Genomic DNA, 230,686 nt, shown 5'->3' with positions numbered 1-230,686 from the left:
CAGAAACTTCAATCGCCGTTCGGATCGTACGCACCGACCATCCCGTGCGGGCGTGAATACCGGTCATCAGACCGTCTCTCGGTCCGGCGCCAAACCCCGCGCCAATGTACATCCCCGTCGCCAGGGCGTTCACTACCACGGCCGCCACCAGCACAAGGCTACGCACCGCGAGAGAGGAAAACGTTGGTATCATCGCCAGCGCGGCATCGGCGGCAAGCCCGATCACAATCACGTTACTGAGCGTCCCCAATCCTGGGCGCTGACGCAGGGGGATCCACAGCAGGAGTACCAGCGCGCCGACAATAATCATCACCACGCCAATCTTCATCGACAACAGATTCGCCAGCCCCAGATGGAACACGTTCCACGGATCGGCACCTAAATCCGCGCGCACAAACATCGCGGTTGATACCCCATACAGAGCCAGCCCAAAATAAAGTTGAACCAGACGACGCCCCATTTTCACCCTCCCCGTTCAGATAGCCTTCATCATCGCTGTAATTGGCACTATGATTAATGACCAGTTTTGAAAAAGTGGACTGCAATGTCATCACGTCGTTATGGAAGTCAATCTCTCCAGCGCCTGCTTGGGCACTGGCAGGACAGCGCCGCAAGAACTCCGCTCTGGCGGCAACTGGCAGAAGCGTTGCGTATGCTGATCCTCGACGGGCGTCTGGCACTCGACAGCCGTTTGCCCGGAGAACGCGAACTGGCTGCGGTACTCGACGTCAGCCGGACCACCGTGGCCAGCGCGCTGGCGCAATTGCGGGAAGAGGGATATCTGGAGAGTCGGCACGGCAGTGGGTCGCGTGTGGTTCTGCCAGGTCATATCCGCGAAGTGCCCACGCGAACTGGTACCACGATGGCATTGGATCTCTCCACCGCTGCCCTCAGTGCGGGACCTGAAATCCATCAGGCTTATCAACAGGCGCTGGTTGCGATGCCACCGCATTTGCTGACGTCGGGCTATCAACCACAGGGATTACTCGGCTTGCGTGAATCGCTCGCCCGTCATTACTGTGCGCGAGGCCTGCCGACAACGGCGGATGAAATCATGGTGGTCAACGGCGCGGTCAGTGGTCTGGCGCTGATCCTGCGCTTATTGACTGGCCCCGGCGATCGGGTAGTGGTCGATCATCCGACGTACCCGCTGGCAATTGCGGCCATTCAGGGCGCCTCCTGTCGACCGGTGGGCGTGTCATTACCCGAACAGGGTTGGGATACGGATGGACTGGCCGCAACCATCGCCCAGACCTCACCGAGAATGGCCTATCTGATGCCGGATTTCCATAATCCCACCGGGCGGTGTATGGATGATGAGACGCGGCACGTCATCGCGGATATTGCTGCCCGTACGCGTACAACGCTAGTGATTGACGAAACGATGGTGAACCTCTGGTACGACGCCCCACCGCCCCCGCCACTGGCGGCGTATCACCGCGACGCCCCGGTAATTATGCTGGGTTCAGCGGGCAAGAGTTTCTGGGGAGGACTGCGTCTGGGCTGGGTGCGTGCGCCATCACGTACCATCGCCGCGCTGGTGCAAACACGGGATACGGTCGATTTGGGCTCGCCGGTCATCGAACAACTTGCCACCACGTGGCTCCTTGATAATGCTGATTCATTTTTGCCGCAGCGCAGACAACAGCTCGCCGCGCGGCGCGCACTCTGCGACACCCTGATGCGCAAACACTTTCCCGAGTGGCGCTATCAGCAACCACAGGGCGGATTATCCTTCTGGGTAGAACTGCCGGATACGCTGGCGACGCTTTTCGCCACGCGGGCGGAAAGCGTCGGGATCCAACTCGGAACAGGCACCCGTTTTGGGCTCGCGGGCGCGTTTGATCGTTTCTTACGTATGCCGTTTGCCTTACCGGAAGAGCCTCTGCGCGCGGCGTTTAACACCCTGGAACCGATCTGGGAAACACTGCGTCTGCAGTCCGGCAACGCTAAGGTGCGTAAGATTATTTAATGCTGGCGAGGAACCGGAAAACCCTTGAGGGAAATCACAAAATTATCGCCCTCTTTCTTTATTTTGGCACCGGCATCGCACCAGTCAGAGGCTATACGGAAAAATTCATCACTACCAACGTTCCAGCTCAGGCAAACATGCTTAACATAACCCGAGCGGAGCAGTTCACAGGCTTCGCCATAGTTACTGGCGATGGATAGCGTTTGCTGTTTCATTTTTTCTTCTTCAGTAGTCTGCGCAATGCTTTGATTTCTTTAGGAGTCAGTGGCTCAACAAACGACTCTTCCGTGTGTTGGCTATCGATATCGCCAGCCGAGACCCCCGCCTCTGCCGCAACGTCGAAGGCAATCAGCAGCAGTTTTTCTGTCGTGACGCTTAAATTCTCATTATTCAGTTCAGCGTAATGACGAAGTTTTTCTTTTAACGTCTCATCAATTTTGACATTCAGTACTGCAGTAGCCATCGTAAGAATCCTTGTGGACAGGCAAAAGCACGGTTCCGGCGACGACAGGATCGCCATGGCGTGATAAGCGAATTGAGCGCCAGGATTTAACATCCCAAAAACACTTTGCCAGCATTTGATGACAAAAAAATGACAAAACCATGACAACAACAAGAAGAAAAACGAAGATGTGATGCCAGATGGCACAAATGGGTGGGGGCCCTGCCAGCTACATCCCGGCACACGCGTCATCTGCCTTGGCTGCTTCCTTCCGGACCTGACCTGGTAAACAGAGTAGCGTTGCGGGAGAACCAACAGAGCCCCCATTGAGAGCGTTGTTAACCAACGCGCAGGCGCATTATCACTGCTGCCCCCTGTAATTGCAAGCCATCGGCGGTCAGATGCTGGTTTCTTGCGCAATGGAACTTCCCGCGCCCGCCATTCCAGATTATGCTGAAGGATTACCGCAGGAAGAGACCATGGACAGACAAGACACTTTCCCTCAGCGCGTCTGGCAAATTGTTGCCTCCATTCCCGAAGGCTGTGTCACCACTTATGGCGACATCGCATTGCTCGCAGGTTCTCCGCGCGCGGCCAGACAGGTCGGCGGCGTACTCAAACGTTTACCCGAAGGCAGCACCCTGCCCTGGCATCGGGTGGTGAATCGGCACGGCGCGATTTCACTCACCGGTCCCGATCTACAGCGACAACGGCAGGCATTACTGGCGGAAGGTATTGTGGTATCAGGGAGCGGGCTGATTGATTTGCAACGGTATCGCTGGAATTATTGACCCTCTCCGGATGGAGAGGGTCAGACAGGCCTTAGTACTGTGTCGGAGCAGGCACCGCTGAAGACGGGTTGACCTGCGTTGGCGAAGTTGAAGGCACCGTTGTCGCTGCCCCACCGCTTGCCTGTACAGGCACTTCCGTTTGCTGGACCGGCACCAGAGTCAGATCGGCTTTCGTGCCGCCCTGGTTGATGACCGGCTGAACGGTATCGGTAATGAACACCAGTTTGTCATTCACCGTAATTGCCGCACTCAGCAAAATGCGGGCATTCGGCTGCACGTCAGCCGGGTTAAACGGCAGAACGAAGCTAAATGGCGCCTGTTTCCCTTCGGTACGAACCGCTTTCTGGGACAACACTTTCGACGGGGCGTCGGCGAGCGACGCATCCGACAGGGTCACGGTAAGCACGGCGTCAGGCGGCAATGCCACTTTCTGACGGATCCATACGGTACCCGAGACATTAGGTTGCTGAATAGCAGGCTGTGTGGCCGTTGCTGAAGTGTTTGGGTTTGGCGCTGGCGTCTGGATATCCGCGCTTTTATCCGCGCAGGCGGCCAGAGCAACCGCAACCGCTAAACCACTTACCATGTGCATGAGCTTCATTAAATTCTCCTTATCATCTCTGCACCAGCGGGTTTTCCTCCCGCCGGAAGAGTGGTTAACAAAAACGTAACGTAGCTAAGTGTGGCACATATCACTTATTTTTGCCTGGAATTGGCCAGTTTTTCAGACTATTGCACCCATCGGACCACTTCCAAAATTGCGTTATACTCTGCCTATCTCGCTTCGGCGTCGTTGTTACCTGGAGAGCATGTATGAGTCAGGCACTGAACAATTTGCTGACATTGTTGAATCTGGAAAAAATTGAGGAAGGACTCTTTCGGGGCCAAAGTGAAGACTTAGGACTGCGCCAGGTATTTGGTGGACAGGTCGTCGGTCAGGCGCTGTATGCAGCGAAAGAAACGGTACCAGAAGAACGCCTGGTCCACTCGTTTCATAGCTATTTTTTACGCCCTGGTGATAGCCAGCGACCGATTATTTATGACGTGGAAGTTCTGCGCGACGGCAACAGCTTCAGCGCCCGCCGCGTTGCCGCTATTCAGAACGGAAAGCCTATTTTTTATATGACCGCTTCATTCCAGGCGCCAGAGCCCGGTTTCGAACATCAAAAAACCATGCCGCACGCCCCCGCGCCGGAAGGATTGACATCAGAAACCGACATTGCCCGGTCAGTCGCGCATCAGTTGCCGCCGATTTTAAAAGATAAATTTCTCTGCGATCGCCCGCTGGAAGTGCGTCCCGTTGAGTTTCATAACCCGTTAAAAGGCCATGTGGCAGAACCCACGCGCCAGGTGTGGATCCGCGCGAACGGTACGTTACCCAACGACATTCGCGTCCATCAGTATCTGTTGGGCTACGCCTCCGATCTCAATTTCCTGCCGGTTGCCCTGCAACCTCACGGCATTGGTTTCCTGGAAAAAGGGATTCAGATTGCCACGATCGACCATTCCATGTGGTTCCACCGTCCGTTTGATTTGAATGAATGGCTGCTGTACAGCGTGGAAAGCACGTCGGCCTCCAGCGCGCGCGGATTTGTTCGCGGCGAGTTCTACACGCAGGATGGCAAACTGGTGGCCTCGACCGTGCAGGAAGGGGTAATGCGTAATCACAACGAATAAAAAACCGGATGGCATTGCTGCGCATCCGGCGATATCCCGCGTTGCCCGGTTAAGTTCACCGGGCATTTTTCTGTTATGCGTTGTAGGCATTCTCGCCGTGACTGTTCACATCCAGCCCTTCGCGCTCTTGCTCTTCCGGGACGCGCAGACCAACGGTCATATCCGCCAGCTTGTAGCCGATGAAGGCCACGACGCCAGACCAGACGATCGTGATGGCGATGCTCTCAAGCTGAACCAGCAGCTGATGCCCCATCGTCACCCCTTCAGCAAAGCCCACACCGCCCAGTGCGCTTGAGGCAAAGACCCCGGTAAGAATACAACCGACAATCCCGCAGACACCGTGAACGCCAAACACATCACACGGGTCATCAACGCGCAGCAGACGTTTGAGCATTGTCACGCCCCACAGCCCGGCCACGCCAGCCACCACACCAATGATTAACGCGCCACCGACACCGATGTAACCACAGGCAGGCGTCACGCCAACCAGACCGGCAATCGCCCCTGAGCATGCCCCCAGCAGAGACGGTTTACCGCGCAACGCCCACTCGCCGAAGATCCAGCCGAGGATCGCGGCGGCCGTGGCAACAACGGTGTTCACAAAGGCCAGCGCAGCAATTTCGTTCGCCGTCCCTGCGGAACCGGCGTTAAAGCCGAACCAACCGATATAGAGGATCGCCGTACCGGTAAAGACCATCGGCAGGTTATGCGGTTTGAACGCCTCTTTGCCGAAACCCACACGTTTGCCAATCAGGTAAGCCCCCACCAGGCCAGCGATGGCGGCGTTGATATGCACGACGGTACCGCCGGCAAAGTCCAGCGCACCGTGCGATCCCAACAGGCCGCCGCCCCACACCATATGGGCAATCGGAATGTAGGAGAGGGTCAGCCAGACCACCACGAAGATCAGGACGGCAGAGAAACGGATGCGTTCCGCCAGCGAACCGACGATCAGGCCGACAGTAATACAGGCAAACGATCCCTGGAAAGCAACGTGAATATACTGGTAGATACTGCCCATTACGGCGGTCAGCTCAATGTTTTTCAGCATCACCCAGTTGAAATTACCGAAGAAGCTGTTCCCTTCGCCGAATGCCAGTGAATAACCAAACACCACCCATATGATGCACACCAGCGCAAAGGTGACGGTGACCTGCGTCAGCATCGACAGGACGTTCTTCCCGCGGATCAAACCGCCGTAAAACAGGGCGATACCCGGTATGGTCATAAACAGCACCAGCGCGGTACAAATCATCATAAAGGCGTTATCGGCTTTATCCGCCACTGCCGGAGCAGCCATCGCGAGACCTGGCAGCAGCGCCAGCGAAGCAAGGCCCGTTTTCATCGTTGCTATCTTCATTTTGTCGTTTCCCGTTACTGTGTGCCAGGCTTTACAGCGCCGCTTCGTCAGCTTCGCCGGTGCGAATACGAATGACGCGTTGCAGCTCCGCGACGAAAATTTTGCCGTCGCCAATTTTTCCGGTGTAGGCCGCCTTGCTGATGACATCGATCACTTCATCCAGTTGGTCGTCGGCAATGGCCACATCAATCTTCACTTTAGGCAGGAAGTTGACGCTGTACTCTGCACCCCGATATAACTCGGCATGACCCTTCTGACGTCCGAACCCTTTCACTTCGGTGACGGTCAGCCCTTGAATACCAATAGAAGAGAGCGCTTCGCGGACGTCTTCCAGTTTGAACGGTTTGATTACCACGGTAACCAGCTTCATAGATCCCCTCCAGTCAGAATTCGGCATATGGTGCGACTACACGACTGAGGTATTGCAAGGGGTATGCCAGAATTGAAAAAGCGGGGCCGATGTCTGTTCTACAGGCCGTCTGACTGGCGATTCAGAATGGAAAACGGAACGGGAAAAGAAAAACGCACCATGGCAGTGCATGATGCGTTACATTTTTGCACCACCGCCGAAGCGACCCGGCAGTGGCGGTGCATCAGGCGGGAAGCGACTCCTCGCGAACGCTGGCGGCAAGCTCTTCGCCAGCGAGCTGGAGCTGATACATCTGCCAGTAGCGCCCTTGCGCCGCAAGCAGTTGCTGATGAGTACCACGCTCTACCGCCTGTCCACGATGAAGCACCAGAATGGTGTCCGCCTCAACAATGGTCGACAGTCGGTGCGCAATCACCACCAGCGTGGTGTGTTCGCGCACGGCGGCCAGCGCATGTTGAATGGCCTGCTCAGTACCGGAATCGATACTGGCAGTCGCTTCGTCGAGGATCAAAATTTGCGGCGTTGCCACCAGTACCCGCGCCAGCGCCAGCAGCTGTTTCTGCCCGACGGAGAGATTGTTCCCCTGCTCACCAAGTTGGGTATGAATGCCTTCGCTCATCCCGCGAGCCAGTTCCGCCAGTTGCACCGTCTCCAGGGCTTGCCACACTTGTTCTTCAGAGATATCCCGCCCCAGCGTCACGTTTGCCAGGAATGAATCCGCCATGACCACCGGATCCTGTTGCACCATCGCGACGCCCTGACGCAACGCGCTGTGACTCAGTGAACGTAATGGACGCCCGTCAAGGCGAATCTCCCCCTGACTCAGTGGGTAATAGCCCATCAGCAGACTGGCAAGCGTACTTTTACCGCTGCCGGTATGCCCAACCAGTGCAACAAAACTGCGGGACGGTACGGAAAGGCTGACATTTTGCAGCACCAGATTATCATCGCGGTAGGCGAACGACACATCCTCAACGTCAATCTGCCCGGACGCCAGCGGTCGCGGGTCCTGCCCGTAACGCTGGCGCGGCCCGTCCATCAGTTCAAACACGCGCTCCCCGGCCACCACGGCCTGTTGCAGCATCGACTGCTGAGTGGTCAGTTCGATCAGCGGTTCATTCAGGCGTCCCAGATAACTGATAAAGGCGTAGAGCACCCCGACTTCTATTGTCCCTGCCGACGTAAAACTGAACAACATCAACAGACCGCAGAGAATGAGCGCGGAAAACAGGCTCAGCAGAGGCCGTAATAAGAAGCCATCTAAACGCAACGTCTGCATACGCGCCAGATAATGCGAGCGGCTGGCTTCGCCCATCCTCTCACCAAAGCGCGCCTGCTGGCGAAACTGCTGGATCACGCTCATGCCGTTAATCACTTCGTTGAAGCCATCATTGATATCGGCGAGATAAGCCCGCACACGACGGACTATCGGCGTGCTGTAACGCTGATAGATAATCATCACCACCAGCACCGCCGGGAAAATCAGGATCGCCACCAGCGCCATGCGCCAGTCGAGACTGAACATTGCCACCAGCATCGCGCCAATCAGCGCCGCGCTGCGCAGAACTGTCGCGACTACCGTGACATACAGATCGCGGATCACTTCGGTATCGTTGGTGACGCGCGAAATGAGCTGCCCGACGGGCTGCGTGTCAAATTCACTCAACGGCTGACGCAGCGCGGCATCCATCACGTCGGTACGCAATTGCTGCACCACGCCGACCGCAGCGCGGTTAAACAACAGCGACTGAGCATAGTGCAGACTGGCGGCGAGAATCTGCAGCCCAAGATAGGAGGCAATGAGTCCGGTCACCCTCCCCAGCGGCAGATTATTTTTAGCCACCATGTTGTCGATGAAGTAGCTTATCAGTAGCGGCCCGCTGACTTCTGCGGCCGCCGCGACCCACAGCATAATCACTGCAACGCCTAACGGTTTTCGCCATGGCGATCCATAGGCCAGCAGGCGTTTGAGGGTCGGCCATAACTGCCCAAAACTACGCATTTGCCGCCTCCTCGTTATTTTCCGGCGCATCATCAAGCGCCGCTTCCAGTTGCTGATAACGGTACATATCGCGATACCACCCCGCCTGCTGCACCAGCGCCTCGTGATCGCCGCGCTGCGCGATATGCCCATGCTGCATCACGATGATTTCGCTCGCTTCAGTCAGCGCCGAGAGGCGGTGCGCGCTGATAATCACCGTTCGCCCTTCTCCCCACTGGCGCAGATTGTGTAAGATCTGATGCTCCGTTCGCCCGTCCACCGCCGACAGGGCGTCGTCCAGGACCAGGATTTCGGCATTCAGCAACAGCGCCCGCGCAATGGAGATACGCTGTTTCTGTCCGCCGGAAAGCATCACGCCGCGCTCGCCGACCTCGGTATCGTAACCCTGCGGCAGACGAAGAATATCCTCATGTACGCTGGCTAAACGCGCCACATGTTCAATATCCTGTTGCGTGGCGCTGGGGCAGCCCAGCGCAATGTTATTCGCCACGGTATCTGAAAACAGAAATGGCGTCTGACTGACCACCGCCAGCCGACTGCGCCAGCTATCCAGTTGCAGGCGTGGCAGAGGAATGTCATGAAAGCGGATATCCCCCTCGGTGATATCGAAATGGCGCTGAATCAGCGACAACACAGTACTTTTACCCGCGCCGGTCGGCCCGCAGATGCCGAGCATCTGCCCAGGCTTAAGCTGAAAATTGACGTTTTCCAGCGTCGGGTGCGTGGTTTGCGGATAGCAGAACGCACGGATCGCCACCGCCAGTTCGCCCCGCCCTTCCGGCACCGGTTCGCTGCCATCATTCACCACCGGCGCTTCGGCCAGCATTGCGCGAATACGACCGTAAGCGGCGCTGCCGCGCTCCACGATGTTAAACATCCACGCCAGCGCCAGCATCGGCCAAATCATCAGCCCGAGGTACATCATGAAGCTGGTCAGTTGTCCCAGCGTCAGCGAACCTTGTACGACCATCCAACTGCCGCCACCGATAGCCAGCAGATTCGCCGTGCCGATGGCGATATAAATCGTCGGATCAAAACGGGCATCAATACGCGCCACGCGCATGTTTTTCTTCCCGGTATCTTCCGCATCAGCCGCAAACAGTGCGGACTGCCGATCCTCCAGACCAAAGGCTTTGATCATACGAATACTGGTCAGGCTCTCCTGGGTACGGTCATTGAGACTGGAGAACGCCGCCTGTGCCAGTCTGAAACGATCATGCAGACGATCGCCGTAGCGTTTGATCATCAGCGCCATTACCGGCATCGGCAGTAGAGCAAACAGCGTAAGCTGCCAGCTGATCTGCGTGGACATCACAATCAGCACCGCACAGCCCATCACCAGCGAATCCACCAGCGTCAGAACCCCTTCCCCGGCGGCAAAGACCACGCGGTCGACATCATTGGTGGCGCGCGCCATGAGATCACCAGTGCGGTGGCGCAGATAAAATTCAGGATGCTGGCGGCTGAGTTGGCGGTAATAATCTTCGCGTAGCTCCACTGCCAGTTGGTAAGACGCACCAAACAGCAGCACGCGCCAGACGTAGCGCAGCAGATAGACCACCACGGCAATCAGGGCGATGGTGCCAATCCACAGCATGATCTGTTGCGGCGTAAAGCGTTGTGTAGATACGCCATCCACCACAATACCGACCACTTTTGGTGGAATGAGTTGCAGAATAGCGATGAGGATAAGCAAGGCAACCGCCCCGAGGTAGCGACGGCACTCCCGGCGAAAATACCAGCTTAATTGAGCAAATAATCGCACGTATTATGTCCTGACCTGATTTTCCGGCAAATCGTGCCGGGAGAGTTATTCGATTGGCAGCGCAGTGGTGTATTTAATCTGTTCCATGGCAAAGCTCGACGTGACGTCCGACAGACCGGGAACGCTATTGACCAGACGTTTATAGAAGTCGTCATAGCGCTTCATGTCGGCCACCTGAACCCGCATCAGGTAATCGTACTCCCCGGCCATGCGCCAGAAGCCCAACACCTCCGGCATCTCACTGACCACCGTCACGAAGCGGCAATACCAGTCACTGCTGTGATGCTGGGTTTTAATGAGCACAAAGGCGGTTAATCCCAGCCCCAGTTTTTCCGGATCCAGCAGTGCGACTTTACCGACCAGAATTCCCTCATCTTCCAGTCGTTTGAGGCGTTTCCAGCAGGGTGTGGTGGTCAGATTAACGGCATCCGCCAGCGCCTGCAAAGAGAGGGTGCAGTCCTGTTGCAACAATGCAAGCAGCTTACGGTCAATTTTATCTAACATACCGGCACCTCAGAGAAGAATTTTCTCCTTACATTCTATTTTAAAGGCTAAATGGCAACAATTTTTTCCGTGCTTTTCGCTACTCTTGGCACAAAATGACAAATGGATATTAATGATGAACAGCACCTGGGTTAAAAATGCCATCAATGAGATTAACGCGGATTATCAGCGCTCGGCGGATACCCATCTTATCCGCCTGCCATTACCGGCATTTCCGGATATCCAGCTCTATCTGAAAGATGAAAGCACCCACCCGACCGGTAGCCTGAAGCACCGGCTGGCGCGTTCGCTGTTCCTCTATGGGTTGTGCAATGGCTGGATTAAGGAAGGCACGACGATTATCGAATCCTCTTCCGGTTCAACGGCAGTCTCCGAAGCCTATTTCGCGCGCCTGCTGGGGCTGCCGTTTATCGCCGTCATGCCCGCCTGCACGGCCAAACGGAAAATCGAACAGATTGAATTTTACGGTGGTCGCTGTCATTTCGTGGACAGCGCCTGCGAGATTTATGCGGCGTCAGAACAACTGGCGCATGAGTTGAACGGCCATTATATGGATCAGTTCACCTATGCCGAACGCGCCACCGACTGGCGCGGTAACAACAATATCGCCGACAGCATCTTCCGCCAGATGCAGTGTGAACCGCATCCCGTACCGAAACACATTGTGATGAGCGCCGGAACCGGCGGGACCTCCGCGACCATTGGCCGCTACATCCGCTGCCAGGGTTACGATACAAAATTGATGGTGGTGGACCCGGAAAACTCCGTCTTCCTGCCTTTCTGGCAGTCGCGTGATGCTACGCTGCGCAGCCCTGTCGGCAGCAAAATTGAAGGAATTGGACGCCCGCGCGTCGAACCGTCATTCATTGCCGACGTGGTCGATGAGATGCTGCGCGTACCGGATGCCGCCAGCGTGGCGACCGCGCACTGGCTGGAAACGCAACTGGGCCGCAAAGTCGGCGCCTCTACGGGCACCAATATGTGGGGAATGTTGCAACTGGCCGCCCGCATGCGCGAAGCCGGAGAAACCGGTTCGCTGGTGACGCTACTGTGCGACAGCGGCGAACGCTATCTGGACACCTACTACCATGCTGAATGGGTGAGCGCCCATATTGGCGATCTTAGCGCGGCGAAAGCAGAGCTGGCGGGGTTGCTGAATACCCATTAAATCAAAAAAAACCGGGCTGAACGCCCGGTGCTGGTAGGGTCTCTCATTCGGGGGAATAAGGAAGATTTGGATAGTCCAGCCAATGTGTCAAAAAGTGTGATACCGCCTGGTTGCGACAATGACCAATCACCGGTAAATGGGGAAGTTCGGCAATAAGCTGCGGCATGGCATTGCCCATGATCAGGCCACGGCCGACGCTGCCAAGCATTTCGCGATCGTTCATCGCGTCACCAAACGCCATACATTCCGCCAGCGACAGCCCCAGATGTCCGCTCAGGACCTCCAGTGCAGAACCTTTGTTACAGCCTACCGGCAGTACTTCCAGGCAATCGATCGCCGAGTAACAAAGATGGGCTCGTGCGCCCAGTACCTCTTCAAGCTGAATTTTCAGCCGCGTCAAATCGTCATGATCGCCACAGAAGCAAACTTTAGTCACCCGATCTGCCGGAATACGCGCGACATCCACAATCTGATAGCGAAAACCGCTATAGACGTGGGCGTGCAGCATCTCGGGGATCTCTTGTCCGGTAAACCAGCCGTTATCGTTGAAGACATGCATACTCGCCTGTGTGTCCCAGTGCTGATGCAGGACGATCTCAGCAACAGCCGGATCCAGATCCTGACGGTGCAGCACCTCGCCTTCCAGCGAGTGAATGCGTGTCCCGTTACCGGTGATCAGAAAAGCATCGAGAGAAAAAGTGCCGAGAATATGGCGCATTTCCAGTACATGGCGTCCGGTGGCAAACGTCAGGGTAATGTCACGTTCGCGCAGACGCGCCAGAGTAGAGAGCGTTTCATCACCCAAAAGGTGATTTGGCATCAACAGGGTGCCATCCATATCAAATGCAGCCAGGCGTGCCATCTCTTTCTCCACTCGGTGACGGATTAACTTGTGATTCAGTATTACCTGAGATATACGGAAGTAATAGTGAATAGATAAAAGAAATTGTTCCGGGTTTATATGCGACTTCTCAATCGGCTTAATCAGTACCAGCGACTCTGGCAGCCTTCTAACGGCGAACCGCAGCACGTGACCGTCGGGGAACTGGCTGAACGCTGCTTCTGTAGTGAGCGGCACGTCCGCACGTTGTTGCGCCAGGCGCAGGAATCAGGTTGGCTGGTCTGGGAGGCGCAGTCCGGACGCGGTAAGCGCGGGCAACTGCGTTTTCTGGTGGCCCCGGAATCATTGCGCACGGCGATGATGGAACAGGCGCTGGAGAAGGGCCAACAGCTTAGCGTACTGGAGCTGGCGCAACTGGCACCCGGTGAACTGCGGGCCATGCTGCAGCCCTTTATGGGGGGTCAATGGCAAAACGACACGCCCACGCTGCGTATTCCCTATTACCGTCAGCTTGAACCGCTGCATTCTGGTTTTCTTCCCGGTCGCGCCGAGCAACATCTCGCAGGGCAGATTTTCTCCGGACTGACCCGTTTTGACAGCCAGACGCAGCGGCCCTGCGGGGATTTAGCCCACCACTGGGATATTTCCGCCGACGGGTTGCGCTGGGACTTCTATATCCGCTCGACGCTGTTCTGGCACAACGGTGACGCGGTAGAAACCACACAGCTTCATCAGCGACTGCTGATGTTGCGCAAACTCCCGGCACTGAACCGGCTGTTTATCAGCGTAAAGCACATTGAGGTGACGCATCCGCAGTGCCTGACGTTTATCCTGCACCGCCCGGATTTCTGGCTGGCGCACCGGCTGGCAAGCTACGGCAGCCTGCTGGCACATCCGGAACACCCCGTCATCGGAACGGGACCTTTTCGTCTGACGCTGTTTACGCCCGAACTGGTACGTCTGGAAAGCCATGACCATTACCATCTCGTACACCCACTGCTCAAAGCCATTGAATACTGGATCACCCCTCAGCTTTTTGAGCAAGATCTCGGCACCAGTTGTCGCCATCCGGTGCAGATAACCATTGGCAAACCCGAAGAGCTCGCCACGGTGAGCCCGGTAAGTACCGGCATCAGTCTCGGCTTTTGCTATCTCGCGCTGAAAAAAAGCGCCCACCTGACGCCACTGCAGGCTCGTCGGCTGGTCAGCCTTATTCATCGTTCTTCACTGCTGCAAACGCTGGATGTGAGAGAAAACCTGATTACGCCCTGCAACGAATTGTTGCCTGGCTGGGACATCCCGCAGTGGGAGGGGCTGGAATCGGTTGAACTACCGAAAAAAATGACGCTGGTTTATCACCTGCCGGTGGAACTGCATACTATGGCAGAACACCTGCGCCACACGCTGGCCGCCCTCGGCTGCGAACTGACGTTGATTTTTCATAACGCGAAAACCTGGGACGGCTGCCAACGGCTTGCCGAAGCGGATCTGCTGATGGGAGACCGCCTGATTGGCGAAGCGCCCGAATATACACTCGAACAGTGGCTACGCTGTGATTCACTTTGGCCGCACGTGCTTGATGCACCAACATTCTCACATCTTCAGGCCACGCTGGATGCGCTGCAAATCAGACCGGAAGAGGATCATCGCTATGCCGCGCTGCGGCAAGTTTTCGCCAGCCTGATGGATGACGCGACGCTGACGCCGCTGTTTAACTATCACTATCGCATCAGCGCACCACCTGGTGTGAACGGGGTGCGGTTGAATCCGCGCGGCTGGTTTGAGTTCACCGAAGCCTGGCTACCACCACCCGCGTCGTGAAGAAGCTGGTCGCCAGGCAACTCTGGCGCTACCATAGCGGCTTTATACACGTCATTCTTCAAACTGCCTCTTTGTCGGCTACGTCTGTTCACCCCTGTCATTTACTTATGTAAACTCCAGGAGATTCTCAGACTTTTCGTCTCGATGCAATTTGAATGGCTTTGTGTACAGTAACTTATCAGGATTAACCATGAAACGTGCCGTCGTAGTATTCAGTGGAGGCCAGGACTCCACCACCTGTCTGGTGCAGGCGCTGCATCAGTATGATGAAGTGCATTGCGTGACCTTTGATTATGGTCAGCGCCATCGCGCGGAGATTGATGTTGCACGTGATCTGGCCCTGAAACTGGGTGCACGTGCACACAAAGTACTGGACGTGACGCTGCTGAGTGAACTGGCAGTCAGCAGCCTGACCCGTGACAACATCCCGGTTCCGGATTATGAACCGGATGCCGATGGGATCCCGAATACCTTTGTCCCTGGACGTAATATTCTGTTTCTGACCCTGGCGGCGATTTATGCTTATCAGGTAAAAGCAGAAGCGGTGATTACCGGCGTCTGCGAGACCGATTTCTCTGGTTACCCTGACTGCCGCAATGATTTTGTCGAGGCGTTGAATCACGCCATTAAACTGGGGATGGCGAAAGATATCCGCTTTGAAACGCCGCTGATGTGGATTGATAAAGCCGAAACCTGGGCGCTGGCAGATTATTGGGGCAAGCTGGATCTGGTACGTGAAGAAACGCTGACCTGCTATAACGGCATCAAGGGCGACGGTTGCGGCCACTGCGCGGCCTGTAATCTACGCGCAAATGGCCTGAATCATTACCTGGCAGATAAACCGGTCATAATGGCGGCAATGAAGCAGAAGACCGGTTTGAAATAATTGCGGGTTTCGCCGGATGGCGGTGCCAGGCACCTTATCCGGCCAACAGTTGGATCATCCACCCCTACTTCACCATCTGCTCCAGCTTTTCGCGTAACTCCCCTTCCAGCGGCAGCGCTTTTTGCGATTTCAGATCAATACAGACGAACGTAATAAGCGCATCAGCCACCACCTGTCCTTCCGGTTCCAGCGTAATCACCTGGCTTAGAATACCGCTTTTCCCGTTTAGCTGTTGCACCTGACTGGTGACGGTTAGCAGATCACTCAGAACCGCCGGACGGCGATAGTTAATATTGATGTTGACCACCACGAAAGCGATATTGTGGGCAGTCATCCATTGAAAGCTATCGCTGCTCTCCAGGCCATCCCAGCGGGCTTCCTCCAGAAACTCAAGATAGCGGGCATTATTCACGTGCTGGTAGACATCAAGATGATAACCACGAACCTTAATCTGTGTTTGCATAGCGCAGAGACCTTACGTTTTTGTTATAGAGAGACAGGAGTAGAGAGGCCATAACTGGTATGACCTCTCTCAGTCTGGCAAATATTTGCCAGTGCGCAAGTGATTAAAGTGTTAAAGCAGACAGATTGCGCTCCACTAACGCGTTGCCCATCCCCGGTACTTGTTTGAGATCTTCCACCGTTTTAAACGGACCGTACTCATCACGATAGCTGACGATCGCCTGTGCTTTCTTCAGGCCAACACCGTTCATCGCGCGCGCCAGCTCTTCTGCCGATGCGGTATTGATGCTGACCCTGGTGCCCTCTTCGGTGCTGGCTTTCGCCGGAACCGCGGATTTGTTTTGCCCTGCAACCGGTGCTTGTGCGCTGGTCTCCACCGCCGGGCTTTTCGCTGCCGCTGTCGATGACGCCGCCAGCGCGCTTTGCGTCATACCCGCGCAGGCGAAGGAAAGGGTGATAAGTAACGCTTTGATTCCATGTTTCATACTGTTTTCTCCTTGTTAGTGAACAGTGGAATCACGATAACGAGGTTAAAACCAACGAACAAATGGCAAATGTCAGAAATGGAAAAGGCCGCGAAAGCGGCCTTCAGGTGTTACAACGGTTGTGCAATGATTTGCGAGACGTCTCGACGATTACGGCTGTTGATCCATCGCATCGCCGATTTTGATTTTCGCCGATTTACGCAGGTTACTCATCAATGCCTCAAAGACAATCTGCGCATTGTTCTGGGTGATCCCCTGAACCATCGCTTTCTTCTGATCTTCCGGCATGGAGCCCGCTTTCACGTCGTCCAGAGCCAGCAAAACCACATTGCCCTGCATATCGTTGGCAATGCCATAGCTCGGCTTATCTTTCGCCGGCAGGCTCAGACCAAACGCCGCCTGGCTAACCGGATCCTGGCCCGTACGGCTCAGCGTTTTAGACTCTCCAAAGCTCAGACCAGCGGCTTTCATCGCTTCTGCGCCTTTACCCGCCTTCAGCTCAACCAGCAGTTTTTCCGCATCCAGTTTAGCCTGCTGCTCTGCCTTGTTGTGCTTAACCAGCGCCGTAACCTGATCTTTCACCTCAGACAGCGGCTTCACGGCCTCTGCCTTGTGATCGCTGATACGCAGAACAAACGCGCGATCGCCATCGACGGTGATGATATCGGAGTTTCTGCCCGGCGCGCCGTTTTCACCCATCAGAGCACCATCAAAAATGGCGTCTGATACCGGTTTGAAATTCAGCTCTTCCGGCAGGTTCTCGTGACTGAACCAGCCCGTCTGTACCGCTTTCGCGCCAGCTGCCTGTTCGGCACCCGCCAGAGATTCCGTATCATTGTTCGCCGCATCGCTCACTTTCTGCTGTAAAGCAAAGTAAGCATCCAGCGCTTTTTCCTGTTTCACTTTCGCTGCGATGTCATCACGGACTTCGTTCAGCGGCTTCACAACCGCCGGCTGAATGTCGTCCAGACGCACAACCAGAAAGCCAACAGAGGATTTAATCACGCCAGAAAGCTGGCCCTTCTCTTTCAGCCCGGCATTTTTCAGCTCTTCCGGCGTGGTGGCGTCTTCCAGCCAACCCATATCGCCGCCGTTGCGGGCAGAGATGATGTCGGCCGATTTCTCTTTCGCCAGCGCAGCAAAATCACCACCTTTGTTCAGCGCGTCGAGTACCGCTTTCGCTTCATCTTCCGTTTTAGTCTGGATGATGCTGTAACGGCTACGCTGTGCCTGGGTGAACTGATCCTGATGCTGATCGTAATAAGACTGGATATCTTCATCGCTAACCGGCTTTTGCATCGAGGCGGCGTCCAGCTTGATGTAGCTGACGCGGAACTGTTCCGGAGTCATGAAGCTGTTTTTGTGCTGCTCGTAGTAGCTGGCCACTTCCTGATCCGTCACCGACTGCTTCGCTGCAAGAGCATTGACGTCAATCGTGGCTTCACGGACGACACGCTGCTGTGCAACCAGCGCCGCCAGCTCATCAGTCTCACCCTTGAGCATAAAATCGGTGCCCGCGACGCCGCTGATAAGCTGCTGTGTAGTCAGTTGGTTACGCAAGGCTTGCGCATACTGGTCAGCGGTCATCCCCATCTGATTAACAATCGCGTTATAGCGGTTGTTATCAAATTTGCCATCGACCTGGAATGCCGGCGTGGAGAAAATCGCCTGCTTCACCTGCTCGTCGCTGATGCCCAGTTTGAGTTCGCGGGCATACTGATCAAGCAGCGCTTCATCAATCAGACGATTAAGCGTCTGCTGGCGCAGGGTTTTCATGTAACCTTCGTTTGCCGCAAGCTCAGAGTACTGATCGCCCAACTGTTGCTGCATGCGATTACGTTCGCTGTTGAACGCATTCTCAAACTGCCCACGGCTGATTTCCTGGTCATTCACTTTAGCGGCGTAGTTGTTGCCTCCGCCAATCAGGTAACCACTCACGCCGGTCAGAATGAACGACACGATAATGATTCCGAAAATAATCTTGAGCACGAGACTGTTAGCAGCCGTGCGTAAGCTGTCCATCATGGTGTAACCACACTCCGCTGTAGGTGACTATACACGGCATCTTTCACGCGGCCTCGTCGTTAACTGCCCCGATGAAACGTGAATGCCTTGTGTATATACGCGTTACGCAGCATAGCGTTTCCTGAACGCTGCGCATAAAGGCCTATTGTGACAAGAAACAGGGGCGATTGTCAGCCCACAACATGTAGAAAATCGCTGCAAAAACAAAAAAGGCACATCAATTGATGCGCCCTTGTACTGAGTCCTGTCCCCGGAAGGGGATCACGCTTAGTTTACTGCGTCTTTCAGTGCTTTACCTGCACGGAAACCAGGTACTTTGGCGGCAGCAATGGCGATCTCTTTACCTGTTTGCGGGTTGCGGCCAGTACGGGCAGCACGCTCTTTAACAGCAAAAGTACCAAAACCTACCAGCGCAACGTCATCCCCTTCTTTCAGAGATTCGGTAACAGAAGCAATAATTGCGTCTAACGCACGCCCTGCCGCAGCTTTGGAGATATCAGCCCCTGCAGCAATTTTGTCGATCAGTTGAGATTTATTCACTCTTCTCTTCCTCATTATAATTTATATCGCACCAGAATCCTTCAAAGTGCGACCGCGCAGCAGTTATATCAGGCCTGCCATGCCCTTACAACACCCGATAATGATGGCAAGCCCAATCCGTCATCTAAATTAGCTATACAAAAAAAGGCTGGCAAGTACGAAATGGCCTGCCAGCCCTGTTTTTATTAGTGCTCTTTGCGCGAGGTCACTATTTTGCCGTCACAACCTGCATTCCAGAGGGTTCATTTTGCAATGCGAGCGTCAGAACCTCTTCAATGCGTTTCACCGGATGGATGTCCAAATCGGCAATAACATTGTCCGGAATCTCTTCCAGGTCGCGTTTGTTTTCATCCGGAATTAAGACCGTTTTAATACCACCACGGTGCGCAGCCAGAAGTTTTTCTTTTAACCCACCGATCGGCAGTACCTGACCACGCAGGGTGATCTCACCGGTCATCGCCACATCGGCACGCACCGGGTTACCGGTCAGGCAGGAAACCAGTGCGGTACACATCGCAATACCGGCGCTCGGACCGTCTTTCGGCGTCGCCCCTTCCGGAACGTGAACGTGAATGTCGCGTTTTTCGTAAAAGTCCGGATTAATACCCAGTTTTTCCGCACGCGCACGCACCACGGTCAATGCAGCCTGAATGGACTCCTGCATCACTTCACCCAGCGAACCGGTGTAGGTCAGCTTACCTTTGCCCGGCACGCAGGCGGTTTCGATGGTCAGCAGATCGCCACCCACTTCCGTCCACGCCAGACCTGTCACCTGGCCTACGCGGTTTTCATTGTCCGCGCGACCATAGTCAAAGCGCTGTACACCCAGGTAGTCGTGCAGGTTATCGCCATTGATCACAATGTGTTTCAGTGACTTATCCAGCAGCAACTGCTTAACCGCTTTCCGGCACAGTTTGGAAATTTCACGTTCCAGACTACGCACGCCAGCCTCACGAGTGTAGTAACGAATAATGCCGATAATGGCGCTGTCGTCGACCGTCAGCTCGCCTTTCTTCAGCGCGTTACGCTCAATCTGCTTCGGCAACAGGTGCTGTTTGGCAATGTTCAGCTTCTCGTCTTCGGTATACCCGGACAGACGGATCACTTCCATACGATCCAGCAGCGGCGCTGGAATGTTCATGGAGTTGGAGGTCGCGACAAACATCACGTCGCTGAGATCGTAGTCCACTTCCAGGTAGTGATCGCTGAAGGCCACGTTCTGCTCGGGATCCAGCACCTCAAGCAGTGCGGATGCCGGATCGCCACGCATGTCGGAAGACATTTTGTCGATCTCATCGAGCAGGAACAGCGGGTTTTTCACGCCCACTTTCGCCATTTTCTGGATCAGTTTACCCGGCATTGAACCGATGTATGTCCGACGGTGGCCACGAATTTCCGCTTCATCACGCACGCCGCCCAGCGCCATACGGATGTATTTACGCCCGGTCGCTTTGGCGATGGACTGACCCAGAGAGGTTTTACCTACCCCCGGCGGTCCCACCAGGCACAGGATCGGCCCCTTGATTTTGTTCACACGGCTTTGTACCGCGAGATACTCAAGGATGCGGTCTTTCACACGCTCCAGACCATAATGGTCGGTATCAAGGATTTCCTGCGCCTGACGCAGGTCTTTTTTAACCTTGCTACGCGCATTCCACGGCACCTGAACCATCCAGTCGATGTAACCACGCACGACGGTCGCTTCCGCTGACATCGGCGACATCATTTTCAGCTTCTGCAGTTCAGCTTCGGCTTTCTCTTTCGCCTCTTTCGGCATTTTTGCCGCGTCGATCTTCCGCTTCAGCGCTTCGTTTTCGTCCGGCGCGTCGTCCATTTCGCCGAGTTCTTTCTGAATCGCCTTCATCTGCTCATTCAGATAGTACTCACGCTGAGATTTCTCCATTTGCTTTTTCACGCGGTTGCGAATGCGCTTCTCAACCTGCAGCAGATCGATTTCAGACTCCATCATCGCCATCAGATACTCCAGACGCTCGTTCACGTCTGACATCTCCAGTACGGACTGCTTATCCGCCAGCTTCAGCGGCATATGGGCAGCGATGGTGTCCGCCAGACGCGCCGGATCGTCAATGCTATTGAGCGACGTCAGTACTTCTGGTGGGATTTTCTTGTTCAGCTTGATGTAGCCTTCGAACTGGCTGATCGCCGTGCGTACCAGCACTTCCTGTTCGCGCTCGTCAATAGCAGGCGAATCAAGGTATTCCGCTTTCGCAGAGAAGTGCTCGCCGTTATCAGACAGCGCAGAAATACGCGCACGCTGTAACCCTTCGACCAGCACTTTGACGGTGCCGTCAGGCAGTTTCAGCATCTGCAAAATAGAGGCCACGGTCCCGACGGTGAAAAGATCGTTTACACCCGGCTCATCCGTTGATGCTTCCTTCTGGGCGACCAGCATGATTTTTTTATCATGGTCCATAGCCGCTTCCAGACAACGGATAGATTTTTCCCGCCCTACAAACAAGGGTATGACCATGTGCGGATAAACCACCACATCGCGCAACGGCAATACGGGGATTTCAATGCGTTCAGAACGCTCAGGATTCATAGAGCTCTCTCTTAGTTTAGTGTCCGCCAGGTAATCAGATGGCATAGCTGTGCTTCATGCCACCTTTAACATGTATGTCAGTATATGGGGATGTTTCCCACACATTCAACGCCATGATTACGGAAAAAGTAAAGGGGAGATAAAATCCCCCCTTTTTGATTAACTGATTGTATGGATTGGCTAATTATTCACCAGATGCCTGCTGGGCTTCCGGCTTGCCGTAAATCAGTAATGGCTTGCTCTGACCGCCGATCACCGACTCATCAATCACCACTTTTTCGACGTCTTCCATCGAAGGCAGATCATACATGGTATCCAGCAGCGCGGCTTCTACGATGGAACGCAGACCACGGGCACCGGTTTTACGCGCCATCGCTTTGCGGGCAATCGCATCCAGCGCTTCGTCGCGGAACTCCAGGTCAACGCCTTCCAGATTGAACAGCGCCTGATACTGCTTGGTCAGCGCGTTTTTCGGCTCTTTCAGGATCTGGATCAGCGCTTCTTCGCTCAGTTCGCTCAGCGTTGCCACAACCGGCAGACGACCAATAAACTCAGGAATCAGACCAAACTTGATCAAATCTTCCGGCTCAACCTGCGAGAGCAGTTCGCCTTCGCTGGCCTTGTCGGATTTCGCTTTCACCGTTGCACCAAAACCAATGCCGGAGCCGGTTTCAACGCGGTTGGCGATCACTTTATCCAGGCCAGCAAACGCACCGCCACAGATGAACAGGATCTTAGAGGTATCCACCTGCAAGAATTCCTGCTGCGGATGTTTACGTCCACCCTGCGGCGGAACGGCAGCAACCGTCCCTTCGATCAGTTTCAGCAGCGCCTGCTGTACGCCTTCACCGGAAACGTCACGGGTGATCGACGGGTTGTCAGACTTACGGGAAATCTTGTCAATTTCATCGATATAGACAATACCACGCTGCGCTTTCTGCACATCGTAGTCGCACTTCTGCAACAGTTTCTGGATGATGTTCTCAACGTCCTCACCCACGTAACCCGCTTCGGTCAGCGTGGTGGCATCCGCCATCGTGAACGGAACATCCAGCAGGCGCGCCAGCGTTTCCGCCAACAGCGTTTTACCGGAGCCGGTCGGACCGATCAGCAGAATATTACTTTTGCCCAACTCGACGCCATTACTGGTGTCGCCGTTGCGCAGACGTTTGTAGTGGTTGTATACCGCGACCGCCAGCACTTTCTTGGCCTGTTCCTGACCGATGACGTAATCGTCAAGATGGTTACGAATTTCGTGTGGCGTCGGCAGCGCACTGCGTTCACGATGCGGTGCTACTTCCTTAATCTCTTCGCGAATGATGTCGTTACACAGATCGACACATTCATCGCAGATATACACGGATGGACCGGCGATGAGCTTACGCACTTCATGCTGGCTTTTGCCGCAAAAAGAGCAGTACAACAATTTGCCCGAGCCATCTTTGCGTTTATCTGTCATGAGTCAAAACCTCTTCTTTGTTCTTTGTGCCGCACACGACGACGCAAAATGCCATTCTCAGGCGCAACTCGCTTTGTCGCGTTGTGCCGCCCCTGGTAAGTATAGCGGCAGAGTTGCGCCCCGGGCATCAATTACGATGGGTCAAAATCGAGTCGACTAAGCCATACTCAACTGCCTCAGCGGCAGAGAGGAAGCGATCGCGCTCAGTATCACGCTCAATCTGCTCAAGAGATTGACCCGTATGGTGTGCCATTAGTTCGTTCATGCGCCCTTTAACTTTCAGGATTTCACGGGCGTGAATTTCAATATCCGTTGCCTGGCCCTGGTAACCGCCCAACGGCTGATGAATCATTACGCGGGAGTTCGGCAGGCAGAAACGTTTACCTTTCGCCCCGGCCGTCAGCAAGAACGCGCCCATTGAGGCCGCCTGGCCCATACAAATGGTGCTGACGTCTGGCTTAATAAACTGCATGGTGTCATAAATCGACATGCCTGCGGTAATTACGCCGCCCGGAGAGTTAATGTACAGGTAGATATCTTTTTCCGGGTTTTCGGCTTCCAGGAACAGCATCTGCGCCACAATCAGGTTAGCCATATGATCTTCGACCTGGCCGGTCAGAAAAATGACACGTTCCTTAAGTAGACGAGAGTAGATATCAAAAGAGCGCTCACCACGTGAGGTCTGTTCAATGACCATCGGCACCAGCGCCATATGGGGTGCAAAGTTATCTCGTTCGCCGCTGTATGACATTTCCGTCTCCTGGATAAAAAATGAAAAAACCTGCTGTACCGATTGTAACCTTATGGACGGATTATCAGCTAGTCCCTCTGTTATGGGTACGGCATCGCCATAATTCAAGCATAACAATCTTTTGCCTGAACGCTAACACCGAAAAGGGCTTTTTCGCACGCTTCCATGCAAAAGTCATGACAAAAAAAAGGCCCGCCACCTGACGGTGACGGGCCTTTGAGCGAAATTCGCGCGTTTAAGCGGAATTACGCCTGCTGGTTCATCAGCTCATTGAAGGTCGTGGCTTTTTCAGTCACTTTGGCTTTCGCCAGAACCGCTTCAACCGCCTGCTCTTCCAGAGCGACGTTACGCATGTTGTCCATCAGCTCTTTATTTTTGCTGTAGAACTCGATCACTTCTTTCGGATCTTCGTAAGCAGAAGCCATCTCTTCGATCAGGCCCTTCACGCGATCTTCATCCGCTTTCAGTTCATTGGTACGAATCACTTCGCCCAGCAGCAGACCCACAACTACGCGACGCTTAGCCTGTTCTTCGAACAGTTCACGCGGCAGTTCCAGCGCTTGTTTCTCGTTACCACCGAAACGCTGAGCAGCCTGACGACGCAGAACGTCGATTTCGCTGTCAATCAGTGCAGCAGGAACGTCGATGTCGTTCGCTTTCACCAGACCGTCGATTGCCTGAGATTTAACACGGTTACGCACCGCGCCTTTCAGCTCGCGTTCCATGTTTTTACGGACTTCAGTACGCAGACCGGCAACGGAACCATCTTCAACGCCAAAACGTTTGATGAATTCTTCAGTCAGTTCCGGCAGCTCACGCTCTTCCACTTTCTTCAGGTTGATGGCGAATTTCGCCGCTTTACCTTTCAGGTTTTCAGCGTGGTAGTCTTCCGGGAAAGTCACGTCGATGGTGAACTCTTCGCCCGCTTTGTGACCTTTGATACCGTCTTCAAAGCCCGGGATCATACGACCCTGGCCCATCGCCAGTACGAAATCAGACGCTTTACCGCCTTCGAACTCTTCGCCGTCTACAGAACCGGTGAAGTCGAGGGTGACGCGGTCTTCTGCATCCGCAGCGCCGTCTTTATCTTTCCAGGTCGCCTGCTGTTTGCGCAGGGTATCCAGCATCACGTCAACATCCGCATCGGTGACTTCAACAACCGGTTTTTCAACTTCGATTGTGTCCAGGCCGGTCAGTTCAACTTCCGGATAGACTTCGAATTCTACCGCGTAGGTGAAATCTTCACCCAGTTTGTATTCGCCCGGAACGTAGTTCGGTGCGCCAGCCGGATTGATTTTTTCTTTGATGATGGCATCAACGAAGTTGCGGCTCATCAGGTCACCCAGAACGTCCTGGCGAACGGACGCGCCATAACGCTGAGCAACAACATTCATCGGTACTTTGCCTTTACGGAAGCCGTCAATACGCACTTTCTTCGCTACGTTGACCAGCTCGCTTTTAACAGCGGTCTCGATGCTGTCAGCAGCGATAGTAATCGTTACACGGCGGCCAAGGCCTTGAGTGGTTTCAACTGAAACTTGCATCTTGTTACCTCAAAAAATCACAGTGCTCGGTCAACTCTACTCCGCAAGCACAGATTATTAGCTTCGCGGAACCGGGATGTTCTCTTAATCAATCACATTCCCTGTCGTCAGAATCATCCCGAAGACATTCAAATAAGACGCGGCATTATAGCGGCATCACTTTTATGAGTCGAGAACGGTTATTACGCGTTGCTGCGGCATTTTTCACAATTCCCGGCTATTCTTGCCCTGAAAAGGGTTTGACTCGTGCAAAATTCAGACAAAACAAAACGGCCCGCAGGCCGTTTTCACATAATCTTTAGCAACATACTGGAAAAACGCCAGCAGTTGCAAATGCGTTTTTACGCGATGCTTCCCGCACCACGACAGGGAGGTGACGCAAAGATCGTATCCTGCAACCCTTCCCACTCTTTGATGGTATAAGTATGCAGAGCCAGCGCGTGAACCGTCGTAGACAGTTCTGCGGTTAATGTACCGTAGATCATCCGATGACGATTCAAAAAACGCTCGCCGGTAAAGCGATCGCTAACCAGAACGACCTTAAAGTGGCTTTCTGAGCCAGCCGGGACATTATGACGATAGCTTTCATCCACGACCTCGAGGAACACGGGTTGGAACGCTGCCCTTAATTTTTCTTCTATTTGCTCACGTATCATCATGATATATCTCCTCAAACGGCGCTGAGATGTCACCCATCCCTTTAAATATTAGCCGCTTTTACCGGTTCCATTGCGCCATTACAACAAAAATTTAGCCTTCGTCTGATTTTCGCCATCAACGCGATGAAGTTTACTGATTCAACCCGTTGGGGGATGGCATAAATGCCCAATTTGGTCTCTATAACTTCATTATTCCGACAACATGATGAATTTACATGCGTTACCCACTTCCCCTCGCCGTTGGCGATGTTATGATGGCGGGAATTTTTCTCTATCCATATGATTAAGAGTTACTGAGAGCACGAACATGTTAAAAAAAATCCTCTTCCCGTTAATCGCGCTTTTCATGCTGGCGGGCTGTGCGACACCACCAACCACGATTGACGTTTCGCCTAAAATCACGCTCCCGCAACAGGATCCTAGCCTGATGGGCGTGACCGTTAGCATCAACGGCGCCGATCAGCGTCCGGACCAGGCGCTGGCGAAAGTGACCCGCGACAATCAGTTGGTGACACTGACGGCCTCCCGCGATCTGCGCTTCCTGTTACAAGAAGTGCTGGAAAAACAGATGACCTCGCGCGGTTATATGGTTGGCCCGAACGGTGCGGTGAACCTGCAGATCATTGTTAACCAGCTATACGCGGATGTGTCTCAGGGCAACGTGCGTTATAACATTGCCACCAAGGCCGATATCGCGATCATCGCGACGGCGGCCAACGGCAACAAGATGACCAAAAACTACCGCGCCAGCTACTCCGTTGAAGGCGCGTTCCAGGCGACCAACAAGAATATCGCCAACGCGGTTAACAGCGTGCTGACCGATACGATTACTGATATGTCTCAGGACACTAGCGTCCACGACTTCATCAAACAGAACGCTCGTTAATTTCTGCCCCCTGACCCGGCTCCGCGCCGGGTCAGCTTTATATGCCCATGCCTAGTCACTACTTACGCATTTTTCAACAACCGAAATCAGCCATTTTGCTGATGTTAGGTTTTGCCTCCGGCCTGCCGCTCGCGTTGACCTCCGGTACGCTTCAGGCATGGATGACCGTCGAGAATATCGACCTGAAAACCATCGGTTTCTTTTCGCTGGTCGGTCAGGCTTACGTCTTTAAATTTCTCTGGTCTCCGGTCATGGACCGCTACACACCGCCCTTTTTAGGTCGTCGTCGTGGCTGGTTGCTGACGACGCAATGTTTGTTGCTGGTCTCCATCGCTGCGATGGGTTTTCTGGAGCCCGGTAGCCAGTTGCGATGGATGGCGGCGCTGGCGGTAGTGATCGCCTTTTGTTCAGCGTCGCAAGATATTGTGTTTGACGCCTGGAAAACGGACGTCTTAGCCGCAGAAGAGCGCGGAACCGGTGCGGCAATCAGCGTGCTCGGCTATCGCCTCGGCATGCTGGTGTCCGGTGGACTGGCGCTGTGGATGGCCGACCGCTGGCTCGGCTGGCAAGGCATGTACTGGCTGATGGCAGCATTACTGATCCCTTGTATTATTTCCACTCTGCTCGCCCCCGAACCGACCGACAGCATTCCGGTGCCAAAAACGCTGGAGCAGGCAGTCGCAGCCCCGCTACGCGATTTCTTCGGACGTAACAACGCCTGGCTGATTTTGCTGCTCATCATCCTTTATAAGCTGGGTGATGCCTTCGCCATGAGCCTGACCACCACCTTTTTGATTCGTGGTGTGGGCTTTGACGCCGGAGAAGTGGGCGTCGTCAATAAAACGCTGGGGCTTATCGCCACGATTATTGGCGCGCTGTACGGCGGGGTGTTGATGCAACGGCTGACGCTGTTTCGCGCTTTACTGATTTTCGGCATTCTGCAGGGCGTCTCTAACGCCGGATACTGGCTCCTGTCGGTGACCGACAAGCACATGTTCAGCATGGCTGCGGCGGTGTTTTTCGAGAACCTGTGCGGGGGAATGGGGACGTCAGCGTTCGTCGCGCTACTGATGACGCTGTGTAATAAGTCATTTTCCGCCACCCAGTTTGCCCTGCTGTCAGCGCTTTCTGCCGTGGGGCGCGTCTATGTTGGCCCGGTTGCCGGTTGGTTTGTCGAGGCGCATGGCTGGTCGACGTTTTATCTTTTCTCCGTCGTGGCCGCCGTTCCGGGCCTGATATTGCTGCTGGTGTGTCGGCAAACGCTGGAGTACACGCGACAGAGCGAAAGTTTCCTGCCGCGAACAGAATTCCGTTCGGCCTACCGTCTGGCGTTATGGATTTTGATGGCGGGATGCGTGTTGCTTGCCGTCTGGCTGCTGTTGCTGTCGCTGAACGCGCTGGCGTTCACTAACTTCTCCTTCCTCGCCGGACTGCTGGAAGTCGCAGTGACTATCGCCATTTTCGGCATCGTGTTTGGCGGCTTGCTCGACTATCTGGCGCTACGCAAAACGCGGCTGGTGTAAGCGCCCCTTTATTTAGCCGTTGTAATCACCTTGCGTAATTATATCGGCTAAATAAACAACAACTGAAAAAATTAATATTTGTTGTTTTGTGCGCAATAGAATCTGGAAATTATTGACGCCTTTTATAGGTTTTATTTTCCTTACTCGATTCAGCCGAAACACATTTATTTTTTGTATTTTATTTGTCTCTTTATTGATAATCACTTGTTAACCAATTGTTTTATTTTTACATTGGTTATACCAATTACCCTCGCGTCGCCTCCCTGAAGTCCCCTTTCGTTATAACGTGATGTTGCAACAGGTTCTTAATGCTGAAACGACATATCTTGCAACATATGTGACACGTGCGGCAGAACCCGGTAACACAGATCCAATGATGTTTACAGTAATGTAACCTTCCCGTAAAATGCCCACACACTTTAAACGCCACCCGGTCCCGTGGAATTGAGGTCGTTAAATGAGACTCAGGAAATACAATAAAAGTTTGGGATGGTTGTCATTAATTGCAGGCACTGCATTACTCAGTGGCTGTAATTCTGCGCTGTTAGATCCCAAAGGACAGATTGGACTGGAGCAACGTTCGCTGATACTGACGGCATTTGGCCTGATGTTGATCGTCGTTATTCCTGCAATCTTGATGGCTGTAGGTTTTGCCTGGAAGTACCGTGCAAGCAATAAAGATGCGAAGTATAGCCCGAACTGGTCACACTCCAATAAAGTGGAAGCGGTGGTCTGGACGGTTCCTATCTTAATCATCATTTTCCTTGCCGTGCTGACCTGGAAAACCACTCACGCTCTTGAGCCAAGCAAGCCGCTGGCGCATGACGAGAAGCCCATTACCATCGAAGTGGTTTCCATGGACTGGAAATGGTTCTTCATCTACCCGGAACAGGGCATTGCTACCGTGAATGAAATCGCCTTCCCGGCGAACACTCCGGTGTACTTCAAAGTGACCTCTAACTCCGTGATGAACTCCTTCTTCATCCCACGTCTGGGCAGCCAGATTTATGCCATGGCCGGTATGCAGACTCGCCTGCATCTGATCGCCAATGAAGCCGGTACCTATGACGGTATCTCCGCAAGCTATAGCGGACCTGGCTTCTCCGGTATGAAGTTCAAGGCTATCGCAACAGAGGACCGCGCCGCATTCGACCAATGGGTTGCTAAAGCGAAACAGTCACCGAACACCATGAGCGACATGGCTGCGTTCGAGAAAGTGGCTGTGCCAAGCGAATACAACCAGGTGGAATACTTCTCCAACGTGAAACCCGATTTGTTTAAAGACGTGATTAACAAATTTATGGCTCACGGTCAGAGCATGGACATGACCCAACCGGAAGGTGAGCACAGCTCGCACGAAGGAATGGAAGGCATGGACATGAGCCACGCGGAAGCCGCCAACTCAAGGGGCTGAGGAAGAATACGATGTTCGGAAAATTGACACTGGATGCAGTTCCGTTCCATGAACCCATCGTCATGGTTACGATCGCTGCTATTATCATCGGTGGTGCGGCTTTACTTGGCCTGATTACTTACTTTGGTAAGTGGACCTACCTGTGGAAAGAGTGGCTAACTTCGGTTGACCACAAACGCCTTGGCATCATGTATGTCATCGTCGCTATCGTCATGTTGGTTCGTGGCTTTGCTGACGCCATCATGATGCGTAGTCAGCAAGCGCTGGCGTCTGCAGGTGAAGCGGGCTTCCTGCCGCCTCACCACTACGATCAGATATTCACGGCTCACGGCGTGATCATGATCTTCTTCGTGGCAATGCCATTTGTTATCGGTCTGATGAACCTGGTGGTTCCACTGCAGATTGGTGCGCGTGACGTTGCGTTCCCGTTCCTGAACAACCTGAGCTTCTGGTTCACCGTTGTCGGCGTTATCCTGGTTAACCTGTCTCTGGGTGTGGGTGAATTCGCGCAGACCGGTTGGCTGGCGTACCCGCCGCTCTCGGGAATTGAGTACAGTCCAAGCGTCGGGGTCGACTATTGGATATGGGCAGTCCAGTTGTCCGGTATTGGTACAACCCTGACCGGTATCAACTTCTTTGTGACTATCATTAAGATGCGCGCGCCAGGCATGACCATGTTCAAGATGCCGGTCTTTACCTGGGCATCGCTATGCGCAAACATCCTGATTATCGCCTCCTTCCCGATTCTGACGGTTACCGTCGCGTTGCTTACCCTGGATCGTTATCTGGGCACCCATTTCTTTACCAACGATATGGGCGGCAACATGATGATGTACATCAACCTGATTTGGGCCTGGGGCCATCCGGAAGTGTACATTCTGATTCTGCCGGTATTCGGGGTGTTCTCGGAAATCGCCGCGACCTTCTCACGTAAACGTCTGTTTGGTTACACCTCGCTGGTGTGGGCAACCGTGTGTATTACCGTATTGTCGTTCATCGTCTGGCTGCACCACTTCTTTACCATGGGTGCCGGTGCGAACGTTAACGCCTTCTTCGGTATTACCACCATGATTATCGCCATCCCGACCGGGGTGAAGATCTTCAACTGGCTGTTCACCATGTATCAGGGCCGTATCGTATTCCACTCAGCAATGCTGTGGACGATTGGCTTTATCGTGACCTTCTCAGTCGGCGGGATGACCGGCGTACTGCTGGCGGTCCCGGGCGCGGACTTTGTACTGCACAACAGTCTGTTCCTGATTGCGCACTTCCATAACGTTATTATCGGCGGCGTCGTATTTGGTTGCTTCGCGGGTATGACCTACTGGTGGCCAAAAGCGTTTGGCTTCACGCTGAACGAAACCTGGGGTAAACGCGCATTCTGGTTCTGGATCATCGGCTTCTTCGTTGCTTTCATGCCGCTGTATGTGCTGGGCTTTATGGGGATGACTCGTCGTCTCAGCCAGCAGATTGACCCTCAGTTCCATCCGATGCTGGTTGTTGCTGCCTGTGGCGCCGCGCTGATTGCAGTGGGTATCCTGTGCCAGTTCATTCAGATGTATGTTTCTATTCGCGACCGCGAACAGAATCGTGATCTGACCGGTGACCCATGGGGTGGCCGTACGCTGGAATGGGCAACGTCTTCTCCGCCTCCGTTCTATAACTTTGCCGTTGTGCCGCACGTTCATGAGCGTGATGCCTTCTGGGAAATGAAAGAAAAAGGTGAAGCGTACAAGCAGCCTGCGCACTATGAAGAGATTCATATGCCGAAGAATAGCGGTGCCGGTATCGTCATTACCGCCTTCGCGACGCTGTTTGGTTTCGCCATGATCTGGCATATCTGGTGGCTGGCTATTGCAAGCTTCGCAGGCATGATCATCAGCTGGATTGTGAAAAGCTTTGATGAAGATGTGGACTACTACGTGCCGGTCCCGGAAATCGAAAAACTGGAAAACCAGCATTTCGATGAGATTACTAAGGCAGGGCTGAAAAATGGCAACTGATACTTTAGCGCACGCGACTGCCCACGCGCACGAACACGGGCACCACGATGCAGGCCAGAACAAAATCTTCGGATTTTGGATCTACCTGATGAGCGACTGCATTCTGTTCTCTATTCTGTTTGCTACCTATGCCGTTCTGGTGAACGGCACCGCAGGTGGCCCGACAGGTAAGGACATTTTCGAACTGCCGTTCGTTCTGGTTGAAACTTTCTTGCTGTTGTTCAGCTCCATTACCTATGGCATGGCGGCGATCGCCATGCACAAGAACAACAAGAGCCAGGTGGTTTCCTGGCTGGCGTTGACCTTCTTGTTTGGTGCCGGCTTCATCGGGATGGAAATCTATGAATTCCATCATCTGATTGTTAACGGTATGGGCCCGGATCGCAGCGGCTTCCTCTCTGCGTTCTTCGCGCTGGTCGGCACCCACGGTCTGCACGTGACGTCCGGTCTTATCTGGATGGCCGTGCTGATGGTACAGATCGCCCGTCGCGGCCTGACCAGCACCAACCGCACCCGCATCATGTGCCTGAGCCTGTTCTGGCACTTCCTGGACGTGGTGTGGATCTGTGTGTTCACTGTTGTTTATCTGATGGGGGCGATGTAATGAGTCATTCTAACGTGAACAGCGGCGCGTCCCATGGCAGCGTAAAAACCTACATGACAGGATTTATCCTGTCGGTCATCCTGACGGTCATTCCGTTCTGGATGGTAATGACAGGTGCTGCCTCTCCGGCCGTAATTCTGGGGACTATCCTGGCAATGGCAGTGGTGCAGATTCTGGTGCATCTGGTGTGCTTCCTGCACATGAACACCAAATCTGATGAAGGCTGGAACATGACGGCTTTTGTCTTTACCGTGCTGATCATCGCCATCCTGGTTGTCGGTTCCATCTGGATCATGTGGAACCTCAACTACAATATGATGATGCACTAAGAGCGGCGGTTATGATGTTTAAGCAATACCTGCAAGTAACGAAACCAGGCATCATCTTTGGCAACCTGATCTCGGTGATCGGGGGGTTCCTGCTGGCCTCCAAGGGCAGCATCGACTATCCCCTGTTCATCTACACGTTGGTCGGAGTGTCACTGGTTGTGGCGTCGGGTTGTGTATTTAACAACTACATCGACAGGGATATCGACAGAAAGATGGAAAGGACCAAGAATCGGGTGCTGGTAAGAGGCCTGATCTCTCCTAAAGTCTCGCTGGTGTACGCCACCCTGCTGGGTATTGCTGGCTTCATGCTGCTGTGGTTTGGCGCGAACCCTCTGGCCTGCTGGCTGGGGGTGATGGGCTTTGTGGTTTATGTGGGCGTTTACAGCCTGTATATGAAACGCCACTCGGTCTACGGGACGCTGATCGGCTCTCTCTCCGGCGCGGCGCCGCCGGTGATCGGCTACTGCGCAGTCACCGGAGAGTTCGACAGCGGCGCGCTGATTCTGCTGGCGATTTTCAGCCTGTGGCAGATGCCGCACTCCTATGCCATCGCGATTTTCCGCTTTAAGGATTATCAGGCGGCTAACATCCCGGTTCTGCCGGTGGTGAAAGGCATTTCCGTCGCCAAGAACCACATTACGCTGTACATCATCGCATTTGCCATCGCGACGCTGATGCTCTCTCTGGGCGGCTATGCCGGATATAAATATCTGGTGGTGGCGGCAGCGGTGAGCGTCTGGTGGTTAGGCATGGCGCTGCGCGGTTACAAAGTGGAAGATGACAGAGTCTGGGCGCGCAAGCTGTTCGGTTTCTCCATCATCGCCATTACCGCGCTCTCCGTGATGATGTCCGTCGACTTTATGGTGCCGGATTCACACAATCTGCTGACCTACGTCTGGTAAGCCAGATAACGGTATTAAAAGGGTGCTTCGGCACCCTTTTCTATTTCTGTCACAAATCTCTCTTCCGGTAATATTTACTCAATAACCTCATGTTTACCCCGCCTGCTTAGCGCTTTACACTAGGCGCGAAATTGAGACAGAGGTGGGAATGAACGATTATAAAATGACGCCGGGTGAATTGCGCGCCACCTGGGGTTTAGGGACCGTATTTTCGCTGCGCATGCTTGGCATGTTTATGGTCCTGCCGGTTCTGACCACATACGGTATGGCGCTACAGGGCGCCAGTGAAGCCTTGATTGGACTCGCCATCGGCATCTATGGTCTGGCGCAGGCTATTTTTCAGATCCCCTTCGGACTGCTTTCCGACCGTATCGGTCGTAAGCCGCTGATTGTCGGCGGGTTAGCGGTGTTTATTCTCGGCAGTATTATCGCCGCGCTGTCAGACTCCATCTGGGGCATTATTCTTGGCCGCGCGTTACAAGGTTCGGGCGCGATTGCCGCCGCGGTGATGGCGCTGCTGTCAGATTTAACCCGCGAGCAAAACCGCACGAAAGCGATGGCGTTTATTGGCGTAAGCTTTGGCATCACCTTCGCGATCGCCATGGTGCTTGGGCCAATCATCACCCACGCCCTGGGTCTCAACGCCCTCTTCTGGATGATCGCCGTCCTGGCGACGCTTGGGATCGTCCTGACGCTGTGGGTGGTGCCAGACAGTGACAACCACGTGCTCAATCGCGAATCAGGAATGGTGAAAGGCAGCTTCAGCAAAGTGCTGGCGGAACCGAAACTGCTGAAACTCAACTTTGGCATCATGTGTCTGCACATTCTGCTGATGTCCACCTTCGTTGCCCTACCCGGCCAGTTGGCTGATGCCGGGCTACCCGCAGCGGAACACTGGAAAGTGTATCTGGTGACGATGCTGATTTCGTTTGGCTCGGTCGTCCCGTTTATTATCTACGCCGAAGTGAAGCGGCGGATGAAACGGGTGTTCCTGTTTTGCGTCGCGCTGATTGTGATTGCCGAGATTGTTCTCTGGGGCGCGGGCAGCCATTTCTGGGAACTGATTATCGGTGTGCAATTGTTCTTCCTCGCCTTCAATCTGATGGAAGCCCTCCTCCCTTCGCTCATCAGCAAAGAGTCTCCGGCGGGCTATAAAGGCACGGCGATGGGCGTGTATTCCACCAGCCAGTTCCTCGGCGTCGCGCTGGGCGGGTCACTGGGCGGTTGGGTCGATGGGATGTTTGACGGTCAAACGGTTTTCCTTGCCGGAGCGTTTTTAGCCGTTGTCTGGCTTGCCGTCGCCAGCACCATGAAAGAGCCGCCGTATGTCAGCAGCCTGCGGGTGGTCATTCCACCGGAGATTGCAGCCGATGACGTGCTGAAGCAGCGTTTACTGGCAACAGAAGGCGTCAGTGAAGTGTTGATTGCACAGCAGGAACATTCCGCCTATGTGAAGATCGACAGCAAAGTGACCAACCGCTTTGAGGTTGAACAGACCATCAGCCAGGCGTAAAAAAGAAAACGGTCCGGAAAGCCGGACCGTTAAAGATTAATCGCGGAAGTTTTTAAACTGGAACGGCTGTCCCAAATCGCCGCCGCGCACCAGCGCCATCACGGACTGGAGGTCATCGCGGGATTTCCCGGTCACGCGAATCTCTTCGCCCTGAATCTGCGCCTGCACCTTCAGCTTGCTGTCTTTAATCAGCTTAACGATCTTCTTCTGCACGGCGCTCTCGATGCCCTGCTTCAGCTTCGCTTCGACAAACCAGGTTTTCCCGCTGTGTACGAACTCTTCCGGTACATCAAGCGATGCCCCTTCAATGCCGCGCTTAAGCAACTTGGCACGCAGAATATCCAGCAACTGGTTGACCTGGAAATCGGATTCGCTCAGCACCTTGATGGTTTTATTGGCATCATTGAGCTCAATGGTCGCTTCAACGCCGCGAAAATCAAAACGTGACTCAACTTCCCGAATGGCGTTATCTACGCCGTTACGAGCTTCCTGAAGATCAACTTCAGACACAATATCGAAAGATGGCATCTTTTCCTCTCCCTTCATTTTTGATGCGAAGCATAATACCTGCAAAGTGACTCAACAGACAGCGCTATACTATGTTAGCAAACACCTGGTGCTGTTGCGGGTGAGGAGGAAGAATGAAAATTACCGTACTGGGATGCGGAGCCTTAGGACAGTTATGGCTTTCGGCGCTGTGCAAACAGGGACATGAAGTACAAGGTTGGCTGCGCGTTCCGCAGCCCTATTGCAGCGTGAATGTGATTGAGACGGACGGGGCGATATTTAACGAATCCCTGACGGCAAACGATCCGGAGTTTTTAGCCACCAGCGATTTGCTATTGGTGACGCTCAAAGCGTGGCAGGTCTCCGACGCGGTCAAAGCGCTGGCGTCAACGCTGTCGGAAATGACGCCCATTCTGTTGATCCATAACGGCATGGGAACGATTGAAGAATTGCACGCTATCCACCAACCCTTGCTGATGGGAACGACCACCCACGCTGCACGTCGCGATGGCAACGTCATTATCCACGTCGCGAACGGCACCACGCGTATCGGTCCGGCGCGCGAGCAGGATGGCGATTTCAGCTATCTTGCCGATTTGCTGCAATGTGTGCTGCCTGACGTCGCCTGGCATAATAATATTCGCGCCGAGATGTGGCGCAAGCTGGCGGTGAACTGTGTGATCAATCCCCTGACCGCGCTGTGGAACTGCCCGAATGGCGAACTGCGCAACCATCCTGAAGAGGTCAATCTAATTTGCCAGGAAGTCGCGGCGGTCATTGAGCGCGAAGGTCACCATACCTCGGTGGACGACTTACGCTATTATGTCGAGCAAGTTATTGACAGCACAGCAGAAAACATCTCGTCTATGCTGCAGGATATCCGGGCCATGCGTCATACCGAGATAGACTACATTACCGGCTATCTGTTGAAACGCGCCCGTGCCCACGGGATTGCGGTGCCGGAAAACAGCCGCCTGTTTGAGTTAGTAAAACGTAAGGAGAGTGAGTATGAGCACATCGGCACTGGTATGCCTCGCCCCTGGTAGTGAAGAAACCGAAGCGGTTACCACTATCGACCTGCTGGTTCGTGGTGGAATCAACGTCACCACCGCGAGCGTCGCCAGCGACGGCAGTCTGACCATTGTCTGTTCACGCGGCGTAAAACTGCTGGCGGATGCGCCGCTGGTTGCCGTGGCCGATGGCGACTACGACATCATCGTCCTGCCGGGCGGCATTAAGGGCGCCGAGTGTTTTCGCGACAGCACGCTGCTGGTTGAAACCGTTAAACAGTTTCACCGTTCCGGACGGATTGTCGCCGCCATTTGCGCGGCAGCCGCTACCGTACTCGTTCCGCATGACATTTTTCCCATCGGCAATATGACCGGTTACCCGGCGCTGAAAGATAAAATACCCGCAGAACAATGGCAGGATAAACGCGTGGTGTGGGACCCGCGGGTCAAATTACTTACCAGCCAGGCCCCGGGAACCTCAATCGATTTTGGCTTAAAGATTATCGACCTGTTGGTTGGGCGTGAAAAAGCCCATGAAGTCGCATCACAACTGGTGATGGCGGCAGGTATTTATAATTACTACGAGTAAGATGACGCCACGCGCGTCAGTCTCCAGGCCGGATAAGACGCTTTAGCATCGCCATCCGGCCTGGAGACCAATCATTCAAAACCAGGGCGCGGAACTCATGACATTGCTGTAAAACAGCATTCTACCGGCCAGTTCTCCCGTGATGATGAGTGCCACCCATAGCCAACTGCGCATCCCGCTGTTCAGACGTGATATTCCCCACACCGCGACGCACACGCTGGCGAACAGCTGCCACCAGAGCAGAGGGCTGGATGCATCGGCGCCCGGAACCTGATAACGAAGGCCCAGTGCGCCTGCACTCAGTACAATGCCAGTCACAATCCCCGCATTACAGACCGTAGAAGGTGAAAGGTGCCAGTACGCTCTGGCAATGGCGACACTCATAAACCCCGTCAGCAACGCCGTTCCCAGGAAAGCGGCAGGCGTCGCAGCGTTGTGCCAGAGCGGGTGTAACGGCATCTGGTAATAGACCTGCGACGTCACCAGAATAGTGCCCAATCCCACCAGTGCCGTCACACCGCCCAGCAGCGTCACTCCGCGCGGCGCAGGCCTGAACCAGCACAGCAGTAGCCAGCAAAACATCACGCCATTGAGCACAATAAACGCGGCCACTTCCCGACTGAGCCAGGAGCTTCCCAGTCCAGTCAGAGAGCGGTAAGCACCTTCAGGCGCGCCCAGATGCGCCAGCGACGCACAGGACCCCAGCACGGTAATGATCCAGAACCGAAGCGCCAGCGTACGACACTGCATTGCGCTGAATTTCTGTGTGCTGAAAGCCTGGCATAGCGTCAGCGCCAGTACCCCGCCAGTCCCCCACTGAGCAAAGACGGTGAAGAAGACCAACGGCAATTCATACTGTTCCATGTTGTTCTCCTTAATCCCGCGGCGGAATAATGACAATATTAGGCTGGCTAATCGTGTGATCGGGCAGGTTGTAGCGTTTTTCCAGCACCGCCCATGGCGTCGTATGCTCCTTACGCAGCTCAGCGATCTCGCCAAAACGTAATACGCCTGCCGGACAGGATTCTACGCAGCGCGGCTGCAATCCTTCATCGAGACGTTCAGCACACAGATTGCACTTACTGGTTTTCCCTTCTGCGGGATCGTACACCGGCGCACTCCACGGACAGGCCATGATGCACATCCGGCAGCCAATGCAGCGATCGTGATCCTGCACGACAATGCCGTCGGCGCGTTTGCTGTACGTCCCCGCCGGGCAGACTTTCATGCATTGCGGGTCATCGCAGTGGTTGCACGACATACTGATGAAGGCTTGCGTATTGGGTTCATCCGTATGGCGTTCACGAACCCGACGCCAGAGAACGCCCATCGGCGTCATGTTTTCTGATTTGCAGGCCATGCTACAGGTTTTACAACCGTAGCAATTTTGCATATCAATAAGAAATCCATACTGTTTCATGCAATTAAGCCTCCCTTCTCACATCGACGAGCGTACTGTTGCAACAGTGTCCATTGCCCAACACTTCCACCTGATCGTTAGTCACATGGCTACTGCTTCCGCCCTGCTGCTCCCACCAGCCGTTATCCAGACTCACCACTCCGCGTTTGATATGGGTGGTCACGTCGGCAATCGCCCGATGCTGACCGCGGTGATTGAACACCACGACCCACTCTCCGGACTGAATCTTTCGCTGACGGGCATCTTCCGGGTGGATCATCACATTCGGGCGGTTACGCTGAACCTCCAGGATCCACTCATTCATCCCGTGGCTGGAGTGCACGCTGCGCGCCAGTTTGCGCTGCACCGCCATTAGCGGGTAGGTTTGAGCCAGTTCAGGCGATCCTTTAACCGATTCTTTCACCTGCTTCCAGGTCACCACCGGCAGGAAATCTTTCTTCGCCCACTCCTCAATGTACAGATGCGCTTTGCCGGTCGAGGTGAGGAACTGGCCGTCTTTAAACGGGATCCAGTCATCTTCGACGGGACATACCGGTCCCTTTTTCAGCATGTCGCGGGTAATGCCCGAGCCTTTCAGACAGGTGTCGATATAGTGCTCAATAGGCTGGTTAAAAACCTCGCCAAAACCAAAGCGTTCGGCCAGCCGGGCAAAAATCCAGTAATCGGGTTTGGCTTCTCCCGGCGGCTCCACGGCCTTCTCCATCAGTTGCACATAGTGACTGCGCACGCCCGCCATAAGGCTGACATCCTCAAAAATGGTCGTGACGGGGAGCACCAGATCGGCGTACAGCGCAGACGAACTCATCAGATTGTCGGCTACTACCACAAACGGTACCTTTTTAAAGGCCTCTCTGACCTGGTTGGTGTTGGGTAACTGGGTCATCGCACCCAGCGTCATATTCCACCAGAACTTAATCGCATGCGGTTTTTCATTAACGACCCAGTCACCAATTTTAGGAATAGGAATGGCGGGAATTTTGGCCGCATTTGGCGCCGGAGGAACGATGGGCGAGAATTTTGCCATCTGTCTGACGCCACCCGCATCGCAGACCCCCGCCCCGGCTTTGCCGATATTGCCGGTGATCAACGCCAGATAGAACTGGCTGGCAGCGACGTAAGTCCCAAACTCGGTTCTCTGTGCCCCCGACATGTTCTGAACAATCATCGCCGGTTGCGTTGCAGCGTAATCTCGTGCCAGACGGAGCACCGTCTGCGCGGGCACGTCAGTCTCCTCCTCCACTCTCTGTGCTGTCCAGGGTTTTGCCTGCGCCCAGACGTTATCCAGCACGGTGGTGAATTCACTGTTGGCAGGTAATTCCTCGCTGAGCAATGCGGGTATTACGCCGGGCGCATCATGGCGTTTCAGGGTCTGACTCTGGGTATCAAACACCAGATAGCTGTCCGCGTCATTTGGGTCGGCACGCATCAGTTGCTGCTGCGGATCCACCAGATAAACCGCACCGGTATGCGCGCGCAGGAAATCCGCGTCATAGCGTTTCTCCTGCATGATGATGTTAATCATCCCTAATGCCAGGGCGATATCCGTACCCGGCACGATCGGCACCCATTCGTCGGCTTTGGCCGCCGTTTCGTTAAATCGCGGATCGATCACCACCAACCGTGCGCCGTTTCTCTGCGCCTGTGAGTAGTTTTTAAAATAGGCATGCATGGTGACCGCCGGGTTATTCCCCCAACACAAAATGTAGCGGCTGTCTGCAATGGTATCGCGGGTATCGGCATAGCGCAGGCCAACCATCGGCATCATCGCCGCAGTGACCGCCGCGCAACAGAGCGACCCCGCGGTTTTGGTACTGCCACCAAGATAATCGAAAAAGGCTTTGGCCATATCGTTCTTGATGGAGTCCATGTTCCCGGAAGCGGCAGTGAGCAGTAACCCTTTATTGCCCTCAGTGGCAATGGTCTCCCGGATGTTCTTTTCAATGAGATCCAGCGCGGCGTCCCAGGTGATCGGTTTAAATTTCCCCTCGCCTTTTTCTCCCGTCCGCAACAATGGCTGCGTCAGCCGTAATGGGTGATAGACCCATTTGGTACGGCTAATTCCCCGTAAACAGCACTTCACATTGAAGCCTTTCGTCGCTTCAATTTTCATTAACCGGTCTTTCCAGACGTACGCCGTCAGGTTGCAGTGCAAACATTCCATCGCACAGGTCGAGCGGAACGTCTGGTAGTCCGATTGCTTAAGACGAAATCGGGGTAAAGGCGCACCGTTAGCCTGACGTAGCGTCAGAAACGTCGGTGCTAATGAAGATAACCCCACCACACCGAACCCTTTTAACAGGGTTCTTCTTTTTAAGCGGATATTGCTCAATGCGTCCATGTTCTTGCCTCTAAAATAGTTCATTATTAGTTAACCCAGGTTCACCAGTAATTAACCTGACCCAGGTCAACATCTAACCATTTAGGCGTAGTGCGCTTTTTAAATTGCGAAGGCAGTACTGATTTCAGCCGCGATGGTATACTCGCGAAGAATCAAAAAAGAGAACGCATATGGCTGAAACATCGCAAGGGGTCAATTCGGTTGATATCGCCGTCAATATTCTGGCGTTTGTTGCCAGTCAAAACGGCCAGACACGGGCCATCGATATCGCCACGGGATGCAATCTGTCGAAAAGTCGTTTACACAAGTACCTGGTCTCACTCTGTCGAACCGGTATGCTGGGGCAAAACGAAAAAGGACTTTACTGCCTGGGGTCAACCCTTCTTCAGATGGCGGGTAATCCAACGGCAGCACGCGATCCGGTGAGTGAACTCAATACGGCGCTGATCGCGTTTCGCGATACCTTTAACCACTCTACCGGCGTGGTGGTTGAGACGGACGGCGGATTAGTGCTGAAGCACTACAATCGCAGCTTCCGTAATGTAGATATCGATTTTCTACCCAACACGCCCGTTCCGCTTCACGCCAGTTCAGCGGGTCAGGTATTCATGAGTTATTCCACTTATCAGCCGCAAAACCAGGCGCAGGCACAACTGATCGAGCAGATACGCTCTCGGGGCTACGCGGTGCGTCACCATCCGACACAGGGGATCCCTGGCGCACAGTCGATTGCCTGTCCGCTACGGAATGAAAAGGGAGAGCTGGTGGCGATTGCCGTGACGATGGGGTTCTTCAGTGCAGACGACATGCCGCAGATTGCCGGGCAGTTAGTGAGAAGCGTCGAAGCGCTTCATCTGCAGGAGTAAGATTCCCCCGGCGCGGATGGCCGGGGAAAATCGCGATTACGGGCGATACACCTTCACATTCTCAAAGCCCTGTTCGCGCAGATACAGCGCCTGCAGACGACTCATCACGCCGCGCTCGCACCACAACAGCCAGGTTTTATTCTGGTCGAGATCGCCGAATTGAGTGCTCAGCTTGTAGAACGGCAGTGAAACCACATCGACACCTTCTACCTTCAGCGGCTTATCGTCCTGCTCGTCGATGGAGCGGATATCAAGAATCACGTCGTTCGGGCCAAAACCGCTGACGGTTTCAACTTCCACCACGTCCTGCTGGGTCTGCTGCGCGATGTCGCGAATATCGATATTACTGGCTTCTTCGACCACTTTGTCGAGGATGCCGAAGTCAAAGTTCTGTTCTTCCGCTTCAATCTTCGCCTTGATGGCTTTCACCGTTGGGCTTTTTGAAATCACGCCGCAGTATTCCGGCATGGTGCGGGCAAAATCTTCAGTCCCAATCTGGCGCGCCAGATTGATGATGTGCTCTTTATCGTAAGAGATCAGCGGACGCAGAATCAGCGTATCGGAGACGTTATCGATCAGACGCAGGTTGGTCAGCGTCTGGCTGGAGACCTGTCCCAGCGCTTCGCCGGTGACCAGCGCCTGCACGCCATAGCGCTCCGCCACTTTCGACGCCGCACGAACCATCATACGTTTCAGTACCACGCCCATCTGGCCGTCATCCACTTTCTCGAGGATCTCGCCGACCACCGGTTCAAAGTTGATAGCGACAAAACGCACGCGATGCGAACTGCCGAAGCGGTTCCACAGATAGTGCGCCACCTGACGAACGCCGATTTCATGGGCCGCGCCGCCGAGGTTAAAGAAACAGTAGTGAACGCGGCAGCCACGACGCATCAGCATATAGCTGGAAACGCCGGAGTCGAAGCCGCCGGAGATCAGCGACAGTACGTCTTCCTGGGTCCCGATCGGGAAACCGCCGATCCCTTCGTAACGGCCTTTGATCAGCAACAGACGATCATCTTCCACTTCCAGATGCACAGTAACGTCTGGATTGGTCAGCTTCACGCGCGCCGATTCAATATGCTGATTTAAACCGCCGCCTACGTAACGTTCCACGTCAATAGAGCTAAACTCGTGTTTACCGCGACGTTTAACGCGCACGCAGAAGGTTTTGCCTTCCAGTTGATCGCGGTACTGCACCAGCGCCTTCTCGAAAATATCGTGCATATCGGTAAACGGCACGTCTTCAACTTCGAGAATGTGGTGAATCCCCGGGATACGGGTCAGCGCGTCGCGGATCGCCAGACGCTGGTTTTCATCTTTCGCGCGAACTTCGATGTTATCCCAGTGACGGACCACGGCGAGGGTCTCATCATAGTGCTTTAAAACGTTACGAATGTTCCCGGTCAGCATTTTTATAAAGCGCAAACGCACAGATTGGCTTTTGATGGTGATTTCCGGGAACAATTTAATGATAAACTTCATGGCGGCAATGGTTCTTTAGCAAGCCAGTTACGGCTTGTCGTGGAGAAATAGTACAGCAACCCCGTTAAGCGGCTGCATCCAGGCGCGGAAGTATACCACTATCACGCGATTCCTGTGCACATTGCGCGTTATACCCTCAATAATTCAAGTTGCAGGCGGGCGGCAAAGGGGAATATCCCCTGGCGCTAAACACGTAAGCGGCTGGAGTGAGCGAATGCGGCCAACGTACATGCAGCCTGAAGTTGGGTGGGTAAATTTGATAATTGCTCTGAGTCCGTTACCATATCAGGGCTGAAAATACTGAGAGTCCGACATTTATTATGGCGAAGAAAAATGAGGCGCCGGTCAGCTTTGAAACGTCGCTGAACGAGCTGGAGCAAATTGTAACGCGTCTGGAAAGTGGCGATCTGCCGCTGGAAGAGGCGCTGAACGAATTCGAACGTGGCGTGCAGCTGGCACGTCAGGGTCAGGTGAAATTGCAACAGGCTGAACAGCGTGTGCAAATTCTGCTGTCTGACAATGAAGACGCATCCCCTACGCCTTTTACAGCGGATAACGAGTAAATGGATTTTTCGCAGCAGCTTCAGGCCTGCGTCGAGCAGGCCAACCAGGCGCTGAGCCGTTTTATTGCCCCACTGCCCTTTCAGAACACTCCCGTGGTCGAAACCATGCAGTATGGCGCATTATTAGGCGGTAAACGTCTGCGTCCGTTTCTGGTGTATGCCACCGGTCAGATGTTTGGTATCAGCCTGAACACGCTGGATGCCCCGGCAGCCGCCGTTGAGTGCATTCATGCTTACTCGCTGATCCATGACGATCTGCCTGCAATGGACGATGACGATCTGCGTCGCGGCCTGCCGACCTGTCACGTCAAGTTTGGCGAGGCCAATGCGATTCTGGCGGGTGATGCCCTGCAAACGCTGGCATTCTCGATTATCAGCGACGCCCCGATGCCGGAAGTTGCTGACCGCGATCGAATCGCAATGATTTCCGAGCTGGCGAGCGCCAGTGGCATCGCCGGAATGTGCGGTGGTCAGGCGCTGGATCTCGACGCCGAAGGTAAACAGGTGCCGCTGGAGGCGCTGGAGAAAATCCATCGTCATAAGACGGGCGCGTTGATTCGCGCCGCGGTTCGCCTGGGGGCGTTAAGTGCCGGAGAAAAAGGCAGAAATGCACTGCCAATACTCGACAAATACGCAGAAAGTATCGGTCTGGCATTCCAGGTTCAGGATGACATTCTGGATGTGGTGGGCGATACTGCAACGTTGGGTAAACGTCAGGGCGCCGATCAGCAGCTTGGCAAAAGTACCTATCCTGCACTTCTGGGCCTTGAGCAAGCCCGGAATAAAGCCCGGGATTTAATCGCAGAGGCTCGCCAGTCGCTAAACCAACTGGCCGCACAGTCACTCGATACCTCGGCACTGGAAGCGCTAGCGGACTACATAATCCAGCGTAATAAATAAACACTCTGTCTTACTTAAAGGCCTCTGATGAGTTTTGATATCGCCAAATACCCTACCCTGGCACTGGTCGACTCCACCCAGGAGTTACGACTGCTACCAAAAGAGAGTCTGCCGAAACTCTGCGACGAACTGCGCCGCTATTTACTCGACAGCGTCAGTCGTTCCAGCGGACACTTCGCCTCCGGGCTGGGCACGGTCGAGCTGACTGTGGCGCTACACTATGTCTATAACACCCCGTTTGACCAGCTCATCTGGGACGTGGGTCATCAGGCTTATCCGCACAAGATTTTGACCGGTCGTCGCGATAAAATTGGCACTATCCGCCAGAAAGGCGGCCTGCACCCGTTCCCGTGGCGCGGTGAAAGTGAATACGACGTCCTGAGCGTGGGTCACTCCTCCACCTCGATCAGCGCAGGCATCGGCGTGGCGGTTGCTGCGGAAAAAGAGGGTAAAGATCGCCGTACCGTCTGCGTGATTGGCGACGGGGCGATTACCGCCGGGATGGCATTCGAGGCGATGAACCATGCGGGCGATATCAAACCCGACATGCTGGTCATCCTCAACGACAACGAAATGTCGATTTCCGAGAACGTCGGCGCGCTGAACAATCACCTCGCGCAGTTGCTCTCCGGTAAACTTTACTCTTCCCTGCGCGAAGGCGGAAAAAAAGTATTCTCTGGCGTACCGCCGATTAAAGAACTGCTCAAACGCACCGAAGAACATATTAAAGGCATGGTCGTGCCCGGCACGCTGTTTGAAGAACTGGGCTTTAACTACATCGGCCCGGTCGACGGTCACGATGTCCTGGGACTTATCACCACGCTGAAAAACATGCGCGACCTGAAAGGTCCGCAGTTCCTGCATATCATGACCAAGAAAGGTCGGGGTTATGAGCCGGCGGAAAAAGACCCCATTACTTTCCACGCCGTACCGAAATTCGATCCGTCCAGCGGTTGTCTGCCGAAAAGCAGCGGCGGTCTGCCGAGCTATTCGAAAATCTTCGGCGACTGGTTGTGCGAAACGGCGGCCAAAGACAGTAAGCTGATGGCGATCACCCCAGCCATGCGCGAAGGATCCGGCATGGTCGAATTCTCGCGTAAATTCCCGGACCGCTACTTTGACGTGGCGATTGCCGAGCAGCACGCGGTGACCTTCGCTGCCGGACTGGCGATTGGCGGTTACAAGCCGGTTGTCGCTATCTACTCAACGTTCCTGCAACGCGCATACGATCAGGTGATTCATGATGTGGCGATCCAAAAGCTACCGGTCATGTTTGCGATTGATCGTGCGGGGATTGTCGGGGCTGACGGACAAACGCACCAGGGGGCGTTCGATCTCTCCTATCTGCGCTGCATCCCGGACATGGTCATCATGACCCCGAGCGATGAAAACGAATGCCGCCAGATGCTGTTTACCGGTTATCACTACAGCGATGGCCCAACGGCGGTGCGCTATCCACGCGGAAATGCCGTCGGCGTTGAGCTGAGACCGCTGGAAAAACTACCGATCGGAAAAGGCGTGGTGAAGCGTCGCGGCGAAAAGCTGGCGATCCTCAACTTCGGTACGCTGATGCCAGATGCGGCGAAAGTCGCGGAATCCCTCAACGCCACACTGGTCGACATGCGCTTTGTGAAACCGCTGGATGAAGCCCTGATCCTTGAAATGGCGGCGTGTCATGAGGTGCTGGTGACGCTGGAAGAAAACGCCATTATGGGCGGGGCCGGTAGCGGCGTGAACGAAGTGCTGATGGCGCACCGCAAACCGGTTCCTGTCCTGAATATTGGCCTGCCGGACTTCTTCATTCCGCAAGGAACTCAGGATGAAGCCCGTGCCGGGTTGGGTCTGGATGCCGCAGGCATTGAGGCCAAAATCAAGGCCTGGTTGGCATAATCGCCACTTCGCTCCTGCTATGCTTACTGAATAACGAGCATAACAGGAGCGAAATAATGCAATACAACATCTTAGGAAAAACGGACCTCCGGGTTTCCCGCCTTTGTCTGGGCTGCATGACGTTCGGCGAGCCGAATCGTGGAAACCACGCCTGGACGCTTCCCGAAGAGAGCAGTCGCCCTATCATCCAGCGCGCCCTTGAGGGCGGCATCAACTTTTTCGATACCTCGAACAACTATTCAGCCGGCAGCAGTGAAGAGATTGTCGGTCGCGCACTGCGCGATTTCGCCCGTCGTGATGAGGTGGTGGTCGCCACCAAAGTGTTTAATCGGGTGGATGACCTGCCGGAAGGATTATCCCGCGCGCAAATCCTGCGTTCTATTGATGACAGTCTGAGACGGCTGGGGATGGACTACGTCGATATCCTGCAAATTCACCGCTGGGATTACAACACGCCGATTGAAGAGACGCTCGAAGCGTTAAACGATGTGGTCAAGGCCGGCAAAGCGCGTTATATCGGCGCGTCATCAATGCATGCGTCGCAGTTTGCCCAGGCGCTGGCGCTGCAAAGACAGCACGGCTGGGCGCAGTTTGTCAGTATGCAGGACCACTACAACCTCATCTACCGCGAGGAAGAACGCGAAATGCTGCCGCTGTGCTATCAGGAAGGTGTGGCGGTGATCCCGTGGAGCCCGCTGGCCCGCGGGCGTCTGACGCGTCCGTGGGGAGAAACCACGGCGCGCCTGGTTTCTGACGAAGTGGGGAAAAAGCTGTATAGCGAAAGCGACGAAAATGATGCGCAAATTGCCGCCCGGCTGGCCGGCGTGAGCGAAGAGCTTGGCGCAACGCGTGCCCAGGTGGCGCTGGCGTGGCTGTTAAGCAAACCAGGGATTGCCGCGCCGATTATCGGCTCATCGCGGGAAGAACAGCTTGATGAGTTGTTGAACGCCGTGGATCTCACGCTGAAACCCGAGCACATCGCCGAGCTGGAAACACCGTATAAACCGCATCCGATCGCCGGATTTAAATAGCCTCACATTGCCCGATGGCGCTTTGCTTATCGGGTCTACGCACACGATCCCTGGCCGGATAAGGCGTTAACGCCGTCATCCGGCACCGGCATCACCCGTCAAATAATCCCGATCGGCCAGTGATGTCCGATGAAATAGAGGATCCCCGCGGAAATCACTCCGGCGACAATATCGTCCACCATGATCCCCATCCCGCCATGTACATTGCGATCGAACCAACGGATCGGCCACGGCTTCCACATATCCAGAATACGGAAAATCACAAACCCGGCGGCGACCCACCGCCAGTCGAGGGTCGGCAGCGCCATCAGCGTGATCCACATTCCGATGAATTCATCCCAGACGATACTGCCGTGATCGTGCACGCCCATGTCTTTTGCCGTCTGATGGCAAAGATAGACGCCGATACAGATGCCCAGCATCACCACCAGCGAATAGAGCTGCCACGGCAGAAAGGTCATCAGATACCAGAAGGGAATCGCCGCCAGCGATCCCATCGTACCTGGAACAATCGGACTGAGGCCGCTACCAAACCCGGTCGCCAGTAAATGCCACGGGTTAAGCAGATTCAGGCGGCTTTTGGCGACATCTTTATGGCGTGGCAAAATGGTCATATCCTTTCCAGTCAAAAGTGACAGACATTCCGTCACGCATGAAATGAATCCCTTCCACATCCGCGCTCATCTGCCCAATGCAGGTAAAGGCAACGCCAAGCTGTCCCATAGCCACCTCCAGCGCGCCGCGGTTCAGTTCCGGTACCGTAAAGCATAACTCATAGTCTTCACCACCGGACAACGCCCAGCGCAGCGCCTGTTCGGGCTCGACGTGACGCGTCATCGCGCCTGACCACGGCAGCGCATCGAGATCGACGCGCGCGCCACAGGCGCTGGCTTTAACAATATGCCCAAGATCGGAAATCAGTCCGTCAGAGAGATCAATCGCTGAACTGGCCAGATCGCGCAGCGCCTGGCCCTGCAAAATACGCGGCGTCGGACGCAGGTGACGTTTGAGCAAATATTCGCGGTCACCCTCATCGGCAACCTGCAAACGGTTCTGCAAAATCGCCAGACCTGCGGCGCTATCACCCGGCGTGCCGGTCACGTAAATCCAGTCACCCGGTTTCGCCCCAGAGCGTTTCAGTGCGCGCCCGGCAGGAACAAAGCCGTGGATACCCAATGTCATCGACAGCGGCCCCCGCGTGGTGTCGCCGCCAATCAGTTGCATATCGTAGTAATTCAGGAGATCAAACAGACTGTCGCTGAAGGTTTCCAGCCAGCGTTCGTCCACCTCAGGCAGGGTGATCGCCAGCGTCAGCCACGCCGGATCGGCCCCCATTGCCGCCAGATCGCTTAAATTCACCGCCAGCGCTTTGTACGCCAGATCGGCAGGATCAATGTCGGTCAGGAAGTGGTTGCCCGCCACCAGCGTATCGGTGCTGATTGCCAGCGTCTGTTTATCAGGGATGTTCAGAAGTGCACAGTCGTCGCCAATACCGGTTTCGACGTCAAGACGAGAGCTTCTGACACGGTCAAAATAACGGGCAATCAGGGAAAATTCGCCGCATGCCATACGTTATGCCTCAGCAGAAAAAAAGAAAAAGCCGCCAGGGGAGAGGAATCGCTTCCACTTCACTGACGGCCTGGAGATTACTTTTTGTTGGGGCGAATCGCAGGCGCTGCTTTATCCAGAACGCCATTGACGAACTTGTGGCTGTCTTCCGCGCCGAACGTTTTTGCCAGTTCAATCGCTTCGTTGATGGCCACTTTATATGGCACATCACTGCGTTTAGACAGCTCGAACAGCGCAATACGCAGTACGGCTTTTTCCACCTGACCCAGCTCTTCCAGCAGACGAGACAGGTAAGGCTTCATCAGGCCATCCAGGTACGCGCTGTTAGTCGCCACCCCGGACAGCAGTTCACGGAAGTACATGACGTCAACATCTTTCACGTCCTGTTCTGCCAGGAACTGGTATTCAACATCAGCGATGTCGTTCTGGGACAACTGCCAGGAGTAGAGCGCCTGAACGGCACACTCACGAGCGCGGCGACGAGCAGCAGGTTTCACGGATTTCCCCTTACAAAAATCAGGCCTTGATGGCTTTCAATACATTAATCATTTCAAGCGCGGTCAGTGCAGCTTCCGCGCCCTTGTTGCCAGCTTTGGTACCAGCACGTTCGATAGCTTGTTCAATGCTTTCGGTGGTCAGGACGCCAAAGGCGACCGGAATTTCGCTGTCCTGAGCGACATGCGCCAGGCCGTTGCTTGCACCGCCAGCGACATATTCGAAGTGAGCTGTGCCGCCACGAATAACCGTACCCAGTGCAATCACCGCGTCATATTTACCGGTTTTCGCCAGCGCGCCTGCTGCCAGCGGCAGTTCGTAGGCACCTGGAACCCAAACGACGGTAATGTTTTCATCTTTGACCTGACCAATACGTTTCAGGGCGTCAATCGCACCTTCCAGCAGGCTGTCATTGATAAAGTTGTTGAAACGCGCAATGGTGATGGCGACGCGAGCGTCCGGAGTAGCAACGTTAGCTTCAATAATGTTCATATTCTTCCTTCGGGTTCGATATGGCCCCGTAAGGGGGGCGGATTTTATCATAATATTCTGTGCGCTGCTTCCAATAATTCGATAATTCGAAAGCCTCACGCAGGGGTTAAATGCAGGCAAACGTCCGGGCCCACCTGGCGTATCTCATTGAATTTGAAATGGGGGGCGTCAGCCAGTTTCTCAAGCCCTGGCAACACACATAATCCCCTGGCGTCACTGCCTAACAGTTTAGGCGCAAGATAGACGATAAGCTCGTCAACCACTCCGGCCTGCAAGAGCGCACCGGCGAGCGTCGGCCCGGCCTCCACCCACAGACTGTTAATTTGCTGTTTGCCGAGCAACATCATCAGCACCACCAGATCCAGATGCCCGTTATGCTCCGGCACCAAAATCGTGCGAACCGAGTCGGGCCAGACGCGTGCGTCTTCTTTGGTGCGCGCAATCCAGGTTTCTCCTGGCTGCTGTACCAGGCGGTGCTCCGGCGCTACGCGGTTCTGACTGTCTATCACAATTCGCACCGGCTGACGCACGGCATCCTGCGGATAAAGAGCTTGTGTCGCCTCGCCGAGTTCTGACCAGCGCACGGTGAGCTGCGGATCGTCCGCCAGCACCGTCGCGCTGCTGGTTAAAATGGCATGGCTTTGCGCGCGTAGACGCTGAACATCACGTCGCGCCTCGGGAGAGGTAATCCACTGACTTTCGCCGCTGGCCATCGCTGTACGGCCGTCCAGCGAAGCGCCGAGTTTCAGTTGCACATACGGAAACCCGGTGCGCATCCGTTTGAGAAAACCTTTATTTAACGCTTCGACTTCACTCATCATCAGCCCGTGGCTGACGTCAATGCCCGCCTGCTGCAAACGGTATAATCCGCGTCCCGCCACTTGTGGATTCGGGTCCTGCATCGCCGCCACCACGCGAGAAACGCCCGCGGCGATCAGCGCGTCGCAGCACGGCGGCGTGCGGCCATGATGACTACAGGGCTCAAGCGTGACGTACGCAGTGGCCCCTTTGGCCTTTTCGCCCGCCATGCGCAAGGCATGCACTTCCGCATGCGGTTCGCCCGCACGATGGTGATAACCTTCACCGACAATCTCGCCGTTATTGACGATCACGCAGCCGACGTTAGGGTTGGGATGGGTGGTAAACCGCCCGCGCTGCGCCAACTTCAGCGCTCGCGCCATGTATAACTCATCCTGCATGGCTTAATCCTGTAGGCGAGCGATCTCTTCGCCAAATTCTTTAATATCTTCGAAGCTGCGGTAAACCGAGGCAAAGCGGATATAGGCGACTTTATCGAGTTTTTTCAATTGTTCCATCACCAGATTGCCAATCATCTTACTGGGGACTTCACGTTCGCCGGTGGCGCGCAGTTGCGACTTAATATGATTCAACGCCATTTCGACGTCGTCGGAACTCACCGGACGCTTTTCCAGCGCGCGTTGCATTCCACTGCGCAGCTTTTCTTCATTAAACGGTTCGCGCACGTCGTTGCTTTTCACAACGCGTGGCATTACCAGTTCTGCCACTTCAAAGGTAGTGAAACGTTCATTACAAACCAGACACTGCCGACGGCGGCGTACAGAAGAGCCCTCGCCCACAAGACGAGAGTCAATTACCTTAGTGTCTACGGCGAAACAGAATGGGCAATGCATACGGCGTCCTGACCAGGTGGTTAACAGAAATCTATTTTAACCTGAACTGACGTGACAACAAAGGCGCAACGCTTTTGAGACAATGGATCGATGTCTTTGATCATATTACGAACTACCATTATGGTATCGCGACTATTCAGGAAATAAGAGAGATGACAAGACGTTACCTAAGAATTCTCCTGGTGGGAAGTCTCTTTAGTCTGAGCGCCTGCGCGCAACAAAGCGAAGTGCGCCAGATGCATCAAAGCGTTTCAACGCTGAATAAAGAGATGAATCAGCTTAATCAGGAAACCGTGAAGATTACTCAGCAAAACAGTCTGAACGTTAAATCCACCCGTGGTGTTTACCTGCTACCGGGCTCCAATACGCCCGCACGGCTGAACAGTCAGATAGGCACACTGCGCATGTCGCTTATCAACATTGCGCCGAATGCCGCTGGCACCCGGGTGACGCTGCGCATTCAGGGGGAATCCAACGATCCGCTGCCGGCCTTTAGCGGCACCGTTGAATATGGGCAAATTCAGGGAACTACTGACAATTATCAGGAAGTGAATGTGCAGAATCAGTTGATCAATGCCCCGGCCAGCGTGCTGGCACCGAGCGATGTGGACATCCCGCTGCAACTGAATAACCTCACCCCCGACCAGTTAGGATTTGTGCGTATCCACGACATCCAGCCTGTTACGCAATAAACCTCCTTGCGGAACGTTTTGTGCGTTCCGCAACATCCCTCCGTCTCTTTTTGTGACTCCGCTGACATCCACGTCAGTTTTTGTCAACGTTGGCAATCAGCATGAAAGTCAGTACAATCGCCGCGCTAAAATACGCAAACGTGAACGCAATCGATTACGTAAATGATAGAACTGTGAAACAAGACATATTTTTGTGAGCAATGATTTCTATAATAGGCTCCCAGAAACATGAATTATTCAGAAACGCTATTTGCGCCTTTTTCACTCCCGTCAGGGATTTCAAACAGTGGCATACAATATGAAAAAAACATTACTTGCAGCCGGTGCCGTGCTCGCGCTCTCCTCGACATTCACCGTTAACGCTGCGGAAAATGACAAACCGCAGTATCTTTCAGACTGGTGGCACCAGAGCGTCAACGTCGTCGGTAGCTATCACACTCGTTTCGGACCGCAGCTCCGTAACGATACCTACCTGGAATATGAAGCTTTCGCGAAGAAAGACTGGTTTGACTTCTATGGCTACATGGATGCGCCGGTTTTCTTCGGTGGTAACACCGACGCGAAAGGGATCTGGAACCACGGTTCTCCGCTGTTTATGGAAATCGAACCGCGTTTCTCCATCGACAAACTGACCGGCACTGACCTGAGCTTCGGTCCGTTTAAAGAGTGGTACTTCGCCAATAACTACATCTACGACATGGGTCGTAACAAAGATGGCCGTCAGAGCACCTGGTACATGGGTCTGGGCACCGATATTGATACTGGCCTGCCGATGAGTTTGTCTCTGAACGTATATGCGAAATATCAGTGGCAGAACTATGGCGCCGCTAACGAAAACGAGTGGGACGGCTACCGTTTCAAAGTGAAATACTTTGTTCCGATTACCGAACTGTGGGGCGGTAACCTGAGCTATATCGGTTTCACCAACTTTGACTGGGGTTCCGATCTGGGCAACAACGACTTCTCCGATCTGAACGGCAACAAAGCGCGTACCAACGACTCCATCGCCTCCAGCCATATTCTGGCGCTGAACTACGACCACTGGCACTATTCGGTCGTAGCGCGTTACTGGCACAACGGGGGTCAGTGGAACGACGACGCAGAGCTGAACTTCGGTAAAGGTAACTTCAACGTGAAATCTACCGGCTGGGGTGGCTATCTGGTTGTCGGCTACAACTTCTGATAACGTTACTTTCCTGCAAAAGCCAGCCAGAGCGCTGGCTTTTTTTATGCGTGCGTTTCGTCGCGGATCTTACGTAAAAAATCACTCAGCGATCGATCGGCGCACTCGCTAAATCGCCTGTCGAGCGGCGTGATGCTTAAACAGCGATCGACACGAAAACAGCGATAGTCCTCGCGCCGTTCGCACCAGGCTACCAGCAGCCAGAACTCTCCCTGGAAAAAAATCCCTAACGGCTGCACGTCCCGCCAGGTGAGCTGCCCCGCCTCATCACGATAATGTAACGCCAGCACCTGTTGCGTGCTCACCGCCCGGTGGATCATATCGAACGCGCTACGTGAATGCTGTTGCCTGCCAAAATCCGGCGCGAAAATACGTGCCTGCTCGGCTTTACGTCGGCTTTCTTCCGGTAATATCGCCAGCACCTTTTCCTGCGCCGACTCCAGTTCTCTGGAGAGCAGATCACCGCCCCAGGTGTGCAGCAGACGAATGGCGGCAATCAGCGCTTCCGATTCCCGGTGCGTTAGCATCAGCGGCGGGAGATCAAACCCCGCCATCAGCCGATAGCCGCTTCCCGCCTCCCCTTCGACCGGCACGCCGGAGAGCGAAAGGTCACGGATATCACGATAGATCGTCCGCTCTGACACCTCAAGCCGTTCCGCCAGCAGCGCTGCCGTTGTCAGCCGCCTGCCACGCAGGATCTGGACTATCTGAAATAAACGGTCAGCGCGACGGGTCATAGTTGCTCTCTGTGATTAAGCCGGTTGATGTAACCCCACACGATTGCCTTCGCTGTCAGTAAACAGCGCGATGGTACCAATCTCTTTACCGAGATCGAGCGGACCAAAAACGCAGTTGCCACCGGCACTGGCGACGCGATCCAGCGTGGCGACGAGATCGTCCGTATGCAGATAAATAATGGCGCCCTGTAATGAAGGCGCGATGCCATCAAACTTCGCCAACGCACCACCGGTGGCCGGATCGTCATACGGGAAAACCGCCAGATCGGCAAAATCCATTTTTTCACGACGCAGCGACAGCCCCATGACCGGCTCATAAAACGCAATCGCGCGTTCCATATCCGTTACGGGAATTTCAAACCAGTTAATAATGCTTTTCATCGTTCCTCCTGCCTGTGTGGGTAAGTTCAGGAAGAGGATAAAACAGGGCTCCTGACAGCATAGTGTCAGGAGTGATTGCAGGACAAGAGAAAGGAAGAAAAGAAAAATCCCGATCGAATGACCGGGATTTCTGAGCATGAACTGAAAATCGGGTTACGGCAGAATTGACGGCTGATCCGCCCCTTCTTTCTCGACTTTCTGTTGCAGCATATGCTCGCGCTTCATACCAAGTTTCAGCGCCAGCGCCGATGCCACGTAAATGGACGATGCCGTACCGATGGACACCCCGATAAGCATAGTCAGCGAGAAGCCTTCCAGCACCGGACCACCAAACAGGAACAGCATCAGGATAACCATTAACGTCGTACCGGAGGTAATCAACGTACGGTGCAGCGTCTGGGTCAGTGACACGTTAAAGATTTCGTAAGGCGTCCCGCGACGAATTTTGCGGAAGTTTTCACGAATACGGTCAGAGACCACGATACTGTCGTTAAGCGAGTAACCGATAACGGACATCAGCGATGCCACGATAGTCAGGTCGATCTCGATATGGAATAACGACAGGATCCCCAGCGTAATGATGACGTCGTGCGCCAGCGCGATAACCACGCCCGCCGCCAGTCGCCATTCGAAACGGATACCAACGTAAACCAGGATGGAGATCAGCGCTGCCAGCAGCGCCATCGCACCGGTTTGCGCCAGATCGGCACCTACGCTCGGTCCGACGAATTCAATACGCTTCACCGCTGCGTTCTGGTTGGTGGATTCATTAATCACACTCAACACTTTGCTGCCCAGCACCTGGCCGCCGTTGGCCCCTTCGGTCGGCGGCATACGGACCATGATGTCGTGACTGCTGCCGAAGTTCTGTAAAAGCGGATCAACAAAGCCCGCTTTTTCCAGCGCGTCGCGCATCACGTCCATCTCAGCCGGTTTTTCCAGCGTGATTTCAATCACCGTACCACCGGTGAAATCGAGACCCCAGTTAAAGCCGCGCACGCCCATCACGATGATGGCCAATACCAGCAACAGGCCTGAGATGCCGAAAGCCCAGTAGTCCCAGCGCATAAAGTCCCAGACTTTACGGCCGTGGTTCAATTGTTCAACAGTATATTCCTGTGCCACTTCGCACTCCTCAGATTGACAGCTTTTTGACGCGCTTGCCGCCATACAACAGGTTTACGATGGCACGCGTACCGACGATCGCGGTAAACATCGACGTCGCCACACCGATACCGGTAGTAATCGCGAACCCTTTAATTGCCCCGGTGCCGACAGCGTACAGGATAATGACCTTAATCAGCGTCGTAATGTTCGCATCAAAGATGGAACTGAAGGCGCCCGCATACCCTTCGTTGATCGCCTGCTGCACCGAACGTCCGTTACTCAACTCTTCTTTGATACGTTCGTTGATCAGGACGTTCGCATCGACGGCGACGGCAAGGGTTAAGACGATCCCCGCAATCCCCGGCATACTCAGCGTTGCCCCCGGCAGCAGCGACATAATGCCAACAATCAGTACCAGGTTAGCAATCAACGCGCTGGTCGCAATCAGACCAAACTTCTTGTAGAACAGAATCATGAACAGGATGGACACCGCCAGACCGGCCAGACACGCTTCCAGGCCCTGCTTGATGTTCTGCATCCCCAGCGTTGGACCGATGGTCCGCTCTTCAACAATCTGAATCGGCGCAATCAGCGCACCGGCACGTAGCAGCAGAGAAAGCTGACGCGCTTCGTTCGGGTTGTTGATCCCGGTAATACGGAAGCTGTTACCCAGACGAGACTGGATGTTGGCGATGTTAATCACCTCTTCCTGTTTCACCAGCACCGCGCGACCGTTAGCGTCTTTTTTACCGCTGTCTTTGTACTCCACAAACAGGGTCGCCATCGGTTTACCGATATTGTCCTTGGTGAAGTTAGACATGATGTTGCCACCTGCGCTATCCAGCGAGATGTTTACCTGCGGTTGGTTGTATTCGTCCTGGCTTGAAGTGGAGTCAGTGATATGGTCACCGGTCAGGATAACGCGTTTGTACAGCACAACCGGCTGACCTTCACGCGTCTGTTTCACTTCGGAATCACCTGGAACACGCCCGGATGCCGCCGCAGACTGATCAACGTTGGTGTTGACCAGACGGAATTCCAGCGTCGCTGTCGCGCCAAGAATCTCTTTCGCACGCGCCGTGTCCTGAATACCCGGCAGCTCGACCACGATACGATCCGCGCCCTGGCGCTGTACCACCGGTTCGGCGACGCCCAACTGGTTCACACGGTTACGCAGGATATTGATGTTCTGTTGTACCGCGTATTCACGCGCTTCGCTCAGACGTGCATCGGTCATCACCGCGCGCAGCGCATTGCTGCCCTGACTTGAGATAACCAAATCCGGGTGACGCTTGCTGAGATAAGCAATCGCTTTATCACGTGCGTCAGCATCACGGAAGTTGATGCTCAGGCCGTAATTGTCTTCTTTACGAACGGTAGTATACGGGATGCCTTCTGTACGCAGATCGCTGCGCAGGCTATCGATATTTTGTTCCTGCAGTTTACCCAGCGCGGTATCCATATCCACTTCCATCAGGAAGTGAACGCCGCCGCGCAGGTCAAGACCGAGTTTCATCGGTTCTGCTTTGATGGCCGCCAACCAGCGCGGAGTTGCCGGAGCAAGGTTAAGCGCCACGACGTATTTATCACCCAGCACGTCCACCAGCGCTTCACGTGCACGCAGTTGGGTGTCGGTGGTGTCGAAGCGCGCAAGAATCGCGCCCTCTTCCAGTGCCACAGACTTAGCGGTAATTTTTTCTTTTTGTAACGTATTCTGGACCTGGATCAGCGTTTGCTCACTGGCGGCGACACCGCGCGCGCCAGTGATTTGAACGGCCGGATCCTCACCATACAGGTTGGGAAGCGCATACAGCAGGCCGACGACAATGACGACGATCAGCATGATGTACTTCCACAAAGGATAACGGTTTAACACGGCAGTTCCCTTAGGGAAAAGTTACTATTACAGCGCCTTCATGGTGCCTTTCGGCAGAACGGCAGCTACGAAATCACGTTTGATAACCACTTCAGTGGTATCGTTCAGTGCGATAGCGATGTAACCAGATTCTGCAACTTTGGTCACTCGGCCTACCAGGCCACCGTTAGTCAGGACTTCATCACCTTTCGCGATGGAGGCCATCAGGTTTTTATGCTCTTTAGTGCGCTTCTGCTGTGGACGCAGGATCATGAAATAGAAAATCAGACCAAACACCACCAGCATCAGAATCAGAGACATCGGGCTGCCCTGCGCCGGAGCACCTGTTGCCGCTACCGCATCAGAAATAAAAAAGCTCATTCAAATTCCCTCATTATTAAAATTAATCAACGTTCAAAGGTGGAACCGGTCGACCCTGACGTTGGTAAAAATCGGTCACGAAGCTCTCTAATTTACCCTCTTCAATAGCCTTGCGTAAACCCGCCATCAAACGCTGGTAGTAACGCAGGTTATGAATCGTATTGAGTCGCGCGCCCAATATTTCGTTGCAACGATCAAGATGATGCAAGTAGGCACGTGAATAATTGCGACAGGTGTAGCAATCACACTCAGCATCGAGTGGGCTGGTATCGCTCTTATGCTTCGCATTGCGAATTTTCACCACGCCATCGGTCACGAACAGGTGACCATTACGCGCATTGCGGGTTGGCATCACGCAGTCAAACATATCGATACCGCGACGCACGCCTTCAACCAGATCTTCAGGTTTACCGACGCCCATCAGGTACCGCGGTTTATCTGCCGGAATTTGCGGGCAAACATGCTCAAGGATGCGATGCATATCTTCCTTCGGCTCACCCACAGCCAGACCGCCGACAGCGTAGCCATCAAAGCCAATCTCTACCAGACCTTTCACAGAGATATCACGTAAATCTTCGTAAACACTGCCCTGAATGATGCCAAAAAGCGCATTTTTGTTGCCCAGACCATCAAAACGGTCGCGGCTACGCTTCGCCCAACGCAGTGACATCTCCATCGATCGTTTAGCATAGTCCCAGTCCGCCGGGTACGGCGTGCATTCGTCAAAAATCATGACAATATCGGAACCGAGATCGTACTGAATCTCCATCGACTTTTCTGGATCAAGGAAAATCGGATCGCCGTTGATCGGATTGCGGAAGTGTACGCCCTGTTCGGTGATCTTACGGATATCACCCAGGCTGAAAACCTGGAAACCGCCGGAGTCCGTCAGAATCGGGCCTTTCCACTGCATGAAATCATGCAGGTCGCCATGCAGCTTCATGATCTCCTGGCCTGGACGCAGCCAGAGATGGAAGGTATTACCAAGGATAATCTGCGCGCCAGTGGCTTCAACTTCTTCCGGCGTCATGCCTTTAACAGTGCCGTAGGTCCCCACCGGCATAAAAGCAGGCGTTTCCACAACGCCACGATCAAACACCAGGCGGCCACGGCGGGCGCGTCCGTCGGTGGTATCCAGTTCGAATTTCATTTTTTCTCCAGTACGTCAGAAAAACAGTCCAACGTGTCAACCTGCGCCGCGGATTTACTCCCCGACGCGCTCAGAAATAGCCTGCGGATTGTACGTGATAAACATCGCGTCCCCGTAGCTAAAAAAGCGATAATGTTGTTCTACCGCAGCCTTGTATGCATTCATCGTGTGCTGATAACCGGCAAATGCCGAGACCAGCATAATCAATGTCGATTCAGGCAGATGGAAGTTAGTCACCAGCGCATCAATCACTTTGTATTGATAACCTGGATAGATGAAAATTTGTGTGTCGCCAAAGAACGGTTCAATGAGCGCGTTCTTCGCCGCCTGCGCCGCGCTCTCCAGAGAACGCACTGAGGTCGTGCCAACCGCAATCACCCGGTTGCCGCGCGTTTTCGCCGCCAGCACCGCGTCCACCACCTCTTGCGGCACTTCCGCATATTCGGAGTGCATGATGTGATCTTCAATGGTGTCCACACGCACCGGCTGGAATGTCCCCGCGCCGACGTGCAGCGTTACAAACGCCATCTCGACACCTTTCTCGCGCAGTTTTTCCAGCAGCGGTTCGTCAAAGTGCAGCCCCGCGGTCGGCGCGGCAACGGCACCGGGCTTTTCGCTGTATACCGTCTGGTAAAGCTCGCGATCGGCTTCTTCATCCGGGCGCTCAATGTACGGCGGCAGCGGCATATGGCCGATGGCGTTCAGGATATCGAGCACCGTGCGCGCGTCATCAAACTCCACCTCGAACAGCGCGTCGTGGCGCGCGGTCATGGTCGCTTTGATGCTCTCATCATCGCCCAGCAGCAGCTCCGCACCCGGTTTCGGCGCCTTAGAAGCGCGAATATGTGCCAGAATACGTTTATCATCGAGCATACGTTCGACCAGCACTTCAATCTTACCGCCGCTGGCTTTACGGCCAAACAGACGCGCCGGGATCACGCGGGTATTATTAAACACCAGCAGATCGCCTGGGTTGAGCTTGTCGAGCAAATCGGTGAACGTGCCGTGCGTCAGCTCGCCCGTTGGCCCATCCAGTGACAGTAAGCGACAGCTGCTGCGCTCAGGCATGGGATAGTGAGCAATCAGGGATTCAGGTAGTTCAAAGGAGAAATCGGCGACGCGCATGACGTATACTCGTGACTTAAAAACAGGCGGCATAGTCTAGTGCTCACACCCTCTTGCTGCAACAACTAGCCGCTTCTGGAAAAATAAAACGCATGAATTTTCTCGCTCATCTGCATCTCGCTCATCTCGCTGACAGCTCTCTTTCCGGCAATTTGCTGGCCGATTTTGTGCGCGGCAACCCCGCAGAGGACTATTGCCCGGAGGTTGTCGACGGTATTTTTATGCATCGCCGCATCGATGTGCTAACCGATAACCTGCCCGAGGTAACGGAGGCCAAAACGTGGTTTCGCCCAGAAACGCGCCGTGTTGCGCCGATCACGCTCGACGTGATGTGGGATCATTTCCTGTCGCGCCACTGGTCACAGCTGTCCCCGGACATGCCGCTACCGGCGTTCGTGCGCTATGCCCATCAGCAGGTGTCGGTTATTCTGCCCGATTCGCCGCCGCGTTTTGTCAATCTGAACAACTATCTGTGGTCGGAAAAGTGGCTGGAGCGTTATCGCGATATGGATTTTATTCAGAATGTGTTGAACGGAATGGCGAGTCGCCGACCGCGTCTGGATGCGCTTCGCGATTCCTGGTATGACCTGGACAACCATTATGATGCCCTGGAAGCGCGCTTCTGGCGGTTTTATCCGCGCATGATGGAACAAGCCAGGCAGAAAACGCTCTGATACCCGTAGTTCAGTCGACCGGATAAAGCAAAGCCGCCTCCAGGCGATTTGCCCGGTGGCGCTTTCGCTTACCGGACCCCCTGAGAATATTGATAGGTAAAAGCTCACTGAACGATTGCCAGTGCCTCTTTGTCTTATTCGCCTTCACCTTCTATACTGGCCCGCGTTGCGTTCCAAAAACCCTTAACTTTGCAGGAGAATAATATGGTACTGGTGACTCGTCAGGCTCCGGATTTCACAGCAGCTGCGGTACTCGGTAGCGGTGAGATTGTTGAGAACTTCAATTTCAAACAGCACACCAACGGCAAAACGACCGTTCTGTTCTTCTGGCCAATGGATTTCACCTTCGTTTGCCCGTCTGAACTGATCGCGTTCGACAAACGTTATGAAGAATTCCAGAAGCGCGGCGTTGAAGTGGTTGGCGTTTCTTTTGACTCTGAATTCGTCCACAACGCATGGCGTAACACCCCTGTCGACAAAGGCGGCATCGGTGCAGTGAAATACGCAATGGTTGCTGACGTTAAGCGTGAAATCCAGAAAGCCTATGGCATCGAACATCCGGAAGCGGGCGTTGCGCTGCGTGGTTCTTTCCTGATCGACGCAAATGGCGTGGTTCGCCACCAGGTGGTTAACGACCTGCCGCTGGGTCGTAACATCGACGAAATGCTGCGTATGGTTGACGCGCTGCAGTTCCACGAAGAGCACGGTGAAGTTTGCCCGGCACAGTGGGAAAAAGGCAAAGAAGGTATGAACGCCTCTCCGGACGGTGTTGCAAAATACCTGACCGAAAACGTCTCCAGCCTGTAATCGGCATGAATTAACGAAAAGGCTCGCCACGGCGAGCCTTTTTTGTTTCTGACCGCCTGACCCTACCATCACGCAACATCTTTTTAACGCATCGCCATACAAATATTGATGTCATCAATGAGTAGGATCGCCCTCGAGCCTGATTTTTGCCAACTCGTTCAAACTTTGTGAAAAAAACGCCCCATTATTTGTGATAAAAATCGCATTTCTTCATTTTAAATTCAGACATTTGACTGCTTATCTTTCCTTTCCATTTCTTCCACGCCAAAAAGGTAAACTCTAACGCATTGATATAAAACAAAATAAAAAATAAAACGTTTGTCGACAAAATAACGCCAACATTCCCCTGATGTGATCGGCTTCAACATTTAAAAATCCATATGTGATCTGTCCCATAATTTTTGTTGCTATATTTGGCCATGATCATGTTCAGGAATATGAACGCATTAAGGATCGGATGATGGACATTATTTTTAACCCTGGACTGATTACGCTTAAGCAGAATATTTCCAGCCCCGAGCAGGCTATCGAACTGGCTGGCTCGTTACTGGTCCGACAAAATATTTGTCGCCCGGAATATGTCAGTGAAATGGTTAAGGTCTACCGGGATTTCGGCTCCGCTATTGTTATCGACTATGGCCTGGCGATGCCCCATGCCCGGCCAGAAAAAGGCGCATTGCTGACCGGATTTTCTTTAGTCACCAGTCAACAACCAATTGCCTTTGGCCATGAGGAATTTGATCCGGTTAACGTCATCATCGCCATTGCAGGCGCGGATGCCGATAGTCATATAAAAATGATCCAGCTGATCGCCTCATTGATTGAGTCCGATATCGTGACCTTTCTTCAGCAGGAAAATGACATTCATTCAGTATTACATTTCATCCAAAAACAAATGGAGTAGTCATTATGTTAGTTATCAGAACGGTTTGTGGTAACGGTATTGGCAGTTCATTAATGGCTGCGAATAATGTCAAAAAAATATGTGATGAATTAGGCATCAAAGCCGACGTTGCTTCCGTTGATTTCGCTAACGCTGTAGGAGAAAAAGCCGATCTTTATGTCACGATTAAAGAGCTGGCAAACCAGTTTCCTGCGCATTGTAACGTCGCCATTATTCGCAGCTACGTGCATAAAGCGAAAATTGCTGAAGATATTACCGAAGCACTTACCAAAATTGCTGCGACTCACTCTTAATCATTATTGAGGGAACGATCATGCAGGCTATTCTTAGTTTCTTATCAGAAATATTTAGCCAACCCGCATTCCTGATGGGGATTATCGCCTTTGTCGGTTTAGTGGCGCTGCGCTCTCCTGGGAATAAATTGCTCACCGGTACCTTAAAACCTATTTTAGGGTATTTAATGTTAAGCGCAGGTGCTGGTGTTATCGTTGCCAACCTGAACCCGCTTGGTGGAATTATCGAAGCCGGATTTAATATTCGCGGCGTAATCCCTAACAACGAGGCCATTGTTTCCGTCGCACAGAAGGTGCTGGGTGTGGAAACCATGAGTATTTTGCTGTTAGGTTTTATTTTTAACCTCATTATTGCTCGCTGTACCAAGTACAAATATATCTTTCTGACCGGCCACCACTCGTTCTTTCTGGCATGCCTGTTTTCGGCGGTTCTCCAGGCCGCGGAATTCCGCGGCTGGATGTTGGTTTTAATTGGCGGATTCTTGCTCGGCTCATGGTCGGCCATTTCTCCGGCAATCGGCCAGCGTTATACCAAACAGGTGACCGAAGACGGCGGTATCGCGATGGGACACTTTGGCTCCCTGGGCTATTACATCTCAGCCTGGATCGCCACCAAAACCGGTAACCCGGCAAACTCATTCGCCGATACTGAAATCTCAGAAAAGTGGGGTTTTCTGCGCGATACCACGGTCACAACCGGGATTGTGATGTTCATTATCTACTTTGTATGCAGCGCCGTCGCTGGCACTGAATATCTCCGTACGATAACGGATCAGAACATGTTGATCTTCTCTATTCTTACCGGTCTGCAGTTTGCGGTTGGCGTCGCCATCGTCTACAACGGCGTGCGGCTGATCCTCGGCGATCTGGTTCCGGCATTCCAGGGGATTAGCCAGAAGCTGATTCCTGACTCGATCCCTGCTGTTGACTGCGCGGTCTTCTTCACCTTCAGCCCAACGGCAGTCGTCGTAGGCTTTATCAGCTCATTTGTTGGCGGTCTGGTCGGTATGCTCATGTTGGGCGGACTGGGTATGGCGCTGATTATTCCGGGCATGGTACCGCACTTCTTCTGTGGCGGGACTTCCGGGGTATTCGCCGACAAGCTTGGCGGTAAACGCGGCTGCATCATCGCCTCCTTTATCGGCGGCATATTCCTTGCTTTCCTGCCTGCCATGCTGCTTCCGGCATTGGGGAACCTGGGCTTTGAAAACAGCACCTTCGCTGACTTTGATTTCGCAGTGTGGGGAATTATTATCGGTAACGCCTTCACCCAGTTTGGTCAGATCACTATCTACCTGATTTGTCTGGCGCTTATCGTCGCGCTGCTGGTGCCATTCTGCTTCCGTTCGGTTCGCGTAGTCGGTGACACGCTCAGCTATGAGGAGCTCACTGCGGATAAGAAAAATGAATAAGCCGTTTCATTTTTCCCTGCGGGAAGGGATGTCTTCCCGCAGCTGACAAAATAATCAGGAGTTGTTATGGCTATCTTGTCCATCGGGTTTTCATGTTTTGATCAGTTTTTCTTTTTGAACGAATGGCCGCAGGAAAATACCAAAAATTTCTGCCATGACTTTATTGAAAGTGGCGGCGGCCCGGCAGCAAATGCGGCGTGGTTACTGGGATTATGGGGCGAAGATGTTTATTACATTGGCCATCTGAACCAGGACCTTTACGGTCAGCGTATTATTGATGAGTTTGCCCAGGCGGGCGTCGATACCAGTCAGGTCGTGTTCTCTGATGAAATGATCACACCGCTGGCATCGGTGCTGGTAAACCGCTTAACGGGGTCGCGGACGATAATTACCCGTAAAATGCAAACGCCACCTTCGCTGACTTATGACCAGAAGCTCAAGCTTGATGATTTGGCTGAACGGTTGATTGCGTCAGACGAGCCCGTAACGCTATTAATTGATGGTCATGAAGCCGAAATCAGTGAATATTTAATTAAGAAATTGCCATCGGCACGGGTGGTCATGGACGGCGGTTCATTACGTGACAGTAATATTAAACTAGCGGCCTGGACCGATTATTTTGTGGTCAGCGAGCATTTTGCCCGTGACTATATGGGATATCGTGCCCTGAGTACCGAAGCGGAAATTAAAGCAGCGCTAATTGAGTTAAATAAAATTTGCCGTGGGGAAGCCTTTATTACCCTCGGGGAAAAAGGCTGCGCGCTATTAAAAAATGGTATGCTGCAAATTGTGCCTGCCTGGCTGTGCAATGCCGTTGATACCACTGGCGCAGGAGATGTATTCCACGGTGCCTTTACTTACGGCGTTCATTATTCATGGCATATTGATAATATCATTTTATTTGCCAGCCTGACTGCCGCCATTTCCATAGAGAAAAAAGGCGTCCGCGAATCTATGCCGGACCTTGCCGTTGTCCACAACTCGTTAAATAGCTACGAAAGAAACTTAAAGCAATATTTTGGCGAGTAATTGCTTTTAATGAATATCAAGAGGTGATTATGTTAGTTTCTATGAAGGACATGCTTCAGCATGCCCTACGGGACGGTTATGCCGTAGGACAATTCAATATTAATAATCTGGAATGGGTCGGTGCGGTATTAAGCACCGGACAACAGCTACGCTCTCCGGTTATTTTAGGCGTTTCCGGCGGTACAGTTAAACATATGCTGGGATTAAAATGTATTCATGACATCGTGGTGAATGCGATGGATTATTTAAACATTGATATTCCGGTCGCACTGCACCTGGATCATGGGACCACCCGTGAAGCCTGCGAAGCGGCTATCGACGCCGGATTCAGTTCTATTATGTTTGATGGTTCGCACCTGCCGTTTAACGAGAACCTGGCCATTACCCGTCATCTGGTTGAACTGGCCCACAGCAAAGGCATTTCGGTTGAGGCTGAGCTGGGCACCATCGCTGGCAGTGAAGATGGTATTGTCAATTCCGAGGTTATCTACGCCGACCCACAGGAGTGCTATACCCTGGTCAAAGAAACCCAGGTCGATTGCCTGGCGGCAGCGCTGGGTTCAACCCATGGACTGTATAAAGGCAAAGCTAAACTAGGGTTTACGGAGATGAAAACCATTTCCGAGTTGGTGAAAGTCCCCCTGGTATTGCACGGCGGCACCGGTATTGCAGACGATGACATGCGTAAAGCCATTGCCTGCGGGACGGCAAAAATTAACGTCAATACCGAAAACATGTACGCCTGGTGCCAGGAAGTGAAAGCGATATTTGCTGCCGATACCGGTCACGACGTCAATGACCCGCGGAAAGTGATCAATCAGGGGCTAAAACCAGTACGCGAGATGATTGCGCGGCGCATCGAACTGTTTGGCTCGCAAAACCGCTATTAGAAACGTTTGGCCTCATCGTGTGATGCCATCTCAGGGAAAACCCGCCGCCGGTCAACGCCGGGGCGGGCGATATCGTGCTGACGGCGAGCCTTTTTATCGCTTACTGCGTCCCATCCTTTTTGACTTCCCGCCAGATACGCCAGGCCATTAACGCCAGAATGCCAACACCCAGTATCAGCGCCACCCACACCAGCACCGTTTTCCACTGGCTTTGTTGCTCGGCAGCCGATGTTGCCGTCAGTCGCGCCTCGCCGCCGAGGGCGACCTCATTCTGCGGCGTGGCTCGTGGCAGAGCGTCTATCTCCTGCGTTTTACGCAGCGACACTGGAATCAACAGATCAAGACCGATATCCGCTTTTTGCGCCGCCCGGTTGCCCCAGGCCAGCATGTAAGGCCCTTTTCCCTGAGTATTAAACACCAGTTGATAGCTGTCGCGCGCGCCGCTCAGCGCAGGCAGTCTCTCCGGCAAGCGAGCGTTAATGGTCGTCATCCGAACGGCGTCAACCAGCCCACCGGAAAGACGAATATCCTCCGAACGCTTGCCGTTCAGGCGATAAAGCACGGTTTTAGTCAGTGGCTGCCAGGGCGCTTTTTCTGCGCTACGCCACGCCAGATCTACCGGTAAAACGCCTTCATCATCCAGAACGATGCTGAGCGAAGTCAGAGGCTGCGGCTGTGTCCAGCGCCAGATCGCTTCGTCATTGGACACCTTTTCCTCTTGCGCGCCGATCTCGATTCGTGCGGGTTCCGGCGCGCTGTTTTCGGCAATGGCGGTGACGCTGTTTAACGTCAGCGCCGGGCTTTGCGAATCGAGGATCACCAGCAGATAACGATTCCCATCGGCAGAAAGTCTCAGACTGGCGCTGATGGTATCCATTTTCAGCCGATCGTTATCACGCGTCAGCGCCAGCAGCGGCGCCTCTTCCTGTACGGACCGCCAGTAGCGTAAATCACGACTGGCATAGACCGACGCTTTCCCCTGCCAGTTGCCCGTCGGGGTCTCCCAGTTCAGACGCAGTTGCTCCAGGAAAAAGTCGTCTTTCATCTCCTCCGGCAGCATCAGTAAATAGCTCTGTCCAACCGTTTTAACGTCATCACTTTCCAGATGAATTTCAATGCCGGTCTTCGAGCGTAAGACAAAAGATTCCCCGCTACGTCTCCCCTCCTCACGGGGCGGGACGGGCGACATATCCAGCGGGAAGAGTCTCAGCGTGACCGTTTGCGGTGTAACGGGTTGGGTTTTCTGCGCCACCAGCGTAAACGGCACCGTCTCCCCCGCATGATTAAAAACGCGGACATCGCGCAAATCTTGCCAGGCGGTCCCCAGGTACACCGCCTGCGGGAGCGACACGCGATACCACGGCGATGTGCCGAGCGTTTCCAGCATAACGCCCGTCGCGTAATCCCTCGGTGACTCCTTCACGTCATCACTGCCGATGGCGGTGCCTGCCACGCCCAGTAGCACACTACATAATACCGCTTTCATCCATTTCATTTTTCTTCTCCAGCTTTGGGCGGTAACGGTGAAAAATACCCGACAATGAGCACCAGTATAGCCACACCGATAAACGCAACCGCACGCGCCAGGCCGCCGCCACGCGCGCTGTCCACCAACATCAGTTTCACAATCACAATCCCTAACAATGCCGCCCCGCACAGCCATTCCCGGCGTGAACGATAGCGAGTCGCGCGCAGCATCACCACCAGCGCCACCAGCATCCAGAACAGCGCAAAACAGGTCTGAATCAGCCGCGAATGCCACAGCGCTTCCATGTTCCACGCCACGTCGCCATACCAGGCCAACGCGCGCAACAGCATACCGTTCAGCCACCAGAAGCCAAGTGCGGCCAGGGCAACCACTGGCCACGGACGACATACCGACACCTGCACCGGGAAAAAGCGCAGGCAGGCGCGATAAAACACGATCAATCCCAGTAATGCAAAAGCCGCCCCTTCTTCCAGCGGATTGAGCAGCGGTAGCCAGGTCTGACGGTAGACTACGCCGTCCTGCAAATTGGTCAGCACTAACAGCCCGACCAATGCCGCCGCGACGGGAATCAGCGCCTGACAGGCATACAGCGCGGGCCAGACCCGGAACGGCCAGAACTGACGACGAACGGCCATTGCGACGAGGAAAATCAGCGCACCGCCTGCCGCCATTGCCACACCGCTGCCCCAGGCCGCCATGCCCCACGGCAGGTCGCGGGCAAACCAGAACAGTTCCGCCGCCAGCGCCAACAGAATCATCCAGAAGAATGAGAGATGCGCCAGCCTGGAAAGACGCGGCGGCAACGCCTCAGCATCACGCCAGAGCAACGCCACCGCCGCCGGCAATGCCAGACACCAGGCCAGATTCTGCCAGCCTGCGGCAAAAATCTGCTGCTGAGAAATCTGAAACAGCAGCGCCACCAGCATCATCGGCCATAGCAACCATTTGCAGGCATCCAGCGCCTGCCACGTCAGGCGTGCGGCGGCAAATCGCCAGCCCCAGACCGACACGGCCATCAGCGCCAGCACGCCCGCCATCACCTGCGAATCGGAGGTCAACTGCCACTGCGCCGCGCCCGCGAGCGCCACAATCCAGAATATCACCCCGCCCGCCAGCAGTCCCATGCTGCCGCGCAGATGAATCTTGCGCCACAGCCACGCCCCTGCCAGCCAGCAAACGCTAAGGACGGCAAAGATCAGCATCAGCGAAAGCGCAGTGGTGCCGTTCGCCTGCGCCCACAGCGCGCTGCCGAGCGCCAGCACCAGCAGTGCGGTACCGCTGTAACTCATGCGTCGCTGCTGCTGTTGTACTCCCAGCCACAGGATCCCCACCCCTTCCAGCGCCCAGGCCATGGCCGTCCACTGCGCCGACAGCGCCAGCGGTATCGCAAGAGTGGTAAACGCGCCGCCCAGCGCCAGTGCCGCCAGCACCAGCGGTCGGCCCAACGACGGGTAGCGACGTAATGCCAGCCAGGCCAGCACCAGATAAAAACCGCCGTAGCCCAACGCGCTGAGCGCCGGACCATATTCCCAGTGGCGGATAATGGCGTACTGCATGCCAAAACCGATCAGCGGCGGCGCAAACAACAAAACGCCATCAATAATCTGCTTGCCCTTCGTCTGCGCTCGCAGCGACAGCGCCACGCTCAGCACGCCAAAAAGCAGAATGTTGGCTATCAGGAACAATTGGCAGTTCAGGTAATACGCTGGCTGATAGTCATCAAGCCCCCAGAGGCCGCCAACGCCAAAGGTAAAAAGCAGCCCGAGCAGATTAAGCTCGCGCCAGTGTTGCCAGGCGCTGATCGCCAGAATGCCGACAGAAAGCAGCAAATAGAAAGAGAACAGCGCGACATAGTTACCGCTTCCCGTCGAAAGCAGCAGTGGGGCAAGATAGCCACCGAGGCTTGCCAGCATCGCCAGACTGAGCGCTTTTTGCAGAATCGCCAGTCCTACGCTCGCCGCACAGATAACCACCAGCAGCACAAAGGCCAGCGTCATCGGCAGCATTTGCCAGAGGCGAAACGCGCCAAAGACGGTAAGATAGAGCGCACCTGTCGCGCCACCCTGCAAAATGAGGGCATAGATCGGCTGTTTATGCCGCAGACGCCAGCCTATCGCCAGCAGGACAATCGCAAACAGCGCCGCCGCAACCAGACGCAGTTCAAGCGGGAACAGGGAGTGCTCGACCGTATAGCGCAACAGGAAAGAGAGACCGAGGAAGAGAAGCAGGATCCCCAGCTTAGCCAGCGGATTGCCCTGCATAAACCAGCGCACCAGCGATGACATCACACCGCCAAAGGCGGAGGGTTGCGCGGCGGCAACAGGGACGTCTCTTTCGACGATTTTCTCGGCGCTTGCTGTGTTCTGCGGCGTATGCGAGCGCCAGGGGTTGACGTGAGCCGGTTTGGGTTCAGGTTCAGGTGCCGCCACCGGAAACGGAGCTGGGTCGCTCTCCATAACCGTCTCCGCAGGCTGAACCGGTGCCGCTGCCGTCGGTGTCATCGCAGGGGCAACAACGCCACGTTGTTCAAGCTCCTCCACCCGACGGCGTAAGCGGGCAAGCTCATCACGCGTCGTTGAACTTCGGCTGATGGCGACAATCGCCAGAACAGGCACCACGACCAGTGCGAAGAACAGAATGATGCAGCCGAGGATTAAAAGGTCGTCCATGTATTCACCTTCACTGTACGGGATCGACTAAGATTGACACAAATTGTTGCATTCGCGCTATCTCTGAAGGTGAAAATGCCGGATATGCCGTTAACGACACATCCGGCTGGCGCGTTAAAATGCGAAGCACGAACAGCCGAGCGCGCCCCAGAAGGCCCGATCGTCAGACACCGGGATCCCCGACTGGCGGGCAATATCATGCTGGTGACCGTGTACGCCGCAGCTCCCGCAGCACTGGTGAATCTGCACCACGGCGCCTGCTTTCGCGGCGGCTGGCGGCGCCGCGCGATAGTGCCCCGGCACGTTCACCACCGGAGACCAGTCCGGGACGACCGGGATCGCTGGCGGCGCGAGCGGAGTAAACTGTCCGGCGGCATACACCACTTTGCCATCGACAATCGTCATCACCGACTCAATACCTTTGATCTCCTCTTCCGTGACGCTGAAGTAGTCTTTTGACAGCACTACCAGGTCGGCCAGTTGATCTTTGACAATGCGCCCTTTTTTGCCTTGCTCGCTGGAAAACCACGCGCTCCCTGCCGTCCACAGTTCCAGCGCCACGTCGCGCGGTAAACGGTTGTTGTCGTCATACATCGCCGTACCGCCGACCGTGCGTCCGGAAACCAGCCAGTACAGCGCCGTCCATGGGTTATAGCTGGCGACGCGGGTGGCATCCGTTCCGAGCCCCACCGGCACCTCGGCGGCCAGCATTTTCGCCACTGGCGGCGTCTGTTTCACCGCTTCTTTCCCGTAGCGGTCGATAAAGTATTCGCCCTGGAAGGCCATACGATGCTGTACCGCAATGCCGCCGCCCAGCGCTTTCACGCGATCGATATTGCGCTCGCTGATGGTCTCGGCGTGGTCGAAGAACCAGTGCAGGCCATTGAACGGAATATCACGGTTCACTTTCTCGAACACATCCAGCATCCGGCTGATCGATTCATCGTAAGTGGCATGCAGACGGAACGGCCAGCGGTGCTCCACCAGGTGGCGCACCACGCGCTCCAGTTCATCCTCCATGCCTTGCGGTAAATCCGGGCGCGGTTGCAGGAAGTCTTCGAAATCCGCTGCGGAGAAGACCAGCATCTCCCCGGCTCCGTTCGCACGGTAGAAATCGGTCCCCTGGCCCGGCTTGAGCATATCGGTCCAGCGCTCAAAGTCTTCCAGTTCCTGCTTCGGTCGCTGCGTAAACAGGTTATAGGCAATGCGCACCGTCATCTGATTGTTGGCATGCAGTTGCTCGATGATCTCGTAATCTTCCGGGTAGTTCTGAAAACCGCCACCAGCGTCGATGGCGCTGGTCAGTCCGAGACGGTTCAGTTCACGCATAAACTGGCGGGTGGAGTTCACCTGCATCTCCAGCGGCAGTTTTGGCCCTTTCGCCAACGTCGAGTAAAGGATCATGGCGTTAGGTTTGGCGATAAGCATCCCGGTAGGGTTACCGTTACCATCACGGACGATCTCGCCGCCTGCCGGATCGGGTGTCGCTTTGGTGTATCCCACGGCTTTCAGCGCCGCGCGGTTTAACAGTGCACGATCGTACAGATGCAGCACGAAAACGGGAGTATCCGGCGCGGCGTCGTTAAGCTCTTCCAGCGTCGGCATCCGGCGTTCGGCAAACTGAAATTCACTCCAGCCGCCCACCACGCGAACCCACTGTGGCGAAGGCGTTCGGTCGGCCTGTTCTTTCAGCATACGCAGCGCATCGGCCAGCGAGGGTACTCCTTCCCAGCGCAGCTCCAGATTGTAATTCAGCCCACCGCGGATCAGATGCAGGTGGGAATCATTAAGCCCCGGAATCACAGTGTGACCTTTCAGATCAACCACCTGTGTACCGTCTGCGGCAAAACGCATCACCTGGTCGTGCGTTCCCGTGGCGAGAATTTTTCCGTCCTTGATCGCCACGGCTTCCGCCTGCGGGCTATGGCTATCGAGGGTATGTATTTTTCCGTGGGTCAGAATCAATGAGGCAGTTTGAGACATAACGTTCTCCTGATAAGCCGATCAGGCTTTTTTTAGCCAGCCGGCAAACAGACGGGTTACGATGGGCATCCACAACCAGACCACCAGCGCAACCACACAGGCATCGTTAATCAGATGCAGTAACAGCGTTCCCTTCAGCGACGGCAATAGCATGCCGGTCAGCCACGGCACCAGATTAGTGCTGGGAAAAATAACCAGCAAAGTAATCAGGAATTGCTTCCAGCGCAGCGGTTGACGGACGTGTGGCGCGGGGGGCGTAAACCAGAATGCCGCTTCGGTGTGGATCTCGGTTTTATCGCCTTCCGCCAACAGCGGAGCGATCTCTTCGACCAGGAGCCGTCGCGTATCTGATTGCGTCCAGTTATAGAGATGCTCGAGCGTGTCGAAACGAATGATGATGCTCCACAGATTGTGCCCGTCCGTCGGGCGAATGACGTTCGCGCCAAGGTGTCCGGGAAACTCCGCCGCAACCGGCATAATTTTCCCCAGCCATTGTTCATATCGCGCCGCCTGATTGGGCTGCAAAGTATGCGTAATCACCAGCGTCACAGGTTTATTCTGCGCCATGTCGGGTTCCTTGCTGAAGGTTAATGGCGGGTTACCCCGCCATCAGACTGCTGACAAAGAAGGAAAAAGGTGGTTTTCCCTTCTTTGTGGTTATCAGCCGAGAATCAATGAATTGATTTTCCTGGTTTTTAATTCAGAATCAGGCCTTACGTTCCGGTGCGCCATGCACCATCGTGTAGGCATAATCCACGCCCATGCCGTAAGCGCCGCTGTGTTCACGAACCAGATCCATCACCGCGTCATAGGTCTCTTTGCGCGACCAGTCACGCTGGTACTCCAGCAGAACCTGCTGCCAGGTCACCGGTACGGCACCGGCCTGCACCATGCGATCAATCGCGCGCTCATGCGCATCAACAGAGGTACCGCCGGAGGTATCCGTCACCACATACACTTCGTAACCGGCTTCCAGCGCCATCAGTGCCGGGAAGGTCAGGCACACTTCAGTCCATAGCGCAGAGATAATCAGCTTTTTACGCCCGGTCGCCGCCACGGCTTTCACAAAGGCCGCGTCTTCCCAGGAGTTCATGGAAGTACGTTCGATAGGTTTCACATCCGGATGCACCGCCAGTAACTCAGGCCAGATGTAACCACTAAAACTTTTTGTTTCGACTGAAGTATAAATGACCGGCACATTAAATATTTTGCCTGCTTTCGCCAGTGCGACGGTATTATTTTTCAGCGTCTGGCGATCAATATTCGCAACCCCAAATGCCATTTGCGGCTGATGGTCAATAAAAATGAGCGTCGAGTTAGAGGGATTAATCAGTTCCCGAATAGACATAATATACTTCCTTAATCAATGAGTTAGAAATTGACGTCTGGTATCCGCCGTCAGCCATCAAATCCTGAATCAGAAAGCCTGTTTAGTATAGTTGGAAATTTCTAACGACTTATTAAAGAAAACTTACCAGCGTATGAAATAAGCCTTTTCCGGCGATATAGTCTGGCACCTTCAAAAAAATGCGGATCTTCCGTCTAATTTATTCACTGGTTTTGTTTATCGCTATTCGGTACAACAGTGAGGTTTACTTTCAGGGATATATTCAGCCTATGCGCATTAATCTGGACGTTCTGCTTATCCTGGACGCTATCGACAAATACGGTACTTTTGCCGCCGCTGCCGAATCGTTGTTTAAGACGCCCGCGGCGCTCAGCTATATGATTCAGAAGCTGGAAAAAGACCTGAACATCGAGCTGCTTGACCGCTCCGGGCATCGGGCCAAATTCACCGACACCGGACTGATGATGCTGGAAAAGGGGCGTTTGCTGCTCAGTGCGGCAAAAGATCTGGAAAAGCAGGCGCTGCAACTGAGCTCCGGTTGGGAAAAAGAGCTGGTCATTGCGCTGGATGTTTCCTTCCCCTTTGAGGTGGTGTTACCTCTCATCGACGCCTTCCACGCGCTGAACAAACAAACGCTGCTTAAATTTTCGTATCACACGCTGGCAGGGTCATGGGAAGAGCTCACGCATAATGGCGCGGATATCATTCTTGGCGCGATTAACGAACCACCGACCTCTGCCGCGTGGTCCTACAAAATGTTAGGTACTCTGGATAATGTTTTTGTGGTGGCGCCCAATCATCCGCTGGCCGCACTCTCTGACAGACTGACGAATGAACAACTCTGCCTGCACCGCGCCATTGTCATCAGCGACAGCGCGCGTTTTTGCCATCCGCTGCAAACCAACCTGATGGAAGAACAACCGCAAATCCATGTTGACGATTTTCACAGTAAAGTGGCGCTGCTGCGCGCCGGGATGGGCTGCGGTTTTCTCCCGAGGCATATCGCCAGCCCGTGGCTTGCCACGGGCGAACTGGTCGAAAAAAGCGTCATCTCTTTTCGCGAAAAAGATGTCGCCTATATGGCATGGCGCGATGGTAGCCACGGGCTGGCGCAGCAGTGGTGGCGGGAAACGCTGCTTGCCAGCCGCGACATCGCGCAGTTGTATCAGTGATTCAGCCAGAGGGTGGCGGAAATCGTCGGCAGCGACAGGACGTCCTCAACCAGCTGCCCTTTTCCTTCTTTACAACGCCATTCTGTTACGTTCAGCAGCGGTGACGCCGGGAGCACCACCTCACACGCCTCTCCGCGGTTAATGGCTACCAGCACACGCTGCTGCTGGTAGACGCGCAAAAATACCACTACGTTGTCTTCCGCATAAACCACCTGGCACCCACCGTAGCGTAACGCCGGGATACTATGCCTCAGTTTCGCCATCCGCTGGTACAGGGCAAGCAATGTGACATCCTGTTTTTCCGCCTGCCAGGGAAACGTCTTGCGGCAGAACGGATCGTTATCGCCATCCAGTCCCACCTCATCGCCATAATAGATACAGGGCACGCCGGGCCAGCTAAACAGCCAGACTACCGCCAGCGGCAGGCGGGCGACATCGTTGCCCAGTAGCGACTTGAAACGGGCGGTATCATGACTGTCGAGCTGGTTGAACATCCTCAGTTGCTGCTGATGAGAGAGCCCGGCGCGATAGTTTTCCATCCACGCCATGCAGGTCTGCGCGTCAATCTGCTGAGGATCGTAAGAGATATCGGTATTGGCAAGAAACCCCCACAGCGGAAAGGTGAAGCCACGATAGTTCATCGCAGCATCTTCTGCATCCGCCTGCAGCCACTGTCGCGCGTCACCAAAGTGTTCGCCAAAGACGTAGGCTTCTGGCTGCGTTTCCTTCGCCGCCTGAACGATCCCGGCGACATGCTTAAGGTTGTTACGCGCTCCGCCCGCTTCACCCAGCATATGCACGACATCGAGCCGCCAGCCGTCCATGTTCCACGGCGCTTTCAGCCAGTGACGAACGATGCTGTCTTCGCCGCGATATATTTCGTTGACCAGACTTTCGGACTGATAATCCAGCTTCGGCAGACTGGCGTATCCCAGCCAGTCCAGCGCAACGCCGTCTGGCGAAAAGCTGTACCAGTCACGCCAGGGCGATTCTGGGTTATGGCACGCGCCGCCGGAGCCGCGCTGATGACGATCGAACCATGTATGAGAGTCGCCGCTGTGGTTAAACACGCCGTCCAGCACCAGCCGCATTCCCTGCTGCTGCGTTTTCTGCCGCAGACGCATTAACGCCTGATCGCCGCCAAACTGCGGATCAACATGACGATAATCTTCGGTGTCGTACTTATGCACGCTCGGCGCAGTAAACACAGGGTTCAGGTACAGCGCGGTGACGCCCAGTTTTTTCAGGTACGGCAGCTTTTCGCTGATACCGTCGAGGTCGCCGCCATAAAACGTGGAGCCGCCAGCCTGCGCAGTCACCGGTTCATCCCAGTCACGTAGCACAATCTCCTGCCCGGCGGCGTGATGGTAATAAACCTTATCCTGCTCTGCGTCGCGTGACGAACTGCGGGCAAAACGGTCAGGAAAGATTTGGTAGAAAACCTGATCGGCCACCCACTGCGGCCCGCTGTCCGGTGCATCTACGGCAAATTGCTCCAGACGAGCAGGCGGAAAACGGCTGAACCCAAGCGGTGTAAACCACAACTGGCGATCGATCCAGAGCAGTTTGAAGCTGTAGCGCCGACGCGGCTGCCCGCTGCGAAGATCAATCGCCGCACGCCAGGCGGTCACGCCCGGGAACGGCTGCGTGCGTAATTTATGCATCGCCAGCGCAATTTCTTCGTTGTCATTCTCCGCACGCAGCGTGACGCGCTGCGGCAGGTTCTCCCCCGTCAGCCAGAGCGTAATGGCCAGTTGGTCTTTGTTTTGCTTAACAAATGGGGCAACCGGTAGGTGCCAGGCGTTCAACATCACGTATCCCCTTTGATGAAAATGAGCACACCTTGCCATAGCGATTTACAGGATAACTCATCATCTGAAGGTTTATTGGGGGAGGAGTTCGGGGGAGGAGAAATGACCGGATGGCATTCACGCCACCCGGTACAATCTTACTGCGCTTGCGCCATCTGGCGATCGTGGCGACGCTTGAACATCCAGCCAATCATCAGCAGAACAATCCAGCCACAGCCCACGTACAGCGAGATGCGGGTGTCGGGATGATAACCAATCAGTCCGATGATAAAGACGAGGAAAATCAGGCCTACAATGGTTGTTGCCACGCCGCCCGGCACTTTAAACTTCAGCGCTTTCACCTCTTCCGGCGGCAGACGACGACGGAACGCGATTTGCGACAGCAGGATCATAATCCACACCCAGACCGTCGCGAAGGTCGCCAGCGACGCAATCACCAGGAAAACATTCTCCGGCATGATGTAGTTCAGATACACCGCAAACAGCAGAGCGATAGTCATCACCATCACCGTGACCCACGGGATCCCCCGACGCGAGGTTTTGGCGAACACTTTTGGCGCACTGCCCTGCTCCGCCATCCCGTGCAGCATACGACCAACGCCAAAGACGTCAGAGTTGATCGCCGACAGTGACGCCGTCAGCACCACAAAGTTAAGAATGCTGGCGGCAAAGGTAATACCGAGATGCTGGAAGGTCAGCACAAACGGGCTGCCATCGGTTCCCACCTGGTTCCACGGGTAGATAGACATAATGACAAACAGCGTCCCCACGTAGAACACCAGAATACGCATCGGCACCGAGTTAATCGCGCGCGGAATGGATTTCTCCGGGTCTTTCGCTTCGCCGGCAGTGATACCGATAATTTCAATACCGCCGTAGGCAAACATCACCATCTGCAACGACATCACCATCCCCAGCCAGCCGTTGCTGAAGAAGCCACCGTTGGTCCACAGGTTATGGATCCCGGTCGGTTGTCCACCGTTGCCAATCCCCCAGATGATGATACCGAAACCAGCCACGATCATGATGATGATGGTGGCGACTTTAAAGAAGGAGAACCAGAATTCCAGTTCACCAAACACTTTCACGCTCATCAGGTTGATGGCACAGATGATCAGCACCACGCTGAGCACCCAGATCCAGTGCGGCACCGTCGGAAACCAGACGCCCATATAAATGCCGAACGCGGTCACGTCGGCAATGGCGACAATCAGGATTTCAAAACAGTAGGTCCAGCCGGTAATGTAACCGGCGAGCGGGCCGAGGTTTTCCTGCGCATAGCGCGAAAAGGAGCTGGCAGAAGGGTTGTGTACCGACATTTCACCCAACGCACGCATAATGATATAGGCCGCCACCCCGCCAATAATGTAGGCCAGCAGCACGCTTGGCCCGGCCATTTTAATGGCATCCGCAGAGCCATAAAACAGCCCAGTGCCAATGGCTGAGCCCAGGGCCATAAAGCGAATGTGTCGGGTGCTTAGCCCACGCTTCAGCTTGTTATTACTTTCCATCGATTCCTAACCCATCAACACAATAAAAAACCACGGGGCCAGTAATAGCCCCGTGGTTAAAACACTTTTCCGCAATCTTAGTGTGCGCTGGAGGTCACCTGTCGACCTGCTGCGCGATCCCAGACAACCGCCAGGACCACCATCACGACAGTGGGCATTAACCACGCCAGACCTTGTTCCGCCAGCGGTAAGCGCTGGGTCCAGGCTGGTAACACGTCGCCGATTGCCGATGCTTTAATACCATCAAGGATACCAAAAATCAGGCTGATAAACATTGCCGGAGCAATGACGCGGGTCGAATTATGCCACCATGAGCGGGTAAAACTTAATACAACCAGTGCGATACACGGCGGGTAGATCGCCGTCAGCACCGGAATAGAGATCTGAATCAGATGGCTGAGCCCCAGGTTGGACACCACCATTGAGAAGCCGCCAAGAATAAACACCAGTGTGCGGTAGGAGAGCGGCACATACTGAGCGAAGAATTCCGCACAAGCGCAGGTCAGGCCGACCGCCGTTACCAGACAGGCGATAAAGATCAGTGCCGCCAGCAGCAGGCTGCCCGCACCGCCAAAGGTGTGCTGAACATAGGCATGCAGGATCGCCGCGCCGTTCGCCGACTGATCGACCAGCGTAGCGCTGTCAGATCCGAGACGGAACAGCGCCAGGTACAGCAGCGTTAATCCGACACCCGCCATCAGGCCAGCCCAGACGGTGTAACGGGTCAGCAAACGCGCTTCGGTTACGCCGCGAGAACGCGCGGCGTTAACAATAACGATACCAAAGACCATCGCGCCCAGCGTGTCCATCGTCAGGTAGCCATTAACGAAACCATTGGAGAACGCGGCGGTCTGGTACGCTTCCATCGCATGGCTGATCGGACCGGCAGGCCAGATGATGGCCGCAACGGAGAGCACAATCAGCGCCAGAATCTTCAGCGGCGCCAGGAAGTTACCCACGGTATCCAGCAGTTTGCCCGGATAGAGCGAGACCAGAATGACAATGGAAAAATAGACCACGCTGTAGATAAGCAGCGGCATGGCCGAATCGCCGGTCAGCGGGGCGATCCCCACTTCAAAAGAGACCGTCGCGGTGCGCGGCGTGGCGAATAACGGCCCGACGGCCAGATAGCAGACAGTCGCCAACAAAACGCCAGCGACTTTACCGATAGGGGTACTCAGACTATCAACACCACCACCGACTTTCGCCAGCGCGATAACGGTCAGCACCGGTAGCCCAACAGCGGTGATCAGAAAACCGAATGCCGCCATCCAGACGTTTTCGCCTGCCTGCAAACCAACCATTGGAGGAAAGATGATGTTCCCTGCGCCGACGAACAGCGCAAAAGTCATAAAGCCCAGCGCAATAATATCGCGCGATTTTAACTGATGGGTCATAAAGCTTACGGCCTGTGGATGTGGTGTTGATTAAATTAACGTAGTGTCTTTCCCAGCGGGAAGAAACAGCGGTTTTTTTAAGCTATTCCAGAGGGATATCTCCCATAACCTGGAAAGCAGAGAATAGTTTTTCGATTTACCGCCTGAATACAGTCAGTCTGACAGCATCTGGGGCGCAATTTAAACGCTTATAACGTTTTAAAGCAAGGAGGGATCCAAAAACCGGAAGATTATAGTGATATCAAATCTCATACCAGTGTAAAACACCATACTACAGAAAAAGTCATGGCTTATCATGCGAACAAAAAACAACCAGACGTTGATAAATTCAGCAGACTTATCTTAGCCGCAAAGAAAATAAGCCAGCATTGGCTGGCTTATGGAAAGAAAACCTTACGATTGCACTTTAAGCACTTTTTTTGGCAATTAATCGTTCCGGCAGCACAAAACTAAAGCGCGTCCCTTTACCCAGTTGACTGTCGATCATCAGGCGACTTTCATGATGATTCACCGCGTGTTTGACGATAGCCAGCCCCAGTCCACTGCCGCCCGTTTGCCGCGAACGCGCTTTATCAACGCGATAAAATCGCTCCGTTAACCGCGGGATATGTTCCGGCGCAATGCCCGGTCCGTTATCCTCCACGCTAAACTCCGCGCCGTACGGTACCGTCTGCCAGCGGACGGTGATATGGGTTCCCGCTGGCGTATGGTTCACCGCGTTATACACCAGGTTGGACATCGCGCTACGCAGTTGTTCTTCATTCCCCAGCACTTTCAGCTGGTTATCCACCTCAAAGCTAAAAGTGTGCTTCTGCTGACTGAGCGTCTGCGCCTCGCGTTCGACCATGCGCAATATCATCGGCACATCGACCTGTTCATTGAGCAAAAGCGTCGGTGCGGCTTCAATTTTCGACAGCGTGAGCAACTGTTTTACCAGTCCTTCCATGCGCGAGGTCTGGTCGCGCATCGTTAACAGCGCTTTTTCGCGCGTTGCCCCTTCCAGCGTCTGCTCGTGCATCATTTCAAGATAGCCCTGCAACACCGTAAGCGGGGTACGCAGCTCGTGGCTCACGTTGGCGAAGAAATTACGTCTTGCGCCTTCGAGCTGGTGCATCTGGGTCATGTCGCGCGCCACCATAAGCAGTTGCTTATCGGTATACGGCATAACGCGAATTTCCAGATGTCGCCCAGTATTAAGCACCAGATTCAGCGGTCGACTGAAGTCCCGCTGCTTGAGGTACTGCGTAAACTCCGGGTAGCGCAGCAGGTTAAGGATGTTCTGTCCGCTATCGTCCGGCCAGCGTAAGCCCAGCACCTGTTGCGCCAGACCGTTACACCAGAAGATCCCCCCCTCTTCGGTGGTCAATACCACCGCATCGGGCAGCGACTCCGCCCCGCTGCGAAAGCGTTTAATCAGATTGCCCAGCTCGCGACGACGCTTTTTATTGCGCAGTTGCATCTGATGCAAACCGTACAGCAGCGGTTCCCAACTGCCTCGTCCCGGCGGCGGCGTCATGCTTCTGTCGACCCACAGCCACCATGAGAGACGTAATAAATTCCAGAAATGCCAGATAAGCAGTCCTGTTACCGATGCCAGTAAAAACCACGGCAGGTAACCAAAAAATGCACTTAGGATGAAGGCCGGGATACAGCAAAGTATCAGTTCCAGCACCAACCTTTTCCATGACAGCCGTTCCAGCACGGGTCACTCTCCCTTCAGAGCCAGGCTCTTGTTCTTGCCTTTCAGAAACGGGTCGAAAAACGATACCCTGTCCCGCGAACCGTCTGCACCATCCGATCGTGGCCGCTGGCTTCCAGCGCCTTACGCAGACGGCGAATATGCACATCAACCGTGCGATCCTCAACGTAGACATTGGTGCCCCAGACGTGATTCAGCAGTTGTTCACGGCTGTAAACCCGCTCGGGATGCGTCATAAAGAAATGCAGGAGTTTAAATTCTGTCGGCCCCATGTCGAGTGGGTTGTCGCCGGTCATCACGCGGTGCGATGTGGGATCCAGGCTTAACCCCTGCATCTCAATGACCTCTTCCACCGCCATCGGCGAGATCCTACGCATCACCGCTTTGATACGGGCAACCAGCTCTTTCGGTGAGAACGGTTTGGTAATGTAATCATCCGCACCGGTTTCCAGGCCGCGTACGCGATCCTCTTCTTCCCCTCTGGCGGTCAACATCATGACCGGAATATCCCGGGTCATCGCTTCACGCTTGAGGTGTTTAATAAACTGTAGACCAGAACCGCCGGGCAACATCCAGTCAAGGAGGATCAAATCCGGCCAGGGTTCATTAAGCTGGTTCACCGCACTGTCATAATCTTCAGCTTCAACGGGTTGAAAGCCATTTTGCTCAAGCACGAAACAGACCATTTCGCGAATTGGAGCTTCATCTTCTACGACCAGAATACGTCTCGCCATGATTTGCCCTGTTATATAAGTTGCTTATCATCATCTGTCTTAATGCGGCGCCATTATGCGTCAGTTTTATGACAGATTTATGAAAATGTATGCTGACGTTAACCTTAGGTTGTTGATTTATGACACCCGAGAAACGAGATATTACAGCTCCCGAATGGTTATAATCCCCTTTATGCTTTTTTGCCATGGAACCGTTATGCGCATCCTTCACACCTCTGACTGGCATCTGGGACAAAATTTCTACAGTAAAAGCCGTGCCGCTGAACATCAGGCTTTTCTTGACTGGCTGCTGGAAACGGCGGTTGAGCAGCAGGTGGACGCGATCATCGTGGCAGGCGATATTTTCGATACCGGCTCACCACCAAGCTATGCCCGCGAGCTCTATAACCGTTTTGTGGTCAACCTACAGCAAACGGGCTGTCATCTGGTGGTATTAGCGGGAAACCATGATTCCGTCGCCACGCTGAATGAATCCCGTGAGATTCTGGCGTTTCTCAATACCACGGTGGTGGCCAGCGCCGGTCACGCGCCGCAGCTCCTGCATCGTCGCGACGGTCAGCCCGGCGCGGTGCTGTGCCCGGTGCCGTTTTTACGCCCGCGCGACATTGTCAGCAGTCAGGCGGGACTCTCCGGTCAGGAAAAACAGCAGCATCTGCTGGGTGCCATCACCGACTATTATCAGCAGCAATACGAGGCCGCCTGCGCGTTACGTGGCGATCTCGCCCTGCCGATTATCGCCACCGGCCACCTGACCACCGTTGGCGCCAGCAAAAGTGACGCTGTGCGTGACATTTATATTGGTACGCTGGATGCTTTCCCGGCGCAGAACTTCCCGCCTGCCGATTATATCGCGCTGGGCCACATCCACCGGGCGCAGAAAATTGGCGGTACGGAGCACATCCGCTACTGCGGCTCGCCCATCGCGCTGAGCTTTGACGAATGCGGCAAAAGCAAATACGTGCATCGGGTGGACTTCCAGGACGGCGCGTTAGCCGGCGTTGAGGAACTCATCGTTCCGGTTACGCAACCGCTGGCAATATTAAAAGGCGATTTCGCCGCCATTACCGAACAGCTGGAGCAGTGGCGTGACAGCCCTCCGGCCCCCCCGGTCTGGCTGGATATCGAAATCACCACCGATGAATACCTGCATGATATGCAGCGGAAAATTCAGACGCTGACGGAAACGCTGCCCGTTGAGGTACTGTTAGTCCGACGCAGTCGGGAGCAGCGCGAACGCATGTTGTGTAACGAACGCCGGGAAACGCTGAGCGAGCTGAGCGTGGATGAGGTATTTACTCGCCGTCTGGCGCTGGAAGAACTTGAGCCGCCGCAGTGCGAACGCCTGACAGCACTTTTTCACCGCACACTACAGACACTGTCCGGGGAGCATGAGGCATGAAGATTCTCAGTCTGCGCCTGAAAAACCTCAATTCGCTGAAAGGGGAATGGAAGGTCGATTTCACGGTGGAGCCCTTTGCCAGCAATGGCCTGTTTGCCATTACTGGGCCTACGGGGGCGGGTAAAACCACTCTGCTCGACGCGATTTGCCTGGCGCTGTACCACGAGACGCCACGCCTGAATACCGTGTCGCAATCGCAGAACGATCTGATGACCCGCGATACGGCGGAATGTCTGGCGGAAGTGGAGTTTGAAGTCAAAGGCGAAGCGTATCGTGCGTTCTGGAGCCAGAACCGGGCGCGCAACCAGCCCGACGGTAATTTACAGGTTCCGCGCGTTGAACTGGCGCGCTGTGCCGACGGGAAAATCCTTGCCGACAAAGTGAAAGACAAACTGGAGATGACGGCGGAACTGACCGGTCTGGATTATGGTCGATTTACCCGTTCGATGCTGCTCTCGCAGGGGCAGTTCGCCGCCTTCCTCAACGCGAAGCCGAAAGAGCGTGCGGAACTGCTGGAAGAGCTGACCGGCACGGAAATTTACGGCCAGATCTCTGCACAGGTGTTTGAACAGCACAAAACCGCACGCACCGAACTGGAAAAATTACAGGCGCAAGCCAACGGCGTCGCGCTGTTAGCCCCCGAGGCGTTGCAGACGCTGACAGAAAGTTTGCAGGCACTCACTGACGAAGAAAAACAGCTGGTCGCCCAGCAGCAGACTGGACAGCAGCAGTTGAACTGGCTGACGCGACAGCACGAACTGCAGACCGACGCGAACCAGCGTCAGCAGATGCTGCAGGTTGCCCAGGAAGCGCTGGAAAACGCCCAGCCACAGCTGGCAACGCTCAGCCTCGCACAGCCTGCCAGAGCGTTGCGACCATTGTGGGAGCGCATCCAGGAACAATCCGCTACCGTTTCCCGCACTCGCCAGCAGATTAACGAAGTAAATACTCGCTTACAGAGTAGATTTACGCTGCGCAACCACATCCGACGCCAGGCAGAGCAACAGTCCACCGCCCTGCTCGCTACGCAACAGACGCTGAGCGAGTGGCTAAACGAACACGATCGCTTTCGCCTATGGAGCAACGAGTCAGGAGGATGGCGCGCCCTTTTTGCTCAGCAGGCCAGCGATAACGTTCAGCTGGCAAAATGGCAGCAACAGCAGGTCAACGATAGCCGTAAGCTGGAATCGCTGCCGCCAGTGACGCTCAATCTGACGGCAGAGGAAGTCGCAGCGGCGCTAGTGCAACATGCGCAACAGCGTCCTCTGCGCCAGCAACTGCTTTCGCTCCATGGTCAGATTGTTCCCCGACTGACGCGTTTGAGTCAGCTTCAGGCGACGATAACGCATAACAAACAGGAACTGGCCCGACTCAATACCCTGCTGGAGGCAAAGCGCCAGCAGTATAAAGATAAATATCAGCAGTATCAGGATGTTAAAACACTCTGTGAGCAAGAGGCGCGGATCAAAGATCTGGAAAGCCAGCGTGCGCAGTTGCAGTCCGGCCAGCCCTGCCCGCTTTGCGGTTCCACCACCCATCCTGCTGTCGCGGCATATCAGGCACTCGAACCTGGTGTTAATCAGGCGCGACGCGATGCGCTGGAAAAAGAAGTCAAAATGCTGGCCGACGAAGGCGCCACCCTGCGTGGACAGTCCGAGGCAGTCAACCAGCAGCTACAGCGTGACGAAAGCGAAGCGCAGACGCTGGCTAAAGAAGAGCAAGCGCTCACTCAACAGTGGCAAACGACGATCGGTGCACTGAACCTCACGTTACAGCCGCAGGAGGATATTCAGCCCTGGCTGACGGCGCAGGACGAACACGAGCAGCAACTCTACCAGTTGAGCCAGCGCCATGACCTACAGGCGCAAATTACCGCCCATGCACAGCAGGTGGCGCAGTTCCGCCAGCAAATCGACCAGCGCCAGGCGACGCTGGCAGCACAGTTAAGCCGCTATACGTTGTCACTTCCTGAGGAAGGCCGCGAGGAGGCATGGTTAGATGCGCGCGCGGCAGAGGCACAAACATGGCAACAGCGGCAGACGGAGTTGACGGCGATACAGGCGCGCATCGCGCAGCTCACCCCGCTACTCGAAACGCTGCCCGCCGTTGATACCGACGCTGAAGATGATGCAAGCGTGACGCTGGAAAACTGGCGTCAGGTTCATGACGAATGCGTGTCGCTGCGCAGTCAATTGCAGACATTACAGCAGCAGGAGAAACAGGAAACTCAGCGCGCTGCCGATGCGCAGGCGCAGTTCGATGCCGCGCTGTCGCACAGTATATTTGCCGATCAGGCGGCATTTCTTGCCGCGCTGCTGGATGACGAGGCGGTCACGCGTCTGGAACAGCTAAAACAGTCGCTGGAAAACCAGGTTCAGCAGGCACAGACGCTCGCCACACAATCGGCGCAAGCGCTGGCGGCACATCAGCAACAGCCGCCAGCGGGTCTGGATCCCACGCTGTCGATTGAGCATATTCAGCAAACCGTGGCGCAGCTTAACGATCGGGTACGCGATAACGCTACGCGTCAGGGCGAAATACGCCAACAGCTAAAACAGGACAGCGACAATCGCCAGCAGCAGCAGACGTTGATGCAAAAAATCGACAACGCGATGCAACAGGTTGAGGACTGGGGCTACCTGAATGCGCTAATCGGCTCTAAAGAGGGGGATAAATTCCGCAAATTCGCCCAGGGGCTGACGCTGGATAACCTGGTCTGGCTGGCGAACAACCAGTTGACCCGCCTGCATGGTCGCTATTTACTGCAACGTAAAGCCAGTGAAGCGCTGGAACTGGAGGTGGTCGATACCTGGCAGGCCGACGCCGTACGCGATACCCGTACCCTTTCCGGTGGCGAAAGTTTCCTGGTCAGTCTCGCGCTGGCGCTGGCGCTCTCCGATCTGGTCAGCCACAAAACGCGCATTGACTCGCTGTTCCTTGATGAAGGCTTCGGCACGCTCGACAGTGAAACGCTGGATACCGCCCTTGATGCGCTGGATGCGCTCAACGCCAGCGGCAAAACCATTGGCGTGATTAGCCATGTAGAAGCGATGAAAGAACGGATTCCGGTGCAGATCAAGGTGAAGAAAATCAACGGACTAGGCTACAGCAAACTCGACAGAATGTTTGCCGTAGAATAACAGGTACGACAGGCCGGATAGCGCCGGCCTCTCCTGGCACTATTCCTGCGGCCACAGCCACGCCGCACCGCGCACGCCGCTGGAATCTCCGTGCACAGCTTTGCGCACCGGCGTTTCGCACTCACCACCAAACACAAACCGTTTAATTAGCGGCGGTATCGTTTTGTACAGGCGGTCAATGTTGCTCATTCCGCCGCCGAGAACGAAAACGTCCGGGTCAAGAATATTCACCACATGAGCCAGCGATTTTGCCAGCCGCAGCTCATAGCGGCTGAGCGCCAGTTCGGCCAGCGCATTTTGCTCCTCCACCAGACGGATAATCTCACTGCCTTTTAAGGCGTTACCGCTCAGGCGCTGGTAATCGGTGGCGAACCCGGTACCGGAAATAAACGTCTCAATGCATCCCTGTTTTCCGCAGTAGCAGGGGACTTCTTCACGGTAGCGAAGCTCATCCTCATCCATCCACGGCAAAGGGTTGTGACCCCATTCGCCCGCCGTCCCATTGCCGCCGATGTGCGCCCGACCGTTGAGCGCCACACCTGCGCCGCAGCCGGTACCAATAATCACGGCAAAAACCGTCATTGCCCCGGCAGCCGCTCCATCAACGGCCTCAGAAACGGCCAGACAGTTCGCGTCATTCGCCAGACGAACGTCACGCTGCAGACGGGTGCTGAGGTCTTTATCAAACGGCTGACCGTTCAGCCACGTGGAGTTGGCATTCTTCACCACGCCGGTGTAAGGCGAAATGGAACCCGGGATCCCTATCCCTACCGTCCCCGTTTGTCCGGTGGTCTGCTCCGCCATCGCCACCAGCGTGGCAATGGTTTCGATGGTTTGCTGATAGTCATTTCGCGGCGTCGGCAGACGATGGCGGAACAGTTGTTCACCAGCCTCACTGAGCGCGATCACTTCCGTTTTGGTGCCGCCTAAATCAATACCAATACGCACACGATGTTCCTCTTTTTTTGGGAATATCAACAGAGTAGAGCGAGGTATAGGGAATGGCAATGCAAGCCTGCCGACAATTCGTTACTATACGCGCTGGATTTAACGACAAGGCCGTGGAAATTATCATGCTGTGGTTCAAAAATTTAATGGTTTACCGTCTTAGCCGCGATATTTCATTGCGTGCCGAGGAGATGGAAAAACAGCTAGCCTCGATGACGTTTACCCCTTGCGGTAGCCAGGATATGGCAAAAACGGGCTGGGTGCCGCCAATGGGATCGCACAGCGATGCGTTGACGCATACTAACAACGGCCAGATTTTGATTTGCGCGCGTAAAGAAGAGAAGATCCTGCCCTCTCCGGTGATCAAACAGGCGCTGGAAGCGAAGATCGCCAAACTGGAAGCCGAACAGGCGCGTAAGCTGAAGAAAACCGAGAAAGACTCGCTGAAGGATGAAGTGCTGCATTCGCTGCTGCCGCGCGCCTTCAGCCGCTTTAGTCAGACCATGATGTGGATCGACACCGTGAACGGATTGATCATGGTGGACTGCGCAAGCGCAAAAAAAGCGGAAGATACGCTGGCGCTGCTGCGTAAGAGCCTCGGCTCTCTGCCGGTGGTTCCGCTGGCGCTGGAAAATCCGATTGAGCTGACGCTCACCGAGTGGGTGCGTTCCGGCACCGTGGCGCAGGGCTTCCAGTTACTCGACGAAGCCGAACTGAAAGCCATGCTGGAAGACGGCGGCGTGATCCGGGCAAAGAAACAGGATCTGGTGAGCGACGAGATCGCCGTACACATTGAAGCCGGTAAAGTGGTGACCAAACTGGCGCTCGACTGGCAGCAGCGTATTCAGTTTATGATCTGCGATGACGCGTCGATTAAGCGCCTGAAATTCAGCGACGAACTCCGCGATCAAAACGAAGACATCGACCGGGAAGATTTCGCCCAGCGTTTCGACGCGGACTTTATCCTGATGACCGGCGAACTGGCCGCGTTGATTCAGAATCTGGTGGAAGGTTTAGGCGGCGAAGCGCAGCGCTAAGCGAAGATTCCCTCTCCGTGCGGAGAGGGAAAAAATATTACAGATAGCGGCAAAGATAAGAGGTCGGTTCAGCGACCTGTAAATGAAACTCGCTATGGCCCGGGATGTTAAATACTTCTCCTGCGGCATACACTTTCCATTCGGTGGTATCCGGCAGTAACACATTCAACGCGCCGCTTACGACCGTCATCTCTTCAGGCTCTGCGGCACCGAAGGTGTATTCACCTTCCAGCATCACGCCTACACTGGCACGGCCAGTACTGCTGCTGGTAAAGCCGATTGATTTTACTTTGCCGGAAAAGTATTCGTTACTTTGAAGCATAAACGGACCCTGTCTCGTTGGTAAATTGACAACCAATATAGGGGGCAGCCCTTTGGCCTGTCACGCAAAATTAAACCAGCAATTCTGAAGCCAGTCGCGCAATCAGCACATTAGAGAGCAGTACCGGGACATCGAGCGATTTTTGCAGGACATCGCGGTGGCGCTGATGAAAACCCAGGGAGTCCAGCATGATGACATCCGCCCCTTGTTCCAGCAGGTCTTTACCGGCTTCAATCAACTGCTGGGTACTGCCGTGAACCGGATTCGCCAGCGAGAACAGCGGCGGCGACTGTAAAACCTGCCATTTTTCCGCTTGATCGGCCATCAGATCTTCAACCGGCACAATCACCCCCACCTGATGGCCATCGACAATTGAGGCCACCAGCGGTGGAATAATACGCAGCGGCTCAAGCAGAATGCTGTTACGGGCGGTCATGCTGGCAATCGACACGGTGCTCATCAGTAAAATGACGTCGTAGCCCTGGTTATCCAGCACTTCGATGACGCTTTGCAGATCGCGTTCTACTTTCTGCCGCGAAACATAAGCCAGTTCATTATCGTTAAGCAGGGTTAACAGCGGGTCTTCGTCGGACTCCAGCGCATATTCCGCCAGGACGTCATCACGACTCATTTTTCCGAGCAAGCTGTGATGGGTGATATGTTGTTCGTCGATGTACTCAGTCAGAAGCGGTAAGACTTCACTCATGGGTACAACACCGATTGTGAGGATAGCCAACGACGCACTCATTTTTTCCACCTTCTTTTTTACTTCGTCGTTTATTCCCGGGCAAATGCGCTGCACCACTGCCGACACTTACCTTTTGCAAATGCAAAAAAGCGTAGCAGGCGCAGCGCAAATCGCTGTGTAAAGATTCCAGATCATTCCAGTAATAGGTTGTTATTGTTTGATGTTAGTTTTCAGGTACAACGATTCATCGGCGAAAAATGTGATGCAGGTTGGGTTTACACTCGCTCAGATTCCATTCCGAGCCGTTCAGTCGTCAGGTTTTATCAGGATCTTCGTAACGGGCTTTCGCATCCATCGCTTCCTGCGCGCTGGGATGCTCGCTGATTAACGAATCCGGTTTCGGGTGATCGGCGCGCAACTGGTACCAGGTGACCGTCTGTCCCGGCGTCCCTTTCTCAATGGTGACAATATACGCTTCGCGTGGATATGGCGGTTTGGTTGGCATAGTGCTTCCTTCTGTCGAATGAAGTTTAAGTATAGACCCCGCCTTGCCTGCAGCGCGCGCGCTGCGCCAGCCTGCGCTGAATTTCAGAAATCACCTGGTCAGGTGAATTCGCCGCATCAATGATGAAATGGGCCGCTTCGCGATACAAAATATCCCGCTGTTGCAACACCTCCTGCACCTCTTCGCTCAGGGGTTTACCGGTCAGCGTGGGGCGCAACTCCTCTTCAGGCGAGGCCTCAAGACGATGAACCAACGTGGAAACCGGCGCGCTTAAATAAATGACGATGCCGTTATCACGCATAAAGTGGCGGTTATAATCAGTGAGAATGATTCCCCCGCCGGTCGCGATGACCGTTGACGGTGCAGTCACCGCCGCCAGTGCAGCCGTTTCTCTGGCGCGAAAACCCGGCCAACCTTCACGCTCGACGATTTCCGCGACGGTCATTTGTACCTGCGACTGCAGCCATTGATCGGTATCGACAAACCGACAACCAATTGCCGTAGCCAGCGCCATGCCAACCGTTGTCTTTCCACAGCCGCGTGGGCCAACAAGATAAAGCGGTTGCGTCATAGTGGGCGTTCCCCAGAAGGCCGCAAAGCGGCAGGATCAGATGTCATTAAAGGAATAATCATACCATCAAACTAGTACATCGTTAAGTGTAAAGTATTTATTCCACTAAAAGTGAAAATATCAATGTACGCCCTACTATATCAAGAAATAGCGCCGAGGAAAGTGTAAAAAATAAATTACACTCACGCGTTTCTGCGCTGAACTTCCAGCCACCACTTTTCCAGTTCCGCCGCAAAATGCTGACGATCGCGCGCAGAGAGGCTATCCGGACCGCCCGTCTGGATCCCGCTGGCGCGCAATGTATCCATAAAATCGCGCATTGTCAGACGTTCGCGAATGGTCGATTCGGTATAGCGCTCACCGCGCGGATTAAGCGCCGACGCGCCTTTCGCCAGCACCTCGGCGGCCAAAGGGATATCGGCCGTGATGACCAGATCGCCCGCCGCACACTGGCGCACAATCTCGTTATCCGCCACGTCAAAACCCGCAGGTACACGCAGCGTACGGATATACGGCGACGGCGGCACGCGCAGGCTCTGGTTCGCTACCAGAATCAGCGACATTTGCATGCGCCCGGCGGCACGATAGAGGATCTCTTTAATTACGTTCGGACACGCATCCGCATCCACCCATATGGTCATACTGGCTCCCGTCTCTTGTGCAATCGGCTATTGTCTCGTGCTTTTGCGCTGCGACAAAGTGCTGTTTACCCTTCATGCGTCTTTCAATCCGCGCTAAGCTAGGCTTTATCAAACAAAACAACAACTATCACCCATAGGGAGTGACGAGATGGAGAAGAAAATCGGTTTTATCGGCTGCGGTAATATGGGGAAAGCAATCCTCGGCGGCCTGATTGCCAGCGGTCAGGTGCTTCCAGGCCAGATCTGGGTCTACACCCCTTCCCCCGATAAAGTTGCCGCGTTGCACGATCAGTATGGGATCAACGTCGCGCAGTCCGCCCAGGAAGTCGCCCAGGTGGCGGATATTGTTTTCGGCGCCGTGAAGCCGGGCATTATGATCAAAGTGCTCAGCGAGATAACCTCCAGCCTCAACAAAGAGTCGCTGGTGGTCTCTATTGCAGCAGGCGTGACCCTCGATCAACTCGCCCGCGCGCTGGGACACGACCGGAAAATCGTACGCGCAATGCCGAACACGCCGTCGCTGGTTAATGCCGGGATGACCTCAGTGACGCCAAACGCGCTGGTTACCCCGGAAGACACCGCGGATGTGCTGAATATTTTCCGCTGCTTTGGCGAAGCCGAAGTGATTGCCGAGTCGATGATTCATCCTGTGGTTGGCGTCAGCGGCTCCGCCCCGGCGTATGTCTTCATGTTTATCGAAGCGATGGCAGATGCCGCAGTATTGGGCGGTATGCCGCGCGCACAGGCTTACAAATTTGCCGCTCAGGCGGTCATGGGTTCCGCGAAGATGGTACTGGAAACGGGCGAGCATCCTGGCATACTGAAAGATATGGTTTGTTCGCCTGGCGGCACGACAATTGAAGCGGTCCGCGTACTGGAAGAGCGAGGATTTCGTGCGGCGGTGATTGAAGCGATGGCGAAGTGTATGGAGAAGTCAGACAAACTCAGTAAATCCTGAGTGAACAACCGGACGTCAGGCCGCCACTTCGGTGCGGTTACGTCCGGCATTCTTTGCTTTGTAGAGCGCCAGATCGGCCGATTTCAACCATTCCCGATAGTGACTGAACTGCGGCGTTAACGGCGCAACGCCCACGCTGATATGTAAAATGACCTGCGGCGCGCAGGCCAGACGTAACCCGCGTAGCCCCTCATGAATCCGTGACATCGCCGCGATGGCGCTCTCGGCTGGCGTACCGCACATAATCACCGCAAATTCATCACCGCCAAAACGCCCGATCACATCGCTCCCGCGCAAGGTGATTCTCAGCTGTTGGGTTAGCGCCAGAATAGCTTCATCGCCAACATCATGACCCCAGGTGTCATTAATACTTTTGAAATGGTCGATATCAATGATCAGCAGCGTGGCCTCCCGATGCTGGCGACGGCAGTGCTCAAATTCGTTGCGCAGTAATATTTCCCAGTGTCGCCGGTTGTAAACGCCTGTCATGCCATCACAGGTACTCATCACCTGTAACCGACGCTTATGTTGCGCCAGCCTGGTCGCGGCCTGATAGCTAATCCAGGAGAATAACAGCGGGTAAATCACGATGACCGGCAGCGTCAACACCCCTTCCAGCGGCGCGCTTCTTAAAGCCAGAGAGGTTCCCGTTAACTGCAATGTGACCAGACAGGCAACCACCATCAGGGCCAGTCCGGTAACAAACAGTCGCACACCGCCTGCGCCCATCAGATTCATACAGATGATCATCAACAACGCGGCGGAAGGCAGCGCATTGACGCCCATCAGTCCCATCCACATTCCGGCGAGTACCGCATCCGTTTTTAAATTGGCAAATTCCCGACTCATCGGGTCGACGGCTCTGCTGGCGATTTGCCAGGCCAGATGAGGCCAGACGAACGCCCATCCCACCAGCAACAACCACCAGACACCGGGGACAGGGTTCGCGACCAGCGCGGCGGCGACAGGGAAAAACATCCCTCCCAGCGCCACTGCGCGCGGCACTCTTACTCGCCGGGCGAATCGTAGTCCAGAGCGTTGATGGTCGTTTTGCTGCGATGAAAGAGCGGTTTCATCGAGATCGACCGCTTGTTTGTAAAAGTTTTCGTCGTTCATTATTTTTTGGGAACATTCTGAAACAATTTTCCCAAATTATAGAGACGGGTCAGGCGGGGAAAGTATGATATTTCGGGTGAGCGTTTTTCTTTGCTCACCCGTAAGCACTAGGTCGGCTAGGCCGCTTTCTTCAGGCAGGCACTCATGAACTTACTGCGGTCGTCACCTTTTAGCGATTGTTCCGTCGCCTGGACGTTGCACTCGCGCATTTTTTGCTGTTGTGGCGTCAGGCTTTTTTCACCAGGAGCTGACTTGCTGTTTTTAAGGCAATCGCTCATGTACGTCTTACGGGCATCTCCTTTCAACGCTTTCGCCGTCGCCTGTTGATTGCAGGTGGTCATGCGCTGCTGCTGCGGGGTTAACGTTTTCTCAGCCGCACCAACGGTCGTTAAAAAGATCAAACCAAACAATAGGGTAACCAGTAATGTTATTTTCATAGCACCATCCTTTTTTGAGTATTCACTCGACTATCTCCCGCGAATAAACGCCGGGAGATTCAGATAAGTCTGGCTGCTAACGATAAAAAAACCACCCGACAGCAAAAGTTATCCTGCCGGGGGAGGATTATTTCAGGCCGAGTGCCGCTTTCATGGTATAGAACAGGTCGGTTTGATCGGTCAGCCCCACCACGTTGGCCGCATGAGGGCCGTAGGCCGCAATACGCAACTGGCTGCCGGTATGCTCCTGCGATTCCTCTTCGGAGTTGCCATAGCTGATCACCATCACGGCGCCATCTTTGGTGTTTAATGCCTGGGTCAAGCCCGGCGCTTTTGTCTCTGGTGCGACGATCTGGCTGGCGTGAGCGTGATCGGCAGTGACGATCACCAGCGTGTTACCTTCTTTTTTCGCAAAGGCCAGCGCGCGCTGCACCGCTTCGTCCAGATCCACCGTCTCGCCGATCTGTCCGCAAGGATTGGCGGCGTGATCCTGTTTATCGATGGAGGCCCCTTCCACCTGCAGGAAGAATCCCTTCTCATTTTTGCTGAGCAACTCAATGGCTTTGTCGGTCATTTGCGCCAGCGTGGGTACGGTCTCATCGCGTTTTGGATTCGGCGTACAGGTTACGGCAGGCTTATCAATATTGCCGTGATAAGACGCTTTTGGGCCTTCCCAGCGCACAGGCATGTTGCCGTCAGAGAACAGTCCCAGCACCGGTTTGTCCTGACTGGCTTCGCCGATCGCCGCCAGCGAAGCCGCATCGCCGACCAACTGGTAACCCCGGGCCTCGGCCTGTTCACGCAGCGTTTTGCCCTGCCACTCGCCGGCGGTTGCGGTTTCGGCGAACGTTTTCGCACCGCCGCCCAGCGTGACATCCGCGCGGGCATTCAGCAGTTGTTCGGTGATCGAGCCTTTACCGCCATTTTCCAGCGCATTCGTCGGACATTTCTCGCTCGTTACGCTCGGGCCATAGCATTTACGAGACGTCACGTGTGCTACCAGCGCGGCTGGAGTGGCATCCTGCAGCTCGGCGGTTGAGACGTTACCCGTCGCCAGCCCCGCCGCTTTCGCCATTTCCAGCAGCGTCGTATGATCTTTTTCGTGAATATCGACGCCCAGCGCGCCATTGTAGGTTTTCACGCCGGTTGTCCATGCGGTTGCTGATGCCGCAGAATCCGTCACGTAATCCGGTTTACCGGTTTTTTTATTCAGCGCATAGTGGGTGTATTGGCCAGTCAGCGGTAAGGCATCAATCCCTTTAAAATAGCCACCCGCGCCTTCAGCATAATTTCGCGCGGCCGTAATTTCCGAATCACCCATACCATCGCCAATCAATAAAATAATATTTTTAGCCGGTTTATCATTCAGTGATTCGCGCAATGCTTGTGTTTGATCGGCCGATAATCGGCGTGCTCCGCCAGGCGTTGTAATATCACCCTGTGCGGCACGATTGTCCAGCACCGCCATTGACGACGTTTCAGAATGACTCACAGGCATATACAACAGTGGTAACAATGCAAGAGCAATAGCGCTTTGTTTCACTTTATTTTCTCCATGTACTTAATACACTTAAAATAAAAAACAAAGCGACTATAGGTCTCTGATATGACAGGTTTATGACAGCATAGAAACGAAATAAAACTAGTAACGAGGATGCCTCAACAGCTTTTGTACGTACTGGCGCAGCAACTCCGTATCGTTATCCGGAACGCTGGCATCGGGCTTTACGTCATCAAGTGCGCCCTCTACCTGATGAATCAGCATTTGCTGCTCGTTCTGAGCCATATTGCGCAGCATCGCTGTAACGATAATCTCTAATGCTTCTACCTGAGCAACCAGTTCTTTCGACTCTTCCTCTTTCTGGGCAAGCTTAAGCAACAACTCAGCTATTAGATTTTTCATGACCGCATTTCCTTATCCAAAGAAGGCTGACGGTATCACTATGAATCCATGCTGCCTAGAGTCTGAAAGTAGTATTTTTATAAAAAAGGAAAGACTTTGCGTAAATAATCACAGAATACGGTGAGCGAAACGTTTCTCGCGCGAAAACCGAACGCTAAATTAAAAGCCAGGAATAAAATAGTCACCCCTGGCCATAATCAAAAGTTATGCTAAAAAATGACTAATTTCACTTAAGTCATTTCTTTTTAATCGCTTCACACCCGCTTGCGGATATTTCGCCGCTGACGCAGAACCAGGGCTAACTGACAAATGTTAATCATCACGATAATGGCAGTGGCAATAAATACCCAACGAAATCCTGCCATGGCTGAAACCGTTGCGCCCATCAGCGGGCCAGCGACATTGCCAAGATACATAAACGATTGGTTATAACCAAATATACGCCCGGTTATTTGGTCACTGGAATATTTGACCAGCAGCGTCTGAACCGCGGGTAGCATGGCGCCATCGGCAAAACCGAGCAGAAAACGTAATACCCCGAGCTGGAAAGGCGTCGTCACCCACGACATGGCAAAAAACAGCACGACCGCACAAATCAGCGTTGCCATCAGGATCCTTTCGGTGCCGATGCGATCCCCAAGTTTACCCAGCCGGGGCGCGGAGATAAGCGCGGAGACCCCAGGCACCGAGGCAATTAATCCACTCAGAAAAGCAATATTATTACTATCAGGGGCCATCGACTTAATAAATAGCGCCAGGATCGGGCTGATTGAGCCATTACATAACTGAATCACCAGCGTGGTGAAAAACAGGCTGATCACCAGCGCCGGATAAGGTAGCGACGCAAATACGGCTTTCCCGCTCAATCGTTCGCTCTTTTTCAGCGTCGGGCGCACGCCTTCTTTAATCAAAAAGAGCGTGACCATAAAGCTGACGATCAGCAGCATTGCAGTGATAAAAAAGACCGGGCGTAAGCCCACATGATCGGCAATAAAACCGCCCATCAGCGGGCCACCAATCACACCGCTGATTTGCGCGGTCGCCAGCGTACTGAGTGCCCATCCACTACGTTCACGGGGCACCTGAGACGCCACCAACGCCATCGCGTTAGGAATATAGCCGGACGTTAACCCCATGATGCCGCGTAGCAGGAAAAGCTGCCAGACGTTGGTAGCGAAAGCCTGCAGCAGTATCGCAATCGCCATGCCGAGCGAGGCGCGTAGCAACATCAGCTTGCGACCTTTACGGTCTGCCAGGCTACCCCAGAGCGGAGAAACAATCGCGGAAATTAAGAATGTGACACTGAATGTCAGACCGGACCACATTGAGAGCGCTTCGTGGGAGGTCACCCCAAGCTGCGAAATATAGAGTGGCAAAAACGGCAGGATTTGACTGATTGCCAGACCGGTAAAAAAGCAGCCGAACCAGACGGAAATGAGATTAACTTTCCAGGATTCCATAAACGCTCATCGTGATAAATAGCAGAAAACGCCGGCTAGTTTAGCAATCTCCACGTCTGTCAGGGGATCCGCAGGTGCGGTGGCGCGCAATTTGCTATTTTATCTTCCCGTTCACCAGATTTGTGAAATACATCACATTAAAACCCAACAAGCCGCAGGGCTTTATGCTTAGCGACAAAGGCCAATTCCCCGAATTCCCAGGTGAAAATGGTTGGCGTGAGCGGCGTTGTAGTCCGGCCCCAGGCCGTTGCCATAATATTGACAGCTCGCACTGAGCAACGCCCGCAGCCACGTTGCGCTTTCTTCCTGCTTCCAGCCGCGCAGAACGGTAACGTGTCGCCCATCGGCAAGAATAAAGCCGCTGATGTCCAGGGCCTCTGCGCTCGCGTGTTCGCTACGGCGTGCATCAGGGCGATGGTAAATGTTGCGGCAGGCATAGCTGCCGAGATGCTCGATCCGGGTCAGCCGGCTTTCCATCATACGTTCCGTTAAGGGTGCAGCCTGCTGAGCGACATACAGCGCGGAACGCAGTGCCAACGGACAGGAGGCAAGGAAGCTGCTGCTCAGTTTGACTGCGCCAAAATCCCGCACCCGTACTACGTCGGTTAAGGGACATTCGCCAGCGCTGTCGGCTACGGACTGCGACGTGATTAGCTTCTGCTCGTTTGCCTGTTGCAACAGCGTCTGACAGCGCGCTGGCGTCAGACGTTTAAGCTTAAATTGGGTAAGCCAGTTTGGCGGATCGGATACCTCAAGCGGGGCGAGCGGGTCATAATAAGACGGCAGATAGCGATATCCCACGCCACACGCCACGCTCAGAATGATCATCGTCAGCCAGACTTTTCCTCTCACGCTTCCTCCCGTGTAATTCTCCCTAACATTATGGCAGAAGCCCGCGAATCCCTCGTTTTGTCGTGGTAATGTATACGCTTTGCGTTCGAAGGAATGGGTTTAAGATGGCAAAGTTGCGGGTAGGAATCGTATTTGGTGGTAAATCAGCGGAACATGAAGTGTCATTGCAATCGGCAAAAAATATTGTCGATGCCATCGACAAGACCCGCTTTGAGGTCGTGCTGTTAGGCATTGATAAGCAAGGGCAATGGCACGTCAGCGATGCCAGCAATTATCTGCTCAATGCCAACGATCCTGCGCATATTGCGCTGCGTCCTTCTGCGACCAGCCTTGCGCAGGTTCCGGGTAGACACGAGCAACAGTTGATTGATGCGCAGAATGGTCAGCCGCTGCCGACCGTAGACGTGATTTTCCCGATTGTTCACGGCACGCTGGGTGAAGATGGTTCACTGCAGGGAATGCTGCGCGTGGCAAATCTGCCCTTCGTGGGTTCCGACGTGCTGGGTTCAGCCGCGTGCATGGATAAAGACGTCACCAAACGCTTGTTGCGTGATGCCGGACTGACTATCGCGCCGTTTATTACGCTGACGCGAGCCAACCGTAACACGATAAGCTTTGCCGAGGTAGAAGCCCGTCTTGGCCTGCCGCTGTTCGTTAAGCCCGCCAATCAGGGATCGTCTGTCGGCGTTAGCAAAGTCACCAGCGAAGCGCAGTACGCGCAGGCGGTCGCCCTCGCCTTCGAATTCGATCACAAAGTGGTGGTGGAGCAAGGGATCAAGGGGCGCGAGATCGAGTGCGCAGTGCTGGGCAACGATCATCCGCAGGCCAGCACCTGTGGCGAGATCGTGCTCAACAGTGATTTCTATGCCTACGACACCAAATACATTGACGATAACGGCGCGAAAGTGGTGGTTCCTGCGGCGATTGATCCGCACATCAACGACAAAATCCGCGAGATCGCCATTCAGGCGTATCAGGCGCTGGGCTGCGCTGGCATGGCACGCGTCGATGTCTTTTTAACCGCCGACAATGAGGTGGTGATCAATGAGATCAACACCCTACCAGGCTTTACCAACATCAGCATGTATCCGAAACTCTGGCAGGCCAGTGGCTTAGGTTACACCGACTTGATCACCCGTTTGATCGAACTGGCGCTGGAACGCCATGCTGCAGATAACGCGCTGAAAACGACGATGTAATCTGCACTCCCCGATAAGCCTGACAGCGGTTTGTTGTCAGGCTTACGCCGCGTCATCCTCCACGCGACGACGAATAATCAATCCTGCCAGCCAGAAACTGACGATCCAGGTCACCAGCCCCACGGCATAGGTTTGCCAGCCCCTGGCTTCAAACCCCAACAGCCCGACAACGCCGTTCAGAATGAAAATCAGGCCGATAGCAAAGGCGTAGTAGTGCCAGTCACGGCGAATTTTTAAAGGCAGGTTCATGGAAACTCCGCAGCGAAAAAAACGTATCGTCGCATATTACGGGAAACCGGTCTGTGTCGTGTGCGGAATTTCTTAAATGTTGCCAAATTTAATTTAAGGTAACCAATTTGTGACAACTGACAAAAATCTGCAATCCAGGATTCATCCCAGACTGAAATTACCATCATTCTGATATTGACAAACGCGATGACCTGTCACACTCACGGTAAGTTACTGGCATGGTGTCAGAGATGCAGAATTACTCGCGGAGGTCATTTATGGCTGATTTCACTCTCTCAAAATCCTTGTTTAACGGGAAACATCGAGAAACCGCCTCTACGCCAGGCAATATCGCTTATGCCGTGTTTGTTCTGTTCTGTTTTTGGGCCGGGGCGCAGATCCTGAACCTGCTGGTTCACGCGCCTGGCGTATATGAACATCTGATGCAAGTGCAAGAGACAGGACGCCCGCGCGTAGAGATTGGGCTGGGCGTCGGAACCATCTTTGGTCTGGTGCCGTTTCTGGTCGGCAGTCTGATTTTCGGCGTCATCGCCGCCATTCTGCGCTGGCGCTACCGCCGCCAGTAATGGCCAGGCGGTTATTGCCCCATGCACTTCGCACGACGATCGTCGACCCGTTTTGCAAACCATGCCGTGGTGAGATTACGGGTGATTTTCGGGCTTTCCAGTTGAATACCGGGCAGCATTTCACGCGGTAATCTCTTCCCTGTCTTTGCTTCAGCAAGCGTAAACACCTTTTCATAAAGCGCCGTTTCTTCAAACGCCAGACTGTCGCCTTTCTCCAGTTGGCGACGGATCGCGCTTTCGCTGAGATCCAGTTTTCCCGCCAGTTTACGCACCGCCAGTTCCGTTTTACCGGCGTCTTTACTGCCGTAGGCGATCAGGTCGCCATCCAGCGCCAGTTTGACGCCGCTGGCTTTACTGACTGCGTTCTGAAATGCGGCGTTTCGACTGGCATACCATCCGGCGTTGAAGTCGGCAAAGCGGAAAATTGGCGCGCTATAGTTGGCCGGGTAATTGAGCAAATGGTAGGTTCCGAACCAGAGTCCACCGCGACGGCTGAACACTTCCTGGCGCACCGTTCCCTCCATCTTCCACGGATATCCTTTGCTGTGCTGCTCGGCAAACGCAATGCTGACCTGCATCGGACCACCGGTATGGACCGGATTCAGCGAACCGAACAGCGTCTGCCCCATCGGCACCATATTAATAAAGTCATCGAAAATGGCACTGAGCTGTTTTTCCGTTTTTACTGTGTCCAGACGCTCGCTATAGCTTTTCCCGTTTGGGGAGGTGATTTTCAGCGCGGTATGCACCAGGAAAACCGGAATATGCATCCGTTCGGCGCGCCGGTCTATTTCCTTCCAGGCAATGTTGTTCAATCCCGGAACGGCGGGATCGGCCTGATAGTTGGACTCCTGCTGCGCGACCGCCAGCACCGAACAGATATTTTCCACCGTCGGCGCCAGCTTCTGGCTTTCAAAGGTTTTGGCGATATCCTGCGCCCAGTCATCCCGATCCTTCACACTGGCCGGCATTTTCTGGCGCACCACGCTCGCGACATCGACCGGTTTCTCGCCTTTTTTTAGCGGTTGCGAAGGCTGACTGCTACATCCTGCCAGCACCAGTCCGGCCAGCAATGACAAAGGGTAAAGACGAGACACCGCCGACATAACGTTTCCTTTTGTTAACCAAGTGTGTGGGTGACAGCCTGAATATCCCGCTCGTCCAGTTCGCGCTCAAAACTGCGCAGACGTTTATAGATAGACATCAGTTCAACCAGCGTTGTCCATGAGTTGATCAGGTACTGGAACGCGCCCCGCACCTGGCTAAAGACGTTGGTAATTTGCGTCATCAGACCCAGGGTAATCGTACCGGCAACAATCGACGGAAACAGCAGGAACAACCCGAAAACGTTGTCCACCTGCAGGTAGAGAATGCGCGCGATATTAAAATACATGTAGTGGAAATAGAGACGGAAATAGTTCTGGCGAACCGCACTGAACAGCTCACGAACCGTCGGCGGCGTGGCGCGGTTGGCATCGTCTTCCCCGTATACCAGCTCTTTACGATAAGCCGCTTCCACCCGCTGATTTTTAAATTCCAGTCCCGGGAGCTTGATCCCGACTACCGCCAGCATACCGGTGCCCATCAGTGACCAGACGATCGCCGCAATCACCAGGCCATAAGGCACATGGCCGACTATCGGCAGTTCGGGCACGTGCGGAGAAAGCGCAACCAGCACCGGCAGGAAGGCGATTAGCGTCATGATAGCGTTAATAAAGCTCACGCCCATGCTTTCCAGCGTTGAGGCAAAACGCATGGTGTCTTCCTGCACACGCTGTGCTGCCCCTTCGATATGGCGCAAATGCTGCCACTGCGCCATGTAATATTCGTTCATCGCCGTACGCCAGCGGAACACATAGTGGCTGACAAAAAAGTTGTTCAGCACGCTAATCACCACGGCAATCAGCGCGATACCAAGAAAGATCCCCAGTTCGTTATAGAATTGACCCATGGTGACCTTATGTGGTGCGCTGAGGGCGGTCTGGATCAGATCGTAAAATGGCGCATACCAGGCGTTGACGGCCACCCCGACTTCAACGAGAAACCAGGTGACGAAGATAATCAGCGAGGTGCCAAGAATTGACCAGTACTGCCAGCGATGCGGACTGTAGAGAAACCAGAACAGCGCAAACAGCCCGACGCAGAGCACGTAGTAGGCATAAAAAATCAGGTAGCTCGGCGACCAGAAACGGGCGGCGCTGATAGGCACGGCGCCCGTTGCGCCAGTCATCCGCGCAACCCAGTCCCCACCACCGGCTTGCCAGAAAATAACCGCGACTATTGCCCAAATAAAAGCCGAAAGGAAAAAAGGACCCGGCTTTGGGAAAAAAGACTTAAACATGATGCTCTCCTGCTAACTTCTTATCGTTATGACAACTGCTGTGCTTCTGCCGCTGCGCGGACTAAAAATAAACGATCACAACAGGCGAAACCGCCCATTGTGACCAACATGGCGACGCTTAGTTCGTTTTCCAGTCCTGAAGAATTGTTTCGACGGGTTTCACACGTACCGGATTGCCCGGCACGATCAGATTGCGCCAGACATCATTATGGTGCGCAATCAGCGTCTGGGCAGGTGCAGCCGCGCGATGTGCGGTGGTGTGGGCATCTTCCGCAACCGTAATGCGATAACCCCGGCTGGCACCGTTTCTGATGGTGGTATCGACACAATAGTCCGTCGCACAGCCGCAGATGACAACGTGTGAAATCACCTGCTCGCGGAGCAACTGTTCGAGCGCCGTTTTGTAAAAAGCATCGCAGGCGGTTTTCGTGACATATTTGGCGTTCACGGGTGTCTCCAGTTCAGGCAGCAGCGCAAACCCCGCGCTCCCCTCCTCCAGGCCACCCGCCTCGGTGTGTTGAATAAAAATCGTGAGATCGGCTGCCCGCGTCAATTGATTGATACGTTCCACACACGCATCCCGATTAATACGCGGCGTGGCAAACACGCCGATTTGCATATCAACAACCATCACAACCCGTTTTTCAGGCATCGTCAGCCCCATCCAAGAGTGGTAATGAAAGATTATTGCACGCCCCGGATCACAAAAGCGGACTTTCTTTCGCGGCAAAAACGCTACGTTTACGCGTCGTTACGTTTTTCTCACTATCCTTGCGCTAATTAGCGCTTTGCAACAGGCGGTACAGTAGTATAAATACGCTTAGTTTTTTACTCTCATTCATGGACACCACCGTTGAAACGTAGTCTGCTTTTTTCTGCCGCGCTGTGTGCGGCGTCATTGACCTCAGTCCAGGCGGCTCAGCCAGTTGCCGAACCGGTTTTTGCGTCTGATATTGTCGAACGTTACGCCGAACATATTTTTTATGGCAGCGGCGCGACGGGGATGGCACTCGTCGTGATCGACGGAAACCAGCGTGTTTTTCGCAGCTTCGGTGAAACCCGTCCGGGCAATAACGTTCGTCCGCAGCTGGATTCGGTGATTCGCATTGCGTCACTCACCAAACTGATGACCAGTGAAATGCTGGTCAAACTGCTCGATCAGGGCACCGTAAAACTGAACGATCCGCTGAGCAAATATGCCCCCGTCGGCGCGCGCGTACCGTCGTATGAGGGAAAACCGATCACGCTGGTCAACCTGGCGACGCACACCAGCGCACTGCCCCGTGAACAACCCGGCGGCGCGGCAAAGCGCCCGGTATTTGTCTGGCCGACGCGTGAACAGCGCTGGAGCTATCTCTCCACGGCGACGTTAAAAGCCGCTCCGGGTTCACAGGCGGCCTATTCCAATCTGGCGTTCGACCTGCTGGCGGATGCGCTGGCAAACGCCTCCGGCAAACCCTATACCCAGCTTTTTGAAGAGAAAATCACCCGCCCGCTGGGCATGAAAGACACGACCTATACTCCCTCTCCCGATCAGTGCAAACGTCTGATGGTCGCGGAGAAAGGGGCCAGTCCGTGTAATAACACGCTGGCAGCCATCGGCAGCGGCGGGGTTTATTCAACGCCGGGGGATATGATGCGCTGGATGCAGCAGTATCTTTCCTCTGATTTTTACCAGCGCAGTAATCAGGCCGACAGAATGCAAACGCTGATTTATCAGCGCGCGCAGTTAACGCGGGTAACCGGTATGGATGTCCCCGGCAAGGCCGATGCGTTGGGCTTAGGATGGGTCTATATGGCGCCGAAGAATGGACGCCCGGGCATTATTCAAAAGACCGGCGGTGGCGGAGGGTTCATTACCTATATGGCAATGATTCCGCAAAAAAATGTGGGTGCGTTTGTCGTTGTCACTCGCTCTCCGCTCACCCGCTTCACAAGCATGAGCGACGGTATTAACGAACTGGTGGTTGAACTGAGCGAAAATACACCGCACGAGGTTCCTGCGTCTTAATTAATAATCAGAAGGCAAACGGTTTATTCCCACCAGTTTGCCTTTATTCATTTCGATGTAGCCGCCTTTTCGTAACGCCGCAAGGACCTCTGCTACCACGGAACGCGAAATTTGCGTGCGCTGATGAATATAACTCATCACCCCAATTTTTGAGCGTAAACCTTCATCCCACTCAATCATCGAGAAAAGGGTGGTTCGGATCTGTTCGTAGGAATTATTACCAATTAACTGGCGATCGCGCTGCTGCAGGATACGGTTCTGCCAGGTTAGCCAGTAAAACGCCTCACGCCATAGCTGATATTCTTCAATAATCTCAATAGCTTGTGACGACGGCAGGTGATAGCCTGAACATACTCCCTCGCTGATGAGATCATAATGAGCATCATTTTTCATCACCCCATTGCTCAATCCCATAATGAAAGGGGCCTGGGCGATACCCACAAGAATATGTTCATTACGTCTTAATGAGATGATCCCTTCCAGAATCACTACCGTCGTGTCGGGATTCTTTTCAGTGGAATAAAGAAGATGTTTTGCATGGACATATTCAAAACGTGTCCCAAATTTTGACAACGACTTATCAAGCTGAGCAAATTCTTTTAACGGTTTATTCAGAGATAACATCTGCGCGTTCCTTGCAGTAATGCCCGCCAAATTCTTGACGGGCATTTTTTAGATTAACGACGCGATATCCATTTCCGTAAGGGAATGATTACCAAGTATATTTAACGCCTGCGTTAGCCGACCAGTCCTGATCAACATCGCCGCCGCCAAGGTAGTTCGCATCGGTATACGCGCTGAAGTTCTTGGTAAAGCTGAACTGCGTACCCAGCCCAACGCGAACCGCTGAACCTTTGGTGCCATTGTCGATTGAATCGCCGTTGACATCCGCATGGTTGCCCTGATCGTCATACACGTACGCCAGTTTGAAGTAAGGCGTCAGAGCCTGATCCTGGCTATAGGTGAAGGTATAGCCCGTATCTACACCCAGTTCATAACGCATGCTGTCGTAAGACTGACCATCAAGATGCATGTCGTTGCTCAAACGATAGTCGTCACCAGACTGGAACAGACCTGACACGCTGCCATACGGCGTAACATAACCCGCGTCACCCACTTTCCAGTCGTAGCCCACTTTCAAACCGAAGCCCCAGGCATCTGTTGACGTGTTGCCATCGACATACTGACCGTCACTCATATTGGCAGACAGATCGTTGTTGAAGTGAGAGTAGCTCAGGTTGCCATCCACAAAGACGTCATTGGCAAATCGGGCAGAGGAGTACAGGTAAGCAGACTGACTATCCTGATCTACCTGGCCGGTATGGTCGCTCATGTCGCCTTTAGCGAAACCGGCTGCCGCACCAACAATCCATTTAGCGTTGTTACCATCAACTTTGGTATCCACACCCACCATGATGCCGTTGACATCCTGGTCGTAATTGATGGTGCCATTGTCGCCGCTGAAACCGCCGCCGAAGTAGCTTACCCATGCGCCGCCGTTATCCGCCAGACCGTGGCGAGAGTTGGTCAGACGTGTTCCAACGGTATCCTGCTCCAGGTTCCAGGTATTGGTGTTCGCAGACGGGATGCTCAGCGCCATATTGGCATAGTCAGTCAGCTCCATCTGTTGCATAACAACCGTATTACCCTGCTGCTGAGCCTGGTACGTGTACGCCCCCAGGTCTGCTTTATTGGCCGCAGAGAAAGTCGCGGTGCTGTTCTTATCGTTAACGTAGATCAGCTCTTTGCCTTTGTAATCGGCAATGGAGCCTGCACCCGTGGCGTTATCGATACGCACTTTGTAGTTACCGGTTGCCGCCGCAATGCCGTCGCCCGCGTTATCCACTTCAGACAGATCAGCGGTGTAAGCATCACCGTTACCATTAATCGTCAGGTGGCCATCGGAATTCATGCCGATAACACCGTAACCATAGTTTGACTTGCTGGTGTCTGCAGTGCGATCGTTGACCAGATCAGCGTTCAGAACGTAGTTGTTGCTGTGAAGGTCAAATACACCGGCATGCACATTGCCACCCGCATCGGTGGTGCTGGTCAGATTCAGGGTATCCGTCTGCAGCGCATAGTCCGCGCTGTTACCGACATCCAGAACACCGTCGTTTGTGACCTTAATGGTGTTGGCATACAGCGCAGCATCACCCACGCTCCAGCCTGAAGCCACATCATCAGCAATAGTCACGGTACTGTTGTCAACCGTCAGGGTATCTGTCGCGACATGACCATCTTCGTTAATGTTCAGCGCTGCGCCACCGGTCAGGCCAATGGTGTCAGAAACCAGCGATGAATCGCCGACGTTCACCACAGAACCGCTGTTGATGCTCAGCGTATCAATCAGAGAGGTTTTGGTGGTATCCCACTGTGAACCATTCTTCAGCGTGACGTTGAACAGACCGCTTTGATAAACCTCTTTCCCCACAACATGACCATTTTCGTCATAGGCGGTGTCGCCGTTATCAATGCCATACGTTGAGGACGGCCACAGGCTGTTAGACGCGATATCAATCAGCGTAGCAGTCGCGTCCGTACCCGCAGCAACGCTGTCATACACACCGTCGCCATCGGTATCGACCTGGTGGACGGACATCGCCGCACCCACCCATTTACTACCGTTATCTAATGTCAGATCCAGACGATCGGTGCCATCCCAGCCGTTGGTATCCACATTTGCATCGGTATCACGATAGCTATCAGCGCCGTTCGGGAAGAAGTTTTCGTCAAAGTTGCTGGAGAAAACCACATCGCCCATCAGCGTAGAATTACTGAAAGTTGCGGTGGTCTGCATCGCATTGTCTGCCGCCGGATTTGCAATCACAGCTAATGCAATATCATCTGCGGTGTTTGTACCGCTGTAATCGCTGGCGTTACCGTTATTGCCGAACCAACCCGTGGTGCCTTCGTCAGACAATGAGCCTGAGGTCACGGTAGAGTCCTTCACCGTAATGGTGTTATTGAACACTTCATTGCTGTTTACGCCAGTGCTGACGGTATTATCGTCAACATCCTGCCATTCATAACCCTGAGTCAGGGTAATACCGGCAACATGGGAGTTGTTGCTGATAGCCAGGTCAACTTCCTGATCCAGGGTGATCGCGGTGCCCAGGTTGTAGACATCAACAACATGCGTATCTGCAGTGCCGTCGGTATGGGTGCCGTTGTAAGTATAATGTTCGTAGTTGTCGTCGATAGTTGAGTTATCAACGGTCAGCGCCAGACGATCATAAACATAGCCGGTCGCATCACGTCCGGCACAATCCTCCGTCATGCACTGTGAGGTAATCATTCCGTGAACAGTACTGTTTTTAATCGTCAGGCTGTTACTGTTGGTGTTGGTCGTCAGACCATCATCCAGATAGTACGTTGAAATCACACCGTTAACGGTCGCGTTATTGATGACCGGATAGATGTCTCCGTTATACACGCTATCGGTGCCGTAGTTATTCCAGCCGACATAGCCATCGTAGTACACACCATCCGCATAAGTCGCGTCGTTAAGGTGTTCAAAGGTGGTGTACGTCTTGCCAGAAATATCAGTTGAAGCATTCGCCTGAGAAGTGATTGCCAAAGTGCAGGCTAATGCTAATTGTGAGACTACAAGTTTCTTTTTCCAGGAGTGCATTTGTCATCCCTCCTCAGGGACGTAATAGTGTTGATCCATCAATATCAATGCATAGAAAACATTATGTTTCGCGAAGAGGATTATGCGGTGTCCACAATGAAAGGTTCAATTATTCTTTATCCGCAGTCCGAAAACGGACAATAACAAAAACCAGGAAAACACTCAGTTGAAAAATAAAAAATTACTTATAAATCAATGCAATAAAAAGGAAAAAGACAAGGATATATATAATAAATCAATACTTAATGCAGCGAGCATTGATAATAACGAACAAATAAAAAACCAGCCAACCTAAATAAATAAAAACTCAAATAAATAGATATTTAAAATAACCAAACGAATAACAATCACACTTTCAAATATGAATTTTTAGCTATTCATATTAAAAAATTGCCATGCGATTTCTTTTATTTATTAATAAAACAAAACAATAAGGCCCATTTTCGTAAAACACTCGCCCGCGGCTTCAGGTATACTATGGCCTTCACTTTCACAAGCATCAGGCATCCCATGACAGACTTAATCCATCGCCCTCGCCGTCTGCGCAAATCTGCAGCGCTACGTGCCATGTTTGAAGAGACAACACTCAGCTTGAACGATCTGGTGTTGCCGATCTTTGTTGAAGAAGAACTCGACGACTACAAAGCGATTGAGGCCATGCCCGGCGTCATGCGCATCCCGGAAAAACACCTGGCGCGCGAGATTGAGCGTATTGCCAACGCCGGTATTCGTTCCGTCATGACCTTTGGCATCTCACACCATACCGATGACACCGGTAGCGATGCCTGGAAGGAAGACGGTCTGGTGGCGCGGATGTCGCGTATCTGCAAGCAGACCGTACCAGAAATGATCGTGATGTCAGACACCTGCTTCTGCGAATATACCTCCCACGGTCACTGCGGCGTGCTGTGTGAACACGGCGTCGATAACGACGCCACGCTGGCAAACCTGGGTAAACAGGCGGTTGTCGCGGCCGCCGCAGGCGCAGATTTCATCGCCCCTTCCGCGGCGATGGATGGTCAGGTGCAGGCGATTCGCCAGGCGCTGGATGCCGCAGGCTTTACCGACACCGCCATCATGTCCTACTCCACCAAATTTGCCTCGTCGTTCTATGGTCCGTTCCGCGAAGCGGCGGGCACGGCGTTGAAAGGCGATCGCAAAACTTACCAGATGAACCCGATGAACCGCCGTGAAGCGATTCGCGAATCGTTGCTTGATGAAGCACAGGGCGCGGACTGCCTGATGGTGAAACCGGCGGGGGCCTATCTTGACGTACTGCGTGACATTCGTGAGCGCACAGAGCTGCCGCTCGGCGCGTATCAGGTCAGCGGCGAATACGCGATGATCAAATTTGCCGCTATGGCAGGCGCCATTGATGAAGAAAAAGTGGTACTGGAAAGCTTAGGCGCTATCAAACGCGCAGGCGCGGATCTGATCTTCAGCTACTTCGCACTGGATCTGGCAGAGAAAAAAATCCTGCGTTAAGTTTTCCCTGAACATGCCGGGTGGCCTCGCCATCCGGCCTTTCCCCAAAACGTCACCCAAACGTCATACCAGCGACACTTACCGCTTCTACTGTCAGCACAGGAAGAAGGAGGTGTTGTGATGTTCAGTCTCGATAACGTACTCAGCGACCTTTGGCCCGAGGCGAGAACCACGCCCTGGCAGAAAAAGGTGTTACAACGCGTATTGTATGAAAAAGAATTCCAGCTGTTTGCCGCCCGCCATTGCCATCTGAAAGGCGTGGATATGGTGGAACAAGTCCTGGAACATCTCCAAATACGTTGTGAAATCCCCGAGCACCACATTGAAAACATCCCCGAAAATGGCCCTCTGATCATTATTGCCAACCACCCTACCGGGGCGCTGGATGGACTGGCGCTCATCTATGCCCTCTCCCGCGTACGGCGCGACATCAAAGTGGTGACTAACCGGCTGCTCTCCCATCTGGAACCTCTGAGTTCGTTGTTTATCCCGGTCGATAATATTCAGGGACGCACGCCCAAATCGTCGTTACAGCAAATGGATAGCCATCTGCAGACCGGCGGCGCGCTGGTTTTCTTCCCGGCAGGGGAAGTTTCGCGTCTGACGCTAAAGGGAATCGCTGAACGCCGCTGGCACTCCGGGTTTATCCGCATGGCAGAAAAGTACCGGACGCCGCTACTGCCGGTACATATTCAGGCCTATAACAGTCCGCTGTTCTATGCCAGCGGACTGGTTTCTTCCCGCGCCACGCTGCTGCTGTTAATGCAGCAAATGTTTCGCCGCCGTGGCAGCACGCTACCCGTACGTATAGGCCAACAAATTGCCTGGACGCAATGGTCTACCAGCAAAAGCAGCGTGCGCGAGCAGGCGGAAAAGTGCCGGGAGCACGTGATTGCGCTGGGCAAAGGCCGACCAGGTCTCTTTCGTACCGAATCGACAATCGCCCCGCCGGAAAACAGAGCGCGACTGAAACGCGAGCTGGCACAGGCGGAATGTCTGGGAATAACCGCCGACGGTAAGCACATTTATCTCTGGCAGCGCAACGGGCAAGAGGAAGCGACGGTCCTGCGCGAGCTGGGACGACTGCGTGAAATCGCCTTTCGCGCTGTGGGTGAAGGGAGCGGCAAGCGCAGAGATATCGATCGCTACGATGATGACTATCTGCATCTGATCTTATGGGACGAGGAGGATCTTGAGATCGTCGGCGCTTACCGGTTTATCCCCTGCGCACAACAACTGGAAAAGCAGGGGCTGGATGGACTCTACAGTCACAGTCTGTTTGATTACGATGAGCAGATGGCGGACATCATGAAACACGGTATCGAACTGGGACGTAGCTTTATTCAGCCGCGCTACTGGGGACGTCGCGGGCTGGATTATCTCTGGTCAGGAATCGGCGCATACCTGGCACGTTACCCGCAGTATCGTTACCTGTTCGGACCCGTGTCTATCTCCGGAGGATTACCGCCGGATGCGCGCGATCTGCTGGTTGCCTTCTATCGTCTGTGGTTCCCGCCCACGCATCCGCTGGCCGTCTCACGCCAGCCGTATCCCGCTTCGCTACCGGATGTGCTGGCGCAGTTTACCGGTAGCGACTACGCCGACGATCTGACGCGGCTGAAGTCGCTGCTGGGAAATCTGGGCTGCGGTATTCCCCCACTCTATAAGCAATACTCAGAGCTCTGCGAACCCGGCGGCGTACAGTTCATCGATTTCGGCAGCGATCCGGATTTTAACCACTGTGTCGATGGCCTGGTATTGGTGGATTTGACCCGTCTGAAGGCCAACCGTTATCAGCGCTATATTGAGGCACATTTATCACGCCATTGCCCGGTGACGTGACGCGTACCGGGCCGACAATGACATACCGGCCCGAGGCGGAAATTACGGCGCTCGATAAAACGGTTTATCCCCTAAAATCGTGGCCCGGTGCATAATACGCCGCTGCGGCAGGTAATCGGCGTTCGCATAATGCTGCGTCACACGATTATCCCAAATCGCCACATCATTCGGCTGCCAGCGCCAGCGCACCTGGAATTCCGGTTTCGTAATATGCGCAAACAGAAAGCCAAGCAGCGCCTCACTCTCTTTCTCCGTGACGTCAACAATGCGCGTAGTGAAGCCTTCATTCACAAACAGCGCCTGTTTACCACTGATCGGATGGGTTCTTACCACCGGGTGCACCAGCGGCGGATGCTTTGCCACCGCTTCACGCCAGCGCTGATGCTCTTCCTCTGTTTTGCGGTATTTGTATTCCTGGAAGGACTTGCGGAAGTCATGCTCCGCCCGCAAACCGCTCAGCAACTGACGAAACGGCTCCGACAACGCCTCATACGCCGCAATGCCGCTGGTCCACAGCGTGTCGCCCCCGGTTGACGGCAACGCTTTTGCCGCCAGAATCGCCCCGGCAGGCGGTGTCTCAATAAACGTCACGTCGGTGTGCCAGTTGTCATTATCCGGCGGATTATCATTGTGGGTATCCAGCACGATAATCTCCTCGACGCCCTCCGCATGCGGATAGACCGGATGGATATGCAGATCGCCAAAGCGCTGGGCCAACGCCCGTTGCTGTTGTGGCGTAATGGCCTGTTCGCGCAGGAACACCACCTGATGGCGCAGTACCGCGTGATAAAGCTGCTCAAACTGATTGTCGCTCAGCGGGCGAGTCAAATCCGCCCCGGCGATCTGTGCGCCGATGTACGGCCCCAGCGGGGTAATGCTCAGACGTTCACTCATTGGATTCTCCATGCCAGGGCGTCAGACGGCGCTGAAGCGCACGCAGACCCAGTTCTAAAATAAAGGCGATAATCGCAATCACCGCGATCCCCGCCAGTACCACGTCGGTCGCCAGAAACTCACCGGCCGACTGCACCATAAACCCTAACCCCCGCGTTGCCGCAATCAGCTCCGCCGCCACTAGCGTCGACCAGCCCACGCCAAGTCCGATGCGTAATCCGGTGAGGATCTCCGGCAGCGCGCCTGGCAGGATCACCAGCCACAGTACCTGCGCCCGGCTCGCGCCCAGCGATCGGGCGGCGCGGATCCGTACCTGCTGCGCGCTCTTCACGCCCGCCAGCGCCGACATGGCGACCCGGGCAAAAATTGCCAAGTAGATCAACAGGATCTTGGACGTTTCGCCAATCCCGAACCAGATAACCATTAATGGCAGATAAGCCAGCGGCGGCACCGGACGATAAAGCTCGATGATCGGATCGAGAATGCCGCGTAGCGTCGGACTGAGCCCCATCGCAATCCCGACCGGAATACCGAACGCCACCGCAGCCAGCAGCGCCAGCACGATGCGGGTCAGGCTCGCGGCCAGATGCTGCCACAGCGTGGCATCCATAAATCCTTGCGGACCAGCGATGGTGATAAGCTTTTGCATCACCTGGTCCGGCGGCGGCAAAAACAACGGGCTTATCAGCTGCAGCGCGGCAACCGTCCACCACACCGCCAGAATCAGCGTTAGCGTCGCCAGGCTCAGCGTAATCTGGCGCGAGAACGGCCAGCGCCATCTCAGTGGCCGTTGGCGCGGTTTGTCGTTGATCACCACACTCATGAGAAGGCCTCCCGTTGTTCAAAGACGCGGCTTAAGACATATTCGCGGGTCGCGATAAACTGCGGATCGGACTTAATGCTGCGGCTCGCTTCGCCTGCCACAAAGCGCCGGGCAAAGGTCAACGGCAGACGCTCCAGCACCCGGCCAGGTCCTGGTGACAACAGCACCAGTTCGGTCGCCATAAACACTGCTTCTTCAATATCATGCGTTATCAGCAGCACCTGCTTGCCGGTCTCATGCCAGAGTTTCAGCAGCAGGGTTTGCATCTGTTCACGAGTAAAGGCGTCCAGCGCGCCAAAGGGTTCATCCAGCAGCAACAGCCGTGGGTTCGCCGCCAGCGCGCGGGCAATGCCAACGCGCTGGCGCTGACCGCCGGAAAGCTGCCAGATGAAGCGTTTTCCCGCGCCTTCCAGCCCCACTTTTTTCAACATATCCTGAGCGATGCTGACACGCTGCGCTTTCCCGATGCCCGCCAGTTGCAGACCCAACGCGACGTTATCCTGCACGTTGCGCCACGGCAGCAGCCCTTCGTGCTGAAACACCACGCCGCGCTCTGCCCCCGGCCCGTCAACGCGTTTTCCCGCCAGCTGAATGCTGCCGTGTTGATACGGTACAAATCCGGCAATCAGGTTCAGCAGCGTTGTTTTGCCACATCCCGAAGGCCCCAGCACCACCAGCAGTTCACCGCTGTCGAGCGTCAGATTGATATCTTCCAGCGCCGGTTTACCACCGTAATCGGCGTACAGATGAGAAAGTTGCAGCATCAGCGCCTCCTTTATTGCACGAAGCGGTCGGTGACGTACTGGCTGTAATCGCTTGCCACCGCAGGCACCTTGCCCTGCTCTTTCAGAAACTGCGCGGTGTCGATAATCGCTTTGTTCACCGGTCCGGTTAGCTCAGCCGTCTGCTGCTGGGGAGTGAGATAGGTATTGCCTTTTACCAGTCCCGGCACATCGGCTTCCGGAACGCCGCTCAGACGCGACAGCTTGCTGATGTTCTCCGGTTGCTTCAGCCATTCGTCGGGATTGGCGATATAGGACTGCTGCGCGTCGATGGCGCTTTTCGCGAAGGCTTTCACTACCTCCGGATGCTTCTCGGCAAAGTCTTTGCGCACGACCCACACATCCAGCGTCGGTGCGCCCCACTCACCGACTTTTTCCGAGTCGGTCAGCACCTTGCCGTCTTTTTCCAGCGCGTTAACGGCAGGTGCCCAGACGTAGGCACCATCAATATCTCCGCGCTGCCAGGCGGCGATAATCGCTGGCGGCTGCAGGTTCACAATCTCCACCTGACCGGGTTTAATCCCCCAGTGTTTTAACGCGGCCAACAGGCTGTAGTGGGTGGTGGAGATAAACGGCACCGCGATGCGTTTGCCGATCAGATCCTCGGGTTTACCAATCGTTTTTTTCACCACCAGCGCTTCGGAGTTACCGAGTTTTGACGCCAGCAGGAAAACCTCGATCGGCACCTGTTGACTGGCGGCGACCGCCAGCGGACTGGAGCCGAGATTACCGATTTGCACGTCGCCGGAGGCCAGGGCGCGCACAATACTCGCGCCGCTGTCGAATTTACGCCAGTCGACGGTGGCCCCGCTTTCTTTGGCGAAGGTGTTATCCGCCTGGGCCACTTTTGCCGGTTCAGCGGAGGTTTGATACGCGACGGTGACGTTCACCGCTTGCGCCTGAAAGGTGATGAATGCCAGTGCGGCAAGAAGTGTATTACGCGATGAAACGGCCATAGTGTCTGCTCCCCTGTCTTGTTATGGAGGCAGTATTTCGTTATGGCCGGATTTGATAAAGGAATTAAAAATTCTTGCTAAGAACAAAGCGTTTTTAGAAAAAAAGTGGGAATGGTTAGTTGGGATATGACTTTCATGTCACCGTATCAAACGGTTCCGTTCGCCTTGTATTTCTAACCGTGGAACAGACGTTGTCATGTCACTTCATCAAAGGGTTCCGTTCGCCCTACGAACCGTGATTCTCTGGACGTAAATTTCCCGCGAACGTGTTAAGGAGGCTCATCGCCGCCTCCTTAACAATCCTGGCTCCCGGCAGGAAAATTGTCGCTTCGCGATACCCTCCGCTTATTCCTCCAGGCTACCGGGCCGGGCGCGACTCAGCATCCCTGCTTCGCGCGCCCTGAACCCGCATCCCTGCGGGTTCTCCCGGCCCTCCGGAAACACGTCGGCAATTTTCAGCCGGACCCATCCACACCTGACCATCTCTGCGGTTTGCTTTTTTTACAGCGAAATGAATTTACCTGAAGAGCAGAGAATCGAAGCGGTGCCATTGGTCCGGCGTGAAAATCGATGAGCTGTTGACGGCTGCCCGGGTCCGCCCGCAGGGAAGCGGGCGGAGGGGTCGGCCTGCAGGGATGCAGGCTCGACCCCGACCCGAAAGGCAGACGACATAAGGCGAATGGACCACGAAGTGGCGATTTTCCTTGCCGGGAGCCGGGATTGTTAAGGGCGTGGCGGAGAACGCCCTTAACACGTTCGCGGGTGAGTAAGTTCCAAAGAAGCAATAGTCATAAAGCGAACGGAACCCTTTGATGAAGTGACATGGAAATGCCTGAAATCTTTCCCGGGCCCCTTTAATGAAATGACATGAAAACACATACCACCAGCGCCCCCAAATATTGCCATTTTGTTACATTCATTACATAACTGTACCTGATTGATTGCCAGCGCAGCGGCGCCAGGCATCATAGGATCATTATCCGGCAAGAGAGCAAAATCATGATACGTGTGGTGCTGGTGGACGACCATGTGGTGGTGCGTTCCGGCTTTGCGCAGTTACTCAGTCTCGAAGAAGACCTCGACGTCGCAGGCCAGTATAGCAGCGCGGCGGAAGCCTGGCCTGCGTTGTTGCAGGACGACGTTAACGTTGCGGTGATGGACATCGCCATGCCGGACGAAAACGGTCTGAGCCTGCTGAAACGCCTGCGGGCCCAGAGGCCGCAATTTCGCGCCATTATTCTTAGCATCTATGACACACCAGCCTTCGTGCAGAGCGCGCTGGATGCGGGAGCCAGCGGTTATCTGACCAAACGCTGCGGGCCGGAAGAGTTAGTGCAGGCCGTCCGTTCCGTTGGACTCGGGGGACATTACCTCTGCGCGGATGCGCTGCGGGCGTTGCGTGGTGGAGAACCGCCATCACCGGTACTGGAAGTTCTGACACCACGCGAACGGGAAGTGTTTGATTTACTGGTCAAAGGCGACAGCGTTAAGGAGATTGCCTTCAAACTCGATCTCAGCCATAAAACGGTCCATGTCCATCGCGCCAACGTGCTGGGCAAGCTGAACTGTCACAGCACCATCGAGCTGGTTCATTTCGCTCTCGACCATCAGTTACTGGCGGGGCATTGATGTCGCACAACCTCCGCCACGTCGTCATTTCACTGTTTATTGTGCTGGCCTGGGGTACCGGTTGGCTGATGCTGTGGACGCTTGGTTTTTATCTGACCCACAACGGCCAGCAGGCGGCCCTGTTCCTGCCGCACGGCGTCTACCTGGCGCTGCTGATCCTGCTTTCACGCCGCTACTGGCTCGCGCTGGTGCTGCCACCGATGATGATGATGTTCTGGCTGCACAGCGAGCAACTGCTCAATGGTTATATTCTGCTGACCACACCGCTTATCAGCATGATTCCCGCCAGCCTCGCACAGACTTTCTGGTACCGTTTCCCTCTTTACTGGCAGCGGCTGACGCTGCTGCTGTCCACGGTAACAGCCGCCTCATTGCTCAACGCCGCTCTGCTGTCGCCGTTTGTCAAAAGTCCGGCGATGCTGCTCGGGCTGGCGTCCTTTACCGGTGGCGTGCTACTGACGCCGTTCGTTTATCTGATCTTCGAGTTTCTGCGCCAGCAGCATCGCTATCACCTGCTGGGTCTGGACACCAATAACCCGCCGCTGCGTACCTCGCTCATCATCTGGTGCAGCCTGTTTTTTATCATTGGCATTGGCACCCAGATGGTGCTGTCGCCAGAGATTGAACGCCTGCTGTTGATTGTGGTGTTTCTGCCCAACGTGGTGATGGCGTGGAAATTCGGCTGGCAGGGTGGCGTGCTCTCGGGGCTACTCGGCAGCATGATGATCACCATCGCCCGCCAGATTGGCGTGGGCTTCAGCAATCTGATTGAACTGGAGATTTTTCTCGCGACACAGTCACTGCTCGGTATTGGTCTGGGGATCGCCATCAGTCGTCAGCAGCATCTGGCGCAAAACCTGCACCATTATCGCCGGCGTCTGGAAGCTGAACTGGCGGCGCGGCGCGCGCTGGCCGAAAAACTGGTGCATACCGAAGAGGATACGCGCAAGAGCCTGGCGCGCGAACTGCATGACGAGATTGGGCAAAACATCACCGCCATTCAGATCCAGTCGCAACTGGTAAAACGGGCGCACGATCCGGCGCAAGCCCAGGCCGCCGCCAGCCAGATCAACGATCTCGCCCGGCGAATCCATCACTCCACCCGCCAGTTGTTGCGCCAGCTTCGCCCACCCGCGCTGGACGAACTGTCGTTCAAAGAGGCGCTGCTCCACCTGCTCAACGAGTTTGCCTTTACGGAACGCGGCATTCACTGCCAGTTTGACTATCAGCTTACCACCATGCCCGAGAATGAAACGGTGCGCTTCACTCTCTATCGACTGTTACAGGAGTTGCTCAACAACATCTGTAAACACGCCGGGGCCAGCGAAGTACGAATTGTTCTGCGTCAGCAGGGAGATATGCTGCATCTGGACGTGTCCGACAACGGCGTGGGGATCAGTGCAGACAAGATAGCCGGTTTTGGCATTCAGGGAATGCGCGAGCGGGTCAGCGCCCTCGGGGGTGAACTGGCGCTGGAATCGCGGCACGGTACGCGGGTAAGTGTTAACTTGCCCACAAATTTGCAACAAATCGCCTTCTGACCAGGAAAAAGTCTTAGTCACTCCGGACTTTCTCTCATCCCCTTTCGGTTTCTCTTTCTTATAGTCAACAAAACGGAGACGGCTATGGCTATGCACGCAGGCGCAGCAACTGACATCACACAACGTTACCGGACGCTGCGTCCCCGGCTGCTGATGTACATGGTCATCGGTTACGCCGCGTTTTACCTGACGCGTAAAAGCGTTAACTACGTGCTGCCAGCGCTGCAAACCGATCTCGGGCTGGATAAAAGTGACATCGGTCTGCTGGGTTCCCTGTTTTATCTGACCTACGGCCTGTCGAAATTTACCGCCGGGTTGTGGCATGACAGCCACGGACAGCGTTGGTTTATGGGCGCGGGACTGTTCGCTACTGGCCTGTTGAACGTGGTGTTTGCTTTTGGCGAGTCGCTGACGCTGCTGCTGGCAGTCTGGACGCTGAACGGTTTTTTTCAGGGCTGGGGATGGCCGCCCTGTGCTCGCCTGCTGACCCACTGGTATTCGCGTAACGAACGCGGCTTCTGGTGGGGCTGCTGGAATATGTCTATCAACATTGGCGGGGCGATTATCCCGCTGATTAGCGCCTTCGCCGCCCACTGGTGGGGCTGGCAGGCCGCAATGCTGATGCCAGGGATAATTAGCATGGCGCTGGGAATGGGGTTAGCGCTGCAACTGAAAGGCACGCCCCAGGAAGAGGGGTTACCGTCCGTCGGCAACTGGCGTAACGATCCGCTGGAGCTGCGCCAGGAGCAGCAGAGTCCACCGATGGGACTGTGGCAAATGCTGCGTACCACGATGCTGAAAAACCCGATGATCTGGCTGCTGGGCGTTTCGTATGTACTGGTCTATCTGATCCGCATTGCGCTTAACGACTGGGGCAACATCTGGCTGACGGAAAGCCACGGCGTCAACCTGCTCAGCGCCAACGCCACGGTGATGCTGTTTGAAGTCGGCGGACTCCTCGGCGCGCTGTTTGCCGGCTGGGGGTCGGACCTGCTGTTTAGCGGTCAGCGGGCGCCGATGATTTTGCTGTTTACGCTGGGCCTGATGGTCTCTGTCGCCGCGCTATGGCTGGCACCCGTTCATCATTACGCCCTGCTGGCTGTCTGTTTTTTTACGGTGGGCTTTTTTGTCTTTGGTCCACAAATGTTGATTGGTCTGGCGGCGGTGGAATGCGGGCACAAAGCGGCTGCAGGCTCAATCACTGGTTTTCTCGGCCTGTTCGCCTATCTGGGGGCAGCGCTGGCGGGCTGGCCTCTGTCGCTGGTCATTGAACGCTACGGCTGGTCGGGGATGTTCAGTTTGCTCTCGGTCGCCGCCGTACTTATGGGTTTACTGCTGATGCCGCTGCTGATGGCGGGCATCACCACCACTCTCAGTCAAAGGATAAAACAATGAAAATGACCCTTACCTCTACTCTGATTGCCTCCGCCGTTGCGCTGGCGACCTTATCGGGCGCCGCACACGCGAAAGGGCGTCTGGTGGTGTATTGCAGCGCCACCAACGAGATGTGCGAAGCGGAAACCAAAGCCTTTGGGGAAAAATATGACGTGAAAACGTCGTTTATTCGCAACGGCTCCGGCAGCACGCTGGCGAAGGTTGATGCCGAGAAGAAAAACCCGCAGGCTGACGTCTGGTACGGCGGCACGTTGGATCCACAATCTCAGGCCGGTGAAATGGGTCTGCTGCAGCCGTACAAATCCCCTAACCTGGAACAGGTCATGGAGAAATTCCGCGATCCGGCGAAAGTGAAAGGCAACCTCTCGTCAGCGGTCTACGTGGGGATCCTCGGTTTTGGCGTCAACACTCAACGTCTGAAAGAGAAAAACCTGCCGGTGCCGAAATGCTGGAAAGACCTGACCAAACCGGAATACAAAGGTGAAATTCAGATTGCCGATCCGCAAAGCTCCGGTACGGCCTACACCGCACTGGCCACTTTCGCCCAACTCTGGGGTGACGATCAGGCCTTTGATTACCTGAAACAACTGAACGCCAACGTCTCGCAGTACACCAAATCCGGTATTGCCCCGGCGCGTAACGCGGCTCGTGGCGAAACCGCCATCGGCATTGGCTTCCTGCATGACTACTCGCTGGAAAAAGAACAGGGCGCACCGCTGGAGCTGATCTCTCCGTGTGAAGGTACCGGTTATGAAATCGGCGGCGTCAGCATCCTGAAAGGGGCACGTAACCTCGACAACGCCAAACTGTTCGTCGATTGGGTACTGTCAAAAGACGCCCAGGAACTGGCGTGGAAGAAAGGCAAGTCCTATCAGATCCTGACCAATACCACCGCCGAAACCTCGCCGAACTCGCTGAAGCTCGACGACCTGAAGCTTATCAACTATGACATGGATAAATACGGTTCAACGGATGTCCGTAAAGCGTTGATCAATAAATGGGTCAGCGAAGTGAAGATGGGTAAATAAGCCCACACGATGACTTCCTGACGTTAAGGTTACGTAGGCCGGGTAAGGCAACGCCGCCCCCCGGCAATCATCGTCACCCTGAATGCCGGATGGCGCTCACGCGTATCCGGCCTACTCGGGATTGAACACCGGAAAACGTATGTCACACACACTTGCACTCCATCCTGTGAAAAAGCGGGATGCGATATTCCTTTGGGTTTTACTCGGCTGGCTGGCATTCGTTCTGCTGCCGAGCTGGAGCCTGGATTACGGTCTGCTGGAGTCCACGAGCGATGAAATCCTCGAGGCCTACGGCTGGTCACGGTTCAATATCAGTTGGCTCTGGTATCTGCTGCCGAGCCTGCTGCTGGTACGCCCGTTCCACGAAGCCAGACGCGAACAGCGCAGCCGCCACACCCTCGATGCGGGCTGGGCGCTGTTGTGTATGGCGTTTATCGTCATCAGCGCCACCGTTGAAGGGCGCGGTTTAGGCTACGCCACTATCGTGCTGTTTGTCGCGCTGGGGGCGATCATGACGCTGGCGCTGACCCGCCTCGAATGGCTGGGCGGCGACCGGTTTGTGATCGGTTCGCTGGTCACTATCGTGGCGCTCATCGGCATCTTTATCGTCTGGCCGAGCATCGCCATTTTCATCCCAATGTTCACCAACGACGCCGGGGAGTTCGCGCCGCTGGCGTTTATGAATGTGCTGTCGCAGGCGCATATCATTCAGGTGATCCTCAACTCTATCGCCCTGTCGATTGCGGTAGGTATCGGCTGTACTTTCTTCGGTCTGGTACTGGCGATTTATACTACCCGCATCGCTCAGCGAAGCGCCATTATTGGGCGTATCTTTTCGATTCTGCCGATCGTCACACCGCCGTTTGTGGTGGGGCTTGGCGTCACGCTGATGATGGGCCGTTCCGGCTATGTGACCGAATTAATGGTCGACTGGTTCGGGTTGACGAACACCAACTGGCTGTACGGATTTACCGGCATCTGGCTGGCACAGGTGCTGGCGTTTACCCCAATGGCGTTTATGATCCTCGACGGCGCGATCAAAACCATTCACCCGTCGCTGGAAGAAGCGTCATATACCCTGCGCGCCAGCCGCTGGCAGACGTTTAACGGCGTGTTTGTCCCACTGCTGAAACCGGCGCTGGCGAACGCCTTCCTGATTGTCATCGTGCAGTCGCTGGCCGACTTCAGTAACCCGTTGGTGCTCGGCGGGAACTTCGACGTGCTGGCAACGCAAATTTACTTCTACATCACCGGCTCACAGCTTGATTACCAGGCCGCCAGTACGCTGGGTGCGTTCCTGCTGCTGTTCTCGCTGCTGGTGTTCTGCGTACAGTACATGTGGATTGGCAAGCGCTCTTACGTCACCGTTTCCGGGAAATCGTACCGTGGCGACGTCCAGCCGCTGCCGGTGACGCTGGTCTGGAGCGTGGTGGCTATTCTGGCGATATGGATTGCCTTTAACGCCCTGCTCTATGGCAGCATTTTCTACGGCAGCTTCACCGTGAACTGGGGCGTGGACTACACCCTGACGCTGGATAACTTCATCAAACTGTTTGGTCAGGGGATGAGTGACGGCGCATGGCCTTCGCTGCTCGATACCCTGTTGTATGCCGGGATTGCCGCGCCGATCACCGCCGCCTTCGGTCTGCTGATCGCCTGGATTGTGGTGCGCCAGCAGTTCAAAGGCAAAAAGACCATCGAGTTCACCACCATGTTGTGCTTTGCCGTACCGGGCACCGTGGCGGGCGTTTCGTACATCCTTGCCTTTAACAGCGCTCCGGTATACCTCACCGGCACGGCGGCGATTGTCATTATCTCGATGGTGATGCGTAACGTCCCGGTCGGTATTCGCGCCGGGATCGCCGGACTCGGCCAGATCGATAAATCACTGGACGAAGCCTCGCTCAGTCTGCGTGCCGGGAGCTTACGCACCATCACGCACATTCTGTTGCCGCTGCTGCGCCCGGCCATTCTCTCGGCGCTGATCTACAGCTTCGTGCGCGCCATCACCACCGTCAGCGCGATTGTCTTCCTCGTCACCCCGGACACCCGCGTGGCAACGGCCTACATTCTGAACCGCGTGGAAGACGGCGAGTACGGCGTGGCGATTGCCTATGGGTCGATTCTGATCGTGGTCATGCTGGCGATTATTTTCATCTTTGACTGGCTGATTGGGGAAGCGCGTATTTCCCGGTCTAAAGCCAAAAACCAGGCGTAATGGAGCGCACTATGAGTCAGAAAAATTTCGTTGAACTGCGCAACGTCACTAAACGATTCGGCAGCAACACGGTTATCGACAATATCAATCTCACCATCCCGCAAGGGCAGATGGTGACGCTGCTTGGCCCGTCCGGCTGCGGCAAGACCACCATTCTGCGCCTGGTCGCCGGTCTGGAAAAACCGAGCGAAGGTCAAATTTTTATTGATGGCGAAGACGTCACTCATCGTTCTATTCAGCAGCGCGATATTTGTATGGTGTTCCAGTCGTATGCTCTGTTCCCGCATATGTCGCTGGGGGAAAACGTCGGCTACGGTCTGAAGATGCTGGGCGTGTCGCGCGCCGATGTGAAGACGCGGGTGAAAGAGGCGCTGGCAATGGTCGATCTGGAAGGATTCGAGGACCGCTATGTTGATCAGATCTCCGGCGGTCAGCAGCAGCGCGTGGCGCTGGCGCGCGCGCTGATCCTCAAACCGAAGGTGCTGTTATTTGACGAACCATTGAGTAACCTCGACGCCAACCTGCGCCGCAGCATGCGCGATAAGATCCGCGAGCTGCAAAAGCAGTTTGATATCACCTCGCTATACGTTACCCACGATCAGAGCGAAGCCTTTGCGGTTTCCGACACCGTGCTGGTGATGAACAAGGGGCATATCATGCAGATAGGCTCGCCGCAGGATCTCTATCGCCAACCCGCCTCCCGTTTTATGGCGAGCTTTATGGGTGACGCCAACCTGTTCCCGGCGACCTTCAGCGAAGCCTCTGTTGATATCTTTGGTTATCGCCTGCCTCGCCCGGCGCACTTTGTGGCTCAGGGCACCGGCACCGTTGGCGTCAGGCCGGAAGCGATCACCTTAAGCGATCGCGGAGAGGAGAGTCAGCGCTGTGTGATTCGTCATGTCGCCTATATGGGACCGCAGTATGAAGTCACGGTGGAGTGGCACGGACAGGAGATCCTGTTACAGGTCAACGCTACACGCCTGCAGCCGGATGTCGGTGAGACGTACTATCTGGAAATCCACCCGTACGGCATGTTTGTGTTAGCGGATGCGGCATGATGCAATGCCGGGTAAGGCATCAGCCACACCCGGCACAAACTCAACGTTGCGCGTTCAGCGCGGCAATATCCTCTGGCGTGGTGCGACAGCACCCGCCAATCAACTTCGCCCCGGCCGCCTGCCACTGCGGCAGGTAATCCGCCAGGCGCGCACACGATTCATCATGATGATGCCAGCTTTTGCTGCTCGCATCGTAATGCTCTCCGCTGTTCGGATAGACCACCAGCGGCAGCGCCGTTATCCCGTGCAGATGCTGCAAAGCGGCGGTGGCCTGTTGCAGGGCAATACAGTTTATCCCCACCGCCACCGTCTGCGGATAGTGTTCGAGAAACGTCACAACCTCGCGTAGCGGCGTGCCGTCGCTCAGATGCTCGCTGTCGCGCAGGGTAAAAGAGTACCACGCTCGCGCACGCGGATATGCGGTTAACAACGCCGCCAGTGTCTGAATCTCGGCAAAATTTGGTAGCGTTTCGCAGGCCAGCAGATCGACTCCGGCATCCAGCAACGCCTCCACGCGCGGACGGTGAAACGCCTGAAAATCTTCGCCGCTCAGCGTGTAATCTCCGCGATACTCCGAGCCATCAGCCAGAAATGCGCCGTAAGGCCCAACCGAACCGGCGACCAGCAGCGTGCCCGCCTGCGGATTTTCTGCCAGATACGCCTCACGCGCTTTACGCGCCAGCTCGACACTTTTCCCAATCAGCGCTTTCGCCTGCGCCTCATCAAAGCCGCAGGCGGCAAATCCCGCTGGCGTCGCCTGATAGCTGGCGGTGATGGCGCACTGCGCCCCCGCCCGAAAATAGTCAAGGTGCACTTCGCGGATAAGCTCCGGGTTTTCCAGCAGAATTTTCGCTGACCATAGGCTGTCGACTAAATGGCACCCACGCGCTTCCAGCTCCGTCGCCAGAGCGCCATCCAGCAACAGGAAATCCTGCTTATCCAGGAGGGCGCTTAACGGATTATATTGCGACATGATAAGGCTCCTGTTTTGCGAACGAGAACAGTCACCATAACACAGCGCCAGCGACGGGGATCCGCGCTCGCACGCAATTCCCGACATACCGTCAGCGTTGCACCAGTCGTAAAAACCCGCGCCGGGCGCTTAATGCAGGATCAGGAGTCACAATCAGATACAGAATGGGTCGCCAGCTCATAACACCTCCACTTCATGGGGTTATCTACACTCTGGCAGGGGCAAAGCAGCCTGACACTAAGACAAAAGTAGGAATGCTGTGCTATTGCTCATACCACAACGTGCGGGGCAAGTAAGAGAGAAACAGCCCTCCCGGCAAAAAAGCCGGGAGGGCTGGAGGCACATCATAAGGCTAGAACTGGTATTTGATTCCCAGCACGCCGCTCGTATCGCGAAAACCGTTATGACCCATTTGTTGCGCAACGTTGCCCCAGACGCTCAGGTCCCGGGTCAACCGCCCCTCGACGCCCACCTTCACTTCACCGACGTTTCGACTTCCCTGCAGGGAGGTGCTCGTGTCATTCATCCTGACGCCGTACTGCTTCGAGTTGTGTATCCAGTTCGCCTCGATAAAGGGTTCAAACTCGCGTACGGTTCCTTTTTCCGCGGCGCTTTTACCATTGACGTAAAGACGCATGCCCAGACGGGTCTGAATATTGTTGTCGCCCTGCCCCTGAACCCGCGTGCCGTTTTTCTCTGTATGGTCGTTAGCTTTCACCCCCATCCAGGTGACCTGTGCCTGTGGGCGAAGATACACGTTGCTTTCTATGTCGTCTGCTGCCATGAATGACCCCAGATGGAAGGCGTAACCCGATTCCAGCGACGCCGTCAGCCCCTTGCTTTTATAGCTTTCCTGAGCAATCTCATCACCTTTAACCGTATTGTCAAACCAGTTATAGAGTACCCATGAATCGACATACAGGCCGGTTTTATCCACGGCGTTCTGATACCAGGTTCCGTACAGACCCGCGCTGTAGCCGCTCACCTCACCATGAGAATCGTAGCCTGACAGGCTGTTATGGATGTCGTTATCCTGCTTACCATAGCCTGCCATTACGCCCAACTGATAGCCATCCGTGCCGTTCACACTCCCCTGCAACAACGCGCCGCCGATCTGCACAACAACGCGGTTAGAAGACGATGTGTTCTGATCGTCCGACATCCGCCCCTTGCTGTGCCCGCCTGACGTACGCAGCCACAGACTGGTCATATGCCGTTCCCCGGTAGCAGGGTCGGTATACCAACCTCCCTGACGGTCCTGCAGTCGGGTGTTAAACAGCGTATTCGCTGCCGCCAGGTTGCTGGCATAGCTTCCCCCCTCAGGGCGATAGAGGTTGACCGCATCCGAGGGTTCGCCCGGCGCAGGCCGATCGTTATCAATGACATCAGGGGAATCATCAGGAACAGGCGTATCCGCCAAATGGGTTAAATACCAGTTATTCCTGTCACTGCCGGCAGCCGTTCCCTGCTTCACGTGATATTCATAGCTTCCCGCCACGATACGACCTCGTTGCACAAAGGCCTCTGGCGTTGAACTGCCGGTCTCAATAATTTTAATCCCTTCATGCAGCAAGGCTCCTGAGCCATTCTCATTGTTAACATGCACATAGGTCGTGCCGGTCGCGTTGCCGGTAATCACCAGCTTATCCGTCAGGCTGTTGTCGCCGCCGAGAACGGTGCCCAGCGAAAGCGTACCGCCATTACCCGCATAGTCACCATTGATGGTTAATGTATTCCCGGCGCTGGTCACGCTGTTGTTAAGAATGATATTGCCGCTATTCGTCACATCGCCCGTCAGCATGACGTTGAGAGGTGAGGAAGGCGGAACACCATAATCATCAATCAGCAAGGTGCCACGGTTCTCCAACGCGTTGACGGTCTGGCTGTTGCCGTTAAGGTTAAGCGTCCCTTCCTCGCCGACGATGACGCCGGAGGTACTGGCAAATGCATTCGACGTGGTCGTCTTCAGCATGCCTTCACTGACAAAAGTCGACCCCGTATAGGTATTTTCCGCTGACAGTATCAGCGTGCCTTCTCCCGCTTTGGTCAGGCTTTTACCATCCCAGGCCGGATTGACCTGCACCGTATTGTCCGCCAGCGCGACGCCGAGATCGAAGGTTCTGCCCTCATCAAGCGTGAACGTTCCGTGCGCATCCGAATCCAGCCCGTTCCAGTACAGAGAGTACTTAATGACTCGAGAACCTGCGTTGATATAAGCAAAGTCCGGCTGGTTCATGCCTGCCACGAGGGCATTACTGTAAGAAAAAGCGCCCGTAATCCCGTTTGTGGTTTCAACCAGAAGAATGTCCTGCATATCCCAGTGGGTAATGTTGGCGTTAAGCGAGGCGTTGTCGCCAACAGTAAGCGATGCCGCCTTGAGGCTGACGTCACTGCCAAGGGTGAGCGCTGCCCCATCGGCAAACGAAGCATTACCGGAAAATTCAATCGGCTGTTCAGCCAGCGTCACGCTGGCCGCCTGACCCACCGTCAGATTACCGTTGATGGCTCTGTTTGCTTCATCATTACTGACGATCTGCAACGTTGTCGCGCCATCGGCCAGCCTGATATCGCCGGTGATAGTCGAGTCGGTATTCAGTGTCAGCATGTTGTTGCCGCCGGTAAGACTGATAGCCGCGCCAGCTTCGCCACCGCTCGAGTACGGAGCACCGCCGGTAATCACGCGGTTATTGATTATCGTCAGGTTACTGCCGGATATCGCTGCGCCACCTGCACCGTTAGTGCCACCGTTTCTGCCATTGCTGGCTCGCCCTCCTACAATAGAGCCGGTATTCATAATCGTCAGACTGTCGCCGACGATTCCGGTACCACCGTTACCACCGTTGTTGCTATCACTGCCAGCGCCACCGTAGGATCCCTCGCCACCGACGATCGAACCGCTGGCCATATTGGTTATAGTCAGATGATTACCGTATATGCCTGCACCACCGTCTGCGCCATCGGGGCCTGTTGTCTGACCGCCTGAAAAACCCCCATCACCACCGGTAACCGATCCCGCATTGGTGATTGTCATATTATTACCCAGTATTCCCGCGCCCCCTGCGCTGGGCATCCCGGCACCGCCGGCATCGTCCAGACCGCCATAGCCGCCTTCACCGCCGGTCACGGAACCACCGGCTAAATTGTTAATGGTCATATTGCTGCCGGATATTCCCGCGCCAGCATTGCCGGCATTCTCTCCGTAGCCAAACCCTCCTTCGCCCCCGACAATGGATCCGCCGTTGGTGATTCTCAGGTCGGTACCCGATATCGCATCGCCACCTGCGCTGCCGGATTCGCCTCGACCACCCGTAATTGACCCACGGGCAATATTATCAATCACCATATTACTGCCGGATATTCCGGCGCCGGCATTGCCACCTTCAGCCCCATCATAGCCATAGCCCCCTTCGCCACCAAGAATAGCGCCGCTGTTGGTTATGGTCAGCGCAGAACCCGAAATGGCATCGCCTCCCACGCCACTGGAATCGCCTTCACCACCGGTAATACGGTAAGTATTGATAATCGTCAGGTCAGTGCCGGATATTCCAGCACCGCCAATACCGCTCCTACCGCTGTAGTCATCATAACCGTAACTGCCATCGCCTCCGGTGATAGCACCATCGTTGGTTATCATGAGGCTGTTACCTGAGATACCCGCACCGCTAGCGGAATATCTGTCCCCTTCGCCACCGGTGATAGAGCCAGTACGAGAATTGGTTATCGACAGGTCAGAACCCGAGATTCCCACCCCCCCTGTGCCACTGCTGCTAACGCTATAGCTCCCATCACCACCCGTAATTGCTCCGCCGTTAGTGATGGTTACATTATTACCGGTCATTCCGTCAGCACCGTCGCCGCCAGCGTAGCCATTACCGCCTTTAATCGTGGTGCCGCTGCCAACGCTTACGCTGTTATCCGCCGCGGTCGTTTCTGGGTTCGGCGATAAGACATACCCGGCTCCGGCGCCTTCACTGCCGCCGCTAATCCCGTGAGTCCCTGTGTTGGATTGCGCCGTATAAGGAAATGAGCCATCAACATGAATCGTGGCACCGATTACCAGTCCAGGGGAAATAAAGAGTGAAGCAAGCAATAACGCTATTTTATTTTTATTAAAATGTTGCATAAATAAATCCTTTGTTAGTTTCTACAACATTTAATTCATTTCAATGCATTATTTAGACAATAAATAAGCCTGAAAAAACTAACGAGTAAGAAAAACAGTGAATATTTAAATTATGGAATTTCGCTTAACACTGAATGGGTAGCAAGCATAGTATTTGAAAACTACCGAACTTCCGTTATAGAGTAAATAGCAAAAGAAAAGTAACGAATAATTCTTAAATAACTTTATGCTTTAATAAATAAGAACATTAACAACACAAAATCAACAAGTTAGTTAGAATTCAAATCGCCATAGCATTAATATAGAGACAATCACTTAAGCAACAGCATCAATTTAATTCTTGATAAAAACAGGCTGTTACCTCTCGTACTCGACAATATAAAGCGGTACATTTATAAATCCTTAAATTTCTTTATTTCATCTGCAACCAACAAATAAACTGGGAAATGTAGAAGCGGTATTCTGATTTGGCACAAATTCCCTCTATTGGCCCAATCCCATCGGTATTCGCCCATTTGCCCACATTCAGCTTCTGGTCAACACTCTACGATGACACCACTGGCCCCCTCACGTGGAGTATCACTATGAACATTACCCATATTCGCAACGCCACCCAGTTGATTACCTTTGGCGGCAAAACCTTTCTGATCGATCCGATGCTCGCCCCGCAGGGCGCGTATCCCGGTTTTCCCGGCACGGCGCGGGCCGACATCCGTAATCCGACGGTGGAACTTCCGTGCGACATCAACACCCTGTTGCAGGCGGATGCTCTGATCGTCACCCATCTTCATGCGGACCACTGGGACGAGGTCGCCACAAAGGTCGTGCCGAAAGACAAGCCGATATATGTGCAAAACGACCAGGATGCGCAAATCCTGCGGGAACAGGGTTTCAGCCAACTCACCGTGCTAACGGACGAGAGCCGATTAGGTGAGGTAACCCTGCGCAAAACGGGCGGTCAGCACGGTTCCGACCGGCTGTACGCCATTCCCGCCATGGCCGAGCGGATGGGCGATGCCTGCGGGGTAATCTTCCAGCATCCTCAAGAAAAAACGCTGTATCTGGTTGGCGATACGATCTGGCGCGATGAGGTTGAAAGCAACTTCATCGCCTTCCAGCCGGATGTGGTGGTCCTGAACGCCGGGTTTGCCCACGTGATCGGTTTTGGCGCGATTATCATGGGCGCAGAAGATGTGCTGAAAACCCACTTCGTTCTGCCCGACGCGCAGATTGTGGCTGTTCACATGGAGGCGATAAACCACTGCCTGCTAACACGCGCGGCGCTCAGGGAATACGCGCGCGATAACCAGATTGCAGAATACGTACGGGTGCCGGAAGATGGAGAAACCCTGACGTTTTAATCCCCAGTCGAGGAGTGGTATGCGCCCTGTTACCGTCGCGATCGTCGCCGTTGAAGATTTTAGTCCGTTTCACTTCTCAGTGCCGTGCATCATGTTCAGTGAAAAAGCGGCAACGAAGAAACGCTTTGAGGTGCAGATTTGCGCAGAAGTACCCGGCGTGGTCACCTCTGTTGAAGGCTTTTCCGTTACTGCCCGCCAGGGATTTGCAGCGCTGACAGGGGCTGATATCGTGATTGTTCCCTGGTGGGGGACGACCGCGATTCGCCCACCGCAGTCGCTACTCGATGCGCTGGTTCAGGCCCGGCAAAACGGCGCCCAGGTGGTCGGGTTATGCCTTGGCGCATTTGTTCTCGGTTACGCAGGACTGCTCGACGGCAGACGCGCCGCTACCCACTGGGAGTTTGAAGCCGATTTTCAGACGCGTTTTCCCGCCGCGCGCCTGGATATCAACGCCCTGTACGTCGACGATGATGGCATCATCACCTCGGCCGGTACCGCCGCTGCGCTAGACTGTTGTCTGTATCTCATTCGCCAACGGTTTGGCAGTTCGGTGGCGAATCAGATTGCGCGCCGGATGATTGTGCCACCGCATCGCGAGGGGGGGCAGGCGCAGTTTATTGCCCAACCGGTGGCGAAAAACACCCAGGATCAACGGATTAACGGCCTGCTGGAGTACCTTCGCCAGCATAGCCACGAACAGCACGATCTGGACTCGCTGGCGCAAAAGGTGATGATGAGTCGCCGCACTCTGACCCGTCATTTTATGAAAGCCACTGGCTCAAGCGTTGCTGAATGGCTGATTGCTGAACGTCTGCGCCGCAGCCAGGAACTACTGGAATCCTCCCGGCTGCCCGTCGAACGTATCGCCACAGAGGTCGGTTTTCTGTCTCCAGTGACCTGGCGACAGCATTTTAAGTCCCGCTTCGGCGTCAGCCCGGCAGAATGGCGAAAAACCTTTCAGGGTGTAACGCAAGCAGATTCTGAGTGAGAGACCTCACTCATTCCTCTTTCTCACCTTTACAGGCTTTCACCGCACACCGTATCTTCAGCAACCTGTGAACGAACAAACTGCGCAACAGGATGCCTCCATGACCTTCAGCACGAATTCACTCGCCGCCGTACTGGCCCGACGCGACTGGGAAAATCCCGGCGTCACGCAGCTAAACCGTCTGGAGGCGCATCCTCCTTTTGCCAGTTGGCGCAACGCGACTGATGCGCGTCACAATACCGCCTCATCTTCCGTTCGCAGTCTGAACGGCGCGTGGAAATTTATCTGGTTCGCCTCGCCGGAAGCGGTGCCGGAACGTTGGCGTCTGGGCGATCTGGACGATGCCGATACGATCGCGGTGCCATCAAACTGGCAGTTGCTCGGCTATGACGCCCCCATTTATACCAACGTGACCTATCCGATCCCGGTGGATCCGCCGTATGTGCCGCATGAAAATGCGACAGGATGTTATTCGCTCACCTTTACAATCAGCGAAGCTGAAATACGTGATGGACAGACGCGAATTATCTTTGATGGCGTAAATTCCGCTTTTCATCTCTGGTGCAACGGGCTTTGGGTGGGCTACGGTCAGGATAGTCGCCTGCCGTCGGAATTTGATCTCAGTGAGTTTCTGGTCAGCGGTGAGAACCGTCTGGCGGTGATGGTGCTACGCTGGAGCGACGGCAGCTATCTGGAAGACCAGGATATGTGGCGAATGAGCGGCATTTTCCGCGATGTCTCCCTGTTAAACAAACCCGCCACGCAAATCAGCGACTTACGCATCACTACCCACCTCAACGAGGATTTCAGCCGGGCAATCTTTGCCGCCGAGGTCAGAATGCGTGGAGAATGCCGTGACACTCTGCGCGTGACCGTTCAACTGTGGGATGGCGACGAGCTGACGGGCGAAATCACCGCGCCTTTTGGCAGCGAGATCGTTGATGAGCGCGGAGCCTATGGCGATCGCACGACGCTGCGTCTGCATGTCGATCAGCCTTCACTGTGGAGCGCCGAAACACCGCATCTTTATCGCGCAGTTGTGCTGCTCCATACGGCGGATGGCACACTGCTTGAAGCCGAGGCCTGCGATGTCGGCTTCCGGAAGGTGTGCATTGAAAATGGCCTGCTGTTGTTGAACGGTAAGCCACTGCTGATTCGCGGCACCAACCGTCATGAACATCATCCTGAAAACGGTCAGGTGATGGACGAAGAGACAATGGTGCAGGACATCATTCTGATGAAGCAGAACAACTTTAACGCCGTGCGCTGCTCCCACTATCCGAATCATCCGCGATGGTACACGCTCTGCGATCGCTATGGTCTGTATGTGGTGGATGAGGCCAACATCGAAACCCACGGCATGGTGCCGATGAATCGCCTGAGCGACGACCCGACCTGGCTGCCCGCCATGAGCCAGCGCGTGACGCGCATGGTGCAACGCGATCGCAACCATCCGAGCATTATTATCTGGTCGCTGGGGAATGAATCGGGTCACGGCGTCAACCATGACGCGCTGTATCGCTGGCTGAAATCAGACGATCCGTCACGCCCGGTGCAGTATGAAGGTGGCGGCGCGGACACGGCGGCAACGGATATAATTTGCCCGATGTATGCGCGCGTCGATCAGGATCAGCCGTTCCCGGCAGTGCCGAAGTGGTCAATCAAAAAATGGCTGTCGCTGCCCGGCGAACAGCGCCCGCTGATCCTCTGCGAATATGCCCACGCGATGGGTAACAGCCTCGGCGGATTCGCCAAATACTGGCAGGCGTTCCGCCAGTACCCGCGCCTGCAGGGCGGCTTCGTCTGGGACTGGGTCGATCAGTCGCTGATTAAATACGATGACGAAGGCAACCCCTGGTCCGCGTACGGCGGCGACTTTGGCGACACGCCTAACGATCGCCAGTTCTGTATGGACGGGCTGGTGTTTGCCGACCGCACGCCGCATCCGTCGTTGTTTGAGGCGAAGCACGCACAACAGTTTTTCCAGTTCACGTTGCTGCCTGGCGCGCAACGTCAGATTGAGGTCACCAGCGAATATCTGTTCCGCCATAGCGACAACGAGATCCTGCACTGGACCCTCGCTCTGGATGGCAACCCAGTTGCCACCGGGGAGGTCACGCTGGATATCGCGCCGCAGGGTCGTCAGCGCATCACCCTGCCGGACATCACACAGCCTGACGCGGCAGGTCAGCTCTGGTTGACGGTGCGCGTGGAACAACCGCAGGCAACCGCCTGGTCGCCTGCCGGACACATCAGCGCCTGGGAGCAGTGGCCGCTGGAGGAAAAACTGAGCGTCGTATGCTCACCGCGCGCCAGTACTGCGCCACAGCTCAGCGTCAGCGACGCCGCGTTTACCGTCACGCTCGGCCATAAGCGCTGGGAATTCTGCCGCCAGCAGGGCACGTTAACGCAATACTGGATTGGCGATGAAGCCCAGTTACTGACGCCACTGCACGATCAATTTACCCGCGCGCCGCTGGATAACGATATTGGTATCAGTGAGGTGACAAGGATCGATCCTAATGCCTGGGTTGAGCGCTGGAAAGCCGCCGGGCATTACCAGGCGCAGGCGGTGTTGCTGCAATGCGAAGCCGATACCCTTGCAGACGCGATTCAGGTAGCCACCGTTCACGCCTGGCAGTATCAGGGTGAAACCTTGTTTATCAGCCGTAAAGCCTGGCGCATCGACGGCCACGGCGAAATGCAGATCGCCGTTGATGTCGATGTTGCCAGCGGCACGCCGCATCCGGCACGTATCGGTCTGACCTGCCAACTGGCGCAGGAAGCAGAACGGGTGAACTGGCTGGGGCTTGGTCCGCATGAAAACTACCCGGATCGCCTGTCTTCGGCCTGTTTTGACCGCTGGGATTTATCACTGGATGAGATGTATACCCCTTACGTTTTCCCCAGTGAAAACGGCCTGCGTTGCGGTACGCGTGAACTGAAGTACGGTGCGCACGTCTGGCGCGGTGATTTTCTTTTCAACATCAGCCGATTCAGCCAGAAACAACTGATGGAGACCAGCCATCGACATCTGCTACAACCGGAGGCCGGGGCCTGGCTGAATATTGATGGTTTCCATATGGGCGTCGGCGGCGACGACTCCTGGAGTCCTTCGGTGTCGCCGGAATATCAGCTGAGCGCCGGGCGTTATCACTATCGTGTAAGCTGGAGCTAAGTGCCTGATGGGCGGCTTAAGTTGTAGGCCGGGTAAGGCCTACAACAGTCCAGGTAAAAAACTTTATGATAGAGATGATTATATTGTTGAAAAACGTGAAACAACATTGAAATGGAAGAGAGCTATTCAGATACTACTAACAAAAGATAGTCTTGCTGAGATTAGTTGATAATGGAAAAGGTTCGAGAATTTTAATTTACCAGACCAATAAACCCACTAACTTATATTTACCACCTGAATTTCCAATAGAGTGATTCACGGTTTTTTTTTCGAATATGCGGATAGAGTCACAATGAAAGTCACAAAAATAGTCTGATATCAAACTCTGATAATTCATACGAGAGTTTACATTGTGAGATCATTTGACAGGCATTTTGAAGGTTTTTTATTATCACCGGGAGATCGAACAAGTTGTGGCGGTTATATAGTAGAGAGTAAAGAACGCTATATTCTTGATGGCATGGAAATAGTATATGAAATGGATGAATATATATGCGGGGTGAATGGTCAAAAATATGAGATTAAAGGTGGTGTACCTAAAGGTTCACGGATTGAAAGAGGGAAAGAACCATTTCGTCGGACTTACTTAAGTTCCTGGGATAGTGATATAGATTTGGAAGGGCGAAAAGTAGAACCTCCATCAGTGTCGATAAAGCGGCTTAATGAAGAAAGTTTTTTATACAGGAGGAAACCCGATTCTCTTCGGGATTTTGAAAACGGATTTGGCTTTGAACATAACAGATTTCTCGGAAGTGTGGGAGGAACGATTAATCTCAGAAAAAAAACAATCGTTAATGAGGAAAAAGGAGGTATTTTTTCACATAGAATGTCTCATTTTCAATTCCGAACCAGGATAAGTAACGAATTATATAATCATTACTTAGCAATGGGGCATGATATGTCTCAATACGAGACGGAAATTATCTGTTCGCTGGCTGGTTCAGCACATAGCAGCGGTACATGTCCTTGCCATTGTCGATTTATACCCCATTTAAATATTGCATACAGATATGATAATTATATTTTAGCAAGCTATGAATCAGCAAACAGACCTCAAAATTCCACACCTCCAGTTCACGCAACAAGAAAGATTTCAGAGACCAGACAATCAGTTGAACCGGGTTTTTGTGTAGTACCAGAATTGACGACACCCAAATCATATGAATATGAGTTAATGGTTAATCCACCAACAGGAGTAAAAGAGTTATATCATCAGTTGAATCCGGAAAAAAAGAAAAAGCCCGGTTCAATCTTAGTTGTTGCTGACCCACTATCCAGGTCATCTGAAAAAATTGCGCAAGTACAAACAGCAAGGGACAAAATTGATAAAGCACTTGAGCCGCTGACTAATGAGGAAGCTAAATTATTGTATGAAAACAGAACCTCGATAGATATTTTCTCATCTAATTTATATAGTGATGCTTTAGGACAAAGCGGAGATATCTTAGGTTACATAAAGGATGCTGGCGGGGGTTATTATGAAGAAATAAATAAAATACTAAACGAAATTCAGGAGCTTTATAAAATAACATATCGCCAAAATTCCGGTCTCATTTCTGGAGAGGAGTTTTTCGGTCAACGAGAAAGATTATTTAAAAAGTTAGATGTTCTTTTGAATCAATTTTCAAAAGAACAATTGGATTTAAAACAATACGAACAAATAAAACAAGCATTGGGTTTATCCACAAAATCCATTATGCATAAGTGGGATCAAACCGGAGTGAAAGATATCGAGGGATATGCAAGCTATATAGAAAAATCCGCAAAACTAATCAAAATAATGAGAACAACAGGCTATGTCGGTATTGGTCTTGATTTTGCGAGTTATACAACTAACGTTTATGAGGCCTGCGCAAAGGGGCGAGAGAGCGAATGTAGAAAAGCAGCGATAACTGAGTATAGTATATTCGGTGGTAAACAGGGAGTGGGTATTACTGCGGGAGGTATCGCTGGGCCTGCAGCAAGGAGTGTATGTCTGTGGGCGCTGGGGCTTCTCACATCAGAAGCAGGCGCGGTCGGAGCGGGACTATGCCTGGTGACAGGTATCGGTACGGGAATTGTAGCTGGAAAAATGGCAGTGAAAACAGGTGAAAGATTGGGGGGGCGTTTGGGAGGCGCTATTAATGACGCGATAAATAATAATCCAGATAAATTAACCCATTCACCCGATACGTTTAATGAAGAATCAGGCTTATTAATATATGAAAAACTTTTTGATAGAAAACTTCGATAATATACAGTTGTTATTTAGTGTGGCTTTTTTCTTCAGTTTTGTTGTATTATTATTTGTTTCATATGTAATTAATAAAGATAGTTATGGAAAAATCGTGGAATTATATGAGGAAAAATTTGGCCATTTACCTATGACAGCGCGTATGGCAAGGGGGGCAAGTTTGATTGGTTCCCCGGCAGCATATCATGCAAAAATTGGTTTTATAATGGGCAGCCTAATATTTCCATATAATCGTGTTACAAATCATGATATGAACATAGAAGGATATAGATTTATTCGCAGTTTACCTGGTTATCTGATTACAGGTTTTAGAGTGGAAGCTGCCATTTGGTTCATATTGACTATACTATTATCTGGTTATATTTGCATTGAAACTATAGTGTAAATTGCAAGAAGGGACGTTATCAGAGTCCCTTCTTTAATTTTATTTCAATGCGCCATATATCTGGTCAACAATCCAGCCATATGTGGCCGCAGGTAATAACCCGCTCACAGAAGCATTCGAATTTATTTTAGGACCGGCTACTGGCGAATTGGGCCTGATATACCGCCCGCAGCAATTTGTTACTGTGCAAAGCCCTTAACAAAGGCATTAAATAAAGAACTATTTCATTGTATATAACTATTCCTGTAGGCCAGATAAGGCGTTTACGCCGCCCTATCGGGCCATCAGATTACTCCTCCATTGCCTGGCGGATTTGCTGCAGCGCCGCCGGATCGTCAAGCGTGGTGAGATCGCCCGGATCGCGGCCTTCGCAAATGGCCTGGATCGTGCGGCGGAGCATTTTGCCGGATCGGGTTTTCGGCAGTTGCGAAACAAACCAGACGTGGGCAGGACGACCAAAATTGCCAATCTGGCTGTCCACCAGCGCCATGATCGCCTTCTCTTCCGAATGCGCCACATCGCGGTCTTCCAGACTGTCGCTCTGTTTGGGAATGACAAATGCTACCGCCACCTGCCCCTTCAGCGCATCTTTTACCCCGACCACCGCCACTTCCGCCACGTTCGGATAGCTGGAGATACTCTCCTCGATTTCCCGTGTGCCCAGGCGATGCCCGGCGACGTTAATCACATCATCCGTGCGCCCCAGAATGAAGTAGTAACCGTCGGCGTCACGAATACCCCAGTCAAACGTGGCGTATACCTGACGATTGAACAGCGACCAGTAGGTATTCACAAACCGTTCATCGTCGCCCCAAATGGTCTGAATACAGCCGGGTGGCAGCGGCCCTTCGATCACCACCATCCCCTTCTCGTTGGCACCGCAGGGTTCGCCGGTCATCTCATTGAGCAACTGCACGTTATAGCCATACATGGGCACGCCGGGACTGCCGAGGCGCGACGGCCGGTCATCCAGTGCCCGGGCCAGCGCCATAATCGGCCAGCCGGATTCGGTCTGCCAGTAATTATCAACAACCGGCACGCCCAGTGTTTCCGTTACCCAGCTTGCGGTCGGTTCGTCCAGCGGCTCGCCTGCCAGATAGAGCACCTCCAGCGAGGAGAGATCGTGATTGCGGATCTGCGCGGTCGGGAATTTTTTCAGCACGCGAATGGCGGTCGGTGCCGAGAACATCCGGTTGACCTGATATTTCTCGACGATCTTCCACCACACGCCGCAGTCCGGATACGTCGGCAGTCCTTCATACACAATGGTTGCCATCCCTGCCAGGAGCGGTGCGTAGACAATGTAGGAATGCCCGACAACCCAACCGATATCCGACGCGCAGAAGAACACGCCCCCCGCTTTGCCGCCAAAAATGGTCGCCATTGAGGTCGCCAGCGCCACGGCATAGCCGCCGACATCGCGCTGCACGCCTTTGGGTTTTCCGGTGGTGCCGGAGGTATAAAGAATGCAGGACGTTTCATTGGATTCCAGCCACGTCACCGGCACCGTGGCGCCGAGATGCTGCTGGCGCAACGTCGCAAAGTCGAGATCGCGACCGGCCACACGCGCCATTTTCGCCAGCCCGCGATCCACCAGTAACACCTGTTTCGGCTGATGTTGCGCCTGCTCGATCGCATCATCGAGCAGCTTTTTATAGGGCAACACTTTACCGCCGCGCGCCCCCGCATCGGCGGAGACAATCAGCACCGGCTTCGCGTCATCGATGCGCGCCGCCACGCTGTGCGAAGCAAAACCGCCGAACACTACCGAGTGGATCGCGCCAATCCGTGCGCAGGCCAGCAGCGTGATATGCGCCTCAGCGATCATCGGCATGTATACCAGAACCCGATCGCCGCGCTGCACGCCGAGCGATTGCAGCATTGACGCCACCACGTTCACTTCGTCATAGAGATGACGGAAGGTAAAGGTGCGCTCCTCTTCGGTCTCGGATGAGACAGCGATCAGCGCCAGCGCATCCGGTTGTTTCTCCAGCCAGCGGTCAATGGCGTTATGACACAGATTGGTGGTACCGCCGCAAAACCAACGGGCAAACGGCGGATGGCTGTGATCCAGCGTGCGGATAAACGGCTGCTGCCAGTCAATCCGCCGGGCCTGTTCGGCCCAGAATGATTCCGGTTGCGTAACAGAACGCTGATAAAATTCGCTAAAAGACATAACGCTCTCCTGTTGAACTTACGCCTGATGAAGCGGGTTCTAGATGACATAAAGGTCCATGTACTCATTGACCGGCATCTGCTCCAGGCGAGTTCTGTCCAGGGAGACCTCCAGGATGCGCTGCTGTTGGCGAGTCGGGAACTGGCGCGCCAGGTTAATTTTGAATTTTTCGATCAGTTTCGGGATCCCGTCGGTACGGCGACGTGCATGGCCAATCGGGAACTCCACGACCACCTCGTCAAACTGTGAACCGTCAGTGAATTCCAGGGTGATCGCATTGGCGATGGCGCGTTTTTCCGGATCGTGATAGTCCGCGGTAAACGCCGGATCTTCAACACAACGGATCTTCTCGCGCAGGGAATCGATTCGCTTGTCCTGTGCCACGCCGTCCTCATAATCCGCCGCCGTTAAGCGTCCGAACAGCAGCGGGATCGCCACCATATACTGAATACAGTGATCGCGATCGGCCGGGTTATTCAGCGGCCCCTGCTTATCAATGATGCGAATGCAGGCTTCGTGGGTGCGAATGGTCACTTTTTCGATATCTGCAGCGCTTTTACCTGCTGCCTGCATTTGCGCATACAGCGTCATTGCCGCTTCAACCGCCGTCTGAGAGTGGAACTCCGCCGGGAACGAAATTTTGAACAGCACGTTTTCCATTACGTAGGAGCCGTATGGACGCTGGAAGCGGAACGACTCGCCTTTGAATGAGACGTCATAAAACCCCCAGGTTTTCGCCGTCAGCGCTGACGGATAACCCATCTCACCGGTTTTCGCCATCAGCGCCAGACGCACCGCGCGCGAGGTCGCATCGCCCGCCGCCCAGGATTTACGCGTGCCGGTATTCGGCGCATGGCGATAGGTGCGCAGCGACTGTCCGTCGACCCACGCCAGCGACACCGCGTTGAGGATCTCATCACGCGTTAGCCCCAGCATTTCAGCCACCACGGCGGTGGAGGCCACTTTGACCAGCAGAACGTGGTCAAGCCCCACGCGGTTAAAGGCGTTTTCCAGCGCGATACAGCCCTGAATTTCGTGGGCCTTAATCATTCCGGTCAGCACGTGTTTCATGGTCAACGGCGCTTTACCCGCCGCGACCGCGTTGCGTGAGAGCCAGTCCGCTGTCGCCAGGATCCCGCCGAGGTTATCGGAAGGGTGGCCCCACTCCGCCGCCAGCCAGGTGTCATTGAAGTCGAGCCAGCGGATCATCGCGCCAATGTTAAACGCGGCCTGTACCGGGTCGAGCTGAAACTGGGTACCCGGCACGCGCACGCCGTTGGGCACCACGGTCCCCGGAACAATCGGCCCCATCAGCTTTTTACAGGCCGGATATTCCAGCGCTTCCAGACCACAGCCCAATGTATCAAGCAGACAGTAGTGGGCGGTGTCATACGCCACCGTTGACGCTATCTCGTAGTTGACGACGTAATCCACGATATCAACGATTTCACGATCGAATTCCGGGCGAACATTTAAAATTTGAGCGGACATAAGGTACGTTTCCTGTTTTTTTATCTTTAGAGGTAATGAATTACTGACGCTGATCGATCGGCACAAACTCACGATCGTCCGGGCCGGTATAGTTGGCGGAAGGACGAATGATTTTGTTGTCCTGGCGCTGTTCAATAATGTGTGCCGCCCAGCCGGTGACGCGGGCGATAACAAACAGCGGGGTAAACATTTCGGTGGGAACGCCCATCATGTTGTAGGAGACCGCCGAGAACCAGTCGAGGTTAGGGAACATCTTCTTCGTCTCCCACATCACCTCTTCCAGACGATCGGCAATGTTGTACATCTTCAGCGAGCCCCCCTCTTCGGAAAGCTGCTTCGCCACACGTTTGATGACCTGATGACGCGGATCGGCAATGGTATAAACCGGATGACCAAAACCAATCACCACTTCTTTGTTTTCCACGCGCTTACGGATATCGGCTTCGGCTTCGTCCGGCGTTTCGTAGCGCTGCTGAATCTCCAGCGAGACCTCATTCGCCCCGCCGTGTTTCGGACCGCGCAGTGCACCAATCGCGCCGATAATGGCCGAGTAAACATCCGATCCGGTGCCGGCAATCACGCGGCTGGTAAAGGTGGAGGCGTTGAACTCATGCTCGGCGTACAGCACCAGCGAAATGTGCATTGCTTTTTCCCAGCTCTGCGTCGGTTTTTCGCCGTGCAACAGGTGCAGAAAATGGCCGCCGATAGAGTCGTCATCGGTTTCTGGCTGAATACGCTCGCCGTTGTGACTGTAGTGATACCAGTAGAGCAGGATGGAACTGAGCGAGGCCAGCAGCTTATCGGCAATATCACGCGCGCCGGAAACGGTGTGCCCCTCTTTTTCCGGCAGCGTACAGCCCAGCGCCGATACGCCGGTGCGCATCACGTCCATCGGATGCGATGCCGCTGGCAGCGCTTCCAGTACGGTACGGACGTTAGCCGGTAATCCGCGCAGCGCTTTGAGTTTACTTTTGTATGCCTGAAGTTCGTCACGGGTCGGGAGTTTGCCGTGAATCAGCAGATGCGCGACTTCTTCAAATTCGCACTGCCGGGCGAGATCGAGAATATCGTAGCCGCGATAGTGCAGATCGTTGCCGCTTTTGCCGACGGTGCACAGCGCGGTATTGCCCGCCGGTACGCCGGACAGCGCGACGGATTTTTTAGGCTTAATAACATGGGTATTATTTTGCAGGATCGTTGTGTCGCTCATGTTGTCCTCATCATTATTGTCATATGTAGGGTACTGAGGGTTTTCGTCCAGGCCTGATAAGGCGTAGCCGCCATCCGGCCTACTTGATATACAACGCGTCGAGCTTCTCTTCGTACTGGTAGTAATTGATGCTTTCATACAGTTCGTTACGGGTCTGCATGATGTCGATAACGCTCTTTTGCGTCCCTTCCTGGCGCAGCACGTTGTAGACCTTTTCAGCAGCCCGGTTCATGGCGCGGAATGCCGAGAGCGGATAGAGCGCCATCGCCACGTTCGCACTGCGCAGTTCGTCGGTCGTGAACAACGGCGTAGCGCCAAATTCGGTGATATTGGCAAGAATCGGCACCTGGACTGCATCGGCAAACTGGCGGTACATCGAAAGCGCCGTGATCGCCTCCGGGAACAGCATGTCGGCGCCCGCTTCGACATAGGCCTGCGCACGATCGATCGCTGCGTCTAACCCTTCCACCGCCAGGGCATCGGTACGCGCCATGATCACAAAGTGGGGATCGGTACGGGCATCAACTGCCGCACGAATGCGATCGACCATCTCCTCTTTCGAAACAATCGCTTTATTCGGACGATGGCCGCAGCGCTTGGCGCCAATCTGATCTTCGATGTGTAGCGCCGCCGCCCCGGCTTTGATCATCGACTTGACGGTGCGCGCAACGTTAAACGCCGACGAACCAAAGCCGATATCAGCATCCACCAGCAGCGGGAGCGGACAGACGTCGGTGATGCGGCGAATGTCGGTCAAGACGTCGTCCAGGGTGGAGATGCCCAGATCCGGCAGTCCCAGCGAACCGGCCGCGACGCCGCCGCCCGAAAGATAAATCGCCTGATACCCGGCGCGCTGGGCCAGCAACGCATGGTTGGCGTTGATGGTGCCGACGATTTGTAAGGGGTTTTCTTTGGTGAGTGCAGCGCGAAATGCCTGACCCGGAGAATCCAGAGACATAGTCCATCCTCGTGTTATCAACTTGTAACTAACCGTTGATTCACATAAAGCAAGGGCTATGCCAAAGGCGCTTTGAAAGAGAGTGTTTTAAATAACCATCGATATAACAATAAGATAAACCACAGCATACCGCGATAAGCGAAAAAAAGCGTGTCAGCTAACGTTTCATGAAACGTCCCGACCGGTTTCATTGCAACAATTATGAAACAAGACTACACCCATTACTCTGTCCTTTTATTTTGGTTGGCTATGGCGACGACAACGCTTCCCCCGCGGGTGAATGATGACAAACCGGTTATCTGGACGGTCTCGGTAACGCGACTGTTCGATCTGTTTCGCGACATCAGCCTGGAGTTTGATCATCTGGCGACCATCACCCCCATCCAGCTCGGTTTTGAAAAAGCGGTCACCTATATCCGTAAGAAGCTGACCACCGAACGCTGTGATGCGATCATCGCCGCCGGATCGAACGGCGCGTATCTGAAAAGTCGCCTGTCGATACCAGTTATCCTGATCAAACCCAGCGGGTTTGACGTTCTGCAGGCGCTGGCAAAGGCCGGAAAACTGACCGCCTCCATTGGCGTGGTGACCTACCAGGAGACACTCCCCGCGCTGATGGCTTTTCAAAAAACCTTCAACCTGCAACTGGAACAACGCAGCTATATCACCGAAGAAGACGCGCGCGGGCAGATTAACGAGTTGAAAGCAAACGGCATTGACGCGGTGGTTGGCGCGGGACTGATTACCGATCTGGCGGAAGAGGCAGGCATGACCGGTATCTTTATCTATTCCGCCGCCACGGTGCGTCAGGCCTTTAGCGATGCGCTGGACATGACCCGCCTGACCCAGCGTCGCCACGGTCATTATGCCTCCGATCAGGCGCTGCGCACCCGCTATGGGCTGGGGGATATTCGTGGCGAGTCCGCACAGATGGAACAGGTGCGCCATACCATTATGCTGTATGCCCGTTCACCCGCCTCTGTCCTGATTCAGGGGGAAACCGGCACCGGGAAAGAACTGGCAGCCCAGGCCATTCACCGCGAGTTTTGTACGCGTCCTGGCACGCGCGGCGACAAAACGGCGCATCCGTTCGTCGCGGTGAATTGCGGGGCGATCGCCGAATCGTTGCTGGAAGCGGAGCTGTTTGGCTACGAGGAAGGCGCCTTTACCGGATCGCGACGCGGTGGTCGTGCCGGGCTGTTTGAAATCGCCCACGGCGGAACGCTGTTTCTCGATGAAATCGGCGAAATGCCGTTGCCGCTGCAAACCCGACTGCTGCGCGTGCTGGAAGAAAAAGAGGTCACCCGGGTGGGTGGACATCACCCCATTCCGGTGACAGTGCGGGTGATTAGCGCCACCCACTGCAATCTGGAAGACGAGATGAAACGCGGGCAGTTTCGTCGCGATCTGTTTTATCGCCTGAGTATTTTACGTCTGTCGTTACCGGCTCTACGGGAGCGCCCCGCCGATATCCTGCCGCTGGCGGAAGGTTTTTTAAAACAATCGCTGGCCGCGCTCTCCGTACCATTTACCGAGTCGGTGCGCGCCGGACTGGCGCAGAGTGCCGGTGCGCTGTTGCACTATCAGTGGCCGGGAAATATTCGCGAATTGCGCAATATGATGGAACGGCTGGCACTGTTTTTAAGCGTTGAACCGATGCCACAACTGAATGAACATTTATTACAGCAGATACTGCCGGAACTGGCGGAGAACGAATCGCCGTCATCCCCTTCGCCTTCCGCTACGCCACAGCAGGTGCTGGCGCAGTTTAACGGCGATAAGCGCGCCGCCGCGCGTTATCTGGGGATCAGCAGAACCACATTCTGGCGACGGCTGAAGGAATGAACGGCCGGATGGCGACACACAGCGTCTTACCCGGCCTACACATTTCACCTGGCCAGCGCCATCCGGCACGCTTACGAATTACTTTTTCTTGTAGATATTGGCAGTGCCATGAATTTTGTTGTCGGTTTGACCGGAAGTCAGCACGACCACATCAGCCCCTTTCTCATCCGCTTTTTTGAGCAGATCTTCTTTCGCATCCTGAGTGGACGTTTCATTGCTGGTATTGATGTTGCCAATCAGGGTGTACTGCGACTCCACCTTCTCAAACTCAGCTTTTGTTAACAGCTCCGCTGCAAACGCATTTGTCGCCACAAAAGCCAACGCACCAATCAAGAGTTTATATCCAGTTTTCATAGAGAAGCTCCAGGTTATGTTATGACGCTATCATCACCGCTGAATCCATGCCGCTGTTCAGGGATGATTAATAACTAGTTCAGCTTCCAGAAAAAATCCAGAGGCCTTTCAGTGATAGGTTGCTTTTGTGGTTTCGGCCTGCTCAGTACTTTTTTGCATACTACGGTAAAGTTAAGTCACTTTCTGCATATAAATAAAATAATGACCGATACCCCCGTCTTTTAATAAATCTCTCATTATTGCGTAAATATGCATAACCCTGTTCAGAACAACTCCGCTTAAGATTATTATCAAAACCCTTTCCAGCTTATTGGCAATAATCTCAACATCGACAAAAAACATTCAGATTAATACCAATGTAAAAATTGACGTTCATCAAAACAATGATAATTAGCCAGCCTAAAATTCTTAAAAAACATTATTCCCGTCCGCAATTAAACATATTAAAGCGATACTCACACTAATGTTAATCCTTCGCATCTATTCAGTCTACCTTATCAAAAGCCTCGCCTATCCTGTTGTTTTCCGCCTTATATTTGCATTATTCCTGGAGGGATAGCCAAAAGCAATAAACATTTGTAATCAAATAATTAGCCATCACTTAAATATTTTCACTCTGTTAACGACGGTTAATAGACTCAGCCTATCAATATCGAATGCAAGCCTGCGGCAAAACGATTACGCTATATCGCCAACGGCAAATAATATTAAAAATCATCAGAATTTTATTTGCATGAGCAACCCGACAAATAGCCGTGTATTCAGCACTGGCTTTTATGGCTTATGCCTGGATGTAATATTTAAATCTTAAGGAAGAGTCAATATATGAAAATAAATGCACAGTGTTTCCCTGAAACTCTATTAGCCATTGCAATTTCCATGGCTTTAACGTCCACTGCGGTAGCCAATAATAATATTTCCCCACCAACAGGTGTGGGGGATACTGTCATTATTAATAATGGACAAAATATTACGCTTTCCGCCACGGAAAATACCGACCCCGCATGGAATAACTTCCGCAGTCTTTGGGTGGGTGATAACTCCGACGGCTCACTGCTGATCGATGGTCGGGCTATCACCACCGCCGCCGGTATGATCGGTAATGGCGCAAACGGCAGCGTGACGCTGACGAATGGTGCGACCTGGACACTGGGCAATTTGAATCTGGTACTCGGGACCCATGATGGTTCAGGTACGCTGCTGGTGAATAACGGCAGTAAAATCAGCGGCATTGATGAATTGCGCATTGGAGAATATGCCGCAAACGCGCAGGGAACGGTTACCATCGATGGCGCAAATTCGTCCGTCTCTTCCGTCTGGAGCGTGGTCGGCGATCAGGGGCGCGGTAACCTGGTGATTACCCGCGGCGGAACCCTCTCCTTAAGCGAACACATGAACATTGGCTACGTCGGCAATACGAGTAACACCAGTCGTAATGGCTACGGTGTCGCCCTCGTGGACGGTGAAAACTCGCTGCTGGATGTGACGGAAGGTATTTACCTCGGGGGGTTCGCAACAACACCCAATGACGCCACCGGGATCCTCACCGTCAGCAACGGCGCAACGGTCCGCTCGGGTAACTTAATCTGGCTGGCAGTGGGAGAAGGCAGTACCGGCATCCTGAATATTGGCGGCGCAAAGGGCGAAGCACAACAGGCTGCGGGAACACTGGACCTGCCGTGGATCTACCTTGGCAACACCAGCGGTATGAGCACGGCAGAGCTCAACTTTAATCACAACAGCGACGACTTCGTACTCTCGGCCAAAATCACAGGTATTGGCGAAGTCAACCATTTCGGCTCTGGGACGACCACGCTGACAGGCGCTAACACCTATCAGGGCCCTACCCACGTCGCAAATGGTACATTGCGCGCCGGGGCAGAAAATACCCTGAGTGCAAGATCCGATTACCGCGTGGACAGCGGCGCGCAGCTGGATCTTAACGGCTATTCACAGACGCTGAATTCGCTGGAGCTGGCAGGCACAGCGATACTCTCTTCCCCGTCGCAAGTGCAAGCAGCCTTTAGCCCAACCCTGTTGACAATTAACGGTGATTACACCGGAAACAACGGCTTGCTGGCCTTGCGCACTGTGCTGGGTGATGACCTGTCGCCAACGGATAAGCTGATTGTGAAAGGTGATACCTACGGCACCACGCGCGTCAGCGTCAGTAACGCGGGCGGTAACGGAGCCGCGACGATTGAAGGTATCCGTATTATCGACGTTGAAGGGACTTCAAACGGTACCTTTGTGAAAGAAGGCCGTATTGTCGCAGGCGCATATGACTACGACCTTGTGAAACGAGACAACCAGAACTGGTCGTTGACCAGCCTGGCCTTGCCAGAACCGGTTCCACCAACTGAGCCGAAAGAACCCGTAATTCCAGAGTCTCCGACACCGGAAGGTCCGCACCAGTATCGCCCGGAAACCGGCAGCTATCTGGCGAACACCCTTGCCGCCAACACGCTGTTCACGACGCGTCTGCACGATCGTCTGGGCGAAACCCAGTACACTGACGTCTTTACAGGCGAGCAGAAGGTTACCAGCCTGTGGATGCGTCATGTCGGTGGGCATAACCGCTTCAAAGACAGTTCCGGGCAGATCAGCACCCAGAGCAACCGCTACGTGATGCAACTGGGCGGCGATATCGCGCAATGGAGCACCGACGGTCTCGATCGCTGGCATCTGGGTCTGATGGCCGGTTACGCCAACAGCAAGAGCCGCAGCCACTCCAGCCTGACCGGATACAGCTCACGCGGGGAGATCAGCGGCTACAGCGCCGGTCTGTACGGCACCTGGTATGCCAACGACGCCGATAAAACCGGTGCGTATGTCGATGGCTGGATGCTCTACAACTGGTTTGACAACACCGTGTCCGGACAGGGCCTGGCGTCTGAAAAGTATGACTCGGACGGTATCACCGCCTCTGTCGAAACAGGCTACACCTGGAAACTGGCCGAATTCAGCGAGCGTAACGCGCTGTACATCCAGCCTAAAGCGCAAATCACCTGGATGGACGTGCAGGCTGATACGCACGTTGAGAAAAACGGCACCCGGGTGGTGGATAAAACCGACGGCAACCTGCAAACGCGTCTTGGCGTCAAAGCCTACCTGCAAGGCCATAACGCCATGGATGACGGCAAAGACCGCACCTTCCAGCCGTTTGTCGAAGCCAACTGGCTTCACAACACCCGTAGCTACAGCGTGAAGATGGATGACATCAGCAACGACGTGAAAGGCAACCGCAATATTGGCGAACTGAAAGTGGGCGTTGAAGGCCAGCTTAGCCAGCGTCTGCAACTGTGGGGCAACGTCGCCCAGCAAATTGGCGACAACGGCTACAGCGATACTCAGGGAATGTTAGGCATCAAATATAGTTTCTGATCGCCCAAACAAAAAATGTCCTGCAAAGGCCGGACATTTTTTTCTTTATTACAAATAAAAATAAGTCGTTAATCTCACGGAGAGTCATAAATGACATATATAAAATGGAAATGTCTTGTACCTGTCGTGGTGGGAAGTTCGTTTCTCGCCTCACCGTTTGTCTTATCGGCCGAGTTGGAAAATAAGACCTTCACCAGTTCGATTTCGTCTATTAGCAGCGGAACCCACACCGTTAGCCTCGGTGATGTGACCCTGGACGCCAGCGGTTACACGGGCAGCGCCAGTTACCAACGCGCGCTAATCAATACCCTGAACGGTGCAGTGAACATTAATATCAGCGACGGGAATACCCTGACACTAAGAGGTTTTAATAATAACACGACAGACGAACGTGCAACGCTGCATGCTTACAAGCGAGATACACTCAGCGGCACAATGACATTCACTGGCGGCAATATTGTCGTCAGTAATGAGGTCAAAAATAGTTACGCCGATATTTACGGTTTATTTGCCGGGCCAGGTGGTAAATTTGATTTCAAAAGCGACGGCGATAATAAAGTTAATTTGACTGTACTGATGCCGCAGGCGGGATATGTCAGCACCCACCGCTGGGGGATTGGTTTGTATAACGGTGAGCTGGCCTTTGATGGCGGAAACTTTGTCATCAATGTTGACGGCGATCCGGGCGACAACTCTATCGACCGTCGCGTGGGGATGGTTCTTGCCGCAGGAAGTGATGTGGATATCAAAGCCGATCGTATTGATATCGATGCCAATGAACTGGCATTACAGTTTGCCGCAAGGGCTGGCGCGAGCACGAGTAACACTGCTTATAACGTGATTAATACTGCCAAATTTGAAGCTGACTACATCACTCTGAAAGGCAGCCAGGGTATCCTGGCGGCGCTCCCCTACGCCACTTATGGGACGAGAAATAGCATCGAATTTACGGGGCTGACGAAGATTGAAGCGCTCTCACGTGGTGATGAAAATAACCTCTTTGGTGAGGCTGGCGGTGGCCGGGCACTTGACCTGATGGCAACGGATATCACCTTCAACAGCAATGCGATCATCGTCGGCGAGAACCTGACTTACCTGGGCAACCGGCCCGGTTACGAGCATGAATTCGCAGGTTGGATCGACCCGTACTGGATGCGAACCATCTCCCTGACTGACCAGTCGTCGCTTATCGCAAAAGGCGATTTTCTGCTGACCAGTAACGGCGGATATTACAACACAGGCCTTTACCTTTGGAAAAGTGAGGCGCAGTTTCAGGGTAAAACCGCTATTACCATGCAAAATGGCGTCGATACCGCACGAGCGGTTTATGCTTATGATGGCGGTAGTAACACCACAAAAGTTGAATTCCAGGATGATTTAAGCATCTCACTGTCTGATACACACGCCAACTATGTGGCGGGTATCGAAGCCGCGGCAGGTGGTATTGTCGATGTGCAGAAAGGTCTGCTGATGACGGATAACAGCGATCCCACCTGGTCCCTGCTCTCCCGTGGAGCAAACAGCCTGATCAACGTGAATTCATTAGAAACCGGCACGGTACAGGTCATTGGCGACATTGGCGCAATTAACGATGCCACGCTCAATATGGTACTGAATAACGAAAACTCATTCCTGACGGCCACCAGCTATACCGCTACGTCTGGCTCAACCAGCAACGGTATTGTTAACCTGGATCTTTCCAACCAGGCCGTGTGGAATATGACCGGTAGCTCTCATGTCACCGACATCACCGTAGACAATGGGACTGTCAATTTCCTGCCCCCGGAAAGCAGCGGTGTGTTTAAGACTCTGACTGTAGAAGGTAATTTCTACGGCGGCGGAACACTGAAAATGAACACAACACTGGGTGGCGATGATTCTCCCACCGATAAACTTATCGTGGAAGGCGACACGTCCGGTAATACGCTGGTTGCGGTGAATAATATCGGCGGTACGGGCTCGCAAACGGTGAACGGTATTGAAATTGTCGAAGTGTATGGCAATTCCGCAGGTACTTTTGCCAAAGCCGGACGTATTGTCGCGGGGGCTTATGACTATGATGTGGTGAAAAAAGGCAGTAACTGGTATCTGACCAACACCTTCATCACTGACCCAGTGCCGGAACCTACTCCCGATCCCGCCCCAACACCGGCCCCAACGCCACAGCCGGAAGGAGAGAAAACCTATCGCCCGGAAACCGGCAGCTATCTGGCGAACACCCTTGCCGCCAACACGCTGTTCACCACCCGGCTTCACGATCGTCTGGGTGAAACCCAGTACACCGACGCGTTAACCGGCGAACAGAAAGTCACCAGCCTGTGGATGCGCCACATCGGCGGACATCACCGCTTCAAGGACGGTTCCGGGCAGATCAGCACCCAGAGTAACCGCTACGTGATGCAACTGGGCGGCGATATCGCGCAATGGAGCACCGACGGCCTCGATCGCTGGCATCTGGGTTTGATGGCCGGTTACGCCAACAGCAAGAGCCGCAGCCACTCCAGCCTGACCGGCTACACCTCTCGCGGGGAAATCAGCGGCTACAGCGCCGGTCTGTACGGCACCTGGTATGCCAACGACGCCGATAAAACCGGTGCGTATGTCGATGGCTGGATGCTCTACAACTGGTTTGACAACACCGTGTCCGGACAGGGGCTGGCGTCTGAAAAGTATGATTCAGACGGCGTCACCGCCTCTGTCGAAACAGGCTACACCTGGAAACTGGCCGAATTCAGCGAGCGTAATGCGCTGTACATCCAGCCTAAAGCCCAGGTCACCTGGATGGATGTGCAGGCCGATACGCACGTTGAGAAAAACGGCACCCGGGTGGTGGATAAAACCGACGGCAACCTGCAAACGCGTCTTGGCGTCAAAGCCTACCTGCAAGGCCATAACGCCATGGATGACGGCAAAGACCGCACCTTTCAGCCGTTCGTCGAAGCCAACTGGCTTCACAACACCCGTAGCTACAGCGTGAAGATGGATGACATCAGCAACGACGTGAAAGGCAACCGCAATATTGGCGAACTGAAAGTGGGCGTTGAAGGCCAGCTTAGCCAGCGTCTGCAACTGTGGGGCAACGTCGCCCAGCAAATTGGCGACAACGGCTACAGCGATACGCAGGGAATGTTAGGACTGAAATACAGCTTCTGACTTTCTACCACCCGTGGTAACACGGGTGGTTTTCTTCCCTCGCCTCCCTTTGTGATCCCATTCGCATCCCTCAGATTTTGTTGTAAATAAGATGGAGTGACGTTATCCAGCTCAGGGAAATGTGGTTTATGGAACCTCTACATGCGGTTTTCCTCACCGTCAGCCTGTTCGTGTTAACCTTCTTCAACCCCGGCGCCAATCTGTTTGTGGTCGTGCAAACCAGTCTGGCCTCCGGACGGCGTGCAGGTGTATTAACCGGTCTGGGCGTTGCGTCAGGTGACGCTATCTATTCCGGGCTGGGGCTGTTTGGCATGGCGACGCTGATCACCCAGTGCGAGGCGGTTTTTTCGGTGATCAAAATTGGCGGCGGCGCGTATCTGCTGTGGTTTGCCTGGAACAGTATGCGTCACCAGGCCACACCGCAGATGCCAACGCTGCAGCAACCCGTTAGCGCGCCATGGACCGTGTTCTTTCGTCGTGGCTTACTGACCGATCTGTCAAATCCGCAAACCGTCCTGTTTTTTATCAGTATCTTCTCCGTTACGCTGAGTGCCGACACACCCATGTGGGCAAGGATGATGGCCTGGGCCGGGATTGTGCTCTCTTCGGTTATCTGGCGCGTCTTTCTAAGCCAGGCCTTTTCGTTGCCTGCCGTGCGTCGGGCATACGGCAGAATACAGCGCGTCGCCAGTCGCATCATCGGCGCGATAATTGGCCTGCTGGCGTTACGTTTAATTTATGAAGGGATTACGCATCGGTAACATACTGTTTAGAGAGAGGATTTCATGCCCATACTGCCGGATGGCGATGCGTTGCGCCTTATCCGGCCTACAGGTTTTTTGCCTGGCCGGGTAAAGCGAAACCGCCTCCCGGCACTTTGCATCAGAACGACGCTTTAACACCGATCATCGCTGAAGTGTCGCTGTAGCCGTTGTTACCAACTTGCTGTGCGACGTTGCCCCACAGGGCGACGTTCTTCGTCAACTGGCCTTCAACCCCGGCTTTCAGTTCGCCAATATTGCGGGCGCCTTTCAGATTCACATTTTCACCGTTCATTGCGACGCCAAAGTCTTTGCTGTTGTGGATCCAGTTGGCTTCGACAAACGGCTGGAAGGTATGGTCTTTGCCGTCGTCCAGTGTGTTGTGGCCCTTGCCGAACAGACGGACGCCGACGCGTGTCTGGATGTTGCCATCGCCGTTACCTTCAACGCGGGTACCGTTAACTTCTTTGTGCTCATCTGCCTTCACGCCCATCCAGGTGATCTGGGCTTTTGGCTGAATATACAGCGCGTTACGCTCGCTGAGTTCGGCCAGTTTCCAGGTGTAGCCGGATTCAACAGAGGCGGTGAAGCCCTTAGAATCATACTCTTCAGATTCGACATCACGACCAGAAACGGTGTTATCAAACCAGCTGTACTGCGCCCAGCTATCGACATACGCGCCTTCATGCGTCGCGTTGTCCTGCAGCCAGGTGCCGTACAAACCAACACTGTAACCACTGATGCGGCTGTCGGCCCGGTTACCGTTACGCTGGTTTTCGGCGCGCGCTTTCTGGTTGGCATAACCGGCCATCAGGCCCAGATGGTAGCGGTCGGTGTTGTCCGAAGACCACTGCGCAATGTCGCCGCCCAGTTGCATGACATAACGGTTGGCCTGCATATCCAGTTGACCACTGCTGTCTTTCTGACGGGTATGACCGCCCACGTTACGCAGCCACATACTGGTGACGGCTTCTTCGCCGGTCAGCGCGTCCACGTAATGCGTTTCGCCCAGACGATCCTGCAAACGGGTATTGAACAGCGTGTTCGCCGCCTGCAGGTTCATGCCGTACAGACCGGCTTCCGGACGCACCGCGTGTTCGCGCGGCGTCGGAGCTGGCGGCTGCGGATCGGTAGGATTCAGAGGATCCAGCGGAGTAACCGGAGACAGGGCGCTGCTCAGATACCAGTTTTTATTATTCTCGCCTTCACCGCGATGCAGGGTGTAGTCATACGCACCGGCCACGATACGGCCATTTTGTTTAAACACACCGTCAGAATTGCCGCCAACGCTAATCAGTTCGATGCCCGACGTCGTCAGACCGCCCGCGCCCCCGGCGTTCAGTACTTTAACGTTCGTGGTGCCGGAGGTGTTGCCCGCAACGATCATCCGGTCAGTCGGTGAGCTGTCATCGCCCAGTTGGGTGTTGATCACGAGATTACCGTTAGTGCCTGTGTAATCACCGTCCACTGTCAGGGTTTTGAAGCTCGCGGTATCACGCGTCAGCATACGACGCTTTGTGGCGGCTGGCATAAAGGTCAGCGTGGAGTCATTCAGCGTCAGGTTGGTGAGCTGAGAACTTTTGGTCATGTTCCAGGCCGAGCCGTCGGCCAGCGACAGGTTATTCACCGCATTACCGCTGGTGACCATCCCGCCGACGAAACGCGACTGGTTAATCGCATTCACATCAACCACGGCGGAATCCAGGGCTTCAATCGTCCCGACAACGTCGATTTTCTGCGGGTTAATCGTCACGCGGGAGTCGGCGTTTTCCGCCAGAATGGCAGTGGCATCCGGGTCGTTGTAGTTAACCCCCATCTGTACCCCACCGTTCAGCGTGATCTCGCCGCCTTTATTCGCCTGAACGTATTTCCAGCTCCCGCTGCGGGTGGTATCGACAACATCAATGTTCAGACGACCATTAATGTCGATTTTACCCGCCGTGAGCGCATCTTCTTTACTGGCCCGAATGCCGGTACCGGTTGTTTGCTGATGCCCCTGAGTGTCCAGCGTGATATTCAGGTCGTTACTGGTAAACTGCGAAGCGCCCACGGACTCGACACCACTGAGAACCGTACTCTCCGCGCCTGACTTCAGCAGCAGGCTCGTCTTCCCTGCCATGGTCACATGTGCATCCAGATCAACGCCGGTGAGACCATCTGAAACCCAGATCCCGGAAATCACGCCATTCGCATCGTTCACGGTGACATCAATAGCGGTGTCGCCCAACGCTTCAACGTCAGCCCCGTTAGAACTGATACCGTCCGCATACTGATCGGCGACGGATGTAATCGTGGCATTTTTATAACGAATCAGTGAACGGTCGGCATCCACACTGGATTCCGAATCGAGGCCGACGGCGTAGAATGTCCCCTTACTATTGACGATCAAATTTTCAGCGTTGATTTTCGATCCCGACTTTGCATAGATCGCGAAATTCTTCCCATTCGCCCCGGTCACCGCAGAATTAACCGTGGTGGTGCCGGTTAAGGTAAAGACGCCATTGTGTTTATTGCCCAGAATGCCCGCAATATCTTTGCCATCACGCTTTTGACTCATATTTATCGTCAAATTATTGGCAACGATCGAGCCTTTTTGCGCGAGATAGGCTGCACTGTTACCACCCACCTGAACGATACCCACCGCATACATGAACTGATAATCATTATCCAGCGGAATGTCTGGTCGCCCCTCGACGGTGCCTGGAATGACATCGCCGATGATATGATTCACGGTAGTCCCTGAACCTAAATTAATGGTTCCGCTGTTGGCGACAATCACTGTCCCGTTGGAAATTAAAAAGTCACCGTTTTCAAATTCGCCCCCACCCGAGACCGTGGGCGTTCCGCCTGGGTTGGTAATGGTTACACCACCATTATTCGCCACGGAGATCGTATTGTTTTCCCCTGCGGTGCTAATGATTTTATATTCCTGATCTTTAGCGATGATCCCGCTTCCGCTAATAATACCATCTACATCATGAATGACTGCACCGGCGTTATTTGCCATTAACAGACTACTGATTAACAACGCCATGGTTGTTAATTTAAATTCTTTTCTCTTCATATCAATTCCACTGTATCGAAATAACAGCACGCTATACATCGCATGATTAAATGCAGTGTATTTGTGAATGCGTTAAGTAAAAGTCACGGCAATGTAACGTATGTCCTTCCGACCCAAACGCCCTGAGTCTCATTGCGGTATTTAGGCAATATTTTCCAGATATCAGGCGTGAGAACAAATGAAATGATCTTAGCCATGATGACAATTCAATCATCTTAAGAACAAAACAACAAAAGAATATAATTCCTTAAATGACATTATATACAGCATATCATTTCATTAAATGCAGTTCAGAAATGAGGTGTTTAAGAATAATTAATCTTCACTTAAGATCTTTCCTCATTAATCAGACATAAAGGATCATGTGAAACCTCATTTTGTGAGGAAGAGTGACGGTATTTCGCCGATCATCTCCGGCAACATAGCGACAACAGGCCGACGTTTTTTCAGCCTGAAGCATGTTCTAGTGGGAATAGCATTAACGATTATGAGACGGGCGTTTGTTCGTCAGAATAAAGATTTTACCTGGCAAGAAAAAATAAAACCGGCGCATCAGGCACCGGTTTTATCTGTGAGTGTTAATTATCGGTCAGGCATTTTACGCCGGTTTTTGCTCCGTTTTCGTTTGCGCGTTTTCCAGCATCCGACGCACCGGAACAATCAGCACAATCAGTACTGCCGCACAAATCAGCAATGCAATGGAGCAGCGGGCGAAGAGATCAGGCAGCATGTCCAGTTGGTCGGCCTTAACGTGCCCACCAATCAGACCCGCCGCCAGGTTACCTAAAGCGCTGGCGCAGAACCACAGGCCCATCATCTGACCCCGCATTCTTTCGGGCGCTAACAGCGTCATGGTCGCCAGACCAATCGGGCTCAGACACAACTCACCCAGCGTCAGCATCAGGATGCTGCCCACCAGCCAGAACGGCGATACGCCTGCTCCACCGTTGCTCAGGACATTCTGCGCCGCCATCATCATCAGGCCAAAGCCCGCTGCCGCGCACAGAATACCGATAACAAACTTGGTGATACTGCTCGGGCGCACATTTCGGCGCGCCAGTGCCGGCCAGGCCCAGCTAAAGACCGGAGCCAGCAGGATGATAAACAGGGCGTTGATCGACTGGAACCAGACGGCTGGAATTTCGAAATCTCCGATCATGCGGTTGGTGTAGTCGTTCGCGAACAGGTTGAACGAGGTTGGTTTCTGCTCAAACGCCGACCAGAAAAAGGCCGCAGAAACCAGTAAAATAAAGCAGACCAACAGTCTGGCGCGCTCTTTGCGGGTCAACCCGGCAAACACGAACAGATAGATAAAGTAGAGCGCCACAGACGCGGCAATAACGTAGACCAGCATGCTGGCAACGGCGACCGGATTAATGACAATCACGCCCTGGGCAATCAGCGTCACAATGATGGCAACACCAACGGCCAGCGCCAGCAACCAGCGTCCCACGCCGTTTCTCTTCACCACCGGGCTGTTCCAGGTCGAATCAAGCCCCACTTCGCGGTCATAGCGTTTCATGGAAGGAACGGCAAACACGCGGAAGATGATCAGTGCGACCAGCATCCCGATCCCACCGATACCAAAGCCCCAGTGCCAGCCGTGAGATTTGATTAACCAGCCAGAGATCAACGGGGCAATGAATGACCCCATGTTAATCCCCATGTAGAACAACGAAAAACCGCCATCGCGGCGGGCATCGCCTTTCTTATAGAGGGTTCCCACCATGACCGAGATACAGGTTTTGAACAGACCCGACCCCAGCACGATAAACATCAAACCGATGAAAAACAGGTTGTCGCCCATCCAGGCCGACAGGGCAATCGACAGATGGCCGAGCGCGATCAGGATCGAGCCGTACCACACCGCGCGTTGCTGCCCGAGCCAGTTATCCGCGAGCCAGCCGCCCGGCAGCGCTGCCAGGTACATACTGCCGGCAAAAATACCGACGATAGCAGACGCATTTTCCCGCGCCAGTCCCATGCCACCGTCGTAGACGGTCGCGGCCATGAACAGAATCAGTAACGGACGAATGCCATAAAACGAAAACCGTTCCCACATCTCCGTGAAGAACAGTGACCCCAGCGGATAGGGATGGCCGAAGAACGTTCGGCTTTCGTTTTTATTAACAGAGGAATGCATAATTTCTCCCGAAATGGTGTGTTGTCTTGCTTGTAGCCGCTGAATTACCCGCCGACCATTCATCTATCTGGTCGATCATTCACATCCAGCGAAATATTATTTAACCATTTGATAACCATAAGACAGTTTTGTCTAGTGCCAACATCGGGACTTTAAGATGAAAACTCGATAGATGTCTAGTTTTGTAGATTTTCTGTTTGATAAACAAGGATAATGATTGACTTTAAAGGCTTGCAAATAATTGCCTATCAATTTTTTAATAAACAAGGTGTTATCTACAAGCATTGTCCCGGGAAGCGCGAAGGATCGAGCTGTATCTTCCAAGGCATTTTTTTACTGAGATACTTGCACGGGAGGTTGAATCGCTTCGCCGTCGCCCGAATGACATGGCTGAATCCTGAGGATGAATCATGCCCTTGCCAGGTAAGGTTCCCTGTTATAGCGAAAAGCCCGACAGCGTAAGCCATCGGGCATCGGGTTTCTCTGGTTGCAGCACAGAGCAATTGTCGTTTATACCATCTCTCGACGTCCCATCAGGGCGTAGAGCTTGCCGGCAAAGGTTTCACTGACCGGCCACTCTTCAGCGGCAATACGGGTCGTCGTGTGAAAACCGCACTGCGCCAGCAACTGCAAATACTCGTCATCCCGCCAGGCCCGCGTCTGGCTGCTAAAATGCACAACGCTGGCATCGGCCTTGAGCGCCCAGAACGTCGTGGTGCTGGTTTGCGTTTCTTCATTCCAGCGATTTTCGCTTAATAACAGATGCGGTTCGGCGAGAAAAAGCCCCTCTGGACACCGCTGCCAGGACGCGGGAGCCATCCCCTGTCTTTTGACCTCGTCAAACGTATGCACTTCAATCAGCAACTTGCCCCCCGGCTTCAGCCAGGCTGCACTACGCGCCACCAGCCGTTGCGCATCCTCAAAACTGAAGACATTGATTTCACCGAAGGTCATCATAACGAAATCAAACGTGCCATCAGGCTGGTAGTCGCGGACGTCCTGTTCCTGATAATCAATATCCAGCGCTGCGCTCTGCGCCTGTTCTCGCGCCCACTGCACAGAGGCCGGAGAAAAATCGACGCCAGTGCAATCAAATCCGCGCTGCGCGAGACGTTGAGTGTAAAATCCGGGGCCGCATCCCAAATCAAGTATTGTTGCGCCCACGGGAAGCTGGCGGGCGATCCAGTCGACCTGTTGTTCAATGACCGAGAGTTTACGACTGGCCCAGTCGTGTTCCTGCGACAAATGGTTTTCCAGCATCCTGCGGCTGAAATCCGGATCATTCCACGGGATCTTTCCGCCCGTTTCACGATCGTTGTATTGTCCACTCAGAAGTGTCAGTTCAAGAAGATTCATCCGTTGATCTCATCGTAATGTACCTGGTGGCTGAAATATCGCTCCAGCCTGCCTTCACAACGGGCGCATTATCTCATGCTTCCGGGATTATTTACCCCACTCCAACTCACACCAATTCAGATTTGTCAGCAGGAAAATCTGATAAGCGAACAGGATTAATCACCTTCAGGGTTTTATTTTTGTGTTGAATAATCCCTTGCTGCGCAAGTTTTATCAGCGCACGATTGAGTTGCCTGACAGAAACTCCCAACATGGCCGCGAGCGACTCTCTTTTCTCCAGTTGAATTGTGGCGCCTTCGTTTTGCGTTTTAATAAGTAAGAATTTACGCAATTTAGATTCCACCGAAATCGCGCCACTGGAATGGATCAGTGAATTATGCAGTAGTTTATGACTTAAATTCTGGCACATAAAAAGAAGAAAGGCGGGATCGTTCATCGCGTGTTCTTTTACGGCCTCGACCGGTAGGGTCAGTAACCATGAGTCCGTTAATGCCTGAACGGAACCGACGGCCTTACTTTTCTTAATGGAGAAAAGTTCCATTTCGCCAACCACCGAAAAAGGCGTTTCAAAAGAATAAACCGCGTGCGTCCCGTTTGGATTATGGCGCTCGACCTGCAGTTTACCGTCAACCAGGAAATAGAGATGCGTCAAATAGGTGTTTTGCGTCATCAGATACTCCCCGGCATCAATTTTGACCAGACGCAGTGTCGCTAACAGGGAGGGGTTAATTATCGCCGACAACCTGTTCGTTAAAATAAACCGCTCTTTTAAGGCACTGTCATTGATATTTTTCATCTTCCCCTCGACGCAATCCCATTTTCCCTTTATGGGATAGCACAATAAAGTGAGCGCGGCGATAACAAAAAGGACATCTGTCTCTTTTACTATCGCCAACTCCCTGTGTTGTCACATTGATGCGAATTGACTACTGTGCGTACCACACCTTTTCATGACGTGTTCAGGAACTCAGTTCCACTTAAGTGTCATCAACCTGTCTTCACGGCAGGAGGCACCAGAGGTCTGCGCTACCGACGCTGAATATATTTGTTATGCAAATAAGATGTGGCGCTCATTTTTTGAACACAGCCAGCCCTATTCTGTGAACCGTTTTCAGGAGGTCAAAAACTTGAAAAAGCTTCTGATAGGTTGTTTGTTCGGGAATACGGCAAATTCTCTTGCCAAAAAGATGCAGGTACTGGCTGAAAGCCGCGGCTATCCTCTCATGATAAGCGCGGTGGGGCTGGATAATTTCGAAAGCGTGGCGCCCGCTTTCGACGGTTTTCTCATAGCGCCGCATATTCAGTACAAGCTCAATGAAATTTATGACATTGTCGGAAATGCACGCCCTGTCGCCATTATTGAAAGCCTGCCCTACGCGTCGCTGGATGCGGAGAAAGTGTTAAACTTTGTGAAGGAGAAAATGCCTGAGCTGGCAGCCTGACGCCGCAACGTATTAGCCGCTTCCGCTCATGAATAAGAATAACAGGGGCAATCTCAAAAAATTAAACCCGGTGCGTTACGCCGGGTTTGTCTATGTTAATAAAGCGTCACCCTTTCAAGAATTTCCAGCGTCTTCGGCAGTGCGGCCGCCCAGGGCTGGCTGCTGCCCATCTTGATGTTGGGCTTGTTTTTACCGTGGAAATCGCTGCCGCTGGTCGCCAACAACGCTTTATCCAGCGTGAACTGATAAAGTTCGCGACGAAGTGCTTCATCATGATAGCTGGAAAAAACCTCCACGCCCTGTACGCCGAGCGGCAACATTTGCTCAATCACCGACAACGGCTTTTCCTTTACGTTGGCACCGATATGCGCAATCACCGGAATACCGCCGTTATCAATAATCATCGACGCCATCTCTGCCATGGGCGGCAGTTCAACCTTCACATGACAGGGTTTGTCGCGGCCAAAAAAATCCCAGAAGAAGTTAATCAACGGCATGTCGCTGCGAGAGTTCCCTGCCCGGTACGGCAGCAACAGTTCATGATTCGCATTGCGCGCATCCTCTAAAATTAACTCCGCCATCTGCTCTTCCTGCGGAACGCGATCGCCCGCCAGGGCATACAGGCGATCGACGTCAAGCTGGAACCCGAGCGCCCGAAGTTTCGCCAGTTTCAGCGGGGTCGCGACGCTTTCCAGATGGTGGAAATTCTGCTCGACGACGTCAAAATCCCGACAATCACGACGAAAACCGTAGCCCAGCAGATGATAGTTATTACCCGCAAACGAGCAGTCAATTTCAATGCCCGTCATCACTCTCACAGCGTTTTCATTGCCATAGTGAATAGCTTCCTCAACGGACCGCGCCGAGTTGTGATCGGTTATCGCCAGCACCGCCAGGTTCGCCGCTTTCGCCATTGTCAACAGATCGCTGACAGGGAAATCCGCATCGTCGCTGTATACCGAATGCATGTGCAAATCGATACGCTTCATCATCTTCTCCTTAAGCTGATATTCAGGTACTGCAGGCACTATATGACCAGGCAGGGGATTAATACAGCGCCGCGCGCGCGAAAATTCTGAGTTTGAAAATCAGTAGAAATATCGGTGCGGGTTAATCCGTTTCTCATAAGGAGAACCCGAGGGGAGCATTACGTTCGTCCCCTCATTGTGAAAACGATTAATTTTCCGAATAAAGGAAATAATCAAAATCGGCATTAATGCGCTCGCCGGTGAAATCCTGACAACAACAGATGAAAAATCAACAAAGGGATATCTCTATGATCGATAATCTGGAGACCTCATCGAAGACTTCCGACTTTAGTGGAGAGTGTCTCATGACACTCTCCACTAATATCTGTCAGAACATATAACGGAAATTCGCGTTTATCGCGTTATCCACGTTGTACTTACCAAAGGCGGATTTCTCAAACTCCAGCCCGAAGCGCATGTTGTCCTTTATCTGCGCATTCATGCCGACATTGAACAACATCCGGCTGTCCTTCTCCCCTTTAATCCGTTTCTCTCCGGACGCATCACGAAGTACGGTCTCGCCGTTATTCAGCAGGTCGAACTGCCAGCTGGTGCCGGCCCGGGCCGTCACGCTCCAGTCCTTACCGCTGAAGGTTTTGCCCAGCTCCACACCTGTCCGGCCGACCAAGGGACTGAAGTCCTTGTTCTTCATGCTCAGGTCCATATTTCCCTCTTTCCAGCGGAACGTTTTGCCGGACACCGCGCCATAAACCAGTTCGGCCTGCGGCTCAATAAAGGTGTCCTCCGTCAGGTGATAACGGTAACCCGTTTCGGCACCGGCATACCAGGAGTGCGTACCATAATGCTTCGTCCCCAGACCGGCAAAGTTGCCTGTGTAGTCATTGTCATGGTGAATATATTTACCAATCAAATCGATATAGGCACCGGAATTAAACAGCGCTGAAGCATACAGACCGCCGCCCACGGATTTTGTCTTCCCGCTGAACGCATCACTGTCTGCGCTGCTGTCGGTATAGGTCATCGTGACACCAGTGAACAGGTCCACACCGTCCAGCGTATGTTTTTTGTCAAAACCGACCTGAACGTGAGTGTAGTTATCACTGTACCCGCCGTCTGCTGAACCGGTGCCGTTCATGATACGGGCCCAGGCTCCGGCATCACCTTTCGTGTCACGCAGCTCCCCCATACGTTTATTCAGATTGTTCACTTCCGTCATGAAGTTTTTGTAGCCGGCATTCATGAAACTGTCCGCCTTCGCCGCAGCGGCTTTGTCAGCCTCTGCTCTGAAACCATCCAGAATCCACTTCGTACTGCCGCCGGTGGTGTCGACATGCAGCGTCGGTGTCACCCGGCTGAACCCCGTGACCCGGGTACCGGCCTTAAAGACATCCCCTGCCGTGCCGGCCGGGGCGCTGACCAGCGGGATGTTCAGGGACTGCCCCGGAGCCGGGTTCTTCATAAAGCTGACATTCAGGGTGTTGTCTGAACCGCTGGCTTTCCCCGTCACGCTGATTTTATCGGCGTTTTTCAGGTCAGTACGCAGGACAAAGTCACTGCCCGTGGCATCAAGCGTGTTTACCGTCAGGGTGCGGAAGGCGCCCTTTTCTTCAGACTGTACCCGGCTGTTACGGGCCGTCAGGTTGTTGACGGTGGAATCTCCGGTCAGCTGCCACAGACCACTGTTCATGCTGACGTTTCCCTTACCGCCGGTGATGGCACCGTAGTATGCCGCGTTATATCCACCAAACATTCCTTCAGCCAGTGCGGACGAAACGGAGGAAGACAGCGTCCCGGGCGCATCCGTTCCAATACGGACAGCGGACGGGCTGGTTGCATGAATGTCCCCGGAAACATGTGCCCAGTTGCGGATGTCCAGAGTGGCATTGTTGCCGGTCAAATCGTATCCTTCTGTCATAGACAACATCGGCGTGAACTGACCGTCTGAGCCGGTAACCGGCGTTCCGCTCAGGGAAAGCGTACCATTCTTCCCAATCTGAACCCGGCCGTCACTGTAGAGCCCTTTCTGTGCTTTCAGATGACCGCCGTCACGAACGGAGAGAGCAGAGTTCACGAAGATACCGCTGTCCTGCAGCACGGCCTCAGATGAGGTGACGTTTACCTGACTGTCATGAGCCTCAATCCCGCCGGTGAAGCGGTTGTTAATGTCCAGCGTGGAGCCTTTCTGCAGCGTGATATTGCCCTGATACTGGCTTTCCACCGGAGAAGATGTACCTTCCTCCGGATTGACGTAATTACCGGTACTGTCATTTTTATCAATAATGACCTTATTACTTCCCAGCGTGATATGGCTGTTGTCCGACTGTATGTCACCGTTCAGGACAGCATTACGTGAAAGATGGAAGTCAGCATTCTTCAGCGACAGCGTTTTCAGTGTGAACTGACGGTTCTCCCAGTCTTTCTGGGTCAGGGAGACGGGGGCACTGCCGTTGACTGAAGCATGGATAACCGGATGCCCCTGGAAAATCAGACTGCCCCCCTCTTTACTCAGGTTTCCGCCAGGCAGATTTACGGAACCATCCATCACCACCTTACGTTCACCCGGCAATTGCGGGATAGTGACATCCATATTCCCGGTCAACTGGCCATGATAGATGACGGGCTGTTTTGCACGTTCAGCCAGGACCCGGTCTTTTACTGTCTGAATGGCTTTGTTTTTATCAGTACCGACAAATTCCCATTGTTTCGGGTCATTCAGGCTGTTCCCCCACAGGGTATTACCATAGGTGGAGGATTTAAGAATATAGTAGGATGTCTGTCCATTCAGATTACGGCTGTATAAGCTTCCGGGTGTACCTTTTCCGCCAAACGGATTAACAGTACCAATCGGGACGCTGACTTCTTCATTATTTGCTGTAGACAAATTCAGTGACAGGTGGGATTTATTCGCGGCCTTGTTTGCAATGACCGCACCATAATCAGACACCCGCAGACGAGTGAAAGTGATATCGTTACCGTTCAGGTCAAGCACCCCTCCCCGATAACCCCAGGAGATATTATCCGGGTTAACCTGTCGTGAATCCGCAAGCACAACGGTCGGACGTCCACTGGCAAGATTGACTGAGCTGAAAGCCTGGACATTTCCTGCGGCATCAGGCTTTTGAGCCAGAATGACAGTCCCGTCCCCGGTTTTAAGCCCGCCGGGATTAACCCCGATACCGCTTACGGTCAGCGTCCCTTCACCAAGTTTATGCAGGTTGTCACCGGCCACGCCGTTGACCTTCCAGGTCACATTAGTACCTTCGTCCGTAACGATACCGGCACCTGTCCATGTTTTTCCGGCGTCAGCAGACACTGTGTAACTGTCTTTAAATTCCAGATAGCCGGCCCCCTGCGTTACGCTGTCTTTCAGGAGAATTGTGCCGTTCTGTCCACTGAACACCAGATTTTTGCCCGAATTGAGGTCTTTTCCTTTCTGACCGTGCATATCCCAGGTTGTTGTCCCCTGAGACAATGTGCCAGTACCGGTATTCTGGTCAAAATGCCAGGCAAGAGGTTCTTTACCAGAGACAGCAGCGACAGGGGTATCGAAATCCTCTTCCATAACCTTATTCAGATAATCGGTCGGAATAACGTTCCACCAACTTGTTGCTCCAGTAAGGCCAGCATAGGATCTTAAAACACCAACCATGACCCATTTTTTTTGCAATGAGTCGTAAGCAAAAAGCGGTGAACCACTGTCTCCGGGAACGCCATAACTTGGTATGATCCCATTAACCGGATTGAAAGTCTGGCCGGGGTTGGTAACAATGGTTCCGTTTGAAATGAGGGGAGTACCAATTGTTCCCCCTGTTTTAAAAGCATATCCGCCTGCAATCCTGGTTAATTTTCCATCCCTGTCTTTTGTATATTGCGCTCCACTCCCCACACGATAAAACTCCGTATAACGTTCAGTATTTTTATAGGCATTAACTTTGGTACCTTCAGCTGTAACGCTGACAGGGGCAACTTCAGTGACCAGTTTATTCAGGCGTGGTGCATGGAAATCAGTAGAGGGGTGATCATTACGATCGACTATCGTATAAGTATTTTTCCCATCACCGAAACTGACACTTTGATAACCACTGTTATGTTTCACACTGGCCAGATACTGCGGCGAAATCAGTGTGGCCACCCCACTGGTACTTACGCTACTGAAATCCGCCATTGGTGCTTTATCCAGACGACCTACAAGCTGACCATTTTTATCATAGACGGGGATATCAGTAGCACCGGGAACAAAGAGTCCTTTATTCTCTGCAAAGTCGCGAAATAACTGATAAGAAATATCGTCTCGAACAATACCAGCCTGTGACATCATCGGATAAGATAAACAAGTCACAGAGATGCTAATAAGTGATATTTGCTTTAATTTCCGGCTTGTTCGTTTAACCACCCGGCTGGCCAGCTCAGATACAGCAATGAGCCCTTGCGTAACAGGGCAATATTTAAGTGAATATATTTTGTTCACAGCAAACTCTCCACGACCCTCATAGATAACATCAACAATTAAACTAATTTATATTCAGCTAATAAAAAAGGATATGTTAAACATGACAAAAGAAAATAAAGTATAATTATTTTAAATTAACACCTCCGCCAATCAATAAAGTCCCGACACTTCACTTTTTGAAAACATCATTTTCCTGATCTGGTGTTAACTTTTATATCATAAAATTATGCATATTCATGTCGATTTATCAAAAAATTCATTTAATTATCATTTTGTGATATTTTACTGCCACCCCCCCCCAAAAAAAAAAAAAAAAAAAAAAAAAAATCATAAACATCAAATATTAGCATCAATAGAATTACACCAATCAACAAATCAGTTTTTCCTTATTGACCTTGCGTAAGAGGCTGCTTATATCGAAATTATTTTGAGGCGTTGAATCGCCACGGATAATCCAGACACTTCAGAGCCGTTGATAATATTGATTTTCACTTTCTGCCGGTGGCATCCGATCGCCAGAACCATACCGACGTTTATTGTTATAAATATTTCGATGTAATCAAAAATATCACTGCGGCTTCTTCACGCGTTCCGTAGAACTATTTCTTTATCCGTTCACGCTTCAATAGCGGGAAAAACTTTCTGCAACGGCGTTGTCGTGGCATTTACCACGACGACTCATACTACAACCCTTTAGTCCGTGTGATTTCGGAAACGACTGTCACTCATAGCTTGTGTATGACGACCTTGATCAGAATGAACCAGCACCTGTTTTGAGGATTACGTCGCCAGACGGCCATCAGAGGCGTATTTATCTCTGGATATAGCAACCCTGTCGCGTATGAAGCTTGATCGGGGGCATCTTCCTGGATCGAACACAGAATGCCCCCACTGATGCCCCCGGCTGTGACTAGATTCCGGTTGAGTCCCGTTGATAACAAGAGATAAGATCGGGCTATAAACCGCAGTAGATGGGCTTTAATTGATTTCTGTAGGCCTGGGAAGCGTTTGAAATGGTGCCGATAATAGGAGTCGAACCTACGACCTTCGCATTACGAATGCGCTGCTCTACCAACTGAGCTATATCGGCCCTGAAGAGGACGTGACCACGAGTGTGAACACGGGGTAGAAGGTTAAAACTAACCAGGCGATGCGTCAATAGCCTTGCGAATCAAGTGGCTGATTTTGCATCACCCGGCGTTATTTAGGCACGAATCGTATCGTCACCAAAGCCGATCCACTTATAGGTAGTCAGCGCTTCCAGCCCCATAGGACCACGGGCATGTAATTTTTGCGTACTGACGGCAACTTCCGCACCGAGACCAAACTGTCCGCCATCGGTAAAACGGGTCGAGGCGTTGACGTATACCGCGGACGAATCCACTTCGTTCACAAAACGGTTCGCGTTGTGCATGGTGCGCGTCAGGATGGCGTCGGAATGCTGAGTGCCGTGCTCGCGAATATGCGCGATGGCGTCATCCAGGTCCGCGACGATTTTGACGTTCAAATCCAGCGACAGGAACTCGTCGTCAAATTCTTCCGCTTTCACTGCCACCACGTTTGCCGGGCCCGAGCTCAACAGGGCAAGCGACCGTTCATCCGCATGCAGCGTTACACCGCTCTCCGCCATCTGCTGACTCAGCGCAGGCAGAAAACGCGCCGCGATGTCCTGGTGCACTAACAGCGTCTCTACCGTGTTACAAGTACTCGGACGTTGCGTTTTCGCATTGACGATAATCTTCAGCGCCGGGGCAATCTCTGCGCTGTCGTCGACAACGATATGACACACCCCAATCCCACCGGTGATCACCGGAATGGTCGACTGCTCGCGGCACAGCTTATGCAGACCCGCGCCGCCACGCGGAATCAGCATGTCGATATATTTGTCCATGCGCAGCATCTCATTCACCAGCGCACGGTCGGGGCTTTCAATGGCCTGAACCGCCGCTTCCGGTAGCCCGCAGGAGGTTAACGCCTGCTGGATCACGCGCACGGTGGCAGCATTGGTGCGATACGTCTCTTTACCGCCGCGCAGAATCGCCGCATTGCCCGTTTTCAGGCACAGAGAGGCGACATCGACGGTGACGTTCGGGCGGGCTTCATAAATCACGCCAATCACGCCCAGCGGCACACGGCGACGCTCCAGACGCAGCCCGCTGTCCAGTAGCCCTCCGTCAATCACCTGCCCAACCGGATCCGCCAGATTGCAGACCTGACGGACGTCATCCGCAATGGCCTTCAGGCGCGCCGGCGTCAGCGCCAGGCGATCAAGCATCGCCTCGCTCAGACCGTTCGTACGCGCTTCGGCCACGTCCTGCGCATTGGCGTTCAGGATAGTTTCCGTTTGCGCTTCAAGCGCATCAGCTATTTGTTCCAGCACGCGATTTTTTTCGCGGCTGGAGAGTTGCGCCAGTTTGTACGACGCGGCTTTGGCAGCAATGCCCATTTGTTCCAGCATTTATCTGCTCCTTAACGGGTAATCATATCATCGCGATGAACGGCGACCGGGCCATATTCGTAACCCAGAATCGCGTCAATCTGCTGAGAGTGGTGTCCGGCAATGCGGCGCAGCGCGTCGCTGTTGTAGCGGCTCACGCCGTGGGCAATATCACGCCCCTCCAGATTACAGATGCGGATCACTTCACCACGTGAGAAGTTGCCTGTCACGCTTTTAATGCCTTTCGGTAGCAATGAACTGCCGCGTTCCAGAATCGCCGCCATCGCGCCTTCATCGACGGTGATTTCACCAGCAGGCGGCGCGCCAAAGATCCAGCGCTTGCGGTTCTCCAGCGGAGAGGCCTGTGCATGGAAGCGGGTACCGACAGAGATGCCTTCCATCACATCACCAATCACGCCCGGCTTGCTGCCAGCGGCGATAATCGTGTCAATCCCGGCGCGGCAGGCGACGTCAGCGGCCTGCAACTTAGTGCCCATGCCGCCCGTTCCCAGCCCCGATACGCTGTCGCCGGCGATTGCGCGCAACGCGTCATCAATCCCGTAGACATCTTTAATCAGTTCGGCCTGCGGGTCGGTACGCGGATCGGCGGTGAACAGCCCCTGTTGATCGGTCAGCAGCAGTAGTTTGTCCGCCCCGGCGAGGATCGCCGCCAGCGCGGAGAGATTGTCATTGTCGCCCACTTTAATTTCCGCTGTGGCAACTGCATCGTTCTCATTGATCACCGGAACGATATTGTTATCCAGCAGGGCACGCAGAGTGTCGCGCGCATTCAAAAAGCGTTCCCGGTCTTCCATGTCCGCCCGCGTCAGCAGCATCTGCCCGACGTGAATGCCGTAAATCGAAAACAGCTGTTCCCACAGTTGGATCAGTCGGCTCTGCCCGACCGCCGCCAGCAGTTGCTTGGTGGCAATGGTCGCCGGCAGTTCCGGATATCCGAGATGTTCACGCCCGGCGGCGATAGCGCCCGACGTGACGATAACAATACGGTGTCCTGCGGCATGCAACTGCGCGCACTGACGAACAAGTTCTACGATGTGGGCACGGTTCAGGCGGCGCGATCCGCCCGTTAGCACACTGGTGCCGAGTTTTACCACCAGCGTCTGGCTGTCACTCATGATTCTCTGCCGTTCAAAATAGGGAAAATGATAGTAAACGAACGTTTTAGCAGGACTGGCCCCGGTTGCCAACAAGCAGCGCATAAAGCATGGAATTTTGTTGTGCTGGATCAGCAAGCGTAGCGGCAATTTTTGACGTTTTTATTACTGAAACAGAAAAACATCCTTTTTTAAAATTATTCTTACGTTGTCATAAAACCTTCACTCCAGAACGTTAAAACCCTCTTGTCTTTCAACGGGGATCACACCCAGTAAATAATAGCGCGTACGTTAAATCAGGACTGAAAATGAAAAAGAGCACTCTGGCATTAGTGGTGATGGGTATTGTGGCATCGGCATCCGTGCAGGCAGCGGAAGTGTTTAATAAAGACGGTAATAAACTGGATGTGTATGGCAAAGTCAAAGCGATGCACTATTTCAGCGACAATGACAGCAAAGACGGCGACCAGACCTATGTCCGCTTTGGTTTTAAAGGCGAAACGCAGATTAACGATCAACTGACTGGTTACGGTCGTTGGGAAGCGGAATTTGCGGGCAACAAAACCGAAAGCGAATCTGGTCAGAAAACGCGTCTGGCGTTTGCCGGGGTCAAGCTAAAAGATATCGGTTCTTTCGATTACGGTCGTAGCCTGGGCGCGCTATATGACGTTGCCGCCTGGACCGATATGTTCCCGGAATTTGGTGGTGACGGCCTGGCGCAGACCGATAACTTTATGACCAAACGCGCCAGCGGTCTGGCGACATACCGGAACACCGACTTCTTCGGCGTGATCGACGGTCTGAACATGACCCTGCAATATCAGGGCAAAAACGAAGACCGTGACGTGAAGAAACAAAACGGTGACGGGTTCGGGACATCACTGAGCTACGACTTCGGCGGCAGCGATTTCGCGATCATTGGCGCCTACGCCAACTCTGACCGTACCAATGAGCAAAACCAGCAGGCGCGCGGTCATGGCCAGAATGCTGAAGGCTGGGCGACCGGTCTGAAATACGATGGCAACGACATCTATCTGGCGACCATCTATTCTGAAACCCGCAACATGGCGCCGATCTCCGGTGGTTTTGCCAACAAAGCGCAAAACTTCGAAGCCGTCGCACAATATCAGTTTGATTTCGGCCTGCGTCCGTCCATCGGTTACGTTCAGTCGAAAGGCAAAGATATTGAAGGTATTGGTGATGAAGATATCGTGAAATATATCGACGTCGGCGCGACCTATTATTTCAACAAGAATATGTCGGCGTTTGTTGATTATAAAATCAACCAGATTGATGACAACAACAAACTGGGCGTCAACAGCGATGACATCGTGGCGCTGGGTATGACCTATCAGTTCTGATGCCAGAATGGTCCGGATGAGTTGACTTATCCGGCTAAAAACAGAGAGGCCGGATGATTCATCCGGCCTCTTTTTTGGATTACGCCGTTAGCTTCACCGGCTCATCACGGAAATCGTCTGCGGGCTCCAGTGACAAATGCAGCGTGTTTAACAGCTCACGCAACTTCTCGTGAAACTCGCGCAGGGTATATTCCAGTCGCTCAACGACTTCTTTATCTTTGATCGCCACAGTCTTCCAGTCGCCCGCTTTGTCGAACAGACCAAATTTGTAGCTGTAGGTAAAACGCTTTTCGTGCGCTTCCAGTTCCATCCACCAGCCCCAGAATTCGCGCAGTTCAGGCGCGGGCTTCACGTTGACGCAAACAGCCAGACAATCGAAAAAGAATCGATTATCTTCGCACTTTCCTTCGCGGATATAAGGGCCAAGCGCGGTGAATTTCTTGATCAATCTGCTCTTCGGGTGTCCACTCGGTAACGTCATTGCGATCTCCTGTTGTGAAGCAACTGTTTTACCAAAACAGTAGAATTTAGCAAATTATTAACACAATCTCTTTTCAATCCAGCGGGTGATTTCCTGTAACGCGTTGTCAAAATTGCGATACACCGGATTGAAGGGAATCTCCAGCAGCTTACCGTCAGAAGATGAAGACGTGATTAAACGCGACTCCTCTTCCGGACTGAACGGATCGTTCTTCCAGAAGCCCGACAGCATTGGCGTCGGGCAGCGTCTGCCAAGCAGTCCCTGCACCTTCAGCGAATAGCGATTAAGCTCCACGCGCAACGCTTCATCGGACGCATCGTGCATCCCCAGTCGACTTGCCAGAACGTCAAGATACATTTCCGGTACCGCTCCCTGACGTAACGGATCGCTCAGCAACGCATGGACAACCGGACCGAGGCAGGCCACCGCTTTCAGACGCGGTGATTCAAGATAGGCCAGACGCACCGCCACGTTGGCACCAAAACGAAATCCGAACGCCGCCACCCGGGTATGATCCACCCACGGCACATTCGGCAGCGCTTTCAACACATGCTGGTGCAACAGGCTGGAGTCCTGAGAGAGCTTCCACTTTGACGAGAAACCGACGGAAGGCATGTCCAGCGTCAGCATGGCGATGCCGCGCGGCGCGAAATAGCGCTCATACAGGGTGTAGTAATCGGTTTGCATTGAATCCAGACCGCCGCACATCAGCACCGTCGGAAACGGGCCGTCGCCTTTTGGCATATGCAAGAACCCGGTGACGGGCGAGCCGCCAGGCACGCTAAATTCCATCTCACGCAGCGTACCCGGCAGTCGCTGCGCGGCTTCTTCATAGGCACGGTTAGATAAGGCCTGCGCCTGTTCCGCCAGATCGTCCCCTTTCAGGTGCGGATAGGCAGCGATGTTGTACAGCGTCGAGGCGTGTAGCCAGTAGCGACCACTGCGCTCAGGGTCCGTTTCCTGGCAGGCTTTCTGCTGCCAGTCCATCGCCTGTTTTGCCCATTCATAAATCCAGTTGCCGCCACGGTAACCGATCACCGTATCGTAAAGATCGGCATCGGTGCGCTCGGCGTCACTCATCACGATGCGCGCCTGAACATCCAGAATTTCTCGCGGATCCACCCCGCGCCAGATCCACATCAGGCGGTTAATCATGCGATACCAGTGGGGAATATTCTTGCCATCCAGCGCCGATTGCACAGGCGGCTGCATCCCGGCATTAAAACGGCGGACCAGGGTCGACGTTTCGGGGTGTTTGAAACGGGGTTTGAACAGGATTTCGCTTAGATTAGCCTGTGACATGCGTACAGCCTCCTGAAGTACTCACTGAGGCTTATTGTAACCCGACACCGGCTAAATAGAACAACGCCCGGCTGTGCCAGGCGTTGAAAAAGTCAGAGATTAGCGGCCAGAAATCGGCGGAACGAAGGTCACGCCCATGTCCCACGGCTGCTCAATCCAGGTATCCTGCGGGATATCAATCACGTAATCATCGACTAACGGACGACCCGCCGGTTTCGCGAAGATAGTGACAAAGTGCGCTTTTGGGTACATTTCACGGATAGCCACGGCGGTACCACCGGTATCCACCAGATCGTCGATGACGATAAAGCCTTCACCATCGCCTTCAGCGCGTTTCAGAACTTTCAGTTCACGCTGGTTGTCGTGATCATAGCTGGAAATGCATACGGTATCGACATGACGAATGCCCAGTTCACGTGCCAGCAATGCGCCCGGCACCAGACCACCACGACTAACGGCAATGATGCCTTTCCACTGTTCTGAAGGCATCAGGCGGTTTGCCAATTTGCGTGCATGGATCTGCAGCATGTCCCAGGTGACGACGTATTTTTCGCTCATGTGAAGTGTCCCAGCCTGTTTATCTACGGCTTAAAAAGTGTTCGAGGGGGAAATAGGTTGCGCGAGATTATAGAGATCTGAGCCACCAAAAACCAGTGTTTCGCGGAATCGGGCCCTCTTTTTACGTGCTTTATACTCGCAGCGGGCGCAGAAAGTGGTATTCTCAAGCGCATCTCGCAAGCCAGACTTGTGGTAATAATTAACCTGCTAACCCTGTGACCTGCAAGCCTGTTTGCAGCGCATCTATACCCTGAATACCACCTAAAGTATGACGGGTATACAAGGAGAATTATCGTGTCTGAACTATCTCAACTCTCCCCGCAACCGCTGTGGGATATTTTTGCAAAAATCTGTTCAATTCCTCACCCGTCCTATCATGAAGAGCAGCTCGCTGAGCACATCATCGGCTGGGCAAACGAGAAAGGTTTCCACGTCGAGCGCGACCAGGTAGGGAATATCCTGATTCGCAAACCGGCCAGTGCGGGAATGGAAAACCGTAAACCGGTGGTTCTGCAGGCGCACCTGGACATGGTGCCGCAGAAAAACAACGACACTGTGCACGATTTCACCAAAGATCCGATCCAGCCTTATATTGATGGCGAATGGGTGAAAGCGCGTGGTACCACACTGGGCGCCGATAACGGCATCGGGATGGCTTCCGCATTAGCGGTTCTGGCTGACGACAGCGTCGTTCACGGCCCGCTGGAAGTGCTGCTGACCATGACCGAAGAAGCGGGGATGGACGGTGCATTTGGTCTGCAGGCCAACTGGCTGCAGGCGGATATTCTGATCAACACCGACTCGGAAGAAGAAGGTGAGATCTACATGGGTTGCGCAGGAGGGATCGACTTCACCTCTAACCTGCCGCTGACCCGCGAAGCCGTTCCGGCAGGTTTCCAGACCTTTAAGCTGACGCTGAAAGGGCTGAAAGGCGGTCACTCCGGTGGCGAAATCCACGTTGGTCTTGGCAACGCGAACAAACTGCTGGTTCGTTTCCTGGCCGGTCATGCTGAAGAGTTGGATCTGCGTCTGGTCGATTTCAACGGCGGTACGCTGCGTAACGCAATTCCACGTGAAGCCTTTGCGACCGTTGCCGTTGCGGCAGACAACGTAGAGGCTCTGAAAGCGCGGGTTAACGCTTATCAGGACATTCTGAAAAACGAACTGGCTGAAAAAGAGAAAAACCTGGTGGTTCTGCTGGAGAGCGCCGCGAGCGATAAAGCCGCACTGACCGCACAATCTCGCGATGGCTTTATCCGTCTGCTGAACGCCACGCCGAACGGTGTGATCCGCAATTCCGACGTCGCAAAAGGCGTGGTTGAAACCTCACTGAACGTGGGCGTCGTCACCATGACCGACGACAACGTCGAAATCCATTGCCTGATCCGTTCGCTGATCGACACCGGTAAAGACTATGTCGTTAGCATGCTGGATTCGCTGGGGAAACTGGCAGGCGCGAAAACCGAAGCGAAAGGGAGCTACCCTGGCTGGCAGCCGGATGCGAACTCACCGGTGATGCATCTGGTGCGCGAAACCTATCAGCGTCTGTTCAACAAGACGCCGAACATCCAGATTATCCACGCGGGTCTGGAGTGCGGTCTGTTTAAGAAACCGTACCCGGATATGGATATGGTCTCTATCGGGCCAACCATTACCGGTCCACACTCACCGGATGAGCAGGTGCATATCGAAAGCGTCAGTCATTACTGGACGCTTCTGACCGAACTGCTGAAAGCGATTCCGACGAAGTAAGTTACGGCTGTCGTGCTATAAAAATGCCGGATGGCGGCGCGTTGCGCCTTATCCGGCATTTTGCTCTTTATAACCCCAGCAATAACTGCCGTTCCAGTTGCGGATCGAGTAGCGTTACGTGCAGCCCCACCAGCCTTACCCCCCGCCCTGCCCGCCGCTCATCCCAGGTTTTATGCGCAGTAGAAATCAGGTCTTCTTTATTCAGCTTCGGCCAGACGTGTTCCTGGGTGGTTTGCTGAAAGTCATTGAACTTGAGCTTTACCCCCTGGCGAGCAATGCATAAATCGGGTTTGACTTTCGCCAGTCGCCGTTCGAGTTCCGGATATAACTGCTCAATGATCGCCTCACAGTCAGACCACTGATGAATATCTTCCGCCATGGTGCGTTCCACGCCGACCGATTTGCGTAAGCGTTCATTATTGACATCCCGTTCGTCGATTCCCTGGCTACGCTCCCACAATACCCGCCCAAACTTACCGAAGCGCTTAAGTAATGTCGCCAAATCGCACTGCTGGACATCACCGCAGGTGCGTAGCCCCATGCTTTCCAGTTTTGCCGCAGACACTTTACCGACGCCGGGAATTTTCCCCAGCGGCAACGTACTGAGGAACGCCGGCACATCATCCGGCGTGATGACATACTGTCCGTTGGGTTTATTCAGATCGGAGGCGATTTTGGCCAGAAACTTCACTGGCGCCACGCCCGCCGAGGCGGTAAGTTGCAGCTCGTTGAAAATCGTCTGGCGTATTTCCTGAGCGATAAGCGTGGCTGACCCATGACAGTGTGTACTGTCCGTGACGTCCAGATACGCCTCGTCCAGTGACAGCGGCTCAATTAATGAGGTATAGCGGGCGAAAATGGACTGGATTTGGCGGGAGGCTTCTTTGTAGGCCTCATAACGGCCCGGTAATAACGTGAGGTGCGGACACAGTTTCAGCGCCATACCGGTCGGCATCGCGCTGCGCACGCCAAATTTACGGGCGGGATAGTTGGCGGTGCTGATAACGCCTCTGCGCTCACGGCTGCCGCCAATGGCAATAGGGATGTCGCGCAACGCCGGGTTGTCCCGCATCTCAACCGCGGCGAAAAAACAGTCCATATCAACATGTATGATTTTACGCATCACCCACCTCCCGAAACACTGTTTAAGTATACAGTGAAATCAATAAATGGGAAGCGATCGCTCATCCGAACAACGCGACGAATTCCAGCGTCGTGACTACTGTGGCATCGGGTTGCGATGTAATGCAGCGAGGTGCTGTTTTTTATCCAGTTTCTCCACTAACGGTTGAACCACTTTTTCACCATGCTGACCAAAATATTGATACAAAGTATCGGCTGCGCTCTGGGTCAGAATCATGATTTCGATGCGTCGGTTTCCTGCGCTTTCCGGATTATTGGTATCCAGCAGCATCTGGTCAGCCATCGCACTAACCTGCATCACTTTATCCTCCGGCATCCCCGCTTCTTCCAGTACGCGACGTGCGGATAACGCTCTGTCCCCTGACAGGTTCCAGTTGTTATAAATATTATTTTTATAACCCATGGCATCCGTATGCCCGGTAATAATGATCTTATTGTCCAGCGAGTCAAAAACCGGCGCCAGCTCAACCAGAAGCGATTTAAAGAACGGCATGATCCGTGCACTGCCACGCTCAAACATACTGCGGTTTTGGTCGTCTTTAATCAGCACACGTAACCCCTGGGGCACTATCTCCATTTCCAGGTTAGTTTCCATGTGCGCATTTCGCGCAACAGTATTAATACTGGTGGCCAATTCACCTAATTCTGAGGCGGATTTTCTTTTCAGCAGCGCCGTTTTCTCATTCACATCACGCGCTTTTCTTTCGGTTGCCTCACTCACTTTTATCCGTTCTTTTGCTGAGTTCGTTTCCTCGGTGGTGGACTTATTACGCGGGGTGCTACTCCTGCTTGCCATCGCGGTAATCGGCTTTTGACCAATTTTATTCAGCGCCGTTAAGCCCCCGCCATTAAAGATCGACTGGCCATGCAACGCCGCCACAATGTTTTCTCGATCGGATTTACTGACGCTGTTCACAATCAACTTCATCGTCGTCACCAAAGGCGCTGAACGTATCTCCGAAGTATCCGCCCGCTTTACCCTTGATGCGATGCCAGGCAAACAGATGGCGATCGACGCCGACCTGAATGCCGGGCTTATTAACCAGCAGCTGGCGCAGACTCGACGTAAGGACGTCGCCGGCGAAGCCGATTTCTATGGCGCGATGGACGGGGCCTCGAAGTTCGTGCGCGGCGACGCCATCGCCGGGATGATGATTCTGGCGATCAACCTGATCGGCGGCGTGTGCATCGGGATTTTTAAATACAATCTCAGTGCCGAAGCGGCATTCCAGCAGTACGTGCTGATGACCATCGGTGACGGTCTGGTGGCGCAGATCCCTTCCCTCCTGCTCTCTACCGCCGCCGCGATCATCGTGACCCGCGTCAGTGACAATGGCGATATCGCCACCGATGTTCGCGCACAGTTACTGGCCAACCCGTCGGTGCTGTATACCGCCACCAGCATTATGTTTGTACTGGCAGTGGTGCCGGGAATGCCACATTTCCCGTTCCTCGCGTTCAGCGGCCTGCTGGGCTTTACCGCATGGCGGATGAGTAAACGCCCGAAAGCCGCTGAGGCTGAAGAGAAAAACCTCGAAACGTTGACGAAAACAATCGTCGAAACGACCGAGCAGCAGATTACCTGGGAAACCATCCCGCTGATTGAGCCAAACAGCCTGAGCCTGGGGTATAAGCTGGTCTCACTGGTGGATAAATCAAAAGGCAATCCGCTGACCCAGCGTATCCGTGGCGTGCGCCAGGTGATCTCCGATACCAACGGCGTGCTGCTGCCGGAAATTCGCATTCGTGAAAATTTCAGGTTAAAGCCCAGCCAGTACGCGATCTATATCAACGGGATTAAGGCCGATAAAGCCGATATTCCCTCTGACCGCCTGATGGCGCTGCCTTCCAGCGAAACTTACGGCGAGATAGATGGCATTCTGGGTAATGACCCGGCGTACGGGATGCCGGTGACCTGGATCCAGGCATCGCAGAAGGCGAAAGCGTTGAATATGGGGTATCAGGTGATCGACAGCGCCAGCGTGATTGCCACGCACGTCAATAAGGTGGTGCGCAGCTACATTCCCGATCTGTTTAATTATGATGACATTACTCAGCTGCATAACCGTCTCTCGTCAATGGCACCGCGCCTGGCGGAAGATCTCAGCGCCGCGCTCAACTACAGCCAGTTGCTGAAAGTGTATCGGGCACTGCTGGTTGAAGGCGTATCACTGCGCGACATTGTGACTATCGCCACCGTGCTGGTTGCCAGCAGCAGCGTAACGAAAGATCCCATTCTGCTGGTCGCTGATATCCGCCTTGCGCTGCGTCGCAGCATTACGCACCCGTTTGTCCGCAAGCAGGAACTGGCGGTCTATACGCTGAATAACGAACTGGAAAACCTGCTTTCTAACGTGGTGAATCAGGCGCAGCAGAGCGGTAAGGTGATGCTCGATAGCGTGCCGGTGGATCCGAACATGCTCAATCAGTTCCAGAGCAATATGCCGCAAATTAAGGAGCAGATGAAAGCCGCAGGCAAAGAGCCGGTGCTGCTGGTCGCGCCGTCGCTACGTCCGCTGCTGGCGCGCTATGCCCGACTCTTCGCGCCGGGTCTGAACGTTCTGTCTTATAACGAAGTGGCAGATGAACTGGAGCTGAAAATTATGGGGGCACTGAGTTAAATAATTACCCGGCTGTTTAAGTCGGCGTTTTTTCTGCCGCTTTATAAAGATGACGCGACAAGGAGGTTGTATTTCAAATGCCTGCTCAAGTTAAAGGATTGATGAGTGACCATTCAACAGAATATCCCATCCCCTTCAGAAAACGACGCTCAGCATGATGACGCCAGATTGTACTGGCGCACATACCGGGAGTTTGTGCGCCAGCAAGAGTTGCAACAACATAATGAAACGCAATCAACAGATGACGCGATGCCCGCGCACGTCGCGCTCATCGAACCCGTCGATCTGTTGCTGGCAGGCACGATGATGCTTGTCTTCATCATCCTGCTGCTGCTTGCCTGTTAGATGATGGTATTTTCCTTGAGGATCCGGCGTGCGCCGAGGAAGTGATCCTGCCAGAACGGATCGGTCAATTGGCTCACCCGGATGGTTTCGCCCGTACGCGGGGACTGGATAAACTGTCCATCCCCCAGATAAACACCCATATGGTCGGCGATATCCTGACTGTGTATATGGAAGAACAGCAGATCGCCACGGCGCAGGTCACGGTTAGCGACAATGGTTGCCCGACGGTAATGATACATTTCATTTGCCGTGCGCGGTAATTTGGCCGCCAGGATTTTATTGTAGGCGTAGAAAACCAGCCCACTACAGTCGAATCCGCGATCCGGATTGACGCCTCCCCATACGTACGGTTTCCCCAGTTGCGCCTCAAGGCGATGAATCGCTACTTCCGTGATATTCTGCAAATGGTCGCTAGTGAGGAACGCCTTATTTTCTGCCAGTTCCTGCCAGCGGTGGTTGTCCGCGCGCAGCGGCCCCGGGAACCATTCTGGATGCTGTTCAAGCAACTCACGGTTGTGCTGGCGCAACGCTCTCTTGCTCTGCGGGGTTCCGGAAACAATATAATGCGCCTGCCTTCTGCGCTTCGCCTGATATTTACTGAGCAGACGTTCACGGTTATGCATCCGCAACGTCGCGGCATAGCTAAACGTCTGATGTGAAGAGACGGCTGCAGACAATGGTGAATAGAGGAGACATAACGAGAGCAGCCCCGGCAGAATGGCGCGCGGAGCACCTGATAAAAACATAAAAAAACATAACCTAAATAAACAGTGAGGCGACAGTTTAACCAGGCGAGGAACTGACCAGGCTTAATAATCAATAATTAAAAAATTAATGGTTTATTATCAGTGAATTGTATCCGCCATGCCCCTGCCGACGAGCCTGACATCCGTTCTGCGGAAATGGGCAAAATCGGGCCGGTTCTGACAGCCAGTGTCGCTAACGTTCTGTATAAATTGTAAACGCACCACGAGGGGCTTGCGAAAAACTGTCGTGGTGTTAATGTGAGCGTTCCAAATCCAGACTAGTCCGATTTGGGGATCTTATTTTTGCCGTTCTGGCGTGGGTAATCGTTTTATCAAGGAACAAGCAGTATGCGTAAAATCGCATTATTTATTGCGATGCTTTTGATCCCGTGCGTGTCATTCGCCGGCTTGCTGAGTAGCAATAGCTCCACAACCCCCATCAGCAAAGAGTATAAGCAACAATTGATGGGATCGCCGGTCTATATTCAGATCTTCAAGGAAGAGCGCACGCTCGATCTCTACGTCAAGATGGGCGAACAGTATCAACTTCTCGACAGCTACAAAATTTGTAATTACTCCGGTGGATTAGGTCCAAAACAACGCCAGGGCGATTTTAAAAGTCCGGAAGGTTTTTATAACGTCCAGCGTAGCCAGCTCAAACCTGACAGCCGCTTTTATAAAGCCATTAATATTGGCTTCCCCAACGCCTATGACCGTGCTCATGGTTATGAAGGCAAATATCTGATGATTCACGGTGCCTGCGTCTCGGTTGGCTGTTACGCCATGACCGACAGCGGCATTGATGAGATTTTCCAGTTTGTCACCGGTGCGTTGGTCTTTGGTCAGTCGAGTGTGCAGGTCAGTATTTATCCCTTCCGCATGACCGATGCCAATATGCAGCGTCACAAGTATTCGTATTACAAAGAGTTCTGGTCGCAGTTAAAACCGGGATACGATTATTTCGAGCAGACCCGCAAGCCACCGACCGTGTCGGTTGTCGATGGCCGCTATGTCGTCAGCAAACCGTTGAGTCATGAAGTGGTTCAGCCGCAGCTGGCGTCAAACTACACGCTCCCCGAGACAAAATAACGCCCACTCGCCTGGCATAATCTTTTGCCAGGTTTCGTTGCCTGTCAGTGGTTGCGTGGCAATGACGGTGACCACATCGTTCGGTGTGGTCTCTTTCTGAAAATCTATCTCCACATCCTGATCGAGCAACGTGGCGACGCCAAACGGTGCACGGCGCGTGATCCAGAACAGATTCGTTGAGCAGAATGCCATCACATAACGACCATCTGACAACAGCATGTTAAAGACCCCTTTCTCACGCAGTACGCCCGCCAGCGTTGCGATATACCTGAACACCGCCGTCATGTTGCCAGGCGTGCGCGGGTAGCGCTGAGTGAGTTTGTGCAGCAACCAGCAGAATGCCTTTTCGCTGTCGGTTTCACCCACCGGGCGAAAATTGCCGGTTTCCAGCGTCTTATAGCCCGAAAGCTGACCATTGTGCGCGTAGGTCCAGTGGCGGCCCCACAGTTCACGCGTGAAGGGATGGGTGTTCTCCAGCGCCACTTCGCCCCGGTTCGCCTGGCGAATATGGGCAATCACGGAACAGGATTTGATCGGGTAGTCCTGTACCAGTCTGGCGATGGGGGAGTTAAAGCTGGGTTGCGGATCTTTGAACGTCCGGCAGCCTTTGCCTTCATAGAAGGTGATGCCCCAGCCGTCTTTGTGCGGTCCGGTTCCCCCTCCACGCTGAACCAGCCCGGTAAAACTAAAGCAGATATCGGTAGGCACATTGGCGCTCATCCCGAGCAGTTCGCACATACATCACCTCCACAACTGCGGGGGCGCAAAACCCCCGGCGAAGACTTACTTAACCATCTCTTTTTCGATCAACTGAATCAGGATATGAATCACTTTAATATGAATTTCCTGAATACGGTCAGCATAGCCGAAATGCGGAACGCGGATTTCGATATCGGCAGTACCGGCCATTTTGCCGCCGTCTTTACCGGTCAGGGTGATGACCTTCATTCCCTTCTCGCGTGCCGCGGCGACGGCTTTGATCACGTTACCCGAATTGCCGGAGGTTGAGATGCCTAACAGCACATCGCCTTCGCGCCCTACCGCTTCCACATAACGGGAAAAGACGTAGTCGTAACCGAAATCATTGCTGACGCAGGAGATGTGGCTAACGTCGGAAATCGCAATGGCCGGATAGCCCGGACGGTTTTCGCGATAACGCCCGGTCAGTTCTTCGGCAAAGTGCATGGCGTCACAATGAGAGCCGCCGTTACCGCAGGACAGTACCTTACCTCCTGCTTTAAAACTGTCTGCCAGCAGGACCGCCGCGCGCTGAATGGCGTGAATATTGGCATCATCTTTTAAAAAATTCGCCAGCGTTTCCGCCGCTTCGTTCAGTTCGTTACGAATAAGATCCTGGTACATGAGGATATCCTTCAGCATGAATGTAAATGACAGGATGCAGTGTACCGGATAGCACTGGCAGCGAGAAGCATAAGCCACATCAATGGCGACGGCTTTTGATTTTTCGTGCCGCAGAAATCGGCAACAATGTGAGCTTTGTTGTAATTATTTTGTAAACACATTGCTAAAAGAATTCACATCCACTACAACCATATCATCACAAGTGGTCAGACCTCCTACAAGCAAGGGAGCTTTTCGTTATGATGATTTTGAGTATTCTCGCTACGATTGTTCTGCTCGGCGCGCTGTTTTATCACCGCGTGAGCCTGTTCCTCAGCAGCCTGATTCTGCTCGCATGGACGGCCGCGCTTGGCGTGGCCGGACTGTGGAATATCTGGCTGCTGGTTCCGCTGGCCATTCTCCTCGTCCCGTTCAATGTGACGCCGATGCGTAAATCGATGATCTCCGCGCCGGTGTTCCGTGGCTTCCGTAAGGTGATGCCGCCGATGTCACGTACGGAGAAAGAAGCGATTGATGCCGGTACCACCTGGTGGGAAGGCGATCTGTTTCAGGGCAATCCGGACTGGAAAAAACTGCACAACTATCCGCAGCCGCGTCTGACCGCCGAAGAGCAGGCGTTCATCGACGGCCCGGTGGAAGAAGCGTGCCGCATGGCGAACGACTTCCAGATCACCCACGAGCTGGCCGATCTCCCGCCGGAACTGTGGGCGTTTTTGAAAGAACATCGCTTCTTCGCGATGATCATTAAGAAAGAGTACGGCGGGCTGGAATTCTCCGCTTACGCCCAGTCTCGCGTGCTGCAAAAACTTTCTGGCGTCTCCGGGATCCTGGCGATTACCGTGGGCGTGCCGAACTCCTTAGGCCCAGGCGAGCTGCTGCAACATTACGGTACACAAGAGCAGAAAGACCATTACCTGCCTCGTCTGGCGCGTGGTCAGGAGATCCCTTGCTTTGCGCTGACCAGCCCGGAAGCGGGTTCTGATGCGGGCGCCATTCCGGATACCGGTATTGTTTGTATGGGCGAATGGCAAGGCCAGCAGGTGCTGGGGATGCGTTTGACCTGGAACAAGCGTTATATCACCCTCGCGCCTATCGCCACCGTCCTGGGACTGGCATTTAAACTTTCTGACCCGGATAAGCTGCTGGGCGGCGAAGAAGAACTGGGGATCACCTGCGCGTTAATCCCAACCTCGACGTCGGGCGTGGAAATTGGTCGTCGTCACTTCCCGCTGAACGTCCCGTTCCAGAACGGTCCGACTCGCGGTAACGATGTATTTGTTCCGATCGATTACATCATCGGCGGCCCGAAAATGGCCGGTCAGGGCTGGCGTATGCTGGTGGAATGTCTGTCGGTGGGCCGCGGGATTACCCTGCCGTCTAACTCGACCGGCGGCGTAAAATCCGTTGCGATGGCTACCGGTGCTTATGCCCACATTCGTCGTCAGTTCAAAATCTCTATCGGTAAAATGGAAGGGATTGAAGAACCGCTGGCACGCATTGCCGGTAACGCCTACGTGATGGATGCCGCTGCGTCCCTCATCACCTACGGCATTATGCTCGGTGAGAAACCGGCAGTGCTGTCGGCAATCGTCAAGTATCACTGTACTCATCGTGGTCAGCAGTCAATTATTGACGCGATGGATATCACCGGTGGCAAGGGCATTATGCTGGGCGAAGGTAATTTCCTGGCGCGGGCCTATCAGGGCGCGCCGATCGCCATCACCGTGGAAGGTGCGAACATTCTGACCCGTAGCATGATGATCTTCGGTCAGGGGGCAATTCGCTGCCATCCGTATGTCCTCGAAGAGATGGCGGCCGCACAGAATAACGATGTGAATGCGTTCGACAAACTCCTGTTTAAACATATCGGCCACGTCGGCAGCAACAAAGTGCGCAGCTTCTGGTTGGGTCTGACGCGTGGTTTAACCAGCCAAACGCCCACCCGCGATGCGACGAAGCGTTATTATCAGCATCTTAACCGCCTGAGCGCGAACCTGGCGCTACTCTCTGACGTGTCGATGGCTGTGCTGGGCGGAAGTCTCAAACGCCGCGAGCGCATATCTGCTCGTCTGGGAGATGTACTGAGCCAGCTGTATCTGGCCTCTGCGGTTCTGAAACGTTACGACGACGAAGGCCGTCATGAAGCGGACCTGCCGCTGGTTCACTGGGGTGTGCAGGATGCACTGTATAAAGCGGAACAGGCAATCGACGATCTGCTGCAGAACTTCCCGAACCGCCTGGTGGCTGGCCTGCTGAACGTGGTGATCTTCCCGACCGGTCGTCACTACCAGGCCCCTTCCGATAAGCTGGATCATAAAGTCGCGAAGATATTGCAGGTACCGAGCGCCACCCGTGACCGTATCGGCCGTGGACAGTATCTGACGCCGAGCGAGCATAACCCGGTGGGATTACTGGAAGAAGCGCTGCTGGATGTGATGGCCGCCGACCCTATTCATCAGCGTATTTGCAAAGAGATTGGCAAAAACCTGCCGTTCACCCGTCTGGATGAACTGGCGCAAAATGCGCTGGCCAAAGGGCTCATTGATAAAGACGAAGCAGCGATTCTGGTCAAAGCGGAAGAAAGCCGACTGCGCAGCATCAATGTGGACGATTTTGAACCCGAGGAGCTGGCGACAAAGCCGGTAAAGCTGCCAGAGAAAGTGCGTAAAGTCGAAGCCGCGTAACGCTTACGCATGACCTTTTAGCCTCGCTTCGGCGGGGCTTTTTATCATCCGCGTTTCCTGAAATCACGTGCTACAGTGTCAGAATGCTGTTCAACAAGGAGACCCTACCGTGCCTGGTTTGAAAATTACGCTGCTGCAACAACCGCTGGTCTGGATGGATGGACCCGCCAATTTGCGTCACTTTGACCTTTTACTGGAACCGGTAACGGGGCGCGATCTCATCGTCTTACCCGAAATGTTCACCACAGGGTTTGCGATGGAGGCTGCCAGAGAAGCGCCCACTCAGGAGGAGGTGATTTCATGGATGCAAAAACAGGCGCAGCGAACGAACGCTCTGATTGCCGGTAGCGCCGCGCTTCAGACAGAACGTGGCGCGGTGAACCGTTTTTTACTGGTCGAGCCAGAAGGTAACGTGCACTTTTATGATAAACGCCACCTGTTTCGAATGGCTGACGAACATCATCATTACCAGCCAGGCAACCGCCGCGTGATCGTGGAATGGCGCGGGTGGCGCATTCTCCCGCAGGTCTGTTATGACCTGCGGTTTCCGGTATGGTCACGCAATTTGAATGATTATGATCTGGCGCTGTATGTCGCCAACTGGCCGGCGCCTCGTTCTCAGCACTGGCAGACGTTGCTGGCGGCGCGCGCGATTGAAAATCAGGTCTGGGTGGCTGGATGTAACCGCGTCGGCACCGACGGCAACGGGCATCACTATCGTGGCGACAGTCGGGTTATCAGCCCGCAAGGAGAAATCATTGCGACAGCGGAAGCCCATCAGGCTACTCGCATTGACGCGGAACTTTCTTTGAGTGCGCTGAAAGCGTATCGGGAGACGTTTCCGGCCTGGCAGGATGCCGACCCGTTTATTCTGCGCTGATTTTTTGACGAGATAAAAACGACGAAAGCCTGAATCATTACTGACTCAGGCTTTCTGAATAGTGGCGGAACGGACGGGACTCGAACCCGCGACCCCCTGCGTGACAGGCAGGTATTCTAACCAACTGAACTACCGCTCCGCGATGTGTTCCACTTGGGAACGAAGCGCATATTACGGATTGCCAGACACCTCGTCAACGCTTTTTCTCACGTTTTTAATCGTTTGCTCTAAAAATCACCCGAGCGGCGGTTTTTACCCCATTTGCCGACTTTCTACGCCCGCCAGAGGCAACTTCCCCCTTTCTTTTCCACCAGGTCGAGGCGCGATTCATGGGCCGCCACTTCCTCATCGGTGGCGAAAACGACGCGTAGCCTGCTGGCCTGACGTACAAGCCGCAGGATCCCCGTATTGCCCTGCTGCTGGGTTTCCCCTTCCATCGAAAACGCCATCGTCGTCTGACCGCCGGTCATCATCAGATAAACATCAGCCAGAATCTGGGCATCGAGCAATGCGCCGTGCAGCGTACGCTTGCTGTTGTCTATCTCATAACGCGAGCACAATGCATCCAGGCTATTACGCTTGCCTGGGAACATCTTCCTCGCCAGCGCCAGGCTATCGGTGACTTTACAGAAGGTATTGGTTTTCGGGATATCGCGGTTAAGCTTGCTGAACTCGTAATCCATAAAGCCGATATCAAACGACGCGTTATGAATGACCAGTTCCGCCCCGCGGATATAATCGAGAAATTCATCCGCCACTTCGGCAAATGTCGGCTTGTCCAGCAGGAACTCATCCGCAATACCGTGGACACCGAACGCTTCCGGATCCACCAGCCGATCAGGCTTCAGATAGACATGGAAGTTATTCCCCGTCAGACGGCGGTTCACCACCTCTACAGCACCGATCTCAATGATCTTGTGCCCTTCGTAGTGCGCGCCGATCTGGTTCATACCGGTGGTTTCGGTATCGAGGACGATCTGTCGCGTAATTGCAGTGCTCATAGCGGTCATTTATGTCAGACTTGTCGTTTTACGGTTCGATTCAATTACAGGAAGTCTACCAGAGATGCTTAAACAGGTAGAAATTTTCACCGACGGTTCGTGCCTGGGCAATCCAGGTCCGGGCGGTTACGGGGCAATTTTACGCTATCGCGGGCGCGAAAAAACCTTTAATGAGGGCTATATCCTCACGACCAATAATCGCATGGAGCTGATGGCGGCGATCGTCGCCCTGGAAGCCCTGAAAGAACATTGTGAAGTCATTTTGAGCACTGACAGTCAGTATGTGCGCCAGGGGATCACCCAATGGATTCATAACTGGAAAAAACGCGGCTGGAAAACTGCCGACAAAAAACCGGTAAAAAATGTCGATCTCTGGAAGCGTCTTGATGCCGCCCTCGGGCAGCATCAGATCAAATGGGAGTGGGTAAAAGGCCATGCCGGTCATCCAGAAAACGAGCGTTGCGATGAGCTTGCCCGTGCCGCCGCCATGAATCCTACTCAGGAGGACGTTGGTTATCAGCCCGAAGCTTAAACGTCCGGCTTGCGATATTGCCGGGTCGCGCCAACGGCTTGCGGTATGCGCGCTTTCGCCTTGTTCTGTTTCATCGGATTGAGCGTAAGCGGAATCGTTCGCTTACGCGCCACAATCATCTGCATACAGCCCAGCGCAGGAAGGTGTGCACTCAACATCTTTCCTCCTTGCTTTTTCCACGGCAGGACGTGAAAACGGCTATAGTGCAGCACTTCAAAATTCAGCAGCGACAGCCAGTCCAGTTGGCGCATCAGCGTAAACATACGACTATTATAAGGCGACGATTTACGCAGCACCGGCACCAGCTTGCGCAGCCCCATCAGGCTCACCGGGTTGAATCCGCTCAGTACCAGCCAGCCATCATCAATGAGTACCCGATCGGCTTCACGTAACAAGCGGTGGGGATCGGCGCACCAGGGTAGCGTGTGCGCCAGCAGACAGACATCGACCGATTTATCGGCAAAAGGGAGATGAAGCGGATCGGCCTGAACCTGAACCGGCGAGCCTTTGGCAGAAACGTTAACCTGATGCGAAACCGCACAGGCTTCCGAGTTGATTTCTGCACTTAAATTGCCCACCTTAAGCAGGTGAAAACCATACATTTTTGCAAACCACGGGTTAAGCTGTTTTTCCAGCGCCTCACGATAGTACTCTCCCCAGGGCAAATCGCTCCAGCGATCGGGTGCTACGACTGTTTGAGGGTTCCTTGCCGGTTTCATCACAACCATCCGTTATGCATAGACAGAGAGGTAATTTATGAATCTTAACAGTATTCCGGCGTTTCAGGACAATTACATCTGGGTTCTGAGTAATGATGAAGGACGTTGTCTGATCGTGGACCCGGGCGACGCCGCGCCGGTGTTAAAAGCGATTGCCGAAAACCAGTGGCAGCCAGAGGTTATTCTACTCACTCATCATCATCAGGACCATGTGGGTGGCGTGAAAGAACTGGTACAGAACTTTCCTAAACTAGTGGTTTACGGACCAGCAGAGACACAAGATAAGGGGGTCACTCATATAGTCGAAGATGGCGATTCCGCCCTCATTTTGGGGCATGAATTTAGTATATTTGCTACACCCGGTCACACTTTAGGACATATCTGTTACTTTAGCCACCCTTATCTTTTCTGCGGAGATACGCTGTTTTCGGGTGGTTGTGGACGCCTGTTCGAAGGCACAGCGAGTCAGATGTATCAATCACTTAAAAAAATATCCGCACTTCCAGACGATACACTTATTTGTTGCGCCCATGAGTATACTTTAGCAAATATGAAGTTTTCTCTGAGCATCCTGCCGCACGATTCGTTCATAAATGATTATTATCGTAAAGTTAATGAGTTACGGGTAAAAAAACAAATGACACTCCCCGTTATTCTGAAAAATGAGCGGCAAAATAATATTTTTTTGAGAACAGAAGATATTGATTTAATTAATGAAATTAACAAAGAAACAATATTGCAACACCCTGAAGAGCGATTTGCCTGGTTAAGGTCAAAGAAAGACAGCTTCTGATAATTGCAGGTTGCCTTTTCAAAACTTCGCCGTTATGATCGGTCGTCTTTTAAGCAACTATTGACACACACATGAAGGCAAAAGCGATCTTACTCGCCTCTGTCCTGCTCGTGGGTTGCCAGTCGTCTCAAAACGCCGGTAATGTCCAACAGCACGCACAGAGCCTTTCTGCAGCTGGTCAAGGGGAAGCAGGAAAGTTTACGAGTCAGGCTCGATGGATGGACGATGGGACGTCCCTCGCGCCGGATCAAGACTTGTGGGCTTTCATTGGCGACGAGCTAAAGATGGGAATTCCGGAAAACGACCGGATTCGCGAACAAAAACAGAAGTATTTACGCAATAAGAGCTATCTCCACGATGTAACTTTACGGGCAGAGCCGTATATGTACTGGATAGCCGGGCAAGTTAAGAAACGTAACATGCCAATGGAACTGGTACTACTACCCATAGTGGAGAGCGCTTTTGATCCTCATGCGACGTCTGGCGCCAATGCCGCAGGCATCTGGCAGATCATTCCGAGCACGGGGCGCAATTATGGTTTAAAACAGACCCGCAGTTATGACGCGCGTCGCGATGTGGTGGCTTCCACAACCGCAGCGCTCGACATGATGCAACGTCTGAACAAAATGTTTGACGGCGACTGGCTGCTGACCGTTGCGGCTTATAATAGCGGTGAAGGTCGGGTCATGAAGGCGATTAAAACGAACAAAGCGCGTGGGAAATCCACCGACTTCTGGTCGTTGCCGTTGCCTCAGGAAACGAAGCTGTACGTGCCAAAAATGCTGGCCCTGAGTGATATTCTCAAGAACAGCAAACGTTATGGCGTACGTCTGCCAACCACAGACGAAAGTCGTGCACTGGCGCGTGTTCGTTTAAGCAGTCCGGTTGAAATGGCGCAGGTTGCCGATATGGCGGGGATTCCCGTCAGCAAGCTGAAGACCTTTAATGCTGGTGTGAAAGGCTCCACGCTGGGCGCAAGCGGTCCGCAATACGTAATGGTACCAAAGAAGCATGCAGAGAAACTGCGTGAATCTCTGGCCTCTGGCGAAATTGCTGCCGTACAGTCCACTCTGGTGGCTGATAACACCCCGCTGAACAGTCGTAGTTACACCGTTCGCTCTGGCGATACGCTTTCAGGCATTGCTTCACGTCTCGGCGTGAGCACGAAGGATCTGCAGCAGTGGAATAAGCTGCGTGGTTCAACGCTGAAAGTGGGCCAAAGTCTGACGGTGGGTGCCGGTAACAGTGCACAGCAACTGGCTAAAAACAGCGACAGCATTACCTATCGTGTACGTAAGGGCGATTCGCTTTCGAGCATTGCTAAACGTCACGGCGTTAACATCAAAGATGTCATGCGCTGGAACAACGATACGGACAATCTGAAGCCCGGCGATCAACTGACGTTGTTTGTGAAAAACAACAACACGCCAGACTCCTGATAGCTCACAATATTAAAAGGCACCGATTTCCCCCGGTGCCTTTTTTCTTTATGCCGCTTTGTGCGCTTCGGCCATGATGGTATCGCTGGTAAACGATCCCTCGTCCTGTAAAGCGAAGTAAGCTTTCACCTCCGCAGAGGCGCTTACCTGATACAGACGAATCGCATCTACCAGTTCAGCGGGCGTGCGCATTCTCGTCACCCATGAACTAAACTCCAGCGGCAAACGGTCGGTTATCAACGAATCAACAATCAGGTTTGCATCATTCATCAGCGCCAGCCATTCGCCGCTGGAATAGTTGCGAACGTGCGAGGTGTCGCGCAATGCCTCCACCGTCTGTAACCAGATATCGCGGACCGGATGCCCTGGGGACATGACATCCATAATAATCAGGACTCCGCCCGGTTTTAATACCCGATTAACTTCGCGCAGCGCTCTGCCCACATCATGCCAGTGATGCGCGGAATAACGACTGATAACAACGTCAAAGGCAGCATCTTCAAACGGCAGGCTTTCGGCATAGCCCTGCTTTGTGGTGATGTTGGCTAATCCCTTCTCTTTTGCCGCCTGCGCCACAACGTCAAGCATCTGCGAAGATAAATCGTAAGCCACCACTTGTTTCACATTCTGCGCGGCGATAAAGCTTGCATGCCCGGCGCCACAGCCCATATCCAGTACGCTGGCATGAGGGAACGCAGACAGGCGCTCAGCCAGACGCTGCAAGTCGCGACCGGTTGCATGCACGGCACTGGTTAAATAGGCATTCGCCTGGGAGCCAAACTGCTTTTCGACGTTATCGTGGTGGGAGTGTGTTGTCATTATGCTGTCCTTTGGTTGTTTGCAAGATAAAGGGCAGCACCACTACAGGTCTGCCCCAACGGCAGACCTGACACACCTTACTGCACAGGTTTGCCGGGACTGAATTCAACGAGTAGCGGATTGTGATCGGATGCGCGTGTGACCAGTACTGAAGCCTCACTGACGTTCAGACCACGATAAAAGACAAAATCCAGGGGGCGACCAAACGCGCGACGGCGCTGATCGTCAGTAAAACGAACCTGTCGCAACGACATTTCGCGCGCGAAGCGATACAGCGCATTCATGCGGCGTCGACTCCAGGCATTAAAATCTCCGGCCATAATCACCGGGCCACTGTGATGCGCAATCTGGTCACCGATTGGAAGTAACTGCTTACTATACACATCGACCCCCAGACTAAAGTTAACCGCATGGATATTAACGACCATCAACAGTCGCGTATCGGGCAACGGATAGACGGTAACCAGCGCCGATTTTGCCAGGCGCAGGATAGGCTCTCGCTCACGAAGTGGGCAACAGTATACGGGATGCGCGGATGAGAGCGTCATCACCCCTGACGGATGCTGTGGCAGAACAAATGCCGGCACCTGATCGGCCGCCAGGTAATTCGCCGTCGCAAACTTCACCAGCTCCGGCGTCGTTTGCGCTTCCTGTAACAACACCAGGTGCGCATCTTTGCCAAAATTCTTCAGCACCGAAAGCCATTCCGCTCGCTGCTGCTTAAAGATATTCCACACCAGGATACGGATCCGATCTTCACTGCTTAACGGCGCCCCGGCGGGTAATGCCTGGCCGATGCTCGAAAATGACCCGGGCGGCAAAATCCGCTCAGCGGGTTGTCCGGCAACATAGCGCATGGCATAGGTGTTTTTTCGCACTTTTGACTTTCAAACCTCTGTAACGTCAACCAGCCCGGTGCCGGACTGGTTCTTCTGTTATAGGGATTTTAGCTCACACTTTCAACGACCAATTGCAGATTGTTTTGTAAGCACACACATACTTCAAGTACTTAACCCAGCACGGCTACGCGTGCGGGTTTATCCAGTCGACCACTAATCCCCATCAACAGGAAGGCTCCCAACACAATCAATGCCCCAATCCACGGTGTTTGCGCCAGGCCGAAGTGCTCCACCGTCTGTCCGCCGACAACAGAACCGATCGCAATCCCGATGTTAAAAGCCGCGATGTTGAGGCCGGATGCCACATCTACCGCATTCGGCGTAAATTGTTCGGCTTTTTGCACCACATAGACCTGCAAACCCGGTACATTGCCGAAAGCAAAGATCCCCATCACCAGTACCGTTGCCAGCGCGGCGTACTGCATAGTGGCGGTAAACTGAAAGACGAGCAACAGTACAAACAGTGCGGCGAAAATAAACTTCAGCGCAGGCACCGCCCCATGTTTATCCGCCAGTTTTCCGCCCCAGATGTTACCTACCGCGACGGATACGCCATAGCCTAATAAGATCCAACTCACTGCGGCAGGCGAGAACCCCGCCAGATCCTGCATCATCGGCGCCAGAAAGGTAAATGCGGTAAAGACGCCGCCGTAGCCCAATGCCGTGATCGCATAGATGATCAACAAGCGTGGATGCGTTAAGACACTCAACGGGTCACGCAGCGTCGCCGCGGCACGTCCCGGAATGTTCGCCGGAATGAGCCACTGACTGCTGATCAGCGCAATCACGCCCAACACAGAAACGGCCAGAAAGGTTTCGCGCCAGCCAAAATACTGACCGATGAACGTCCCCAGAGGAACCCCGGTCACCAGAGCAACCGTCAGACCACCAAACATGATGGCAATGGCAGAAGCCGCTTTTTCTTTTGCTACCAGACTGGTGGCAATGGTGGAGCCAATCGAGAAGAACACGCCATGAGCCAGACCGGTCAGTAAACGGGCCGCAATCAGCGTCATATAGCCAGGAGCCTGCCATGCCATCAGGTTGCCCGCCGTGAACAGGACCATCAGCGCAACCAGCAACGGCTTACGCGGCAGACGTCCAGTCAATGCCGTCAGTACTGGCGCGCCAATCGCCACGCCGAGAGCATAGATGGAAACCAACATCCCCGCTGAAGGCAGAGAAATGGCCAGCTGTTCGGCAATTGTCGGCACCAGGCCTACAATCACAAATTCGGTTGTGCCAATAGCAAAGGCACTTATTGTCAGCGCAAATAACGCGAGAGGCATAAATCGCTCCATATCATCAGTATTCGGATGACACGCAGTATGCCGGGATGGTTTAATAACAAAAATATCCAAAATCTCAATACAATTTTGCTTCGGGTGCAAAAATGAAAGCAACTTCAGAAGAACTCGCCATTTTTGTTTCAGTGGTAGAAAGCGGAAGTTTCAGCCGGGCGGCAGAACAGTTAGGTCAGGCAAACTCAGCGGTTAGCCGGGCAGTTAAAAAGCTGGAAATGAAGCTTGGCGTGAGTTTACTCAACCGCACAACCCGGCAGCTCAGCCTGACAGAAGAAGGTGAACGCTATTTTCGCCGCGTCCAGTCTTTGTTGCAGGAGATGGCGGCGGCAGAAACGGAAATCATGGAGACACGCAGCACTCCACGCGGGGTGCTCCGTATCGATGCCGCCACGCCGGTGATGCTGCATTTTCTGATGCCGTTGATAAAGCCTTTCCGCGAACGTTACCCGGAAATTACGCTTTCTCTTGTTTCCTCTGAAACCTTTATCAATTTGATCGAGAGAAAAGTGGATATTGCAATCCGTGCAGGCACATTGACGGATTCCAGTCTCCGCGCCCGACCGCTCTTTAACAGCTATCGGAAGATTATTGCCTCGCCGGATTATCTTGAACGATACGGGAAGCCGGAAACAGTGGAAGAGCTAAAAGCACACCTGTGCCTGGGCTTCACCGAACCCGTATCCCTCAACACCTGGCCTATCGCTTGTAGCGATGGGCAACTTCACGAGATTGTCTGTGGAATTTCGTCAAACAGCGGCGAAACGCTTAAACAACTCTGCCTCAGCGGAAACGGCATTGCCTGCCTGTCGGACTACATGATTGATCGGGAAATTGCGCGAGGTGAACTGGTGGAGCTGATGGCCGATAAACGCCTGCCGGTAGAGATGCCGTTCAGCGCCGTCTATTACAGCGATCGTGCCGTGAGTACGCGTATTCGGGCATTTATCGATTTTCTGAGTGAATATATAAGAACAGCTCCCGGAGGAGCTGTTAAAGAGGGTTAAAGGCATTCTGGGGTTAACGCATTAATCCCACTGCGGTGCCAGTCCTTCCGGGCTTACCAGGCGATTGTTGCAATCCAGAGCAGCGATCGCTTTTTTATCTTCGGTATCTAACGTTAGATCCAGCGCCAACAGGTTGCTTGCCAGGTTTTCTCGCTTAGTGGAAGAAGGAATGACCGAGTAACCTTCATCCATCGCCCATGCCAGGATCACCTGAGCTGCAGTGGCGTTGTGTTTCGCCGCGATGCGGGTAATCACTTCATCTTTCAGAGCCTTACCATATGCAAGCGTCATGTAAGACGTGATGTGAATACCGTGTGCTTTCGCCCAGTCAACCACTTTGCCGTTTTGCAGGTAAGGAGACAGTTCAATCTGGTTAGTCGCGATATTTTCAGCACCGACCGCTGCAATGGCTTTTTCCATCAGCGGGATAGTGAAGTTAGAGATACCGATTTCACGCGTCAGTCCCTGCTTTTTCGCTTCCAGCAGCGCCTGCATGAATTCCTCAACCGATACAGCATCATTTGGTGATGGCCAGTGGATCAGCGTCAGATCAACATAATCAGTACGCAGTTTTTTCAGGCTCTCTTTCAGGCTAGGGATCAGCTTGTCTTTGCTCAGATTCTCAATCCAGATCTTGGTCGTAATGTACAACTCATTGCGCGGAACGCCGCTCTCTGCAATTGCCTGGCCAACTGCGGCTTCATTATCATAGATTTGTGCAGTATCGACAGCACGGTAACCGAGCTCCAGAGCCGTTTTTACGGATGCAATAACAACATCGTCCTTAAGACGGAAGGTACCTAAACCGAATGCCGGGATAGTCATAATAATTCCTCTTTGATTCATCATGTTCGTTAACTGAGAGGATTATGATGTTTTGCGTTTTGTGGAAAAAGAGCGAAAAATGCAGAGGATTTTTGCGTTTTTAGCAACAATTAGATTTAAGGCAAAGAAAAAGCCCTGAGTGTTAACTCAGGGCTCTTAATAAGTGGCGGAACGGACGGGACTCGAACCCGCGACCCCCTGCGTGACAGGCAGGTATTCTAACCAACTGAACTACCGCTCCACCGAATTTTTCTACAACCACTGATTTTTACATCAGTTTACTGCTTAATTTGATGCCTGGCAGTTCCCTACTCTCGCATGGGGAGACCCCACACTACCATCGGCGCTACGGCGTTTCACTTCTGAGTTCGGCATGGGGTCAGGTGGGACCACCGCGCTAAAGCCGCCAGGCAAATTCTGTTTATTAACCCGCCTTTCGCCGGTTAATCTAATCTGTAATCACACTGAAAATTTTCTCTCAATCCGCCAAAACAGCTTCGGCGTTGTAAGGTTAAGCCTCACGGTTCATTAGTACCGGTTAGCTCAACGCATCGCTGCGCTTACACACCCGGCCTATCAACGTCGTCGTCTTCAACGTTCCTTCAGGACCCTTAAAGGGTCAGGGAGAACTCATCTCGGGGCAAGTTTCGTGCTTAGATGCTTTCAGCACTTATCTCTTCCGCATTTAGCTACCGGGCAGTGCCATTGGCATGACAACCCGAACACCAGTGATGCGTCCACTCCGGTCCTCTCGTACTAGGAGCAGCCCCCCTCAATTCTCCAGCGCCCACGGCAGATAGGGACCGAACTGTCTCACGACGTTCTAAACCCAGCTCGCGTACCACTTTAAATGGCGAACAGCCATACCCTTGGGACCTACTTCAGCCCCAGGATGTGATGAGCCGACATCGAGGTGCCAAACACCGCCGTCGATATGAACTCTTGGGCGGTATCAGCCTGTTATCCCCGGAGTACCTTTTATCCGTTGAGCGATGGCCCTTCCATTCAGAACCACCGGATCACTAAGACCTGCTTTCGCACCTGCTCGCGCCGTCACGCTCGCAGTCAAGCTAGCTTATGCCTTTGCACTAACCTCCTGATGTCCGACCAGGATTAGCTAACCTTCGTGCTCCTCCGTTACTCTTTAGGAGGAGACCGCCCCAGTCAAACTACCCACCAGACACTGTCCGCAACCCGGATTACGGGCCCACGTTAGAACACCAGCCATTAAAGGGTGGTATTTCAAGGGCGGCTCCACACGAACTGGCGTCCGCGCTTCAAAGCCTCCCACCTATCCTACACATCAAGGACCAGTGTTCAGTGTCAAGCTATAGTAAAGGTTCACGGGGTCTTTCCGTCTTGCCGCGGGTACACTGCATCTTCACAGCGAGTTCAATTTCACTGAGTCTCGGGTGGAGACAGCCTGGCCATCATTACGCCATTCGTGCAGGTCGGAACTTACCCGACAAGGAATTTCGCTACCTTAGGACCGTTATAGTTACGGCCGCCGTTTACCGGGGCTTCGATCAAGAGCTTCTCCTTACGGATAACCCCATCAATTAACCTTCCGGCACCGGGCAGGCGTCACACCGTATACGTCCACTTTCGTGTTTGCACAGTGCTGTGTTTTTAATAAACAGTTGCAGCCAGCTGGTATCTTCGACTGATTTCAGCTCCACGAGTAAATCGCTTCACCTACGCATCAGCGTGCCTTCTCCCGAAGTTACGGCACCATTTTGCCTAGTTCCTTCACCCGAGTTCTCTCAAGCGCCTTGGTATTCTCTACCTGACCACCTGTGTCGGTTTGGGGTACGATCTGATGTTACCTGATGCTTAGAGGCTTTTCCTGGAAGCAGGGCATTTGTTGCTTCAGCACCGTAGTGCCTCGTCATCACGCCTCAGTGTTAAAGTGAACCGGATTTACCTGGAACACACACCTACACGCTTAAACCGGGACAACCGTCGCCCGGCCAACATAGCCTTCTCCGTCCCCCCTTCGCAGTAACACCTGGTACAGGAATATTAACCTGTTTCCCATCGACTACGCCTTTCGGCCTCGCCTTAGGGGTCGACTCACCCTGCCCCGATTAACGTTGGACAGGAACCCTTGGTCTTCCGGCGAGCGGGCTTTTCACCCGCTTTATCGTTACTTATGTCAGCATTCGCACTTCTGATACCTCCAGCATGCCTCACAGCACACCTTCACAGGCTTACAGAACGCTCCCCTACCCAACAACACTTAGTGTCGCTGCCGCAGCTTCGGTGCATGGTTTAGCCCCGTTACATCTTCCGCGCAGGCCGACTCGACCAGTGAGCTATTACGCTTTCTTTAAATGATGGCTGCTTCTAAGCCAACATCCTGGCTGTCTGAGCCTTCCCACATCGTTTCCCACTTAACCATGACTTTGGGACCTTAGCTGGCGGTCTGGGTTGTTTCCCTCTTCACGACGGACGTTAGCACCCGCCGTGTGTCTCCCGTGATAACATTCTCCGGTATTCGCAGTTTGCATCGGGTTGGTAAGCCGGGATGGCCCCCTAGCCGAAACAGTGCTCTACCCCCGGAGATGAATTCACGAGGCGCTACCTAAATAGCTTTCGGGGAGAACCAGCTATCTCCCGGTTTGATTGGCCTTTCACCCCCAGCCACAAGTCATCCGCTAATTTTTCAACATTAGTCGGTTCGGTCCTCCAGTTAGTGTTACCCAACCTTCAACCTGCCCATGGCTAGATCACCGGGTTTCGGGTCTATACCCTGCAACTTAACGCCCAGTTAAGACTCGGTTTCCCTTCGGCTCCCCTATTCGGTTAACCTTGCTACAGAATATAAGTCGCTGACCCATTATACAAAAGGTACGCAGTCACCCCATAAAGAGGCTCCCACTGCTTGTACGTACACGGTTTCAGGTTCTTTTTCACTCCCCTCGCCGGGGTTCTTTTCGCCTTTCCCTCACGGTACTGGTTCACTATCGGTCAGTCAGGAGTATTTAGCCTTGGAGGATGGTCCCCCCATATTCAGACAGGATACCACGTGTCCCGCCCTACTCATCGAGCTCACAACACATGCAATTTTGTGTACGGGGCTGTCACCCTGTATCGCCGGCCTTTCCAGACCGTTCCACTACCACACATGCTGATTCAGGCTCTGGGCTGCTCCCCGTTCGCTCGCCGCTACTGGGGGAATCTCGGTTGATTTCTTTTCCTCGGGGTACTTAGATGTTTCAGTTCCCCCGGTTCGCCTCGTTAACCTATGGATTCAGTTAACGATAGTGCAACGAATTGCACTGGGTTTCCCCATTCGGACATCGCCGGCTATAACGGTTCATATCACCTTACCGACGCTTTTCGCAGATTAGCACGTCCTTCATCGCCTCTGACTGCCAGGGCATCCACCGTGTACGCTTAGTCGCTTAACCTCACAACCCGAAGATGTTTCTTTCGATTCATCATCGTGTTGCGAAAATTTGAGAGACTCGAACACACCATTAACAGTGTGTCGTTTCAATTTTCAGCTTGATCCAGATTTTTAAAGAGCAAATATCTCAAACATGACTCGCTGAGTCAGTTTTGAGATACAAAGGCCGGCGACTTTCACTCACACAAACCAGCAAGTGGCGTCCCCTAGGGGATTCGAACCCCTGTTACCGCCGTGAAAGGGCGGTGTCCTGGGCCTCTAGACGAAGGGGACACTGAAGTCTGCTTCGGCAAGACGCCTTGCTTTTTACTTTTCATCAGACAATCTGTGTGGGCACTACAAAGGCAGGTTCTTTAAGGTAAGGAGGTGATCCAACCGCAGGTTCCCCTACGGTTACCTTGTTACGACTTCACCCCAGTCATGAATCACAAAGTGGTAAGCGCCCTCCCGAAGGTTAAGCTACCTACTTCTTTTGCAACCCACTCCCATGGTGTGACGGGCGGTGTGTACAAGGCCCGGGAACGTATTCACCGTGGCATTCTGATCCACGATTACTAGCGATTCCGACTTCATGGAGTCGAGTTGCAGACTCCAATCCGGACTACGACATACTTTATGAGGTCCGCTTGCTCTCGCGAGGTCGCTTCTCTTTGTATATGCCATTGTAGCACGTGTGTAGCCCTGGTCGTAAGGGCCATGATGACTTGACGTCATCCCCACCTTCCTCCAGTTTATCACTGGCAGTCTCCTTTGAGTTCCCGGCCTAACCGCTGGCAACAAAGGATAAGGGTTGCGCTCGTTGCGGGACTTAACCCAACATTTCACAACACGAGCTGACGACAGCCATGCAGCACCTGTCTCACAGTTCCCGAAGGCACCAAGGCATCTCTGCCAAGTTCTGTGGATGTCAAGACCAGGTAAGGTTCTTCGCGTTGCATCGAATTAAACCACATGCTCCACCGCTTGTGCGGGCCCCCGTCAATTCATTTGAGTTTTAACCTTGCGGCCGTACTCCCCAGGCGGTCTATTTAACGCGTTAGCTCCGGAAGCCACGCCTCAAGGGCACAACCTCCAAATAGACATCGTTTACGGCGTGGACTACCAGGGTATCTAATCCTGTTTGCTCCCCACGCTTTCGCACCTGAGCGTCAGTCTTCGTCCAGGGGGCCGCCTTCGCCACCGGTATTCCTCCAGATCTCTACGCATTTCACCGCTACACCTGGAATTCTACCCCCCTCTACGAGACTCAAGCCTGCCAGTTTCGAATGCAGTTCCCAGGTTGAGCCCGGGGATTTCACATCCGACTTGACAGACCGCCTGCGTGCGCTTTACGCCCAGTAATTCCGATTAACGCTTGCACCCTCCGTATTACCGCGGCTGCTGGCACGGAGTTAGCCGGTGCTTCTTCTGCGGGTAACGTCAATGGCTAAGGTTATTAACCTTAACCCCTTCCTCCCCGCTGAAAGTACTTTACAACCCGAAGGCCTTCTTCATACACGCGGCATGGCTGCATCAGGCTTGCGCCCATTGTGCAATATTCCCCACTGCTGCCTCCCGTAGGAGTCTGGACCGTGTCTCAGTTCCAGTGTGGCTGGTCATCCTCTCAGACCAGCTAGGGATCGTCGCCTTGGTGAGCCGTTACCTCACCAACAAGCTAATCCCATCTGGGCACATCCGATGGCAAGAGGCCCGAAGGTCCCCCTCTTTGGTCTTGCGACATTATGCGGTATTAGCTACCGTTTCCAGTAGTTATCCCCCTCCATCGGGCAGTTTCCCAGACATTACTCACCCGTCCGCCACTCGTCAGCAAAGCAGCAAGCTGCTTCCTGTTACCGTTCGACTTGCATGTGTTAGGCCTGCCGCCAGCGTTCAATCTGAGCCATGATCAAACTCTTCAATTTAAGTTTGATGCTCTTAGAATTAAACGTCGTAATGAATTACGTGTTCACTCTTTGAGACTTGGTATTCATTTTTCGTCTTGCGACGTTAAGAATCCATGTCACTCTGAGTGCCCACACAGATTGTCTGATAAATTGTTAAAGAGCAGTTGCGACGCGCTTTAGCGCTCTGTCGCGAGGTGGCGTATATTACGCTTTCCTCTTTCAGAGTCAACCCTGATTTTCAGGATTTTTCTCTTCAACCGAACCGGCTGTTTGTGTGAAGTGATTCACATCCGCCGTGTCGATGGAGGCGCATTATAGGGGGTCGACTCAGGAAGACAAGCGGAAAAATGCAGTTTTATTTCAACCGCTCACCTTTTAACCACAATGCTTATTTTTGCTGCTTTTTTATCGCCGATGGCAGATCAGCAAGACTATTTAATACCCAATCTGCCGCATTTTCTGCTTCCGCAGTAATGGGCTTGCCGGTTCGCACTAATACTTTTGTCCCGACTCCTGCCGCAGCCGCAGCCTGCATATCTTCTAATTTGTCGCCCACCATATAAGACGCGGCCATATCAATGTGCAGGAAATCGCGGGCCGAGATAAGCATACCGGGATGCGGCTTACGACAATCACAAACCTGGCGATACTCTTCCACACTGCCTTGCGGGTGGTGTGGACAATAATAGATACCGTCGAGGTCGACATCGCGATCGGCCAGTGACCAGTCCATCCACTCTGTTAATGTTTCAAACTGCGCTTCGGTAAATTTGCCGCGCGCAATCCCTGACTGGTTGGTGACAACTACCAGCGCATAGCCCAGTGTTTTAAGCTCGCGCATAGCATCAATAACACCGTCGATAAATTCGAACTCGTCGATTTCGTGTACGTAGCCGTGATCAACATTAATTGTGCCGTCACGGTCGAGAAAAATAGCGGGTACGGACTTTGCCACCTTTTATAGCTCCTGAATAAGGCATGTGGCGCTAGTATCGCATGTTTCGGCAGGCAAGAAAGTGCTCATCGTAGAAACCCTGATTGATTTAGACGTCTGGATGCCTTAACATCCATTTTGTTGACGGCTTTTGACCGCATCAGACAGACGAAAATGCCACGGTAACTTCATTACGATAATAAATAATCAATGATTAAACTTTCGAATATCACCAAAGTGTTCCATCAGGGGACCCGCACCATTCAGGCGTTGAATAACGTTAGCCTGCATGTTCCTGCCGGACAAATTTATGGCGTTATCGGTGCCTCAGGCGCAGGTAAAAGTACGCTGATCCGCTGTGTAAACCTGCTGGAGCGCCCGACAGAAGGAAGCGTTCAGGTTGGCGGACAGGAACTGACGACGCTATCAGAATCTGAACTGACTAAGGCGCGTCGTCAGATTGGCATGATTTTCCAGCACTTCAACCTGCTGGCCTCCCGAACCGTTTTTGGTAACGTCGCGCTGCCGCTGGAACTCGATAACACCCCAAAAGAAGAAATTAAGCGCCGCGTGACGGAACTGCTCGATCTCGTTGGCCTGGGTGATAAGCACGACAGCTACCCTGCGAATCTGTCTGGTGGTCAGAAACAGCGTGTCGCTATCGCCCGTGCACTGGCAAGTCAGCCAAAAGTGTTGCTGTGTGATGAAGCGACCAGTGCGCTGGACCCAGCCACTACTCGCTCCATTCTTGAACTGCTGAAAGACATTAACCGTCGCCTTGGCCTGACCATTCTACTGATCACGCACGAAATGGACGTGGTGAAACGCATCTGCGACTGCGTAGCCGTCATCAGCAACGGTGAGCTGATTGAGCAAGATACCGTCAGCGAAGTGTTTTCCCACCCGAAAACGCCCCTGGCGCAGAAATTTATTCAGTCCACACTGCATCTGGATATTCCGGAAGATTATCTGGCACGCCTCAAAGCGGAATCGACGACCGACAGCGTCCCGATGTTGCGCATGGAATTCACCGGTCAGTCGGTGGATGCGCCGCTGCTTTCCGAAACAGCGCGCCGCTTTAACGTGAATAACAACATTATTAGCGCGCAGATGGATTACGCCGGCGGCGTGAAGTTCGGCATCATGCTGACTGAAATGCACGGCACACAAGAAGAAACGCAAGCCGCGATCGCCTGGCTGCAGGAACACCATGTAAAAGTAGAGGTACTGGGTTATGTCTGAGCCGATGATGTGGCTGCTGGTTCGTGGCGTCTGGGAAACGCTGGCGATGACCTTCGTATCCGGGTTCTTTGGTTTTGTGATTGGTCTTCCCGTTGGCGTGCTGCTGTACGTCACGCGTCCCGGGCAAATCATTGAGAACGCGAAGCTCTACCGCACACTGTCTGCGGTTGTGAACATCTTCCGTTCGATTCCGTTCATTATTCTGCTGGTATGGATGATTCCGTTCACTCGTGTGATTGTCGGGACATCAATCGGTTTGCAGGCTGCCATTGTTCCGCTCACCGTCGGCGCGGCACCGTTTATCGCCCGTATGGTGGAAAACGCCCTGCTGGAAATCCCGACCGGCCTGATTGAAGCGTCCCGCGCAATGGGCGCAACACCGCTGCAAATTGTACGTAAGGTGCTGCTGCCAGAAGCCCTGCCAGGGCTGGTAAACGCTGCGACAATTACGCTGATTACCCTGGTTGGTTATTCCGCCATGGGCGGTGCCGTGGGTGCGGGCGGCCTTGGACAGATCGGCTATCAGTACGGCTATATTGGATACAATGCTACTGTTATGAATACGGTACTGGTATTACTCGTTGTTCTGGTTTATTTAATTCAGTTCGCGGGCGATCGCATCGTCCGGACTGTGACGCACAAGTAACGTTCTACAAAACACAATTATCACATTAAGGAAATAAGCATGGCGTTCAAATTCAAAACCATTGCGGCAGTCGGCGCCCTGATTGGTTCTCTGGCACTCGTGGGTTGCGGTCAGGATGAAAAAGATCCAAACCACATCAAAGTCGGCGTGATTGTCGGTGCGGAACAGCAGGTAGCTGAAGTCGCACAAAAAGTTGCGAAAGAAAAATACGGTCTGGACGTCGAACTGGTGACCTTCAATGACTACGTTCTGCCGAACGAAGCGCTGAGCAAAGGCGATATCGATGCCAACGCCTTCCAGCACAAACCGTATCTGGATCAGCAGATCAAAGATCGCGGATACAAGCTGGTTGCCGCAGGCAATACCTTCGTTTATCCGATTGCGGGCTACTCTAAAAAAATCAAATCTCTGGATGAGCTTCAGGATGGCGCGCAGGTAGCGGTTCCGAACGATCCAACCAACCTGGGCCGTTCTCTGCTGCTGCTGCAAAAAGTCGGTCTGATCAAACTGAAAGATGGCGTGGGTCTGCTGCCGACCTCACTGGATATCGTCGGGAACCCGAAAAATCTGAAAATTGTTGAACTGGAAGCCCCTCAGTTGCCGCGTTCTCTTGACGATGCGCAAATTGCTCTGGCGGTAATCAACACCACTTATGCCAGCCAGATCAACCTGACGCCGGCGAAAGACGGTATCTTCGTTGAAGATAAAGATTCCCCGTACGTCAACCTGATCGTGACCCGTGAAGATAACAAAGACGCGGAGAACGTGAAGAAATTCGTTCAGGCCTATCAGTCTGACGAAGTTTACGAAGCCGCCAATAAAGTCTTCAACGGTGGTGCTGTTAAGGGCTGGTAATTTTTAGGCGCTTTTCACAATCTGTAATATCATTCAGGACGGGCGTTTGCCCGTCTTGTCATTTATGCAAGCTCCTGATTCAATATGTGACAGTTAGATCATTCATTGAGGAAATATTATGCGTGCTTTACCGATCTGTTTATTGGCACTCATGCTGAGCGGCTGTTCCATGCTAAGCAGATCCCCTGTTGAACCCGTTCAAAGCACCGCAACCCCGCCAAAAGCGGAGCCGGAAAAACCGAAAGCGCCGCGCGCTGTTCCCGTCAGAATTTACACCAATGCTGAAGATCTGGTCGGCAAGCCGTTCCGCGATCTCGGTGAAGTGACCGGTGAATCCTGTCAGGCCTCTAACCAGGACTCTCCGCCGAACATCCCGACAGCACGTAAACGCATGCAGATTAATGCGTCAAAAATGAAAGCCAATGCCGTGTTACTGCATAGCTGTGAAGTCACCAGCGGGACGCCGGGTTGTTATCGTCAGGCTGTCTGCATTGGTTCTGCGCTCAACATCTCGGCTAAATGAGTCATTTTCAGTTTGAGCAAATCGGTGTCATTCGCTCGCCTTACAAAGAGAAGTTCGCCGTTCCCCGCCAGCCAGGGCTGGTAAAAAGCGTCAACGGCGAACTGCACCTGCTGTCTCCTTACAATCAGGCCGATGCGGTACGCGGTCTTGAAGCATTCAGCCACTTATGGGTGATCTTTGTTTTCCATCAGACGATGGAAGGGGGATGGCACCCCACCGTGCGCCCGCCTCGTCTTGGCGGCAATGCGCGGATGGGCGTATTTGCTACGCGCTCAACATTTCGCCCCAATCCCGTCGGCATGTCGCTGGTTGAACTGAAAGGCGTTGTCTGTCAGAAAGATCAGGTCATTCTGCAACTGGGCAGTCTGGATCTGGTTGACGGTACGCCGGTCATCGATATCAAGCCTTACCTGCCGTTCGCGGAATCGCTACCGAATGCGACCGCCAGCTATGCGCAACAGGCACCGCAAGCCGAAATGTCGGTGAGTTTTACCGACGAGATTGAGCAACAGTTTCCCGCGCTGGAAAAACGTTATCCCCTGCTGAAGACGTTTATTCGTGATGTGCTGGCGCAGGATCCGCGTCCTGCCTATCGAAAAGGAGAAGAGACCGGTAAAAATTATGCTGTCTGGCTGCATGATTTCAACGTGCGCTGGCGCGTAACCGAGACGGGTTTTGAAGTCTTTGCGCTTGAACCCCGCTAATTTCACGCCCTTCTCTTTTGACATCCCTTTCTCGCTGGTAAACTGAGTTACTTTTTTTGTGTCAGGCTCACATTGAGCCTGTTCGATCGTTCAACTGGAACCGTAACAACATGCGTACTAGCCAATATCTGCTCTCCACTCTGAAGGAGACACCTGCCGACGCCGAGGTGATCAGCCACCAGCTGATGCTACGCGCCGGGATGATCCGCAAGCTGGCCTCCGGGTTATACACCTGGCTGCCGACCGGCGTGCGCGTCCTGAAAAAAGTTGAGAACATCGTGCGTGAAGAGATGAACAACGCCGGTGCGATCGAGGTGTTAATGCCGGTGGTTCAGCCTTCTGAACTGTGGCAAGAGAGTGGTCGTTGGGAACAGTACGGTCCGGAACTGCTGCGTATTGCTGACCGTGGCGATCGTCCGTTCGTACTTGGCCCAACGCATGAAGAAGTGATCACCGATCTGATTCGTAACGAGCTCAGCTCTTACAAACAGCTGCCGCTGAACTTCTACCAGATTCAGACTAAATTCCGTGACGAAGTGCGTCCGCGTTTCGGCGTGATGCGCTCCCGTGAATTCCTGATGAAAGATGCGTACTCTTTCCATACTTCTCAGGAATCTCTGCAGGAAACTTACGACGCGATGTACGCGGCTTATAGCAAGATCTTCAGCCGCATGGGGCTGGATTTCCGCGCGGTACAGGCTGACACCGGTTCTATCGGCGGTAGCGCCTCGCACGAATTCCAGGTACTGGCACAGAGCGGCGAAGACGATGTGATCTTCTCTGATTCTTCTGACTACGCGGCCAACATTGAATTTGCGGAAGCCGTTGCGCCAAAAGCGCCGCGCGCCGCTGCAACGCAAGAAATGACGCTGGTTGATACGCCGAACGCAAAAACCATCGCCGAGCTGGTTGAGCAGTTTAGTCTGCCAATCGAGAAAACCGTGAAAACCCTGCTGGTGAAAGCCGTGGAAGACAGCAAGTCTCCGCTGGTCGCACTGCTGGTTCGCGGCGATCACGAGCTGAACGAAGTCAAAGCGGAAAAACTGCCGCAGGTTGCCAGCCCGCTGACGTTTGCAACCGAAGAAGAGATCCGCGCGCTGGTGAATGCCGGTCCGGGTTCTTTGGGCCCGGTAAACATGCCAGTGCCGGTGATTATTGACCGTACCGTTGCCGCAATGAGTGATTTCGCGGCAGGCGCTAACGTGGATGGTAAGCATTACTTCGGCATTAACTGGGATCGCGATGTCGCAACCCCGGAAGTCGCTGATATCCGTAACGTCGTCGCCGGCGATCCAAGCCCGGATGGAAAAGGCACGTTGCTGATCAAACGCGGTATCGAAGTCGGTCATATCTTCCAGTTAGGCACCAAGTACTCGGAAGCAATGAAAGCCGCCGTCCAGGGTGAAGATGGCCGCAACCAGATCCTGACCATGGGTTGTTACGGTATCGGGGTCACACGCGTGGTAGCAGCGGCTATTGAGCAGAACTACGACGAGCGCGGGATCGTATGGCCTGACGCTATCGCGCCGTTCCAGGTGGCGATTCTGCCGATGAACATGCACAAGTCCTATCGTGTGCAGGAACTGGCGGAAAAACTGTATGCCGAACTGCGTGCGCAGGGCATCGAAGTGCTGATGGACGACCGTAAAGAGCGCCCAGGCGTGATGTTCGCCGATATGGAGCTGATCGGTATTCCGCACACTATCGTGCTGGGCGACCGTAACCTCGACAACGACGATATTGAATACAAATACCGTCGCAATGGCGAGAAACAGTTGATAAAAACCGGCGACATCGTCAACTATCTGGTTAAACAGATTAAAGGCTGATGTCATAAGAGGCTCTGATTTTCAGGGCCTCTTTTTTACATGGATTGTATAAAATGGCTAAACACACGGCGTATTACCGCCTGTTCCTCCCTTGCCTTCTTTTGCTTTCGGCCTGCACCGTTGACGTCAGCCCACCGAATAAATCCGCCGCCGCCATTGATGCACAATCCAAAAAATGGGCGGTTACATTCCAGCGCCAGAGCTCATTCACGAATAAAGCACTCGTCGAAATTACCGATACCGACCTTAAGCCAGGCGATCTGTTGTTCTCCTCCAGCCTCGGGGTGACCTCATTAGGCATCCGCGCGTTCAGCAATGCTTCCGTAAGCCATGTTGCCGTCTATCTGGGCGATAATGAAGTCGCAGAAACCACCGGCGCTGGGGTACAAATCGTGTCACTCAAACAGGCGATGAAACACAGTGATAAACTTTTTGCCCTGAGAGTCCCGGAGCTGACCCCGCAACAGGCCGCTGAGATCAAAACCTTCGCCTATAAAATCAAAGACAGCGGCTATAACTATCGCGGTATCGTGGAATTCATTCCGTTTATGGTGACTCGCCAGATGTGTTCGCTAAACCCCTTCTCTGCGGATTTCCGGCAACAGTGCGTCAGCGGGCTGGCGAAAGCGCAGTTGAGCGATGCCCGCGAGGGAGAAAAAACGGCGTGGTTTTGCTCCGAATTCGTCACTGATGCGTTTACCAAAGCGGGACATCCGCTAACCCTGGCGCAATCGGGCTGGATCAGCCCTGCTGACCTGATGCACATGCGGGAAGGCGACGTTGCCGCATTTAAGCCAGAAACGCAGCTACGCTATGTCGGTCATTTGAAGTTAGGGATTTATATCAAGACGGGACGTTTTGTAGGACTGACGCGTTAAGCGCGATACACAATAGCAAAACTGCGGGTAAGACGATAACTGTCCAGTCACCCGGACAGCTATCATTGAGTCCATCACTCAGTCGGTGCAGCTCTTACCCGGAATAAATTTAATCTCTTTATCGGCCATCAGCGTTTTCACCGGCTCATGGGTATCCGGATTCGCCTCCAGCGTGAAGTGCCCTTCGACGGACAACAGCACCGGTTTCTCACTGGTGCCACGCGCCGCAAGATAACCGCGTTCCAGTTCTGCGTTACTGGCAACAGAAACCTGCTTTCCGGTTGCGCAGTCGGTAAAGGTCGCGGCATCCGCCATATAGAAATACATGCCACGCATCGCCATTGGCGTTACCGGCAAACTGGATTTCACCGGTTCAAGCGTATAGTTAAACTGTGATTCAACCGGATTGCCTTCCCGATCCAACATCTCCAGCGCTTCGCCTTTCGCGCGATAATAAGACTTCTCACCCTGACTGTCGGTCAGCACCAGTTTATCGGCCGTGCGCGCCCAGGTGCCGTAGGAAGCAAAAGAAGACGGCTCTTCACGCACGCCCTGATAGCGTTCGTTCATTACCCATGTGCCATCTTTCTCCAGAAACAGTGAGGTCTCAATACCCTCGCAGTCTGCACAAGGCAGAATGCCCCGCCAGCTTTGCTGCATCGGTTTTAATTCTGCAACCTGAGTCGGCTGGATAACATCAACCTCTGAACGGTTGTTACAGCCAATCAATGCGAAGAGCGTAAATGCCGCCATCGCTGAAAGTAGTGTTTTTTTCACCCTGACTCCCTATCACATTTTATTCCTGCCCGTCAGTCATCACGACGGACTTTACCGCGAAGGGCTTTTACTGAGGATTTCTGCGCCTTCGAGTTTAATCTTCGCTCTTTCGATGCCCGCGTCGGTCGGGTTGCGCGTCGGCTTTTTTGTACTGCGGTGAGCTCTTTTATAACCGCTACCAGTCTGGCAATCGCCGCTTCCCGGTTGAGTTCCTGGTTGCGGTACTCCTGCGCCTTAATAATCATCACGCCATCAGCGGTAATCAGATGATGGCTGGCAGCCAGCAGACGGTCCTTATAATACTCTGGCAGGCTGGAGGCCCGAATGTCAAAACGCAAATGTATCGCCGTTGAGGTCTTATTGACGTGCTGTCCCCCTGCGCCCTGGGCGCGAATGGCGGTGATCTCCAGCTCATCGTCGGGGATCGAGACAGTCCGCGAAATAACGATCATACCGGTTGTTGCCACGGCGTCAGATGAATTTCCAGATTATTCTGAGAATCAGACAGCCAGATCGCCCCGTCCTGAATTGTCGCCTGTAGCGTCATGGTACGGCTCGCAAAGGCGCTAAGCTGGGTCAGTTGTTCATCATCCAGATACCAGACAGTGAGATTCGAAAACTGCGCGCATTTGCTTTGATTCTGCTGCCACCAGATCTGCGCCGCCCGGCTATTGTAGGCAAACAGCGCCACATCAGCAGCCTGCGAACACGCTTTCTTAATACGGCGCTCATCCGGTAGCCCCAGTTCAACCCACAAGTCGATACCCAGATGATCGTTACGCAACCACGCTTCCGGTTCATCCTCTGCGCTTAAGCCACGCGTAAACTGGAGACGCTCATCCGCATACTTAATCCACGCCAGCAGACGCAACATCATTCGTTCCTGGGTTTCAGAGGGGTGACGCGCCAGCGTCAACGCCGCATCAAGAAACTGGTTGCGGTCAAGGTCAGCCACGTTGACGACGGCTTTATAAATTGTCGCTTTAAGCGCCATGGAAAAACTCCTTTCGAATCAGGCAGCCATTGTAGCGAAAAAGGAGCCAAAAGGCTGTCCGGGGATCATCAATCAGGCGCTGATATTGCGTGAATGGCTGTGGTATAGTCACCTTGCTAAACAGAGTTTATCTTCGTAGGCTTAGACTTGCATCCACGGTTAAGTCAGAATGCTGACAGGAGGGCATGTGGAAAAATATTGTGAGTTAATACGCAAGCGGTATGCGGAAATCGCCAGCGGAGACTTAGGGTATATCCCGGATGCGCTGGGTTGCGTATTAAAGGTGCTTAATGAAATGGCGGCAGACAGTGCCCTTTCAGAGTCGGTCAGGGAAAAGGCGGCGTATGCTGCGGCGAACTTACTGGTGAGCGATTATGTCAATGAATGATACATACCAACCCATCAACTGTGATGACTACGACAACCTTGAGCTCGCCTGCCAGCATCATTTATTACTGACGCTGGAACTGAAAGATGGTGAAGTTTTGCAAGCGAAAGCCAACGATTTGGTTTCACGGAAAAACGTGGAATACCTAATCACCGAGGTTGCGGGTGAAACGCGCGAGCTTCGTCTCGATAAAATTGTCAGCTTCAGCCATCCGGAAATCGGTACCGTGGTGGTTAGCGAATCCTGAACCCATATTGCCTGGTGGCGCTGCGCCATCAGGTATTTCCACCGATTTGATCCCACACCAGTCTCACCCCCGACTCCTCACCCGCCGCGCCGTCACGCGTGACAAATACGCCTGCAGCCGCAATCAGCGTTTCGCCGTAAAACAGCAATGGCGTGGTATCTCGTCGCCAGGAAGGTACATTCAACTCCTGCCAGATTTTCTTGAGCTTGCGGCCACCGCTACGGCCAACGATATGCAGCATTCCCGGCGCTTTAAAACGGATACTGACACGCTCATCCTCATGAGGCGCGCGTAATTCGTCCCCCACCAGTAACCGCAGATGGCCCAGCCCGGCAGGCAACGTGAGCGGTAACTGCCAGCGAGGCCAGGGCAGTATTGTCTCACTTTGTCCGACAACAGATTTAATCCACCACAGCTGTCCCTGAAAGCGCCGCACCTCGTACTCGCCGAAACGCAGGCACGGTGACGCATCTTCACGCGCCAGCGCCACCTCCTGCCAGAGACGTTCCAGTCCATCGCGTGAAGGCATCGGCGCATTTTTCGCCGCCAGCCAGCGGCGAAGTAGCGCAGCGCGCCGGACACGGGTCATCGCCATGAGCGGCGTTAACTCCAGCGTGCCGTTATCTGTGGTGCAAGAAGACAGTTCATCGGCAAGCAGTTCATCCAGCAGACTCTCTTGTTCAGCACACAGCGCTGCGCTGCGTGCCGTGGCGTCAGCGAAATGCGGCCAGCGCTGTTGCAGAAGCGGCAGAACCTGCAAACGCAGGAAGTTCCGATCGTAGGCGTCATCCTGATTGCTTTCATCTTCAATCCAGCGAAGCTGATGTTGCCTTGCCCATTGCTCCAGTGCCGCACGGGGTTGCGTCAATAACGGACGAATGAGTAACGTGCCCGCAAACTCAGCACTCTCCGCCATTGCAGACAACCCAGCCGGTCCGCTGCCGCGTTTGAGCGCCAGCAAAAAGGTTTCACACTGATCGTCAAGATGCTGGGCAGTCACCAACACCTCACCGGGCAATAGCGCATCGGCAAATGCCTGATACCGCGCCTGCCGGGCCTGCGCTTCGATTCCCAGCCCGGCGTCCACCAGCGTGACCCGCTCCACCACCAGCGGAACCTGCCATTGCGCGCAGATGGCTTCACAGTGTGCCACCCACTCATCGGCGTGAGCGCTAAGTCCATGATGGATGTGCATGGCGCGAAGCGAGAGAGTCGGTTGTTGCGTCCGCCATTGCACCAGTTGGTGTAAGAGCACGGTAGAGTCCAGACCGCCGCTAAAGGCGACCAGTATCTGTCGGGAAGTGATAAGCGAGGTGTTCAGCGTGAGTGTTGTCATAGCGGTTATTTACAGTGACGTTGCCCGGCACGTTACCGGGCAATCGTCACAATAACAAGCCTTACTGCTCATACAATTCGAGCGGCAGGCCATCCGGGTCTTTAAAAAAGGTGAAGCGCTTGTTGGTGAAGGGATCAATGCGGATGGCTTCACAATTTACGTGATTCGCTTCCAGATGCGCTACCGCATTATCCAGGTTATCCACGCTGAACGCCAGATGGCGCAAGCCACAGGCTTCCGGATGCCCTGGACGCGCCGGCGGGAAAGGAAATGAAAAAAGCTCAATCACATATTGTCCATTCAGCGCCAGATCGCCCTTCCACGAGTCTCGTTCTGCGCGATAGGCTTCGCTCAGCAGCGTAAACCCCAAAATATCGCAATAGAAGGACTTACTCGCGGCATAGTCTGTCGCAATAATCGCAATATGGTGAACCTGTTTTAATCCCAGCATAGTGTCTTCATCTCCGTTATTTATCATCAGCACGTTACCCGCCCGGGAGCGCTGAAGGCAAGTCGTCATGCCGTTTTTAAGACTCGTACGAGGTATACGCCGTCGTCATCCTGTTTCGCCCCGTGAATATCCGTTTCAAAGCCCGGATAACGCTGACCAACAGAACAGAGCATCAGCAGAAAATCGAGTACGGCGCGACTCTGCTCGGTGAGCATTTCTCCCGGCATCAGCAGCGGCACGCCGGGAGGGTATGGCAGGATCATATTCGCCGACACGCGTCCCACCAGTTGATCGAGGGGGACCGTTTCGACTTCGCCTTTGATCTGTCGCTGCCAGGCCTGATGCGGCGTCATGATCATTTCCGGCAATGTATCAAACGCACGCAGCATCAGACCGGAAAGATCGTGTTGGCGGATGAGCTGGTGGATCCCTTGCGCCAGATCCTGAATACGCATGTTGCGATAAAAATCAGGATCTTCTGCATACAGATCTGGCAGCATATTCTTCACGCGCAAATTGAGATCGTAAGAGCGTTTAAATTCGGTCAGTCCACGCAACAGCCCCATTGCCCGGGTTTTATCGATACCAATACTGAAGAGAAACAGCAGATTGTACGGCCCGGTTTTCTCCACCACCACGCCGCGCTCATCAAGGAATTTCGCCACCAGCGCGGCGGGGATCCCCTCGTCACTCATCTCCCCTTGCTCGTTCATACCGGGCGTCAGGATCGTGACTTTTACCGGATCGAGGAACATATGGTCATCGTCGGCATCGGTAAATCCGTGCCAGTCTTCACCGGGTGCCACCGGCCAGCACGCGGCTTCATCAACCTCTTCCGGCTGCCAGATATCAAAGAACCAACCGTCAGACTCTTCACGTAGCCGCTGCACTTCTTTGCGAAAATGTAACGCGCGCTCCACAGAGCGATTGATTAATCGCTTACCGGAATTTCCCCGCAGCATCGCTGCCGCCGTCTCGATGGAGGCGACAATCGGATAACTCGGTGAGGTCGAGGTGTGCATCATAAACGCTTCGTTGAAGGTTTCTTCGTCATAGTCTCCTTTAATATGGATCAGCGACGCCTGCGATAGCGCCGCCAGCATTTTGTGGGTGGATTGCGTTTCGAAAATCACCTTGCCCTGCACCCGTTCACCGCTCATCCCGCTTTTCCCCTGATAAATGGGATGGAAGTGGGTATAGGGCACCCAGGCAGAATCGAAGTGGATAGAGGGGACATCCAGCGTCTGTTTGATCCAGTTAGTGTTATACAGCAGGCCGTCATAGGTCGAGTTAGTGATCACGGCATGAACTGGCCACTGCGCCTGCGCCGTGGTGGCAACTTTGTTCGCAATACTCTCGCGCGTGAACTCACGCTTCGGAATGCCGCCCAGAATACCGAGCGCATTACGCGTTGGTTTCAGCCAAATCGGGACGACGTCGCTCATCATTAACAAATGCGCGAGCGACTTATGGCAGTTACGGTCAATCAACAGCGTACTGCCGGTTGGCGCGGCATACATCCCCACAATTTTGTTTGAGGTGGAGGTGCCGTTAGTCACCATATAACTCTGCTCTGCGCCGAACGTTCGGGCGATATACTCTTCAGCCTCCAGATGTGGCCCGGTGTGATCGAGTAACGAACCCAGTTCAGTGACTGATATCGACACATCCGCTTTCAGGGTATTGCCACCGAAAAAGTCATAGAACAGGCAGCCAACCGGACTTTTTTGATAGGCCGTTCCGGCCATGTGACCCGGCGTGCAGAAGGTGTATTTCCCCTCTTTCACATAGGTGAACAGCGCTCTGGTAAAAGGCGGCGTGATATTGTCGAGGTACTCGTTGGTGTACTGGCGAATGCGCGTCGCGATATCTTCCGCCTGCCCGAGCGCATACTCGAAAAACCATAGCGCCATGCGCATGTCGTGAACGCTGACATCCATCGTCGAATGCGTGTTGATAAACGCATACAGCGGTAAATACTCATTGAGCTGGTTAATCTCACTGCACAAATCGAGACTGTACTCATCCCAGTCAAAAATCACCCCACAAATGCGCGGGTTGTGTTCGATAAATTTCAGCAGGTCGACGCTGTTTTGCGGCCAGATAATCTGAAATCCCTGTGATTGCAGCGCACGCTCAAGCTCGTTAATGGGCTCGTCTTTATAAAAAACCCCGTGCGGCCCCATAATGGCGATGATATTCATGCGTTCCTCCTGGAAAAACCTTAGCTAATCATAGCCTGTTCAAACCGCAGGTAAAAAAAAAGGGCCACAAATTGTGGCCCTTTTCGGAATGGTCAACGCTTAGGCGTAGCCGTAGCTCATCAGACGCTGATAGCGACGGTTCTTCAAATCTTCTGTGCTCAATACATCGAGATCCGCGAGGTCAGCCAGCAGCTGCGCTTTCAGCGAAGCCGCCATCGCTTCCGGATTGCGATGCGCGCCGCCCAGCGGTTCCGGGATGATGGAATCAATCAGCTTCAGCTCTTTCAGACGTGGCGCAATGATCCCCATCGCTTCTGCGGCCAGCGGCGCTTTGTCCGCACTTTTCCACAGAATGGAAGCACAGCCTTCCGGAGAGATAACGGAATAGGTGCTGTATTGCAGCATATTCACTTTATCGCCCACGCCGATCGCCAGCGCGCCACCGGAACCGCCCTCGCCGATCACGGTGCAGATAACCGGCACGCTCAGACGTGACATTTCACGCAGGTTACGGGCGATAGCTTCGGACTGACCGCGCTCTTCGGCACCCACGCCTGGGTAAGCCCCCGGAGTGTCGATAAAGGTAATGATCGGCATGTTGAAACGCTCGGCCATTTCCATCAGACGCAGCGCTTTACGATAGCCTTCCGGCGCCGGCATACCGAAGTTACGACGGATTTTCTCTTTGGTCTCGCGGCCTTTCTGATGACCAATGATCATCACCGGACGACCGTCCAGACGCGCAATGCCGCCGACGATAGCTTTATCGTCCGCATAAGCGCGATCGCCCGCCAGTTCGTCAAATTCATCAAACGCCAGGCGAACATAATCTAGGGTGTAAGGACGCTGCGGATGGCGTGCCAGTTGGGCAACCTGCCATGCGCCAAGATCGGCGAAGATTTTACGCGTCAGTTCTACGCTTTTTTCACGCAGACGATGCACTTCTTCATCGATGTTAATATCCAGTTTCTCGTCCTGACGGCTCACCGCAGTCAGAGAATCGATTTTTGCTTCCAGCTCTGCAATCGGCTGTTCAAAATCAAGGAAATTCAGACTCATAGTATTCCTGTATTAGTCAAACTCCAGTTCCACCTGCTCCGAACCAATGAGGCCACGGAGATCGTTAAGCAAACGATCGCTCGGAGAGACACGCCACGTCGCGCCAAAACGCAACCGCGCGCGTGCATCCGCCCTCTGATAGTAGAGATGTACTGGAATTGTCCCCGAGCGGTGGGGTTCCAGAGACTGACGGAGTCGGTTTAAAAGCTGGTCATCAATTTGCCTGTCCGTCAGCGAGATAGCAAGCCCGCGAGCATATTTTTCCCGGGCTTCGTCAATATCCATGACTTCGCGGGCGGTCATTTTAAGCCCCCCGCTGAAGTCATCAAAGCTGACCTGTCCGCTGACGATAAGTATGCGGTCTTTTTCCAGCAATTGCTGGTATTTATCCAGGGCGTCGGTAAATAACATCACCTCCAGACGTCCGGAACGGTCATCCAGCGTACAGATGCCGATACGATTGCCGCGCTTGGTGACCATAACCCTTGCGGCAATGACGAGCCCCGCAGCCGTGGTCACTTTACCACGTTCTGTCGGATGCATGTCTTTCAGCCGGTAGCCTCCGACATAGCGCTCAATTTCTTTCAAATACTGGTTGATCGGGTGACCCGTCAGGTACAACCCCAACGTTTCGCGTTCCCCATCTAACACCACCTGCTCTGGCCACGGCTGGCAGCTGGCGTAGGATTGTTCAATTTGCTCCGGCTCTTCCGCCAGCACGCCGAACATATCTGCCTGACCAATCGCTTCTGCTTTCGCGTGCTGATCGGCGGCTTTCAGCGCATCGCCCAGCGAATTCATCAGCGCAGCACGATGCGGCCCCAGCCTGTCAAAGGCCCCGGACATGATCAATTTTTCCAGCACCCGCCGGTTGAGCTTTTTGGTATCGGTGCGCGCGCAAAGATCAAACAGCTCACGGAAATAGCCGCCGTTGTTACGCGCCTCAATGATCGCCTCGATCGGGCCTTCACCCACGCCTTTGATCGCGCCGATACCGTAGACAATCTCGCCATCGTCGTTGACGTGGAAGTGGTACAGCCCGGAGTTGATATCCGGCGGCAGGATTTTCAGCCCCATGCGCCAGCATTCATCCACCAGCCCCACCACCTTCTCGGTGTTGTCCATATCGGCAGTCATTACCGCCGCCATAAACTCAGCAGGATAGTGCGCTTTCAGCCACAGCGTCTGGTAAGAGACCAGCGCGTAGGCAGCAGAGTGCGATTTGTTAAACCCGTAACCGGCGAATTTCTCCACCAGGTCGAAGATTTTCATCGCCAGTTCGCCGTCAATACCGTTTTTCTTCGCGCCGTCTTCAAAGATGGAGCGCTGTTTGGCCATCTCTTCCGGCTTTTTCTTACCCATCGCACGACGCAGCATATCCGCACCGCCAAGAGTATAGCCAGAAAGCACCTGGGCAATCTGCATGACCTGTTCCTGATACAGGATGATGCCGTAGGTTGGCTCCAGTACTGGTTTCAGGCTTTCGTGTTGCCACTGCACATCCGGATAGGAGATCTCTTCGCGCCCGTGCTTACGATCGATGAAGTTATCTACCATCCCGGACTGCAACGGCCCCGGACGGAACAGGGCCACCAGGGCTATCATATCTTCGAAGCAGTCAGGCTGTAGACGCTTAATCAGGTCTTTCATGCCGCGGGATTCAAGCTGGAAGACCGCCGTGGTTTCCGAGCGTTGCAGCATATCGAAGCTTTTCTTATCGTCCAGCGGGATAGCGGCAATATCCAGCGGCGGCTCACCGTTCTTTTCACGGCGGGCGTTAATCATCTCCAGCGCCCAGTTAATGATAGTGAGTGTACGCAAGCCAAGGAAGTCGAACTTCACGAGGCCGGCATATTCCACGTCGTTTTTATCAAACTGGGTAACCGGGTGCAGCCCCTGTTCATCACAGTACAGCGGCGCAAAATCGGTGATTTTCGTCGGGGCGATAACCACACCACCAGCGTGTTTACCGGCGTTTCGGGTCACGCCTTCCAGCTTACGCGCCATGTCGATCAGCGCTTTAACCTCTTCATCTGCCTCGTAGATTTCTGGCAGTTGCGGTTCAGCCTCGAAGGCTTTCGCCAGCGTCATCCCCGGATCGGGGGGCACCAGTTTCGAAATACGATCGACAAAGCCGTACGGGTGGCCCAGTACGCGACCCACGTCGCGGATCACCGCTTTCGCCGCCATCGTACCGAAGGTAATAATCTGCGATACCGCATCACGGCCGTACATGTCGGCCACGTGTTCAATCACCTGGTCGCGTTTCTCCATACAGAAGTCAACGTCGAAGTCAGGCATCGAGACACGTTCCGGGTTAAGGAAACGTTCGAACAGCAGGTCAAATTCCAGCGGGTCGAGGTCGGTAATTTTCAGCGCGTAAGCCACCAGCGAGCCCGCACCGGAACCACGGCCTGGCCCTACCGGCACGCCGTTATCTTTCGACCACTGGATAAATTCCATCACGATGAGGAAGTAACCCGGGAACCCCATCTGGTTGATCACCTGCAGTTCAATATCCAGACGTTCATCGTAAGGCGGCCGCTTTTCTTTTCGCACGGCTTCATCCGGGAATAAGAAGGCCAGACGCTCTTCCAGCCCTTCTTTCGATTTCTGGACCAGGAAATCTTCCGTGGTCATATCGCCTGTCGGGAACTGCGGCAGGAAATACTCGCCCAGACGTACCGTTACGTTACAGCGTTTGGCAATTTCAACGGTGTTTTCCAACGCTTCCGGAATATCAGAGAAGAGTTCGCACATCTCCTCTTCCGAGCGCATATATTGCTGCGGCGAGTAATTACGCGGACGTTTGGGATCGTCGAGGGTGAAACCATCGTGGATAGCAACGCGAATTTCATGCGCGTCAAAGTCATCACTGTTGATAAAGCGCACGTCGTTGGTGGCGACCACCGGCAAACTGCGCGCTTCCGCCAGCGCAACGGCAGCATGAAGATAGTTCTCTTCATCGGGACGACCAGTGCGGATAAGCTCAAGGAAGTAACGATCCGGGAAGTGTTCTTCATAGAACGCGACACACTCATCAACCAGCGCGCCGTTGCCGCGCAGCAGACTGCGCCCGACGTCACCCATGCGCCCGCCGGAAAGCAGGATCAACCCTTCTTTCAGTTCGATCAGCCAGTCACGATCGATGATCGGCCCCGCCGCGCCATAGCCGCGCTGATAAGCTTTGGATATCAGCAGGGTAAGATTTTGGTACCCGGTGTTATTGGCAGCAAGCACGGTCAGATGCGTCAGTTCATCCCCCATCAGCTCGCTCTGAACATGGAAATCAGCGCCAACAATGGGTTTAATCCCTGCACCATGACCCGCTCCGTAGAACTTCACCAGACCACAGAGGTTAGTAAAATCGGTGATCGCCAGCGCAGGCATGCCCAACGCGGCCGCCTTTTTCACCAGCGGCCCGGTTTTTGCCAGCCCATCGATCATGGAGTAGTCGCTGTGCACCCGCAGGTGGACGAAACGAGGTTCAGACATCTTCAGATTCCTTCGACACAAGAATCAGGACGCGAGTCCCAGTGCGCGTTTAACGGGAGCAAAACTACGTCGGTGATGCTCCGTTGCGCCATGTTCAGCCAGTTTTTCCAGATGGAAAGCGGTTGGATACCCTTTGTGCTGGGCAAAACCATATTGCGGGAAAACGCTATCCAACGCGGCCATTTCGGCGTCACGCGTGACTTTTGCAAGAATAGACGCGGCGCTGATCTCCGCCACCCGACTGTCGCCCTTCACTACCGCCAGAGACGGCACAGGTAATGCCGGACAGCGATTACCATCGATCAGCACATATTCCGGCGCAATATGTAACCCCGCCACCGCTCGCTGCATGGCCAACATCGTGGCGTGGAGTATATTCAGCTCATCGATCTCGTGCGGTTCCGCACGACCGAGGCTCCAGCTCAACGCTTTTTCTTTGATTTCGTCATACAGCGCCAGACGGCGCTTTTCAGATAATTTTTTGGAATCGTTTAGACCCACAATCGGGCGAGCCGGGTCGAGGATCACGGCTGCGGTAACGACCGCGCCAACCAACGGACCACGTCCGACTTCATCCACACCCGCCACTAAGTGCGTGTGTGGATAAACAAATTCGATCATCGTGCTAACTCCAGGACCGCATCCGCCGCCTGCTCATCAGCATTACAGCGGATCTGCTGATGCAGTTCGCGGAAAGTATCGTGCATCGCATGACTGGTTTTACCGTTCGCCAGTAAGGGGAGAAGCGCCTCAGCCAGCTTTTGCGGCTCGCACTCTTCCTGCAACAGCTCTTTCACCAGTTCCCTTCCCGCCAGCAGGTTTGGCAGCGAGACATAATCTGTCTTCACCAGTCGCTTCGCTAGCCAGAACGTAAAGGGCTTCATGCGATATCCCACCACCATCGGGCATTTGGCCAGCATGCACTCGAGCGCAGCGGTACCGGATGCCAGCAACGCGGCATCGCTGGCAATCATCGCTTCTCGCGCCATCCCATCCAACATATGGACGGAAAGCGTCGGGGCGACTTCTGCTTTGATCTGCTCAAACTGCTCGCGCCGTTTGGCGTTCACCAATGGCACCACCACCTCAAGATCAGGATAGGTCTGGCGCAACAATTGGGCCGTTTTCAGGAAGTCGGCACTGAGCATTTCGACTTCCGCACCGCGACTGCCGGGTAATAACGCCAGACAGTGCGCGTCACGGGGGATCCCCAGCACATCTCGCGCCGCGTTTTTATCCGGGTCCAGAGGCATCGCGTCCGCCATGGTGTGACCGATAAAACGGCACGGCACGTTGTACTTGTCGTAAAACGCTTTTTCGAAAGGCAGAAAAGCCAGAACCATATTGGTGGATCTGCCTATTTTGAAAACGCGTTTCTGTCGCCACGCCCAGACGGACGGACTGACGTAATGAATCGTTTTGATACCCTGTTTTTTCAGATTCCCTTCGAGGGTGATATTGAAATCGGGTGCATCTATACCAACGAAAACATCGGGCTGCAGCTCAGTGAATCGACGAGTCAGATCGGCGCGGATATGCAGCAGACGACGCAGGCGTCCAAGCACTTCCACAATGCCCATCACCGCCAGTTCTTCCATTTCATACCAGGCTTCACAGCCTTCGGCCTGCATACGTGGGCCTGCGACGCCGACAAAACGCGCGTCGGGAACACGCGCCTTCAGCGCCCGGATTAAGCCAGCACCAAGAATATCGCCGGAGGTTTCTCCGGCGACCAGGGCAATCGTTAAGGGGCGCTGCTCAGCCATTAACGAATCAGACCGCGCGTTGAGCGGGCAAAGAAATCGCTGAACGCCTGTACTTCCGGATACTGCTTCGCCAGTTCGGCGATTTCCGGTTTTACATCTTCCAGCGTTTTGCCACTACGGTACAACGCTTTGTAAGCATTGCGGATGGCGGTGATCGCTTCGCGAGTAAATCCGCGACGCTTCAGCCCTTCGATGTTGACGCCAAACGGCGTCGCGTGGTTGCCCTGCGCAATAACGTACGGCGGAACGTCCTGAGCAACGCCAGAACAGCCGCCAACCATCACGTGTGCACCAATAATGCAGAACTGGTGCACAGCGGTCATGCCACCGATGATGACATAATCATCCAGGGAGACGTGACCCGCTAGCGTGGCGTTATTAGCCAGAATACAGCGATCCCCTATTGTGCAATCGTGTGCCACATGAGCATTGATCATCAGTAAGTTATCGCTGCCCACCTTCGTCAATCCACCGCCCTGCACTGTGCCACGATGAATGGTAACGCTTTCGCGAATGCGGTTACGATCGCCAATTTCCACACGGGTCGGTTCACCAGCATATTTCAGATCCTGGTTCACTTCGCCAATGGAGGCGAACTGATATATCTCGTTATCGCGGCCAATTTTGGTATGACCATTCACGACAACGTGAGACTTCAGTACGGTACCCTCACCAATTTCAACATGGGGTCCAACAAGGCAAAAAGGACCAATGTGAACGTTAGCGCCAAGTGAAGCGCCCTCTTCCACAATGGCGGTCGGATGAACAAAGGCGGAATTATCAATCACGTATCAGGCCTCCCGGCTACGAGCGCACATCATCGTTGCTTCGCAAACTACTTTACCGTCGACCAGAGCAACCCCTTTGAAGCGGGTCAGGCCACGGCGCGTTTTCTCGAAAGTGACTTCCATGATCATCTGATCGCCTGGCACGACAGGACGCTTAAAGCGCGCTTCATCGATACCGGCGAAATAATAGAGTTCTCCCGGCTCCAGTTTACCAACGCTTTTAAACGCCAGAATACCGGTAGCCTGTGCCATGGCTTCCAGAATCAGCACGCCAGGGAAAATCGGTTTACCCGGGAAATGCCCCTGGAAAAACGGCTCGTTAACGGAGACATTTTTCACTGCGCGCAGAAAACGACCTTCTTCAAAGTCCAGCACGCGATCAACCAGTAAAAACGGAAAACGGTGCGGCAGAAGTTCTAAAATCTCTTCAATATGCAGAGTATGAGTGTTAGTAGTCAAAATACTCTTCCTGTCCAAATATGCTAAAAGCCAATAATAACACGGCCTGCCGCAATCGTATGAATGCCGACAGGCCGTAAAGTATGTGTGACCGGGTGAGAGTTTAGTCTTGTTGATTAACCTTGCGCTCAATGGCTTTGAGGCGCTTGCTCATATCATCAATGTTCATCACCAGTGCGGCTGTCTTACGCCATACTTTGTTAGGTTGCAGCGGAATGCCTGAGGAATAGACGCCTGGTTCAGTGATGGGACGCATCACCATCCCCATGCCCGTCACGGTCACCTTATCGCATATTTCCATATGCCCGTTGATCACGCTGGCACCGCCGATCATACAGTAACGGCCAATCTTCAGGCTGCCCGCCATAATGACGCCACCGGCAACCGCCGTATTGTCGCCAATCACAACGTTATGTGCAATCTGGCACTGGTTATCAATGATAACCCCATTGCCGATCACAGTGTCATCCAGTGCGCCACGATCAATAGTGGTACAAGCGCCGATCTCCACACGATCGCCAATAATAACGCGACCTAACTGCGGGATCTTCACCCAGTTGCCGCGATCGTTGGCATAGCCAAAACCGTCAGCACCAATGACCGTACTGGACTGGATCAGGCAATTCTCACCGATCTGAATGTCGTGGTAAACCGATACATTCGCCCACAGACGCGAACCGGCCCCAATTTTCGTATTTTTCCCGACGAAGCAGCCCGGGCCGATAACCACGTTATCGCCAAGCTCCACGCCAGACTCAATCACCGCATTTGCGCCAATTGAAACATTGCTACCCAGCGTTGCCGTCGCATCAACTACTGCACTCGGTGCAATGTTCTGTGCCGGCTGCGGCGTGGTATCTAAAATTTGCGCCATTCGCGCGTACGTCAGGTAAGGATTTTTCACTACCAACGCAGCACTCTTAGCAAAAGGAAGATCGTCCTGCGTCATGACAACGGCAGACGCCTGGCATAAGGCCAGGTGCTCACGGTATTTTGGATTCACCATGAAGGTGATGTGACCCGTTTGCGCAGATTGCATGGACGCAACGCCGGTGATGACGATATCGCCATCACCGTGTAATTCTGCATCCAACTGTTCTGCTAAATCAGCCAGTCGAATTGAAGGCATTACTTATTTAACCTGTTTCAGTACGTCAGCGGTGATGTCTTTTACATCGCTGCTGTTGTAAGCAACGGTGTTTGCGTCAACGACCAGATCGATGCTCTGGCTGCTGGCAACAGATTTCACTGCAGTCTGGATACGGGTAACCAGTTTGCCACGTTCTTCGTTGGAACGACGTGCACGATCCTGCTCAAAAGCCTGCGCTTTCTGAGAGAAGGTCTGGCGTTGAGCCATCACGTCTTTTTCCAGCTTAGTACGATCGCTGCCCGCTTTCATGGACTGCAGACGCTGCATTTTAGATTGCAGATCGGATTCCATACGCTGCAGTTCGCTCGCGCGGCCTTTAAACTCATTTTCCAACGTGTTGGAAACACCGGTCTTCTGTGCAACCTGCTGGAACAGGCTACCCATGTTGACGATAGCAATTTTGTCAGCAGCCTGTGCAGACGTAACCATTGCTAAACCGAGACCTGCCGCTAATAACCACTTTTTCACAATAAACTCCTTACCATCCCATTTGCACCCGAAGGTGCAGTTCTTTGCGTGGCCAGGCGATCCCATGCAAGATGATCGCCTTAAGTCATCGCTACACTACCATTACATTCCTTTGCGAAGAACAATTACCAGGTTTTACCAATGTTAAACTGGAACTGCTCTTTTTTGTCTCCATCGTAATCCTTAAACGGCTGGGCGTAGGAGAAGACCAACGGCCCCAATGGGGACATCCATTGTAATGCGATACCAGCAGACATACGGATATTGCTTGGATCACTGTAGTCTGGATAACCGGAATATGCACTTGAATCCCAGTTAGTATCCCAGACGGTACCCATATCCCAGAAGAACGAAGTACGTACCGAGTTGGCGTATTTATCACTGATGAACGGCGTTGGGGTAATGAACTCCAGGCTGGCGACAGCCATGGCGTTACCGCCCACTGCATCATCCGATTTACACGGCGCCGATTGCGTGCTTTCACATTCGTTATCGTAGTCGCTATCGCCATCATGACGACTGCTGGATGGATAATAAACGGCTTTCGGACCAATGGTATTGGACTGGAAGCCACGCACGGTGCTGGAGCCACCGGCATAGAAGTTCTCATAGAACGGCATCTCTTTACCGCCGATTCCATCCCCATAACCCCAACGGGTACGACCGAGGACCACCCACTTATGATCGTCGTCGATCGGTACGTAGGTTGCGGTATCCAGTGTCGCTTTGTAGAACTCGTTATCAGAGCCAGGGATCGTCACCTTACCGTTCAGGTTGATACGCGTCCCTTCCGTCGGGAAGAAGCCACGGTCAAGCTTGTTATAAGTCCAGCCATAGTTGAAGGTGAAGTCGTTGGCGCTAAAGGAGTTGCGGTCATTCGATTCACTCGGGTATTCACCCACGGAGTTCAAATAACGCCACATCGCAACTTGCGGCTGCATATTAGACAGGGAGTTATGCACATACCCTAAACCCGCACGCAGGGTGTTGTATTCGTTGACCGGGAAGCCCAGCGTGACGTCTGTACCATAACTTTTGTTGGTATAGTCAGACAGATCCGCATCGTTCGCATCAAAGTCGTTATAGAAGATGCGCCCACCCAGACTCACGCCATCAACAGTGAAGTACGGGTTGGTGACGGACAGTTCGCTGTAGGTCTGGTAATCGTTCTTGGTACCGTTAATCCCTACCGCGTAACCCGTGCCCAGCCAGTTATCCTGCTGAACACCGGCCTGGAAGCTTACGCCGCTTTCCGTACCGTAACCGACACCAAAGTTAAAGCTACCGGTGTTACGCTCTTTCACCTTATAGACCACGTCAACCTGGTCCGGGCTGCCCGGAACACGCTGCGTGTCGGTGTCGACCGTTTCAAAGTAACCCAGACGGTTCAGACGCTCTTTACCCTGATCAACCATATCACTGCCCAGCCATGCCCCTTCCATCTGGCGCATTTCGCGACGCAGGACGGCATCTTTGGACGTGTCGTTACCTTCAAAACGGATCTTACGCACGTAGAAACGGTTACCCGCATCAACGTTTACGCGCAGCATAACGGTTTTGTCAGTATCGTTGATTTCCGGCTGTGACTGAACACGCGGATAGGCGTAACCGTAGCGACCCAGAAGCTTCTTAATATCATCTTCCATTTTGGTCACTTTGGTGCCGTTATAGAGTTCGCCCGGCTCAATTTTGGTCAGGCTTTCGATCTCCGCAGAGTGCCCCGCCAGGTTCCCCGTTACCTGAACGCCAGAAAGCTTATACTGCTCGCCTTCCGTGATGTTCACGGTAATGTAGATCCCTTTCTTATCCGGGGTCAGGCTGACCTGCGTTGAGTCGATGTTGAAACGCGCGTAACCGCGATCCAGGTAGTAACTGCGCAGGGTTTCAAGGTCACCCGCCAGTTTCTGTTTCTGGTATTTGCGATCGCCAACAACGTTCCACCACGGAACTTCATCACGCAACTGGAAGTGAGAGATCAGTTCATCCGTGCTGAAGGCATGATTACCGACGATATTGATCTGCTGGATCTTCGCCGATACCCCTTCCTGGAACACCAGTTTAAGGTCAACACGGTTGCGCGGCAGTGGCGTGACAACGGCTTTCACGCTGGCACTGTATTTACCGACGCTGTAGTAGAAGTCTTCCAGACCTTTCTCGATATCGGCAATGGTGGTGCGATCCAAAGATTCGCCAACACGCACGCCAGAAGCCTCGAGGTTTTGCTTCAGCATGTCATCTTTCACCGATTTGTTACCGGAGAAGGTGATGCTGGCAATAGTCGGACGTTCTTTTACCTGAACCAGAAGCGTATCGCCATCGCGAAGGACACGAACATCCTCAAAGTTGCCAGTGGCAAACAGTGCGCGAATGGTATTACTGATATCTTCATCATTAACCGTGTCGCCTGTGCGCACCGGCATACTGAGGAGGGCCGCACCAACGGCGACACGCTGCAGGCCTTCGAAATGAATGTCCTTCACTACGAACCCTTCAGCACCGTATACGGTCGCGCTGCTAAACAGCAGCGACGCTATGAGCAACTTTTTCATCGCCATCGTTATTATGCGTTCTTCCTAACTAACTCTCTTACAACCGAGAGAAATCATTGAAAAGTGCAAGCCCCATTAACAGCACCAGCAATATCGAGCCAATGCGATAACTAAAGTCTTGAACCCGCTCGGATACCGGTCCGCCCTTAAGCTTTTCAATCGCCAGGAACAGCAGATGCCCCCCGTCAAGAACGGGCAACGGAAACAGGTTGATTATCCCTAAGTTCACGCTAATCAGCGCAAGGAACATCAGATAATAAATCACCCCGAACTCCGCTGACATCCCAGCCCCCTGAGCGATAGAAATCGGCCCACTGAGGTTGTTCAGTTTCACATCACCGGTTATCAATTTTCCCAGCATACTGACCGTCAGCTTCATCAACTGCCACGTTTTATCCGTGGCCTGTGCAATGGCACTGAATGGTCCATACTGGCGTACTGTCTTGTACTCATCCGGCAGAGGAATGATTTTCGGCACAACACCGGCAAACCCTTCTGCCTTCCCATTACCCGGTTTCGAATCCGGAATTAATGTTAAAGACAAGGCACTGCCCTGCCTTTCAATTTCCAGCGCTAACGGCTGACCCGGATTATCGCGCACCAGGTTCACGAACGTCATCCACTGCGTTAGCGGTTGACCATCGACTTTAACGATCCTGTCGCCAGCTTGCAAACCCGCCTTACTTGCGGCGGACTGAGCCTGGACTTCTGACAGCACCGGTTCAATCTGTGGTCCGCGCGGTCGAATCCCTAAAGAAGATACAGGATCTTCCTTATCAGGCTCAAATGCCCACTGCCGCAAATCCAGCGTTTTTTCCTGTCGCTGGTTGCTGCCGAAAGGCGCCACGCTGATTGTCGTCTGTTCGTCGCCAATTTTTGCGACCAACTGTAAACGCACTGCGTCCCAATCAGGGGTTTCGATACCATCAACGGCTTTAAGTTCCGTGCCAGGAATAATTTGCGCCTGAGCGGCAATCGAGTTGGGCGTAATTTCACCAACAACCGGACGAACACCGGGGACGCCGATGATAAACACCAGCCAGTAAGCGAAGATGGCAAAGAGGAAATTGGCAACCGGACCGGCGGCAATGATCGCGGCGCGCTGGCCGACGGTTTTATTGTTGAAAGCGTGGTGGCGCAGCTCCGGGATCACCGGTTCCGCGCGCTCATCCAGCATTTTGACATAGCCGCCCAGCGGGATCAGGGCGATGACATATTCGGTCCCAGACCGATCGGTACGGCGCCAGAGCGCTTTACCAAATCCAATGGAAAAGCGCTCGACACGGACACCGCAGCGCCGGGCAACCCAGAAATGACCAAATTCATGCACGGTGATCAGCACACCCAGTGCGACAATGAATGCAGCCAGATTCCAGAGAATACTCAGCATAAAACCTTCCGTTAAAGCGTCTTGAATACCAGTAACAACAGGCAAGCAAAGACCGGTACTGCCGCCGTCAGGCTGTCAATACGGTCCAGAATACCACCGTGTCCTGGAATCAAATGACCGCTGTCTTTAATTCCTGCTTCACGCTTAAACATGCTCTCAGTCAGATCGCCCAGCACGGAGGCCAGCGCAGCGACAATAGAACAGATTAATAAGGTGACAGGCGCAACATCCAGATTCGCCCACATGCCGTAACCCCAGGAGATCACAGCCGCTGTGGCAAGGCCACCAAAAAAGCCCTGCCAGGTTTTCCCCGGCGACACTTTCGGCGCCAGTTTATGTTTGCCAAACAGTTTGCCAAACATATACGCCCCGGAGTCCGCCCCCCAGACCAGGATCATGACATAGAGCAGCCATATTGCGCCACTGTAATGATTCTCGTCATAGTGCCATGCACGCAGCGCCAGCATTCCCCAGAAGAAGGGAACGATCGTGAGCACGCCAAAAATTATGCGTAATGTCTTCGAATTACGCCAGATCGTCGCCGAGTCGGGGTAAAAAAACACCAGCACTAACGCAACAACCCACCAGCCCAGCGATGCCCACAACGAGGCTTCGACCATCGGCTGATGAATATTATGATGATATTCCGGCAACAGAAACAGCATCAGTGCGAGCAATAGCCCACACAGCACCGCCAGCCAGACGCGTTGCGTGCGCGTGGCAAAACCGCTTAACTGTCCCCATTCCCACGCGGCCAGCATACAAACAACCAACGTCACAATGGCGAACCCCACCGGCGGCAGCAGAAACAGCGCCGCGATGACCACGGGTATTAAAACGAAAGCAGAAATTAGGCGATACTTCAGCAAAAGCGACCCCCATCAGGCTTTGTCATCACCGGGCTCGGTGCCGCCGAAACGACGCTCTCGATTAGCAAAGGCATGCAGTGCACCTTCAAAGTCTTGTTCATCGAAATCGGGCCAAAGAACATCTGTAAAGTAAAGTTCGGCATAGGCAATTTGCCAAAGCAAAAAGTTACTTATTCGATGCTCTCCCCCAGTCCTAATTACTAAATCCACCGGAGCCAGTTCATGCATACAGATTTGTTGGTTGAGCATGTCTTCATCAATCTGATCAGGACGCAGTAAACCTTCCTGCACCTGTTCTGCCAGTTGTCTGACTCCCTGGACAATGTCCCAACGTCCGCCGTAATTCGCCGCAATATTCAGCGTCAGCCCGGTATTCTGGGCGGTAAGCGCTTCGGACTTACGAATACGTTCTTGCAAACGCGAGTTAAATCGACTGGTGTCGCCAATAATGCGCAGGCGGACGTTATGGCGATGCAGGCTTTTCACTTCACTATCAAGCGCCCACACAAATAGCTCCATTAACGCACTCACTTCCTGCGCCGGTCGGTTCCAGTTTTCACTACTAAAGGCATACAGCGTTAACGCATCAATACCATTGTTGGCAGCAAAAGAGACGGCACGGCGGACGGATTTCGCTCCGGCCTTATGCCCAAATGCGCGAATCTTCCCTTGCTTTTTCGCCCAGCGACCATTGCCATCCATAATGATCGCGACATGGCGACAGCCATGTGCAGGCAAATTTTCGCTTACTGGTTGAGTTGCAGACAACATAACGCGTTTATAGTCCCTGAAAGGATTTAGCGGTACTCAGGAATACTGAAGCCTTTTGCTCTTCATCCTTCAGGCTGCCTCTTCGTTGGCTGTGATCATTCGCCTCAGTCACATACTCTTTGTATGCGCATGGAAACTCATTCACTTGCCACCTTGATGCAACCTGAATGATTTTGTGCATCCACAAAAAAGCCGTGTCAAACCACGGCTTACCTGACCGAAAAAAGCCAAATACCTGCGATCAGGTGGCGCAGACTATATCACTGAAGCACAACGCTAACAAATAGCACGATCTCCTCCGGGAGGATAATCCTCAGCTTGCGAGTCGCATCACTTGTTTTCTGGCGACTTCTCGCGCAATCGCATCGACCTTAAGTACGTCATCGACGCTCTGCGGTTCTTGTAGATCCATCTGCTCCAGCACGGCTAAATTGAGATCGGCGATATCGGTAAAGCGTATTTCTTCAGCAAGAAATGCAGCAACGACAATTTCATTGGCTGCATTCAGCGCGGTTGTAGCGGCCTGCCCCTGCTCAAACGCCTCCATCGCCAGTTTCAGGCACGGGTAACGTTGGTAATCCGGCGCGCTAAACGTCAACGCACTGAGTTTGCAGAAATCGAGCGGTGCAACACCAGAGGTTACGCGATTCGGCCAGGCCATCGTATGTGCGATAGGCGTGCGCATGTCTGGCTCACCCAGTTGCGCCAGAACGCTGCCGTCCTGATAACGCACCATCGAGTGAATCACCGACTGCGGGTGAATCAGCACTTCCATCTGACGGGCACTGGCGTTAAACAACCAACGCGCTTCAATGTATTCCAGACCTTTATTCATCATAGTGGCTGAGTCGACGGAGATCTTACGTCCCATCGACCAGTTCGGATGACGGCATGCCTGATCGGGCGTCATCGACACCAGTTCATGCAGCGGCGTTTCCCGGAACGGGCCACCAGACCCGGTAAGCAAAACGGACATCACGCCATTCTGCTCCAGGTCAGCGTATCCCAGATTGTGTTGAATGGGTTGGGGCATACTCTGAAAAATAGCGTTATGTTCGCTGTCTACCGGTAAAAGTCGGGCTTTACTGTGCTTCACGGCGTCCATGAACAGGCGCCCACAGGTCACCAAAGATTCTTTGTTTGCCAGCAGAATGGTTTTTCCCGCGCGAATGGCGGCAAGCGTTGGCAGCAGGCCCGCCGCGCCAACGATGGCCGCCATGACCTGATCGACCTCATCAAGCGCTGCCATATCACAAGCCGCC

The 230,686-nt window shown here is 53.7% G+C and carries 192 protein-coding genes, 4 tRNA genes, 3 rRNA genes, 1 other RNA gene and 4 pseudogenes (2 of these 204 cut by a window edge); 76 read left to right on the top strand and 128 right to left on the bottom strand.

The window, feature by feature from the left end; all coding sequences use genetic code 11:
- Positions 1–460 carry the 5' portion of a membrane protein YczE gene (gene yczE, locus ACQ0PY_RS06270; protein WP_044258943.1) on the bottom strand. It extends 137 nt beyond the left edge of the window, so the window shows 460 of its 597 coding nt (coding positions 1–460); the start codon lies at positions 458–460; the stop codon falls past the left edge of the window.
- Positions 461–544: 84 nt separating this feature from the next.
- Here yczE and yczR point away from each other — a divergent pair, with 84 nt between their 5' ends.
- A complete protein-coding gene (gene yczR, locus ACQ0PY_RS06265; protein ID WP_109739953.1) occupies positions 545–1,972 on the top strand; it encodes a MocR-like transcription factor YczR in 1,428 nt (475 codons plus the stop codon).
- Here the strand turns inward: yczR and ACQ0PY_RS06260 are convergent.
- The 3 genes from ACQ0PY_RS06260 to ffs form a co-directional block, all read right to left on the bottom strand.
- Positions 1,969–2,187 (bottom strand): hypothetical protein, encoded by a 219-nt coding sequence (locus tag ACQ0PY_RS06260; protein ID WP_043001564.1) that lies wholly within the window; start codon positions 2,185–2,187, stop codon positions 1,969–1,971. The two genes, yczR and ACQ0PY_RS06260, sit on opposite strands and share 4 nt — an antisense overlap.
- Entirely contained in the window at positions 2,184–2,435 is a 252-nt protein-coding gene (locus ACQ0PY_RS06255) for a hypothetical protein (protein ID WP_043001565.1), read from the bottom strand. The genes ACQ0PY_RS06260 and ACQ0PY_RS06255 overlap by 4 nt, the downstream gene beginning before the upstream one ends.
- Before the next feature lie 199 nt (positions 2,436–2,634).
- Positions 2,635–2,731, bottom strand: an RNA gene (gene ffs / locus ACQ0PY_RS06250) — signal recognition particle sRNA small type.
- A 162-nt stretch (positions 2,732–2,893) separates the two neighbouring features.
- On the opposite strand from ffs, the gene ACQ0PY_RS06245 reads away from it, so the two are divergent.
- Complete coding sequence (locus tag ACQ0PY_RS06245; RefSeq protein WP_043002001.1) at positions 2,894–3,205, top strand: MGMT family protein; 312 nt, start codon at positions 2,894–2,896, stop codon at positions 3,203–3,205.
- A 31-nt stretch (positions 3,206–3,236) separates the two neighbouring features.
- Here ACQ0PY_RS06245 and ACQ0PY_RS06240 read toward each other — a convergent pair whose 3' ends face one another.
- Positions 3,237–3,806, bottom strand: coding sequence for a YbaY family lipoprotein (locus ACQ0PY_RS06240; RefSeq protein ID WP_044267638.1), 570 nt, complete (start codon positions 3,804–3,806; stop codon positions 3,237–3,239).
- A 212-nt stretch (positions 3,807–4,018) separates the two neighbouring features.
- Here ACQ0PY_RS06240 and tesB point away from each other — a divergent pair, with 212 nt between their 5' ends.
- Positions 4,019–4,882, top strand: coding sequence for an acyl-CoA thioesterase II (gene tesB / locus ACQ0PY_RS06235; RefSeq protein WP_043001567.1), 864 nt, complete (start codon positions 4,019–4,021; stop codon positions 4,880–4,882).
- 73 nt (positions 4,883–4,955) lie between these two features.
- Here the strand turns inward: tesB and amtB are convergent, their stop codons facing one another.
- From amtB to decR, 5 genes are all read right to left on the bottom strand, one after another.
- The gene (amtB, locus tag ACQ0PY_RS06230) at positions 4,956–6,242 is read right to left on the bottom strand and encodes an ammonium transporter AmtB (protein ID WP_043001568.1); all 1,287 of its coding nucleotides are present in this window, start codon (positions 6,240–6,242) and stop codon (positions 4,956–4,958) included.
- Between the two features lie 31 nt (positions 6,243–6,273).
- The gene (gene glnK / locus ACQ0PY_RS06225; protein ID WP_002891893.1) at positions 6,274–6,612 is read right to left on the bottom strand and encodes a P-II family nitrogen regulator; all 339 of its coding nucleotides are present in this window, start codon (positions 6,610–6,612) and stop codon (positions 6,274–6,276) included.
- A 223-nt stretch (positions 6,613–6,835) separates the two neighbouring features.
- Positions 6,836–8,614, bottom strand: coding sequence for a SmdB family multidrug efflux ABC transporter permease/ATP-binding protein (locus ACQ0PY_RS06220; protein ID WP_109739952.1), 1,779 nt, complete (start codon positions 8,612–8,614; stop codon positions 6,836–6,838).
- Positions 8,607–10,379, bottom strand: a complete 1,773-nt coding sequence (locus ACQ0PY_RS06215) for a SmdA family multidrug ABC transporter permease/ATP-binding protein (RefSeq protein WP_150547063.1) — start codon at positions 10,377–10,379, stop codon at positions 8,607–8,609. Before ACQ0PY_RS06215 ends, ACQ0PY_RS06220 begins: the two co-directional genes overlap by 8 nt.
- Positions 10,380–10,424: 45 nt before the next feature.
- Positions 10,425–10,883, bottom strand: coding sequence for a DNA-binding transcriptional regulator DecR (gene decR / locus ACQ0PY_RS06210; protein ID WP_043001571.1), 459 nt, complete (start codon positions 10,881–10,883; stop codon positions 10,425–10,427).
- Positions 10,884–10,995: 112 nt separating this feature from the next.
- Between decR and ACQ0PY_RS06205 the strand changes: the two genes are divergently transcribed.
- On the top strand, positions 10,996–12,051 hold the full coding sequence (locus ACQ0PY_RS06205) for a PLP-dependent cysteine synthase family protein (protein WP_081097251.1): 1,056 nt from the start codon (positions 10,996–10,998) through the stop codon (positions 12,049–12,051).
- Between the two features lie 43 nt (positions 12,052–12,094).
- Here ACQ0PY_RS06205 and cof read toward each other — a convergent pair whose 3' ends face one another.
- On the bottom strand, positions 12,095–12,913 hold the full coding sequence (cof, locus tag ACQ0PY_RS06200) for an HMP-PP phosphatase (RefSeq protein ID WP_043001573.1): 819 nt from the start codon (positions 12,911–12,913) through the stop codon (positions 12,095–12,097).
- Positions 12,914–13,012: 99 nt separating this feature from the next.
- Here cof and ACQ0PY_RS06195 point away from each other — a divergent pair, with 99 nt between their 5' ends.
- Positions 13,013–14,713, top strand: coding sequence for an SgrR family transcriptional regulator (locus tag ACQ0PY_RS06195; protein WP_109739950.1), 1,701 nt, complete (start codon positions 13,013–13,015; stop codon positions 14,711–14,713).
- 190 nt (positions 14,714–14,903) lie between these two features.
- Positions 14,904–15,599: a 7-cyano-7-deazaguanine synthase QueC gene (gene queC, locus ACQ0PY_RS06190; protein ID WP_043001575.1), complete on the top strand. Its 696-nt coding sequence runs from the start codon at positions 14,904–14,906 to the stop codon at positions 15,597–15,599.
- Positions 15,600–15,663: 64 nt separating this feature from the next.
- Here queC and fadM read toward each other — a convergent pair whose 3' ends face one another.
- The 9 genes from fadM to bolA all read right to left on the bottom strand — a co-directional run bounded on the left by fadM (position 15,664) and on the right by bolA (position 26,087).
- The gene (gene fadM, locus ACQ0PY_RS06185) at positions 15,664–16,062 is read right to left on the bottom strand and encodes a long-chain acyl-CoA thioesterase FadM (protein ID WP_043001576.1); all 399 of its coding nucleotides are present in this window, start codon (positions 16,060–16,062) and stop codon (positions 15,664–15,666) included.
- A 103-nt stretch (positions 16,063–16,165) separates the two neighbouring features.
- A complete protein-coding gene (locus tag ACQ0PY_RS06180) occupies positions 16,166–16,546 on the bottom strand; it encodes a helix-hairpin-helix domain-containing protein (RefSeq protein ID WP_043001577.1) in 381 nt (126 codons plus the stop codon).
- Between the two features lie 150 nt (positions 16,547–16,696).
- On the bottom strand, positions 16,697–18,571 hold the full coding sequence (gene ppiD / locus ACQ0PY_RS06175) for a peptidylprolyl isomerase (RefSeq protein ID WP_054176080.1): 1,875 nt from the start codon (positions 18,569–18,571) through the stop codon (positions 16,697–16,699).
- A gap of 267 nt (positions 18,572–18,838) precedes the next feature.
- Positions 18,839–19,111 carry a nucleoid-associated protein HU-beta gene (gene hupB / locus ACQ0PY_RS06170; RefSeq protein WP_042324500.1) on the bottom strand — a complete coding sequence of 91 codons (273 nt, stop codon included), beginning with the start codon at positions 19,109–19,111 and terminating at the stop codon, positions 18,839–18,841.
- A 208-nt stretch (positions 19,112–19,319) separates the two neighbouring features.
- On the bottom strand, positions 19,320–21,674 hold the full coding sequence (lon, locus tag ACQ0PY_RS06165; RefSeq protein ID WP_042285905.1) for an endopeptidase La: 2,355 nt from the start codon (positions 21,672–21,674) through the stop codon (positions 19,320–19,322).
- Positions 21,675–21,858: 184 nt separating this feature from the next.
- On the bottom strand, positions 21,859–23,133 hold the full coding sequence (gene clpX, locus ACQ0PY_RS06160) for an ATP-dependent protease ATP-binding subunit ClpX (RefSeq protein ID WP_042324505.1): 1,275 nt from the start codon (positions 23,131–23,133) through the stop codon (positions 21,859–21,861).
- 127 nt (positions 23,134–23,260) lie between these two features.
- A complete protein-coding gene (gene clpP / locus ACQ0PY_RS06155; RefSeq protein ID WP_002891804.1) occupies positions 23,261–23,884 on the bottom strand; it encodes an ATP-dependent Clp endopeptidase proteolytic subunit ClpP in 624 nt (207 codons plus the stop codon).
- A 245-nt stretch (positions 23,885–24,129) separates the two neighbouring features.
- Complete coding sequence (gene tig / locus ACQ0PY_RS06150; protein WP_043001579.1) at positions 24,130–25,428, bottom strand: trigger factor; 1,299 nt, start codon at positions 25,426–25,428, stop codon at positions 24,130–24,132.
- Between the two features lie 341 nt (positions 25,429–25,769).
- A complete protein-coding gene (bolA, locus tag ACQ0PY_RS06145) occupies positions 25,770–26,087 on the bottom strand; it encodes a transcriptional regulator BolA (protein WP_042324511.1) in 318 nt (105 codons plus the stop codon).
- 307 nt (positions 26,088–26,394) lie between these two features.
- Here bolA and ACQ0PY_RS06140 point away from each other — a divergent pair, with 307 nt between their 5' ends.
- The 8 genes from ACQ0PY_RS06140 (at position 26,395) to ACQ0PY_RS06105 (ending at position 35,261) form a co-directional block, all read left to right on the top strand.
- A complete protein-coding gene (locus ACQ0PY_RS06140) occupies positions 26,395–26,973 on the top strand; it encodes a lipoprotein (protein ID WP_043001580.1) in 579 nt (192 codons plus the stop codon).
- A 47-nt stretch (positions 26,974–27,020) separates the two neighbouring features.
- Positions 27,021–28,496 carry a muropeptide MFS transporter AmpG gene (ampG, locus tag ACQ0PY_RS06135; protein ID WP_043002002.1) on the top strand — a complete coding sequence of 492 codons (1,476 nt, stop codon included), beginning with the start codon at positions 27,021–27,023 and terminating at the stop codon, positions 28,494–28,496.
- Positions 28,497–28,953: 457 nt separating this feature from the next.
- Positions 28,954–29,910 carry a cytochrome o ubiquinol oxidase subunit II gene (gene cyoA, locus ACQ0PY_RS06130; RefSeq protein ID WP_043001581.1) on the top strand — a complete coding sequence of 319 codons (957 nt, stop codon included), beginning with the start codon at positions 28,954–28,956 and terminating at the stop codon, positions 29,908–29,910.
- 11 nt (positions 29,911–29,921) lie between these two features.
- Positions 29,922–31,913 carry a cytochrome o ubiquinol oxidase subunit I gene (gene cyoB / locus ACQ0PY_RS06125; protein WP_043001582.1) on the top strand — a complete coding sequence of 664 codons (1,992 nt, stop codon included), beginning with the start codon at positions 29,922–29,924 and terminating at the stop codon, positions 31,911–31,913.
- The gene (locus ACQ0PY_RS06120) at positions 31,903–32,517 is read left to right on the top strand and encodes a cytochrome o ubiquinol oxidase subunit III (protein WP_043001583.1); all 615 of its coding nucleotides are present in this window, start codon (positions 31,903–31,905) and stop codon (positions 32,515–32,517) included. The genes cyoB and ACQ0PY_RS06120 overlap by 11 nt, the downstream gene beginning before the upstream one ends.
- The gene (locus tag ACQ0PY_RS06115; protein ID WP_043001584.1) at positions 32,517–32,846 is read left to right on the top strand and encodes a cytochrome o ubiquinol oxidase subunit IV; all 330 of its coding nucleotides are present in this window, start codon (positions 32,517–32,519) and stop codon (positions 32,844–32,846) included. The genes ACQ0PY_RS06120 and ACQ0PY_RS06115 overlap by 1 nt, the downstream gene beginning before the upstream one ends.
- Before the next feature lie 11 nt (positions 32,847–32,857).
- Entirely contained in the window at positions 32,858–33,748 is an 891-nt protein-coding gene (gene cyoE / locus ACQ0PY_RS06110; protein WP_080343218.1) for a heme o synthase, read from the top strand.
- A 148-nt stretch (positions 33,749–33,896) separates the two neighbouring features.
- Positions 33,897–35,261, top strand: a complete 1,365-nt coding sequence (locus ACQ0PY_RS06105; RefSeq protein ID WP_109739949.1) for an MFS transporter — start codon at positions 33,897–33,899, stop codon at positions 35,259–35,261.
- Positions 35,262–35,297: 36 nt separating this feature from the next.
- On the opposite strand, the gene ACQ0PY_RS06100 is transcribed toward ACQ0PY_RS06105, so the two are convergent.
- Entirely contained in the window at positions 35,298–35,789 is a 492-nt protein-coding gene (locus ACQ0PY_RS06100; protein WP_043001587.1) for a YajQ family cyclic di-GMP-binding protein, read from the bottom strand.
- Between the two features lie 113 nt (positions 35,790–35,902).
- On the opposite strand from ACQ0PY_RS06100, the gene panE reads away from it, so the two are divergent.
- Positions 35,903–36,814, top strand: a complete 912-nt coding sequence (panE, locus tag ACQ0PY_RS06095) for a 2-dehydropantoate 2-reductase (RefSeq protein ID WP_109739948.1) — start codon at positions 35,903–35,905, stop codon at positions 36,812–36,814.
- Complete coding sequence (yajL, locus tag ACQ0PY_RS06090) at positions 36,777–37,367, top strand: protein deglycase YajL (RefSeq protein WP_109739947.1); 591 nt, start codon at positions 36,777–36,779, stop codon at positions 37,365–37,367. Before panE ends, yajL begins: the two co-directional genes overlap by 38 nt.
- Before the next feature lie 75 nt (positions 37,368–37,442).
- On the opposite strand, the gene ACQ0PY_RS06085 is transcribed toward yajL, so the two are convergent.
- The 3 genes from ACQ0PY_RS06085 to ACQ0PY_RS06075 are packed head-to-tail and all read right to left on the bottom strand — an operon-like array spanning position 37,443 to position 41,125.
- The gene (locus tag ACQ0PY_RS06085) at positions 37,443–38,231 is read right to left on the bottom strand and encodes a dimethyl sulfoxide reductase anchor subunit family protein (RefSeq protein WP_109739946.1); all 789 of its coding nucleotides are present in this window, start codon (positions 38,229–38,231) and stop codon (positions 37,443–37,445) included.
- A 10-nt stretch (positions 38,232–38,241) separates the two neighbouring features.
- Complete coding sequence (locus ACQ0PY_RS06080) at positions 38,242–38,787, bottom strand: 4Fe-4S dicluster domain-containing protein (RefSeq protein WP_044327297.1); 546 nt, start codon at positions 38,785–38,787, stop codon at positions 38,242–38,244.
- Positions 38,788–38,791: 4 nt separating this feature from the next.
- Entirely contained in the window at positions 38,792–41,125 is a 2,334-nt protein-coding gene (locus ACQ0PY_RS06075) for a molybdopterin-containing oxidoreductase family protein (RefSeq protein ID WP_043001591.1), read from the bottom strand.
- 170 nt (positions 41,126–41,295) lie between these two features.
- On the opposite strand from ACQ0PY_RS06075, the gene ACQ0PY_RS06070 reads away from it, so the two are divergent.
- Positions 41,296–41,991: an IclR family transcriptional regulator gene (locus ACQ0PY_RS06070; protein WP_044267669.1), complete on the top strand. Its 696-nt coding sequence runs from the start codon at positions 41,296–41,298 to the stop codon at positions 41,989–41,991.
- A 36-nt stretch (positions 41,992–42,027) separates the two neighbouring features.
- Here ACQ0PY_RS06070 and thiI read toward each other — a convergent pair whose 3' ends face one another.
- Entirely contained in the window at positions 42,028–43,476 is a 1,449-nt protein-coding gene (gene thiI, locus ACQ0PY_RS06065) for a tRNA uracil 4-sulfurtransferase ThiI (RefSeq protein WP_109739945.1), read from the bottom strand.
- A gap of 320 nt (positions 43,477–43,796) precedes the next feature.
- Between thiI and xseB the strand changes: the two genes are divergently transcribed.
- Genes xseB through ACQ0PY_RS06045 form a run of 4 tightly spaced genes read left to right on the top strand, consistent with a single transcriptional unit; the run spans position 43,797 to position 47,860 of the window.
- Complete coding sequence (gene xseB / locus ACQ0PY_RS06060) at positions 43,797–44,039, top strand: exodeoxyribonuclease VII small subunit (protein WP_042324547.1); 243 nt, start codon at positions 43,797–43,799, stop codon at positions 44,037–44,039.
- A complete protein-coding gene (ispA, locus tag ACQ0PY_RS06055) occupies positions 44,040–44,939 on the top strand; it encodes a (2E,6E)-farnesyl diphosphate synthase (RefSeq protein ID WP_043001594.1) in 900 nt (299 codons plus the stop codon). It begins immediately after the preceding gene.
- 27 nt (positions 44,940–44,966) lie between these two features.
- Complete coding sequence (gene dxs / locus ACQ0PY_RS06050) at positions 44,967–46,829, top strand: 1-deoxy-D-xylulose-5-phosphate synthase (protein ID WP_109739944.1); 1,863 nt, start codon at positions 44,967–44,969, stop codon at positions 46,827–46,829.
- 56 nt (positions 46,830–46,885) lie between these two features.
- Complete coding sequence (locus ACQ0PY_RS06045) at positions 46,886–47,860, top strand: aldo/keto reductase (protein WP_054176075.1); 975 nt, start codon at positions 46,886–46,888, stop codon at positions 47,858–47,860.
- Positions 47,861–47,958: 98 nt separating this feature from the next.
- On the opposite strand, the gene pgpA is transcribed toward ACQ0PY_RS06045, so the two are convergent.
- From pgpA to nrdR, 6 genes are all read right to left on the bottom strand, one after another.
- The gene (gene pgpA / locus ACQ0PY_RS06040; RefSeq protein ID WP_043001597.1) at positions 47,959–48,474 is read right to left on the bottom strand and encodes a phosphatidylglycerophosphatase A; all 516 of its coding nucleotides are present in this window, start codon (positions 48,472–48,474) and stop codon (positions 47,959–47,961) included.
- Positions 48,452–49,429, bottom strand: coding sequence for a thiamine-phosphate kinase (thiL, locus tag ACQ0PY_RS06035; RefSeq protein WP_109739943.1), 978 nt, complete (start codon positions 49,427–49,429; stop codon positions 48,452–48,454). The genes pgpA and thiL overlap by 23 nt, the downstream gene beginning before the upstream one ends.
- Positions 49,430–49,506: 77 nt before the next feature.
- A complete protein-coding gene (gene nusB / locus ACQ0PY_RS06030; protein ID WP_042285962.1) occupies positions 49,507–49,926 on the bottom strand; it encodes a transcription antitermination factor NusB in 420 nt (139 codons plus the stop codon).
- Between the two features lie 19 nt (positions 49,927–49,945).
- On the bottom strand, positions 49,946–50,416 hold the full coding sequence (gene ribH / locus ACQ0PY_RS06025; RefSeq protein ID WP_001021161.1) for a 6,7-dimethyl-8-ribityllumazine synthase: 471 nt from the start codon (positions 50,414–50,416) through the stop codon (positions 49,946–49,948).
- Positions 50,417–50,511: 95 nt separating this feature from the next.
- Complete coding sequence (ribD, locus tag ACQ0PY_RS06020) at positions 50,512–51,615, bottom strand: bifunctional diaminohydroxyphosphoribosylaminopyrimidine deaminase/5-amino-6-(5-phosphoribosylamino)uracil reductase RibD (RefSeq protein ID WP_043001599.1); 1,104 nt, start codon at positions 51,613–51,615, stop codon at positions 50,512–50,514.
- Between the two features lie 3 nt (positions 51,616–51,618).
- Entirely contained in the window at positions 51,619–52,068 is a 450-nt protein-coding gene (nrdR, locus tag ACQ0PY_RS06015) for a transcriptional regulator NrdR (protein ID WP_042324561.1), read from the bottom strand.
- A gap of 152 nt (positions 52,069–52,220) precedes the next feature.
- On the opposite strand from nrdR, the gene ACQ0PY_RS06010 reads away from it, so the two are divergent.
- Both ACQ0PY_RS06010 and ACQ0PY_RS06005 read left to right on the top strand, forming a co-directional pair.
- Positions 52,221–52,760 (top strand): SadB/YajI family lipoprotein, encoded by a 540-nt coding sequence (locus tag ACQ0PY_RS06010; protein WP_043001600.1) that lies wholly within the window; start codon positions 52,221–52,223, stop codon positions 52,758–52,760.
- Positions 52,761–53,058: 298 nt separating this feature from the next.
- Positions 53,059–53,943, top strand: coding sequence for a nucleoside-specific channel-forming protein Tsx (locus ACQ0PY_RS06005; protein ID WP_109739941.1), 885 nt, complete (start codon positions 53,059–53,061; stop codon positions 53,941–53,943).
- Between the two features lie 44 nt (positions 53,944–53,987).
- Here the strand turns inward: ACQ0PY_RS06005 and ACQ0PY_RS06000 are convergent, their stop codons facing one another.
- From ACQ0PY_RS06000 to queA, 7 genes are all read right to left on the bottom strand, one after another.
- Positions 53,988–54,680 carry a helix-turn-helix transcriptional regulator gene (locus ACQ0PY_RS06000; protein WP_043001602.1) on the bottom strand — a complete coding sequence of 231 codons (693 nt, stop codon included), beginning with the start codon at positions 54,678–54,680 and terminating at the stop codon, positions 53,988–53,990.
- 15 nt (positions 54,681–54,695) lie between these two features.
- A complete protein-coding gene (locus ACQ0PY_RS05995; RefSeq protein ID WP_044327304.1) occupies positions 54,696–55,061 on the bottom strand; it encodes a VOC family protein in 366 nt (121 codons plus the stop codon).
- 153 nt (positions 55,062–55,214) lie between these two features.
- Positions 55,215–56,186, bottom strand: coding sequence for a protein translocase subunit SecF (gene secF, locus ACQ0PY_RS05990; protein WP_043001604.1), 972 nt, complete (start codon positions 56,184–56,186; stop codon positions 55,215–55,217).
- A 10-nt stretch (positions 56,187–56,196) separates the two neighbouring features.
- On the bottom strand, positions 56,197–58,044 hold the full coding sequence (gene secD / locus ACQ0PY_RS05985) for a protein translocase subunit SecD (protein WP_071888433.1): 1,848 nt from the start codon (positions 58,042–58,044) through the stop codon (positions 56,197–56,199).
- Positions 58,045–58,071: 27 nt separating this feature from the next.
- Complete coding sequence (yajC, locus tag ACQ0PY_RS05980) at positions 58,072–58,404, bottom strand: preprotein translocase subunit YajC (RefSeq protein WP_042324569.1); 333 nt, start codon at positions 58,402–58,404, stop codon at positions 58,072–58,074.
- A 22-nt stretch (positions 58,405–58,426) separates the two neighbouring features.
- Positions 58,427–59,554, bottom strand: a complete 1,128-nt coding sequence (gene tgt, locus ACQ0PY_RS05975) for a tRNA guanosine(34) transglycosylase Tgt (RefSeq protein ID WP_012133574.1) — start codon at positions 59,552–59,554, stop codon at positions 58,427–58,429.
- Between the two features lie 54 nt (positions 59,555–59,608).
- Positions 59,609–60,679 (bottom strand): tRNA preQ1(34) S-adenosylmethionine ribosyltransferase-isomerase QueA, encoded by a 1,071-nt coding sequence (gene queA, locus ACQ0PY_RS05970; RefSeq protein WP_044258985.1) that lies wholly within the window; start codon positions 60,677–60,679, stop codon positions 59,609–59,611.
- A gap of 92 nt (positions 60,680–60,771) precedes the next feature.
- Here queA and acpH point away from each other — a divergent pair, with 92 nt between their 5' ends.
- The 7 genes from acpH (at position 60,772) to fba (ending at position 66,688) form a co-directional block, all read left to right on the top strand.
- A complete protein-coding gene (gene acpH / locus ACQ0PY_RS05965; RefSeq protein WP_043001607.1) occupies positions 60,772–61,353 on the top strand; it encodes an ACP phosphodiesterase in 582 nt (193 codons plus the stop codon).
- A 204-nt stretch (positions 61,354–61,557) separates the two neighbouring features.
- Entirely contained in the window at positions 61,558–62,160 is a 603-nt protein-coding gene (locus tag ACQ0PY_RS05960; RefSeq protein ID WP_043001608.1) for a peroxiredoxin, read from the top strand.
- A 460-nt stretch (positions 62,161–62,620) separates the two neighbouring features.
- Positions 62,621–63,064, top strand: a complete 444-nt coding sequence (locus ACQ0PY_RS05955) for a PTS sugar transporter subunit IIA (RefSeq protein WP_044268241.1) — start codon at positions 62,621–62,623, stop codon at positions 63,062–63,064.
- Between the two features lie 5 nt (positions 63,065–63,069).
- Entirely contained in the window at positions 63,070–63,357 is a 288-nt protein-coding gene (locus ACQ0PY_RS05950) for a PTS sugar transporter subunit IIB (protein ID WP_004099415.1), read from the top strand.
- A 20-nt stretch (positions 63,358–63,377) separates the two neighbouring features.
- Positions 63,378–64,769, top strand: coding sequence for a PTS ascorbate transporter subunit IIC (ulaA, locus tag ACQ0PY_RS05945; protein ID WP_044258993.1), 1,392 nt, complete (start codon positions 63,378–63,380; stop codon positions 64,767–64,769).
- Between the two features lie 66 nt (positions 64,770–64,835).
- A complete protein-coding gene (locus ACQ0PY_RS05940) occupies positions 64,836–65,798 on the top strand; it encodes a carbohydrate kinase family protein (protein WP_043001610.1) in 963 nt (320 codons plus the stop codon).
- 29 nt (positions 65,799–65,827) lie between these two features.
- The gene (gene fba / locus ACQ0PY_RS05935; protein ID WP_043001611.1) at positions 65,828–66,688 is read left to right on the top strand and encodes a class II fructose-1,6-bisphosphate aldolase; all 861 of its coding nucleotides are present in this window, start codon (positions 65,828–65,830) and stop codon (positions 66,686–66,688) included.
- A gap of 100 nt (positions 66,689–66,788) precedes the next feature.
- Here the strand turns inward: fba and ACQ0PY_RS05930 are convergent, their stop codons facing one another.
- From ACQ0PY_RS05930 to ACQ0PY_RS05910, 5 genes are all read right to left on the bottom strand, one after another.
- The gene (locus ACQ0PY_RS05930) at positions 66,789–68,183 is read right to left on the bottom strand and encodes a DUF3999 domain-containing protein (RefSeq protein ID WP_109739940.1); all 1,395 of its coding nucleotides are present in this window, start codon (positions 68,181–68,183) and stop codon (positions 66,789–66,791) included.
- A complete protein-coding gene (locus tag ACQ0PY_RS05925; RefSeq protein ID WP_109739939.1) occupies positions 68,180–70,846 on the bottom strand; it encodes a DUF2339 domain-containing protein in 2,667 nt (888 codons plus the stop codon). Before ACQ0PY_RS05925 ends, ACQ0PY_RS05930 begins: the two co-directional genes overlap by 4 nt.
- 114 nt (positions 70,847–70,960) lie before the next feature.
- The gene (locus ACQ0PY_RS05920) at positions 70,961–72,829 is read right to left on the bottom strand and encodes an amidohydrolase (RefSeq protein WP_044328604.1); all 1,869 of its coding nucleotides are present in this window, start codon (positions 72,827–72,829) and stop codon (positions 70,961–70,963) included.
- Positions 72,830–72,850: 21 nt separating this feature from the next.
- Entirely contained in the window at positions 72,851–73,396 is a 546-nt protein-coding gene (locus tag ACQ0PY_RS05915; protein ID WP_043001615.1) for an antibiotic biosynthesis monooxygenase, read from the bottom strand.
- Between the two features lie 139 nt (positions 73,397–73,535).
- Positions 73,536–74,177, bottom strand: coding sequence for a hydrolase (locus ACQ0PY_RS05910; protein WP_043001616.1), 642 nt, complete (start codon positions 74,175–74,177; stop codon positions 73,536–73,538).
- A gap of 269 nt (positions 74,178–74,446) precedes the next feature.
- Here ACQ0PY_RS05910 and ACQ0PY_RS05905 point away from each other — a divergent pair, with 269 nt between their 5' ends.
- A complete protein-coding gene (locus tag ACQ0PY_RS05905) occupies positions 74,447–75,349 on the top strand; it encodes a LysR family transcriptional regulator (RefSeq protein ID WP_044259007.1) in 903 nt (300 codons plus the stop codon).
- Here the strand turns inward: ACQ0PY_RS05905 and malZ are convergent.
- The 5 genes from malZ to phoB all read right to left on the bottom strand — a co-directional run bounded on the left by malZ (position 75,343) and on the right by phoB (position 82,501).
- Positions 75,343–77,160 carry a maltodextrin glucosidase gene (malZ, locus tag ACQ0PY_RS05900; RefSeq protein WP_109739938.1) on the bottom strand — a complete coding sequence of 606 codons (1,818 nt, stop codon included), beginning with the start codon at positions 77,158–77,160 and terminating at the stop codon, positions 75,343–75,345. The two genes, ACQ0PY_RS05905 and malZ, sit on opposite strands and share 7 nt — an antisense overlap.
- Before the next feature lie 137 nt (positions 77,161–77,297).
- On the bottom strand, positions 77,298–78,671 hold the full coding sequence (gene proY, locus ACQ0PY_RS05895; protein ID WP_043001619.1) for a proline-specific permease ProY: 1,374 nt from the start codon (positions 78,669–78,671) through the stop codon (positions 77,298–77,300).
- Between the two features lie 77 nt (positions 78,672–78,748).
- Positions 78,749–80,068, bottom strand: coding sequence for a branched-chain amino acid transporter carrier protein BrnQ (gene brnQ / locus ACQ0PY_RS05890; RefSeq protein ID WP_044259012.1), 1,320 nt, complete (start codon positions 80,066–80,068; stop codon positions 78,749–78,751).
- Between the two features lie 406 nt (positions 80,069–80,474).
- Positions 80,475–81,770 (bottom strand): phosphate regulon sensor histidine kinase PhoR, encoded by a 1,296-nt coding sequence (gene phoR / locus ACQ0PY_RS05885; protein WP_109739937.1) that lies wholly within the window; start codon positions 81,768–81,770, stop codon positions 80,475–80,477.
- A 41-nt stretch (positions 81,771–81,811) separates the two neighbouring features.
- Entirely contained in the window at positions 81,812–82,501 is a 690-nt protein-coding gene (phoB, locus tag ACQ0PY_RS05880; RefSeq protein WP_043001622.1) for a phosphate response regulator transcription factor PhoB, read from the bottom strand.
- Between the two features lie 196 nt (positions 82,502–82,697).
- On the opposite strand from phoB, the gene sbcD reads away from it, so the two are divergent.
- On the top strand, positions 82,698–83,900 hold the full coding sequence (gene sbcD, locus ACQ0PY_RS05875; RefSeq protein WP_090048877.1) for an exonuclease subunit SbcD: 1,203 nt from the start codon (positions 82,698–82,700) through the stop codon (positions 83,898–83,900).
- Positions 83,897–87,040 (top strand): exonuclease subunit SbcC, encoded by a 3,144-nt coding sequence (gene sbcC / locus ACQ0PY_RS05870; protein WP_109739936.1) that lies wholly within the window; start codon positions 83,897–83,899, stop codon positions 87,038–87,040. The genes sbcD and sbcC overlap by 4 nt, the downstream gene beginning before the upstream one ends.
- 39 nt (positions 87,041–87,079) lie before the next feature.
- Here sbcC and mak read toward each other — a convergent pair whose 3' ends face one another.
- Positions 87,080–87,988, bottom strand: a complete 909-nt coding sequence (gene mak, locus ACQ0PY_RS05865) for a fructokinase (RefSeq protein WP_044326524.1) — start codon at positions 87,986–87,988, stop codon at positions 87,080–87,082.
- 125 nt (positions 87,989–88,113) lie between these two features.
- Between mak and rdgC the strand changes: the two genes are divergently transcribed.
- Positions 88,114–89,025 carry a recombination-associated protein RdgC gene (gene rdgC / locus ACQ0PY_RS05860; protein ID WP_044259030.1) on the top strand — a complete coding sequence of 304 codons (912 nt, stop codon included), beginning with the start codon at positions 88,114–88,116 and terminating at the stop codon, positions 89,023–89,025.
- A 37-nt stretch (positions 89,026–89,062) separates the two neighbouring features.
- On the opposite strand, the gene ppnP is transcribed toward rdgC, so the two are convergent.
- The 5 genes from ppnP to ACQ0PY_RS05835 all read right to left on the bottom strand — a co-directional run bounded on the left by ppnP (position 89,063) and on the right by ACQ0PY_RS05835 (position 91,752).
- Positions 89,063–89,347 carry a pyrimidine/purine nucleoside phosphorylase gene (gene ppnP, locus ACQ0PY_RS05855; protein ID WP_109739935.1) on the bottom strand — a complete coding sequence of 95 codons (285 nt, stop codon included), beginning with the start codon at positions 89,345–89,347 and terminating at the stop codon, positions 89,063–89,065.
- 70 nt (positions 89,348–89,417) lie between these two features.
- On the bottom strand, positions 89,418–90,095 hold the full coding sequence (locus ACQ0PY_RS05850; protein ID WP_043001625.1) for an AroM family protein: 678 nt from the start codon (positions 90,093–90,095) through the stop codon (positions 89,418–89,420).
- Between the two features lie 253 nt (positions 90,096–90,348).
- Positions 90,349–90,540, bottom strand: coding sequence for a protein YaiA (gene yaiA / locus ACQ0PY_RS05845; RefSeq protein ID WP_043001626.1), 192 nt, complete (start codon positions 90,538–90,540; stop codon positions 90,349–90,351).
- Between the two features lie 25 nt (positions 90,541–90,565).
- On the bottom strand, positions 90,566–91,111 hold the full coding sequence (aroL, locus tag ACQ0PY_RS05840; RefSeq protein ID WP_061070480.1) for a shikimate kinase AroL: 546 nt from the start codon (positions 91,109–91,111) through the stop codon (positions 90,566–90,568).
- A gap of 182 nt (positions 91,112–91,293) precedes the next feature.
- On the bottom strand, positions 91,294–91,752 hold the full coding sequence (locus ACQ0PY_RS05835) for a YaiI/YqxD family protein (RefSeq protein WP_043001628.1): 459 nt from the start codon (positions 91,750–91,752) through the stop codon (positions 91,294–91,296).
- A 148-nt stretch (positions 91,753–91,900) separates the two neighbouring features.
- Here ACQ0PY_RS05835 and proC point away from each other — a divergent pair, with 148 nt between their 5' ends.
- Positions 91,901–92,710, top strand: coding sequence for a pyrroline-5-carboxylate reductase (proC, locus tag ACQ0PY_RS05830; RefSeq protein WP_099433857.1), 810 nt, complete (start codon positions 91,901–91,903; stop codon positions 92,708–92,710).
- 15 nt (positions 92,711–92,725) lie between these two features.
- On the opposite strand, the gene adrA is transcribed toward proC, so the two are convergent.
- From adrA to ACQ0PY_RS05800, 6 genes are all read right to left on the bottom strand, one after another.
- Positions 92,726–93,826 carry a diguanylate cyclase AdrA gene (gene adrA, locus ACQ0PY_RS05825; protein WP_054176064.1) on the bottom strand — a complete coding sequence of 367 codons (1,101 nt, stop codon included), beginning with the start codon at positions 93,824–93,826 and terminating at the stop codon, positions 92,726–92,728.
- Positions 93,827–93,942: 116 nt separating this feature from the next.
- Positions 93,943–94,263 (bottom strand): phosphate starvation-inducible protein PsiF, encoded by a 321-nt coding sequence (gene psiF / locus ACQ0PY_RS05820; protein WP_043001631.1) that lies wholly within the window; start codon positions 94,261–94,263, stop codon positions 93,943–93,945.
- Between the two features lie 127 nt (positions 94,264–94,390).
- Positions 94,391–95,806 carry an alkaline phosphatase gene (gene phoA / locus ACQ0PY_RS05815; RefSeq protein WP_044326520.1) on the bottom strand — a complete coding sequence of 472 codons (1,416 nt, stop codon included), beginning with the start codon at positions 95,804–95,806 and terminating at the stop codon, positions 94,391–94,393.
- Positions 95,807–95,905: 99 nt separating this feature from the next.
- On the bottom strand, positions 95,906–96,166 hold the full coding sequence (gene iraP / locus ACQ0PY_RS05810; RefSeq protein ID WP_043001633.1) for an anti-adapter protein IraP: 261 nt from the start codon (positions 96,164–96,166) through the stop codon (positions 95,906–95,908).
- Positions 96,167–96,420: 254 nt separating this feature from the next.
- The gene (locus tag ACQ0PY_RS05805) at positions 96,421–97,626 is read right to left on the bottom strand and encodes a multidrug efflux MFS transporter (RefSeq protein ID WP_043001634.1); all 1,206 of its coding nucleotides are present in this window, start codon (positions 97,624–97,626) and stop codon (positions 96,421–96,423) included.
- A 168-nt stretch (positions 97,627–97,794) separates the two neighbouring features.
- A complete protein-coding gene (locus tag ACQ0PY_RS05800) occupies positions 97,795–98,454 on the bottom strand; it encodes an extensin-like domain-containing protein (RefSeq protein ID WP_080343220.1) in 660 nt (219 codons plus the stop codon).
- Between the two features lie 128 nt (positions 98,455–98,582).
- Here ACQ0PY_RS05800 and ddlA point away from each other — a divergent pair, with 128 nt between their 5' ends.
- Positions 98,583–99,677: a D-alanine--D-alanine ligase gene (gene ddlA / locus ACQ0PY_RS05795; protein WP_043001636.1), complete on the top strand. Its 1,095-nt coding sequence runs from the start codon at positions 98,583–98,585 to the stop codon at positions 99,675–99,677.
- Positions 99,678–99,719: 42 nt separating this feature from the next.
- Here ddlA and ACQ0PY_RS05790 read toward each other — a convergent pair whose 3' ends face one another.
- Positions 99,720–99,926 (bottom strand): DUF2754 family protein, encoded by a 207-nt coding sequence (locus ACQ0PY_RS05790; RefSeq protein ID WP_043001637.1) that lies wholly within the window; start codon positions 99,924–99,926, stop codon positions 99,720–99,722.
- 257 nt (positions 99,927–100,183) lie between these two features.
- On the opposite strand from ACQ0PY_RS05790, the gene ACQ0PY_RS05785 reads away from it, so the two are divergent.
- Positions 100,184–100,492, top strand: coding sequence for a YaiY family protein (locus ACQ0PY_RS05785; RefSeq protein ID WP_043001638.1), 309 nt, complete (start codon positions 100,184–100,186; stop codon positions 100,490–100,492).
- Positions 100,493–100,503: 11 nt separating this feature from the next.
- Here ACQ0PY_RS05785 and ACQ0PY_RS05780 read toward each other — a convergent pair whose 3' ends face one another.
- From ACQ0PY_RS05780 to ACQ0PY_RS05770, 3 genes are all read right to left on the bottom strand, one after another.
- Positions 100,504–101,598: a DUF1615 domain-containing protein gene (locus ACQ0PY_RS05780; protein ID WP_109739934.1), complete on the bottom strand. Its 1,095-nt coding sequence runs from the start codon at positions 101,596–101,598 to the stop codon at positions 100,504–100,506.
- A 14-nt stretch (positions 101,599–101,612) separates the two neighbouring features.
- Complete coding sequence (sbmA, locus tag ACQ0PY_RS05775; RefSeq protein ID WP_109739933.1) at positions 101,613–102,833, bottom strand: peptide antibiotic transporter SbmA; 1,221 nt, start codon at positions 102,831–102,833, stop codon at positions 101,613–101,615.
- Between the two features lie 118 nt (positions 102,834–102,951).
- Positions 102,952–103,485: an isochorismatase family protein gene (locus tag ACQ0PY_RS05770; protein WP_109739932.1), complete on the bottom strand. Its 534-nt coding sequence runs from the start codon at positions 103,483–103,485 to the stop codon at positions 102,952–102,954.
- Positions 103,486–103,686: 201 nt separating this feature from the next.
- Here ACQ0PY_RS05770 and ampH point away from each other — a divergent pair, with 201 nt between their 5' ends.
- Complete coding sequence (gene ampH / locus ACQ0PY_RS05765; RefSeq protein ID WP_109739931.1) at positions 103,687–104,844, top strand: D-alanyl-D-alanine-carboxypeptidase/endopeptidase AmpH; 1,158 nt, start codon at positions 103,687–103,689, stop codon at positions 104,842–104,844.
- On the opposite strand, the gene iprA is transcribed toward ampH, so the two are convergent.
- Positions 104,845–105,468, bottom strand: coding sequence for a hydrogen peroxide resistance inhibitor IprA (iprA, locus tag ACQ0PY_RS05760; RefSeq protein ID WP_109739930.1), 624 nt, complete (start codon positions 105,466–105,468; stop codon positions 104,845–104,847).
- 88 nt (positions 105,469–105,556) lie between these two features.
- Positions 105,557–108,478 (bottom strand): autotransporter adhesin EhaB, encoded by a 2,922-nt coding sequence (gene ehaB / locus ACQ0PY_RS05755; RefSeq protein WP_109740797.1) that lies wholly within the window; start codon positions 108,476–108,478, stop codon positions 105,557–105,559.
- Between the two features lie 510 nt (positions 108,479–108,988).
- Here ehaB and hemB point away from each other — a divergent pair.
- On the top strand, positions 108,989–109,963 hold the full coding sequence (gene hemB / locus ACQ0PY_RS05750) for a porphobilinogen synthase (RefSeq protein WP_043001645.1): 975 nt from the start codon (positions 108,989–108,991) through the stop codon (positions 109,961–109,963).
- Positions 109,964–110,083: 120 nt separating this feature from the next.
- Entirely contained in the window at positions 110,084–111,805 is a 1,722-nt protein-coding gene (gene olsF / locus ACQ0PY_RS05745) for a bifunctional ornithine lipid synthase OlsF (RefSeq protein WP_043001646.1), read from the top strand.
- Positions 111,806–111,847: 42 nt separating this feature from the next.
- Here the strand turns inward: olsF and tauD are convergent, their stop codons facing one another.
- Genes tauD through tauA form a run of 4 tightly spaced genes read right to left on the bottom strand, consistent with a single transcriptional unit; the run spans position 111,848 to position 115,260 of the window.
- A complete protein-coding gene (tauD, locus tag ACQ0PY_RS05740; protein WP_044328384.1) occupies positions 111,848–112,699 on the bottom strand; it encodes a taurine dioxygenase in 852 nt (283 codons plus the stop codon).
- Positions 112,692–113,522, bottom strand: a complete 831-nt coding sequence (gene tauC / locus ACQ0PY_RS05735; protein ID WP_109739928.1) for a taurine ABC transporter permease TauC — start codon at positions 113,520–113,522, stop codon at positions 112,692–112,694. Before tauC ends, tauD begins: the two co-directional genes overlap by 8 nt.
- Complete coding sequence (gene tauB / locus ACQ0PY_RS05730) at positions 113,519–114,286, bottom strand: taurine ABC transporter ATP-binding subunit (RefSeq protein ID WP_109739927.1); 768 nt, start codon at positions 114,284–114,286, stop codon at positions 113,519–113,521. The genes tauC and tauB overlap by 4 nt, the downstream gene beginning before the upstream one ends.
- A gap of 11 nt (positions 114,287–114,297) precedes the next feature.
- The gene (gene tauA, locus ACQ0PY_RS05725) at positions 114,298–115,260 is read right to left on the bottom strand and encodes a taurine ABC transporter substrate-binding protein (protein ID WP_043001650.1); all 963 of its coding nucleotides are present in this window, start codon (positions 115,258–115,260) and stop codon (positions 114,298–114,300) included.
- A gap of 999 nt (positions 115,261–116,259) precedes the next feature.
- Here tauA and ACQ0PY_RS05720 point away from each other — a divergent pair.
- The 6 genes from ACQ0PY_RS05720 (at position 116,260) to fbpC (ending at position 124,129) form a co-directional block, all read left to right on the top strand.
- Complete coding sequence (locus ACQ0PY_RS05720) at positions 116,260–116,889, top strand: response regulator transcription factor (protein WP_043001651.1); 630 nt, start codon at positions 116,260–116,262, stop codon at positions 116,887–116,889.
- A complete protein-coding gene (locus ACQ0PY_RS05715) occupies positions 116,889–118,430 on the top strand; it encodes an MASE1 domain-containing sensor histidine kinase (protein WP_109739925.1) in 1,542 nt (513 codons plus the stop codon). Before ACQ0PY_RS05720 ends, ACQ0PY_RS05715 begins: the two co-directional genes overlap by 1 nt.
- A gap of 90 nt (positions 118,431–118,520) precedes the next feature.
- Complete coding sequence (gene uhpC / locus ACQ0PY_RS05710) at positions 118,521–119,825, top strand: MFS transporter family glucose-6-phosphate receptor UhpC (RefSeq protein ID WP_044268742.1); 1,305 nt, start codon at positions 118,521–118,523, stop codon at positions 119,823–119,825.
- The gene (locus ACQ0PY_RS05705; RefSeq protein WP_043001654.1) at positions 119,822–120,853 is read left to right on the top strand and encodes an ABC transporter substrate-binding protein; all 1,032 of its coding nucleotides are present in this window, start codon (positions 119,822–119,824) and stop codon (positions 120,851–120,853) included. Before uhpC ends, ACQ0PY_RS05705 begins: the two co-directional genes overlap by 4 nt.
- 139 nt (positions 120,854–120,992) lie before the next feature.
- A complete protein-coding gene (locus ACQ0PY_RS05700; protein WP_044259080.1) occupies positions 120,993–123,071 on the top strand; it encodes an ABC transporter permease in 2,079 nt (692 codons plus the stop codon).
- A gap of 11 nt (positions 123,072–123,082) precedes the next feature.
- On the top strand, positions 123,083–124,129 hold the full coding sequence (gene fbpC / locus ACQ0PY_RS05695) for a ferric ABC transporter ATP-binding protein (protein ID WP_043001655.1): 1,047 nt from the start codon (positions 123,083–123,085) through the stop codon (positions 124,127–124,129).
- A gap of 40 nt (positions 124,130–124,169) precedes the next feature.
- Here fbpC and mmuM read toward each other — a convergent pair whose 3' ends face one another.
- Positions 124,170–125,102, bottom strand: a complete 933-nt coding sequence (gene mmuM / locus ACQ0PY_RS05690; RefSeq protein ID WP_109739924.1) for a homocysteine S-methyltransferase — start codon at positions 125,100–125,102, stop codon at positions 124,170–124,172.
- A 352-nt stretch (positions 125,103–125,454) separates the two neighbouring features.
- On the bottom strand, positions 125,455–129,225 hold the full coding sequence (locus ACQ0PY_RS05685) for an autotransporter outer membrane beta-barrel domain-containing protein (protein WP_109739923.1): 3,771 nt from the start codon (positions 129,223–129,225) through the stop codon (positions 125,455–125,457).
- 584 nt (positions 129,226–129,809) lie between these two features.
- Between ACQ0PY_RS05685 and ACQ0PY_RS05680 the strand changes: the two genes are divergently transcribed.
- The 5 genes from ACQ0PY_RS05680 (at position 129,810) to ACQ0PY_RS05660 (ending at position 137,370) form a co-directional block, all read left to right on the top strand.
- The gene (locus ACQ0PY_RS05680; RefSeq protein ID WP_109739922.1) at positions 129,810–130,586 is read left to right on the top strand and encodes an MBL fold metallo-hydrolase; all 777 of its coding nucleotides are present in this window, start codon (positions 129,810–129,812) and stop codon (positions 130,584–130,586) included.
- 19 nt (positions 130,587–130,605) lie between these two features.
- Positions 130,606–131,574: a GlxA family transcriptional regulator gene (locus tag ACQ0PY_RS05675; RefSeq protein WP_054176052.1), complete on the top strand. Its 969-nt coding sequence runs from the start codon at positions 130,606–130,608 to the stop codon at positions 131,572–131,574.
- A 100-nt stretch (positions 131,575–131,674) separates the two neighbouring features.
- Positions 131,675–134,752, top strand: coding sequence for a beta-galactosidase (locus tag ACQ0PY_RS05670; protein ID WP_109739921.1), 3,078 nt, complete (start codon positions 131,675–131,677; stop codon positions 134,750–134,752).
- A 352-nt stretch (positions 134,753–135,104) separates the two neighbouring features.
- Positions 135,105–136,985 (top strand): PAAR domain-containing protein, encoded by a 1,881-nt coding sequence (locus ACQ0PY_RS05665; protein WP_109739920.1) that lies wholly within the window; start codon positions 135,105–135,107, stop codon positions 136,983–136,985.
- Entirely contained in the window at positions 136,954–137,370 is a 417-nt protein-coding gene (locus tag ACQ0PY_RS05660) for a hypothetical protein (protein ID WP_109739919.1), read from the top strand. The genes ACQ0PY_RS05665 and ACQ0PY_RS05660 overlap by 32 nt, the downstream gene beginning before the upstream one ends.
- Positions 137,371–137,409: 39 nt before the next feature.
- Here the strand turns inward: ACQ0PY_RS05660 and ACQ0PY_RS05655 are convergent.
- From ACQ0PY_RS05655 to prpB, 5 genes and pseudogenes are all read right to left on the bottom strand, one after another.
- Positions 137,410–137,526, bottom strand: a pseudogene (locus ACQ0PY_RS05655) (hypothetical protein); the annotation flags it as partial.
- 133 nt (positions 137,527–137,659) lie between these two features.
- The gene (gene prpE, locus ACQ0PY_RS05650) at positions 137,660–139,546 is read right to left on the bottom strand and encodes a propionate--CoA ligase (protein ID WP_109739918.1); all 1,887 of its coding nucleotides are present in this window, start codon (positions 139,544–139,546) and stop codon (positions 137,660–137,662) included.
- A 39-nt stretch (positions 139,547–139,585) separates the two neighbouring features.
- Entirely contained in the window at positions 139,586–141,037 is a 1,452-nt protein-coding gene (locus tag ACQ0PY_RS05645; RefSeq protein ID WP_044327221.1) for a bifunctional 2-methylcitrate dehydratase/aconitate hydratase, read from the bottom strand.
- 40 nt (positions 141,038–141,077) lie between these two features.
- A complete protein-coding gene (prpC, locus tag ACQ0PY_RS05640) occupies positions 141,078–142,247 on the bottom strand; it encodes a bifunctional 2-methylcitrate synthase/citrate synthase (RefSeq protein WP_043001662.1) in 1,170 nt (389 codons plus the stop codon).
- 79 nt (positions 142,248–142,326) lie between these two features.
- Complete coding sequence (gene prpB / locus ACQ0PY_RS05635; RefSeq protein ID WP_043001663.1) at positions 142,327–143,205, bottom strand: methylisocitrate lyase; 879 nt, start codon at positions 143,203–143,205, stop codon at positions 142,327–142,329.
- 249 nt (positions 143,206–143,454) lie between these two features.
- Between prpB and prpR the strand changes: the two genes are divergently transcribed.
- Positions 143,455–145,050: a propionate catabolism operon regulatory protein PrpR gene (prpR, locus tag ACQ0PY_RS05630; RefSeq protein ID WP_044259079.1), complete on the top strand. Its 1,596-nt coding sequence runs from the start codon at positions 143,455–143,457 to the stop codon at positions 145,048–145,050.
- Between the two features lie 78 nt (positions 145,051–145,128).
- Here the strand turns inward: prpR and yahO are convergent, their stop codons facing one another.
- Positions 145,129–145,404: a DUF1471 family periplasmic protein YahO gene (yahO, locus tag ACQ0PY_RS05625; protein WP_043001665.1), complete on the bottom strand. Its 276-nt coding sequence runs from the start codon at positions 145,402–145,404 to the stop codon at positions 145,129–145,131.
- Positions 145,405–146,283: 879 nt separating this feature from the next.
- Between yahO and ACQ0PY_RS05620 the strand changes: the two genes are divergently transcribed.
- The 3 genes from ACQ0PY_RS05620 (at position 146,284) to ACQ0PY_RS05610 (ending at position 152,702) form a co-directional block, all read left to right on the top strand.
- Entirely contained in the window at positions 146,284–148,788 is a 2,505-nt protein-coding gene (locus ACQ0PY_RS05620; RefSeq protein WP_231912841.1) for an autotransporter outer membrane beta-barrel domain-containing protein, read from the top strand.
- A 90-nt stretch (positions 148,789–148,878) separates the two neighbouring features.
- Positions 148,879–151,941, top strand: coding sequence for an autotransporter outer membrane beta-barrel domain-containing protein (locus tag ACQ0PY_RS05615; RefSeq protein ID WP_231912842.1), 3,063 nt, complete (start codon positions 148,879–148,881; stop codon positions 151,939–151,941).
- Positions 151,942–152,069: 128 nt separating this feature from the next.
- Positions 152,070–152,702 (top strand): LysE family transporter, encoded by a 633-nt coding sequence (locus ACQ0PY_RS05610; RefSeq protein ID WP_044258897.1) that lies wholly within the window; start codon positions 152,070–152,072, stop codon positions 152,700–152,702.
- Positions 152,703–152,823: 121 nt separating this feature from the next.
- Here ACQ0PY_RS05610 and ACQ0PY_RS05605 read toward each other — a convergent pair whose 3' ends face one another.
- The 4 genes and pseudogenes from ACQ0PY_RS05605 to ACQ0PY_RS05590 form a co-directional block, all read right to left on the bottom strand.
- Positions 152,824–155,766: an autotransporter outer membrane beta-barrel domain-containing protein gene (locus tag ACQ0PY_RS05605; protein ID WP_240935394.1), complete on the bottom strand. Its 2,943-nt coding sequence runs from the start codon at positions 155,764–155,766 to the stop codon at positions 152,824–152,826.
- Positions 155,767–156,364: 598 nt separating this feature from the next.
- Complete coding sequence (locus ACQ0PY_RS05600) at positions 156,365–157,909, bottom strand: peptide MFS transporter (RefSeq protein WP_043001668.1); 1,545 nt, start codon at positions 157,907–157,909, stop codon at positions 156,365–156,367.
- A 522-nt stretch (positions 157,910–158,431) separates the two neighbouring features.
- Positions 158,432–159,265, bottom strand: a pseudogene (locus tag ACQ0PY_RS05595) (class I SAM-dependent methyltransferase); the annotation flags it as partial.
- A 106-nt stretch (positions 159,266–159,371) separates the two neighbouring features.
- On the bottom strand, positions 159,372–160,061 hold the full coding sequence (locus tag ACQ0PY_RS05590) for a Crp/Fnr family transcriptional regulator (RefSeq protein WP_043001670.1): 690 nt from the start codon (positions 160,059–160,061) through the stop codon (positions 159,372–159,374).
- 331 nt (positions 160,062–160,392) lie between these two features.
- Here ACQ0PY_RS05590 and ACQ0PY_RS05585 point away from each other — a divergent pair, with 331 nt between their 5' ends.
- Positions 160,393–160,707: a PTS sugar transporter subunit IIB gene (locus tag ACQ0PY_RS05585; protein ID WP_043002012.1), complete on the top strand. Its 315-nt coding sequence runs from the start codon at positions 160,393–160,395 to the stop codon at positions 160,705–160,707.
- Between the two features lie 95 nt (positions 160,708–160,802).
- On the opposite strand, the gene ACQ0PY_RS05580 is transcribed toward ACQ0PY_RS05585, so the two are convergent.
- The 6 genes and pseudogenes from ACQ0PY_RS05580 to proB form a co-directional block, all read right to left on the bottom strand.
- The gene (locus ACQ0PY_RS05580; protein WP_224267569.1) at positions 160,803–161,699 is read right to left on the bottom strand and encodes a PHP domain-containing protein; all 897 of its coding nucleotides are present in this window, start codon (positions 161,697–161,699) and stop codon (positions 160,803–160,805) included.
- A 364-nt stretch (positions 161,700–162,063) separates the two neighbouring features.
- On the bottom strand, positions 162,064–166,164 hold the full coding sequence (locus ACQ0PY_RS05575) for a S6 family peptidase (protein WP_109739915.1): 4,101 nt from the start codon (positions 166,162–166,164) through the stop codon (positions 162,064–162,066).
- Between the two features lie 445 nt (positions 166,165–166,609).
- Positions 166,610–166,961 (bottom strand): annotated as a pseudogene (locus ACQ0PY_RS05570) (IS3 family transposase); the annotation flags it as partial.
- A 199-nt stretch (positions 166,962–167,160) separates the two neighbouring features.
- Positions 167,161–167,236 (bottom strand) — tRNA-Thr (locus ACQ0PY_RS05565).
- Between the two features lie 114 nt (positions 167,237–167,350).
- Positions 167,351–168,604 carry a glutamate-5-semialdehyde dehydrogenase gene (gene proA, locus ACQ0PY_RS05560; protein ID WP_054177340.1) on the bottom strand — a complete coding sequence of 418 codons (1,254 nt, stop codon included), beginning with the start codon at positions 168,602–168,604 and terminating at the stop codon, positions 167,351–167,353.
- 11 nt (positions 168,605–168,615) lie between these two features.
- Entirely contained in the window at positions 168,616–169,719 is a 1,104-nt protein-coding gene (proB, locus tag ACQ0PY_RS05555) for a glutamate 5-kinase (RefSeq protein WP_042997817.1), read from the bottom strand.
- Between the two features lie 287 nt (positions 169,720–170,006).
- On the opposite strand from proB, the gene phoE reads away from it, so the two are divergent.
- Positions 170,007–171,059 (top strand): phosphoporin PhoE, encoded by a 1,053-nt coding sequence (gene phoE / locus ACQ0PY_RS05550; RefSeq protein WP_109739896.1) that lies wholly within the window; start codon positions 170,007–170,009, stop codon positions 171,057–171,059.
- Between the two features lie 79 nt (positions 171,060–171,138).
- Here phoE and crl read toward each other — a convergent pair whose 3' ends face one another.
- From crl to gpt, 3 genes are all read right to left on the bottom strand, one after another.
- On the bottom strand, positions 171,139–171,540 hold the full coding sequence (gene crl, locus ACQ0PY_RS05545) for a sigma factor-binding protein Crl (RefSeq protein WP_042997819.1): 402 nt from the start codon (positions 171,538–171,540) through the stop codon (positions 171,139–171,141).
- A 57-nt stretch (positions 171,541–171,597) separates the two neighbouring features.
- Positions 171,598–172,842 (bottom strand): esterase FrsA, encoded by a 1,245-nt coding sequence (gene frsA / locus ACQ0PY_RS05540; RefSeq protein ID WP_044258817.1) that lies wholly within the window; start codon positions 172,840–172,842, stop codon positions 171,598–171,600.
- Positions 172,843–172,941: 99 nt separating this feature from the next.
- Positions 172,942–173,400 (bottom strand): xanthine phosphoribosyltransferase, encoded by a 459-nt coding sequence (gpt, locus tag ACQ0PY_RS05535; protein WP_042997821.1) that lies wholly within the window; start codon positions 173,398–173,400, stop codon positions 172,942–172,944.
- A gap of 294 nt (positions 173,401–173,694) precedes the next feature.
- Here gpt and pepD point away from each other — a divergent pair, with 294 nt between their 5' ends.
- Positions 173,695–175,152: a cytosol nonspecific dipeptidase gene (gene pepD, locus ACQ0PY_RS05530; RefSeq protein ID WP_042997822.1), complete on the top strand. Its 1,458-nt coding sequence runs from the start codon at positions 173,695–173,697 to the stop codon at positions 175,150–175,152.
- A gap of 67 nt (positions 175,153–175,219) precedes the next feature.
- On the opposite strand, the gene dinB is transcribed toward pepD, so the two are convergent.
- Entirely contained in the window at positions 175,220–176,275 is a 1,056-nt protein-coding gene (dinB, locus tag ACQ0PY_RS05525; RefSeq protein ID WP_044265098.1) for a DNA polymerase IV, read from the bottom strand.
- Positions 176,276–176,371: 96 nt separating this feature from the next.
- Entirely contained in the window at positions 176,372–177,232 is an 861-nt protein-coding gene (gene lafU / locus ACQ0PY_RS05520; RefSeq protein WP_161215644.1) for a putative lateral flagellar export/assembly protein LafU, read from the bottom strand.
- On the opposite strand from lafU, the pseudogene ACQ0PY_RS05515 reads away from it, so the two are divergent.
- Both ACQ0PY_RS05515 and ACQ0PY_RS05510 read left to right on the top strand, forming a co-directional pair.
- Positions 177,198–178,916, top strand: a pseudogene (locus tag ACQ0PY_RS05515) (flagellar biosynthesis protein FlhA); the annotation flags it as partial. The gene lafU and the pseudogene ACQ0PY_RS05515 overlap by 35 nt on opposite strands.
- A 105-nt stretch (positions 178,917–179,021) precedes the next feature.
- A complete protein-coding gene (locus ACQ0PY_RS05510; RefSeq protein WP_042997826.1) occupies positions 179,022–179,261 on the top strand; it encodes a hypothetical protein in 240 nt (79 codons plus the stop codon).
- Here the strand turns inward: ACQ0PY_RS05510 and ACQ0PY_RS05505 are convergent.
- On the bottom strand, positions 179,258–180,007 hold the full coding sequence (locus tag ACQ0PY_RS05505; RefSeq protein ID WP_071888436.1) for a C40 family peptidase: 750 nt from the start codon (positions 180,005–180,007) through the stop codon (positions 179,258–179,260). The two genes, ACQ0PY_RS05510 and ACQ0PY_RS05505, sit on opposite strands and share 4 nt — an antisense overlap.
- Before the next feature lie 348 nt (positions 180,008–180,355).
- Here ACQ0PY_RS05505 and dpaA point away from each other — a divergent pair, with 348 nt between their 5' ends.
- Positions 180,356–181,096: a peptidoglycan meso-diaminopimelic acid protein amidase gene (dpaA, locus tag ACQ0PY_RS05500; RefSeq protein WP_042997828.1), complete on the top strand. Its 741-nt coding sequence runs from the start codon at positions 180,356–180,358 to the stop codon at positions 181,094–181,096.
- Here dpaA and ACQ0PY_RS05495 read toward each other — a convergent pair.
- Positions 181,067–181,834, bottom strand: a complete 768-nt coding sequence (locus ACQ0PY_RS05495; protein WP_044258806.1) for a class II glutamine amidotransferase — start codon at positions 181,832–181,834, stop codon at positions 181,067–181,069. The two genes, dpaA and ACQ0PY_RS05495, sit on opposite strands and share 30 nt — an antisense overlap.
- A gap of 45 nt (positions 181,835–181,879) precedes the next feature.
- Positions 181,880–182,458, bottom strand: coding sequence for a D-sedoheptulose 7-phosphate isomerase (gene lpcA / locus ACQ0PY_RS05490; protein WP_044265105.1), 579 nt, complete (start codon positions 182,456–182,458; stop codon positions 181,880–181,882).
- A 239-nt stretch (positions 182,459–182,697) separates the two neighbouring features.
- Here lpcA and fadE point away from each other — a divergent pair, with 239 nt between their 5' ends.
- On the top strand, positions 182,698–185,142 hold the full coding sequence (gene fadE / locus ACQ0PY_RS05485; protein ID WP_109739894.1) for an acyl-CoA dehydrogenase FadE: 2,445 nt from the start codon (positions 182,698–182,700) through the stop codon (positions 185,140–185,142).
- Between the two features lie 109 nt (positions 185,143–185,251).
- Positions 185,252–186,022, top strand: coding sequence for an amidohydrolase (locus ACQ0PY_RS05480; protein ID WP_044258802.1), 771 nt, complete (start codon positions 185,252–185,254; stop codon positions 186,020–186,022).
- A 62-nt stretch (positions 186,023–186,084) separates the two neighbouring features.
- On the opposite strand, the gene ACQ0PY_RS05475 is transcribed toward ACQ0PY_RS05480, so the two are convergent.
- Positions 186,085–186,161 (bottom strand) — tRNA-Asp (locus ACQ0PY_RS05475).
- A 133-nt stretch (positions 186,162–186,294) separates the two neighbouring features.
- Positions 186,295–187,023 carry a DNA polymerase III subunit epsilon gene (dnaQ, locus tag ACQ0PY_RS05470; protein ID WP_109739893.1) on the bottom strand — a complete coding sequence of 243 codons (729 nt, stop codon included), beginning with the start codon at positions 187,021–187,023 and terminating at the stop codon, positions 186,295–186,297.
- Positions 187,024–187,087: 64 nt separating this feature from the next.
- On the opposite strand from dnaQ, the gene rnhA reads away from it, so the two are divergent.
- A complete protein-coding gene (rnhA, locus tag ACQ0PY_RS05465; RefSeq protein ID WP_042997834.1) occupies positions 187,088–187,555 on the top strand; it encodes a ribonuclease HI in 468 nt (155 codons plus the stop codon).
- Here the strand turns inward: rnhA and ACQ0PY_RS05460 are convergent.
- Entirely contained in the window at positions 187,552–188,274 is a 723-nt protein-coding gene (locus ACQ0PY_RS05460; RefSeq protein WP_044265108.1) for a class I SAM-dependent methyltransferase, read from the bottom strand. The two genes, rnhA and ACQ0PY_RS05460, sit on opposite strands and share 4 nt — an antisense overlap.
- A gap of 37 nt (positions 188,275–188,311) precedes the next feature.
- Here ACQ0PY_RS05460 and gloB point away from each other — a divergent pair, with 37 nt between their 5' ends.
- Positions 188,312–189,067, top strand: coding sequence for a hydroxyacylglutathione hydrolase (gene gloB, locus ACQ0PY_RS05455; protein ID WP_044265109.1), 756 nt, complete (start codon positions 188,312–188,314; stop codon positions 189,065–189,067).
- Positions 189,068–189,138: 71 nt separating this feature from the next.
- Complete coding sequence (gene mltD / locus ACQ0PY_RS05450) at positions 189,139–190,506, top strand: murein transglycosylase D (RefSeq protein WP_042997837.1); 1,368 nt, start codon at positions 189,139–189,141, stop codon at positions 190,504–190,506.
- 48 nt (positions 190,507–190,554) lie between these two features.
- On the opposite strand, the gene ACQ0PY_RS05445 is transcribed toward mltD, so the two are convergent.
- From ACQ0PY_RS05445 to ACQ0PY_RS05435, 3 genes are all read right to left on the bottom strand, one after another.
- Positions 190,555–191,325, bottom strand: coding sequence for a class I SAM-dependent methyltransferase (locus ACQ0PY_RS05445; RefSeq protein WP_042997838.1), 771 nt, complete (start codon positions 191,323–191,325; stop codon positions 190,555–190,557).
- A 77-nt stretch (positions 191,326–191,402) separates the two neighbouring features.
- Positions 191,403–192,203 (bottom strand): endonuclease/exonuclease/phosphatase family protein, encoded by an 801-nt coding sequence (locus tag ACQ0PY_RS05440; protein ID WP_042997839.1) that lies wholly within the window; start codon positions 192,201–192,203, stop codon positions 191,403–191,405.
- 131 nt (positions 192,204–192,334) lie between these two features.
- Positions 192,335–193,513: an MFS transporter gene (locus tag ACQ0PY_RS05435; protein ID WP_109739892.1), complete on the bottom strand. Its 1,179-nt coding sequence runs from the start codon at positions 193,511–193,513 to the stop codon at positions 192,335–192,337.
- Positions 193,514–193,617: 104 nt separating this feature from the next.
- Here ACQ0PY_RS05435 and yafC point away from each other — a divergent pair, with 104 nt between their 5' ends.
- Positions 193,618–194,532: a DNA-binding transcriptional regulator YafC gene (gene yafC / locus ACQ0PY_RS05430; RefSeq protein WP_044258795.1), complete on the top strand. Its 915-nt coding sequence runs from the start codon at positions 193,618–193,620 to the stop codon at positions 194,530–194,532.
- Between the two features lie 21 nt (positions 194,533–194,553).
- Here the strand turns inward: yafC and dkgB are convergent, their stop codons facing one another.
- The 7 genes from dkgB to gmhB form a co-directional block, all read right to left on the bottom strand.
- Positions 194,554–195,357 carry a 2,5-didehydrogluconate reductase DkgB gene (gene dkgB / locus ACQ0PY_RS05425; RefSeq protein WP_109739891.1) on the bottom strand — a complete coding sequence of 268 codons (804 nt, stop codon included), beginning with the start codon at positions 195,355–195,357 and terminating at the stop codon, positions 194,554–194,556.
- A gap of 164 nt (positions 195,358–195,521) precedes the next feature.
- A tRNA-Asp gene (locus ACQ0PY_RS05420) sits at positions 195,522–195,598 on the bottom strand.
- Between the two features lie 54 nt (positions 195,599–195,652).
- Positions 195,653–195,768: ribosomal RNA gene (gene rrf / locus ACQ0PY_RS05415) — 5S ribosomal RNA — on the bottom strand.
- Between the two features lie 96 nt (positions 195,769–195,864).
- Positions 195,865–198,770: ribosomal RNA gene (locus ACQ0PY_RS05410) — 23S ribosomal RNA — on the bottom strand.
- Between the two features lie 196 nt (positions 198,771–198,966).
- Positions 198,967–199,042, bottom strand: a tRNA-Glu gene (locus ACQ0PY_RS05405).
- An 86-nt stretch (positions 199,043–199,128) separates the two neighbouring features.
- Positions 199,129–200,670: ribosomal RNA gene (locus ACQ0PY_RS05400) — 16S ribosomal RNA — on the bottom strand.
- The 16S, 23S and 5S rRNA genes sit together here with 2 tRNA genes alongside, the layout of an rRNA operon.
- 370 nt (positions 200,671–201,040) lie before the next feature.
- A complete protein-coding gene (gene gmhB, locus ACQ0PY_RS05395; protein WP_042997843.1) occupies positions 201,041–201,607 on the bottom strand; it encodes a D-glycero-beta-D-manno-heptose 1,7-bisphosphate 7-phosphatase in 567 nt (188 codons plus the stop codon).
- Positions 201,608–201,796: 189 nt separating this feature from the next.
- Here gmhB and metN point away from each other — a divergent pair, with 189 nt between their 5' ends.
- From metN to ACQ0PY_RS05360, 7 genes are all read left to right on the top strand, one after another.
- On the top strand, positions 201,797–202,828 hold the full coding sequence (gene metN / locus ACQ0PY_RS05390; RefSeq protein WP_042997844.1) for a methionine ABC transporter ATP-binding protein MetN: 1,032 nt from the start codon (positions 201,797–201,799) through the stop codon (positions 202,826–202,828).
- Positions 202,821–203,474, top strand: a complete 654-nt coding sequence (locus ACQ0PY_RS05385) for a methionine ABC transporter permease MetI (RefSeq protein WP_042323638.1) — start codon at positions 202,821–202,823, stop codon at positions 203,472–203,474. Before metN ends, ACQ0PY_RS05385 begins: the two co-directional genes overlap by 8 nt.
- A 39-nt stretch (positions 203,475–203,513) precedes the next feature.
- Positions 203,514–204,329, top strand: coding sequence for a methionine ABC transporter substrate-binding lipoprotein MetQ (gene metQ, locus ACQ0PY_RS05380; RefSeq protein ID WP_042997845.1), 816 nt, complete (start codon positions 203,514–203,516; stop codon positions 204,327–204,329).
- A gap of 118 nt (positions 204,330–204,447) precedes the next feature.
- Positions 204,448–204,852 carry an Rcs stress response system protein RcsF gene (gene rcsF, locus ACQ0PY_RS05375; RefSeq protein ID WP_042323642.1) on the top strand — a complete coding sequence of 135 codons (405 nt, stop codon included), beginning with the start codon at positions 204,448–204,450 and terminating at the stop codon, positions 204,850–204,852.
- Complete coding sequence (gene tsaA / locus ACQ0PY_RS05370; protein WP_044255345.1) at positions 204,849–205,556, top strand: tRNA (N6-threonylcarbamoyladenosine(37)-N6)-methyltransferase TrmO; 708 nt, start codon at positions 204,849–204,851, stop codon at positions 205,554–205,556. Before rcsF ends, tsaA begins: the two co-directional genes overlap by 4 nt.
- Before the next feature lie 110 nt (positions 205,557–205,666).
- Entirely contained in the window at positions 205,667–207,385 is a 1,719-nt protein-coding gene (gene proS / locus ACQ0PY_RS05365) for a proline--tRNA ligase (RefSeq protein ID WP_042997847.1), read from the top strand.
- A gap of 53 nt (positions 207,386–207,438) precedes the next feature.
- Positions 207,439–208,263 (top strand): YaeF family permuted papain-like enzyme, encoded by an 825-nt coding sequence (locus ACQ0PY_RS05360; RefSeq protein ID WP_109739890.1) that lies wholly within the window; start codon positions 207,439–207,441, stop codon positions 208,261–208,263.
- A gap of 78 nt (positions 208,264–208,341) precedes the next feature.
- Here the strand turns inward: ACQ0PY_RS05360 and nlpE are convergent, their stop codons facing one another.
- From nlpE to ACQ0PY_RS05345, 3 genes are read right to left on the bottom strand one after another with little or no spacing between them, the layout of a single operon-like run.
- Entirely contained in the window at positions 208,342–209,016 is a 675-nt protein-coding gene (nlpE, locus tag ACQ0PY_RS05355; RefSeq protein WP_192926956.1) for an envelope stress response activation lipoprotein NlpE, read from the bottom strand.
- A 56-nt stretch (positions 209,017–209,072) separates the two neighbouring features.
- Complete coding sequence (arfB, locus tag ACQ0PY_RS05350) at positions 209,073–209,492, bottom strand: alternative ribosome rescue aminoacyl-tRNA hydrolase ArfB (RefSeq protein WP_044255354.1); 420 nt, start codon at positions 209,490–209,492, stop codon at positions 209,073–209,075.
- Positions 209,489–210,034: a YaeQ family protein gene (locus tag ACQ0PY_RS05345; RefSeq protein WP_044267465.1), complete on the bottom strand. Its 546-nt coding sequence runs from the start codon at positions 210,032–210,034 to the stop codon at positions 209,489–209,491. The genes arfB and ACQ0PY_RS05345 overlap by 4 nt, the downstream gene beginning before the upstream one ends.
- Before the next feature lie 187 nt (positions 210,035–210,221).
- Between ACQ0PY_RS05345 and ACQ0PY_RS05340 the strand changes: the two genes are divergently transcribed.
- Together ACQ0PY_RS05340 and rof are read left to right on the top strand one after the other, a co-directional pair.
- On the top strand, positions 210,222–210,422 hold the full coding sequence (locus ACQ0PY_RS05340; protein WP_044327029.1) for a YaeP family protein: 201 nt from the start codon (positions 210,222–210,224) through the stop codon (positions 210,420–210,422).
- Positions 210,409–210,669, top strand: a complete 261-nt coding sequence (rof, locus tag ACQ0PY_RS05335; RefSeq protein ID WP_042323659.1) for a Rho-binding antiterminator — start codon at positions 210,409–210,411, stop codon at positions 210,667–210,669. The genes ACQ0PY_RS05340 and rof overlap by 14 nt, the downstream gene beginning before the upstream one ends.
- A 28-nt stretch (positions 210,670–210,697) precedes the next feature.
- On the opposite strand, the gene tilS is transcribed toward rof, so the two are convergent.
- The 16 genes from tilS to ispC form a co-directional block, all read right to left on the bottom strand.
- Positions 210,698–212,005: a tRNA lysidine(34) synthetase TilS gene (tilS, locus tag ACQ0PY_RS05330; RefSeq protein ID WP_109739889.1), complete on the bottom strand. Its 1,308-nt coding sequence runs from the start codon at positions 212,003–212,005 to the stop codon at positions 210,698–210,700.
- A gap of 61 nt (positions 212,006–212,066) precedes the next feature.
- A complete protein-coding gene (locus ACQ0PY_RS05325; RefSeq protein WP_042997853.1) occupies positions 212,067–212,456 on the bottom strand; it encodes a VOC family protein in 390 nt (129 codons plus the stop codon).
- A 65-nt stretch (positions 212,457–212,521) separates the two neighbouring features.
- Complete coding sequence (gene ldcC, locus ACQ0PY_RS05320) at positions 212,522–214,660, bottom strand: lysine decarboxylase LdcC (RefSeq protein WP_109739888.1); 2,139 nt, start codon at positions 214,658–214,660, stop codon at positions 212,522–212,524.
- 99 nt (positions 214,661–214,759) lie between these two features.
- Positions 214,760–215,719, bottom strand: coding sequence for an acetyl-CoA carboxylase carboxyl transferase subunit alpha (accA, locus tag ACQ0PY_RS05315; RefSeq protein WP_042997855.1), 960 nt, complete (start codon positions 215,717–215,719; stop codon positions 214,760–214,762).
- A 12-nt stretch (positions 215,720–215,731) separates the two neighbouring features.
- On the bottom strand, positions 215,732–219,214 hold the full coding sequence (gene dnaE, locus ACQ0PY_RS05310; protein WP_042997856.1) for a DNA polymerase III subunit alpha: 3,483 nt from the start codon (positions 219,212–219,214) through the stop codon (positions 215,732–215,734).
- A gap of 24 nt (positions 219,215–219,238) precedes the next feature.
- Positions 219,239–219,835, bottom strand: coding sequence for a ribonuclease HII (gene rnhB / locus ACQ0PY_RS05305; RefSeq protein WP_042997857.1), 597 nt, complete (start codon positions 219,833–219,835; stop codon positions 219,239–219,241).
- Positions 219,832–220,980, bottom strand: a complete 1,149-nt coding sequence (gene lpxB / locus ACQ0PY_RS05300; protein WP_042997858.1) for a lipid-A-disaccharide synthase — start codon at positions 220,978–220,980, stop codon at positions 219,832–219,834. Before lpxB ends, rnhB begins: the two co-directional genes overlap by 4 nt.
- Positions 220,980–221,768, bottom strand: a complete 789-nt coding sequence (lpxA, locus tag ACQ0PY_RS05295) for an acyl-ACP--UDP-N-acetylglucosamine O-acyltransferase (RefSeq protein ID WP_042997859.1) — start codon at positions 221,766–221,768, stop codon at positions 220,980–220,982. Before lpxA ends, lpxB begins: the two co-directional genes overlap by 1 nt.
- Positions 221,769–221,771: 3 nt before the next feature.
- Entirely contained in the window at positions 221,772–222,227 is a 456-nt protein-coding gene (gene fabZ / locus ACQ0PY_RS05290; protein WP_003018528.1) for a 3-hydroxyacyl-ACP dehydratase FabZ, read from the bottom strand.
- 103 nt (positions 222,228–222,330) lie between these two features.
- On the bottom strand, positions 222,331–223,356 hold the full coding sequence (gene lpxD, locus ACQ0PY_RS05285) for a UDP-3-O-(3-hydroxymyristoyl)glucosamine N-acyltransferase (protein ID WP_042997860.1): 1,026 nt from the start codon (positions 223,354–223,356) through the stop codon (positions 222,331–222,333).
- A gap of 3 nt (positions 223,357–223,359) precedes the next feature.
- Positions 223,360–223,845, bottom strand: a complete 486-nt coding sequence (gene skp / locus ACQ0PY_RS05280) for a molecular chaperone Skp (RefSeq protein ID WP_042323679.1) — start codon at positions 223,843–223,845, stop codon at positions 223,360–223,362.
- Positions 223,846–223,970: 125 nt separating this feature from the next.
- Positions 223,971–226,400 carry an outer membrane protein assembly factor BamA gene (gene bamA / locus ACQ0PY_RS05275; RefSeq protein ID WP_044255371.1) on the bottom strand — a complete coding sequence of 810 codons (2,430 nt, stop codon included), beginning with the start codon at positions 226,398–226,400 and terminating at the stop codon, positions 223,971–223,973.
- A 31-nt stretch (positions 226,401–226,431) separates the two neighbouring features.
- Positions 226,432–227,784 carry a sigma E protease regulator RseP gene (gene rseP / locus ACQ0PY_RS05270; protein ID WP_044255374.1) on the bottom strand — a complete coding sequence of 451 codons (1,353 nt, stop codon included), beginning with the start codon at positions 227,782–227,784 and terminating at the stop codon, positions 226,432–226,434.
- A gap of 11 nt (positions 227,785–227,795) precedes the next feature.
- Positions 227,796–228,653, bottom strand: a complete 858-nt coding sequence (cdsA, locus tag ACQ0PY_RS05265) for a phosphatidate cytidylyltransferase (RefSeq protein ID WP_042997863.1) — start codon at positions 228,651–228,653, stop codon at positions 227,796–227,798.
- A 12-nt stretch (positions 228,654–228,665) separates the two neighbouring features.
- On the bottom strand, positions 228,666–229,424 hold the full coding sequence (gene ispU / locus ACQ0PY_RS05260; protein ID WP_042997864.1) for a (2E,6E)-farnesyl-diphosphate-specific ditrans,polycis-undecaprenyl-diphosphate synthase: 759 nt from the start codon (positions 229,422–229,424) through the stop codon (positions 228,666–228,668).
- Positions 229,425–229,737: 313 nt separating this feature from the next.
- On the bottom strand, positions 229,738–230,686 hold the 3' portion of the coding sequence (gene ispC / locus ACQ0PY_RS05255) for a 1-deoxy-D-xylulose-5-phosphate reductoisomerase (protein WP_044255378.1). 248 nt of this gene lie beyond the right edge of the window; the window shows 949 of its 1,197 coding nt (coding positions 249–1,197); the start codon falls outside the window, past its right edge; its stop codon occupies positions 229,738–229,740.

It is taken from the genome of Citrobacter sp. LST-B2 (genome assembly GCF_057983045.1).
Note: the sequence above shows the minus strand (reverse complement) of the source record. Positions and strands in the feature narration are given on the sequence as shown.

Excerpts from the sequence above, each read along its gene's own strand:
- cyoA (WP_043001581.1), top strand. The coding sequence starts at position 28,954 with ATGAGACTCAGGAAATACAATAAAAGTTTGGGATGGTTGTCATTAATT.
- ACQ0PY_RS05495 (WP_044258806.1), bottom strand. The coding sequence starts at position 181,834 with ATGTGCGAACTGCTCGGGATGAGCGCCAATGTGCCTACCGATATCTGC.
- sbmA (WP_109739933.1), bottom strand. The coding sequence starts at position 102,833 with ATGTTTAAGTCTTTTTTCCCAAAGCCGGGTCCTTTTTTCCTTTCGGCT.
- nlpE (WP_192926956.1), bottom strand. The coding sequence starts at position 209,016 with ATGGCGGCATTTACGCTCTTCGCATTGATTGGCTGTAACAACCGTTCA.
- psiF (WP_043001631.1), bottom strand. The coding sequence starts at position 94,263 with ATGAAAATAACATTACTGGTTACCCTATTGTTTGGTTTGATCTTTTTA.
- panE (WP_109739948.1), top strand. The coding sequence starts at position 35,903 with ATGAAAATTACCGTACTGGGATGCGGAGCCTTAGGACAGTTATGGCTT.
- ACQ0PY_RS06115 (WP_043001584.1), top strand. The coding sequence starts at position 32,517 with ATGAGTCATTCTAACGTGAACAGCGGCGCGTCCCATGGCAGCGTAAAA.
- ACQ0PY_RS05580 (WP_224267569.1), bottom strand. The coding sequence starts at position 161,699 with ATGATGAAGCGTATCGATTTGCACATGCATTCGGTATACAGCGACGAT.
- ACQ0PY_RS05930 (WP_109739940.1), bottom strand. The coding sequence starts at position 68,183 with ATGAAATGGATGAAAGCGGTATTATGTAGTGTGCTACTGGGCGTGGCA.
- ACQ0PY_RS05790 (WP_043001637.1), bottom strand. The coding sequence starts at position 99,926 with ATGAACCTGCCTTTAAAAATTCGCCGTGACTGGCACTACTACGCCTTT.
- yahO (WP_043001665.1), bottom strand. The coding sequence starts at position 145,404 with ATGAAAACTGGATATAAACTCTTGATTGGTGCGTTGGCTTTTGTGGCG.
- gpt (WP_042997821.1), bottom strand. The coding sequence starts at position 173,400 with ATGAGCGAAAAATACGTCGTCACCTGGGACATGCTGCAGATCCATGCA.
- ampG (WP_043002002.1), top strand. The coding sequence starts at position 27,021 with ATGCCTAGTCACTACTTACGCATTTTTCAACAACCGAAATCAGCCATT.
- ACQ0PY_RS05925 (WP_109739939.1), bottom strand. The coding sequence starts at position 70,846 with ATGGACGACCTTTTAATCCTCGGCTGCATCATTCTGTTCTTCGCACTG.
- ACQ0PY_RS05460 (WP_044265108.1), bottom strand. The coding sequence starts at position 188,274 with ATGAAACCGGCAAGGAACCCTCAAACAGTCGTAGCACCCGATCGCTGG.
- ACQ0PY_RS05670 (WP_109739921.1), top strand. The coding sequence starts at position 131,675 with ATGACCTTCAGCACGAATTCACTCGCCGCCGTACTGGCCCGACGCGAC.
- crl (WP_042997819.1), bottom strand. The coding sequence starts at position 171,540 with ATGACGTTACCGAGTGGACACCCGAAGAGCAGATTGATCAAGAAATTC.
- ACQ0PY_RS05435 (WP_109739892.1), bottom strand. The coding sequence starts at position 193,513 with ATGCCTCTCGCGTTATTTGCGCTGACAATAAGTGCCTTTGCTATTGGC.
- lon (WP_042285905.1), bottom strand. The coding sequence starts at position 21,674 with ATGAATCCTGAGCGTTCTGAACGCATTGAAATCCCCGTATTGCCGTTG.
- pgpA (WP_043001597.1), bottom strand. The coding sequence starts at position 48,474 with ATGACCATTTTGCCACGCCATAAAGATGTCGCCAAAAGCCGCCTGAAT.
- rcsF (WP_042323642.1), top strand. The coding sequence starts at position 204,448 with ATGCGTGCTTTACCGATCTGTTTATTGGCACTCATGCTGAGCGGCTGT.
- arfB (WP_044255354.1), bottom strand. The coding sequence starts at position 209,492 with ATGATCGTTATTTCGCGGACTGTCTCGATCCCCGACGATGAGCTGGAG.
- ACQ0PY_RS05325 (WP_042997853.1), bottom strand. The coding sequence starts at position 212,456 with ATGCTGGGATTAAAACAGGTTCACCATATTGCGATTATTGCGACAGAC.
- queC (WP_043001575.1), top strand. The coding sequence starts at position 14,904 with ATGAAACGTGCCGTCGTAGTATTCAGTGGAGGCCAGGACTCCACCACC.
- iprA (WP_109739930.1), bottom strand. The coding sequence starts at position 105,468 with ATGTTATCTCTGAATAAACCGTTAAAAGAATTTGCTCAGCTTGATAAG.
- ACQ0PY_RS06195 (WP_109739950.1), top strand. The coding sequence starts at position 13,013 with ATGCGACTTCTCAATCGGCTTAATCAGTACCAGCGACTCTGGCAGCCT.
- phoE (WP_109739896.1), top strand. The coding sequence starts at position 170,007 with ATGAAAAAGAGCACTCTGGCATTAGTGGTGATGGGTATTGTGGCATCG.
- ACQ0PY_RS05590 (WP_043001670.1), bottom strand. The coding sequence starts at position 160,061 with ATGAAAAATATCAATGACAGTGCCTTAAAAGAGCGGTTTATTTTAACG.
- mltD (WP_042997837.1), top strand. The coding sequence starts at position 189,139 with ATGAAGGCAAAAGCGATCTTACTCGCCTCTGTCCTGCTCGTGGGTTGC.
- prpE (WP_109739918.1), bottom strand. The coding sequence starts at position 139,546 with ATGTCTTTTAGCGAATTTTATCAGCGTTCTGTTACGCAACCGGAATCA.
- metN (WP_042997844.1), top strand. The coding sequence starts at position 201,797 with ATGATTAAACTTTCGAATATCACCAAAGTGTTCCATCAGGGGACCCGC.
- yaiA (WP_043001626.1), bottom strand. The coding sequence starts at position 90,540 with ATGCCAACCAAACCGCCATATCCACGCGAAGCGTATATTGTCACCATT.
- tauB (WP_109739927.1), bottom strand. The coding sequence starts at position 114,286 with ATGCTGCAACTTTCTCATCTGTACGCCGATTACGGTGGTAAACCGGCG.
- thiI (WP_109739945.1), bottom strand. The coding sequence starts at position 43,476 with ATGAAGTTTATCATTAAATTGTTCCCGGAAATCACCATCAAAAGCCAA.
- rnhA (WP_042997834.1), top strand. The coding sequence starts at position 187,088 with ATGCTTAAACAGGTAGAAATTTTCACCGACGGTTCGTGCCTGGGCAAT.
- dxs (WP_109739944.1), top strand. The coding sequence starts at position 44,967 with ATGAGTTTTGATATCGCCAAATACCCTACCCTGGCACTGGTCGACTCC.
- ACQ0PY_RS05360 (WP_109739890.1), top strand. The coding sequence starts at position 207,439 with ATGGCTAAACACACGGCGTATTACCGCCTGTTCCTCCCTTGCCTTCTT.
- ACQ0PY_RS06005 (WP_109739941.1), top strand. The coding sequence starts at position 53,059 with ATGAAAAAAACATTACTTGCAGCCGGTGCCGTGCTCGCGCTCTCCTCG.
- ACQ0PY_RS05805 (WP_043001634.1), bottom strand. The coding sequence starts at position 97,626 with ATGGAATCCTGGAAAGTTAATCTCATTTCCGTCTGGTTCGGCTGCTTT.
- ispU (WP_042997864.1), bottom strand. The coding sequence starts at position 229,424 with ATGTTGTCTGCAACTCAACCAGTAAGCGAAAATTTGCCTGCACATGGC.
- xseB (WP_042324547.1), top strand. The coding sequence starts at position 43,797 with ATGGCGAAGAAAAATGAGGCGCCGGTCAGCTTTGAAACGTCGCTGAAC.
- nrdR (WP_042324561.1), bottom strand. The coding sequence starts at position 52,068 with ATGCATTGCCCATTCTGTTTCGCCGTAGACACTAAGGTAATTGACTCT.
- ACQ0PY_RS05685 (WP_109739923.1), bottom strand. The coding sequence starts at position 129,225 with ATGCAACATTTTAATAAAAATAAAATAGCGTTATTGCTTGCTTCACTC.
- ACQ0PY_RS05645 (WP_044327221.1), bottom strand. The coding sequence starts at position 141,037 with ATGTCCGCTCAAATTTTAAATGTTCGCCCGGAATTCGATCGTGAAATC.
- ACQ0PY_RS05785 (WP_043001638.1), top strand. The coding sequence starts at position 100,184 with ATGGCTGATTTCACTCTCTCAAAATCCTTGTTTAACGGGAAACATCGA.
- tig (WP_043001579.1), bottom strand. The coding sequence starts at position 25,428 with ATGCAAGTTTCAGTTGAAACCACTCAAGGCCTTGGCCGCCGTGTAACG.
- sbcC (WP_109739936.1), top strand. The coding sequence starts at position 83,897 with ATGAAGATTCTCAGTCTGCGCCTGAAAAACCTCAATTCGCTGAAAGGG.
- ACQ0PY_RS05505 (WP_071888436.1), bottom strand. The coding sequence starts at position 180,007 with ATGTTTTTATCAGGTGCTCCGCGCGCCATTCTGCCGGGGCTGCTCTCG.
- ACQ0PY_RS05700 (WP_044259080.1), top strand. The coding sequence starts at position 120,993 with ATGTCACACACACTTGCACTCCATCCTGTGAAAAAGCGGGATGCGATA.
- ACQ0PY_RS05610 (WP_044258897.1), top strand. The coding sequence starts at position 152,070 with ATGGAACCTCTACATGCGGTTTTCCTCACCGTCAGCCTGTTCGTGTTA.
- rdgC (WP_044259030.1), top strand. The coding sequence starts at position 88,114 with ATGCTGTGGTTCAAAAATTTAATGGTTTACCGTCTTAGCCGCGATATT.
- proC (WP_099433857.1), top strand. The coding sequence starts at position 91,901 with ATGGAGAAGAAAATCGGTTTTATCGGCTGCGGTAATATGGGGAAAGCA.
- prpC (WP_043001662.1), bottom strand. The coding sequence starts at position 142,247 with ATGAGCGACACAACGATCCTGCAAAATAATACCCATGTTATTAAGCCT.
- ACQ0PY_RS05345 (WP_044267465.1), bottom strand. The coding sequence starts at position 210,034 with ATGGCGCTTAAAGCGACAATTTATAAAGCCGTCGTCAACGTGGCTGAC.
- prpB (WP_043001663.1), bottom strand. The coding sequence starts at position 143,205 with ATGTCTCTGGATTCTCCGGGTCAGGCATTTCGCGCTGCACTCACCAAA.
- ACQ0PY_RS06120 (WP_043001583.1), top strand. The coding sequence starts at position 31,903 with ATGGCAACTGATACTTTAGCGCACGCGACTGCCCACGCGCACGAACAC.
- ACQ0PY_RS05770 (WP_109739932.1), bottom strand. The coding sequence starts at position 103,485 with ATGCCTGAAAAACGGGTTGTGATGGTTGTTGATATGCAAATCGGCGTG.
- lpxB (WP_042997858.1), bottom strand. The coding sequence starts at position 220,980 with ATGGCTGAGCAGCGCCCCTTAACGATTGCCCTGGTCGCCGGAGAAACC.
- ACQ0PY_RS05800 (WP_080343220.1), bottom strand. The coding sequence starts at position 98,454 with ATGATCATTCTGAGCGTGGCGTGTGGCGTGGGATATCGCTATCTGCCG.
- metQ (WP_042997845.1), top strand. The coding sequence starts at position 203,514 with ATGGCGTTCAAATTCAAAACCATTGCGGCAGTCGGCGCCCTGATTGGT.
- bolA (WP_042324511.1), bottom strand. The coding sequence starts at position 26,087 with ATGATGATACGTGAGCAAATAGAAGAAAAATTAAGGGCAGCGTTCCAA.
- lpcA (WP_044265105.1), bottom strand. The coding sequence starts at position 182,458 with ATGTACCAGGATCTTATTCGTAACGAACTGAACGAAGCGGCGGAAACG.
- ACQ0PY_RS05920 (WP_044328604.1), bottom strand. The coding sequence starts at position 72,829 with ATGTCTCAAACTGCCTCATTGATTCTGACCCACGGAAAAATACATACC.
- yczR (WP_109739953.1), top strand. The coding sequence starts at position 545 with ATGTCATCACGTCGTTATGGAAGTCAATCTCTCCAGCGCCTGCTTGGG.
- dinB (WP_044265098.1), bottom strand. The coding sequence starts at position 176,275 with ATGCGTAAAATCATACATGTTGATATGGACTGTTTTTTCGCCGCGGTT.
- dnaQ (WP_109739893.1), bottom strand. The coding sequence starts at position 187,023 with ATGAGCACTGCAATTACGCGACAGATCGTCCTCGATACCGAAACCACC.
- ACQ0PY_RS05660 (WP_109739919.1), top strand. The coding sequence starts at position 136,954 with ATGAAAAACTTTTTGATAGAAAACTTCGATAATATACAGTTGTTATTT.
- fadM (WP_043001576.1), bottom strand. The coding sequence starts at position 16,062 with ATGCAAACACAGATTAAGGTTCGTGGTTATCATCTTGATGTCTACCAG.
- ulaA (WP_044258993.1), top strand. The coding sequence starts at position 63,378 with ATGCAGGCTATTCTTAGTTTCTTATCAGAAATATTTAGCCAACCCGCA.
- dnaE (WP_042997856.1), bottom strand. The coding sequence starts at position 219,214 with ATGTCTGAACCTCGTTTCGTCCACCTGCGGGTGCACAGCGACTACTCC.
- ACQ0PY_RS05720 (WP_043001651.1), top strand. The coding sequence starts at position 116,260 with ATGATACGTGTGGTGCTGGTGGACGACCATGTGGTGGTGCGTTCCGGC.
- thiL (WP_109739943.1), bottom strand. The coding sequence starts at position 49,429 with ATGGCATGCGGCGAATTTTCCCTGATTGCCCGTTATTTTGACCGTGTC.
- dpaA (WP_042997828.1), top strand. The coding sequence starts at position 180,356 with ATGCGTAAAATCGCATTATTTATTGCGATGCTTTTGATCCCGTGCGTG.
- ACQ0PY_RS05940 (WP_043001610.1), top strand. The coding sequence starts at position 64,836 with ATGGCTATCTTGTCCATCGGGTTTTCATGTTTTGATCAGTTTTTCTTT.
- acpH (WP_043001607.1), top strand. The coding sequence starts at position 60,772 with ATGAATTTTCTCGCTCATCTGCATCTCGCTCATCTCGCTGACAGCTCT.
- queA (WP_044258985.1), bottom strand. The coding sequence starts at position 60,679 with ATGCGCGTCGCCGATTTCTCCTTTGAACTACCTGAATCCCTGATTGCT.
- ACQ0PY_RS06140 (WP_043001580.1), top strand. The coding sequence starts at position 26,395 with ATGTTAAAAAAAATCCTCTTCCCGTTAATCGCGCTTTTCATGCTGGCG.
- decR (WP_043001571.1), bottom strand. The coding sequence starts at position 10,883 with ATGTTAGATAAAATTGACCGTAAGCTGCTTGCATTGTTGCAACAGGAC.
- fba (WP_043001611.1), top strand. The coding sequence starts at position 65,828 with ATGTTAGTTTCTATGAAGGACATGCTTCAGCATGCCCTACGGGACGGT.
- ACQ0PY_RS06240 (WP_044267638.1), bottom strand. The coding sequence starts at position 3,806 with ATGAAGCTCATGCACATGGTAAGTGGTTTAGCGGTTGCGGTTGCTCTG.
- yafC (WP_044258795.1), top strand. The coding sequence starts at position 193,618 with ATGAAAGCAACTTCAGAAGAACTCGCCATTTTTGTTTCAGTGGTAGAA.
- ACQ0PY_RS06070 (WP_044267669.1), top strand. The coding sequence starts at position 41,296 with ATGGCTGAAACATCGCAAGGGGTCAATTCGGTTGATATCGCCGTCAAT.
- cyoE (WP_080343218.1), top strand. The coding sequence starts at position 32,858 with ATGATGTTTAAGCAATACCTGCAAGTAACGAAACCAGGCATCATCTTT.
- malZ (WP_109739938.1), bottom strand. The coding sequence starts at position 77,160 with ATGTTGAACGCCTGGCACCTACCGGTTGCCCCATTTGTTAAGCAAAAC.
- ACQ0PY_RS05600 (WP_043001668.1), bottom strand. The coding sequence starts at position 157,909 with ATGCATTCCTCTGTTAATAAAAACGAAAGCCGAACGTTCTTCGGCCAT.
- ACQ0PY_RS06220 (WP_109739952.1), bottom strand. The coding sequence starts at position 8,614 with ATGCGTAGTTTTGGGCAGTTATGGCCGACCCTCAAACGCCTGCTGGCC.
- ACQ0PY_RS06205 (WP_081097251.1), top strand. The coding sequence starts at position 10,996 with ATGATGAACAGCACCTGGGTTAAAAATGCCATCAATGAGATTAACGCG.
- accA (WP_042997855.1), bottom strand. The coding sequence starts at position 215,719 with ATGAGTCTGAATTTCCTTGATTTTGAACAGCCGATTGCAGAGCTGGAA.
- ACQ0PY_RS06255 (WP_043001565.1), bottom strand. The coding sequence starts at position 2,435 with ATGGCTACTGCAGTACTGAATGTCAAAATTGATGAGACGTTAAAAGAA.
- tauC (WP_109739928.1), bottom strand. The coding sequence starts at position 113,522 with ATGAGTGTGGTGATCAACGACAAACCGCGCCAACGGCCACTGAGATGG.
- phoB (WP_043001622.1), bottom strand. The coding sequence starts at position 82,501 with ATGGCGAGACGTATTCTGGTCGTAGAAGATGAAGCTCCAATTCGCGAA.
- yajC (WP_042324569.1), bottom strand. The coding sequence starts at position 58,404 with ATGAGCTTTTTTATTTCTGATGCGGTAGCGGCAACAGGTGCTCCGGCG.
- tgt (WP_012133574.1), bottom strand. The coding sequence starts at position 59,554 with ATGAAATTCGAACTGGATACCACCGACGGACGCGCCCGCCGTGGCCGC.
- clpX (WP_042324505.1), bottom strand. The coding sequence starts at position 23,133 with ATGACAGATAAACGCAAAGATGGCTCGGGCAAATTGTTGTACTGCTCT.
- tauD (WP_044328384.1), bottom strand. The coding sequence starts at position 112,699 with ATGAGTGAACGTCTGAGCATTACCCCGCTGGGGCCGTACATCGGCGCA.
- dkgB (WP_109739891.1), bottom strand. The coding sequence starts at position 195,357 with ATGACTATCCCGGCATTCGGTTTAGGTACCTTCCGTCTTAAGGACGAT.
- ACQ0PY_RS05705 (WP_043001654.1), top strand. The coding sequence starts at position 119,822 with ATGAAAATGACCCTTACCTCTACTCTGATTGCCTCCGCCGTTGCGCTG.
- sbcD (WP_090048877.1), top strand. The coding sequence starts at position 82,698 with ATGCGCATCCTTCACACCTCTGACTGGCATCTGGGACAAAATTTCTAC.
- ACQ0PY_RS05950 (WP_004099415.1), top strand. The coding sequence starts at position 63,070 with ATGTTAGTTATCAGAACGGTTTGTGGTAACGGTATTGGCAGTTCATTA.
- uhpC (WP_044268742.1), top strand. The coding sequence starts at position 118,521 with ATGCACGCAGGCGCAGCAACTGACATCACACAACGTTACCGGACGCTG.
- ACQ0PY_RS06100 (WP_043001587.1), bottom strand. The coding sequence starts at position 35,789 with ATGCCATCTTTCGATATTGTGTCTGAAGTTGATCTTCAGGAAGCTCGT.
- ACQ0PY_RS05955 (WP_044268241.1), top strand. The coding sequence starts at position 62,621 with ATGGACATTATTTTTAACCCTGGACTGATTACGCTTAAGCAGAATATT.
- ACQ0PY_RS05780 (WP_109739934.1), bottom strand. The coding sequence starts at position 101,598 with ATGTCGGCGGTGTCTCGTCTTTACCCTTTGTCATTGCTGGCCGGACTG.
- hemB (WP_043001645.1), top strand. The coding sequence starts at position 108,989 with ATGACAGACTTAATCCATCGCCCTCGCCGTCTGCGCAAATCTGCAGCG.
- rof (WP_042323659.1), top strand. The coding sequence starts at position 210,409 with ATGTCAATGAATGATACATACCAACCCATCAACTGTGATGACTACGAC.
- bamA (WP_044255371.1), bottom strand. The coding sequence starts at position 226,400 with ATGGCGATGAAAAAGTTGCTCATAGCGTCGCTGCTGTTTAGCAGCGCG.
- ACQ0PY_RS05675 (WP_054176052.1), top strand. The coding sequence starts at position 130,606 with ATGCGCCCTGTTACCGTCGCGATCGTCGCCGTTGAAGATTTTAGTCCG.
- ACQ0PY_RS06260 (WP_043001564.1), bottom strand. The coding sequence starts at position 2,187 with ATGAAACAGCAAACGCTATCCATCGCCAGTAACTATGGCGAAGCCTGT.
- olsF (WP_043001646.1), top strand. The coding sequence starts at position 110,084 with ATGTTCAGTCTCGATAACGTACTCAGCGACCTTTGGCCCGAGGCGAGA.
- proS (WP_042997847.1), top strand. The coding sequence starts at position 205,667 with ATGCGTACTAGCCAATATCTGCTCTCCACTCTGAAGGAGACACCTGCC.
- proY (WP_043001619.1), bottom strand. The coding sequence starts at position 78,671 with ATGGAAAGTAATAACAAGCTGAAGCGTGGGCTAAGCACCCGACACATT.
- iraP (WP_043001633.1), bottom strand. The coding sequence starts at position 96,166 with ATGAAAAATCTAATAGCTGAGTTGTTGCTTAAGCTTGCCCAGAAAGAG.
- cyoB (WP_043001582.1), top strand. The coding sequence starts at position 29,922 with ATGTTCGGAAAATTGACACTGGATGCAGTTCCGTTCCATGAACCCATC.
- ACQ0PY_RS06045 (WP_054176075.1), top strand. The coding sequence starts at position 46,886 with ATGCAATACAACATCTTAGGAAAAACGGACCTCCGGGTTTCCCGCCTT.
- adrA (WP_054176064.1), bottom strand. The coding sequence starts at position 93,826 with ATGAACGACGAAAACTTTTACAAACAAGCGGTCGATCTCGATGAAACC.
- frsA (WP_044258817.1), bottom strand. The coding sequence starts at position 172,842 with ATGTCACAGGCTAATCTAAGCGAAATCCTGTTCAAACCCCGTTTCAAA.
- ACQ0PY_RS06105 (WP_109739949.1), top strand. The coding sequence starts at position 33,897 with ATGAACGATTATAAAATGACGCCGGGTGAATTGCGCGCCACCTGGGGT.
- yajL (WP_109739947.1), top strand. The coding sequence starts at position 36,777 with ATGAGCACATCGGCACTGGTATGCCTCGCCCCTGGTAGTGAAGAAACC.
- ACQ0PY_RS06000 (WP_043001602.1), bottom strand. The coding sequence starts at position 54,680 with ATGACCCGTCGCGCTGACCGTTTATTTCAGATAGTCCAGATCCTGCGT.
- ribH (WP_001021161.1), bottom strand. The coding sequence starts at position 50,416 with ATGAACATTATTGAAGCTAACGTTGCTACTCCGGACGCTCGCGTCGCC.
- ACQ0PY_RS05960 (WP_043001608.1), top strand. The coding sequence starts at position 61,558 with ATGGTACTGGTGACTCGTCAGGCTCCGGATTTCACAGCAGCTGCGGTA.
- clpP (WP_002891804.1), bottom strand. The coding sequence starts at position 23,884 with ATGTCATACAGCGGCGAACGAGATAACTTTGCACCCCATATGGCGCTG.
- tsaA (WP_044255345.1), top strand. The coding sequence starts at position 204,849 with ATGAGTCATTTTCAGTTTGAGCAAATCGGTGTCATTCGCTCGCCTTAC.
- ACQ0PY_RS05995 (WP_044327304.1), bottom strand. The coding sequence starts at position 55,061 with ATGAAAAGCATTATTAACTGGTTTGAAATTCCCGTAACGGATATGGAA.
- ACQ0PY_RS05850 (WP_043001625.1), bottom strand. The coding sequence starts at position 90,095 with ATGAGTGCGTCGTTGGCTATCCTCACAATCGGTGTTGTACCCATGAGT.
- prpR (WP_044259079.1), top strand. The coding sequence starts at position 143,455 with ATGGCGACGACAACGCTTCCCCCGCGGGTGAATGATGACAAACCGGTT.
- proB (WP_042997817.1), bottom strand. The coding sequence starts at position 169,719 with ATGAGTGACAGCCAGACGCTGGTGGTAAAACTCGGCACCAGTGTGCTA.
- rnhB (WP_042997857.1), bottom strand. The coding sequence starts at position 219,835 with ATGATCGAATTTGTTTATCCACACACGCACTTAGTGGCGGGTGTGGAT.
- gloB (WP_044265109.1), top strand. The coding sequence starts at position 188,312 with ATGAATCTTAACAGTATTCCGGCGTTTCAGGACAATTACATCTGGGTT.
- mmuM (WP_109739924.1), bottom strand. The coding sequence starts at position 125,102 with ATGTCGCAATATAATCCGTTAAGCGCCCTCCTGGATAAGCAGGATTTC.
- ACQ0PY_RS06010 (WP_043001600.1), top strand. The coding sequence starts at position 52,221 with ATGACAAGACGTTACCTAAGAATTCTCCTGGTGGGAAGTCTCTTTAGT.
- ldcC (WP_109739888.1), bottom strand. The coding sequence starts at position 214,660 with ATGAATATCATCGCCATTATGGGGCCGCACGGGGTTTTTTATAAAGAC.
- amtB (WP_043001568.1), bottom strand. The coding sequence starts at position 6,242 with ATGAAGATAGCAACGATGAAAACGGGCCTTGCTTCGCTGGCGCTGCTG.
- fadE (WP_109739894.1), top strand. The coding sequence starts at position 182,698 with ATGATGATTTTGAGTATTCTCGCTACGATTGTTCTGCTCGGCGCGCTG.
- ACQ0PY_RS06085 (WP_109739946.1), bottom strand. The coding sequence starts at position 38,231 with ATGGAACAGTATGAATTGCCGTTGGTCTTCTTCACCGTCTTTGCTCAG.
- ACQ0PY_RS05905 (WP_044259007.1), top strand. The coding sequence starts at position 74,447 with ATGCGCATTAATCTGGACGTTCTGCTTATCCTGGACGCTATCGACAAA.
- ACQ0PY_RS05385 (WP_042323638.1), top strand. The coding sequence starts at position 202,821 with ATGTCTGAGCCGATGATGTGGCTGCTGGTTCGTGGCGTCTGGGAAACG.
- proA (WP_054177340.1), bottom strand. The coding sequence starts at position 168,604 with ATGCTGGAACAAATGGGCATTGCTGCCAAAGCCGCGTCGTACAAACTG.
- ACQ0PY_RS05680 (WP_109739922.1), top strand. The coding sequence starts at position 129,810 with ATGAACATTACCCATATTCGCAACGCCACCCAGTTGATTACCTTTGGC.
- aroL (WP_061070480.1), bottom strand. The coding sequence starts at position 91,111 with ATGACGCAACCGCTTTATCTTGTTGGCCCACGCGGCTGTGGAAAGACA.
- tilS (WP_109739889.1), bottom strand. The coding sequence starts at position 212,005 with ATGACAACACTCACGCTGAACACCTCGCTTATCACTTCCCGACAGATA.
- brnQ (WP_044259012.1), bottom strand. The coding sequence starts at position 80,068 with ATGACCCATCAGTTAAAATCGCGCGATATTATTGCGCTGGGCTTTATG.
- ACQ0PY_RS06080 (WP_044327297.1), bottom strand. The coding sequence starts at position 38,787 with ATGAAACAGTATGGATTTCTTATTGATATGCAAAATTGCTACGGTTGT.
- ACQ0PY_RS06180 (WP_043001577.1), bottom strand. The coding sequence starts at position 16,546 with ATGAAACATGGAATCAAAGCGTTACTTATCACCCTTTCCTTCGCCTGC.
- ppnP (WP_109739935.1), bottom strand. The coding sequence starts at position 89,347 with ATGCTTCAAAGTAACGAATACTTTTCCGGCAAAGTAAAATCAATCGGC.
- ACQ0PY_RS05915 (WP_043001615.1), bottom strand. The coding sequence starts at position 73,396 with ATGGCGCAGAATAAACCTGTGACGCTGGTGATTACGCATACTTTGCAG.
- ehaB (WP_109740797.1), bottom strand. The coding sequence starts at position 108,478 with ATGCACTCCTGGAAAAAGAAACTTGTAGTCTCACAATTAGCATTAGCC.
- ACQ0PY_RS05715 (WP_109739925.1), top strand. The coding sequence starts at position 116,889 with ATGTCGCACAACCTCCGCCACGTCGTCATTTCACTGTTTATTGTGCTG.
- ACQ0PY_RS05620 (WP_231912841.1), top strand. The coding sequence starts at position 146,284 with ATGGCTTTAACGTCCACTGCGGTAGCCAATAATAATATTTCCCCACCA.
- ACQ0PY_RS05910 (WP_043001616.1), bottom strand. The coding sequence starts at position 74,177 with ATGTCTATTCGGGAACTGATTAATCCCTCTAACTCGACGCTCATTTTT.
- ACQ0PY_RS05835 (WP_043001628.1), bottom strand. The coding sequence starts at position 91,752 with ATGACCATATGGGTGGATGCGGATGCGTGTCCGAACGTAATTAAAGAG.
- ACQ0PY_RS05445 (WP_042997838.1), bottom strand. The coding sequence starts at position 191,325 with ATGACAACACACTCCCACCACGATAACGTCGAAAAGCAGTTTGGCTCC.
- ispA (WP_043001594.1), top strand. The coding sequence starts at position 44,040 with ATGGATTTTTCGCAGCAGCTTCAGGCCTGCGTCGAGCAGGCCAACCAG.
- ACQ0PY_RS06075 (WP_043001591.1), bottom strand. The coding sequence starts at position 41,125 with ATGGACGCATTGAGCAATATCCGCTTAAAAAGAAGAACCCTGTTAAAA.
- ddlA (WP_043001636.1), top strand. The coding sequence starts at position 98,583 with ATGGCAAAGTTGCGGGTAGGAATCGTATTTGGTGGTAAATCAGCGGAA.
- ACQ0PY_RS05615 (WP_231912842.1), top strand. The coding sequence starts at position 148,879 with ATGACATATATAAAATGGAAATGTCTTGTACCTGTCGTGGTGGGAAGT.
- fbpC (WP_043001655.1), top strand. The coding sequence starts at position 123,083 with ATGAGTCAGAAAAATTTCGTTGAACTGCGCAACGTCACTAAACGATTC.
- ribD (WP_043001599.1), bottom strand. The coding sequence starts at position 51,615 with ATGCAGGATGAGTTATACATGGCGCGAGCGCTGAAGTTGGCGCAGCGC.
- ppiD (WP_054176080.1), bottom strand. The coding sequence starts at position 18,571 with ATGATGGACAGCTTACGCACGGCTGCTAACAGTCTCGTGCTCAAGATT.
- glnK (WP_002891893.1), bottom strand. The coding sequence starts at position 6,612 with ATGAAGCTGGTTACCGTGGTAATCAAACCGTTCAAACTGGAAGACGTC.
- lpxD (WP_042997860.1), bottom strand. The coding sequence starts at position 223,356 with ATGCCTTCAATTCGACTGGCTGATTTAGCAGAACAGTTGGATGCAGAA.
- ACQ0PY_RS05605 (WP_240935394.1), bottom strand. The coding sequence starts at position 155,766 with ATGAAGAGAAAAGAATTTAAATTAACAACCATGGCGTTGTTAATCAGT.
- tesB (WP_043001567.1), top strand. The coding sequence starts at position 4,019 with ATGAGTCAGGCACTGAACAATTTGCTGACATTGTTGAATCTGGAAAAA.
- tauA (WP_043001650.1), bottom strand. The coding sequence starts at position 115,260 with ATGGCCGTTTCATCGCGTAATACACTTCTTGCCGCACTGGCATTCATC.
- rseP (WP_044255374.1), bottom strand. The coding sequence starts at position 227,784 with ATGCTGAGTATTCTCTGGAATCTGGCTGCATTCATTGTCGCACTGGGT.
- cof (WP_043001573.1), bottom strand. The coding sequence starts at position 12,913 with ATGGCACGCCTGGCTGCATTTGATATGGATGGCACCCTGTTGATGCCA.
- ACQ0PY_RS06245 (WP_043002001.1), top strand. The coding sequence starts at position 2,894 with ATGGACAGACAAGACACTTTCCCTCAGCGCGTCTGGCAAATTGTTGCC.